The sequence below is a fragment of the Streptomyces sp. NBC_00503 genome (assembly GCF_036346895.1).
Lineage (GTDB): Bacteria > Actinomycetota > Actinomycetes > Streptomycetales > Streptomycetaceae > Streptomyces.
Genome location: NZ_CP107855.1, coordinates 1988812 through 2214362, shown reverse-complemented (window position 1 = coordinate 2214362; position 225551 = coordinate 1988812). Strand labels below are relative to the sequence as shown.

General features: G+C 71.9%; 207 protein-coding genes, 2 tRNA genes and 2 pseudogenes (2 of these 211 only partly in view). 127 read left to right on the top strand and 84 right to left on the bottom strand.

Translation table 11 applies throughout. From position 1 onward, the window contains the following. The 3 genes from OG490_RS10335 to OG490_RS10325 all read right to left on the bottom strand — a co-directional run. On the bottom strand, positions 1-280 hold the beginning of the coding sequence (locus tag OG490_RS10335) for a DUF58 domain-containing protein (protein ID WP_330295983.1). 1121 nt of this gene lie to the left of the window's left edge; 280 of the gene's 1401 nt are visible here — the first part of the coding sequence; it begins with the start codon at positions 278-280; its stop codon lies beyond the left edge, outside the window. Next, positions 280-1290, bottom strand: coding sequence for an AAA family ATPase (locus OG490_RS10330; protein ID WP_330295982.1), 1011 nt, complete (start codon positions 1288-1290; stop codon positions 280-282). The genes OG490_RS10335 and OG490_RS10330 overlap by 1 nt, the downstream gene beginning before the upstream one ends. Positions 1291-1446: 156 nt before the next feature. After that, complete coding sequence (locus OG490_RS10325) at positions 1447-2007, bottom strand: beta-class carbonic anhydrase (protein WP_443065784.1); 561 nt, start codon at positions 2005-2007, stop codon at positions 1447-1449. A 341-nt stretch (positions 2008-2348) separates the two neighbouring features. On the opposite strand from OG490_RS10325, the gene rsmH reads away from it, so the two are divergent. From rsmH to OG490_RS10245, 16 genes are all read left to right on the top strand, one after another. Then, positions 2349-3278, top strand: coding sequence for a 16S rRNA (cytosine(1402)-N(4))-methyltransferase RsmH (rsmH, locus tag OG490_RS10320; RefSeq protein ID WP_371619625.1), 930 nt, complete (start codon positions 2349-2351; stop codon positions 3276-3278). Then, a complete protein-coding gene (locus tag OG490_RS10315) occupies positions 3275-3787 on the top strand; it encodes a hypothetical protein (protein ID WP_330295979.1) in 513 nt (170 codons plus the stop codon). Before rsmH ends, OG490_RS10315 begins: the two co-directional genes overlap by 4 nt. A 279-nt stretch (positions 3788-4066) precedes the next feature. Next, positions 4067-6085 (top strand): peptidoglycan D,D-transpeptidase FtsI family protein, encoded by a 2019-nt coding sequence (locus tag OG490_RS10310; protein ID WP_330295978.1) that lies wholly within the window; start codon positions 4067-4069, stop codon positions 6083-6085. A gap of 45 nt (positions 6086-6130) precedes the next feature. Further along, the gene (locus tag OG490_RS10305) at positions 6131-7834 is read left to right on the top strand and encodes a UDP-N-acetylmuramoyl-L-alanyl-D-glutamate--2,6-diaminopimelate ligase (protein WP_330295977.1); all 1704 of its coding nucleotides are present in this window, start codon (positions 6131-6133) and stop codon (positions 7832-7834) included. Continuing rightward, positions 7831-9255, top strand: coding sequence for a UDP-N-acetylmuramoyl-tripeptide--D-alanyl-D-alanine ligase (locus tag OG490_RS10300; protein ID WP_330295976.1), 1425 nt, complete (start codon positions 7831-7833; stop codon positions 9253-9255). The genes OG490_RS10305 and OG490_RS10300 overlap by 4 nt, the downstream gene beginning before the upstream one ends. Continuing rightward, positions 9252-10322 (top strand): phospho-N-acetylmuramoyl-pentapeptide-transferase, encoded by a 1071-nt coding sequence (mraY, locus tag OG490_RS10295; protein WP_330295975.1) that lies wholly within the window; start codon positions 9252-9254, stop codon positions 10320-10322. Before OG490_RS10300 ends, mraY begins: the two co-directional genes overlap by 4 nt. Continuing rightward, positions 10304-11887 (top strand): UDP-N-acetylmuramoyl-L-alanine--D-glutamate ligase, encoded by a 1584-nt coding sequence (murD, locus tag OG490_RS10290; protein ID WP_443065783.1) that lies wholly within the window; start codon positions 10304-10306, stop codon positions 11885-11887. Before mraY ends, murD begins: the two co-directional genes overlap by 19 nt. A 65-nt stretch (positions 11888-11952) precedes the next feature. Then, positions 11953-13368, top strand: a complete 1416-nt coding sequence (gene ftsW / locus OG490_RS10285) for a putative lipid II flippase FtsW (protein WP_330295974.1) — start codon at positions 11953-11955, stop codon at positions 13366-13368. Between the two features lie 6 nt (positions 13369-13374). Beyond that, positions 13375-14469: an undecaprenyldiphospho-muramoylpentapeptide beta-N-acetylglucosaminyltransferase gene (murG, locus tag OG490_RS10280; RefSeq protein WP_330295973.1), complete on the top strand. Its 1095-nt coding sequence runs from the start codon at positions 13375-13377 to the stop codon at positions 14467-14469. Between the two features lie 32 nt (positions 14470-14501). Continuing rightward, the gene (locus tag OG490_RS10275; RefSeq protein WP_443065782.1) at positions 14502-15386 is read left to right on the top strand and encodes a cell division protein FtsQ/DivIB; all 885 of its coding nucleotides are present in this window, start codon (positions 14502-14504) and stop codon (positions 15384-15386) included. A gap of 281 nt (positions 15387-15667) precedes the next feature. Further along, positions 15668-16864, top strand: a complete 1197-nt coding sequence (gene ftsZ, locus OG490_RS10270; RefSeq protein ID WP_330295972.1) for a cell division protein FtsZ — start codon at positions 15668-15670, stop codon at positions 16862-16864. After that, positions 16861-17592 (top strand): peptidoglycan editing factor PgeF, encoded by a 732-nt coding sequence (pgeF, locus tag OG490_RS10265; RefSeq protein ID WP_330295971.1) that lies wholly within the window; start codon positions 16861-16863, stop codon positions 17590-17592. Before ftsZ ends, pgeF begins: the two co-directional genes overlap by 4 nt. Positions 17593-17595: 3 nt before the next feature. Then, on the top strand, positions 17596-18315 hold the full coding sequence (locus OG490_RS10260; protein WP_330295970.1) for a YggS family pyridoxal phosphate-dependent enzyme: 720 nt from the start codon (positions 17596-17598) through the stop codon (positions 18313-18315). Positions 18316-18466: 151 nt separating this feature from the next. Further along, positions 18467-19078, top strand: coding sequence for a cell division protein SepF (gene sepF / locus OG490_RS10255; RefSeq protein ID WP_330295969.1), 612 nt, complete (start codon positions 18467-18469; stop codon positions 19076-19078). A gap of 59 nt (positions 19079-19137) precedes the next feature. Further along, complete coding sequence (locus OG490_RS10250) at positions 19138-19434, top strand: YggT family protein (protein ID WP_112450285.1); 297 nt, start codon at positions 19138-19140, stop codon at positions 19432-19434. A gap of 82 nt (positions 19435-19516) precedes the next feature. Continuing rightward, positions 19517-20752, top strand: a complete 1236-nt coding sequence (locus OG490_RS10245; RefSeq protein ID WP_330295968.1) for a DivIVA domain-containing protein — start codon at positions 19517-19519, stop codon at positions 20750-20752. A gap of 271 nt (positions 20753-21023) precedes the next feature. On the opposite strand, the gene ileS is transcribed toward OG490_RS10245, so the two are convergent. After that, the gene (gene ileS / locus OG490_RS10240; RefSeq protein ID WP_330295967.1) at positions 21024-24182 is read right to left on the bottom strand and encodes an isoleucine--tRNA ligase; all 3159 of its coding nucleotides are present in this window, start codon (positions 24180-24182) and stop codon (positions 21024-21026) included. A gap of 581 nt (positions 24183-24763) precedes the next feature. Between ileS and OG490_RS10235 the strand changes: the two genes are divergently transcribed. The 5 genes from OG490_RS10235 (at position 24764) to OG490_RS10215 (ending at position 29466) form a co-directional block, all read left to right on the top strand. Next, entirely contained in the window at positions 24764-25507 is a 744-nt protein-coding gene (locus OG490_RS10235; protein WP_330295966.1) for a TraR/DksA family transcriptional regulator, read from the top strand. Positions 25508-25688: 181 nt separating this feature from the next. Further along, entirely contained in the window at positions 25689-26252 is a 564-nt protein-coding gene (lspA, locus tag OG490_RS10230; RefSeq protein ID WP_330295965.1) for a signal peptidase II, read from the top strand. Between the two features lie 108 nt (positions 26253-26360). Continuing rightward, entirely contained in the window at positions 26361-27302 is a 942-nt protein-coding gene (locus tag OG490_RS10225; protein ID WP_330295964.1) for an RluA family pseudouridine synthase, read from the top strand. Further along, on the top strand, positions 27299-27778 hold the full coding sequence (locus tag OG490_RS10220) for a GNAT family N-acetyltransferase (RefSeq protein WP_330295963.1): 480 nt from the start codon (positions 27299-27301) through the stop codon (positions 27776-27778). The genes OG490_RS10225 and OG490_RS10220 overlap by 4 nt, the downstream gene beginning before the upstream one ends. Before the next feature lie 95 nt (positions 27779-27873). Next, positions 27874-29466: a Na+/H+ antiporter gene (locus OG490_RS10215; RefSeq protein WP_330295962.1), complete on the top strand. Its 1593-nt coding sequence runs from the start codon at positions 27874-27876 to the stop codon at positions 29464-29466. A 44-nt stretch (positions 29467-29510) separates the two neighbouring features. Here OG490_RS10215 and OG490_RS10210 read toward each other — a convergent pair whose 3' ends face one another. Next, positions 29511-30026 carry an SRPBCC family protein gene (locus tag OG490_RS10210; RefSeq protein ID WP_330295961.1) on the bottom strand — a complete coding sequence of 172 codons (516 nt, stop codon included), beginning with the start codon at positions 30024-30026 and terminating at the stop codon, positions 29511-29513. A 64-nt stretch (positions 30027-30090) separates the two neighbouring features. On the opposite strand from OG490_RS10210, the gene OG490_RS10205 reads away from it, so the two are divergent. Continuing rightward, entirely contained in the window at positions 30091-30675 is a 585-nt protein-coding gene (locus OG490_RS10205; RefSeq protein ID WP_330295960.1) for a TetR/AcrR family transcriptional regulator, read from the top strand. Here the strand turns inward: OG490_RS10205 and OG490_RS10200 are convergent. Beyond that, positions 30672-31718, bottom strand: a complete 1047-nt coding sequence (locus tag OG490_RS10200) for an SDR family NAD(P)-dependent oxidoreductase (RefSeq protein WP_443065781.1) — start codon at positions 31716-31718, stop codon at positions 30672-30674. The two genes, OG490_RS10205 and OG490_RS10200, sit on opposite strands and share 4 nt — an antisense overlap. Further along, positions 31715-32923: a UDP-N-acetylglucosamine--N-acetylmuramyl-(pentapeptide) pyrophosphoryl-undecaprenol N-acetylglucosamine transferase gene (locus OG490_RS10195; protein ID WP_330295959.1), complete on the bottom strand. Its 1209-nt coding sequence runs from the start codon at positions 32921-32923 to the stop codon at positions 31715-31717. Before OG490_RS10195 ends, OG490_RS10200 begins: the two co-directional genes overlap by 4 nt. 73 nt (positions 32924-32996) lie before the next feature. On the opposite strand from OG490_RS10195, the gene OG490_RS10190 reads away from it, so the two are divergent. Both OG490_RS10190 and OG490_RS10185 read left to right on the top strand, forming a co-directional pair. Next, positions 32997-33683 carry a response regulator transcription factor gene (locus OG490_RS10190; protein WP_330295958.1) on the top strand — a complete coding sequence of 229 codons (687 nt, stop codon included), beginning with the start codon at positions 32997-32999 and terminating at the stop codon, positions 33681-33683. Further along, positions 33680-35065 (top strand): sensor histidine kinase, encoded by a 1386-nt coding sequence (locus OG490_RS10185; protein WP_330295957.1) that lies wholly within the window; start codon positions 33680-33682, stop codon positions 35063-35065. The genes OG490_RS10190 and OG490_RS10185 overlap by 4 nt, the downstream gene beginning before the upstream one ends. A gap of 145 nt (positions 35066-35210) precedes the next feature. Here the strand turns inward: OG490_RS10185 and OG490_RS10180 are convergent, their stop codons facing one another. Beyond that, positions 35211-36233 carry a mechanosensitive ion channel family protein gene (locus OG490_RS10180; protein ID WP_330295956.1) on the bottom strand — a complete coding sequence of 341 codons (1023 nt, stop codon included), beginning with the start codon at positions 36231-36233 and terminating at the stop codon, positions 35211-35213. 50 nt (positions 36234-36283) lie between these two features. Between OG490_RS10180 and OG490_RS10175 the strand changes: the two genes are divergently transcribed. Beyond that, positions 36284-36853 (top strand): dienelactone hydrolase family protein, encoded by a 570-nt coding sequence (locus tag OG490_RS10175; RefSeq protein ID WP_330295955.1) that lies wholly within the window; start codon positions 36284-36286, stop codon positions 36851-36853. 72 nt (positions 36854-36925) lie between these two features. Here the strand turns inward: OG490_RS10175 and OG490_RS10170 are convergent, their stop codons facing one another. The 5 genes from OG490_RS10170 to OG490_RS10150 form a co-directional block, all read right to left on the bottom strand. Further along, the gene (locus OG490_RS10170) at positions 36926-37891 is read right to left on the bottom strand and encodes a zinc metalloprotease (RefSeq protein ID WP_330300863.1); all 966 of its coding nucleotides are present in this window, start codon (positions 37889-37891) and stop codon (positions 36926-36928) included. Between the two features lie 258 nt (positions 37892-38149). Beyond that, positions 38150-39748 (bottom strand): alkaline phosphatase D family protein, encoded by a 1599-nt coding sequence (locus OG490_RS10165; RefSeq protein ID WP_443065943.1) that lies wholly within the window; start codon positions 39746-39748, stop codon positions 38150-38152. 209 nt (positions 39749-39957) lie between these two features. After that, entirely contained in the window at positions 39958-40755 is a 798-nt protein-coding gene (locus OG490_RS10160) for a DsbA family protein (protein ID WP_330295953.1), read from the bottom strand. 65 nt (positions 40756-40820) lie between these two features. Next, positions 40821-41513 (bottom strand): hypothetical protein, encoded by a 693-nt coding sequence (locus tag OG490_RS10155; RefSeq protein ID WP_330295952.1) that lies wholly within the window; start codon positions 41511-41513, stop codon positions 40821-40823. A gap of 132 nt (positions 41514-41645) precedes the next feature. Next, a complete protein-coding gene (locus OG490_RS10150; RefSeq protein WP_330295951.1) occupies positions 41646-42995 on the bottom strand; it encodes a DUF2252 domain-containing protein in 1350 nt (449 codons plus the stop codon). Positions 42996-43151: 156 nt separating this feature from the next. On the opposite strand from OG490_RS10150, the gene dnaE reads away from it, so the two are divergent. Continuing rightward, positions 43152-46697, top strand: coding sequence for a DNA polymerase III subunit alpha (gene dnaE / locus OG490_RS10145; RefSeq protein WP_330295950.1), 3546 nt, complete (start codon positions 43152-43154; stop codon positions 46695-46697). A 78-nt stretch (positions 46698-46775) separates the two neighbouring features. Here dnaE and OG490_RS10140 read toward each other — a convergent pair whose 3' ends face one another. Beyond that, on the bottom strand, positions 46776-46946 hold the full coding sequence (locus OG490_RS10140) for a hypothetical protein (RefSeq protein ID WP_330295949.1): 171 nt from the start codon (positions 46944-46946) through the stop codon (positions 46776-46778). Between the two features lie 210 nt (positions 46947-47156). On the opposite strand from OG490_RS10140, the gene OG490_RS10135 reads away from it, so the two are divergent. The 4 genes from OG490_RS10135 to OG490_RS10120 are packed head-to-tail and all read left to right on the top strand — an operon-like array spanning position 47157 to position 51228. Beyond that, positions 47157-48503: an NYN domain-containing protein gene (locus OG490_RS10135; RefSeq protein WP_330295948.1), complete on the top strand. Its 1347-nt coding sequence runs from the start codon at positions 47157-47159 to the stop codon at positions 48501-48503. Between the two features lie 28 nt (positions 48504-48531). Then, on the top strand, positions 48532-49569 hold the full coding sequence (locus OG490_RS10130; RefSeq protein ID WP_443065780.1) for an ABC transporter ATP-binding protein: 1038 nt from the start codon (positions 48532-48534) through the stop codon (positions 49567-49569). Between the two features lie 44 nt (positions 49570-49613). Beyond that, entirely contained in the window at positions 49614-50465 is an 852-nt protein-coding gene (locus OG490_RS10125) for an ABC transporter permease (RefSeq protein ID WP_330300861.1), read from the top strand. Between the two features lie 34 nt (positions 50466-50499). After that, positions 50500-51228 (top strand): hypothetical protein, encoded by a 729-nt coding sequence (locus OG490_RS10120; protein WP_330295947.1) that lies wholly within the window; start codon positions 50500-50502, stop codon positions 51226-51228. 190 nt (positions 51229-51418) lie between these two features. Here OG490_RS10120 and ybaK read toward each other — a convergent pair whose 3' ends face one another. Genes ybaK through OG490_RS10105 form a run of 3 tightly spaced genes read right to left on the bottom strand, consistent with a single transcriptional unit; the run spans position 51419 to position 54300 of the window. Then, on the bottom strand, positions 51419-51913 hold the full coding sequence (gene ybaK / locus OG490_RS10115; RefSeq protein ID WP_330295946.1) for a Cys-tRNA(Pro) deacylase: 495 nt from the start codon (positions 51911-51913) through the stop codon (positions 51419-51421). A 10-nt stretch (positions 51914-51923) separates the two neighbouring features. Beyond that, the gene (locus OG490_RS10110) at positions 51924-52661 is read right to left on the bottom strand and encodes an LON peptidase substrate-binding domain-containing protein (RefSeq protein ID WP_330295945.1); all 738 of its coding nucleotides are present in this window, start codon (positions 52659-52661) and stop codon (positions 51924-51926) included. A gap of 34 nt (positions 52662-52695) precedes the next feature. After that, positions 52696-54300 (bottom strand): oxidoreductase, encoded by a 1605-nt coding sequence (locus tag OG490_RS10105; protein ID WP_330295944.1) that lies wholly within the window; start codon positions 54298-54300, stop codon positions 52696-52698. Positions 54301-54446: 146 nt separating this feature from the next. Here OG490_RS10105 and hisD point away from each other — a divergent pair, with 146 nt between their 5' ends. From hisD to OG490_RS10060, 9 genes are read left to right on the top strand one after another with little or no spacing between them, the layout of a single operon-like run. Continuing rightward, positions 54447-55769, top strand: coding sequence for a histidinol dehydrogenase (gene hisD, locus OG490_RS10100; RefSeq protein ID WP_330295943.1), 1323 nt, complete (start codon positions 54447-54449; stop codon positions 55767-55769). Then, entirely contained in the window at positions 55766-56881 is a 1116-nt protein-coding gene (locus OG490_RS10095; protein ID WP_330295942.1) for a histidinol-phosphate transaminase, read from the top strand. The genes hisD and OG490_RS10095 overlap by 4 nt, the downstream gene beginning before the upstream one ends. Beyond that, complete coding sequence (gene hisB, locus OG490_RS10090; protein ID WP_243330267.1) at positions 56878-57471, top strand: imidazoleglycerol-phosphate dehydratase HisB; 594 nt, start codon at positions 56878-56880, stop codon at positions 57469-57471. The genes OG490_RS10095 and hisB overlap by 4 nt, the downstream gene beginning before the upstream one ends. 1 nt (position 57472) lies before the next feature. After that, entirely contained in the window at positions 57473-57640 is a 168-nt protein-coding gene (locus OG490_RS10085; protein WP_330295941.1) for a hypothetical protein, read from the top strand. A gap of 5 nt (positions 57641-57645) precedes the next feature. After that, the gene (gene hisH, locus OG490_RS10080; RefSeq protein ID WP_330300860.1) at positions 57646-58287 is read left to right on the top strand and encodes an imidazole glycerol phosphate synthase subunit HisH; all 642 of its coding nucleotides are present in this window, start codon (positions 57646-57648) and stop codon (positions 58285-58287) included. Next, positions 58287-59021, top strand: a complete 735-nt coding sequence (gene priA, locus OG490_RS10075; protein ID WP_330295940.1) for a bifunctional 1-(5-phosphoribosyl)-5-((5-phosphoribosylamino)methylideneamino)imidazole-4-carboxamide isomerase/phosphoribosylanthranilate isomerase PriA — start codon at positions 58287-58289, stop codon at positions 59019-59021. Before hisH ends, priA begins: the two co-directional genes overlap by 1 nt. Then, the gene (locus OG490_RS10070) at positions 59018-59422 is read left to right on the top strand and encodes a RidA family protein (protein WP_330295939.1); all 405 of its coding nucleotides are present in this window, start codon (positions 59018-59020) and stop codon (positions 59420-59422) included. The genes priA and OG490_RS10070 overlap by 4 nt, the downstream gene beginning before the upstream one ends. After that, entirely contained in the window at positions 59419-60174 is a 756-nt protein-coding gene (gene hisF, locus OG490_RS10065; RefSeq protein ID WP_330295938.1) for an imidazole glycerol phosphate synthase subunit HisF, read from the top strand. Before OG490_RS10070 ends, hisF begins: the two co-directional genes overlap by 4 nt. A gap of 26 nt (positions 60175-60200) precedes the next feature. Beyond that, entirely contained in the window at positions 60201-61484 is a 1284-nt protein-coding gene (locus OG490_RS10060) for an MFS transporter (protein WP_330295937.1), read from the top strand. Between the two features lie 41 nt (positions 61485-61525). On the opposite strand, the gene OG490_RS10055 is transcribed toward OG490_RS10060, so the two are convergent. After that, positions 61526-62158, bottom strand: coding sequence for a TIGR03085 family metal-binding protein (locus OG490_RS10055; RefSeq protein WP_330295936.1), 633 nt, complete (start codon positions 62156-62158; stop codon positions 61526-61528). 84 nt (positions 62159-62242) lie between these two features. Between OG490_RS10055 and hisI the strand changes: the two genes are divergently transcribed. From hisI to lgt, 11 genes are all read left to right on the top strand, one after another. Then, complete coding sequence (hisI, locus tag OG490_RS10050) at positions 62243-62635, top strand: phosphoribosyl-AMP cyclohydrolase (protein WP_330295935.1); 393 nt, start codon at positions 62243-62245, stop codon at positions 62633-62635. A gap of 11 nt (positions 62636-62646) precedes the next feature. Next, positions 62647-64152, top strand: a complete 1506-nt coding sequence (locus tag OG490_RS10045; RefSeq protein WP_330295934.1) for an anthranilate synthase component I — start codon at positions 62647-62649, stop codon at positions 64150-64152. Between the two features lie 14 nt (positions 64153-64166). Beyond that, positions 64167-64841, top strand: coding sequence for a TIGR02234 family membrane protein (locus OG490_RS10040; protein WP_330295933.1), 675 nt, complete (start codon positions 64167-64169; stop codon positions 64839-64841). Positions 64842-64937: 96 nt separating this feature from the next. Continuing rightward, positions 64938-65186: an HGxxPAAW family protein gene (locus OG490_RS10035; protein WP_330295932.1), complete on the top strand. Its 249-nt coding sequence runs from the start codon at positions 64938-64940 to the stop codon at positions 65184-65186. Positions 65187-65274: 88 nt separating this feature from the next. Continuing rightward, entirely contained in the window at positions 65275-65790 is a 516-nt protein-coding gene (locus tag OG490_RS10030; protein WP_443065779.1) for a DUF2752 domain-containing protein, read from the top strand. A gap of 162 nt (positions 65791-65952) precedes the next feature. Then, positions 65953-66762: an indole-3-glycerol phosphate synthase TrpC gene (gene trpC / locus OG490_RS10025; RefSeq protein WP_330295930.1), complete on the top strand. Its 810-nt coding sequence runs from the start codon at positions 65953-65955 to the stop codon at positions 66760-66762. 8 nt (positions 66763-66770) lie between these two features. Then, positions 66771-66980: a tryptophan biosynthesis modulator TrpM gene (trpM, locus tag OG490_RS10020; RefSeq protein ID WP_330295929.1), complete on the top strand. Its 210-nt coding sequence runs from the start codon at positions 66771-66773 to the stop codon at positions 66978-66980. 195 nt (positions 66981-67175) lie between these two features. Further along, the gene (gene trpB / locus OG490_RS10015; protein ID WP_330295928.1) at positions 67176-68435 is read left to right on the top strand and encodes a tryptophan synthase subunit beta; all 1260 of its coding nucleotides are present in this window, start codon (positions 67176-67178) and stop codon (positions 68433-68435) included. Continuing rightward, entirely contained in the window at positions 68432-69244 is an 813-nt protein-coding gene (gene trpA / locus OG490_RS10010; protein WP_330295927.1) for a tryptophan synthase subunit alpha, read from the top strand. Before trpB ends, trpA begins: the two co-directional genes overlap by 4 nt. Positions 69245-69348: 104 nt before the next feature. Next, entirely contained in the window at positions 69349-70335 is a 987-nt protein-coding gene (locus OG490_RS10005) for a DsbA family protein (protein ID WP_443065778.1), read from the top strand. Between the two features lie 80 nt (positions 70336-70415). After that, the gene (lgt, locus tag OG490_RS10000) at positions 70416-71441 is read left to right on the top strand and encodes a prolipoprotein diacylglyceryl transferase (protein ID WP_330295926.1); all 1026 of its coding nucleotides are present in this window, start codon (positions 70416-70418) and stop codon (positions 71439-71441) included. A gap of 61 nt (positions 71442-71502) precedes the next feature. Here lgt and OG490_RS09995 read toward each other — a convergent pair whose 3' ends face one another. Genes OG490_RS09995 through OG490_RS09965 form a run of 7 tightly spaced genes read right to left on the bottom strand, consistent with a single transcriptional unit; the run spans position 71503 to position 79442 of the window. Next, a complete protein-coding gene (locus OG490_RS09995) occupies positions 71503-72324 on the bottom strand; it encodes an HpcH/HpaI aldolase/citrate lyase family protein (RefSeq protein WP_330295925.1) in 822 nt (273 codons plus the stop codon). Further along, positions 72321-73541 carry a CaiB/BaiF CoA transferase family protein gene (locus tag OG490_RS09990; protein WP_330295924.1) on the bottom strand — a complete coding sequence of 407 codons (1221 nt, stop codon included), beginning with the start codon at positions 73539-73541 and terminating at the stop codon, positions 72321-72323. The genes OG490_RS09995 and OG490_RS09990 overlap by 4 nt, the downstream gene beginning before the upstream one ends. Then, on the bottom strand, positions 73541-74446 hold the full coding sequence (gene rbsK, locus OG490_RS09985) for a ribokinase (RefSeq protein WP_330295923.1): 906 nt from the start codon (positions 74444-74446) through the stop codon (positions 73541-73543). The genes OG490_RS09990 and rbsK overlap by 1 nt, the downstream gene beginning before the upstream one ends. Further along, complete coding sequence (locus tag OG490_RS09980) at positions 74443-75957, bottom strand: ADP-ribosylglycohydrolase family protein (protein WP_330295922.1); 1515 nt, start codon at positions 75955-75957, stop codon at positions 74443-74445. Before OG490_RS09980 ends, rbsK begins: the two co-directional genes overlap by 4 nt. Then, on the bottom strand, positions 75954-77111 hold the full coding sequence (locus OG490_RS09975) for an ADP-ribosylglycohydrolase family protein (RefSeq protein ID WP_330295921.1): 1158 nt from the start codon (positions 77109-77111) through the stop codon (positions 75954-75956). The genes OG490_RS09980 and OG490_RS09975 overlap by 4 nt, the downstream gene beginning before the upstream one ends. Before the next feature lie 31 nt (positions 77112-77142). Continuing rightward, positions 77143-78459 (bottom strand): ADP-ribosylglycohydrolase family protein, encoded by a 1317-nt coding sequence (locus OG490_RS09970; RefSeq protein ID WP_330295920.1) that lies wholly within the window; start codon positions 78457-78459, stop codon positions 77143-77145. After that, the gene (locus OG490_RS09965; RefSeq protein WP_330295919.1) at positions 78456-79442 is read right to left on the bottom strand and encodes an ADP-ribosylglycohydrolase family protein; all 987 of its coding nucleotides are present in this window, start codon (positions 79440-79442) and stop codon (positions 78456-78458) included. The genes OG490_RS09970 and OG490_RS09965 overlap by 4 nt, the downstream gene beginning before the upstream one ends. Positions 79443-79709: 267 nt before the next feature. On the opposite strand from OG490_RS09965, the gene OG490_RS09960 reads away from it, so the two are divergent. From OG490_RS09960 to OG490_RS09950, 3 genes are all read left to right on the top strand, one after another. Beyond that, complete coding sequence (locus OG490_RS09960) at positions 79710-80441, top strand: VIT1/CCC1 transporter family protein (RefSeq protein WP_330295918.1); 732 nt, start codon at positions 79710-79712, stop codon at positions 80439-80441. Between the two features lie 375 nt (positions 80442-80816). Continuing rightward, complete coding sequence (gene gltB, locus OG490_RS09955; RefSeq protein WP_330300859.1) at positions 80817-85358, top strand: glutamate synthase large subunit; 4542 nt, start codon at positions 80817-80819, stop codon at positions 85356-85358. Continuing rightward, positions 85351-86811 carry a glutamate synthase subunit beta gene (locus OG490_RS09950; protein WP_330295917.1) on the top strand — a complete coding sequence of 487 codons (1461 nt, stop codon included), beginning with the start codon at positions 85351-85353 and terminating at the stop codon, positions 86809-86811. Before gltB ends, OG490_RS09950 begins: the two co-directional genes overlap by 8 nt. Before the next feature lie 329 nt (positions 86812-87140). Here OG490_RS09950 and OG490_RS09945 read toward each other — a convergent pair whose 3' ends face one another. Continuing rightward, entirely contained in the window at positions 87141-87923 is a 783-nt protein-coding gene (locus OG490_RS09945) for a GntR family transcriptional regulator (protein ID WP_330295916.1), read from the bottom strand. Beyond that, the gene (locus OG490_RS09940) at positions 87920-88462 is read right to left on the bottom strand and encodes a GntR family transcriptional regulator (protein ID WP_330295915.1); all 543 of its coding nucleotides are present in this window, start codon (positions 88460-88462) and stop codon (positions 87920-87922) included. The genes OG490_RS09945 and OG490_RS09940 overlap by 4 nt, the downstream gene beginning before the upstream one ends. Positions 88463-88889: 427 nt before the next feature. Between OG490_RS09940 and OG490_RS09930 the strand changes: the two genes are divergently transcribed. Continuing rightward, positions 88890-89336, top strand: coding sequence for a GNAT family N-acetyltransferase (locus OG490_RS09930; RefSeq protein ID WP_330295914.1), 447 nt, complete (start codon positions 88890-88892; stop codon positions 89334-89336). Positions 89337-89367: 31 nt separating this feature from the next. Here OG490_RS09930 and OG490_RS09925 read toward each other — a convergent pair whose 3' ends face one another. Both OG490_RS09925 and OG490_RS09920 read right to left on the bottom strand, forming a co-directional pair. Next, positions 89368-89811: a hypothetical protein gene (locus OG490_RS09925; RefSeq protein ID WP_330295913.1), complete on the bottom strand. Its 444-nt coding sequence runs from the start codon at positions 89809-89811 to the stop codon at positions 89368-89370. An 85-nt stretch (positions 89812-89896) separates the two neighbouring features. After that, a complete protein-coding gene (locus OG490_RS09920) occupies positions 89897-92821 on the bottom strand; it encodes an AAA family ATPase (RefSeq protein WP_330295912.1) in 2925 nt (974 codons plus the stop codon). Between the two features lie 130 nt (positions 92822-92951). Here OG490_RS09920 and OG490_RS09915 point away from each other — a divergent pair, with 130 nt between their 5' ends. The 3 genes from OG490_RS09915 (at position 92952) to OG490_RS09905 (ending at position 95175) form a co-directional block, all read left to right on the top strand. After that, entirely contained in the window at positions 92952-93650 is a 699-nt protein-coding gene (locus tag OG490_RS09915) for a hypothetical protein (protein ID WP_330295911.1), read from the top strand. Between the two features lie 215 nt (positions 93651-93865). Continuing rightward, entirely contained in the window at positions 93866-94090 is a 225-nt protein-coding gene (locus tag OG490_RS09910) for a hypothetical protein (RefSeq protein ID WP_330295910.1), read from the top strand. Next, a complete protein-coding gene (locus tag OG490_RS09905; RefSeq protein WP_330295909.1) occupies positions 94087-95175 on the top strand; it encodes a hypothetical protein in 1089 nt (362 codons plus the stop codon). Before OG490_RS09910 ends, OG490_RS09905 begins: the two co-directional genes overlap by 4 nt. Before the next feature lie 139 nt (positions 95176-95314). Here the strand turns inward: OG490_RS09905 and OG490_RS09900 are convergent, their stop codons facing one another. Next, positions 95315-95767, bottom strand: coding sequence for an SgcJ/EcaC family oxidoreductase (locus OG490_RS09900; protein WP_330295908.1), 453 nt, complete (start codon positions 95765-95767; stop codon positions 95315-95317). Positions 95768-95862: 95 nt separating this feature from the next. On the opposite strand from OG490_RS09900, the gene OG490_RS09895 reads away from it, so the two are divergent. Beyond that, positions 95863-96387, top strand: coding sequence for a MarR family winged helix-turn-helix transcriptional regulator (locus OG490_RS09895; protein WP_330295907.1), 525 nt, complete (start codon positions 95863-95865; stop codon positions 96385-96387). Between the two features lie 119 nt (positions 96388-96506). Beyond that, positions 96507-97835: a DUF1906 domain-containing protein gene (locus tag OG490_RS09890; RefSeq protein ID WP_330295906.1), complete on the top strand. Its 1329-nt coding sequence runs from the start codon at positions 96507-96509 to the stop codon at positions 97833-97835. A gap of 46 nt (positions 97836-97881) precedes the next feature. Here the strand turns inward: OG490_RS09890 and OG490_RS09885 are convergent, their stop codons facing one another. The 4 genes from OG490_RS09885 to OG490_RS09870 are packed head-to-tail and all read right to left on the bottom strand — an operon-like array spanning position 97882 to position 101946. Then, the gene (locus OG490_RS09885) at positions 97882-98391 is read right to left on the bottom strand and encodes a pyridoxamine 5'-phosphate oxidase family protein (RefSeq protein WP_330295905.1); all 510 of its coding nucleotides are present in this window, start codon (positions 98389-98391) and stop codon (positions 97882-97884) included. 36 nt (positions 98392-98427) lie between these two features. After that, a complete protein-coding gene (locus OG490_RS09880) occupies positions 98428-99156 on the bottom strand; it encodes a VWA domain-containing protein (RefSeq protein WP_330295904.1) in 729 nt (242 codons plus the stop codon). Between the two features lie 31 nt (positions 99157-99187). Continuing rightward, on the bottom strand, positions 99188-100276 hold the full coding sequence (locus OG490_RS09875; protein ID WP_330295903.1) for an acyl-CoA dehydrogenase family protein: 1089 nt from the start codon (positions 100274-100276) through the stop codon (positions 99188-99190). Then, complete coding sequence (locus OG490_RS09870; protein ID WP_330295902.1) at positions 100273-101946, bottom strand: FadD3 family acyl-CoA ligase; 1674 nt, start codon at positions 101944-101946, stop codon at positions 100273-100275. The genes OG490_RS09875 and OG490_RS09870 overlap by 4 nt, the downstream gene beginning before the upstream one ends. 99 nt (positions 101947-102045) lie before the next feature. On the opposite strand from OG490_RS09870, the pseudogene OG490_RS09865 reads away from it, so the two are divergent. Beyond that, positions 102046-102462 (top strand): annotated as a pseudogene (locus OG490_RS09865) (flavin reductase family protein); the annotation flags it as partial. 47 nt (positions 102463-102509) lie between these two features. Here the strand turns inward: OG490_RS09865 and OG490_RS09860 are convergent. Both OG490_RS09860 and OG490_RS09855 read right to left on the bottom strand, forming a co-directional pair. Further along, positions 102510-103184, bottom strand: coding sequence for a helix-turn-helix transcriptional regulator (locus OG490_RS09860; protein WP_443065777.1), 675 nt, complete (start codon positions 103182-103184; stop codon positions 102510-102512). 72 nt (positions 103185-103256) lie between these two features. After that, positions 103257-104309 (bottom strand): RNA-guided endonuclease InsQ/TnpB family protein, encoded by a 1053-nt coding sequence (locus tag OG490_RS09855; RefSeq protein ID WP_330295901.1) that lies wholly within the window; start codon positions 104307-104309, stop codon positions 103257-103259. A 143-nt stretch (positions 104310-104452) separates the two neighbouring features. On the opposite strand from OG490_RS09855, the gene OG490_RS09850 reads away from it, so the two are divergent. From OG490_RS09850 to OG490_RS09840, 3 genes are read left to right on the top strand one after another with little or no spacing between them, the layout of a single operon-like run. After that, positions 104453-105583, top strand: coding sequence for an LLM class flavin-dependent oxidoreductase (locus OG490_RS09850; protein WP_330295900.1), 1131 nt, complete (start codon positions 104453-104455; stop codon positions 105581-105583). A 3-nt stretch (positions 105584-105586) separates the two neighbouring features. Then, complete coding sequence (locus tag OG490_RS09845) at positions 105587-106315, top strand: SDR family NAD(P)-dependent oxidoreductase (RefSeq protein ID WP_330295899.1); 729 nt, start codon at positions 105587-105589, stop codon at positions 106313-106315. Further along, positions 106312-107211 (top strand): alpha/beta hydrolase, encoded by a 900-nt coding sequence (locus OG490_RS09840; protein WP_330295898.1) that lies wholly within the window; start codon positions 106312-106314, stop codon positions 107209-107211. Before OG490_RS09845 ends, OG490_RS09840 begins: the two co-directional genes overlap by 4 nt. A 6-nt stretch (positions 107212-107217) precedes the next feature. Here OG490_RS09840 and OG490_RS09835 read toward each other — a convergent pair. Next, a tRNA-Ala gene (locus OG490_RS09835) sits at positions 107218-107289 on the bottom strand. After that, positions 107279-108960, bottom strand: a pseudogene (locus OG490_RS09830) (IS200/IS605 family accessory protein TnpB-related protein). Before OG490_RS09830 ends, OG490_RS09835 begins: the two are co-directional and overlap by 11 nt. A gap of 149 nt (positions 108961-109109) precedes the next feature. Here OG490_RS09830 and OG490_RS09825 point away from each other — a divergent pair. Together OG490_RS09825 and OG490_RS09820 are read left to right on the top strand one after the other, a co-directional pair. Further along, positions 109110-109619 carry a hypothetical protein gene (locus tag OG490_RS09825; protein ID WP_330295897.1) on the top strand — a complete coding sequence of 170 codons (510 nt, stop codon included), beginning with the start codon at positions 109110-109112 and terminating at the stop codon, positions 109617-109619. A gap of 43 nt (positions 109620-109662) precedes the next feature. Next, complete coding sequence (locus OG490_RS09820; protein WP_330295896.1) at positions 109663-110010, top strand: hypothetical protein; 348 nt, start codon at positions 109663-109665, stop codon at positions 110008-110010. A 51-nt stretch (positions 110011-110061) separates the two neighbouring features. Here the strand turns inward: OG490_RS09820 and OG490_RS09815 are convergent, their stop codons facing one another. From OG490_RS09815 to OG490_RS09800, 4 genes are read right to left on the bottom strand one after another with little or no spacing between them, the layout of a single operon-like run. Further along, positions 110062-111219, bottom strand: coding sequence for an acetyl-CoA C-acetyltransferase (locus OG490_RS09815; RefSeq protein ID WP_330295895.1), 1158 nt, complete (start codon positions 111217-111219; stop codon positions 110062-110064). Between the two features lie 26 nt (positions 111220-111245). Beyond that, entirely contained in the window at positions 111246-111860 is a 615-nt protein-coding gene (locus tag OG490_RS09810) for a TetR/AcrR family transcriptional regulator (RefSeq protein WP_330295894.1), read from the bottom strand. A gap of 15 nt (positions 111861-111875) precedes the next feature. After that, complete coding sequence (locus tag OG490_RS09805; RefSeq protein ID WP_330295893.1) at positions 111876-112685, bottom strand: SDR family oxidoreductase; 810 nt, start codon at positions 112683-112685, stop codon at positions 111876-111878. Beyond that, the gene (locus OG490_RS09800; protein ID WP_330295892.1) at positions 112682-113830 is read right to left on the bottom strand and encodes an acyl-CoA dehydrogenase family protein; all 1149 of its coding nucleotides are present in this window, start codon (positions 113828-113830) and stop codon (positions 112682-112684) included. Before OG490_RS09800 ends, OG490_RS09805 begins: the two co-directional genes overlap by 4 nt. Before the next feature lie 46 nt (positions 113831-113876). Between OG490_RS09800 and OG490_RS09795 the strand changes: the two genes are divergently transcribed. The 4 genes from OG490_RS09795 (at position 113877) to OG490_RS09780 (ending at position 117282) form a co-directional block, all read left to right on the top strand. Next, positions 113877-114779: an enoyl-CoA hydratase gene (locus OG490_RS09795; RefSeq protein WP_330295891.1), complete on the top strand. Its 903-nt coding sequence runs from the start codon at positions 113877-113879 to the stop codon at positions 114777-114779. Further along, a complete protein-coding gene (locus OG490_RS09790; RefSeq protein ID WP_330295890.1) occupies positions 114779-115924 on the top strand; it encodes an acyl-CoA dehydrogenase family protein in 1146 nt (381 codons plus the stop codon). The genes OG490_RS09795 and OG490_RS09790 overlap by 1 nt, the downstream gene beginning before the upstream one ends. Next, complete coding sequence (locus tag OG490_RS09785) at positions 115924-116898, top strand: acyl-CoA dehydrogenase family protein (protein WP_330295889.1); 975 nt, start codon at positions 115924-115926, stop codon at positions 116896-116898. Before OG490_RS09790 ends, OG490_RS09785 begins: the two co-directional genes overlap by 1 nt. Positions 116899-117081: 183 nt before the next feature. Next, complete coding sequence (locus OG490_RS09780; RefSeq protein ID WP_330295888.1) at positions 117082-117282, top strand: hypothetical protein; 201 nt, start codon at positions 117082-117084, stop codon at positions 117280-117282. A 262-nt stretch (positions 117283-117544) separates the two neighbouring features. On the opposite strand, the gene OG490_RS09775 is transcribed toward OG490_RS09780, so the two are convergent. The 3 genes from OG490_RS09775 to OG490_RS09765 all read right to left on the bottom strand — a co-directional run bounded on the left by OG490_RS09775 (position 117545) and on the right by OG490_RS09765 (position 119481). Beyond that, on the bottom strand, positions 117545-117931 hold the full coding sequence (locus OG490_RS09775; protein WP_330295887.1) for a DUF2568 domain-containing protein: 387 nt from the start codon (positions 117929-117931) through the stop codon (positions 117545-117547). Between the two features lie 54 nt (positions 117932-117985). Continuing rightward, complete coding sequence (locus tag OG490_RS09770) at positions 117986-118753, bottom strand: class I SAM-dependent methyltransferase (RefSeq protein WP_330295886.1); 768 nt, start codon at positions 118751-118753, stop codon at positions 117986-117988. Between the two features lie 74 nt (positions 118754-118827). Next, positions 118828-119481, bottom strand: coding sequence for a response regulator transcription factor (locus OG490_RS09765; protein WP_330295885.1), 654 nt, complete (start codon positions 119479-119481; stop codon positions 118828-118830). Between the two features lie 230 nt (positions 119482-119711). Between OG490_RS09765 and OG490_RS09760 the strand changes: the two genes are divergently transcribed. From OG490_RS09760 to OG490_RS09745, 4 genes are all read left to right on the top strand, one after another. Next, the gene (locus OG490_RS09760) at positions 119712-120866 is read left to right on the top strand and encodes a peptidoglycan DD-metalloendopeptidase family protein (RefSeq protein ID WP_330295884.1); all 1155 of its coding nucleotides are present in this window, start codon (positions 119712-119714) and stop codon (positions 120864-120866) included. 155 nt (positions 120867-121021) lie between these two features. Next, positions 121022-122227, top strand: a complete 1206-nt coding sequence (locus tag OG490_RS09755; RefSeq protein WP_330295883.1) for a sensor histidine kinase — start codon at positions 121022-121024, stop codon at positions 122225-122227. 127 nt (positions 122228-122354) lie between these two features. Continuing rightward, on the top strand, positions 122355-122558 hold the full coding sequence (locus tag OG490_RS09750; protein WP_112447913.1) for a cold-shock protein: 204 nt from the start codon (positions 122355-122357) through the stop codon (positions 122556-122558). Between the two features lie 119 nt (positions 122559-122677). Then, positions 122678-124354: a DEAD/DEAH box helicase gene (locus tag OG490_RS09745; RefSeq protein WP_330295882.1), complete on the top strand. Its 1677-nt coding sequence runs from the start codon at positions 122678-122680 to the stop codon at positions 124352-124354. A 76-nt stretch (positions 124355-124430) separates the two neighbouring features. Here OG490_RS09745 and OG490_RS09740 read toward each other — a convergent pair whose 3' ends face one another. Genes OG490_RS09740 through OG490_RS09720 form a run of 5 tightly spaced genes read right to left on the bottom strand, consistent with a single transcriptional unit; the run spans position 124431 to position 128956 of the window. After that, positions 124431-125360 (bottom strand): tyrosine-protein phosphatase, encoded by a 930-nt coding sequence (locus OG490_RS09740; RefSeq protein ID WP_330295881.1) that lies wholly within the window; start codon positions 125358-125360, stop codon positions 124431-124433. Between the two features lie 57 nt (positions 125361-125417). Continuing rightward, the gene (locus OG490_RS09735) at positions 125418-126524 is read right to left on the bottom strand and encodes an NAD(P)H-dependent flavin oxidoreductase (protein ID WP_330295880.1); all 1107 of its coding nucleotides are present in this window, start codon (positions 126522-126524) and stop codon (positions 125418-125420) included. Between the two features lie 22 nt (positions 126525-126546). Next, the gene (locus OG490_RS09730) at positions 126547-127302 is read right to left on the bottom strand and encodes a CoA-transferase subunit beta (RefSeq protein WP_330295879.1); all 756 of its coding nucleotides are present in this window, start codon (positions 127300-127302) and stop codon (positions 126547-126549) included. After that, the gene (locus tag OG490_RS09725) at positions 127299-128150 is read right to left on the bottom strand and encodes a CoA transferase subunit A (RefSeq protein ID WP_330295878.1); all 852 of its coding nucleotides are present in this window, start codon (positions 128148-128150) and stop codon (positions 127299-127301) included. Before OG490_RS09725 ends, OG490_RS09730 begins: the two co-directional genes overlap by 4 nt. Next, entirely contained in the window at positions 128147-128956 is an 810-nt protein-coding gene (locus OG490_RS09720; RefSeq protein WP_330295877.1) for an enoyl-CoA hydratase family protein, read from the bottom strand. Before OG490_RS09720 ends, OG490_RS09725 begins: the two co-directional genes overlap by 4 nt. A gap of 56 nt (positions 128957-129012) precedes the next feature. On the opposite strand from OG490_RS09720, the gene OG490_RS09715 reads away from it, so the two are divergent. From OG490_RS09715 to OG490_RS09670, 10 genes are all read left to right on the top strand, one after another. Beyond that, positions 129013-129789, top strand: a complete 777-nt coding sequence (locus OG490_RS09715) for an SDR family oxidoreductase (RefSeq protein WP_330295876.1) — start codon at positions 129013-129015, stop codon at positions 129787-129789. 1 nt (position 129790) lies between these two features. Further along, the gene (locus tag OG490_RS09710) at positions 129791-130717 is read left to right on the top strand and encodes an SDR family oxidoreductase (protein ID WP_330295875.1); all 927 of its coding nucleotides are present in this window, start codon (positions 129791-129793) and stop codon (positions 130715-130717) included. Between the two features lie 256 nt (positions 130718-130973). After that, positions 130974-131621, top strand: coding sequence for a DUF4360 domain-containing protein (locus OG490_RS09705; protein ID WP_330295874.1), 648 nt, complete (start codon positions 130974-130976; stop codon positions 131619-131621). Positions 131622-131656: 35 nt separating this feature from the next. Continuing rightward, positions 131657-132316, top strand: a complete 660-nt coding sequence (locus OG490_RS09700) for a DUF4360 domain-containing protein (protein WP_443065776.1) — start codon at positions 131657-131659, stop codon at positions 132314-132316. A 155-nt stretch (positions 132317-132471) separates the two neighbouring features. Beyond that, on the top strand, positions 132472-133257 hold the full coding sequence (locus OG490_RS09695; RefSeq protein WP_330295873.1) for a 2-keto-4-pentenoate hydratase: 786 nt from the start codon (positions 132472-132474) through the stop codon (positions 133255-133257). 9 nt (positions 133258-133266) lie between these two features. Further along, a complete protein-coding gene (locus OG490_RS09690) occupies positions 133267-134193 on the top strand; it encodes an acetaldehyde dehydrogenase (acetylating) (protein WP_330295872.1) in 927 nt (308 codons plus the stop codon). Beyond that, positions 134190-135224, top strand: a complete 1035-nt coding sequence (gene dmpG, locus OG490_RS09685; RefSeq protein ID WP_330295871.1) for a 4-hydroxy-2-oxovalerate aldolase — start codon at positions 134190-134192, stop codon at positions 135222-135224. The genes OG490_RS09690 and dmpG overlap by 4 nt, the downstream gene beginning before the upstream one ends. Positions 135225-135366: 142 nt before the next feature. Continuing rightward, positions 135367-136515 (top strand): Rieske 2Fe-2S domain-containing protein, encoded by a 1149-nt coding sequence (locus tag OG490_RS09680; protein ID WP_330295870.1) that lies wholly within the window; start codon positions 135367-135369, stop codon positions 136513-136515. Beyond that, complete coding sequence (locus tag OG490_RS09675) at positions 136515-136754, top strand: hypothetical protein (protein ID WP_330295869.1); 240 nt, start codon at positions 136515-136517, stop codon at positions 136752-136754. The genes OG490_RS09680 and OG490_RS09675 overlap by 1 nt, the downstream gene beginning before the upstream one ends. Continuing rightward, on the top strand, positions 136747-137847 hold the full coding sequence (locus OG490_RS09670; protein WP_330295868.1) for a ferredoxin--NADP reductase: 1101 nt from the start codon (positions 136747-136749) through the stop codon (positions 137845-137847). The genes OG490_RS09675 and OG490_RS09670 overlap by 8 nt, the downstream gene beginning before the upstream one ends. A 115-nt stretch (positions 137848-137962) precedes the next feature. Here the strand turns inward: OG490_RS09670 and OG490_RS09665 are convergent, their stop codons facing one another. Then, positions 137963-138835, bottom strand: a complete 873-nt coding sequence (locus OG490_RS09665; RefSeq protein WP_330295867.1) for an IclR family transcriptional regulator — start codon at positions 138833-138835, stop codon at positions 137963-137965. Positions 138836-139079: 244 nt separating this feature from the next. Between OG490_RS09665 and hsaA the strand changes: the two genes are divergently transcribed. The 5 genes from hsaA to OG490_RS09640 are packed head-to-tail and all read left to right on the top strand — an operon-like array spanning position 139080 to position 144241. Beyond that, positions 139080-140249, top strand: a complete 1170-nt coding sequence (hsaA, locus tag OG490_RS09660; protein ID WP_330295866.1) for a 3-hydroxy-9,10-secoandrosta-1,3,5(10)-triene-9,17-dione monooxygenase oxygenase subunit — start codon at positions 139080-139082, stop codon at positions 140247-140249. Then, positions 140246-141106, top strand: a complete 861-nt coding sequence (gene hsaD / locus OG490_RS09655; RefSeq protein ID WP_330295865.1) for a 4,5:9,10-diseco-3-hydroxy-5,9,17-trioxoandrosta-1(10),2-diene-4-oate hydrolase — start codon at positions 140246-140248, stop codon at positions 141104-141106. Before hsaA ends, hsaD begins: the two co-directional genes overlap by 4 nt. 20 nt (positions 141107-141126) lie before the next feature. Continuing rightward, positions 141127-142032, top strand: coding sequence for a VOC family protein (locus tag OG490_RS09650; protein WP_330295864.1), 906 nt, complete (start codon positions 141127-141129; stop codon positions 142030-142032). Beyond that, positions 142020-142553, top strand: a complete 534-nt coding sequence (locus tag OG490_RS09645; RefSeq protein ID WP_330295863.1) for a flavin reductase family protein — start codon at positions 142020-142022, stop codon at positions 142551-142553. Before OG490_RS09650 ends, OG490_RS09645 begins: the two co-directional genes overlap by 13 nt. After that, the gene (locus OG490_RS09640; RefSeq protein WP_330295862.1) at positions 142550-144241 is read left to right on the top strand and encodes an FAD-dependent oxidoreductase; all 1692 of its coding nucleotides are present in this window, start codon (positions 142550-142552) and stop codon (positions 144239-144241) included. The genes OG490_RS09645 and OG490_RS09640 overlap by 4 nt, the downstream gene beginning before the upstream one ends. Here the strand turns inward: OG490_RS09640 and OG490_RS09635 are convergent. Continuing rightward, on the bottom strand, positions 144238-144897 hold the full coding sequence (locus OG490_RS09635; protein WP_330295861.1) for an HAD family acid phosphatase: 660 nt from the start codon (positions 144895-144897) through the stop codon (positions 144238-144240). The two genes, OG490_RS09640 and OG490_RS09635, sit on opposite strands and share 4 nt — an antisense overlap. A gap of 127 nt (positions 144898-145024) precedes the next feature. Further along, positions 145025-145924: a hypothetical protein gene (locus OG490_RS09630; protein ID WP_330295860.1), complete on the bottom strand. Its 900-nt coding sequence runs from the start codon at positions 145922-145924 to the stop codon at positions 145025-145027. 161 nt (positions 145925-146085) lie between these two features. Here OG490_RS09630 and OG490_RS09625 point away from each other — a divergent pair, with 161 nt between their 5' ends. The 5 genes from OG490_RS09625 (at position 146086) to pepN (ending at position 152340) form a co-directional block, all read left to right on the top strand. Continuing rightward, positions 146086-146916 (top strand): serine protease, encoded by an 831-nt coding sequence (locus OG490_RS09625; RefSeq protein ID WP_443065942.1) that lies wholly within the window; start codon positions 146086-146088, stop codon positions 146914-146916. A gap of 271 nt (positions 146917-147187) precedes the next feature. Next, positions 147188-147844, top strand: a complete 657-nt coding sequence (locus tag OG490_RS09620) for a response regulator transcription factor (protein ID WP_330295859.1) — start codon at positions 147188-147190, stop codon at positions 147842-147844. A gap of 253 nt (positions 147845-148097) precedes the next feature. After that, a complete protein-coding gene (locus OG490_RS09615; protein ID WP_330295858.1) occupies positions 148098-149291 on the top strand; it encodes a sensor histidine kinase in 1194 nt (397 codons plus the stop codon). 155 nt (positions 149292-149446) lie between these two features. Continuing rightward, on the top strand, positions 149447-149758 hold the full coding sequence (locus OG490_RS09610; protein ID WP_330295857.1) for a chorismate mutase: 312 nt from the start codon (positions 149447-149449) through the stop codon (positions 149756-149758). Positions 149759-149799: 41 nt separating this feature from the next. Continuing rightward, positions 149800-152340, top strand: coding sequence for an aminopeptidase N (gene pepN / locus OG490_RS09605; protein WP_330295856.1), 2541 nt, complete (start codon positions 149800-149802; stop codon positions 152338-152340). Here the strand turns inward: pepN and OG490_RS09600 are convergent. Then, entirely contained in the window at positions 152337-154202 is a 1866-nt protein-coding gene (locus tag OG490_RS09600) for a hypothetical protein (protein WP_330295855.1), read from the bottom strand. The two genes, pepN and OG490_RS09600, sit on opposite strands and share 4 nt — an antisense overlap. 294 nt (positions 154203-154496) lie before the next feature. On the opposite strand from OG490_RS09600, the gene OG490_RS09595 reads away from it, so the two are divergent. Both OG490_RS09595 and OG490_RS09590 read left to right on the top strand, forming a co-directional pair. Further along, positions 154497-155894, top strand: a complete 1398-nt coding sequence (locus tag OG490_RS09595) for a pyridoxal phosphate-dependent decarboxylase family protein (RefSeq protein ID WP_330295854.1) — start codon at positions 154497-154499, stop codon at positions 155892-155894. Continuing rightward, the gene (locus OG490_RS09590) at positions 155891-157300 is read left to right on the top strand and encodes a lysine N(6)-hydroxylase/L-ornithine N(5)-oxygenase family protein (RefSeq protein ID WP_330295853.1); all 1410 of its coding nucleotides are present in this window, start codon (positions 155891-155893) and stop codon (positions 157298-157300) included. The genes OG490_RS09595 and OG490_RS09590 overlap by 4 nt, the downstream gene beginning before the upstream one ends. 55 nt (positions 157301-157355) lie before the next feature. Here OG490_RS09590 and OG490_RS09585 read toward each other — a convergent pair whose 3' ends face one another. Beyond that, positions 157356-159167 carry a bifunctional metallophosphatase/5'-nucleotidase gene (locus OG490_RS09585; RefSeq protein ID WP_330295852.1) on the bottom strand — a complete coding sequence of 604 codons (1812 nt, stop codon included), beginning with the start codon at positions 159165-159167 and terminating at the stop codon, positions 157356-157358. Positions 159168-159307: 140 nt separating this feature from the next. On the opposite strand from OG490_RS09585, the gene OG490_RS09580 reads away from it, so the two are divergent. After that, complete coding sequence (locus tag OG490_RS09580; RefSeq protein WP_330295851.1) at positions 159308-160012, top strand: SIMPL domain-containing protein; 705 nt, start codon at positions 159308-159310, stop codon at positions 160010-160012. 157 nt (positions 160013-160169) lie between these two features. Next, the gene (gene pyk / locus OG490_RS09575; RefSeq protein WP_330295850.1) at positions 160170-161597 is read left to right on the top strand and encodes a pyruvate kinase; all 1428 of its coding nucleotides are present in this window, start codon (positions 160170-160172) and stop codon (positions 161595-161597) included. 46 nt (positions 161598-161643) lie between these two features. Here the strand turns inward: pyk and OG490_RS09570 are convergent, their stop codons facing one another. Continuing rightward, the gene (locus OG490_RS09570; protein WP_330295849.1) at positions 161644-162216 is read right to left on the bottom strand and encodes an RBBP9/YdeN family alpha/beta hydrolase; all 573 of its coding nucleotides are present in this window, start codon (positions 162214-162216) and stop codon (positions 161644-161646) included. Between the two features lie 95 nt (positions 162217-162311). Here OG490_RS09570 and OG490_RS09565 point away from each other — a divergent pair, with 95 nt between their 5' ends. From OG490_RS09565 to OG490_RS09555, 3 genes are all read left to right on the top strand, one after another. Continuing rightward, positions 162312-162911 carry a TetR/AcrR family transcriptional regulator gene (locus tag OG490_RS09565; protein ID WP_330295848.1) on the top strand — a complete coding sequence of 200 codons (600 nt, stop codon included), beginning with the start codon at positions 162312-162314 and terminating at the stop codon, positions 162909-162911. 216 nt (positions 162912-163127) lie between these two features. Beyond that, positions 163128-163688: a hypothetical protein gene (locus OG490_RS09560; protein WP_330295847.1), complete on the top strand. Its 561-nt coding sequence runs from the start codon at positions 163128-163130 to the stop codon at positions 163686-163688. Then, positions 163685-164257: an AAA family ATPase gene (locus tag OG490_RS09555; RefSeq protein ID WP_330295846.1), complete on the top strand. Its 573-nt coding sequence runs from the start codon at positions 163685-163687 to the stop codon at positions 164255-164257. Before OG490_RS09560 ends, OG490_RS09555 begins: the two co-directional genes overlap by 4 nt. Here OG490_RS09555 and OG490_RS09550 read toward each other — a convergent pair. Then, positions 164254-165003, bottom strand: a complete 750-nt coding sequence (locus tag OG490_RS09550) for a transcriptional regulator (protein WP_330295845.1) — start codon at positions 165001-165003, stop codon at positions 164254-164256. The two genes, OG490_RS09555 and OG490_RS09550, sit on opposite strands and share 4 nt — an antisense overlap. Before the next feature lie 110 nt (positions 165004-165113). Further along, positions 165114-165188, bottom strand: a tRNA-Leu gene (locus tag OG490_RS09545). A gap of 100 nt (positions 165189-165288) precedes the next feature. Between OG490_RS09545 and OG490_RS09540 the strand changes: the two genes are divergently transcribed. Further along, positions 165289-165948, top strand: a complete 660-nt coding sequence (locus OG490_RS09540; protein ID WP_330295844.1) for an ANTAR domain-containing response regulator — start codon at positions 165289-165291, stop codon at positions 165946-165948. Positions 165949-166024: 76 nt separating this feature from the next. Here the strand turns inward: OG490_RS09540 and OG490_RS09535 are convergent, their stop codons facing one another. From OG490_RS09535 to OG490_RS09495, 9 genes are all read right to left on the bottom strand, one after another. Beyond that, positions 166025-166741, bottom strand: coding sequence for an ABC transporter ATP-binding protein (locus OG490_RS09535; protein WP_330295843.1), 717 nt, complete (start codon positions 166739-166741; stop codon positions 166025-166027). Continuing rightward, positions 166738-167664 (bottom strand): ABC transporter ATP-binding protein, encoded by a 927-nt coding sequence (locus OG490_RS09530; RefSeq protein ID WP_330295842.1) that lies wholly within the window; start codon positions 167662-167664, stop codon positions 166738-166740. The genes OG490_RS09535 and OG490_RS09530 overlap by 4 nt, the downstream gene beginning before the upstream one ends. A 3-nt stretch (positions 167665-167667) precedes the next feature. Continuing rightward, complete coding sequence (locus OG490_RS09525; RefSeq protein ID WP_330295841.1) at positions 167668-169494, bottom strand: branched-chain amino acid ABC transporter permease; 1827 nt, start codon at positions 169492-169494, stop codon at positions 167668-167670. Between the two features lie 5 nt (positions 169495-169499). Continuing rightward, positions 169500-170429: a branched-chain amino acid ABC transporter permease gene (locus tag OG490_RS09520; RefSeq protein WP_330295840.1), complete on the bottom strand. Its 930-nt coding sequence runs from the start codon at positions 170427-170429 to the stop codon at positions 169500-169502. Between the two features lie 140 nt (positions 170430-170569). Beyond that, the gene (locus OG490_RS09515) at positions 170570-171802 is read right to left on the bottom strand and encodes a branched-chain amino acid ABC transporter substrate-binding protein (protein WP_330295839.1); all 1233 of its coding nucleotides are present in this window, start codon (positions 171800-171802) and stop codon (positions 170570-170572) included. Positions 171803-172102: 300 nt separating this feature from the next. Then, positions 172103-172741, bottom strand: coding sequence for a Tat pathway signal sequence domain protein (locus tag OG490_RS09510; RefSeq protein ID WP_330295838.1), 639 nt, complete (start codon positions 172739-172741; stop codon positions 172103-172105). Then, positions 172738-173151 carry a hypothetical protein gene (locus OG490_RS09505; RefSeq protein WP_330295837.1) on the bottom strand — a complete coding sequence of 138 codons (414 nt, stop codon included), beginning with the start codon at positions 173149-173151 and terminating at the stop codon, positions 172738-172740. The genes OG490_RS09510 and OG490_RS09505 overlap by 4 nt, the downstream gene beginning before the upstream one ends. 38 nt (positions 173152-173189) lie before the next feature. Further along, positions 173190-173666 carry a PaaI family thioesterase gene (locus OG490_RS09500; protein WP_330295836.1) on the bottom strand — a complete coding sequence of 159 codons (477 nt, stop codon included), beginning with the start codon at positions 173664-173666 and terminating at the stop codon, positions 173190-173192. A gap of 55 nt (positions 173667-173721) precedes the next feature. Further along, positions 173722-175992, bottom strand: coding sequence for an FdhF/YdeP family oxidoreductase (locus OG490_RS09495; protein ID WP_330295835.1), 2271 nt, complete (start codon positions 175990-175992; stop codon positions 173722-173724). Positions 175993-176115: 123 nt separating this feature from the next. Here OG490_RS09495 and polA point away from each other — a divergent pair, with 123 nt between their 5' ends. Continuing rightward, the gene (gene polA / locus OG490_RS09490) at positions 176116-178836 is read left to right on the top strand and encodes a DNA polymerase I (RefSeq protein WP_330295834.1); all 2721 of its coding nucleotides are present in this window, start codon (positions 176116-176118) and stop codon (positions 178834-178836) included. A gap of 38 nt (positions 178837-178874) precedes the next feature. Here polA and OG490_RS09485 read toward each other — a convergent pair whose 3' ends face one another. Further along, entirely contained in the window at positions 178875-179756 is an 882-nt protein-coding gene (locus tag OG490_RS09485; protein ID WP_330295833.1) for a DUF4184 family protein, read from the bottom strand. Between the two features lie 238 nt (positions 179757-179994). Between OG490_RS09485 and OG490_RS09480 the strand changes: the two genes are divergently transcribed. The 3 genes from OG490_RS09480 to OG490_RS09470 all read left to right on the top strand — a co-directional run bounded on the left by OG490_RS09480 (position 179995) and on the right by OG490_RS09470 (position 182453). Further along, positions 179995-181209, top strand: a complete 1215-nt coding sequence (locus tag OG490_RS09480) for a lytic transglycosylase domain-containing protein (protein WP_330295832.1) — start codon at positions 179995-179997, stop codon at positions 181207-181209. 117 nt (positions 181210-181326) lie between these two features. Further along, positions 181327-181467: an SPW_0924 family protein gene (locus tag OG490_RS09475; protein WP_327307299.1), complete on the top strand. Its 141-nt coding sequence runs from the start codon at positions 181327-181329 to the stop codon at positions 181465-181467. Positions 181468-181481: 14 nt separating this feature from the next. After that, on the top strand, positions 181482-182453 hold the full coding sequence (locus OG490_RS09470; RefSeq protein WP_330295831.1) for a DUF3068 domain-containing protein: 972 nt from the start codon (positions 181482-181484) through the stop codon (positions 182451-182453). Here OG490_RS09470 and OG490_RS09465 read toward each other — a convergent pair. After that, a complete protein-coding gene (locus OG490_RS09465; protein WP_330295830.1) occupies positions 182450-185170 on the bottom strand; it encodes an ATP-dependent RNA helicase in 2721 nt (906 codons plus the stop codon). The two genes, OG490_RS09470 and OG490_RS09465, sit on opposite strands and share 4 nt — an antisense overlap. Before the next feature lie 4 nt (positions 185171-185174). Then, positions 185175-186023: a class I SAM-dependent methyltransferase gene (locus OG490_RS09460; protein WP_330295829.1), complete on the bottom strand. Its 849-nt coding sequence runs from the start codon at positions 186021-186023 to the stop codon at positions 185175-185177. 369 nt (positions 186024-186392) lie between these two features. Between OG490_RS09460 and rpsA the strand changes: the two genes are divergently transcribed. The 4 genes from rpsA (at position 186393) to OG490_RS09440 (ending at position 190267) form a co-directional block, all read left to right on the top strand. Beyond that, the gene (rpsA, locus tag OG490_RS09455; protein WP_243338283.1) at positions 186393-187910 is read left to right on the top strand and encodes a 30S ribosomal protein S1; all 1518 of its coding nucleotides are present in this window, start codon (positions 186393-186395) and stop codon (positions 187908-187910) included. A gap of 234 nt (positions 187911-188144) precedes the next feature. Continuing rightward, a complete protein-coding gene (locus OG490_RS09450) occupies positions 188145-189083 on the top strand; it encodes a PAC2 family protein (protein ID WP_330295828.1) in 939 nt (312 codons plus the stop codon). Positions 189084-189174: 91 nt separating this feature from the next. Next, entirely contained in the window at positions 189175-189807 is a 633-nt protein-coding gene (gene coaE, locus OG490_RS09445; RefSeq protein WP_330295827.1) for a dephospho-CoA kinase, read from the top strand. A gap of 70 nt (positions 189808-189877) precedes the next feature. Continuing rightward, the gene (locus tag OG490_RS09440) at positions 189878-190267 is read left to right on the top strand and encodes a tetratricopeptide repeat protein (RefSeq protein WP_330295826.1); all 390 of its coding nucleotides are present in this window, start codon (positions 189878-189880) and stop codon (positions 190265-190267) included. A gap of 19 nt (positions 190268-190286) precedes the next feature. Here OG490_RS09440 and OG490_RS09435 read toward each other — a convergent pair whose 3' ends face one another. Next, positions 190287-190544, bottom strand: a complete 258-nt coding sequence (locus OG490_RS09435; protein WP_330295825.1) for a DUF6343 family protein — start codon at positions 190542-190544, stop codon at positions 190287-190289. 175 nt (positions 190545-190719) lie between these two features. On the opposite strand from OG490_RS09435, the gene OG490_RS09430 reads away from it, so the two are divergent. Both OG490_RS09430 and OG490_RS09425 read left to right on the top strand, forming a co-directional pair. After that, positions 190720-193569: a DEAD/DEAH box helicase gene (locus tag OG490_RS09430; RefSeq protein ID WP_330295824.1), complete on the top strand. Its 2850-nt coding sequence runs from the start codon at positions 190720-190722 to the stop codon at positions 193567-193569. Next, positions 193566-194771, top strand: a complete 1206-nt coding sequence (locus OG490_RS09425) for an SWIM zinc finger family protein (protein ID WP_330295823.1) — start codon at positions 193566-193568, stop codon at positions 194769-194771. Before OG490_RS09430 ends, OG490_RS09425 begins: the two co-directional genes overlap by 4 nt. Here the strand turns inward: OG490_RS09425 and OG490_RS09420 are convergent. After that, the gene (locus tag OG490_RS09420; protein WP_330295822.1) at positions 194752-195297 is read right to left on the bottom strand and encodes a hypothetical protein; all 546 of its coding nucleotides are present in this window, start codon (positions 195295-195297) and stop codon (positions 194752-194754) included. The two genes, OG490_RS09425 and OG490_RS09420, sit on opposite strands and share 20 nt — an antisense overlap. A gap of 163 nt (positions 195298-195460) precedes the next feature. Between OG490_RS09420 and OG490_RS09415 the strand changes: the two genes are divergently transcribed. Further along, on the top strand, positions 195461-196165 hold the full coding sequence (locus tag OG490_RS09415; protein WP_330295821.1) for a chaplin: 705 nt from the start codon (positions 195461-195463) through the stop codon (positions 196163-196165). Between the two features lie 173 nt (positions 196166-196338). On the opposite strand, the gene OG490_RS09410 is transcribed toward OG490_RS09415, so the two are convergent. Further along, positions 196339-197001 (bottom strand): DUF2293 domain-containing protein, encoded by a 663-nt coding sequence (locus tag OG490_RS09410; protein WP_330295820.1) that lies wholly within the window; start codon positions 196999-197001, stop codon positions 196339-196341. A 140-nt stretch (positions 197002-197141) separates the two neighbouring features. Between OG490_RS09410 and OG490_RS09405 the strand changes: the two genes are divergently transcribed. Further along, positions 197142-197531: a cupin domain-containing protein gene (locus OG490_RS09405; protein WP_330295819.1), complete on the top strand. Its 390-nt coding sequence runs from the start codon at positions 197142-197144 to the stop codon at positions 197529-197531. Between the two features lie 31 nt (positions 197532-197562). On the opposite strand, the gene OG490_RS09400 is transcribed toward OG490_RS09405, so the two are convergent. Beyond that, positions 197563-199008 (bottom strand): WGR domain-containing protein, encoded by a 1446-nt coding sequence (locus tag OG490_RS09400; RefSeq protein WP_330295818.1) that lies wholly within the window; start codon positions 199006-199008, stop codon positions 197563-197565. A 91-nt stretch (positions 199009-199099) separates the two neighbouring features. On the opposite strand from OG490_RS09400, the gene OG490_RS09395 reads away from it, so the two are divergent. Both OG490_RS09395 and OG490_RS09390 read left to right on the top strand, forming a co-directional pair. Beyond that, complete coding sequence (locus tag OG490_RS09395; protein ID WP_330295817.1) at positions 199100-199780, top strand: uridine kinase; 681 nt, start codon at positions 199100-199102, stop codon at positions 199778-199780. A 165-nt stretch (positions 199781-199945) separates the two neighbouring features. After that, positions 199946-200596, top strand: a complete 651-nt coding sequence (locus OG490_RS09390; protein WP_330295816.1) for a hypothetical protein — start codon at positions 199946-199948, stop codon at positions 200594-200596. Between the two features lie 24 nt (positions 200597-200620). On the opposite strand, the gene OG490_RS09385 is transcribed toward OG490_RS09390, so the two are convergent. After that, the gene (locus OG490_RS09385; RefSeq protein ID WP_330295815.1) at positions 200621-201559 is read right to left on the bottom strand and encodes a carbohydrate kinase family protein; all 939 of its coding nucleotides are present in this window, start codon (positions 201557-201559) and stop codon (positions 200621-200623) included. Continuing rightward, positions 201556-202536 carry a pseudouridine-5'-phosphate glycosidase gene (locus OG490_RS09380; protein WP_330295814.1) on the bottom strand — a complete coding sequence of 327 codons (981 nt, stop codon included), beginning with the start codon at positions 202534-202536 and terminating at the stop codon, positions 201556-201558. Before OG490_RS09380 ends, OG490_RS09385 begins: the two co-directional genes overlap by 4 nt. 82 nt (positions 202537-202618) lie before the next feature. Here OG490_RS09380 and OG490_RS09375 point away from each other — a divergent pair, with 82 nt between their 5' ends. Further along, positions 202619-203401 (top strand): class I SAM-dependent methyltransferase, encoded by a 783-nt coding sequence (locus OG490_RS09375; RefSeq protein WP_330295813.1) that lies wholly within the window; start codon positions 202619-202621, stop codon positions 203399-203401. Positions 203402-203474: 73 nt separating this feature from the next. Continuing rightward, entirely contained in the window at positions 203475-203888 is a 414-nt protein-coding gene (locus OG490_RS09370; RefSeq protein WP_330295812.1) for a cupin domain-containing protein, read from the top strand. Between the two features lie 32 nt (positions 203889-203920). On the opposite strand, the gene OG490_RS09365 is transcribed toward OG490_RS09370, so the two are convergent. From OG490_RS09365 to OG490_RS09355, 3 genes are all read right to left on the bottom strand, one after another. Further along, entirely contained in the window at positions 203921-205225 is a 1305-nt protein-coding gene (locus OG490_RS09365) for an MFS transporter (RefSeq protein ID WP_330295811.1), read from the bottom strand. Between the two features lie 82 nt (positions 205226-205307). Beyond that, positions 205308-205871, bottom strand: coding sequence for a methylated-DNA--[protein]-cysteine S-methyltransferase (locus OG490_RS09360; protein WP_330295810.1), 564 nt, complete (start codon positions 205869-205871; stop codon positions 205308-205310). Positions 205872-205949: 78 nt separating this feature from the next. After that, a complete protein-coding gene (locus tag OG490_RS09355) occupies positions 205950-206834 on the bottom strand; it encodes a glycerophosphodiester phosphodiesterase (RefSeq protein ID WP_330295809.1) in 885 nt (294 codons plus the stop codon). A gap of 240 nt (positions 206835-207074) precedes the next feature. Between OG490_RS09355 and uvrB the strand changes: the two genes are divergently transcribed. The 5 genes from uvrB (at position 207075) to OG490_RS09330 (ending at position 214463) form a co-directional block, all read left to right on the top strand. Further along, a complete protein-coding gene (gene uvrB / locus OG490_RS09350) occupies positions 207075-209219 on the top strand; it encodes an excinuclease ABC subunit UvrB (RefSeq protein WP_330295808.1) in 2145 nt (714 codons plus the stop codon). 87 nt (positions 209220-209306) lie between these two features. Continuing rightward, positions 209307-209885 carry a TerD family protein gene (locus OG490_RS09345; RefSeq protein ID WP_330295807.1) on the top strand — a complete coding sequence of 193 codons (579 nt, stop codon included), beginning with the start codon at positions 209307-209309 and terminating at the stop codon, positions 209883-209885. Positions 209886-209950: 65 nt separating this feature from the next. Further along, complete coding sequence (locus OG490_RS09340) at positions 209951-211900, top strand: TerD family protein (protein WP_330295806.1); 1950 nt, start codon at positions 209951-209953, stop codon at positions 211898-211900. A gap of 265 nt (positions 211901-212165) precedes the next feature. Then, a complete protein-coding gene (locus OG490_RS09335) occupies positions 212166-213152 on the top strand; it encodes a TerC/Alx family metal homeostasis membrane protein (RefSeq protein ID WP_330295805.1) in 987 nt (328 codons plus the stop codon). Between the two features lie 93 nt (positions 213153-213245). Further along, the gene (locus OG490_RS09330; protein ID WP_330295804.1) at positions 213246-214463 is read left to right on the top strand and encodes a serine hydrolase domain-containing protein; all 1218 of its coding nucleotides are present in this window, start codon (positions 213246-213248) and stop codon (positions 214461-214463) included. 16 nt (positions 214464-214479) lie between these two features. On the opposite strand, the gene OG490_RS09325 is transcribed toward OG490_RS09330, so the two are convergent. The 3 genes from OG490_RS09325 to OG490_RS09315 form a co-directional block, all read right to left on the bottom strand. Beyond that, positions 214480-215796, bottom strand: coding sequence for an MFS transporter (locus OG490_RS09325; RefSeq protein WP_330300855.1), 1317 nt, complete (start codon positions 215794-215796; stop codon positions 214480-214482). A gap of 172 nt (positions 215797-215968) precedes the next feature. Beyond that, positions 215969-216625 (bottom strand): MBL fold metallo-hydrolase, encoded by a 657-nt coding sequence (locus tag OG490_RS09320; RefSeq protein WP_330295803.1) that lies wholly within the window; start codon positions 216623-216625, stop codon positions 215969-215971. A 9-nt stretch (positions 216626-216634) separates the two neighbouring features. Then, positions 216635-217324, bottom strand: a complete 690-nt coding sequence (locus OG490_RS09315) for a maleylpyruvate isomerase family mycothiol-dependent enzyme (RefSeq protein WP_330295802.1) — start codon at positions 217322-217324, stop codon at positions 216635-216637. 186 nt (positions 217325-217510) lie between these two features. Between OG490_RS09315 and uvrA the strand changes: the two genes are divergently transcribed. Next, positions 217511-220525, top strand: coding sequence for an excinuclease ABC subunit UvrA (uvrA, locus tag OG490_RS09310; protein WP_330295801.1), 3015 nt, complete (start codon positions 217511-217513; stop codon positions 220523-220525). Positions 220526-220641: 116 nt separating this feature from the next. On the opposite strand, the gene OG490_RS09305 is transcribed toward uvrA, so the two are convergent. Beyond that, a complete protein-coding gene (locus OG490_RS09305; protein WP_330295800.1) occupies positions 220642-221526 on the bottom strand; it encodes a carbohydrate kinase family protein in 885 nt (294 codons plus the stop codon). 93 nt (positions 221527-221619) lie between these two features. Between OG490_RS09305 and OG490_RS09300 the strand changes: the two genes are divergently transcribed. Then, positions 221620-222051, top strand: coding sequence for a Rieske (2Fe-2S) protein (locus tag OG490_RS09300; protein ID WP_330295799.1), 432 nt, complete (start codon positions 221620-221622; stop codon positions 222049-222051). A gap of 19 nt (positions 222052-222070) precedes the next feature. Here OG490_RS09300 and OG490_RS09295 read toward each other — a convergent pair whose 3' ends face one another. Continuing rightward, a complete protein-coding gene (locus OG490_RS09295) occupies positions 222071-223024 on the bottom strand; it encodes a hypothetical protein (RefSeq protein ID WP_330295798.1) in 954 nt (317 codons plus the stop codon). Between the two features lie 229 nt (positions 223025-223253). Between OG490_RS09295 and OG490_RS09290 the strand changes: the two genes are divergently transcribed. The 3 genes from OG490_RS09290 to uvrC all read left to right on the top strand — a co-directional run. Further along, positions 223254-223898, top strand: a complete 645-nt coding sequence (locus tag OG490_RS09290; RefSeq protein WP_330295797.1) for a papain-like cysteine protease family protein — start codon at positions 223254-223256, stop codon at positions 223896-223898. A gap of 4 nt (positions 223899-223902) precedes the next feature. Then, positions 223903-224706, top strand: coding sequence for a hypothetical protein (locus tag OG490_RS09285; RefSeq protein WP_330295796.1), 804 nt, complete (start codon positions 223903-223905; stop codon positions 224704-224706). 95 nt (positions 224707-224801) lie between these two features. Then, positions 224802-225551 carry the 5' portion of an excinuclease ABC subunit UvrC gene (gene uvrC, locus OG490_RS09280; RefSeq protein WP_330295795.1) on the top strand. Its footprint extends 1296 nt past the window's final position, so the window shows 750 of its 2046 coding nt (coding positions 1-750); the start codon lies at positions 224802-224804; its stop codon lies off the right edge, out of view.

Here is a 225551-nt window from a genome sequence, read left to right as displayed (position 1 = left end):
CGGCGCCCGCGGGCACCCGCATCGGGCTCAGCCGGCGGCTGCCGGAGACCCGGTAGCGGGTGCGGTGCAGGGCGAGGACGCAGATCAGCGGCAGCACGGCGAGCAGCAGCCCGACCCGGAGCAGCTCGGACTGGCCCAGGAGGTACGCGCACAGGGCGGCCGCGATCCCGGCGGCCAGGAAGGACCGGCCCCGGGTGGTCAGCCCGGCCAGCGAAGCGCGCAGCCCGCCACCGTCCTCCGGGCCCCGGCCGCTTCCGCCGTGCGGGGCGCCGGCGCTCATCAGAAGCCCCGGATGCCCGCGCCGGGCGGGATCTCGCCGCGCGCGTGCGCGGCCGGTACGGGGGTGCGCTGGAGGATGTCGGCGACGACCTGCTCGGCGGTGCGCCGGCTCAGCTGGGCCTGCGCGGTCGGCAGCAGCCGGTGCGCGAGGACCGGGCCGGCCAGGGCCTGGACGTCGTCGGGCAGGACGTAGTCCCGGCCGGCCAGGGCGGCGGAGGCCTTCACGGCGCGCAGCAGGTGCAGGGTGGCGCGGGGCGAGGCGCCCAGGCGCAGGTCCGGGTGGCTGCGGGTGGCGGAGACCAGGTCGACGACGTAGCCGCGGACGGGCTCGGCGACGTACACCTCGCGGACGGCCTCGATGAGCTTGACCATGTCGTGGGCGTGCGCGACGGCCGTCAGGTCGTCGAGCGGGGAGAGCCCGCCGTGCACGTCGAGCATCCGCAGTTCGGCCTCGTGGCTGGGGTAGCCGACGGAGACGCGGGCCATGAACCGGTCGCGCTGGGCCTCGGGGAGGGGGTAGGTGCCCTCCATCTCCACCGGGTTCTGGGTGGCGACGACCATGAACGGGGTCGGCAGCGTGTACGTGGTCCCGTCGATGGTGACCTGGCGCTCCTCCATCGACTCCAGGAGCGCGGACTGCGTCTTGGGGGAGGCGCGGTTGATCTCGTCGCCGATGACGATCTGCGCGAAGATCGCGCCCGGCTTGAACTCGAACTCGCGGCGCTGCTGGTCGTAGATGCTGACGCCGGTGATGTCGGAGGGCAGCAGGTCCGGAGTGAACTGGATGCGCTGCACCGAGCAGTCGATGGACTTGGCGAGCGCCTTGGCCAGCATGGTCTTGCCCACGCCGGGAACGTCCTCGATCAGCAGGTGACCCTCGGCGAGCAGCACGGTCAGTGCGAGTCGGACCACTTCGGGCTTGCCCTCGATCACGCTTTCGATCGAATCGCGCACCCGCTGCGCCGTGCTCGTCAGATCCGCGAGGCTCGCTCGGTCGTCATACGTGGTCACCTGGTTCTCCTCGACCCTTTCCCCGGGCCGGCGCCACACGGCGCATGATCGGCCCACCCCGAAACACCTCAGAAATTCAAGAGTGCGGACACCGGCCCGGAGGTCCTCCGGGTGACGTCTCACCGCATTCTTGACGGCGTTACGGCCCTGTGTCACTCACGAGGTGGGATCGATCTCCCGCAGGAGCCCGGTGTGCACGTCGAAGACGAAGCCTCGCACATCGTCCTTGTGGGGCAGGAAGGGGTTCGTCCGCACCCGCTGCATGGACTGGCGGACGTCCTGGTCCACGTCGCGGAAGGCCTCGACGGCCCAGGCGGGGCGCTGGCCGACCTCGTCCTCCAGCTCGTGGCGGAAGTCCTCGGTCAGGCTTTCGAGACCACAACCGGTGTGGTGGATGAGTATGACCGCCTGGGTGCCGAGCGCCCGCTGGCTGATGGTGAGCGAGCGGATGGTGTCGTCGGTGACGACGCCGCCGGCGTTGCGGATCGTGTGACAGTCGCCGAGCTCCAGGCCGAGGGCGGCGTGCAGGTCGAGGCGGGCGTCCATACAAGCCACGACGGCCACCCGCAGGACGGGGCGGGCGTCCATGCCGGGATCGGCGAATTCCGCGGCGTAGGCGCGGTTCGCCTCCACCAGCCGGTCGGTGACGGAGCCGGCGGCGGATTCCTGGGGGGAAGCCACGGCCGGCACGGCGGGGACGGGAGTGGAAGTCGTCATGGATACGACGTTAGTGGTCACAGCCTGTCCGGGCATCGAGTGAGGGTGGACAAAGAAGGTCACTACTTCCTGTTGTGAGCTAACCCACAGGAGTGAGCACGGAGGGACCATCCGGGTGATTCAGGGCATTTCCCGGTTCCCTCCGAGTGGGCGCAGCGGCGCGCGGGGCGGTTCGTTGACCGCGGCGACCGTTGCACTAAAGTGACGCGAACCGGCCGGAGCCCGGCCCTGACCGGCCGCCCGGCCCTTTGGTAAGACTCCGCGTGCGCGGCGCGGCGTATGCCTGCCGCGCCGTTATCTGAGAGGGCGCTTTGACTAGCGAGTCCCGACATGTCCCGGTGATGCTCCAGCGGTGCCTGGACCTGTTGGCCCCGGCACTGGAGAGGCCCGGGGCCGTCGTCGTCGACTGCACCCTCGGCCTCGGCGGCCACAGCGAGGCCCTGCTCACCCGGTTCCCCGAGGCCCACCTCATCGGCCTCGACCGCGACAAGGAGGCCCTGCGCCTCTCCGGGGAGCGCCTCGCGCCCTTCGGGGAACGGGCCACCCTCGTCCACGCCATCTACGCCGACCTGGCCGACGTACTGGACGACCTGCGCATCCCGACCGTCCAGGGCATCCTCTTCGACCTCGGCGTCTCCTCCATGCAGCTGGACGAGGCCGACCGCGGCTTCGCCTACGCGCAGGACGCCCCGCTCGACATGCGGATGGACCAGACGACCGGCATCAGCGCCGCGGAGGTCCTCAACACCTACGCGCCCGGCGAGCTGGTCCGCATCCTGCGCCAGTACGGCGAGGAGAAGCAGGCCAAGCGGATCGTCTCCGCGGTGGTCCGCGAGCGGGTCAAGGAACCCTTCACCAACAGCGCACGGCTCGTCGAGCTCATCCGCGACTCCCTGCCGCAGGCCGCCAAGCGCACCGGCGGCAACCCGGCCAAGCGCACCTTCCAGGCGCTGCGCATCGAGGTCAACGGCGAACTGTCCGGGCTGGAGCGGGCCATCCCCGCCGCCGTGGACCGGATCGCGGTCGGCGGCCGGATCGCCGTGCTCTCGTACCACTCGCTGGAGGACCGCCTCGTCAAGCAGGTCTTCGCGGCCGGGGCCACCTCCACGGCCCCGCCCGGCCTGCCGGTCGTACCGGAGAAGTACCAACCGAAACTGAAGCTCCTCACGCGCGGCGCGGAACTGCCGACGGAGGAGGAGATCGCGGAGAACCGGCGGGCGGCACCGGCCCGCTTCCGCGGGGTGGAACGGATCCGGGAGGCGCGGCTGTGAGTCCACGCGGGGGACGCTTCGGCCGCGTCCTGGCCGGGAGCCCGGCCGGACAGGCGGCGCGTACGCCCTTCGTCCTGCTGGTCGTCGCGCTGCTCGGCGGCGGGCTGATCAGCCTGCTCCTGCTGAACTCGGCGCTGAACCAGGGCTCCTTCCAGCTGAGCAAGCTGAAGAAGGAGACCACCACGCTGACGGACGAGGAACAGGCCCTGCAGCGGGACGTGGACGGGTACTCGGCGCCGGACGCGCTGCAGCGGCGGGCGCACGAGCTCGGGCTGGTGCCGGGCGGCAGCCCGGTGTTCATCGGCGCCGACGGCAAGGTCGCGGGGACCGCGTCCCCGGCGGCCGAGCCCCCGCCGCCGTCCGCTCCGCCGGTCGCCTCCGCGCCCGTGCCCGCCTCCGCGGTGCCCAGCCCTGCGGGCTCCCCGGCGCTGGCACCATCGGGCTCGGCCCCGGCCGCCCCGCCGGCATCGGCCGGAGCCACCCAGCCCTCCCAGACCCCTGGACGGTGACGTCGTGACGCGTACCCCTGCGGGGCCGGTCCCCTACCCGCCCTTCCACCGTTCCCTGGGCTCCGCCCAGACCCTCCCCCAGCTACCGCCGGGGGTGCCCCCTGCCTCAAACGCCGGCGAGGCTGAAATTGCCCTCCGGGCAATTCAGGCCGCTGAGGTGCACGTGCAGGCTGACGCCGACACCATCCAGCCCCTCCGGCGTTTGAGGAGCGGGGTCTGGGGCGGAGCCCCAGGGGCTTCGGCGCAGCCGGGCTTCGCGCCCGTCCACGGGGCCTCCGCGTGAGCCCGCAGGAGCCGCCGCGGCGGCGGGTGCCGGGACCCGGCAGGCCCAGGCCCGCCCGGGCCGGGGCCGAGCGGGCCCGGGCCACGGCCCGGCCGGCCTCCAGGCCCGCCACCCGGCGCCCCGCCCCCGCGAGGAAACCGCACACCATCCGGCTCGGCGCCCCCAAGCCCCGGCTGCGCCTCGTCAGCGTCGGGCTGACGCTGGTGATGCTCGCGTTCGTCGTGCGGCTCCTCCAGGTCCAGGCGGTCGACGCGTCCGCGTACTCCGCCAAGGCCTCCCAGAACCGGTTCGCCAGCTACACCCTGGCCGCCGAGCGCGGGGAGATCACCGACCGCAAGGGCGTCGCGCTCGCCACCAGCGTGGACGCGTACGACATCACCGCCGACCCGCAGATGTTCACCCCGCAGGAGAGCAAGGCCCCGGACGCCCCCGAGCAGGCGGCCGCCCTCCTCGCCCCGATCATCGGCAAGGACGTCAAGGAGCTCACCGAGCGCCTGAGGACGAAGAACACCCGCTACGTCGTCCTGGCCCGCCGCCAGACCCCGCAGGTCTGGAACCAGATCAAGGGCCTGAAGAAGGTCTTCGCGGACAAGGCGGCCGCGGACAAGCGGGCCAACGGCCCCGGCGCGAACGTCATCGCGGGCGTGTTCAACGAGAACAGCAGCAAGCGCGTGTACCCGAACGGCGACCTCGCCGCCGGGATACTGGGTTACGTCAACGCCGAGGGCAAGGGCGGCGGCGGCCTGGAGTCCTCCCTGGACAAGAAGCTGTCGGGCAAGGACGGCGAGCTCAGCTACGCCCAGTCCGGCGGCCGCCGCGTCCCGACGGCCGGTTCCCACGAGACGCCCGCCGTGCCCGGCCAGGACATCGAGCTGACCATCGACCGCGACATCCAGTGGGCCGCGCAGAGCGCGATCACCGAGCAGGTCGCCAAGTCGGAGGCCGACCGCGGGTACGTCATCGTCCAGGACACCCGCACCGGCGAGGTCCTCGCCATGGCCAACGCCCCCGGCTTCGACCCCAACGACCTGTCCAAGGCCAGCTCGGCCGCCATGGGCAACGCCGCCCTCCAGGACGTGTACGAGCCCGGTTCCACCGCCAAGGTGATGTCCATGGCCGCCGTGCTGGAGGAGAAGAAGGCGACCGCCGACACCCACGTCGAGGTTCCCAACCGGCTGCACCGCGGCGACCGGCTGTTCAAGGACGACATCGACCACCCGACCTGGTACCTGACCCTCAACGGGGTCCTCGCCAAGTCCTCCAACATCGGCACCATCCTGGCCACCGGCCAGCTGGGTGCGACGCAGCCCGAGTCCAACAAGGTCCTGTACTCGTACCTGAACAAGTTCGGCATCGGGCAGCCCACCGGCCTGAACTACCCGGGCGAGTCGAGGGGCATCCTCGCCAAGCCCGAGGCCTGGTCCACCTCCCAGCAGTACACGATCCCCTTCGGCCAGGGCCTGTCCCTCAACGCCATGCAGGCGGCCTCGGTCTACTCGACCATCGCCAACGGCGGCGTCCGCATCCAGCCGACCCTGGTCCGCGGCACCAAGGGCCCCGACGGCCGCTTCACCCCGGCCCCGGCGCCCCCGCGGACCCAGGTCGTCAGCCCGGAGACGGCCAAGACCCTGGCGCAGATGCTGGAGTCGGTGGTCGACGACCAGGAGGGCACCGGCACCAGGGCCCGCATCCCCGGCTACCGGGTGGGCGGCAAGACCGGCACCTCCAACCGGGTGGATCCGGCCACCGGCCGCTACAAGGGCTACACCGCCTCCTTCGCCGGTTTCGCACCGGCCGACAACCCCCGCATCACCGTCTACTGCGCCATCCAGAACCCCACCAAGGGCAGCTACTTCGGCGGCCAGATCTGCGGGCCCATCTACAAGAAGGTCATGGAGTTCGCCCTCAAGACCCTCCAGGTCGCCCCCACCGGAACCGCTCCGGCCGGGCTCCCGGTCACCTACGAACCCGGTGCGCAGCCCGGCCCGCAGCCGAGCCCGCAGCCGGGCCAGTGACCACCGTCCGTCCGGCCCGCCCCAGAAATGCGTGAGGCACCCCCAGTGACAACGATCACCCCCAAACCCGGGAACCGCGCGGACACCGGCGCCGAGGCCGGGCCCTCGCTTCGCGAGCGGCCCGCCGGGCCCGGTACGCTCACCGCCGTGCCCCACGCCGATCAGCCCAGAACCGCCCAGAACGATGCCCCGGCAGCGCCGCCGGGAGCGCCACGCCCCCTGTCCGCCCGCCCGACCCCTCTCGGCGAGCTGGCGGCCCTGCTGGGAGCGGACGGCCTCGGCGCGCAGACGCGGATCACCGGCATCACGCACGACTCCCGTGCCGTGCGCCCCGGAGACCTCTACGCCGCCCTGCCGGGAGCCAAGCTGCACGGCGCGGACTTCGCCGCGCAGGCGGCCGCCCTCGGTGCCGTGGCCGTGCTGACCGATCCGGCCGGCGCGGACCGCGCCGCGGCCACCGGGCTGCCGGTCCTCGCCGTCGCCGACCCGCGCGGCCGGATGGGCGAACTGGCCGCCGCGATCTACGGACGGCCGGGCGAAGGCCTGCTCCAGATCGGCATCACCGGCACCTCCGGCAAGACCACCACGGCGTACCTCGTCGAGGGCGGCCTGCGCGGCGCCGGACGCAGGACGGGCCTCATCGGCACCGTCGAGATGCGGGTCGGGGACGAGCGCATCAAGTCCGAGCGCACCACCCCCGAGGCCACCGACCTGCAGGCGCTGTTCGCGGTCATGCGCGAACGCGGGGTCGAGGCCGTGGCCATGGAGGTCTCCAGCCACGCGCTGGTGCTCGGCCGGGTCGACGGCTGCGTCTTCGACGTGGCGGTCTTCAACAACCTGAGCCCGGAACACATGGAGTTCCACACCGGCATGGAGGACTACTTCCAGGCCAAGGCGCAGCTCTTCACCGAACGCCGGGCCCGGCTCGGCGTGGTCAACATCGACGACGAGTACGGCCGGCGCCTGGCCAAGGAGTCGCCGATCCCGGTGGTCACCTTCTCGGCCGCCGGGGATCCGGCCGCCGACTGGCGCGCCGAGGACGTGGTCTCCGGCCACATGGACTCCACCTTGACCCTGGTGGGCCCGGACGGTCAGCGCGTGCGCGCCACCGCCCCGCTGCCCGGACCGTTCAACGTGGCCAACACCGTCGCCGCCGTGGTCACGCTCGCGGCCGCCGGCCTCGACCCGCAGACCGCCGCCGACGGCGTCGCCGCGGTCCCCGGGGTGCCCGGCCGGCTGGAGCGGGTGGACGCGGGCCAGCCGTACCTGGCCGTCGTGGACTACGCGCACAAGACGGACGCCGTCGAATCGGTCCTGCGGGCCCTGCGCGAGGTCACCACCGGCAGGCTCCACCTCGTACTCGGCTGCGGCGGCGACCGCGACACCACCAAGCGGGCCCCGATGGGGGCCGCGGCCGCCCGGTTCGCCGACACCACCGTGCTGACCTCCGACAACCCGCGCTCCGAGGACCCCCTCGCGATCCTCGCCGCGATGTTCGAAGGCGCCGTTTCCGTCCCCGCCGCCGAGCGCGGCACCGTCCTCGTCGACGCCGACCGGGCGGCGGCCATCGCCGCGGCCGTGGCGCGCGCCGAGGCCGGCGACACCGTGCTGGTGGCCGGCAAGGGCCACGAGCAGGGGCAGGACATCGCAGGCGTCGTACGTCCCTTCGACGACCGCGCGGTCCTGCGCGCGGCCATCGAGACCCAAGCGCAGCAGCGTGCCCGACAGGCCGAGGTGAACCACCAGTGATCGCCCTTTCCCTCGCCGAGATCGCCGACATCACCGGCGGGCGGCCCCACGACATACCGGATCCGTCCGTCCGCATCACCGGGCCGGTGGTCATCGACTCCCGGCAGGTGGAGCCCGGCAGCCTGTTCGCCGCGTTCGCGGGCGAGCAGGTCGACGGCCACGACTACGCCGAGCGGGCTGTCGCGGCCGGCGCCGCGGCCGTCCTCGCGGCCCGTCCCGTCGGCGTACCCGCCGTCGTCGTCCCCGACGTGGAGAAGGCGCTCGGCGCCCTCGCCCGGGAGGTCGTCGGGCGGCTGGGCACCGATGTGGTGGCCCTGACGGGCTCCGCCGGGAAGACGTCCACCAAGGACCTCATCGCGCAGGTGCTCCAGACCCACGCGCCCACAGTGTGGACACCCGGCTCCCTCAACAACGAGATCGGCCTGCCGCTCACCGCCCTGAAGGCCACCGAGGAGACCCGGCACCTGGTGCTGGAGATGGGTGCCCGGGGCATCGGCCACATCAACTACCTCACCGGTCTGACGCCGCCCCGCATCGGCCTCGTGCTGAACGTGGGGACCGCCCACATCGGGGAGTTCGGCGGCCGCGAACAGATCGCCCAGGCCAAGGGAGAGCTGGTCGAGGCCCTGCCGGCGGCGGCCGACGGCGGCATCGCCGTGCTGAACGCCGACGACCCCCTGGTCCGCCCGATGTCCGCCCGCACGAAGGCCCGTACGGTCCTGTTCGGCGAGGCCGAGGACGCCGACGTACGGGCCACCGGGGTGCGGATGACACCGGGAGGACAGCCCTCCTTCACACTCCACACACCCACCGGGTGCGGCGAAGTGACCTTGCGGCTGTACGGTGAGCACCACGTGTCGAACGCGCTCGCCGCGGCCGCCGTCGCCCACGTACTGGGCATGTCCACCGAGGAGATCGCCACGGCGCTCTCCGGGGCGGGCACCCTGTCCCGGTGGCGGATGGAGGTCACCGAGCGGGCGGACGGTGTGACGATCGTCAACGACGCCTACAACGCGAACCCCGAGTCCATGCGGGCCGCCCTGCGCGCGCTTGCCGCGATGGGCGGCGCCGCCAGGGCAGACGGGGGACGTACGTGGGCGGTGCTCGGTCCCATGGCCGAGCTCGGTGACGCATCGCTCGCCGAGCACGACGCCGTGGGACGGCTCGCCGTCCGGCTCAACGTGAGCAAGCTCGTAGCAGTCGGGGGCAGGGAAGCGTCCTGGCTGCAACTGGGCGCATATAACGAGGGTTCGTGGGGTGAGGAGTCGGTGCTCGTGTCCGACGCGCAGGCGGCGGTCGACCTGTTGCGCAGTGAGCTGCGCCCGGGTGACGTCGTGCTGGTGAAGGCTTCCAGGTCCATTGGTCTGGAGCGGGTCGCGCTGGCGTTGCTGGAGCGCGAGGGCGAGGTCGCCGGCCGATGAGGCAGATCCTGTTCTCCGGAGTCATCGGACTCTTCCTCACGCTCATCGGCACCCCGTTGCTGATCAAGGGTCTGGCCCGCAAGGGCTACGGCCAGTTCATCCGTGACGACGGTCCGCGCGGCCACGCCGGGAAGAAGGGCACGCCCACCATGGGCGGTATCTCCTTCATCCTGGCCACGCTGATCGCGTACGCCCTCACCAAGGTGATCACCGGGAGCAGCCCGACCTTCTCGGGCGTGCTCGTCCTCATGCTGATGGCGGGCATGGGGCTGGTCGGTTTCCTCGACGACTACATCAAGATCGTCAAGCAGCGTTCGCTGGGTCTGCGGGCCAAGGCCAAGATGGCCGGCCAGCTGATCGTGGGCATCGCCTTCGCGGTGCTCGCGCTCCAGTTCAAGGACTCCCGCGGACTCGCCCCGGCCTCCACCAAGCTGTCGTTCGTCACGGACTTCGGCTGGGCGATCGGCCCGGTGCTGTTCGTGGTCTGGGCGCTGTTCATGATCCTGGCCATGTCCAACGGCGTGAACCTGACGGACGGTCTGGACGGCCTGGCCACCGGCGCCGCCGTGATGGTCTTCGGCGCCTACACCTTCATCGGTGTCTGGCAGTACCAGGAGTCCTGCGCCAACGCGCAGACCCTGACCAACCCGGCCGCCTGTTTCGAGGTACGGGACCCACTGGACCTGGCGGTCGTGGCCTCCGCCCTGATGGGCGCCTGCTTCGGCTTCCTGTGGTGGAACACCTCGCCCGCCAAGATCTTCATGGGTGACACCGGTTCGCTGGCACTGGGCGGCGCGCTCGCGGGCATCGCGATCTGCTCCCGCACGGAGTTCCTGATGGCGCTCCTGGGCGGCCTCTTCGTCCTCATCACCATGTCGGTCGTCATCCAGGTCGGCTCCTTCAAGCTGACCGGGAAGCGCGTCTTCCGGATGGCGCCACTCCAGCACCACTTCGAACTCAAGGGGTGGTCCGAAGTCCTTGTCGTGGTCCGCTTCTGGATCATCCAGGGCATGTGCGTGATCGTGGGTCTGGGACTCTTCTACGCAGGATGGGCAGCGGACAAGTGAGCGACGCCGACCAGCACCCCGCCGGGCCCGGCCAGCAGGCCGCGGACCCGGCCCGGTACGGGCTGCCGCACCGGGTCACGGTCGCCGGCCTCGGGGTGAGCGGCGTCAGCGCCGCCCGCGCGCTGGCCCGCTTCGGCGTCGCCGTGACCGTGGTGGACAACGGCGACGGCGACGCCCACCGGGCGCGCGCCGCCGAGCTCGCCGAGCAGGGCATCGAGGTCCGCCTCGGCCGCACCGCCGAGGGCGGCCCGGCCGGAGAGGTCCTGCCGGAAGGCACGGAGCTCGTGGTCACCTCGCCCGGCTGGAAGCCGGACAGCCCGCTGTTCCAGGCCGCCGCCGCGGCCGGTGTCGACGTCGTGGGCGACGTGGAGATCGCGTGGCGGCTGCGCGGGGCCGGAGCGGACCTGCGCGCCGCCGCATCCGGCGAGTCCGCCGGGGTCGGTGCCGACCGGTCCGCGGCCGGGACCGACCGGTCCGCACCCGCGGCCTGGCTCGCGATCACCGGCACCAACGGCAAGACCACCACCACTCAGATGCTCGCCTCGATCCTGAAGGCCGAGGGTCTGCGGACCGCGGCCGTCGGGAACATCGGCACCCCGATCATCGACGTGGTGCTCGGCGAGGAGACGTACGACGTCCTCGCCGTCGAGCTCTCCAGCTACCAGCTGCACTGGGCGCCCTCCGTGCGCGCCCACTCCGCGGCCGTCCTCAACCTGGCCCCGGACCACCTGGACTGGCACGGCTCGATGGAGGCGTACGCCGCCGACAAGGGCCGGATCTACGAGGGCAACACGGTGGCCTGCGTCTACAACGCCGCCGACAAGGCCACCGAGGACCTGGTCCTCGAAGCCGACGTCGAGGAGGGCTGCCGGGCGATCGGCTTCACCCTCGGCGCCCCCGGCCCCTCCATGCTGGGCGTGGTCGACGGGATCCTCGTCGACCGGGCCTTCGTGGAGAACCGGCAGAAGAACGCCCAGGAGCTCGCCGAGGTCGCCGACGTCAACCCGCCGGCCCCGCACAACATCGCCAACGCGCTCGCCGCGGCGGCCCTGGCCCGCGCCTTCGGCGTCGCGCCGCGCGCCGTCCGCGACGGGCTGCGCAACTTCCGGCCCGACGCGCACCGGGTCAGCCACGTGGACGAGGTGGACGGGGTCACGTACATCGACGACTCCAAGGCCACCAACACCCACGCCGCCGAGGCCTCCCTGGCGGCCTTCGATCCGGTCGTCTGGATCGCCGGCGGTCTCGCCAAGGGCGCGACCTTCGACGAGCTCGTGGCGAAGTCGGCGAAGCGGCTGCGCGGGGTCGTGCTGATCGGCGCCGACCGGGCGCTGATCGCCGAGGCGCTGGCGCGACACGCCCCGCAGGTCCCGGTCGTGGACCTCGGGCGGACCGACACTGGGGCGATGCTCGCGGCGGTCCGGGAAGCGGCCCGGCTCGCGGAATCCGGAGACACGGTTCTGCTGGCCCCCGCGTGTGCCTCGATGGACATGTTCGTGAACTACAACAAGCGCGGGGACGCGTTCGCCGACGCGGTGCGCGAACTGGGCGCCGAGAAGGCCTAGGTCCGGAGCTCCCGCCGGCTGCTCGCCTCGCCTCGCCTCGGTACGAGTGGAGGGGAAGATCACAGATGCCGGCCAAGCAAGTACTGCCGGGACGGCGGCCGTCCGCCGACAAGGCCGCCGGATCCGACAAGGCCGAGCGGACCGCCAAGGCATCCGGGGCCGGCCGGACACTGGGCCGCAAGCGCTCCGCGGCGAGCGCGAAGCGGCCCGCCGCGGGCGGGCCGCTGGCCGGGCTGCGGCGTACGCAGCGGCAGTTGCGCCGGGCCTGGGACCGTCCACTCACCGCGTATTACCTGATTTTCGGCAGCTCCCTGCTCATCACCGTGCTCGGCCTGGTGATGGTCTACTCGGCCTCGATGATCAAGGCGCTCCAGCTGGGCCTCGGCGACGCGTACTTCTTCAAGAAGCAGTTCCTCGCGGCCGCGATCGGCACCGTCCTCCTGCTGGTCGCCTCCCGGATGCCCGTCAAACTCCACCGGGCGCTGTCCTATCCGGTGCTCGCCGGCACGCTCTTCCTGATGGCGCTGGTCCAGGTCCCCGGGATAGGCGTATCGATCAACGGCAACCAGAATTGGATCTCCCTTGGCGGTCCGTTCATGCTCCAGCCCAGTGAGTTCGGCAAGCTGGCGCTCATCCTGTGGGGCGCCGACCTGCTGGCGCGCAAGGGCGAGAGGGACCTGCTGAGCCAGTGGAAACACCTGCTGGTCCCGCTGGTGCCGGTCACCTTCCTGCTGCTCGGGCTCATCATGCTGGGCGGGGACATGGGCACCGCGATGATCCTCGGAGCCATCCTGTTCGGCCTGTTGTGGCTGGCCGGGGCGCCGACCCGGATGTTCGCGGGCGTACTGGCCCTCGCGGGCGTGCTCGTCGCACTGCTCATCAAGACCAGCCCGCACCGCATGGACCGGCTCGCGTGCATCGGTGCCACCGATCCGGGCAAAAACGACCTTTGCTGGCAGGCCGTCCACGGAATCTACGCCCTCGCCTCCGGCGGCTGGTTCGGTTCCGGGCTGGGTGCGAGTGTGGAAAAATGGGGGCAACTGCCAGAGGCCCACACCGACTTCATCTTCGCCATCACCGGCGAGGAACTGGGGCTGGCGGGGACGCTGTCGGTGCTCGCCCTGTTCGCGGCCCTAGGCTATGCGGGTATCCGCGTGGCCGGACGCACGGAGGACCCCTTCGTACGCTATGCCGCGGGAGGCGTGACCACCTGGATCACGGCGCAGGCCGTGATCAACATCGGTGCGGTGCTCGGCTTGCTGCCGATCGCCGGAGTCCCGCTCCCGCTGTTCTCGTACGGTGGGTCGGCCCTGCTTCCGACCATGTTCGCGGTCGGACTGCTCATCGCGTTCGCGCGTGAGGAGCCGGCGGCACGCGCGGCGCTCGCGATGCGCAAGCCGAGGAACGGCCGGGCGCGGACCGGGCAGAGATGGAAGTCGATGAGACGGCGCGTCAAGAAGCGTCCGTCCGGAGAGCGGTGAATTTCGGTGCATGTCGTACTAGCCGGTGGGGGGACCGCCGGCCACATCGAGCCGGCGCTGGCCCTCGCGGACGCCCTGCGCAGGCGGGACCCCTCCGTGGGCATCACCGCCCTCGGCACGGAACGCGGACTCGAAACCCGTCTGGTGCCCGAGCGCGGCTACGAGCTGGGACTGATCCCGGCCGTCCCGCTGCCCCGTAGGCCCACGCCCGAGCTGATCACCGTCCCCGGACGGCTGCGCGGCACCATCAAGGCCGCGGAGGAGATCCTCCTGCGCACCAAGGCCGACTGCGTCGTCGGATTCGGCGGCTACGTGGCCCTGCCCGGCTATCTCGCGGCCAAGCGCCTCGGGGTGCCGATCATCGTCCACGAGGCCAACGCCCGGCCCGGACTGGCCAACAAGATCGGCTCCCGGTACGCGTACGCCGTCGCGGTCTCCACGCCCGACAGCAAGCTGCGCGGCTCCCGCTACGTGGGCATCCCGCTGCGCCGCTCGATCTCCACCCTGGACCGGGCCATGGTCCGCCCGGAGGCGCGCGCCGCCTTCGGCCTGGACCCCAACCTGCCGACGCTGCTGGTCTCCGGCGGCTCGCAGGGCGCCCGACGCCTCAACGAGGTGATCGAGCAGGTCGCGCCGACCCTCCAGCGCTCCGGGATCCAGATCCTGCACGCGGTCGGTCCGAAGAACGAACTGCCGCGTGTCGACAACATGCCCGGGATGCCGCCGTATGTCCCGGTACCGTACGTGGACCGGATGGATCTCGCGTACGCCGCCGCCGACATGATGCTGTGCCGGGCGGGCGCGATGACCGTCGCCGAACTCTCCGCCGTCGGGCTGCCCGCCGCCTACGTCCCGTTGCCCATCGGCAACGGCGAACAGCGGCTCAACGCCCAGCCGGTGGTCAAGGCCGGCGGCGGCCTGCTCGTGGACGACGCGGAACTGACGCCCCAGTGGGTGCTCAGCCAGGTCCTCCCGGTCCTCGCCGACCCGCACCGCTTGTACGAGATGTCCCGCGCCGCCGCCGAGTTCGGCCGCCGGGACGCCGACGAGCTGCTGGTCGGCATGGTGTACGAGGCGATCGCCGCCAACAGGACCCGCTGAGCCGGGAGAGCACCGACGCAGGAGGCACAGGAGTGGCCGGAGCGAGCACCGCGCAACGCGGCAATCCCGGACCCGCCCGCCAGGGCAAGGGGTCCGGCTCCCTCAAGCGGCCCAAGGCCCCCAAAGCGCCCAAGTCGCCCAAGCCGCCGAGGGGATCCGGCCCGGAGGGGTCCGGCCGCTCCTGGCCGCGCGGGCCGCTCCTGCCGCGGGGCCTGCGCCGGGGCCCCGCCCTGGTGGCGGGGCTCGTCCTGGCGGTGCTCCTGGCCGCCGGCTGCACCTGGGTGCTCTACGGCTCCTCCTGGCTCCGGGTCGAGAAGGTCGCCGCGGGCGGCACCGAGGTCCTGACCCCGGACCAGGTGCTGGCCGCGGCGGCCGTGCCCGTCGGCGCGCCCATGGTCTCCGTGGACACCGACGAGATCGCGGCCCGGCTCCGCGGCAGACTGCCCCGCATCGATTCGGTCGAGGTGGTGCGGGCCTGGCCGCACGGAATCGGGCTCAAGGTGACGGAACGCAAGCCGGTCCTGCTCATCAAAAAGGGCAATGAGTTCGTGGAAGTGGACGTTTCGGGTGTGCGATTCGACACGGTCGCGAAAGCACCCGGAGGCGTTCCGGTCCTCGAACTGGCCGCGGACCGCTCGGCGAGCGGCCGCCGTTTCGACGAGGAACGGCTTCTGCACGAGGCCGTCGGGATCGCGGGCGGCCTCCCGGAGGCCATCCGCAAGGAGACCGTGCAGGTCAAGGTGGGCTCGTACGACTCAGTGGTACTGGAGTTGACGCGGGGTCGGACCGTGATCTGGGGGAGCGGCGAACAGGGTGACGCGAAAGGTCGCGCTCTGTCCGCACTCCTGAAGGCGTCGCCCAAGGCCGATCGCTTCGACGTCAGCGTCCCCACCGCCCCGGCGGTGTCCGGTAGTTGACGTCAGGTCGAACAGCGACGCACCCTGGTTGGCCACCGATACGGGTGATCACATAGGGTGAAAAGAAAAACGGGAGGTTCGGCGTGTTCGTTGAACACGCGCTACTTGTCGACTTAGTGTCCTGTTCGGAAGAGTCCAAGGAACAGACACACCCCTAACCCTAAACTTCAGGGTGAGGGTTCGGGTCGGCGTTGTACGGACCGTCCCAATTTCGGCATCAGTCGTCGCACCGCAGGCCCGCGAGGCGAACGACACGTAACTCGAGGCGAGAGGCCTTCGACGTGGCAGCACCGCAGAACTACCTCGCAGTCATCAAGGTCATCGGTGTCGGCGGCGGTGGTGTCAATGCCATCAACCGAATGATCGAGGTCGGTCTCAAGGGCGTCGAGTTCATCGCCATCAACACAGACGCCCAGGCGCTGTTGATGAGCGACGCCGACGTCAAGCTCGACGTCGGTCGGGAACTGACCCGGGGCCTTGGCGCCGGCGCCAACCCGGATGTCGGCCGCAAGGCGGCAGAGGACCACCGCGAGGAGATCGAGGAGGTCCTCAAGGGGGCCGACATGGTCTTCGTCACCGCCGGAGAAGGCGGCGGCACCGGAACGGGCGGCGCACCTGTCGTCGCCAACATCGCGCGCTCGCTGGGCGCCCTCACGATCGGTGTGGTCACCCGGCCGTTCACCTTCGAGGGCCGGCGCCGCGCCAACCAGGCCGAGGACGGCATCGCCCAGCTCCGTGAGCAGGTCGACACCCTCATCGTCATCCCCAACGACCGGCTGCTGTCCATCTCGGACCGGCAGGTCAGCGTCCTCGACGCCTTCAAGTCGGCCGACCAGGTCCTGCTTTCCGGCGTCCAGGGCATCACCGACCTCATCACGACCCCGGGTCTGATCAACCTCGACTTCGCGGACGTCAAGTCCGTGATGTCCGAGGCGGGCTCGGCCCTGATGGGCATCGGCTCGGCCCGCGGCGACGACCGCGCGGTGGCCGCGGCGGAGATGGCGATCTCCTCGCCGCTGCTGGAGGCGTCCATCGACGGCGCCCGTGGCGTGCTGCTCTCCATCTCCGGCGGCTCGGACCTCGGTCTCTTCGAGATCAACGAGGCCGCGCAGCTGGTGAGCGAGGCCGCGCACCCCGAGGCGAACATCATCTTCGGCGCCGTGATCGACGACGCGCTCGGCGACGAGGTGCGGGTCACCGTGATCGCGGCCGGGTTCGACGGCGGACAGCCGCCGGCCCGCCGGGACAACGTGATCGGCGCCGCGTCCACCAAGCGCGAGGAGCCGGCTCCGGTTCCGGTCCGTTCCGCCGAGCCGGCCCGCCCGGCCTTCGGCGGACTCGGCTCGGTCACCCCGCGCGAGGAGCCGGTGCGCGAGCCGGTCCAGGTCGCGGAGGCGCCCGCGCCGCAGGTCCCGACGGCCCGCCCGTACCAGGACAGCCCGGCCGAAGAACTGGATGTCCCGGACTTCTTGAAGTGACGCTGGAACATCACAGCGAGAGCGGCGCCCACTTCGCCTTCACCGACAGGTGGGGCGGAGTGAGCGCCGTTCCGTACGAAGAGCTCAACCTCGGCGGCGCGGTCGGAGACGACCCGGCCGCCGTTCGTGCGAACCGGACGGCCGCGGCGAAGGTGCTGGGCATCGAGCCGGACCTGGTGGTCTGGATGAACCAGGTGCACGGGCGGGACGTGGCCGTGGTCGACGGCCCCTGGGCCGCCGGCGAGGACATCCCCTCCGTGGACGCGGTGGTGACCTCCCGTCGGGGGCTCGCCCTCGCGGTCCTCACCGCCGACTGCACGCCCGTCCTGCTGGCCGACCCCGTCGCCGGCATCGCGGGAGCCGCCCACGCCGGGCGGCCCGGACTGGTCGCGGGGGTGGTGACCGCGGCCGTGGAGGCCATGGTCGCGCTCGGCGCCGACCCCGCGCGCATGGTCGCCCGTACCGGACCCGCGGTGTGCGGCCGCTGCTACGAAGTGCCCGCGCAGATGCGGGCGGCGGTGGCCGAGGTGGTGCCCGCCGCCTACGCCGAGACCAGCTGGGGGACACCGGCCGTCGACGTGGTCGCCGGGGTGCACGCGCAGCTGGCCGAGGCGGGGGTGGTGAACTCCTCGCGTTCCCCGGTCTGCACACTGGAGTCGCGGGACCACTTCTCGTACCGCCGCGACCGGGTGACCGGGCGGCTTGCCGGATATGTCTGGTTGGACTGACGAATGACGGATCGTAAGGCAGAGCTCGCCGAGAACCTCGCCCGGGTCGAGGAGCGGATCGCGTCCGCCTGCGCGGCCGCGGGCCGCAAGCGGGAAGAGGTGACGCTCATCGTGGTCACCAAGACCTACCCGGCGAGCGACGTACGACTGCTGGCGGACCTGGGCATCCGTCACATGGCGGAAAACCGGGACCAGGACGCGGCCCCCAAAGCCGCGGCCTGCGCGGATCTGCCGATCGCCTGGCATTTCGTCGGCCAGTTGCAGACGAACAAAGTCCGTTCGGTGGCCGGATACGCGCATGTCGTGCAGTCGGTCGACCGGCCCAAGCTCGTCACGGCGCTCTCGGCGGCCGCGGAGGGCGCGGGACGGGAACTGGGCTGCACGGTCCAGATCGCCCTCGACGCCGAGTCGGGCGAGCGGGGGGCCCGCGGAGGCGCGGCGCCCGAGCAGCTCGCCGAGTTGGCGGACCTCGTGGCGGCGGCGCCCGGACTGCGCATCGACGGTCTCATGACGGTCGCGCCGCTGGCCGGGCAGTACGCGGGACGCGAACAGGCGGCCTTCGAGCGGCTGATGGAATTGTCATCCCGCCTGCGCGCGGACCATCCGGCTGCCACGATGGTGTCGGCCGGGATGAGCGCAGACCTGGAACAGGCCGTTGCGGCCGGTGCGACACATGTACGCGTCGGCACTGCGGTACTCGGCGCGAGACCCCGGCTCGGGTAACGTCGCGAAGAAAGTCGGACCACAGCAGAAAATATGGTCATTACCGCTGATGGGCGGGCAGACCACGTGGATCGCGGGCAGTTGGTGACATTCGTGACACGGCGAGACACCTGCGACAGGGCGATCCACCACAGAGCGGAGGACTCAGAGAATGGCCGGCGCGATGCGCAAGATGGCGGTCTACCTCGGCCTCGTGGAGGACGACCGGTACGACAACCCGGGGTACGACCCCGACGACGAGTTCGAACCCGAGCCGGAACCGGACCGGGAGCGCCGCCGACAGCAACCGGCTTCGCACCAAACGCCCGTATCGGACGAACCGGTACGAGTTGCGCAGCCTCCGGCACCCAGGGAACCCCTGTCAATGCCGGTGGAAAACGGACGTCCTGCGCGAATTGCCCCCGTGGCATCCATCACACCCGAACGCTCGATCCTGGAGAAGAACGCCCCCGTGATCATGCCCAAGGTCGTCTCCGAGCGGGAGCCGTACCGCATCACGACGCTGCACCCCCGGACCTACAACGAGGCCCGTACCATCGGGGAACACTTCCGTGAGGGCACCCCGGTGATCATGAACCTCACGGAGATGGACGACACGGACGCGAAGCGTCTTGTCGACTTCGCCGCCGGACTCGTGTTCGGTCTGCACGGCAGCATTGAACGCGTGACACAGAAGGTGTTCCTGCTGTCGCCTGCTAACGTCGATGTCACGGCGGAGGACAAGGCCCGCATCGCGGAGGGCGGGTTCTTCAACCAAAGCTAGACCGATCCGTCAGATACGGGACCGGGAACTGAGCGGAGCAGGGGAGAGGGAAGCGCGGGATGGGCGTCGCACTGCAAGTGGTCTACATCGCTCTGATGTGCTTCCTGATCGTGCTGATCTTCCGACTGGTCATGGACTACGTGTTCCAGTTCGCACGCTCATGGACCCCCGGCAAGGCGATGGTGGTCGTTCTGGAGGCCACCTACACTGTCACCGATCCACCGCTCAAGCTTCTCCGGCGGCTCATCCCGCCGTTGCGTCTCGGGGGCGTGGCACTCGACCTGTCCTTCTTCGTTCTGATGATCATCGTTTACATCCTCATCAGTTTCGTGAGCACCGCTGCGAGAAGCGTGTGAACGATGAGCTTCCCCGCAGGCGCGGGGACAGTCCCGATACGGTCTTGCCGACTGCCGACGACTACGTAGAGGTGAAGAAGACATGCCGCTGACTCCCGAGGACGTGCGGAACAAGCAGTTCACGACCGTCCGCCTGCGAGAAGGCTACGACGAGGACGAGGTCGACGCCTTCCTCGACGAGGTCGAGTCCGAACTGACGCGCCTGCTGCGCGAGAACGAGGACCTGCGCGCCAAGCTGGCGGCCGCCACGCGTGCCGCCGCGCAGAACCAGCAGCAGCAGGGCATGCGCAAGCCGGAACCCCAGGACCAGCGTGGCCCCGGCGCCCCCGTGCCCGCGGCCATATCCGGCCCGCCGCAGCAGCAGCCCCAGATGGGTCCGCCGCAGCTGCCGGGCGGACAGCCGCAGCTGCCGGCCGGCCCCGGTGGACACGGACCGCAGGGTCCGGGCCAGATGGGCGGCCCCATGCAGCAGCACACCATGGGTGGGCAGCAGCAGATGGGCCAGCAGCAGATGGGCCAGCAGGGCATGGGCCAGCAGGGCCCCGGCCCGATGGGCAACCCCATGCAGCAGCAGTCCATGGGTGGCCAGAACCCGCTCGGCCAGCCGATGGGCCAGCAGATGCAGCCGATGGGGCAGCAGATGCAGCCCATGGGCCAGCAGATGCACCAGCAGCAGCCGCAGCAGCTTCCGCAGCAGGGCAGCCCCGGTGGCGACAGCGCCGCCCGCGTCCTCTCGCTCGCCCAGCAGACCGCGGACCAGGCGATCGCGGAGGCCCGTTCCGAGGCCAACAAGATCGTCGGCGAGGCCCGTTCGCGCGCCGAGGGCCTGGAGCGGGACGCCCGTGCCAAGGCCGACGCCCTGGAGCGGGACGCGCAGGAGAAGCACCGCGTCGCGATGGGCTCCCTGGAGTCCGCCCGCGCCACGCTGGAGCGCAAGGTCGAGGACCTGCGAGGCTTCGAGCGTGAGTACCGCACCCGCCTGAAGTCCTACCTGGAATCGCAGCTGCGCCAGCTGGAGACCCAGGCCGACGACTCGCTGGCCCCGCCGCGGAACCCCGCCGGCCCGGCCCTGCCGCCGTCGCCGACCCCCTCGATGGCCCCGGCCGGTGCGATGCACTCCATGGGCGGTCCCTCGATGGGCGGCCCGTCGCCGATGGGCGGTCCGTCCCCGATGGCCCCGTCCTACGGTGGCGGCCAGCAGCAGATGTCCCCGGCGATGACGCAGCCGATGGCTCCCGTGCGGCCGGCTGCTCCGCAGCCGATGCAGCAGGCGCCGTCTCCCATGCGGGGCTTCCTGATCGACGAGGACGACAACTAAGCGGTATCCGTCGGCAGACGGTCGGGCCGGGCCCGGTTCCCCTTCGGGGGCACCGGGCCCGGCCCGTTTCCGTCCCCGGGCGCGCCGGCTCCTGGGGCTCCGCCCCGGACCCCGCGCCTCAAACGCCGGCGAGGCTGGATGTATCCAGCCCGTCCGGCGTTTGAGGACCGGGTCCGGGCAGAGCCCGGGGAACGGTGGAAGGGCGGGTAGGGGAAACGCGAAGCGGCCCGCACCCCCCGGCCGGGGGACGCGGGCCGCTTCGACCGGGCGGTTACGCCTTGCGGAGGCGGAACGTGAGGCCCAGGGCCTCGTCCGTGAACGGGTCACCGTACGTGGCGTCGGCGTCGCCAGAGGCGTAGTCCGTGGCCAGGACCTCGTCCGCGATCAGCGAAGCGTGGTCCGTCAGGGCCGTCACCAGCTCCGGGTCCGCCGAGGACCACCGCAGCGCGATGCGGTCCGCGACGTCCAGGCCGGAGTTCTTCCGGGCCTCCTGGATCAGGCGGATCGCGTCACGGGCCAGGCCCGCCAGCCGCAGCTCCGGGGTGATCTCCAGGTCCAGGGCGACCGTCGCGCCCGAGTCGGAGGCCACCGACCAGCCCTCGCGGGGGGTCTCCGTGATGATGACCTCCTCCGGGGTGAGGGTGACCGGAGCACCGTCCACCTCCACCGTGGCCTCGCCGGAGCGCAGGGCCAGCGACAGGGCCGCCGCGTCCGCCGCGGCCACGGCCTTGGCCACGTCCTGCACGCCCTTGCCGAACCGCTTGCCCAGGGCCCGGAAGTTCGCCTTGGCCGTCGTGTCCACCAGGGACCCGCCGACCTCGGACAGGGAGGCCAGGGAGGAGACGTTCAGCTCCTCCGTGATCTGGGACCGCAGCTCCGGGGAGAGCGCCTCGAAGCCCGTCACGGCGACCAGCGCGCGCGACAGCGGCTGGCGGGTCTTGACGCCGGACTCGGCCCGGGTGGCGCGGCCCAGCTCCACGAGGCGGCGTACCAGCAGCATCTGCTGGGACAGGACCGGGTCGATCGCCGAGGTGTCCGCGACCGGCCACGTGGAAAGGTGCACCGACTCCGGGGCCTCCGGCGTGACCGGGACGATCATGTCCTGCCAGACCCGCTCCGTGATGAAGGGGGTCAGGGGGGCCAGGAGCCGGGTGACCGTCTCCACGACCTCGTGCAGGGTGCGCAGCGCGGCCGCGTCGCCCTGCCAGAAGCGGCGGCGCGAGCGGCGGACGTACCAGTTGGACAGGTCGTCCACGAAGGAGGACAGGAGCTTGCCCGCGCGCTGGGTGTCGTACGACTCCATCGCCTCCGTCACCTCGGAGACGAGGGTGTGGAGCTCCGAGAGCAGCCAGCGGTCCAGGACCGTGCGGTCCGCGGGCGCGGGGTCGGAGGCCGAGGGCGCCCAGTTCGAGGTACGGGCGTACAGGGCCTGGAAGGCGACGGTGTTCCAGTAGGTGAGGAGCGTCTTGCGGACGACCTCCTGGATCGTGCCGTGGCCGACGCGGCGGGCCGCCCACGGGGAGCCGCCGGCCGCCATGAACCAGCGCACCGCGTCCGCGCCGTGCTGGTCCATGAGCTGGATCGGCTCGAGGGTGTTGCCCAGGTGCTTGGACATCTTGCGGCCGTCCTCGGCGAGGATGTGGCCCAGGCAGACCACGTTCTCGTAGGAGGACTTGTCGAAGACGAGGGTGCCGACCGCCATCAGCGTGTAGAACCACCCGCGCGTCTGGTCGATGGCCTCCGAGATGAACTGCGCCGGGTAGCGCTTCTCGAAGATCTCCTTGTTCTTGTGCGGGTAGCCCCACTGCGCGAACGGCATCGAGCCCGAGTCGTACCAGGCGTCGATGACCTCCGGGACGCGGACCGAGGTCAGGGAGCAGCCCTCGTGCGTGCAGGGGAAGGTGACCGCGTCGATGTACGGGCGGTGCGGGTCCAGGTTCGACTGGTCCGTGCCGGTGAGCTCGCTCAGCTCGGCGAGCGAGCCGATGCAGGTGAGGTGGTTGTCCTCGCAGCGCCAGATCGGCAGCGGGGTGCCCCAGTAGCGGTTGCGCGACAGCGCCCAGTCGACGTTGTTGTTCAGCCAGTCGCCGAAGCGGCCCTGCTTCACCGAGTCCGGGAACCAGTTCGTCTTCTCGTTCTCCCGCAGCATCGCGTCCTTGACCGCGGTGGTGCGGACGTACCAGGACGGCTGCGCGTAGTACAGCAGCGCGGTGTGGCAGCGCCAGCAGTGCGGGTAGCTGTGCTCGTAGGCGATGTGCTTGAAGAGCAGGCCGCGCGCGTCGAGGTCGGCGGTCAGCTTCTCGTCGGCCTTCTTGAAGAAGACGCCGCCGACCAGCGGGGTGTCCTCCTCGAAGGTGCCGTCGGGGCGGACCGGGTTCACCACGGGCAGGCCGTACGCGCGGCAGACCGCGAGGTCGTCGGCGCCGAAGGCGGGGGACTGGTGGACCAGACCGGTGCCGTCCTCGGTCGTGACGTACTCGGCGTTCACGACGTAGTGGGCGGGCGCGGGGAACTCCACGAGCGCGAAGGGGCGCTCGTAGGTCCAGCGCTCCATCTCCTTGCCCGTGAAGGTCTGGCCGGTGGCCTCCCAGCCCTCGCCGAGGGACTTCTCCAGCAGCGGCTCGGCGACGACCAGCTTCTCTGAGTCCTCGCCGCCGGTACGGCGGGCCACGACGTACGTGACGTCGGGGTGCGCGGCGACCGCGGTGTTGGACACCAGGGTCCAGGGGGTGGTCGTCCAGACCAGCAGTGCCGCCTCGCCCGCGAGGGGGCCGGAGGTCAGCGGGAAGCGGACGTAGACCGAGGGGTCGACGACCGTCTCGTAGCCCTGCGCCAGCTCGTGGTCGGAGAGGCCGGTGCCGCAGCGCGGGCACCAGGGGGCGACGCGGTGGTCCTGGGTGAGCAGGCCCTTGTTGAAGATCTCCTTCAGCGACCACCACACGGACTCGACGTACTCGGGGTCCATGGTCCGGTAGGCGTCGTCCAGGTCGACCCAGTAGCCCATCCGGGTCGTGAGGTCGGTGAACGCGTCGGTGTGGCGGGTCACGGACTCGCGGCACTTGGCGTTGAACTCGGCGATGCCGTACGCCTCGATGTCCTTCTTGCCGTTGAAGCCCAGTTCCTTCTCGACGGCAAGCTCGACGGGCAGGCCGTGGCAGTCCCAGCCGGCCTTGCGGGCCACGTGGTAGCCGCGCATGGTGCGGAAGCGGGGGAAGACGTCCTTGAAGACGCGGGCCTCGATATGGTGCGCGCCGGGCATGCCGTTGGCGGTGGGCGGGCCCTCGTAGAAGACCCACTCGGGGCGGCCCTCGGACTGCTCCAGGGTCTTGGCGAAGGTCTTGCTCTCGCGCCAGAAGTCGAGGACCGCGTGCTCGAGGGCAGGCAGGTCGACCTGGGCGGGTACCGGGCGGTACTGCGGCGGTGTGGTCATGAGGCTGAACTCTTCCTCCGGCGGGGTGTCACTTCCGTCCGGAGGGACGAGAGCCGGATTGAAGCTGCTCCCGCGGTACCACCCTCCTTGGCCTTCGGACCTGTGGTCCGCCGGCCCCCTCATTGGGGTGCGAAGCCGGTTCTACGTGCCTACGGGCTCCCCTGCGGGCTCCCTGCGGCCTTCTTCCGGCGGCTCCGGGGTGATCCTTCGCATCGCGCTCGCCCCCGGGCTCTCACCGTCCCCGGGTCGCTCCTGGCTGCGTCCGACGCTACTCGTCCCCATCCATGCCTTTCGCTGGGCCCAGTGTACGGGCCGGGGCGCGGGTCGGCAGACCTGTTTCGGGGTGTGGCGCCGGGGCGCGGCGGACGTGCCGGATGGCGGAGGGGGTGACCCGAATGGACCGAAGGGCCGGTCCGGGGAGCCGTGGGGCGCGAGGGGCGGATTACGGGGCTCCGGGCTGGGCACAACGGATGCAGGTTGGCCTCGATGGACGCGTGCCCCGTTGCCGTGGGGCCGGAGTCGATTTATCGTTCCGGCACGATTCGCGAGCAATGATCACAGTATGTGAAGGGGCCGCGGCCATGGTGGCGAAGAAGACCGCCGGGAGTACTGCCAAGAAGGCTGTCGGAAAGGCTGCGGAGGAGCCGGCGACGGAGTCGGTGACGGAGGCCGTGCCGGCCGGGAAGGCGCCGGCCGCGAAGAAGACGGCCGCGAAGAAGACGGCCACGACGAAGGCGGCCGCCGTCAAGAAGACGGCTGCGAAGAAGGTCACGGCCAAGGCGGCCGGGGCCGAGGGGGAGGCGCACACCGCGCCAGAGACGGGAGCCCGCAAAGTGGTTGCCAAGAAGAGCACCGGCACGGCCAGGAAGACGGCAGCGGCCGCGACCAGCGGGCTGCCCAAGGCGCGGGGCGCCGCGGCCCTCAGCCCAGGAGAGCTCGCCGTACGGCCCGGCGAGGACCCCTGGACCCCGGAGGAGGTCGCCGAGGCCCGCAGCGAGCTGATGAGCGAGGTGCTGCGACTGCGCGCCGAGCTCCAGGCCTCCGACGAGGCCATCTCCGGCCTGATGCGGGACTCCGGCGACGGCGCGGGAGACGACCAGGCCGACACGGGCACCAAGAACATCACCCGGGAGTCCGAGCTGGCCCTCGCGGCGAATGCCAACTCGATGCTGGAACAGACCGAGCGGGCCCTGGAGCGGCTGGAATCGGGTACCTACGGACTCTGCGAGAACTGCGGCCAGCCCATCGGCAAGGCGAGGATGCAGGCCTTCCCGCGGGCCACGCTGTGCGTGGACTGCAAGCAGAAGCAGGAGCGGCGGCACTAGGCGGCCCCGCCGGCCCGGTGGGGCGCGGCAGCGCGCGCGGTACCGGGGCGGCGGCCGAGGGGCCCGCTGACGTACCCTCGTGTCTCGTCAGGGTCCAGGAACCTGGCGGGGCGGTCGGCGAAGTGCTGTCCGACGCGGTGCCGCCCGAAACACCTGGTTCGAGCTAGTTCGAGGGACTCACGTGGCAGAGGCGGAGAGCATCATCGGTACGCCGGAGGTCGGGGAAGACGGCACCCAGCCGGAGTCCGCCGCGCCCAAGGGGCGGCGGCGCATCGTGGCCCTGCTCGTGGTGGCGGTGCTGGCCTACCTGCTCGACCTCGGCAGCAAGATGCTGGTCGTCGCGAAGCTGGAGCACCAGCCGCCGATCCAGATCATCGGAGACCTGCTGAAGTTCGAGGCGATCCGCAATCCGGGCGCCGCCTTCGGCTTCGGCGAGGCCTTCACGATCATCTTCACCTGCATCGCGGCCACGGTCATCGTGGTGATCGTCCGCCTGGCGCGCAAGCTGTACAGCCTGCCGTGGGCGATCGCGCTGGGCCTGCTGCTCGGCGGCGCCCTGGGCAATCTGACCGACCGGATCTTCCGCTCGCCCGGCGTCTTCCGCGGTGCGGTCGTCGACTTCATCGCCCCCGCCCACTTCGCGGTCTTCAACCTCGCGGACTCGGCGATCGTGTGCGGCGGCATCCTGATCGTGCTGCTGTCCTTCAAGGGCCTGGACCCGGACGGCACCGTCCACAAGGACTGATCGGGGACCGACCGGGGAGCCGGTCGGGACTGATCCAACGGCCGGTCGGGACCCGGTGCGGGAGTGATCGCGGGACCGGGCGTCTGTCCGGTCCTGCATACTCGACAGGTGAGTACGATTCCCGAGGTCCGCACCCTGCCCGTTCCCGAAGGCCTTGAAGGCGAGCGGGTCGACGCCGCCATCGCCCGTATGTTCGGATTCTCCCGGACGAAGGCGGCCGATCTCGCGGCCGCGGGGAAGGTGTCGGTCGACGGCAGTGTCGTCGGGAAGTCCGAGCGTGTGCACGGTGGCGCCTGGCTCGAAGTCGAGATGCCCGAACCGCCGCGCAAGGTCGAGCTCGTCGCCGAGCCCGTCCCCGGCATGGAGATCGTCCATGACGACGACGACATCGTCGTCATCATGAAGCCGGTCGGCGTCGCCGCCCACCCCAGCCCCGGCTGGACCGGGACCACCGTCATCGGCGGCCTCGCCGCCGCCGGCTACCGGATCTCCACCTCCGGCGCCTCCGAGCGCCAGGGCATCGTGCACCGCCTCGACGTCGGCACGTCCGGCCTGATGGCCGTCGCCAAGTCGGAGCGCGCGTACACCTCGCTGAAGAACCAGTTCCGCGAGCGGATCGTCGACAAGCGCTACCACGCGCTGGTGCAGGGCCACCCGGACCCGATGAGCGGCACGATCGACGCGCCGATCGGGCGCCACCCCAACGCCGACTACAAGTGGGCCGTGACCCAGGAGGGCAAGCCCTCCGTCACCCACTACGACCTCATCGAGGCCTTCCGCGCCGCCTCGCTGCTGGACATCAAGCTGGAGACCGGCCGCACGCACCAGATCCGCGTGCACATGGCCGCGCACAAGCACCCCTGCGTCGGCGACCTGACCTACGGCGCCGACCCGACCGTCGCCAAGCGCCTCGGGCTGACCCGCCAGTGGCTGCACGCGGTCCGGCTCGGGTTCGAGCACCCCTCGGACGGCCAGTGGGTGGAGTTCTCCAGCACCTACCCGGCGGACCTGCAGAACGCGCTGGACGTGATCCGCAAGGAGAGCGAGTGACGGCCGCCCCGGATTCCGGGGTTTCCGTCCGGGTCGTCGCCACCGAGGCGGACCTCCAGGCCTGCTTCGCCGTGCGGACCGAGGTCTTCGTGGTCGAGCAGGCCGTGCCGGAATCGATCGAGTACGACGCCTACGACGCGGTAGCCGTGCACGTGCTGGCCGAAGGGCCGGACGGGGTCGCCCTGGGCACCGGCCGACTGCTGTACGGGCCGCAGGCCCTGAGCAAGACCGGCTCCGAGGACATCGGCTCGCTGGGCCGCCTCGCCGTACGCAAGTCCGCGCGCGGGCTGGGCGTGGGGGCCCTGCTGGTCCGGGCGATCGAGGCGGAAGCGGAGCGGCGGGGGCTTGCCGCCGTTGATCTGGGTGCGCAGACGCATGCGCTGGGCTTTTACGAGCGGCTCGGGTACGTGGCCTACGGGCCGGAGTTCCAGGACGCGGGGATCCCTCACCGGTCGATGCGGCGCGCCCTCTCGTAGCCCTGCGGGGCCTGTCCCCTACCCACCCTTCCCTGGGGCTCTGCCCAGACCCGCGCCTCAAACGCCGGCGGGGCTGCAGGTGACAGGGTGAGGGAGTGGATCAGCTAGCGCTCTTGTTCGTGCTCCTGCTCGGAGCCGTGGTCACCGTGCCGCTCGGGGAGCGGCTGGGGCTGCCCGCGCCGGTGTTGATGACCCTCGGCGGGGTGGCGCTCGCGCTGGTGCCCGCCGTGCCCAATGTCGACATCCCTCCCGAGTACATCCTGCCGCTCGTACTGCCCCCGCTGCTCTATGCCTCCGTGCAGCGGACCTCCTGGAGGCAGTTCGCCGCCAATGTGCGGCCCATCTTCCTGCTGGCCGTGGCGCTCGTGTTCGTCACCACCGCCGCCGTGGCCGCCACCGCCTACGCCGTCGTGCCCGGTCTCCCGATCGCCGCCGCCGTCGCGCTCGGCGCGCTCGTCGCACCGCCCGACCCCGTGGCCGCCACCGCCGTGGCCGGATCGCTCGGGCTGCCCCGCCGGATGGTGTCGATCCTGGAGGGCGAGGGGCTGTTCAACGACGTCACCGCCATCGTGCTCTACCACGTGGCCATCGCCGCCGCCGTGAGCGGGAGCTTCTCCTGGCCGGCGGCGCTCGGGGAGTTCGTGCTCTCGGCGGTCGTGGCCGTCGCGGTCGGGCTCGTGCTGGGATGGGCCGCCAACCGGCTGATGGGGCGGCTCGGCGACGCCACGCTCCAGATCGGGCTGACCCTGCTGGTGCCCTTCGTGTCCTACGTACTGGCCGAGGAGTTCCAAGGCTCCGGGGTGCTCGCCGTGCTGACCACGGCGCTGTTCCTCGCCGAGTACGCCACCGACGCCGACGACGTGCTGGGACGGCTGGCCGGACACACCTTCTGGGAGGTGGTGGACATGCTGGTCACGGGCGTGGCGTTCGGGCTGATCGGACTGGAGCTGCACAACGTCTTCGGCGTCGCCCGCGGCCGGGAGTGGGAGATGGCCGGGTGGGCGGCGGTGGTGGTCGCCGTGGTGATCGGCGTCCGGCTGGCGTGGCTGCTGCCGGCGGGCTGGCTCGCGAAGCGGCTGCACTCCCGGCGCGACTACGAGGAGGAGATCCCGCTGAGCTGGCGGGAGTCGGTGGTGATGTGGTGGGCCGGGATGCGGGGCGTGGCCTCGGTCGCCCTCGCGCTGGCCATCCCGTACCGGACCGACAGCGGGGAGGCCTTCCCCGCGCGGGACCAGATCGTCTTCATCGCCTTCGCCGTGATCATGGTGACCCTGGTGGTCCAGGGGCTGACCCTGCCCTGGCTGGTCCGCCGGCTCGGCGTGGAGGCGGACTCCGACGCGGAGGCGGAGACCGCCCGCGCGCTGGCGATCCGCGCCGCCAAGGCCGCCAAGCGGCGGCTGAAGGAGATCGAGGAGGTGGAGGACCTCCCCGAGGACCTGGTGGAGGTGCTCTACCGGCGGGCCTACGACGTGGGGGCGAGGATCAGCCCCGACATGGTGGACGAGGAGCGGCGCGAGGCGTACGCGAAGCGGGTGGAGCGGATCCGCGACGTGCAGCGGATCCAGCGGGAGATGATGTCCGCGGCCCGCCACGAGGTGCTCTCCGCGCGGAGCGAGCCCGGTGCCGATCCGGAGATCGTGGACCGGGTGCTCCGGCATCTGGACGTGCGCAGCCTGCGTAGCCCTTAGGCCGTCTCTTTCGGACCTGACCGACAAGATCCGAAAGAGACGGCCTAGGCCGCAGCCTGCGGCTCCCGGCGGTCGAGGGAGCGCAGGAAGCGGACGTACGGCGACCAGTGCGACGGGCGGGACACCGTGCCGGTGCAGGCGGCCTCGGCGCGGTCCAGGGCGTCCTCGACGCAGGCGTCGTGCATCCAGCGGAAGGCCAGCGGCCAGCTCAGCCGGGCCGGTCCGCCGGTCCGCATCGCGAGGGTGTGCCGCAGCGCCGTGCGCTCCCCGTCCAGCGGCAGCGCCGTGAACTCGTGGAAACCGTCGAAACCGCGCGGCCCGCTGAAGGCGAACCGGACCCAGGTGCCCGGTACGTACGCGGCGACCGTGTAGCGGACCGGTCCGTGGCCGCCCGCCGCGCCGACGGCCAGCGGGCTGTCGAACTCCATCGCGGGCCACTGCGGGCTCGGCCACAGCCTGTCCGGCCGGTCGGCCGCCTTGCCGGAGAGGTCGTCGATGAGCGCGCCCACCTCGCTCGCCCCGGCGGCGAGCACGCGTTCGTGCACGTTGTAGACGGGCATGGGTATCTCCCGGAAGTGAATTAGAGAAGTGCCTCTAGTTGTTTTGGAGAGTACTCTCTGATTCATGGCCAGACCACCCCGCTTCGACACCGGCCAGATCCTCGACGCCGCGGTCCTCCTCGCGGCCTCCGGCGGCCCGGCCGGGGTGACCATGACCGCCGTCGCCCAGGCGGTCGGCGCGCCGAGCGGGTCCGTCTACCACCGCTTCCCCGGCCGGGCGGCCCTGCTCGCCGAGGTCTGGCTGCGGACCGTCGAGCGTTTCCAGGACGGCTGGTTCGACGCCCTCGGCAGCGGTCCGGCCCCCGCCCGCGCGGCCCGCGCCGCCGCCCGGCACGTCGTCTCCTGGAGCCGGGCCCACCCGCAGGAGGCCGCGCTCCTCCTGTACGGGCCCGAGGAGTTCGGCCGCGCCGACTGGTCCGAGGAGCACAGGCAACGCGCCGACCTGGGCAACCAGCGCGTGTTCGGCTCGCTGGGCACCCTCGCAGACACCCTCGGCGCGGCCGGCCCCCAGGACCGCGACCGCGCCACCCTGGCCCTGATCGACCTGCCGCTGTCCGTGGTCCGCCGCCACCTGCGCGCCGGCCGCCCGCTCCCCCCTTACGCGGAGGACCTCGTAGAGGAATCCGCAGCGAAGCTGCTGGGCGCCTAGACCTGGTAGCGCCCCGGGGCGAAGAGGCCGAGGTTGGCCGCGATCCACTCCGAGGTGCGGGTCAGGCCCTCGTGGAGGGAGACCTCGGGCTTCCAGCCGGCCCATTCGCGGGCCCGGGTGTTGTCCGACAGCAGCCGCTGGACCTCACTGCCCGAAGGCCGCAGCCGGCTCGGGTCCACGACGACCTCCGCGTCCCGGCCCGACGCGGTGATCAGGGCGCCGGCCAGGTCGCCGATGGAGATCTCCTCGCCGACGCCGAGGTTGACCACCTCGCCCAGCGCCCGGTCGCACTCCGCGACCGCGAGGAACCCCGCGGCCGTGTCCGTCACGTACGTGAAATCGCGGGTCGGGGTGAGGGAGCCGAGCCGGATCTCGCGGGCACCGGAGTGGAGCTGCGCCAGGATCGTCGGGATCACCGCGCGCGCCGACTGGCGCGGCCCGTACGTGTTGAACGGCCGGACCACTGTCACCGGCAGCTCGAACGCGTGGTGGAACGACAGCGCCATCATGTCCGCGCCGATCTTCGACGCGGAGTACGGGGACTGCGGCTGGAGCGGGTGGCTCTCGGAGATCGGGGCGGTGAGGGCTGTGCCGTAGACCTCGCTGGTGGAGGTGTGGACCAGGCGGCGCACGCCGTGGCGACGGCAGGCCTCCGCCATGTTCTCGGTGCCGGTGACGTTGGTCTGGACGTACGCGCCGGGCGAGGCGTAGCTGTAGGGGATCCCGATCAGCGCCGCCAGGTGGAAGACGGTGTCGCAGCCGGCGACCGCGTCGCTGACCCGGCCCGCGTCGCGGATGTCGCCCGCCCACATCTCGACCGGGCCGTCCGGGTCGGCCAGGTACCGGGCCAGGTGGCCCTTCTCCGCGTACGGCTTGTAGTGCACGAAGGCGCGTACCTTCGCACCCCGTGCCACCAGCAGGTCCACCAGTGTCGAGCCGATGAACCCCTCCGCGCCCGTGACGAGCACGGTCCGGCCGGTCCAGTCCGCGGTGGCCGTCGTCGGGGTCGTCGTCATGGCCGTCGTCGTAGCCGTCTTCGTCATGCGAACTCCAAGGGGGAGGGAGTGGGGGAGGGGGTGGGGAAGCCTGCGACGCGCAGGACCTGCGCCGCCAGCAGTTCGGCGGCCCGCGCGTGCGGGCCCGGGTCGGCCGCACCGGCCATCGCGGAGAGCCGGGCCGGGTCCGCCAGCAGCGGGGCGAGCAGCTGGGCGAGGCGCTCGGCCGTGGCCTCGGCGTCCGCCAGCAGCAGCCCGGCGCCCGCGTCGGACAGCACCCGGGCGTTGTGGGTCTGGTGGTCGCCCGGGGCGTGCGGGTAGGGCACGAGGACGGCCGGGACCCCGGTCGCCGCGAGCTCCGCGACGGTGGCCGAACCGGCCCGGCACACCACAAGGTCGGCGGCCGCGTAGACCAGGTCCATCCGGTCCAGGTACGGCACGGCCCGCGCGATCCGCCGCCCGCCCGAGGCCGACAGCCGCGCCACGGTGTCCGCCAGCGCCGCCGGACCCGTCTTGATCAGCAGCTGTACGTCGTCGCGCGCCTGCCAGGCCTCCGCCAGCCCGGCCGCCGCCGTGGTCAGGCGGACGGCGCCCAGGCTGCCGCCGTTGAAGACGACGAGGCGCCGCCCGTGGGGCACCCCGAGCGCATGGCGGGCCCCGGCGCGCAGGGCCGCCCGGTCGGCGGCGGACAACTTCGCCAGCCCCGCCAGCGCCGCCGAGATCGGCATCCCGGTGGTCAGCGCCCGCTCCCCGCCCGCCAGGTGGTCCCGGCTGCGGTCGAAGGCCACGGCCATGTGCGGGGTGAGGCGGGCCGCGAACTGGTTGGCCCGGCCGGGCACCGCGTTCGACTCGTGGATCACGGCCGGGAGCCCGGCCATCCGGGCCCCGAGCACCGCGGGCGCGCTCGGGTAGCCGCCCATGCCGACGGCCACGTGCGCGCCCTGCGCCCGGATCACGGCCTTCGCCTGCGCGGCCGACCGCAGCAGCGCCGCCGGGAGGAGGAAGCGCCGGGCGCCGAGCGCGGGGTCGAAGGGGATCATGTCGACGGTGTGGAGCCGGTATCCGGCGGCCGGGATGAGCTCGGTCTCCAGACCGCGCTCGGTGCCGACGAACGAGATCACGGCGCCGGGGTCGACGGCGCGCAGCGCCTCGGCCAGGGCCAGCCCGGGGTAGATGTGGCCGCCGGTGCCGCCCGCGCCGATCACGACGGAGAGCGGCCAGCGTGAGCGTGAGGGTGAGGGTGAGGAGGTCATGGACGCACACTCCCGGTGCGTCCTAAGAACGTTCTAAGAGGTTCTCTCAGATCCATTTGGGAGGCTTTGGCGCATGCAGAGGATTCTGGTGGTGGACGACGAGCCCGAGGTGCGGGCCGCCGTCGAGGACGGTCTCGCCGTCGAGGGGTACGAAGTACGGGGCGCGGCCGACGGGCTGGCCGCCCTGTCCGAGGTGGCGCTCTGGCAGCCCGACGCGGTGGTCCTCGACGTGATGATGCCGGTGCTGGACGGGCTCGGCGTGTGCCGCCGGCTCCGCGCGGTGGGCGACCGTACGCCCGTACTCGTCCTCACCGCCCTCGACGCGGTCAGCGACCGGATCGACGGGCTGGACGCGGGAGCCGACGACTACCTGGTCAAACCCTTCGCGCTGGACGAGCTCCTGGCACGGGTACGGGCCCTCCTGCGGCGGGCCGCCCCCGACGACCCGGCCGGGGACGCGGACCCCCTGGCCTACGGGGACCTCGTGCTCGACCCCGTGACCCGCACCGGGCGGCGCGGCGAGCGGCCGCTGGAGTTCAGTCGCACCGAGGCGGCGCTCCTCGAACTGCTCCTGCGCAATCGTGGGCAGGTGCTGCCGCGCGAGCTCGTCCTGGAACTGGTGTGGGGGCGCGACTTCGGACCGGACTCCAACTCCCTCGCCGTCTACATCGGCTACCTGCGGCGGAAGCTGGAGGCCGGGGGCGAGCCGCGGCTGGTGCACACCGTGCACGGGGTCGGATACCGGCTGGACTCGGAGTGAGCGGCCGGCGCCTGGGTGCCCGGTGGCGCCGGCGGCGGCCGCTGCGGACCCGGCTCGCGCTGTCGGTCACGGCGGCCGTCGCGCTGGTCGCGGTCGGCGTGTGCGCGGCGGCCTTCTTCGTCGTGCGCGGCGCGCTGTACGAGCAACTCGACCTCAGCCTCACCCAGTCGGCCCGCCTCGCGGCCCAGCGCAACCCGGATTCCGGTCCCGCGACCCTGGCGGGGGAGTGCCGGTTCCTGGCGGCGCCCGCCTGCGCGGAAGTGGTCCCGGCCGATCCGGCCCGCGACCCCGCCACGCCCTACCTGCTGCCGGTGTCCCCGGCCGCTCGGGCCGTCGCGGCGGGCACACGGGCCCCGTACTACACCGACATCGTGCACGCCGGGCATCCGGCGCGGATGCTGACCACCGACTACACCAAGGGGCGGGCGCTCCAGGTGGCCCTGCGGGCGGACACCGTGGAGAAGGGCATCGCCGAGGCCGCGTGGTGGCTGGCGCTGGCAGGGGCGGCGGGGGTCCTGCTGGCCGCACTGCTCGGCCACTGGGTCGCCCGGACCGGTCTGGCCCCGGTCACCCGGATCGCCGCCACCGCCGAGCGGATCACCGCCACCCGGGACCCGCGGCACCGGATCGAACTGCCCCCGCCCGGCCGGGAGGACGAGATCACGCGGCTCGCCGGGAGCTTCAACACCATGCTGGAGGAACTCGAGCAGTCCGTCACCGCCCAACGGCGGCTCGTCGCGGACGCCTCGCACGAGCTGCGGACCCCGCTGACGGCGCTGCGCACCAACGCGGAACTGCTGGCGCGGGGGGAACGGCTGACGGCGGAGCAGCGCTCCCGGGCCTCACTCGCGCTGGGACGGCAGCTGCGCGAGGTCACCGGGCTGGTCAACGACCTGATCGAGCTGGCCCGGGACGAGGAACCGCAGCTGCTGGTGGAGCAAGTACGGCTGGCGCCGCTCGTGGAGCACTGCGTGGGCGCCGCGCGGGCGCACTGGCCGGGGGTGTCGTTCCGGGTCCGGGCGGAGGAGGGCGTCGTGGTGCCGGGGGTGCCGGCGCGGCTCAGCCGACTGCTCTCGAACCTGCTGGACAACGCGGCGAAGTTCAGCCCGGCGGGGGCGGAGGTGGAGGTGGACCTGGCGGTCCGGCCCGGCGGCGGGCCCGAGGTGACCGTGCGGGACCACGGGCCGGGGATCGCGGACGGGGATCTGCCGTACGTCTTCGACCGGTTCTACCGGGCGGGGGCGGCGCGGGCGTTGCCCGGGTCCGGGCTGGGGTTGGCGATGGCGCGGCAGATCGCGCGGGCGCATGACGCCGAGCTGGTGGCCGAAGCCGCGCCCGGCGGGGGCGCGCTCTTCCGACTGGCCTTCGCGGCCCCTGGCTGAGCGGAGCGGGCGGGCCGGTCCGCCGTGCCGGGGAGGGCCCTGCGGGGCTGTCCCCTACCCGCCCTTCCACCGTTCCCTGGGCTCTGCCCAGACCCGCGCCTCAAACGCCGGCGGGGCTGAGTTTGCCCGGCGGGGCTGGATTTGGTCAGGGTCGGGGTGCCGCTTCGGAGGTGGCGATGCGGGGCAGGGCGTACGGGTGGTGGGTGACCAGCCAGGTGATCAGGCGTTCGCGGACCGCGCAGCGCAGGGTCCAGACGGCGTCGGCGTTCGCGGCCGTGACCACCGCGCGGATCTGGACCGTGTGCGGGGTGGTGTCCGTGACGGCCAGGGAGCCGGTGCGGCCGTCCCATTCCGGGATGGTCTTGAGGATCCGTTGGAGTTCCTCGCGCATCAGGTCCACCGGGGCGCTGTGGTCCAGGTGCCAGAACACGGTGCCCGTCATCTGCGCGCCGCCGCGCGACCAGTTCTCGTAGGGCTTGCTCGTGAAGTAGGACACGGGCATCGTGATCCGGCGCTCGTCCCAGGTGCGGACGGTGAGGAAGGTCAGGGTGATCTCCTCGACCGTGCCCCACTCCTTGTCGACCACCACGGTGTCGCCGATCCGGACGGTGTCGCCGAAGGCGATCTGGAGTCCGGCGAAGAGGTTGCCCAGCGCGGACTGGGCCGCGATGCCCGCGACGATGCCGAGGACGCCCGCCGAGGCCAGCATCGAGGTGCCGACCGTGCGCATCTCCGGGAAGGTGAGCAGCATCGCCCCCGCGGCCACCACGATCACCGTCGCCGTGGCCACCCGCTGGATCAGCGTGACCTGGGTGCGGACCCGGCGCACGCGGGCCTCGTCCTCGGCGTCGGCCGCGTAGCGGGCGTAGACGGAGTCCACGACGGCCGTCACGATCCGCACCAGCAGCCAGGCGGCCCCCGCGATCAGGACCAGGGTCAGGGCGTGCCCCACCACGTCCCGGTTGCGGCGCATCGCCTGGAGCAGGGAGGCGGCCAGGACCAGCAGGAACGGCGGCCGGCAGCGCCGCAGCAGACCCCACAGCGGGGTCTCGCTGTGCCGGGCGTCGGCGCGGCGCAGCGCCAGATCCAGCAGCCAGCCCGCGAGCAGGGTGACGGCCAGGGTGGCGGCGACGACGACGATCGGGCGCAGGAGGGGATGCGTGTCCATGGATCTCAACGTAACCGGAGGGGGCCCCGCGGAGCTGGCACGATGGGGGCATGAACATCATGCTTTTCCATTCGACCTATGGGCTGCGGCCCGCGGTGTTGGAGGCGGCCGAGCGGCTGCGCGCGGCCGGGCACCAGGTCCAGGTGCCGGACCTCTTCGAGGGACGCACCTTCGAGACCGTCGAGGAGGGCATGGCCCACCAGGACGAGGTCGGCCGCGACGAACTGCTCAAGCGCGCGGTGCTGGCCTCGGCCCCGCATTCCGACCAGGGGCTGGTCTACGCCGGTTTCTCCTTCGGCGGTTCGCTGGCCCAGCACCTGGCGCTGGCCGACGAGAAGGCGCGCGGGCTGCTGCTCCTGCACGGGACGGCCGACCTGGAGGACGACACCTCGGTCGACGACCTGCCGGTCCAGCTGCACATCGCGGACCCGGACCCCTTCGAGACGCACGACTGGCTGAACGCCTGGTACCTGCGGATGCGGCGGGCCGGGGCGGACGTGGAGGTCCACCGCTACCCGGGGGCCGGTCACCTGTTCACGGACCCGGGGCTGGACGACTACGACGCCGAGGCCGCCGAGCAGGCATGGGCGGCCGCGCTCGGATTCCTCGACTCGCTCTAGACGACTCGCTCCGGACGCCGGGAGCACGCGCGAAGACGGGGCCCCGCACGCGGGGCCCCGTCCTCATGTGCGTCAGGCGCGGTACGCCGTCCACATGCTCTGCATGCGGCTCACCTGGCCCGCGGTGAACTGGTACATGCAGGAGTCGTACGTGTAGTCCATGAAGTTGTGGATCGGGTCCACACCGCTCGCGGTGCAGGTGTCACGGCCGGTCGGGCACTCGAAGGCCGCGCTCTGCTCGGCCGGGGTGTCGGAGACCGAGTCGCCGCTGCCCGAGCAGCCGCCCTGGAAGGTGTGGTAGAGCCCGAGCCAGTGGCCGACCTCGTGGGTGGCGGTGTCGCCCTGGTTGTAGTTGGTGGCGGAGCCGCCGGGGATCGAGCTGTTGAGGATGACCACGCCGTCCATCTTGGGCTGGGAGGCGTAGGAGCTGGGGAAGGTGGCCCAGCCGAGGAGGCCGCCGCCGAGGTTGGCGGTGTAGAGGTTCAGCGCGTTCTTGCCGCCCTTGCGCAGGGCGGTCTTCATGTCCTTCTCGGCCTTGGTGCCGTCGGAGACGGTGTACCAGGTGGAGTTGTTCGTGTAGTCGGTCCCGGCGAGGGAGAACTGGAAGCCGGAGTTCACGTTTCCGGTGCCCTGGCCCGCGTAGGCGGCGTTGAGGACCGAGATCTGCCCGTTGATCTGCGCGGCCGTCAGGTTTCCGGCGGTGCCGGAGGTGATGACGTGCACGTACACGGGGATCGTGATGGTGGCCGCGGCGGCGGACGGGGCGGCCTGCAGGCCCTGGTTCTGGGCGTTCACCGCGGCGAGCTTCTTGGCCAGGTCGGCGTTCATGGCCTTGACCTGGGTGTCGCTGAGCTCGTCGGAGTCGGGGGCGTGCGCGTCCTTGGGGCGGGCGACGCGGGCGTTGGCGGAGGCGGCGCCGCCCGAGGTCTGCTGGGCGCAGGCTTCGGCCGGGGTCCGGGCCTCGTGGGCCGCGGCGACGGAGGTGGGGGCCGTCAGCGGGGCGAACGCCAGGGTGCCGGCTACCAGGGCGGTGCCCATGATGCGGCGGCGGAGCAGGGGGGATATGCGGGCGGCAGCGCGCACGTTGACTCCTCGATGCGTGGTGGGGGAGGTGAGGGGGGAATCCTCACGCGGCGCCGAGCTTACGTGTGCATGTCATTCGGTCGGCAAGGCCTCGGAAGTAAAAGATTTGTTGCGTCTGATGGCGAAGGGGCGCCTCGTGTGCACCAGGCGCCCCTCCGGACAACAGAAATGACAGACGATCAGTGCAGCGGGAATGACAGGAACGGCAGGCGATCAGCGGACCGGCTGGTCCGCCCGCTCCACCTTCTGCGTCCCGCTCAGCGTCCGGTACGAGCGCTCCCAGGAGGTCGTCGCGTCCTGGCGGCGCTTGTCGGAGACCACGTAGTAGTCCATCTGGGAACGCTCGGCCGTCACGTCCAGGACGCCGTAGCCGTGGGCGTCCATATCCAGCCACTTCACGTGCCGGTTGGCGGCCTTGATCGCCGCCTCGGCGACCAGCGAGGCCGTGTCCGCCGGCACGTGCAGCAGGTCGTCGATGTTGTCCGAGGTCACCGAGGTCACCACGAACTCCACGCCCGCCGACTTCGACCACGGGTAGGTGGCCGCCGTCACCGGGACGTCGTTCGCCCACGCCATGTGGATGTCGCCGGTCAGGAAGACGGTGTTGCGGATGTTCCGGTCCGTCAGGTGGCCCAGCAGCTCCCGGCGGTCGTCCGTGTACCCGTCCCACTGGTCCACGTTGATCGCGAGCCCGCCCTTGGGCAGGCCCAGCAGCCCCGCGAGCGGCTCCAGCAGGTGCGCGGGCAGCGCCCCGAAGGCCACCGGCGAGATCATCACCGAGGTGCCCACCAGCTTCCAGGTGGCCTGGGAGCCGGCCAGTCCCGCCTTCAGCCAGTCCAGCTGGGTGCGCCCGGTGATGGTGCGCTCCGGGTCGTCCACCTTGCCGCTGCCGATGCCCGCCTGCTGCGAACGGAAGGTCCGCAGGTCCAGCAGGTGCAGATCGGCCAGGGTGCCGAAGCGCAGCCGACGGTAGACGGTGCCCTCGGTGGAGGTGCGGACCGGCATCCACTCGAAGTAGGCGCGGCGGGCGGCGGCGGCGCGGGCCGCGAAGTCGCCCTCGGTGGCCGGATCGTGGTTCTCGGCGCCGCCGGACCAGCTGTCGTTGGCGATCTCGTGGTCGTCCCAGATCGCGATGATCGGATGGGCCAGGTGCAGGGACTGGAGGTCCGGGTCCGTCTTGTACTTGCCGTGGCGGGTGCGGTAATCGGCCAGCGTGAGGATCTCGTGCGTCGGCTCGTGCTGCCGTACGACGTACTTCGCCTCGGGGTAACCGCCGGTCTTGTACTCGTAGATGTAGTCGCCCAGGTGCAGGACCGCGTCCAGGTCGGCCCGCGCGGCCAGGTGGCGGTACGCGGAGAAGTAACCGGACTCCCAGTTCGCGCAGGAGACCACGCCGAAGCGGACCCCGGGGGTGGTGGTCTCGGCGGCCGGGGCGGTACGGGTCCGGCCGACCGGGGAGACGGTGGCGCCGGCGGTGAACCGGTACCAGTAGGGCGTCTGCGGCCGCAGTCCCCGTACGTCGGCCTTGACGGTGTGGTCGGAGTCGGCGCTCGTGGTGACGGAGCCGCGGGCGACCACCCGGGAGAAGGCCTTGTCCTCGGCCATCTCCCAGTCCACGGCGGTGGCGGGGCCGACGCCGGAGCCCGGTACGGCCGCGGCGGTCGGGGTGACGCGGGTCCACAGGAGGATCCCGTCGGGCAGCGGGTCGCCGGAGGCCACGCCGTGCAGGAAGAGGGGGGCCTCGGCGGCGGCGCCCGCGCCGGACGGGGCGCTCTGCGCGGCCCGGGCGGTGCCGGCGCTCAGCGCGGTCATCGGGGCGAGGGCGGCCGTGGCCGCGGCGGCCAGGACGACCGTGCGGCGGTTCGGGGTCGACGAGGACGCCGACTCCGGGGCAGAAGAGGAGAGTTGACTGGTCACGGCTGGTCACATTACCGACGGGTACGTGTTTCGGACAGTCTTCTGAAAGCAACGGGCGGGCGAACTCTCGGAGTCCGCCCGCCCGTCGGTGGTTCAGCCGGGGATCAGCCCGCGATGGCCTTGTCGATCGCCGTCGTGAACGCCTCGGGCGACTGCGGCAGCGGGTCGATCTTCTTGCCGTCCATCTTCAGCGTCGGCGTGCCCGTCACACCGCTCTTGTCGAAGGTCTTGGACATCTCCAGCGCCCACCGGTTGTACGTGCCCTCCTCGACGGCCTTCTTGAACTCGGCGTTGCCCTTGAGCGCCGGGACCTGGTCCGCGACCGACAGGAGGTAGTCGTCCTTGGCGAACTTGTCGTCCTTCTCGTCCGGGTGGTTCGCCGCGGAGTAGAGGGCCGTCTTGTACTCCAGGAACGCCTCGGGGCTGACGTTGAGGGCGGCGCCCAGCGCGCTCAGGGCGTTCTTCGAGCCACTGCCCGGGATGCCCTTGTCGATGAAGGTGGCGCCGATGTACTGGATCTTGTACTTGCCCGCGTCGAGGTCCTTCTTGACCTGCGGGCCGATCGACTGCTCGAAGGTGGCGCAGATCGGGCAGCGCGAGTCCTCGTACAGCTCCAGGGTCTTCTTGGCGTCGGCCTTGCCTATGACGACGGTGGTGCCGTTCTCGCCCGTGGTGTTCTTCGGCGCGACCACGGCGGCCTTGGCGGCCGCGTCCCACTCGCCCGGCTTGTTGGCCTGCACGACCAGGTAGCCGACCCCGCCGGCCAGGGCGAGGGCCGCGGCCACGCCGGCGGCCACGAACACCTGGCGGCGGATCTTGGCCTTCTTGGCGTGCTGCTCGCGCTCGGCGCGCAGCCGCTCGCGGGCCGCTGCCTTGTTCGCCTGGCTGTTGCGTGAGCTCATCGTGATCTCCGTGGGGTCTGGCTTCGTCCGGAAGCCGGGTGAAAGGGGGGGTGTCCTTGCGTGCGTCAGGCGCGAGCGAGCGCGCCGAAGGCACGGGGAGGTCCCCGCCGTCCCACGGAATGTGCGGGGAACCGGGTACGGGCCCCCGCGCCGGCGGGCACCGGCCGCAGTGCGCGCAGCGCCGGGCCGAAGACCTTCGCCACCCCGGCCGAGGCCAGCCGCAGCGGCCGGAAGGCGCAGGCGGCCGCCGCGTCGAGCAGCCGGCCCAGCGCGCGCTCGCCGTGCCGCAGCCACACCGAGGCGAGCAGCCCGACCGAGAGGTGCGCGCCCAGCAGCAGCCAGGGCGTCCACGCCCCGGGCGCGGCCAGCAGCGCGGCCGCATCGGCGGAACCGCCGCCCACCTGGGTCAGCGGTCCGCCCACCGGGGTGCCGCCGCACAGGTCGGCCAGGCCGAGGGCGCGCAGGGGGCCCGATACGGGCCCGCCCGCAGGCCCGTAGCAGAGGTGCTGGCCGGCGGTGAAGACGGTGTCGGTGGCCAGCTCCAGCGGCAGGAGCAGTCCGGCGATGGGGCCCAGGCCCCGCTCCCGTCCGGCCAGGGCGTAGGCGATCGCGAACACCGCGGCGAAAGCCCCTCCCACCAGGGCGGGAGGCAGCGGCACCCGGGACATCAGGACGTGCGAGCCGGCCGAGAGCAGCACGACGAGCGCGCTGAACAGCGCGGCCCGCAGCCCTCGTAGCCCTACCCCGGATATGTCCATCGCCGCGAGTGTGCCATGAGTCCCTGTGGGGGAGGGCCACAGGTCCCGAAGGAAGACTGAACCATCCCTTTTGTGGCGGATTGGCCGTGTGGCAGACCGTCCGCCCTCCGCCTACGCCCTACGCCCTCCGCGCTACGGCTGCTGCCGCCGGCTCAGGACGTGCCCGTTGCGGAAGAGGTCCACGAAGATCTGGTGGTCGGCGCGCGCCCGGGTCCCGTAGGCGTGCGCGAAGTCCACGAGCAGCTCCGCGAACCCCTCCTCGTCGGCGGCGATGGCCGCGTCGATGGCACGCTCCGTGGAGAAGGGGACCAGCGTCTGGCCGCTCTCCTGCTCGTCGGCGGCGCCGTGCATCGTCGCCGTCGCCCGGCCCAGGTCCGCGACCACGGCCGCGATCTCCTCGGGATCGTCCAGGTCGGACCAGTCGAGGTCCACCGCGTACGGGGAGACCTCCGCCACCAGCTGCCCCGAGCCGTCCAGCTCGGTCCAGCCCAGCCACGGGTCGGCGTGCGCCTGCAGGGCCCGCTGGGAGATCACCGTGCGGTGCCCCTCGTGCTGGAAGTACTCGCGCACCGCCCGGTCGGTGATGTGCCGGGAGACCGCCGGGGTCTGCGCCTGCTTGAGGTAGATCACGACGTCGTTCTCCAGGGCGTCGCTGTGCCCCTCCAGCAGGATGTTGTACGAGGGCAGGCCCGCCGAGCCGATGCCGACGCCCCGGCGGCCCACCACGTCCTTGACCCGGTAGGAGTCCGGGCGCACCAGGGACTCGTCCGGCAGGCTCTCCAGGTACCCGTCGAAGGCGGCGAGCACCTTGTAGCGGGTGGCCGCGTCCAGCTCGATGGTCCCGGCGCCCGGGGAGAAGCGGCGCTCGTGGTCCCGGATCTCGGTCATCGAGTCCAGGAGGGCGAAGCGGGTGCGGCGGCGGGCGTCGCGCAGGGCCTCCAGCAGCGGGCCGTCGGCCGTGTCCAGGGTGAAGGAGGGGAGCTCTGGCGAATCGCTGTGCTTGGCGCCGGTCGCCAGCTGGTGGATCCGCTCCCGGTAGGCCGCCGCGTAGGTCCGCACGAGCCCGCTGATCTGCTCGTCGCTGAGCGCCTTGGTGTAGCCGATCAGGGCGACGGAGGCCGCGAACCGCTTGAGGTCCCAGGTGAAGGGGCCGACGTAGGCCTCGTCGAAGTCGTTGACGTTGAAGACCAGCCGGCCGTTGGCGTCCATGTAGGTGCCGAAGTTCTCGGCGTGCAGATCGCCGTGGATCCACACCCGGCCGGTGCGCTCGTCCAGGTACGGGCCGCCGTGCCGCTCGCGCTCCAGGTCGGAGTAGAACAGGCAGGCCGTGCCGCGGTAGAAGGCGAAGGCGGAGGCCGCCATCTTCCGGAACTTGACCTGGAAGGCGGCGGGGTCTGCGGCGAGCAGCTCACCGAACGCGATGTCGAACACGTCGAGTATCTGCTCGGCGCGCTGCTCGTCGTTGGTCTCGGGAACCGCCATGGCGGGTGCCTCCTGGTGGTGCGGGAACGAATGCTTTTCGGACACTGCCATTGGTCGTGCAACGCATGACCGTACCCGCCGGTGCCCGTGATCTGTCACTCGGGAGACGTAGGATTCATAGCTGCCGTCCCTCTCTCCCCACCGGAGGCCCCCACCGTGACCAAGACGCCGTTCACGCACCTGCACGTCCACACTCAGTACTCCCTGCTGGACGGTGCCGCGCGGCTGAAGGACATGTTCAACGCGTGCAATGAGATGGGCATGACGCACATCGCCATGTCCGACCACGGCAACCTGCACGGGGCCTATGACTTCTTCCACACCGCGAAGAAGGCCGGAGTCACGCCGATCATCGGCATCGAGGCGTACGTCGCCCCGGAGTCCCGGCGCAACAAGCGGCGCATCCAGTGGGGCCAGCCCCACCAGAAGCGCGACGACGTGTCCGGTTCCGGTGGTTACACCCACAAGACGATCTGGGCGGCGAACTCCACCGGGCTGCACAACCTCTTCCGGCTGTCCTCCGACGCGTACGCCGAGGGCTGGCTGACCAAGTGGCCGCGGATGGACCGGGAGACCATCTCCCAGTGGTCGGAGGGGCTGATCGCCTCCACCGGCTGCCCCTCCGGCGAGCTCCAGACCAGGCTGCGTCTCGGCCAGTTCGACGAGGCCCTGAAGGCCGCGTCGGAGTACCAGGACATCTTCGGCAAGGACCGGTACTTCCTGGAGCTGATGGACCACGGCATCGAGATCGAGCGCCGGGTCCGCGACGGGCTGCTGGAGGTCGGCAAGAAGCTCGGCATCCCGCCGCTGGTGACGAACGACTCGCACTACACGTACGCGCACGAGTCGACCGCGCACGACGCCCTGCTGTGCATCCAGACCGGCAAGAACCTCTCCGACCCGGACCGCTTCCGCTTCGACGGCACCGGCTACTACCTGAAGTCCACGGAGGAGATGTACGCCGTCGACTCCTCGGACGCCTGGCAGGAGGGCTGCCGCAACACCCTCCTGGTGGCCGAGCAGATCGACACCACCGGCATGTTCGAGGCCAAGAACCTCATGCCGAAGTTCGAGATCCCCGAAGAGGGCTACACCGAGATCACCTGGTTCAAGGAGGAAGTGCGGCGCGGCATGAACCGCCGCTACCCGGGAGGGGTCCCCGACGACCGGCAGAAGCAGGCCGACTACGAGCTGGACGTCATCATCCAGATGGGGTTCCCGGGCTACTTCCTCGTCGTCGCCGACTTCATCATGTGGGCCAAGAACCAGGGCATCGCGGTCGGCCCCGGCCGTGGCTCCGCCGCCGGCTCGATCGTCGCGTACGCCATGGGCATCACCGACCTCGACCCGATCACCCACGGTCTGATCTTCGAGCGGTTCCTGAACCCCGAGCGCGTCTCCATGCCCGATGTCGACATCGACTTCGACGAGCGCAGGCGCGTCGAGGTGATCCGCTACGTGACCGACAAGTACGGCGACGACAAGGTCGCCATGATCGGTACGTACGGAAAGATCAAGGCGAAGAACGCCATCAAGGACTCGGCCCGGGTCCTCGGCTACCCCTACGCCATGGGCGACCGGCTCACCAAGGCGATGCCCGCCGACGTCCTCGGCAAGGGCATCGACCTCAACGGCATCACCGACCCCTCGCACCCGCGCTACGGCGAGGCCGGCGAGATCCGGGCGATGTACGAGAACGAGCCGGACGTCAAGAAGGTCATCGACACCGCCCGCGGCGTCGAGGGCCTGGTCCGCCAGATGGGCGTGCACGCGGCCGGCGTGATCATGTCCAGCGAGCCGATCGTCGACCACGCCCCGGTCTGGGTGCGGCACACGGACGGCGTGACCATCACGCAGTGGGACTACCCGCAGTGCGAGTCCCTCGGCCTGATCAAGATGGACTTCCTCGGCCTGCGCAACCTCACGATCATGGACGACGCCGTCAAGATGGTGAAGGCCAACAAGGGGATCGACCTCGATCTCCTCGGCCTGCCGCTCGACGACCCCAAGACCTTCGAACTGCTCGGGCGCGGCGACACGCTCGGCGTCTTCCAGTTCGACGGCGGGCCCATGCGCTCCCTGCTGCGCCTGATGAAGCCCGACAACTTCGAGGACATCTCCGCCGTCTCGGCCCTGTACCGGCCGGGCCCGATGGGCATGAACTCGCACACCAACTACGCCCTGCGCAAGAACCTCCAGCAGGAGATCACCCCGATCCACCCGGAGCTGGAGGAGCCCCTCAGGGAGATCCTCGGCGTCACCTACGGCCTCATCGTGTACCAGGAGCAGGTGCAGAAGGCCGCCCAGATCATCGCCGGGTACTCGCTCGGCGAGGCCGACATCCTGCGCCGCGTGATGGGCAAGAAGAAGCCGGACGAGCTCGCGAAGAACTTCGTGATCTTCGAGGCGGGAGCCAAGGAGAAGGGCTTCAGCGACCAGGCGATCAAGGCCCTGTGGGACGTCCTGGTCCCCTTCGCCGGCTACGCCTTCAACAAGGCGCACTCGGCCGCGTACGGCCTGGTCTCCTACTGGACCGCCTACCTCAAGGCCAACTTCCCGGCCGAGTACATGGCGGGCCTGCTCACCTCGGTCAAGGACGACAAGGACAAGTCCGCGATCTACCTGAACGAGTGCCGCCGGATGGGCATCAAGGTGCTCCCGCCGAACGTCAACGAGTCGGAGCCCAACTTCGCCGCCCAGGGCGACGACGTGATCCTCTTCGGCCTCACCGCCGTGCGCAACGTCGGCCAGAACGTCGTCGAGTCGATCATCAAGACCAGGAAGGCCAAGGGGAAGTACTCCACCTTCCCCGACTTCCTGGACAAGGTCGAAGCCGTCGTCTGCAACAAGCGCACCGTCGAATCACTGATCAAGGCCGGCGCCTTCGACGAGATGGGCCACACCCGCAAGGGCCTGGTCGCCCACCACGAACCGATGATCGACAACGTGGTCGCGGTCAAGCGCAAGGAGGCCGAGGGGCAGTTCGACCTCTTCGGCGCAATGGGCGACGAGGACGCCGGCGACGAGCCGGGCTTCGGCCTCGACGTCGAGTTCTCCGACGTCGAGTGGGAGAAGGCCTACCTGCTCGCCCAGGAGCGCGAGATGCTCGGCCTGTACGTCTCCGACCACCCGCTCTTCGGCCTCGAGCACGTCCTCTCCGACAAGACCGACGCCGGAATCTCCCAGCTCACCGGCGGGGAGCACGGCGACGGCGCGGTCGTCACCATCGGCGGCATCATCTCGGGCCTCCAGCGCAAGATGACCAAGCAGGGCAACGCCTGGGCCATCGCCACCGTCGAGGACCTGGCCGGCTCCATCGAGTGCATGTTCTTCCCCGCGACCTACCAGCTCGTCTCCACCCAGCTGGTCGAGGACACGGTGGTCTTCGTCAAGGGCCGCCTGGACAAGCGCGAGGACGTCCCCCGGCTGGTCGCCATGGAGATGATGGTCCCCGACCTGTCCAACGCCGGGACCAACGCCCCCGTCGTCCTCACCATCCCGACCGTCAAGGTCACCCCGCCGATGGTGACCCGGCTGGGTGAGATCCTGCGCCACCACCACGGCAACAGCGAGGTGCGGATCAAGCTCCAGGGGCCGCGCACCACCACCGTGCTCCGCCTCGACAAGCACCGGGTCAAGCCCGACCCCGCGCTCTTCGGCGACCTCAAGGTGCTCCTCGGGCCGTCCTGCCTGGCCGGATAGCCGCAGCGGCACCACGACGCAAGGAAGGGCCCGCCCCGGTCGACCGGGGCGGGCCCTTCTCATGTCCGCACGGAGGCGTCAGTTGTGGCCGAAGCGCTTCTGCTTGCTCTTGTGCGCCATGTCCAGCGGCGACGGCGAAGGAGACGGCGACGAGGACATCGACTCGGACGAGGACTCCGTCTTCGCCGGATCCTGCGAGGAGCGGGCCTGCTGCTTCTGCGGCTGCTTCTGGTTCTTGTTCTTGGCCATGGGGGAACCTCCGTGAGGGTCTAGGGGCCAGGACCGCCTTCACACTCACACAGCGCCGTAAACGGCGCATTTTGGATCATTACCGCGCGTAGTCGAGGCTCCCGCCGCGCACGTCTGAGAGATACGCCACGCCGATGATCGAGTTCCGGCCGTCAAGGCCCGTGCCGTCGGGCAGACTCGGGGAAACTCAGAGGACCCCCAGGGAAGAGGGTGGTACGCGTGGACCGCTGCGTCGTCCTGGTGGACGCCGGCTATCTGCTGGGCGCCGCCGCGAGCCTTCTCGCGGGAGAACCCTCCCGCTCCCGCATCACCGTCGACCATGCGGCGCTCATCCAGGGACTGCGCGAGCGGGCCGAAGCCGACACCGAACAGCCGCTGCTACGGATCTACTGGTTCGACGGTGCACCCGACCGGGTGCCCCAGCCCGAGCACCGCAGGCTGCGCGTCATGCCCCGCGTCACCGTCCGCCTCGGCGCCCTGACCCGCAGCGACGGCCGGTGGGCGCAGAAGGGCGTCGACGCCGCCATGCACGCCGAGCTCACCGAGCTCGCCCGCAACCGCGCCTGCTCGGACGTCGTACTCGTCACCGGCGACGGGGACCTGCTGCCCGGCCTGATGTCCGCCAAGGAACACGGGGTCGCCGTCCACCTGTGGGCCGTCCAGGCCGCCGACGGCGACTACAACCAGTCCGAGGACCTCGTCGCCGAAGCCGACGAACGCCGCGTCCTGGACCGTACGTGGATCACCCGGGCCGTCCGCGCCCGCGACCTCACCGGCCTGTGCGCACCGGCGCCCGCGCCGCGCCCCGAAATCGCCGCCATCCTCTCGGCGCCCCTGCCCGAAGCGGCCCTCGCCGAAGCCGCGCGCGGCAACGGCAGCCGGTCCGAGACCTCCGCGGAGCCCGAGGAGGGCGGCGTACCCGGCCCGGCCTCGCCCGCCACCGCGAACGGCCGGACCGTCCCGACCCCCAAGGACCTCGCGGGCGCCCTGCGCGCCCCAGGCTCCCCGGCCCCCGCCCCCGCGGCCGCCGCGGCGGGCGGCGCGCCCCCGGCCGGCAGCGCCCTGCGCTGGTCCTCCGACAAGGGCTGGATCGACCGGGCCGGGCCCCTCGGCGAGCCCGCCGAAACCGCCTCGCTGCCCACCCTCGCCCAGCTCACCTCCGCCGAGCAGCGCTGGGCGGACCGCGAGGAGGACATCACCACCGTCGGCGGCGACCCCTTCGAGGTCGGCCAGGTCTTCGCCCGGCGCTGGATGGAACGGCTCCCCGAGACCGTCCACCTGCAGAAGCTCGCCACCATGTACCCGCGGATCCCGCACCGGATCGACGGAGAACTGCTGCGCTACGCCGCCCGCTTCGGGCTCCTCGCCCACAAGGACGACCAGATCGACGAGCACGACCGCTACGCCATCCGGGCCGGGTTCTGGCGCGAGATCGACGTACGGGCGGCCGCCGAACACGTGGCTGCCGCCGGTGCGCCGCCCGTCGTGGTCCCCCAGGCCCCCGCGGCCCCCGCGACGGCCACGGCCTCCGTCGCGGTGGCCCCGGCAGCCGAGTAGGGGCGCGAACCCCGTAGGCTGCTCCCTCGTGAGAACGGGCACAGCACAGGCTGAAACGGGCACGGCAACGGCCGCGGGAGTGGCCTCCGACGTGGTCTGCGCGGTGCGTGACCTGGTCAAGACGTACCCCGCGGTGCGCGGACGGCGCGGGGCCCCGGCCCTTCCCGAGACCCGCGCCACCGACGGGATCTCCCTGGACGTCCGGCGCGGCGAGATCTTCGGCCTGCTCGGCCCCAACGGCGCCGGCAAGTCCACCCTGGTCCGCCAGCTCACCGGGCTGATGCGGCCCGACGCCGGTTCGGTGACCCTGCTCGGCCACGACCTCGTACGCCACCCCGAACGGGCGTCCCGGCTGCTCGCCTACCTCGGGCAGGAATCCACCGCCCTCGACGAGCTCACCGTGTCGCTGGCCGCCGAGACCACCGGCCGGCTGCGCGGACTCGGGCTGCGCGAGGCGCGGGCCGAGCGGGACTCCGTCCTGGAAGAGCTCGGGCTGACCGAGATCGCCGGACGGCCCCTGAAGAAGCTCTCCGGCGGACAGCGGCGCCTGGCCTGCTTCGCCGCCGCACTGGTGGGGGAGCGGCCCGTACTGGTCCTCGACGAACCCACCACCGGCATGGACCCCGTGGCCCGGCGGGCCGTCTGGGCCGCCGTCGACCGGCGCCGCGCGCAGAGCGGAGCCACCGTGCTGCTCGTCACCCACAACGTCATCGAGGCCGAAACGGTCCTCGACCGGGTCGCCGTCATCGACCAGGGCCGGGTCATCGCCTGCGACACCCCGGCCGGACTCAAGGCCCAGGTCTCCGACGAGGTCCGCCTGGAACTCGTCTGGCGCGAGTCCGCTCCGCTGGGTTTCCCGGAGGTCGCGGCGCTGCGCGAGCGCGCGGTCGAGACGGGGCGGCGCTGGGTGCTGCGGCTCGGGCCCGACGATGCGCGGGCCGCAGTGGCCGCGGTGACCGGCGGCCCGGCCTTCGCCGCGCTCGACGACTTCACACTGGCCACGCCGAGCCTGGAGGACGTGTACCTCGCGCTGGGCGGGAAATCGAAAGGGCTGGTGAAGTCGTGAGTGAACGTCTGGCAGGCACTGTCGCGCCACTCGGGGCCGTGCAGATGGCGGGCGCGCCCGCACGGGCCGTGCCGACTGCTGCCGCACCCGCCACGGCCGGACAGGGCGTTGCCCCGCCGAGCGCGATCCAACAGCACGCCGCCGCGCCGCTGGCTCCGCGCGCCCGGTTCTTCCCGGCGCTCGCCGCCGTCTACCGGGCGCAGCTGTCCCGGGCGCGGGTCTCGCGCATCCCGCTGCTGTTCGTGGCCACCTTCCAGTCCGTCGGAATCATGATCCTGATGCGGGGCGTGGTCGACGGGGGCTCCGAGGCGCGGGCCGTGGTCGCCGGCTCCTCCGTGCTCGTCGTGGCCTTCGTCGCGCTGAACCTGCTCGCGCAGTACTTCGGACAGCTCAGGGCGAGCGGCGGGCTCGACCACTACGCCACCCTGCCGGTGCCGCCCGCCTCGGTGGTGCTCGGCGCTGCCGCCGCGTACGCCTCCTTCACCCTGCCGGGCACCCTGGTGACGGCCGTCTTCGGATGCGTGCTCTTCGGGCTGCCGATGAGCGGACTGTGGATCCTGGCGGCCGTGGTGCCGCTGGCCGGGGCCGCGCTCGCCGGGCTCGGCGCGGCGCTGGGACTGCTCGCGCCCCGGCAGGAGCTGGCCACCCTGGCCGGGCAGCTCGGGATGTCCGCGGCCCTGCTGCTGGGGGTGCTGCCGCCCGAGCGGATGCCGGACGTCATCGTGTGGGCGCGGGACCTGCTGCCGTCCACGTACGGGGTGGAGGCCTTCGCCCGTACCTTCGAGCCGCACCCCGACTGGGCGGCGGTCCTCCTCGACCTCGGAGTCTGCGCGGCCGTGGGCGTCCTGTCCCTGGCGATCGCCACCTGGGCGTACCGGCGGGCGGCGGTCCGCTGACGCCGGCTCCGGCCTTACCTGGCACGATGTGGGGGTGACCGAAGCCGTGACCTCTCATGAACAGCCCGACGAGCCGCCGCTTCCGTCGGCTTCGCCCTCGCCGGAGCAGGCGCCCGTACTCTCGACTTCGCCCTCGGCCGAGCGGGTGGTTTCCCCGGCCGACATCCGCGACGGGGCCGCCATCGCCCTCGCGGTGGGTGTGACCGGTGTGCTGCTCGGGCTGCTGTGGGCGTGGCTGGCGCCGCGCGTGCAGTACGTCTCGAACGGCGAGGCGGTGTTCCTCCGGGACACCGAGAGCGAGGCGCGGATCGGGGCCGACGCGACGTTCTTCCTGCTGGCGCTCGGATTCGGCGTGCTCAGCGCCGTGGCGGTCTTCCTGTGGCGCCGGCGCGGGGGAGTGCCGCAGGTCGTCGGGCTCGTCCTCGGCTCGGCCTTCGCCGCGGTGGCCGGCTGGCGGCTCGGCCTGTGGCTGGGCCCGTCCACGGACCTGGTGGGCGTCGCCCGGAAGGCGGGGAAGGGAGTCCCCTTCGACGCACCGCTGGAGCTCATGGCACACGGGGCGCTGCTCGCGTGGCCGATGGCCGCGGTGATCGTCCACCTGGCGCTGATGGCGCTGTGGGGGCCGCGGGAGGTGGTGGCCGGACCGCTGTCCTGGCCGTCCTATTACCAGGGCCCTGCCGACGCCGTCCCGGCCGATGCGACTCCGGCCGCCGCTCCGGACCTCCGTCCGGGCCCGTCCGCCGCGGAGCCGCCGCGCCCGTAGCCGGGGGCGGGGTGCGGCCCTGCGGGGCTGGTCCCCTACCCGCCCTTCCACCGTTCCCCGGGCTCTGCCCGGACCCGGTCCTCAAACGCCGGACGGGCTGGAATATGCCGCGCAGCGGCAAATCCAGCCCCGCCGGCGTTTGAGGCGCGGGGGTCCGGGGGCTGGTCCCCGGGAACGGCGGCGCGGCCGACTACGCGCGGGCGATCGGGGCCAGGGTGGCCGCCGTCAGGGTGGTCAACGCCGAAGGGGCAAGCTCGACCTCCAGGCCCCGGCGGCCCGCCGAGACGCAGATCGTGGCCAGGGCGGAAGCCGACGTGTCCAGGACCGTGCGGAGGCTTCGGCGCTGGCCCAGGGGGGAGATGCCGCCCAGGACGTAGCCCGTGGTGCGTTCCGCCAGGGCCGGGTCGGCCATCGCCGCGCGCTTTCCGCCGACCGCGGCGGCCAGCGCCTTGAGGTCGAGGCTGCCCGAGACCGGGACCACGGCCACCACGAGGGAGCCGTCCACGTCCGCCAGCAGGGTTTTGAAGACCTGGGACGGGGAGACGCCGAGGGCCTGCGCGGCCTCTTCGCCGTAGGACGGGTGGGACGGGTCGTGCTCGTACGCGTGGATCTTGAAATCGGCGCCCGCGGCGGTCAGGGCCATGATCGCCGGGGTGCCGGCCGGTGCCGGCTTCTTCTTCGCCATCAGGTCGCCATCAGTTCGGGCTCGTCGGCGCGCGTGTCAGGTCGACCGCCGGGAGCGAGGGGAGGTGGCGGATGACGGCCGTCTCCGCGCGCAGGAGTTTCAGCTCCTCCGCGAGGCGGGTGGCGATGTCCGGGGCCTGGAGCAGCCGCTGCTTCGCCGGGATGTCCAGTACCGCCGCCGCCGCGACCAGGTACGAGACCACCGACGGCTCGTCGGGGAGCTCCGTACTGGTCAGGGACCGCTCGCGGGCTCCCGCGAGCCGCTTCTGGTAGTTGCGGAAGGCGCGCAGGACCCCTTCGGCCAGGGCTCCGGCTCCCTCGCCCGCGTCCTCGGGGAGCTCTTCGAGCTCCGCCGTCAGGTACGGGCCGGTCGCGTCGACCGAGAGGAGGCGGACCCGGACGGTGCCCGTGGCCATGACCTCGAAGCTGCCGTCCTCGCGCTCCCGGATCGAGGCCGCGTCCGCGATGCAGCCCACCCGGTGGAACGCCTGGATGGGGTCCGCACCGAAGCCGGCGGCCGGGCCGCGCTCGGGCAGGGCGGTCTGGTCCGGCAGGCCCGGGGCGGTGGGGGCGACCTCCCGGCCGTCGCGGATCGCGACGACCGCGAAACGGCGCGGCTCGTCCTCGCCCGCCTTCAGCAGTTCGCGCATCATGGCGCGATAACGCTCCTCGAAGATGTTCAGCGGGAGGACGAGTCCCGGGAACAGCACCGAGTTCAAGGGGAAGAGGGGCAGGCGAACGGTGGTCACGAGGCACAGGGTAATGGCCGGAAGGGCGGGGCCGTCACCCTCGCCTCAGCAGCCGGGACGCGCCCGCCGCCACCGTCGTGGCCAGGATCCAGCCCAGTATCACCAGCGCCGCCGCGAGCCACTGCCAGCCGCCCTTGAGATTCCACTGGTCCTGCTGGCCGAGGTCGATCACGGGGAGCAGCAGGTCCAGGGCGAACAGCGAGGGGTTCCATTCGGGGTGCTCGTCCGCCTTGATCGGCGCGGGAGCGTCGTGCCAGGAGAAGAGCAGGGCCCCCGCCGCCCACAGGACGGCCATCCACAGGGCGGCCCGGCCTGGCCGGTACCCGTAGACCACCAGCCAGTCCTGGAAGTACCCCCACGCCCGCAGGGCCGGTGGCAGGGTCGTGCGCCTGCGCCGCTGTTTGGCCAGCAGCACCTCGCGGGCGTCCGCGTCCTCCCCCGAGGCGCGCAGCACGGCGGCGAGGCGCTCGTACGGTTCGGGCGAGTACTCGGGGGTGGCCGCCTCGACCCACTCCAGGCGGCGGGTGAGCGGGAAGTGCCCCCGGGGCGCGAGGTTCTCGTAGTCGAACCCTTCCAGGGAGACCCGGCCCGGGCCCGGCCAGCTGGTGACCATGTCGACGAGCTTGACCACCTTCGACCCCGACACCACCACCCGCCCCTGCTCCGGCCGCTCGCCCACGAAGCGCAGTTCCGGGGTGTGGATCCGGCGCAGCGACACCTCCTGGTCGGCGGTCAGGAGGAAGCGGGCGCCGTAGAAGTCGACGGCGTCGCCGAACCGGCCGTCGTCCAGGCGCAGGCCGCCCTGGCATTCGAACCGCTGCGCGCGCTGGCCCCGTGCGGGGGTCTGGCCGATCCCGTACGGGGGAGTGGAGGAGGGGTCGAAGTCCCCGGTCGTGGCGTCCAGGGCGATCGAGGTCAGGTAGAGGGTGCGCTCGACGGTGAGCTGCGGGGCGTTCAGCGCGCGCCGCCCGTACGGGTTGGACAGCCGGGCCCCGCGCAGGTTCATCGACACGCCGACCTTGGCCCCGCGCAGGCTGACCTCCCCGTACGTGCGCAGCAGCTCGCCCTGGAAGTCCTGCGCGACCGACATCCCGTCGGCCGCCATGGCCCGCCCCTTGTTGTCCCGCTGCACCACGGCCTCGCTGATCAGCAGGTCGGTGCCGATCTGCGCGTCGGTCAGCCGGATGCCGCGCGCCACCCGGCTGCGCCGCAGGTGCAGGTCGCCCTCGGTGTGCAGGCGGGCCGCGTCCACCCGGGGTATCGCACAGTTCACCAGGCGCAGCGTGCCGAAGCGGGCCTCGGAGAGCTGGATCTCCCCGTCGAAGCGGCAGGACTGGAGTTCCACGTACGGGGCGATCGTGCCGCCGGAGAGGTCGAGACGGCCGGTGATGCGTACGCCGCGCAGCTTCAGGGAGGCCACCCGGCCCGGTACCGGGCCCGGCCCGTGGAGCAGCAGCAGCGCCACGATCTGGGCGCGGACGCTCCGCTCGGGACCCCAGGCGGTGTCGGCGTGCGGGTCGTCGCGGTCGGCGGTGCGGGCGCTGAGATCGCATACGCTGCCCGTGCGGTACGCGCTCCACATGCGCTGTTCCGGGTCGGTGAGATCGGGCGGTTCCCCGTCCGGACGTGCTTCGGCCATGGCGGCCCCCCTCCGCAGGCGCGATGCATGTCACCGCGTGTACGTGCACGCTAAGCGGCCGCTGTGACATCCGGGAACGTCCGTGGCGTGTATCAGCCAGTGATACGGACGAACGGTGGCGCGAGGCGGTCTGAGAGAATTGGAACGTGATCTCTCGTATCGACCTGCGCGGTGACACCCTCCCCGAGGGTGGCGCCCTGCGCGATCTGCTGCCCCGTGCCGAGTTCGACGTGGAAGCCGCCCTGGAGAAGGTGCGGCCCATCTGCGAGGACGTCCATCATCGTGGGACCGCGGCGCTGATCGAGTACGCGCAGAAGTTCGACGGAGTGACCCTTTCCCAGATCAGGGTCCCCGTCGAGGCGATCGATGCCGCCCTCGCGGGGCTCGACCCGGCCGTCCGCGCCGCACTCGAGGAGTCGATCCGGCGCGCCCGGATCGTGCACCGCAACCAGCGCCGCACCGAGCACACCACCCAAGTGGTCCCCGGTGGAACGGTGACCGAGAAGTGGGTTCCGGTGGAGCGCGTGGGGCTGTACGCCCCGGGCGGCCGCTCGGTGTACCCGTCCTCGGTCGTCATGAACGTCGTACCGGCCCAGGAGGCGGGCGTCGAGTCGATCGCGCTGGCCTCCCCGCCGCAGGCCGAGTTCGACGGCCTGCCGCACCCGACGATCCTCGCCGCGTGCGCCCTGCTCGGCGTGGACGAGGTGTACGCCGCCGGCGGCGCCCAGGCCGTCGCGATGTTCGCGTACGGCACCGAGGAGTGCCTGCCCGCGAACATGGTGACCGGCCCCGGCAACATCTGGGTCGCCGCCGCCAAGCGCTACTTCACCGGGAAGATCGGCATCGACACCGAGGCCGGCCCGACCGAGATCGCCGTCCTCGCCGACTCCACGGCCGACCCGGTGCACGTCGCCGCCGACCTGATCAGCCAGGCCGAGCACGACCCGCTGGCCGCCGCCGTACTGGTGACGGACTCCGAGGAGCTCGCGGCCGCCGTCGAGAAGGAGCTGGAGCCGCAGGTCGCGGCCACCAAGCACATCGAGGACCGGATCAAGCCCGCGCTCGCCGGCCGCCAGTCCGCGGTCGTGCTGGTCGACTCCCTCGAGGACGGGCTCAAGGTCGTCGACGCGTACGGCGCCGAGCACCTGGAGATCCAGACCGCCGACGCGGCGGCCTGGGCCGCCCGTGTGCGCAACGCCGGCGCGATCTTCGTCGGCCCCTGGTCCCCGGTCTCGCTCGGCGACTACTGCGCCGGATCGAACCACGTGCTGCCCACCGGCGGCTGCGCCTGCCACTCCTCGGGCCTGTCCGTGCAGTCCTTCCTGCGCGGGATCCACATCGTCGACTACACGCGGGACGCCCTCGCCGAAGTCACCCACCACGTGGTGACGCTCGCCGAGGCGGAGGACCTGCCCGCGCACGGCGCGGCTCTCAAGGCACGATTCGGGTGGAAGGTTCCGCAGGCATGACCCGCACCATCGGTATTGACGACCTCCCCATCCGGGACGAACTGCGCGGCCAGACCCCCTACGGGGCCCCGCAGCTCGACGTCCCCGTCCAGCTCAACACCAACGAGAACCCGTACGGGCTGCCCGAGGCGCTCGTCGCCCGCATCGCCGAGCGCGTTGCCGAGGCGGCCCGCACCCTCAACCGGTACCCCGACCGGGACGCGATCGAGCTGCGCACCGAGCTGGCCGCCTACCTCACCCGGACCGGCAAGCACCCGGTAGCCCGGGAGAACGTCTGGGCCGCCAACGGCTCCAACGAGGTGCTCCAGCAGCTGCTCCAGACCTTCGGAGGCCCCGGCCGCACCGCGATCGGCTTCGAGCCCTCGTACTCGATGCACGCGCTGATCGCCCGCGGCACCGGGACCGACTGGATCTCCGGCCCGCGCAACGAGGACTTCACCATCGATGTGGAGGCGGCCGAGCGGGCCATCGCCGAGCACGCCCCCGACGTCGTCTTCATCACCTCGCCCAACAACCCCACGGGCACCGCGGTCGGAGCGGAGACGGTCCTCGCGCTGTACGAGGCCGCGCAGGCGGCCAAGCCGTCCCTGGTCGTGGTCGACGAGGCCTACGTGGAGTTCAGCCACCGGGACTCGCTGCTGCCGCTGATCGAGGGCCGCCCCAACCTGGTGGTCTCCCGGACCATGTCCAAGGCCTTCGGCGCGGCCGGACTGCGCCTGGGCTACCTGGCCGCGCACCCCGCCGTGGTCGACGCCGTGCAGCTCGTACGCCTGCCGTACCACCTGTCGGCCGTCACCCAGGCGACCGCGCTGGCCGCCCTGGAGTACACCGACACCCTGCTCGGCTACGTCGAGCAGCTCAAGGCCGAGCGTGACCGCCTGGTCATCGAGCTGCGGGCGATCGGCTTCGAGGTCACCGACTCCGACTCGAACTTCGTACAGTTCGGCCGGTTCGAGGACTCCCACACCGCCTGGCAGAAGATCCTCGACCAGGGCGTCCTGGTCCGGGACAACGGCGTACCGGGCTGGCTGCGGGTCACCGCGGGCACCCCGGCCGAGAACGACGCGTTCCTGGAAGCGGTTCGCGCACTGAAGAAGGAGCAGCACGCATGAGCCGCATCGGACGGGTCGAACGGACCACCAAGGAGACCTCGGTCCTCGTCGAGATAAACCTCGACGGCACCGGCAAGGTCGACGTCTCGACGGGCGTGGGCTTCTACGACCACATGCTCGACCAGCTCGGCCGCCACGGCCTCTTCGACCTCACGGTCAAGACCGAGGGCGACCTGCACATCGACAGCCACCACACCATCGAGGACAGCGCGCTCGCGCTCGGCGCCGCCTTCAAGCAGGCCCTCGGCGACAAGGTCGGCATCTACCGGTTCGGCAACTGCACCGTGCCGCTCGACGAGTCCCTCGCCCAGGTGACCGTCGACCTGTCCGGCCGCCCGTACCTCGTGCACACCGAGCCCGAGAACATGGCGCCGATGATCGGCAGCTACGACACGACGATGACCCGCCACATCTTCGAGTCCTTCGTCGCGCAGGCCCAGATCGCGCTGCACATCCACGTGCCGTACGGCCGCAACGCCCACCACATCGTGGAGTGCCAGTTCAAGGCCCTGGCCCGCGCACTGCGCTACGCCGCCGAGTTCGACACGCGCGCGGCCGGGATCCTGCCTTCCACGAAGGGCGCCCTCTAGCGTGAACGGGCTCAACTCCATCCTGATCTTCCTCGGCCTGTTCCTGGCCGGTGGCGCCTATTCATTCAAGAAGCAGAAGATCTCCACGTCCGTCGTCGTCCTGCTCGCCCTTGGCTCCGTGATGTGCCTGCTCGCGGGAGTGCTGCGGATCCAGGGGATTTGGGAGTGAGCGCTTTGACCCCCACCAAGAAGGTCGTCGTCTTCGACTACGGCTTCGGCAACGTCCGCTCCGCCGAGCGCGCCCTCGCGCGCGCAGGCGCGGACGTGGAGATCACCCGCGACTACGACAAGGCCATGGACGCCGACGGACTCCTCGTCCCCGGTGTCGGCGCCTTCTCGGCGTGCATGCAGGGCCTCAAGGACGCGCGCGGCGACTGGATCATCGGCCGCAGGCTCTCCGGCGGCCGCCCGGTCATGGGCATCTGCGTCGGCATGCAGATCCTCTTCGAGCGCGGCATCGAGCACGGCGTGGAGACCGAAGGCCTCGACGAGTGGCCCGGCACGGTCGGCCCGCTCAAGGCCCCGATCGTCCCCCACATGGGCTGGAACACCGTGGAAGCCCCGGCGGACAGCCAGGCCTTCGCGGGCCTCGACGAGGACGCCCGGTTCTACTTCGTGCACTCCTACGCGGCCCACGACTGGACCCTGGAAGTCACCAACCCGCTGATCAAGGCACCCAAGGTCACCTGGGCCACGCACGGCGAGCGGTTCGTCGCGGCGGTGGAGAACGGGGCCCTGTGGGCCACCCAGTTCCACCCCGAGAAGTCCGGGGACGCCGGCGCCCAGCTCCTCACCAACTGGATCGAGACCCTGTGATGACGACCCAGAAGAAGCTCGAACTGCTTCCCGCGGTGGACGTGCGCGACGGCCAGGCCGTCCGCCTCGTCCACGGCGTGTCCGGCAGCGAGACCTCCTACGGCTCCCCGCTCCAGGCCGCCCTCGCCTGGCAGGCCGCCGGCGCCGAATGGCTGCACCTGGTCGACCTGGACGCCGCCTTCGGCACCGGGGACAACCGCGCGCTCGTCGCCGAGATCACCGGCGCCATGGACATCAAGGTCGAGCTGTCCGGCGGCATCCGCGACGACGCCTCGCTCGCCGCGGCCCTCGCCACCGGCTGCACCCGCGTCAACCTGGGCACCGCCGTCCTGGAGACCCCCGAGTGGGCCGCCAAGGCCATCGCCGAGCACGGCGACAAGATCGCCATCGGCCTCGACGTGCGCGGCACCACCCTCAAGGGCCGCGGCTGGACCAGCGAGGGCGGGGACCTCTACGAGACCCTCGCGCGCCTGGACTCCGAGGGCTGCGCCCGGTACGTCGTCACCGACATCGGCAAGGACGGCACCCTCACCGGTCCCAACCTGGAGCTGCTGAAGAACGTCTGCGCCGCCACCGACCGGCCCGTCGTCGCCTCCGGCGGCATCTCCTCCCTCGAGGACCTGCGCGCGCTGGCCGCCCTGGTCGGGGACGGGGTCGAGGGCGCGATCGTAGGCAAGGCCCTGTACGCCAAGGCGTTCACGCTCGAAGAAGCCCTGAAGGTGGTATCCGCATGAGTTCCACGAACCCTTTCGAGGGTCGACGCATCTCCTCCGGCGGCGCCTACGAGGACGTACTCGGCTACTCCCGCGCCGTCCAGCTCCCCAACGGGCTGGTCCTGGTCTCCGGCTGCACCGGAGCCGACGCGGGCGGCCCGTACGACCAGACGAAGAAGGCCTTCTCCGTGGCCTTCAACGCGCTGGAGCAGGCCGGACTCGGCCCCGAGCACGTGGTCCGCACCCGGCTCTACCTCACGCACGCCCGTGACGTGGACGAGGTCGGCCGCGCCCACAGCGAGCTCTTCGACAAGATCCGCCCCGCCTCGACGCTGATCATCGTCAACGGGTTCGTCGACCCGAGCATGGTCGTCGAGGTGGAGGTCGAGGCCTTCGGCCCCGTCGCCGGAGGCTCCGCATGACGCTCTCCGTACGGGTGATCCCCTGCCTGGACGTGGACAACGGCCGGGTGGTCAAGGGAGTCAACTTCCAGAACCTGCGCGACGCCGGCGACCCCGTCGAGATGGCCAAGCTCTACGACGCCGAAGGCGCCGACGAGCTGACCTTCCTCGACATCACCGCCTCCTCCGGGAACCGCGAGACCACCTACGACGTGGTGCGCCGCACCGCCGAGCAGGTGTTCATCCCGCTGACCGTGGGCGGCGGCGTGCGCACCGCCGACGACGTGGACAAGCTGCTGCGGGCCGGCGCCGACAAGGTCGGCGTGAACACCGCCGCCATCGCGCGGCCCGAGCTCATCCAGGAGATCGCGGAACGCTTCGGCCGCCAGGTGCTGGTGCTGTCCGTCGACGCCCGCCGCACCGCCTCCGGCTCCTTCGAGGTGACCACCCACGGCGGCCGGCGGAGCGCCGGCATCGACGCCGTCGAGTGGGCCCACCGCGCGGCCGAACTGGGCGCCGGGGAAATCCTGTTGAACTCGATGGACGCGGACGGTACCAAGGACGGCTACGACACCGAGATGATCGCGGCCGTGCGCAAGCACGTCACGGTCCCGGTGATCGCCTCGGGCGGCGCGGGCAAGCTCGCGCACTTCCCGCCGGCGATCGCGGCGGGGGCCGACGCGGTCCTCGCGGCGTCCGTGTTCCACTTCGGCGACCTGCGCATCGGCCAGGTCAAGGACGTGCTGCGGGAGGCGGGCCACCCGGTCCGCTAGAGGTTCCACCTGGGGGCGGGTGCGGGTTGAGCGGGAACGACATCGGCGGGAGCACGGGGTCCGGGAGCGTCTGGCGGGACGCCAACGTCCTGCGCTGGCTCGCCGCCTACGGGGCTTCGCTCATCGGGGACGGGGTCTACTTCCTCTCCCTCGGCTGGACGGCGGCACAGACCGTCGGCCCGGCCGAGGTCGGGGTGGTCATGGCCGTCGGCGCGGTGCCGCGGGCCCTGCTGATGCTGGGCGGCGGAGTGGTCGCCGACCGCTTCGGCCCCCGGCTGGTGGTGATCTCCTCGGACGCCGTGCGCTGCGCGGTGATCCTGGCGCTGGCCGCCCTCGTCGCCCTGACCGCACCGGGCCTGTGGATCCTGGTCCTCGTGGCGCTCGTCTTCGGAGTCGTGGACGCGCTGTTCATGCCGGCCGTCGGCGCACTGCCGCCGCGGATCGCCGCGCCGGGGCAGCTGGTCCGGGTCCAGGGGCTGCGCAGCCTCGCCGAGCGCGTCGGGCACACCGCCGGGCCGCCGGTGGCCGGCCTGGCGATGGGCCTCGGTGGCCCGGCGGCGGCCTTCGGGGTGGCCTCGGCGCTGTTCGGGCTCTCGCTGGTGCTGCTGGTGGCGGTACGGATCTCCCCGCTCGGGGAGCCCTCGGGCCCGGCTCCGGCGTCTACGGCGTCTTCGGCGTCTACGGCGCCGCCCCGGGAGAGCCCCTGGAGCCAGCTCCGGTCGGGCCTCGGGTACATACGGGGGCACGGGCTGATAGGCCCCCTGGTGCTGTCCGGGGCGCTGAGTCAGCTGGGCACGTCCGCGCCGATGACGCTCGGGCTGATCCTGGTCGCGCAGGACCGCGGCTGGGGCGCGGGCGGGGTCGGCTGGATCGTCGGAGGCATGGGGGTGGGCGCGGCGGCGAGCGCGCTCCTGCTGACCCTGATCCCGCGGTTCCCCCGGGCCGGGGCGGTCCAGAACCTCACCCTGATCCTCGGCTCCGCCGGCATCGGCGGACTGGCCCTGGCGCCGAGCCTGCCGGTGGCGGTCGTGCTGGCCCTGCTGACGGGCCTGGTCTGCGGGATCTGCGGAGGCCTGGCGGTCGCCCTGATCCAGACGGCCACGGACCCCTCGTACCTGGGGCGGGTCAGCTCCGTGATGGCCTTCACGGCGGTCGGGCTGGCGCCGCTGGCGTATCCCGTCTTTGGCTTCGCGGCCGATCTGTGGGGCGTGACCCCGGTCTTCCTGGCGGGAGCCGCGGTGAGCATGGCGGGCGCGATTGTCGGGACCTCGGCCCCGGCCGTCCGCCGGGCGGAGCTGGCCTTCGCCTGATCCGTTGTGACGCGGCCCTGCGGGGCCGGGTTCGGCCGGCGTCAGATGCCCAGCTTCGCCACCGTCAGCTTCGCGATCGCTTCCTTCGGCCCGTCCAGTTCCACCGCGGCAGCGGCCTGGCGGCCGAACATGAACAGGGTCAGCTCTCCCGGCTCGCCCGTGACCGTGACCACCGGGGCGCCCTTGTGGGCCACCGCCGTCTGGCCGTTCGGGCGGCGCAGGACCAGGCCCACCGGGCAGCGGCGGCCCATCAGCCGGGCCAGTTTTTCCAGGCGGGACCAGAGGGAGTCGGAGAAGACCGGGTCCAGCGGACGCGGGGACCAGTCCGGCTGGGCGCGGCGGATGTCCTCGGCGTGGACGTAGAACTCCACCGCGTTGGCCGCCTCGTCGATCTGCTTCAGGGAGTAGAGGGACATCTTCGGCGGGCCGGTGCGGATCAGCTGCACGAGTTCCTCGTACGGCTTGGCCGCGTACTCCGCCATCGCCTGGTCCAGGCGGGCCTTGAGGACGTTCAGCAGGAGCCCGCCCGCCGCGTCCGGGCGGCGCTCGCGCACGACCACGTGCGCCGCGAGCTCCCGCGTCCGCCAGCCGTCGCACAGGGTCGGCGCCTCGGGCCCGGCCGACTCCAACAGGTCGGCCAGCAGCAGTCGTTCACGCTTCGCATGGGTAGACATGCGGGCCAGCCTACGGCCGGAACCCCTACCACGCCTGCCCATCAGGCGGACAGGGAGCCGTGATCCCCGCACCGGCCCGGCACAATGGGATCCATGAGTACGTCCTCCCTCGATCCCGCCATCGGCGCCCGCCTCAAGCGCTCCGCGGACGGTCTGGTCCCGGCCATCGCCCAGCAGTACGACACCGGTGAGGTGCTCATGCTCGGCTGGATGGACGACGAGGCCCTGCACCGCACCCTGACCACCGGCCGCTGCACGTACTGGTCGCGCAGCCGTCAGGAGTACTGGGTGAAGGGCGACACGTCCGGCCACTTCCAGCACGTGAAGTCCGTCGCCCTCGACTGCGACGCCGACACCCTGCTCGTCCAGGTGGACCAGGTCGGGGCGGCCTGCCACACCGGGGCCCGTACGTGCTTCGACGCCGACGTCCTGCCCCTGACCGGTCCCGCAGCTGAACAGCCGCAGCCGAAGAGGTAGGGTCCCACGCCATGGATCTTGAGACGTTCCGCAAGCTCGCGGCCGACCGCCGCGTCATCCCTGTCAGCCGCAAGCTGCTGGCGGACGGGGACACGCCCGTCGGGCTCTACCGCAAGCTGGCCGCCGAGCGCCCCGGGACGTTTCTCCTGGAGTCCGCCGAGAACGGCCGCTCCTGGTCGCGCTACTCCTTCGTCGGCGTCCGCAGCGCCTCCACCCTGACCGTCCGCGACGGCCAGGCCCACTGGATCGGCACCCCGCCCGTCGGCGTGCCCACCTCCGGCGACCCGCTGGACGCCCTGCGGCAGACCGTCGAGGCCCTGCACACCCCGCGCGACCTCTCCTCCACCCTGCCGCCCTTCACCGGCGGCATGGTCGGCTACCTCGGCTACGACATCGTGCGCCGGCTGGAGCGCATCGGCGAGCACACCGAGGACGACCTCCAGCTGCCCGAGCTGACCATGCTGCTCACCTCCGACCTGGCGGTCCTGGACCACTGGGACGGCACCGTCCTGCTCATCGCCAACGCGATCAACCACAACGACCTCGAAGCCGGCGTGGACGAGGCGTACGCGGACGCCGTCGCCCGCCTCGACGCGATGGAGGCCGACCTCGCACGGCCCGCCCCGTACACGCCGATGCCGCTGCCGGCCTCCGAAGTGCCCAGCTTTGAAGACGGCACAGTCTCGGTCCTGTGGGGCGGCGAGAAGTACCAGGCGGCCGTCGAGGACGTGAAGGAGCGGATCCGGGCCGGCGAGGCCTTCCAGGTGGTGCCCTCCCAGCGGTTCGAGACCCCCTGCAAGGCCTCCGCGCTCGACGTCTACCGGGTCCTGCGGGCCACCAACCCGTCCCCGTACATGTACCTCTTCCGCTTCGAGAACGGCTTCGACGTGGTCGGGTCCAGCCCCGAGGCGCTGGTCAAGGTCGAGGACGGCCGGGCCATGGTCCACCCCATCGCCGGCACCCGGCACCGCGGCGCCACCCCGCAGCTGGACAACGAGCTCGCCGACGAGCTGCTGGCCGACCCCAAGGAGCGCGCCGAGCACCTCATGCTCGTCGACCTGGGCCGCAACGACCTGGGCCGGGTCTGCGAGCCGGGCTCCGTCGAGGTCGTCGACTTCATGAGCATCGAGCGGTACTCGCACGTCATGCACATCGTCTCGACGGTGACGGGCCGCGTCGCCCCGGGCAAGACCGCCTTCGACGTCCTCACCGCCTGCTTCCCGGCCGGCACCCTGTCCGGCGCCCCCAAGCCGCGCGCCATGCAGATCATCGAGGAGCTGGAGCCCACCCGCCGCGGGCTCTACGGGGGCTGCGTCGGCTACCTCGACTTCGCCGGGGACTCCGACACCGCCATCGCCATCCGCACCGCGCTGCTGCGCGACGGCAAGGCGTACGTGCAGGCCGGAGCCGGGGTCGTCGCCGACTCGGTGCCCGAACTGGAGGACGCGGAGTGCCGCAACAAGGCCGCCGCGGTGCTGCGCGCGGTGGGAGCGGCGAACCGCCTCCACGGCGCGTGAGCCGGTAGGGGATAGTGGGGGGCGTGAGTGCCGTACCCCCACCCCGAACCGACCGCGCCGCCACCGCCCCAGGGTCCGAACCCGAGGCGACGGAAGGCCGCGGCGCAGGCCGCCGCAGCGTGGCCGTCGCCCTGCTGCTCGGCACCCTCGGTGCCACCGTCGTCCTGCTCGCCTCCGGGCGGGTGTGGGCCCGGGGCACGGCCGCCTTCGGCGGCGGCTCGCTGCCGCTGACCGCGGACGGCCGGAGCGTCACCGGACTGCCGGCCGCCCTGGCCATCGTGGGCCTCGCCGCCCTGGTCGCCGTCTTCGCCGTACGCGGCAAGGGCCGGCTGCTGGTGTCCGCGCTGCTCGCGCTGAGCGGCCTGGGCGCGGCGGCGGCCGCGCTGGTCAACGCCGACGGCCGGAGCGCCCTGGACGCGGCGGCCGCCCGTACGACGGCGGACACCGCGGCCCACGTGGCCGGCCTGACCCATACGGCGTGGCCCTACGTGACGGCCGGCGGCGCGGCGCTTGTCCTGTTGGCAGGACTGCTCGCGCTGCGGTTCGGGCGCGCCTGGCCCGCGATGGGCGGCCGCTACGAGCGCGACGGCAGCGCGAAGCCCCGTAAGGCGGCCGTGGTGGACCCGGACCGGCCCGAGGATCTGTGGAAGGCTCTGGACCGGGGCGAGGACCCGACCGGGACCCCCTGAACCGCGCGGCCTTGCGGTGCGGGACAATGAGCACCGAGCGTTCGACACAGCACGTGCGGCGTGCGACAGAGCACACCCGAGTACGAGGAGCAACTCATGGCGGGCACTAGCCACGGACACACCCCGGCCGCCTGGACCGGTGTCATCATCGCCTTCATCGGTTTCTGCGTCTCCGGCGCCTTCATGGTGCTGGCGAACCCGCTGGGCTTCTGGGCCGGCCTCGTCGTCGTCGCCATCGGCGGTGTCGTGGGTCTGGCCATGAAGGCGGCCGGCATGGGTGCGCCGAAGGTCGAGCACAGGGACCTCTCCGAGGTCATCGCTGCCAACCGCCTGGCCAAGGTCTGAGACGAGTCGGGCCCGACCGGGCCGACGACTTCCAAAGGCGCGGCCCTGTCGGGCTGCGCCTTTTGTCATGAGCGGAGAGAATCAGCGGGTGGACGCCTCTCGCACTCCAGAACGCGCGCCGTCCGCGGCGCCCGCCGTGCCTGCGGCGATACCGCGGCCCGGTCCTGCGCCCGATGCCGTGCCCGGCCCCGCGGCCGGTCCCGTCTCCCGGTCCCGGCGGCTGGCCTCCCCGGCGCTCACACTGGCCATCGCCACCGCGGCCCTCGCGTACGTGGGCACGGTGAACCCGTACGAACCGGGCCACTACCCGGTCTGTCCGCTGTTCCGGCTGACCGGGGTGCTCTGCCCCGGCTGCGGGGGACTGCGCAGTGCGCACGCGTTCGCCCACGGCGATCTCGTGACGGCCCTCGGGGCGAATGCCCTGGCGGTGGTCGGCTACTTCGCCTTCGCGGGTTTCATGGTGCTGTGGCTGGTCCGCGCCTACCGTGGCGGACGGGCCCCGAGGCTGGTCATGAAGCCGGTGTACTGGTGGGCGATCGGCGTGGTGGCCCTGGTCTTCTCGGTCGTCAGGAACCTGCCCGCGGGCTCTTTCCTGGCACCCTGAGGTATAGATGAAGTAAAGATTACGCATGTCCATTTACTGGGACGCCGTCAATCGCGTGCGGAGGGCAAGGCGTCCTGCGGATATCATTTGAACTGCTGACCTTGCGTTGTACGTGTCCGCAAGGCGGCCGACCGCCATCGACCCGGAAGGGGGGCCGCTCGCGTGAGTGTGCTCGACGAGATCATCGAAGGGGTCCGCGAAGACCTTGCCGAACGGCAGGCGCGCGTCAGCCTCGACGAGCTCAAGGAGCGCGCCGCCAAGGCGCCCCAGGCCAAGGACGGCGTCGCTGCTCTGCGCGGTGACAGCGTCAAGGTGATCTGCGAGGTCAAGCGCTCCAGCCCGTCCAAGGGCGCGCTGGCCGCCATCGCCGATCCGGCCGGGCTCGCCGCCGACTACGAAGCGGGCGGTGCGGCGGTCATTTCCGTCCTCACCGAGCAGCGCCGTTTCGGTGGCTCGCTGGCCGACCTGGAGGCCGTCCGCGCCCGCGTGGACATCCCGATCCTGCGCAAGGACTTCATCGTCACGGCCTACCAGCTGTGGGAGGCCCGCGCCTACGGCGCCGACCTCGTGCTGCTGATCGTCGCGGCCCTGGAGCAGGAGGCCCTCGTCTCCCTCATCGAGCGCGCCGAGTCCATCGGGCTCACCCCGCTCGTCGAGGTCCACGACGAGGAGGAGATCGAGCGTGCGGTCGCGGCAGGCGCCAAGATCATCGGCGTCAACGCCCGCAACCTCAAGGACCTCAAGGTCGACCGCTCCACTTTCGAGCGCGTCGTCGGCGAGATCCCGGCCCACATCGTCAAGGTCGCCGAGTCCGGCATCCGCGGGCCGCACGACCTGATCGCCTACGCCAACGAGGGGGCCGACGCCGTCCTCGTGGGCGAGTCCCTGGTGACCGGTCGCGACCCGAAGTCGGCCGTGGCCGATCTCGTCGCCGCCGGAGCCCACCCCGCCCTGCGCCACGGGCGGAGCTGACCCGTCCCATGACCCACGACCGTCCCACCGTCCGCACCCGGCCCGGCTCCCGCCTGGCCGGAGTGCCGACGGCGCACGCGCCCCTGGCGCGCGGCTGCCGCCCCCGCGGCTGCCGCGCCCCGGCCCGGCGCGTGCACGGGCGGCGGGTCCGGTACGTGATCGGTTCCGAGCCCGGTCAGGTCAACGGCATGCGATGGTGTAGCCCCGACGCGCCGTAACGAGGCCGCCCCGGCCGTGGTGTACCCGTACACCACGCCTGTAGGCGCACCCGTACGTCCTGCCGCCCGAGCCGCCGGCTCCGGGGGCGGGTCGCCCCGTGCCGCACGCGCACGCCCCCAGCGGGTGTGGTCGTCGCGGGCGGGCGGCGCAATACGGTGAAGACATCCGCGTCGCATCCGTAGGAGTACCTGGGCATGTCCAGCGCCACCAGTGAGTTCTTCATTCCGGACCCTGAGGGTCACATCCCCAACGCCGAGGGCTATTTCGGTGAGTTCGGCGGCAAGTTCATCCCGGAGGCGCTCGTCGCCGCCGTGGACGAGGTCGCCGTCGAGTACGAGAAGGCCAAGGTCGACCCGGCCTTCGCGGCCGAGCTCAACGACCTGATGGTCAACTACACCGGCCGCCCCAGCTCCCTCACCGAGGTGCCCCGGTTCGCCGAGCACGCCGGGGGCGCGCGGATCTTCCTCAAGCGCGAGGACCTGAACCACACCGGCTCGCACAAGATCAACAACGTGCTGGGCCAGGCGCTGCTCACCAAGCGCATGGGCAAGACCCGCGTCATCGCCGAGACCGGCGCCGGGCAGCACGGCGTGGCCACAGCCACCGCCTGCGCCCTCTTCGGCCTCGAGTGCACCATCTACATGGGCGAGATCGACACTCAGCGCCAGGCCCTCAACGTGGCCCGCATGCGCATGCTGGGCGCCGAGGTCATCGCCGTGAAGTCGGGCTCGCGCACCCTCAAGGACGCCATCAACGAGGCGTTCCGCGACTGGGTCGCCAACGTGGACCGCACCCACTACCTCTTCGGTACGGTCGCCGGTCCCCACCCCTTCCCGGCCATGGTCCGCGACTTCCACCGCGTCATCGGCGTCGAGGCCCGCCGCCAGATCCTGGAGCGCGCCGGACGGCTGCCCGACGCCGTCGCGGCCTGCGTCGGCGGCGGCTCGAACGCCATCGGCCTGTTCCACGCCTTCATCCCGGACGCCGGCGTCCGCCTGGTCGGCTTCGAGCCCGCCGGACACGGCGTGGAGAGCGGCGAGCACGCGGCCACCCTGACCGCGGGCGAGCCCGGCATCCTGCACGGATCGCGCTCCTACGTCCTACAGGACGAGGAGGGCCAGATCACCGAGCCGTACTCCATCTCGGCCGGTCTGGACTACCCGGGCATCGGCCCGGAGCACTCGTACCTCAAGGACGCGGGCCGCGCCGAGTACCGCGCGGTCACCGACGACCAGGCGATGCAGGCCCTGCGGCTGCTCTCGCGCACCGAGGGCATCATCCCGGCCATCGAGTCGGCGCACGCGCTGGCCGGCGCGCTGGACCTCGGCAAGGAGCTCGGCAAGGACGGGCTGCTCGTCGTCAACCTGTCCGGCCGCGGCGACAAGGACATGGACACCGCCGCCCGCTACTTCAACCTGTACGACACCGACGCCTCCGAGGGGGAGACCAAGTGAGCGGCAACATCGAACTCCTCTCGGCCACCCTCGCCAAGGCGAAGTCCGAGGACCGCGCGGCCCTCGTCGCCTACCTCCCGGCGGGCTTCCCGACCGTGGACGGGGCCATCGAGGCCGTCAAGGCCGTCATCGCGGGCGGCGCGGACGTGGTCGAGATCGGCCTCCCGCACAGCGACCCGGTCCTGGACGGCGCGATCATCCAGACCGCCGACGACATCGCCCTGCGCGGCGGCGTCAAGATCGCCGACACCCTGCGGACCGTGCGCGAGGCGCACGAGGCCACGGGCGCCCCGATCCTGGTCATGACGTACTGGAACCCCATCGACCGCTACGGCGTCGAGCGGTTCACCGCGGAGCTCGCCGCCGCCGGCGGCGCGGGCTGCATCCTGCCCGACCTGCCGGTCCAGGAGTCCGCGCTGTGGCGCGAGCACGCGGCCAAGCACGGTCTGGCGACCGTCTTCGTCGTGGCCCCCAGCAGCAAGGACGAGCGTCTGGCCACCATCACGGCGGCCGGTTCCGGCTTCGTCTACGCCGCTTCGCTCATGGGCGTCACCGGCACCCGCGAGTCCGTCGGCAACCAGGCCGCGGACCTCGTCCGCCGCACCCGCGCCACCAGCGAGCTCCCGGTCTGCGTCGGTCTGGGCGTCTCCAACGCCGTCCAGGCCAAGGAGGTGGCCGGCTTCGCCGACGGTGTGATCGTCGGCTCGGCCTTCGTGAAGCTGCTGCTGGACGCGCCGGACCTGGCGGCCGGGCTGGACGCCGTACGGGCGCTTGCGGGCGAGCTTGCGGAAGGCGTACGCAGAAGCTGACGCCGGACGGGCCGCGGACGGGGTTCTGTAGCCCGATCGGGTGGAAGTAGGGGCAGGGAGGCACGAGAGTGCCTCCCTGCTTCGTTTGGCGGAACGTGAGTGACATGAACGACGGTGCGAACCGCGATGCGACGAAACGATCGGCCCGCGAGCGGCTCCAGGCGGAGCGCGAGCGGCAGAAGGCCAAGGACAAGCGCAGGCGCACCCTCGTGGTGTCGGCGGCGGTGGTCGGCGTACTCGGTCTCGCGGCCGTCGTCGGCCTGATCGCGGCGAACACCGGCAAGGGCGGCTCGTCCGCGAAGGGCGGCCCCCTGGTCGCCCCCTCCGGTGCGACCGGCAAGGACGCCCTCGCCATCCAGGCCGGCAAGCCCGAGGCCCCCTCCACGCTGACCGTGTGGGAGGACTTCCGCTGCCCGGCCTGCAAGGCCTTCGAGACCAACTACCGGGACACTATCCACGACCTGGAGGCCAAGGGCCTGCTCAAGGTCGAATACCACCTGGTCACCCTGATCGACGGGAACATGGGCGGCACCGGCTCCCTCCGCAGCGCCAACGCGGCGGCCTGCGCCCAGGACGGGGCCAAGTTCTCCCCGTACCACGACGTGCTCTTCGAGAACCAGCCGGAGGAAACCAACGACGCCTACGGCAAGAACGCCAAGCTCCTGGAGCTGGCCGCCAAGGTGCAGGGGCTGGACACCCCGGAGTTCCGCACCTGCGTGCAGGACGGCACGCACGACAGCTGGGTGAAGAAGTCGCAGGAGGCCTTCCGCGCGGGCAAGTTCCGCGGCACCCCGACCGTGCTCCTCGACGGCAAGGACATCTTCGCGGACCAGGCCAACCCGCTGACCCCGCAGAAGCTCAAGGAGAAGGTGGAGGCGGCCGGCAAGGGCGGCCCGGGGGCCGCGAAGCCGTCCGGATCCCCCTCCCCGTCCGCATCGCCGTCGCCGTCCCAGGCCTCCTCGGCCCGCTCGGCCTCACCCTCGGCCTCCGCGTCGGCCCGGTCGGGATCCAAGACGGGGTCGGGCACCTCCTCGTCGGGCGGCACGTCCACTACGTCCTCTACGTCCACCAAGGCGGCTTCGGACGACTGAGCCCCCCGTCTCGATTCGGCAGCAGCTTGCCGGACGGGTTGTGGTCCGCACCGTCCGGCAAGGTAGCGTCGGGTCTTGCCATGAACCTTGCCTTCATTCCCAGTCCGTCGACGGGCGTGCTCCATCTCGGACCGATCCCGCTGCGCGGCTACGCGTTCTGCATCATCATCGGCGTCTTCGTCGCCGTCTGGCTCGGCAACAAGCGCTGGGTCGCCCGCGGCGGAAAGCCGGGCACGGTCGCGGACATCGCCGTGTGGGCGGTCCCGTTCGGCCTGGTCGGCGGTCGCCTCTACCACGTGATCACCGACTACCAGCTCTACTTCGGCGAAGGCCGCGACTGGGTCGACGCCTTCAAGATCTGGCAGGGCGGCCTCGGCATCTGGGGTGCGATCGCGCTCGGCGCGGTCGGCGCCTGGATCGGCTGCCGGGTGCGCGGCATCCCGCTGCCCGCCTGGGCGGACGCGCTGGCCCCCGGGATCGCGCTGGCCCAGGCCTGCGGGCGCTGGGGCAACTGGTTCAACCAGGAGCTGTACGGCCGCGCCACCGACCTGCCGTGGGCGGTGGAGATCAGCGACGGCCCCAACCGCGTCGCCGGGACCTACCACCCGACCTTCCTCTACGAGTCGCTCTGGTGCGTCGGCGTCGCCCTCCTGGTGATCTGGGCCGACCGCCGCTTCAAGCTCGGGCACGGGCGGGCGTTCGCGCTGTACGTGGCCGCGTACTGCGTCGGGCGGAGCTGGATCGAGTACATGCGGGTCGACGAGGCCCACCACATCCTGGGCCTGCGGCTCAACGTGTGGACCGCGATCGTGGTCTTCGTCCTGGCCGTGGTCTACCTGGTGCTCTCGGCGAAGCTGCGGCCGGGCCGCGAGGAGGTCGTCGAGCCGGACACCGACTCCGCCTCCGACACCGTTGCCGGAGCCGAGGACGGGGACGCCCCGGCGGAGGCGAAGGACGGCGAGGGCGACGCCGAGGCGGTGGACGCCAAGGTGGAGCTCACCAAGGCCGAGGACGCCAAGGCGGAGGACACCAAGTCCGAGGCCCCCGAGGCACAGGCCCCTGAGGCCGAGCCGAAGGACGAGGCCGCCGAGGCCAAGAAGCTCTGACCGGGACTCCGGTCGACACGGGAGGGGCGCCGCGCACATCGCGCGGCGCCCCTCCCGTTTCTCACGAAGGCACCGGCGCGCCGCGCCGGCCCAGGGCCACGACCCGTTCCGCGCCCGCCAGCATCGCCGGGTCCACGAAACGGCCGTCGGCCAGGGCCACCGCGCCCGGGGTGCGGCGGGCCGCCGCCACGATCTCCTCGGCCGCCGTGACCTCCTCCGGACCGGGCAGGTAGGCCCGCGCGATCACCGGGAGCTGGCGCGGGTGGATCGCCGCGCGGCCCAGGAAGCCCAGCGAGCGGCCCCGGGCGCAGGAGGTGGCCAGCGCATCCAGGTCCCGGATGTCGGGGAACACGGACTGGGCGGGCGGCGCGAGACCGGCCGCGCGGGCCGCCACCACCACCCGGGAGCGCGGCCAGTCCAGGCCCGCCTCGGCGGTGATCCCGAGGTCGGCGCGCAGATCGGCCTCGCCCAGGGACAGCCCGCGCAGGGCGGGGTGCGCGCGGGCGATCTCGTAGGCCCGTTCCACGCCGACCGCCGACTCCAGCAGGGCGTACAGGGGCACCCCGCCGGTGCGTTCGGCGACGCCCACGATCTGTTCGGGCGCGGAGATCTTGGGCAGCCGCAGTCCGGCGAGGCCGTGGAGCCCGCCGAGGGCGGTGAGGTCGGCGCCTCCCCAGGGGGAGTCGAGGGCGTTGACGCGGACGTGGACCGGGACTTGGTGGCGGGCGCCGAGGAGTTCGGCGGTGGCGGCGCGGGCGTACTCCTTGCGGGAGGCCGATACCGCGTCCTCCAAGTCCACGATGACGGCGTCGGCCCCGGCGGACAGGGCCTTGGTGACGACTTCCGGGCGGTCGCCCGGTACGTAGAGCCAGGTCAGGATCACAGGGCACCTTCGGTGCGGAGCTCGGCGATCTCGGCTTCGGTGAGGCCGAGTTCGGTGAGGACGGCCTCGGTGTCCGCTCCGTGCGGACGGCCCGCCCAGCGGATCGCGCCGGGAGTCTCGGAGAGGCGGAAGAGGACGTTCTGCATGCGGATCGGGCCGAGTTCGGGGTCTTCGACCTCGGTGACCGTGTCCAGGGCCGCGTACTGCGGATCGGCCATGACGTCCCGTACGTCGTAGACCAGGGCGACCGCGGCCTCGGCCTCCTCGAAGGCCGCCGTCACCTCGTCCGCCTTGTGGCGGGCGATCCAACCGCCGACCGCCTCGTCGAGGACGTCGGCGTGGGCGGCGCGCCCGGAACCGGTGGCGAACCAGGGCTCGTGGATCAGCTCGGGCCGCCCGACGAGCCGCATCACGCGCTCGGCGATGGACTGGGCGGAGGTGGAGACCGCCAGCCAGCGCCCGTCCGCGCTGCGGTACGTATTGCGGGGGGCGTTGTTGGTGGAACGGTTCCCGGTGCGCGGCTGTACGTAGCCGAGCTGGTCGTACCAGAGCGGGTGCGGGCCCAGCACGGTGAGGATCGGCTCGATGATCGCCAGGTCCACCACCTGCCCGTGCCCGGTCCGGTCGCGGCCGGCGAGCGCCGTCATCACGGCGTACGCGGTGGTCAGCGCGGCGATGGAGTCCGCGAGCCCGAAGGGCGGCAGCGTCGGCGGCCCCTCCGGCTCCCCGGTGATCGCGGCGAACCCGCTCATCGCCTCCGCGAGGGTGCCGAAGCCGGGCCGGTGGGCGTACGGGCCCTCCTGGCCGAAGGCCGTCACGCGGGTCAGGATCAGCCGCGGGTTGGCGGCGGACAGCTCGGGCCAGCCCAGGCCCCAGCGCTCCAGGGTGCCGGGGCGGAAGTTCTCGATGACCACGTCGGCGGTGGCGGCCAGCCGCAGCAGGGTGTCCCGGCCGCCGGGGGTGGACAGATCGAGGGTCATCGTCCGCTTGTTCCGGCCGAGCAGCTTCCACCAGAGGCCGATTCCGTCCTTGGCGGGGCCGTGGCCGCGGGAGGGGTCGGGGCGGGACGGATGCTCGACCTTGACCACCTCGGCGCCGAAGTCGCCGAGGAGGGTGGCCGCGAGGGGGCCGGCGAAGAGGGTGGCGAGGTCGAGGACGCGGAGTCCTCGCAGGGGCCCGGAGCCGGGCCGGGCCGCCGTGGCGGGGGTCGCGGTCATCAGCGGATGCCCTGCCCGGCGGCGAACGCGTCGATCTCGGCGCGGGTCGGCATCGAGTCCTGGGCGCCCGGGCGCTGCACGGACAGCGCGGCGGCGCACGAGGCCCAGGCGATGGCGCCGGGCATCGCGCGGCCCTCGTCGAGGCCCACGGCGAGCGCGCCGACGAAGGTGTCCCCGGCGGCGGTGGTGTCCACCGCCCGTACCCGGGGCGCGGGCACGGTCACCGGCTCCCGGCCGCGGGCGGCGTACAGGGCCCCGGCGGCGCCGAGGGTGACGACCACCTCGGGCACGTCCTCGAGCAGCGCGGCGGCGGCCAGGTAGGGATCGGTGAGGCCGGTGAGCGCGGCGGCCTCGTGCTCGTTGGGCACCAACAGGTCGGTGGCGCCGAGGAGTTCCGCGGGCAGCGGCTGGGCAGGGGCCGGGGTGAGGATCGTCCGGACCCCGTGGGCGCGGGCCGCGAGGGCGCCTTCGAGCACGGCCTCCAGGGGGAGTTCGAGCTGGAGGAGGAGGGAGCCGGCGGCGCCGATGCGGGAGGCGTCGCCCGGCTCCAGGGTGGTGACCTGGGCGTTGGCGCCGGGGATGACGATGATGCTGTTGCCGCCCTCGTCGTCCACGGTGATGTGCGCGGTCCCGCTGGCACCCTCGACGGTGCGCAGGGCCGCCGTTTCCACCCCGGCCGAGGCGAGCGCGGAGCGCAGCCGTACGCCGAACTCGTCCGCCCCGACCGCCCCGATCATCACTACCTCCGCTCCGGCACGGGCGGCGGCGACGGCCTGGTTGGCGCCCTTGCCGCCGGGGACGGTGCGGAACGCGCGGCCGGTGACGGTCTCGCCGAGGCGGGGGGCCTTGGAGACGTAGGCGACGAGGTCCATGTTGGTACTGCCGAGCACGGCGATGGCCGTCATGAGCGGGCTGCCTCCTTGGGGGTGGGGCGGGCGAGCCGGGCGGTGAGCCCGGCGAGGGTGTCGAAGCCGATGCCGTCGAAGCCGGGGACGGTGGTGGCGAGGCGGTTCTTCAGCGGGGCGGTCCAGCGGTGGGGGATCCTGTCGGGTGATCCCATGATCAGTCCGGCGAGGGCGCCCGCGGTGGCGCCGTTGGAGTCCGTGTCCCAGCCGCCGGACACGGCGCGGCAGACGGAGCGGGTGAAGTCCCCGTCGGCATGCGTGAGCGCGGCGGCGATCAGGGCGGTGTTGGGGACGGCGTGGACCCAGTGGTAGTGGCCGTAGCGGGCGTGGAGCCGGTCGACGACCTCCTCGAAGCCCTCCGCCCCCGCCGCCGCGGCGGTCGCGATCCCGAAGCGGACGGCCTCGGCGAGGCGCGAGCGGGGCGGTACGACGGCCAGCCCGGCCCGCAGCGCGGTGTGGACGTCGGCCCGGCCGGTGGCCGCGGTGGCGGTGGCGGCGGCGACGAACAGGGCCGCGTAGACGCCGTTGCCGGTGTGGGTGAGGGCGGCGTCCCGGTACGCCTGGGCCGCGGCAGCGGCAGGATTGCCCGGGTTTGTCCAGCCGTGGACGTCGGCGCGGATGAGGGCGCCGATCCACTCGCGGAAGGGGTTGTGGTGGGTGGCGGTGGCGGGGGGCTCCAGCCCGTGGAGGAGGTTGCGGTACGCGACACGCTCGGCGGTGAAGGTACGGCCGGCCGGGAGCTCGTCGAGCCAGAGCCGGCCCAGGTCGGCGGTGGTGAACCCGCGGCCGTGGCGCTGGAGGAGGAGCAGGCCGAGGAGGGGGAAGTTGAGGTCGTCGTCCTCGGGGGTCCCGTTGATGTTCTCGGCGAGGGAGGTGGGGGCGGAGCGGCGGTTCCAGGGGTGGGCGGCGAGTACCTCCGGTGGTACGCCGCGTTCGGTGAACCAGTCGTCGAGGGGCCAGTTCCCGGCGGCCCGGGCCAGGGCCCTGATTCCGTGCAGCGGCAGTTTCTCCACGGGCTTGCCGAGCACGCACCCGACGGCCCGGCCGACCCAGGCGGCCTCCAGCCTGCGGCCCAGCGCGGGGTCCTCGGTGGAGCCTTGGCCGGGGCCCGCGCTCGCCGCCGACCAGGTGGCGGTGATTGCGGGCCAGGGGTCCGGTTCGGCTGCTGCGGCTGCCGCGGGTCGGGGCAGGGCCGCGAGGGCCGTCAGGAGGTCGGACGCAAGGGCCCGGAGCTCGGGCGCGGCCGGAGCGGGGGAGGCCCCCGCGCTGGGCGGAGCGGGGTGGCCGCCCGCCGCGAGCCAGACGCGCAGCAGGGGCTCGGCGGCCTTGCCGCGGCCGTCCTGGGAGGCCTGGCGGAACTCGTGGCCGACCAGGTCCTCCGGCTGGACCCAGGTGAGCCGGACGGGGGCCCCGGACCCGGACCTGGACCCGGCCCCGGCCCCGGATGGGGACACCGTCGGCGCCGGGCTCGGGGAAGCGGTCGTCAGCGGCGGCGGGGCGGCGGCCGTCATCGGGGGGCCGTCAGGGCGGCGAAGGCCGACTCGTGGGCCCGGCGGCGGGAACGGTCCCGGGCGAAGACCTCCCGGGCCACCGCCGCCAGCGCGGCCGCCGGGGCGTGCAGGTCGAGGCGGCTGGCCTCCGCGACCTGCTTGGCCCAGGCCTCCGGGACCGCCGAGGCGCCGGCGAGGGCTCCGGCGATCGCTCCCGCCATGGTGGCGATGGAGTCGCAGTCCCGGCCGTAGTTGACCGCTCCGAGCACGGAACCCTCGTAGGCCCCCTCGGCGACGAGCAGCATGCCGAGCGCGATCGGCAGCTCCTCGATCGAGTGGAGGCGCGACGGGCGCCGAGCCCCCAGCGAGGGGGTGCGGTAGTCGGGGCCGACCGAGTCGTACGGGGCCACGGCCGCCCGCAGCGGGGCCAGCGCCGACTCGAAGTCCCGGTGGCGCGCGGCCACTTCGCACACCGCCGCGATGGCCGCGCGGGTGCCGTCCTTGGCCAGGCCCAGGGCCGTTTCGACCACCGAGGAAGCGGTGGCGCCCGGGATGCAGGCCGCCGCGACCGCCGCCGCGAACACGCCCGCCGCCTCCCGCCCGTACGAGGACTGGTGCGCGCCCGTGATGTCCAGGGCCTCCGCGTACGCCCCGGCCGGATGGCCCGCGTTGACGAGCCCGACCGGCGCCATGTACATCGCCGCACCGCAGTTGACGATGTTGCCGCTGCCCGCCTCGCGCGGGTCCACGTGCGCGTAGTGCAGCCGGGTGACGATCCACTTCTCGGCGAGGAAGACCCGCTGGAGGGGGAGGGCGTCCGCCTCCAGTTCGGGGATCCAGCGCGGGGTGGTCATGAGGTCCGGGACCAGGTGCTCGGCGACGGAGTACGCGTCCAGGTGGCCCCGTACGGCCTCGTAGACCCGTACCAGCGCGTGCGTCATGAGGGTGTCGTCGGTGACGTGGCCGTCCCCCTTGTGGTACGGGGCGATCGGCCTGGCCGTGCGCCAGTCCTCGTGCCACGGCCCGACGACGCCGTGCACCCGGCCGCCGTGCCGCTCCACGATCTGTTCCGGGGTCCAGCCCTCCACCGGGCCGCCGAGCGCGTCGCCGACGGCCGCGCCGACGAGCGCGCCGGTGATCCTGTCCTCCAGGGTGGGAGTGGAGTCCATTGTCATGTTCAGGTCATTCCTTGCGGTCGGGTCGGGGTCAGGGCCTGGGCGAGGTGAGTTCCGTACGGGCGAGCAGGGCGGCGAGTTCGACGAGGTCGGTGCCCGCCAGGCGGGGGAGCGCGCAGCCCGAGAGGGTGCGGCAGGCCTCGCGCCAGGCCGCCGGGATGGAGTCCCCGCCGCCGAGCACGCCGGTCAGGGCTCCGGCGAGGGCGGGGGCGGAGTCCGCGACCCGCGACAGACAGGCGGCGGCCGGCACCGCCTCGCAGACCCGGCCGCGGGCCGCGGTGGCCAGGGCGAGGGCCACGGGGACGGTTTCCGCGGCGGCGATCCCGTAGCTGTAGACGTGGTCGACGATCTGGTGCTCCAGGAGCGGGACGATGGCGAAGGCCCCGCTCCCGGACGGCTCCGCGCGGGCGAGCGAGACCGCGTGCCGGGCGTTGCGGCCGATCTCCGTGGCCTCGGGCAACTGTGCGAGAGCGGCGTCGACGGCGGCGTCCGTGTCCGCGCCGGCCAGGGCGGTGGCGATGGCGGCGGCCATGGCGCGGGCGCCGTGGACCCCGTCGCCGTCCTGGGTGTAGCGGGCGTCGAACTCGGCCAGGTCCGCCGCGGCCTGCGGGTCGCCGGGGTGGACGACGGCGAGCACGCAGGCGCGGATGCAGGCGGCGTCGTCGAAGTAGTGCGGGTTGTCGTGGCCGGTGGCGGGCGGTCGCAGGCCGGTGGCGAGGTTGCCGAGGCCGGCCCGGACGGAGATCCGGGCCCGCAGGGGCAGCACCGCCGACTCCACCTCGGGAGCCCGCTCGGCCGCCGCCGCGACCTCGCTGGCCAGCGCGTTCCAGGCGAGGTCGATGGCGGCGCGCATGCGGCGGGACCGGGAGAGGTCGCTGAGCAGGACCCCGGAGGCGGTGAGGACGGACTCGGCGGCGAAGGCGGCCCACTCGGCGTCGTCGGACGGGCCGAGGCGCAGGGGTTCCGGGGGCTGGTTGAGGGCGATGGGAACGGGGAGCGTGGTGGTGGCGTTCTGCTCGGCGAAGGTGTCGAGCTCGCGGGTGAGCCGGCGGGTCCACTCGGGCATCCGGCTGGCCCGGTGCCGGGCCGCGGGCCACCCGGCGGCATCGCCCGCGGCGAGCCCGAGCAGCAGCCCCTCGATCCGCCGGAGCCCTGGCGGGGGATCGGCGGGCGGTGCGGTGCGGGGCCGCGGCCCCTCCTCGCGGAGCGCGGGCGCGGGGGCCGGGGCCGGGGCCGGGGCCGGGGCCGGGGCGGCCGGTGCGGCCGGGCCGGTCCGTGTGGCCGGGCCGGTCGGGGCGGCTGTGGTCAGGTCGGCTGTGGCCGGGGCGGCCGTGCTCAGGTCGGTCATCGGGGGGTCTCGGTTTCCGGGGTGAGGAGGTCCGCGATGTCCAGGACGTGGTAGCCGCGCATCGAGGGGAGGCAGCTGCCCCGGACCGGGCCGATCGCGGAGGACCAGGCGGCCGGGATGGCGGGGGCCCCGGACATCGCTCCGGCCAGGGCGCCTGCCACCGCCGCGGTGGTGTCCGCGTCGCGGCCCATGTTGACCGCCGTCAGGACCGAGGAGGCGAAGTCGCCCCCGCACGCGGCGAAGGCTCCGAAGGCCAGTCCGACCGCTTCCGGGGCCAGGTCCGTCCAGGGGTAGCCGCCGATGACCACCGCCGAGCGGACCGCCCGTTCGCCGCGCGGGGCGGCCGTCACCGCACGGCGCAGGGAGCGCGCCGTCCAGGAGTCCGAGGGGATGACCGACAGGGCGGCGGAGATCACCGAGGCCGGGGAGCCCCCGGCCATGGCCGCCGCGACCCCCGCCGCGACCGCCTGGCCCCCGTAGATGCCCTCGCCGTCGTGGCTGACGCAGCCGTCGATGGCCACGAGGCGCGCCGCCTCGGCCGGGCGGCCCGCCGCGAAGACCCCGAAGGGCGCCGCCCGCATCGCCAGCCCGTCCGACCACGCGTGCCGGTGCTGCGCGGAGATCGGCGCGGCGAGGCCCCGGCGCAGGTTCTCCAGGGTGCCGCGCTCCGAGAAGCCGGCTCCGCGGAACGGGCCTTCGTCCAGGTCGGCGATCCAGTGGTGCCACGCGCGTTCCACGTGGGCGACGGTGAGCGCCGATCCGTGGCGGGCCAGCAGCAGCCCCGAGAAGATCGCGTACTCGGTGTCGTCCGTGCCGGCCGGGTCGTCCGAGACGAAGCCCTCGATCCGGCCCCATTTCGCCCGGATCTCCGACGGCTTCATGTTCTCCGCGGGGGCGCCCAGGGCGTCACCCACGGCCAGTCCCAGAAGAGCACCCCGGGCCCGTTCGAGGAGGACCTGCGGATTGCATGCAATCAGCTCCATGGCGCGCCTCTCCACTTGATGGGACTCATCTTGAGCCCTTGGGGGATTTGTGCCATGGCATGTGGTTTGTCGCTCGTCGCAAAACACCCCGGCCACATCCCCGTCACCCGGTCGCCGATCCCCAAAACCCCAGGTAAGTACGGCCTACCTTGCTGGCGGGCACCGAAAATCGTGCGTAGTTTCGAGGTGTTCCGGGGGAGTGGGTGCCTGCGTGTCGTGCGCGGCGCGCCTCTGCGTACCCACTCGTACAAAAGGGGAGACATCATCATGTCCATCATCGATTTCGAAGCACCGCTCCACACCGCCCACCGCGACAACCACACCCACCTGGACGTCAACGGTGGCTGGCTGCGCCCGGCCGTGTTCGGTGCGATGGACGGGCTCGTCTCCAACCTGGCCCTGATGACCGGTGTCGCGGGCGGCGCCGTCGCCCCGCACGTCATCGTGGTCACCGGCCTGGCCGGTCTCGCCGCGGGCGCACTGTCGATGGCGGCGGGCGAGTACACCTCGGTCGCCTCGCAGCGCGAGCTCGTCCTGGCGGAACTGGAGATAGAGCGCCAGCAGTTGCGCAAGCACCCCGTCGACGAGATGGAGGAGCTGGCCGAGCTCTACGTCTCGCGCGGTGTCGAGCCGGCGCTGGCCCGCGAGGTGGCCATGCAGATGTCCCGCGACCCGGAGCAGGCGCTGGAGATCCACGCCCGCGAGGAGCTGGGGATCGACCCCGACGACCTGCCTTCGCCGATGGTCGCCGCCGTGTCCTCCTTCGGCTCCTTCGCGCTGGGCGCGCTGATCCCGCTGCTCCCGTACCTGCTCGGCGCCACGACCCTGTGGCCCGCGGTGCTGATGGCACTGCTGGGGCTCTTCGCCTGCGGCGCGCTGGTCTCCCGGGTCACGGCCCGGTCCTGGTGGTACAGCGGACTGCGCCAGCTCGTCCTGGGTGGCGCGGCGGCGGGTGTGACGTACATCCTGGGAACCTGGATCGGCGGAGCCGTAGGCTGACCGGGCAGGGAGTGAGACACTATGCAGTACACAGCATAAGTAGTTCGTTACTCGGCGGTTTCGATACCGTGTCCGCCGGGCATCAGACTCAGGGCGCCGGGCAATGAGGCCCGCCCCGCACGGGACCTTCGCCGCGTGTCCCGATCATCAGGCACCTGCGAAAGTCCCCTCTTATCTGCTTCGTGCAGTGTCCGCATGCTGGAACGCGATATCCGCTTCTCGGGATTGTCGTCATCATGTAATCTGCACGAAATTTCGCAGAGGGCCAACGTCGTCCCTCGGCTATGCACATATGCCACGACGACGACGGGAGAGCCGATGCGTTCCGCATCCACGCACTCCGCGACCGGCCTCAGCAACACCGCCTGGTCGCCCATGGACGGTCGCCCCGCCCAGCAGGGCATGTACGACCCGCGCAACGAGCACGACGCCTGTGGCGTCGGCTTTGTGGCCAACCTCACCGGCGAGGCCAGCCACACGCTGGTCGAGCAGGCGCTGACCGTATTGCGGAACCTCGAGCACCGAGGCGCCACCGGCTCCGAGCCCGACTCCGGCGACGGCGCCGGCATCCTCTCCCAGGTTCCGGACGCGTTCCTGCGCGAGGCGGCCGGATTCGACCTTCCCGAGGCCGGCGCGTACGCCGTCGGCATCGCCTTCCTCCCCGCCGACGGCACCGCACAGGCCGTCGCCGTGGAGCAGATCGAGGCCATCGCCGCCGAGGAGAACCTGACGGTCCTCGGCTGGCGCGAGGTCCCGGTCACCCCGGACCTTCTCGGCAACGGCGCCCGCGCCACCATGCCGGCCTTCTCGCAGCTGTTCGTCAGCAACGGGACTACGGGCATCGAGCTGGACCGCAAGGCCTTCGTGCTGCGCAAGCGCGCCGAGCGCGAGGCCGGGGTCTACTTCCCGTCGCTCTCCGCGCGCACCATCGTCTACAAGGGCATGCTGACCACCGGCCAGCTCGAGCCCTTCTTCCCGGACCTCTCCGACCGCCGCTTCGCCTCGGCGATCGCCCTGGTCCACTCCCGGTTCTCGACGAACACCTTCCCGTCGTGGCCGCTCGCCCACCCGTACCGCTTCGTCGCGCACAACGGCGAGATCAACACGGTCAAGGGCAACCGGAACTGGATGCGGGCCCGCGAGTCCCAGCTGGCTTCCGGCCTCTTCGGCGAGGGCGCCCTCGAGCGGATCTTCCCGATCTGCACCCCGGACGCCTCCGACTCCGCCTCCTTCGACGAGGTCCTGGAGCTGCTCCACCTCGGCGGCCGCTCCCTCCCGCACAGCGTGCTGATGATGATCCCGGAGGCGTGGGAGAACCACACCTCCATGGCCCCGGCCCGCCGCGCGTTCTACAAGTACCACTCCACGCAGATGGAGCCGTGGGACGGCCCCGCCTGCGTCACCTTCACCGACGGCACCCAGGTCGGCGCGGTCCTCGACCGCAACGGTCTGCGCCCCGGCCGCTACTGGGTCACCGACGACGACTTCGTCGTGCTCTCCTCCGAGGTCGGCGTCCTGGACATCGACCCGGCCAAGGTCGTCCGCAAGGGCCGCCTGCAGCCCGGCAAGATGTTCCTCGTCGACACCGCCCAGAAGCGGATCATCGAAGACGACGAGATCAAGGACGCGCTGGCCGCCGAGCACCCCTACGAGGAGTGGCTGGAGACCGGCGAGATCGAGCTCGAGGACCTCCCCGAGCGCGAGCACATCGTCCACACCCACGCCTCGGTCACCCGCCGCCAGCAGACCTTCGGCTACACCGAGGAAGAGCTGCGCGTCATCCTGGCGCCGATGGCCCGTACCGCCGGCGAGCCCCTCGGCTCCATGGGTACGGACTCCCCGATCGCCGCCCTGTCCGAGCGCCCCCGGCTGCTCTTCGACTACTTCACGCAGCTCTTCGCGCAGGTCACCAACCCGCCGCTGGACGCCATCCGCGAGGAGCTCGTCACCTCGCTGCTGTCCTCGCTCGGCCCGCAGGGCAACCTGCTGGAGCCGACCGCCGCGTCCTGCCGCAGCGTCACGCTGCCGTTCCCGGTGATCGACAACGACGAGCTCGCCAAGCTGATACACGTCAACGCAGACGGCGACATGCCGGGCATGAAGGCCGCCACCCTCTCGGGCCTCTACCGGGTCTCCGGCGGTGGCGAGGCGCTGGCCGCCCGCCTCGAGGAGATCCGCGGCGAGGTCGACGCGGCCATCGAGAACGGTGCGCACCTGATCGTCCTCTCGGACCGTCACTCCGACGCCGAGCACGCGCCGATCCCGTCGCTGCTGCTCACCTCGGCCGTGCACCACCACCTCATCGCCACCAAGCAGCGCACCCAGGTGGGTCTGCTGGTCGAGGCCGGCGACGTGCGCGAGGTCCACCACGTCGCGCTGCTCATCGGCTACGGCGCCGCGGCCGTCAACCCGTACCTCGCCATGGAGTCCGTCGAGGACCTCCTGCGCGCCGGTACCTTCCTGACCGGCCTGGAGCCGGAGCAGGCCATCAAGAACCTGATCTACGCGCTCGGCAAGGGCGTCCTGAAGGTCATGTCCAAGATGGGCATCTCCACCGTCGCCTCCTACCGCGGCGCCCAGGTCTTCGAGGCCGTCGGCCTGAACGAGGAGTTCGTCCAGGCGTACTTCGAGGGCACCGCCACCAAGATCGGCGGCGCGGGCCTCGAAGTCGTCGCCAAGGAGGTGGCCGCGCGCCACGCCAAGGCGTACCCCGTCTCCGGCATCGCGGCCACGCACCGCGCTCTGGAGATCGGCGGCGAGTACCAGTGGCGCCGCGAGGGCGAGCCGCACCTGTTCGACCCGGACACGGTCTTCCGCCTCCAGCACGCCACCCGCAACCGCCGGTACGACATCTTCAAGCAGTACACGGACCGGGTGAACGAGCAGTCCGAGCGCCTCATGACGCTCCGCGGCCTGTTCGGCTTCAACACGGAGGCACGCCCGTCGATCTCCATCGACGAGGTCGAGTCGGTCGCCGACATCGTCAAGCGCTTCTCCACCGGCGCCATGTCGTACGGCTCCATCTCCAAGGAAGCCCACGAAACCCTCGCCATCGCCATGAACCAGTTGGGCGCCAAGTCCAACACCGGTGAGGGCGGCGAGGACCCGGACCGCCTGTACGACCCGGCGCGCCGCTCCTCCATCAAGCAGGTCGCCTCCGGCCGCTTCGGTGTCACCAGCGAGTACCTGGTCAACGCGGACGACATCCAGATCAAGATGGCGCAGGGTGCCAAGCCCGGCGAGGGCGGCCAGCTGCCCGGCCACAAGGTCTACCCGTGGGTCGCCAAGACCCGGCACTCCACCCCGGGTGTCGGCCTGATCTCCCCGCCGCCGCACCACGACATCTACTCCATCGAGGACCTGGCTCAGCTGATCCACGACCTCAAGAACGCGAACCCGGCCGCACGCATCCACGTGAAGCTGGTTTCCGAGGTCGGTGTCGGCACCGTCGCCGCGGGCGTCTCCAAGGCCCACGCGGACGTCGTCCTCATCTCCGGCCACGACGGCGGTACGGGCGCCTCCCCGCTCACCTCGCTGAAGCACGCGGGCGGTCCCTGGGAGCTCGGCCTCGCCGAGACCCAGCAGACCCTGCTGCTCAACGGGCTGCGCGACCGCATCGTGGTCCAGACGGACGGCCAGCTCAAGACCGGCCGCGACGTCATCATCGCCGCGCTGCTCGGCGCCGAGGAGTTCGGTTTCGCGACCGCGCCGCTCGTCGTCTCCGGCTGCGTCATGATGCGCGTCTGCCACCTGGACACCTGCCCGGTCGGCATCGCCACCCAGAACCCGGTCCTGCGCGACCGCTTCTCCGGCAAGCCCGAGTTCGTCGTCAACTTCTTCGAGTTCATCGCGGAGGAGGTGCGCGAGCTCCTCGCCGAGCTGGGCTTCCGCACCATCGAGGAGGCCGTCGGCCACGCCGAGCTCCTCGACACCAGCAAGGCCGTCACGCACTGGAAGGCGCAGGGTCTCGACCTGGAGCCGCTCTTCTACGTGCCGGAGCTGCCCGAGGGCGCGGTCCGCCACGCCCTGATCGAGCAGGACCACGGTCTGGAGAAGGCCCTCGACAACGAGCTCATCGAGCTCGCCGCCGAGGCCCTGAACGCCGACTCCGCCGAGACCGCCCAGCCGGTCCGCGCCCAGGTCGCGATCCGCAACATCAACCGGACCGTCGGCACCATGCTCGGCCACCAGGTCACCAAGAAGTTCGGTGGCGCGGGCCTGCCCGACAACACCATCGACCTGACCTTCACCGGCAGCGCCGGCCAGTCCTTCGGGGCCTTCCTGCCCCGCGGCGTGACCCTGCGCCTGGAGGGCGACGCCAACGACTACGTCGGCAAGGGCCTCTCCGGCGGCCGAGTCGTGGTCCGCCCGGACCGCGGCGCCGACCACCTGGCGGAGTACTCCACCATCGCCGGCAACACCATCGGCTACGGAGCCACCGGCGGCGAGATGTTCCTGCGCGGCCGCACCGGCGAGCGCTTCTGCGTCCGCAACTCCGGCGCCCTGGTCGTCTCGGAAGGCGTGGGCGACCACGGCTGCGAGTACATGACCGGCGGCAACGCGGTCGTCCTCGGCGAGACGGGCCGCAACTTCGCGGCCGGCATGTCGGGCGGCGTCGCGTACGTCATCGACCTCGACGTGAACAACGTCAACGTCGGCAACGCGGGCGCGGTCGAAGCCCTCTCCGAGGCCGACGCCGAGTGGCTGCACGATGTGGTGCGCCGCCACGAGGAGGAGACCGGCTCGACCGTGGCCGCGAAGCTCCTGGCTGACTGGACCGCCTCCGCGGCCCGCTTCAGCAAGATCATCCCGACCACGTACAAGGCAGTGCTCGCCGCCAAGGACGCCGCTGAGCTCGCCGGACTCTCGGAGTCCGAGACCACGGAGAAGATGATGGAGGCGGCGACCAATGGCTGACCCGAAGGGCTTCCTCACCACCCCGCGCGAGACCGCCTGCACCCGTCCGGTGGCCGAGCGCCTCCAGGACTGGAACGAGGTCTACGTTCCGGGCTCGCTGCTCCCGATCATCAGCAAGCAGGCCGGCCGCTGCATGGACTGCGGCATCCCGTTCTGCCACAACGGCTGCCCGCTCGGGAACCTGATCCCGGAGTGGAACGACTTCGCGTACCGCGAGGACTGGACCGCGGCCTCGGAGCGTCTGCACGCGACGAACAACTTCCCGGAGTTCACCGGGCGGCTGTGCCCGGCTCCCTGCGAGTCGGCGTGCGTGCTCGGCATCAACCAGCCGGCCGTCACCATCAAGAACGTCGAAGTCTCGATCATCGACAAGGCGTGGGACAACGGCGACGTCACCCCGCAGCCGCCCGAGCGGCTGTCCGGCAAGACGGCGGCCGTCATCGGCTCGGGCCCCGCGGGCCTGGCCGCGGCCCAGCAGCTGACCCGGGCCGGCCACACCGTGGTCGTGTACGAGCGCGCGGACCGCATCGGCGGCCTGCTCCGCTACGGCATCCCCGAGTTCAAGATGGAGAAGGTGCACATCAACCGCCGCATCGAGCAGATGCGCGCGGAGGGCACCAAGTTCCGTACCGGTGTGGAGATCGGCCGCGACATCACCGCCACCGACCTGCGCAAGCGGTTCGACGCGGTCGTCATCGCGGCGGGCGCGACGATCTCCCGCGACCTGCCGGTCCCGGGCCGCGACCTGGGCGGCATCCACTTCGCGATGGAGTACCTCCCCCTCGCGAACAAGGTCCAGGAGGGCGACTTCATGGCGCCCCCCATCACGGCCGAGGGCAAGCACGTCGTCGTCATCGGCGGCGGCGACACCGGCGCGGACTGCGTGGGCACCGCCCACCGCCAGGGCGCGGCCTCCGTCACCCAGCTGGAGATCATGCCCCGCCCGTCGGAGGACCGCCCGACCGGTCAGCCGTGGCCGACCTTCCCCATGCTGTACAAGGTCACCTCCGCGCACGAGGAGGGCGGCGAGCGGATCTACTCCGTCTCGACCACCCACTTCGTGGGCGACGAGGACGGCAACGTCCAGGAACTCCACCTGGTCGAGGTCGCCTTCGAAGAGGGCAAGCTCGTCCAGAAGCCCGGCACCGAGCGCGTCCTCCCCGCGCAGCTGGTCACCCTGGCGATGGGCTTCACCGGCACGGACCAGGAGAACGGCCTGACCGCCCAGTTCGGCCTGGCGATGGACGCGCGCGGCAACATCGAGCGCGACGCCTCCTACGCGACCAACGTCGACGGCGTCTTCGTCGCCGGCGACGCCGGCCGCGGCCAGTCGCTGATCGTCTGGGCCATCGCGGAAGGCCGCTCGGCCGCCCGCGGCGTGGACCGCTTCCTGACCGGCTCCAGCGCCCTCCCGTACCCCGTCAAGCCGACGGACCGCTCCATCACCGTGTAGTTCCGCAGTACCCCTCCCCCCGGGGGAGGGGCCCCTCCCCCGGGAGGACCCCTCATACGGTCCGTACAACGGTGTACGGAACTCTGACACCGCGCCCGCCACGACTCCTTCTGGACGCCGTGCTCGCGCCGCTCGGCCGCAGGCGGCCTCCCGGGCTTCGCCCGGCTGCGCCGGCCTCCGGCCGTCGGGTGGTGTCTTGAGGTCTCGCTGTACCCCCGGCTCGCCGGGACCCCTCATACGGTCCGTACAACGGTGTACGGAACTCTGACACCGCGCCCGCCATGTCCCCGACCAGGGATGGCGGGCGTTGTGGCGTTTCGGGGGCGGGGTCAGGACTCGGGTGCGAACTCGTACTGGAGCTCGTACAGATGGCCGGCCTTCACCATCACGGTGACTTCGATCGGGCGTCCCCCGTCGCCGTACACCGTGCGCAGGGTCCGCAGGACGGGCAGGTCGCCGGGCAGCCGGAGTGCGGCGTACTGCTCCTGCGTCGCGACCCGGGCCGAGATGCGGTCCACGCTGCTGCGGGGCGGGAAGCCCAGCTCCGACAGCAGGCCCGGCGTGCCACCTCGGATGCGGCGCGACAACGCGAGGGCGGTGCCGCGCGCGATGTCCAACGGGTAGTACGAGCTCACCAACTCGGCGGGCTCGCCGTCGATGCTGATCAGCTGGCGGCGACAGACCGCCGGGCTTCCCTCCGGGAGGCCGAGCGCAGCCGCGGTGTCGCCGACAGCCGGTACTTCTTCCACCGCCAGGAGATGGCTGAGCCCGACCGAACGCGGCCCTGCGGCCTCGGCGAGCCACGGGTACGCCGCCCCGGCCGCCGCCGGTGCGAGGGAGCCGGCCGGTCGTACGGTCCGCTGCCGGTTCTCCCGTACGGTCACGGCCGCGCCTGCCCGGCCGACTGCCAGGCCCTCGTCCTTCAGGAGCTGAACGGCCTTCTGGATGGTGGCGTTGGAGGCGTCGAACCGGATCTTCAGCTGCGCGGTCGACGGCAGCTTCCCGCCGGGCGGAAGAGCGCCGCTCATGATTTCGTCGCGCAGATCGGCGGCGATGCGGGCGTGGAGCGCTCGGGGATCGGTCCCTTCGACGTCAGAACGGGGCAAGGTCATCCGATCCTGATCTCGTACTGCAACTGCTGCCGCTCGGCGGGCATGACCATGATGTCCGCCTGGATGGGCCGGTCCGCCGAGTCGTAGGTGGTGCGCGAGAGTTGCAGTACCGGCTGACCTTCGGGGAGGTGCAGTTGGGTCCGCTCCTCGGCGCTGGGCATCCGGGCCGTCACGTTCTCCACGGCCCGTACTCCGACGTGCCCGAGCGTGGCGAGCAGCGTCACCGCGCCACCGCGGATCTTCGCGGTTCCGGCCAGCGGCGTACCTGCGGCAATGTCCGCGGGGTAGTAGGTGTCGGTCAACTCGATGGGCGTTCCGTCACGTTCGATGATCCTGCGGCGTACGGTCACGGCCGCTCCGTCCGGCAGGCCGAGCTTGCGGGCCACCGCGGAGGGGGCGTCGGTCTCGCCGGCGTGCAGGATGCGCTGGCCGCCCCGGTGGCCCGCCGCAGCGGCTTCCTCGGTCCATGCGTCCCTGTCCCCGGCGGCGCGTGGAGTCAGGTAGGGCATCGAGGTACTGGTCCATCCGCTCCCACTCACACTGCCTCCTACGGTCCGATTGGCCCTGCTGCCCCAACGTTAAGGGACGGTGCCGCCCTTCCCTAGCCTCACAATCTTGCTGGTTTTCGTGAATAGCGATACGGTCTGTGAGGTTCTGGAAACTCAGCGTCAAGGCGGTGGGGTGCTATGTCCTTGCCCCGGCAGCAGCGTTTCGGTCGGACTCGTGCGTCGGTGCGTGCGGCCGTCAGTTCGTGGGCGACACGCTTGCCGAGTGGGGTGTGTCCGAGCGGCGGGACGACATACGGCTCTGTGTCTCCGAGCTCGCCGCGAATGCCGTTCTCCACGGCGTCCCGCAGGGGCGCGGGTTCGCGGTGAGGCTGATCCAGGACGTGCCACCGCGCCCGCCATGTCCCCGACCAGGGATGGCGGGCGTTGTGGCGTTTCGGGGGCTGGAGATACTGCCGGTATGGATGTGGAGTTGAGGGCCCCGCGGGTGGGGGAGGTCGAGGTCGTCGCCGAGTTGAAGGCCGTCGTGATGCGGGACGACCTGGAGCGGCTGGGGCGGTACGACGAGGTGCGGGTGCGGCAGCGGCTGCGGGACGAGTTCTCGGAGGTGTACTCCTCGGTCATCGTGAGGGGGGAGGACATCGTCGGGTCCCTGACCGTGCGGCCCTACGGGGGTGGGCTCAAGGTGGAGCACCTGTACCTGGATCCGCGCCACCAGGGGCGGGGAATCGGGTCGCGGGTGTTGCGCGAGGTGCTCGCGCGGGCCGACGCGGAGGGCGTGGACGTGCGGCTGACCGTGTTGCGGGGGAGTGCCGTCCGGGGGCTCTACGAGCGGTACGGGTTCGTGGTGGAGGACGAGGACCCCATCGATGTGCACATGGTGCGGGTGCCCGCCGCCTCGGCGTAGCGAGCGGCGGGCGGCGTCGTGACCCGGCCCGCTACTCGGGCTGGACGACCGTGGCGCCCCAGCGTATGGACGGGGACGAGGCCGTCACCGCGGCGCCGAAGCCGCCGTGGAGGCCGCTGCCGAGGGGGACCGTGACGCGGGCCGGGGTGCCCACGGGGCAGTCCAGGGTGAAGGGTTCCGGGTCCCGGTCCGGGAGTTCGTTGAGGTGGAAGACCACCTCGATGCTGCCGCCGCCTTCGCACGCGAAGGTGGTGAAGGTGTCGAGCGATGAAGAGAGGCCGCCCGATACGAAGCCGCCCGAGCCGGTCTGTTCGGGCACCCAGATCAGTCCGTCCGGCCCCGGGTGGCCGATGAGTTCGTCCGTCCCCGCGGCGACCGCCTGTCCCGCCCCCGCGGTCAGTGCCAGGACGAGGGTGGTGGTCGTCGCCGCGATCGCCGCCGCCGTGCGGGTCCTGTAGGCGTGCCTCTTCTTCATGTTCCCCCCTGGGTACGTGAACGTGTGCTGACTGCTTCGTCCACGCTAAACGCACCCACTGACAGGGCCGGTTCGCCGGATCCCCTCACCCCGTGCGTCGGGCCGTCAGGGCGGCCAGGGCCGAGCGGGTGGTGACGCCCGTCTTGCGGAAGATGTGCGACAGGTGGGTGTCGACCGTGCGAGGGCTGAGGTAGAGGCGGGCCGCGATGGCCGGGGTGGTCAGGCCCTCGGCGACCAGGGCTGCGATCTGCTGTTCGCGCGGGGTGAGGTGGGGGAGGGGGGAGGGAGCGGGCGCCGTCATCGCCCTGGGCGGCGGGAAGAGGTCCGCCAGGCCTGTCAGGAGGCGGGCTCCGCCCGTTTCGGCGAGGCGGCGGCCGTGGTGCCAGAGGGATGCCGCGGCGGCGGGGTCGCCGGCCCGGGTGCGTAAGGAGGAGCCGATCAGCAGGGCCTGGGCCTCCCAGAGGGTCGCGCCCGAGCGGCCTGCTTCCTCGGCCGCCAGGGCGTACAGGTCCGCCGCCGGTCCCGGCTCGCCGCGTCCCGCCAGCAGTTGGCCCGCGCTGCGCAGCGCCGAGGCCCGCTGCGCGGGCAGCCCGAGCCGCTCGGCGTCCGCCGTGGCCCGCCGGGACCAGGCCTCCGCGTCGGCCAGGTCGCCGGTGGTGACGGCCGCCGTGACCAGGGCTTCGAGGAACAGCGGCCGCATCGTCGGCTGGAGGCGGGCGAGCTGCGGTCCGCCGCCCGCCCGCAGCATCGCGGACCGGGCCCGTCGGGGGTCGCCGGCGTGCAGGGCCGTGTAACTCAGCACGCACCAGGCGAGCGAGGCCCACCAGCTGCTCCGCCCCCCGCACAGCGCGACGGCCTCTTCGGCGACGGCGAGCGGGGTGCCGTCGCCCGGGGGCAGGGCCGCGAGCAGCACCTGGGCCTTGTTCGCCAGGACCAGGGCGAGGAGTTCGTCGCTGCCGATGCCCCGGGCGATGGACTCCGCCTCGTCGACGAGCTCCAGCGCCGGGAGCATCCGGCAGGTGCTCATGTGGACGATCGCCTTGCATAGGAGCAGGTGCGGGAGGAGGTGGAGGGGGCCCACCCGGCGGGCGAGGGCCAGGCCCCGGTCGGCGTGCCGCTGCGCGTCCGCGTACCGCTCCAGATAGAACTCCGACCAGCTCAACCGGGCCAACGGTTCGCACAGCTCCGTGAGTTCCCGGTCGGTCAGCGCGTCCACCCGGGCCGCGGCGCGGTCGGTCAGCGCCCGGGCCGTCACCAGGTCGCCCCCGTACGTCTCCCCGAGCGCGGTGATCGTCAGCGCCCCCGCCTCGGCGGGCTCGTTGCCCAGCCGCCGGGCCAGGTCCAAGGTGCGCCGTACGTCCTCCCGCACCTCGTCGTAGGACAGCGCGTGCGGTGCGGACGAGCCGAGTTCGAGACCGAGGGCGAGCGCGTCGGCCGGGCGGGGGGCGGGTCGGCGGGCCAGTTCGCGGCGGAGCAGGGCGACCGCGGACGCGTAGTCCCCGAGATGGCGTTCCATCGAGGCGCACAGGGTGGCGGCGCTCGCGCGCAGCCCGCCGTCCTCGTCGGATCCGGGCCGCGCCATCAGCTCGTGGAGCAGGTCCCGGCTCTGCCGCAACTCCCCGCACACGCCGAGGGCCCGCGCCCGACGCAGCAGCAGCTCCCGCCGCTGCGCGCCGTGCTCCGCGGTGTCCGGCAGCACCCGGAGCACCACCCCGAGCCAGTGCGCACAGCTCGCGGGGGCGGTGGCCTCGGACTGCCCGGCCGCCTCCAGCAGGACCGCCGCCGCCTCCGGGTCCCAGCCGGTCAGCGCCCGCTCGACGTGGTGGGCCCGTACGGCGGCACCCGCGCCCGCACCGGCCAGCGCGGCGGCGGCCCGCCGGTGCATGTCGGTGCGGCGCCGGTGCTCGGTGTTCTCGTGCACCACGGTCCGCAGCACGGGATGGCGCAGCGACCAGCTCCCGCCGGGACCCCGCCGCACCAGGTCCCGCCCGGCCAGCACGGCGAGGTCGGCGTCGAGCGGTCCGGGATCGGTCGGGCCGGGAAGGAGCGGGCCGGGGTCGGGCGCCGACGCGGTGAGCGTGTGCGCCAGCAGCGGAGCGGTGGCGTGGTCGCCGAGCACGGCGACGGCCTCGGTGGTACGCCGCTGCGTGTCCGTCAGCGGGGTCAGCTCGTCGAGCAGCAGTGCGGCCAGGCCCCCCGCCGGCAGGGCGGGGCCGTCGCCCTGGCCCTGGAGCAGGGTCAGGAAGTAGAGCGGATTGCCCTCGCTGGCCGCGTAGAGCCGGGCGGCGCGGGCGGCAGGTAAATCCGGGGCGAGGTGCTCCACGCAGGCCCGCTCCGCGAGGGGGCCGAGGTCCAGGCGCAGCACGGCGCCGGTGTCCACGCCCCGGGTGAGCGCGGCGGTGAGGGACGGGGAGGTCTGGCGGTCGCGGCGGGCCACGACGAGGGTCACGGGGGCGCGCAGGGGGTGGCGTACGAGGTGGTCGAGGAGCTCCAGGGAGGCCGGATCGGCCCAGTGGAGGTCGTCGAGGGCGATGAGCAGGCCGCAGCCGTGACCACCACGGTCACCGCCGTGACCGCCACCTCCACCGTCACCGCGCTCCGCCAGCTCCGTGAGCAGCCGGGCGACCGCCCGGTGCACGGCGAACCGGTCCAGCGGGGCGCTCCGTCCGGCGCCCGGGTCCGCCGCCACGCCGTGCAGGACGGGGGCCACCGACGGGTCCGCGCCCTTCTCCCGCAGCAGCTCCGGATCCAGGTCGGCGAAGGCGTCGGTGAACAGCCGGAAGGGGATGTGCCGTTCGTACTCGGTGGCCCGGCCGCGCAGGACCGTCAGACCGCGGCCGCGGGCCCTTCGGCACACCTCGGTCAGCAGTCTGCTCTTGCCCATGCCCGCCGGGCCCGTGAGGTCGACGACGCCCGGCGATCCGCCGTGCCCGCCGGTCACTTCCCCGATCGCCTCGTCCAGCCGCTCCAGCTCGGCCCCCCGGCCGACCAACGGAGTCCTGCCCACCATGGCGCCCTCCCCGGATGTCCGGTACCCGGATTCGGCGCCGGGGATGCGTAGGCGGTTCTACGGATGCCGCCGGTGGAGCCCGGCTGCCAGCATCGGAAGTGATCCCGGCCGTGCCTGATGTGGAGGCCTGATGCGCCGATTACGTGTGTTAGCCGTACCGTTCCTGACCCTCCCGCTGCTCGTCGTGGCCGGCTGCGCGGGCTCGGGTACCGGCCTGCCCCTGGGGGCGGGCGGGGCCTCCCCCTCGGCGAGCGTCCTCTCGACCCCGAGTCCGAGCCCGACCCCGACCCCGAGCCCGACCCCGTCTCCGGTCCCGGCCCCCGTTCCCACCACGCCGTGCACGGTCACGGCCGGTCTGGACACGAAGGGGCTGACCGGCTATCTGAAGGGGTTGCGCAGCAGCGATCGGCCTGCGGCCTCGGACTCCTCGGCCCTCTTCATGGTGGACAGCGGCGTGTGGCTGGGCCTGCGCAACTCCCAGCGTCCGTGCGAAGCGGTGCCCGTGAAGCTCAGTCACGTCCGGGTGGAGATGACCAAGTCGTCGAGCTCGGCGGGCTACAAGTTCACGTACGGCCCGATCGACACCCGCACGCTCGCCGTGGGCCCGGACGACGGCCTGGTCCGGGGGAGCGTCCCGCCGGCGCCGTCGGGCTGCGGGGGCGCGCTGTCCATCCTCTACGTGGGCCAGGAGCTCGCGGAGAGCGAGCTTCCCGAGCACCTGAGCCTGCCGACCACGGACTCCACGCTGGACTGGACCCTGGTCGACGTCTCCGTGGACCGCGTGCTGGACGCGGTGTTCAAGCCGCCGCCGGGGGCGAAGAGCTGCTGATCCGCCGGGGGCGGTCAGCGGGAAGGCGGCCGGGTGGGGCCGCCGGTACGCCCGGTGGGGCGGTGCGCCGTGGGGGTGCGCACCGCTCCACCGCACCGCCCCACCGCGGTGCGCACCGCCCCACCGGGCGGGCTACCCACGAGTATTGACTATTAGTCAATCCAGGACCATTCTCTGGGCGAGCCGTCGTCGTCTTTGGTGTGGGAGGTCGTCCCGTGCGTACCGATGAGGAAATGGGCCGGTTGAGCGGTGAGTTGGCGGGGGCCCGGCCCCCCGCTTCGTTCGCGGAACTGGACGCCGGGGAGCTCGCGCGGCTCGCCGAGGCGCTGAAGGCCGAACGGGCGCGCCAGGCCGAAGGGTTGAACCGGGCCGCCGAGGAAGCGCTCAAGCTGGTCCCCGCCCTCGCACGCGGGGCCGTACGCAAGGTGCTGTTCCGGTGAGCCGCGCCGAAGTGGAGAAGATCGCCCGCCTGGTGGGCGTGGACGCCGGGGAGCTCGGCTTCCTGCGCGGGCTGCCGGACGAGGACGTGCGGACGTTTCGGGAGCAGGTCAGCGGCGTACTGAACGACGGCGCTCCCGAGATGCTCGACCGGATCGCCGCCGCGACCAAGCTCGTACCGGCCGGGGTCGCGGCCGCCATCTCGCAGAAGGCGCTCGGGCCCCGGCTCGCGGCCGGGGTGGCCGGCCGGCTGGAGTCCGGGCGGGCCGCCGACATCATCGCGAAACTGCCCGTCACCTTCACGGCCGAGGCCTGCGCACACCTGGACCCCCGGAAGATCGCCGGGATCGTCGACCGGCTCGACGAGGGGCTCGTCCTACGCATCGCCGTCACCCTCGCCGAGAACCGCGACCACCTCACCATGGGCCGCTTCGTCGGGCACATGAGGGACCAGGTGCTCCGCCGGATCCTGGACCAGGTGGACGACGCGGCGGTGCTGCGCGCCGGGTTCTACGTCGACCTGCCCGAGCGGCTGCCCCGCATCCTGGAGCTCATGGGCGACGACCGGCTCGCCGCGGTGGTACGGGCCGCCGCGACCGAAGGGCTCTGGGAGGAGGCCCTCGGCGTCGCCGCGATGGTCGGCGGGGAGCAGCGGCTGCGGATCGCCGAACTCACCGCCCGCCTCGGCGGGGCCGAACTCGATTCGCTCGTACGGGTGGCGCACGCCGAGGGGCTGTGGGAATCCCTGCTTCCGCTCGTCGCGCTGCTCGGGGAGGACGACCGGCTCGCCGTGGCCCGGCTGGACTCCCTGCGGGACCCGGAGGTGCTGACCGGGGTGGTACGGGCCGTCGTGGCGACCGCGCTGTGGGGTGAGTTCCTGCCGCTGGTCGGGGTGCTGCCCGAGGAGGGTCGCAAGGTGGTGGCCGACGCCGCCGCCGGGCTGGGTGACGCGGAACTCGAAGGACTCGTGCGCGAGGTCGACAAGCAGGACCTGTGGGAACTGGTGCTGCCGCTCGTCGAGCTCATGGACGAGGCGGGCAAGGAGCGCGTCTTCGCGCTGCCCGCCTTCCAGGACCAGCAGGAGTAAGAGGGGACACCTGCCGGGCCGTACGGGCCGCTCGCGGGGCTCCTCCACTGGGAGGAGGGGCCCCGCGGTCCGCGGTCCGCGGTTCGAAGCGGGGGACCGGGCCGGGCGGGGAGGTCCGGATGGGGAGTCCGGATGGGGGTCAGCGTTCGGCGGCCGGGACGAGGCCCGGAGCGAACCGGTAGGACACGGCCTCCATCAGCGGCTTGCGCTTGGTGTTCTGGAAGGCGGCGATCCGCCACTGCCCGTCCCCCTCGCGGACCAGCGTGTAGGTCTGGATCTTGGCGAGCCTCTCCGGGCGCTTGCCCTTGTAGGTGTCCCCGCGGCCGTTGACCACGGCGACGCCGGGCCCGTGGAAGCGGATGCCGAGGATCTCGTCGGCCAGCCGGGTGCCCTTGAGGAAGCCCGCGAAGAGCGTGCGGTGGCTCTCCACGATGTCGCGGCGCCCCTGGTAGAAGGTGCCGACATAGGTGATGTACGTGGCGTCCTCGGTGAACAGCTCCCCGTAGGCCTCGGCGTCGTGGCGCTCCCAGGCGGTGACGAGGCGGCTCAGCACGGTCTGGACGGAGGCGACGGACTCGCTGGTGGACTGCATGACGGACCACTCCCCATTGGTTAGACTGGAGCAGATACTGAACGAACGCAGTATCTGCATGCGTGCAGATATAAATGTAGGAGGCGGTCCGGGGAATGGCAACAGGCATCGACGACCAGGACGGCGACGACCGGGACGGCGACGGCCGGGACGCGCACACGATCTTCCGGCAGTACCTGGACGCCGTCGGCCTCCAGGGCCTGGCCAGCGCCGAGGCGTCCGGCCTGCACACCTCGGAGTGGTACGCCCTCAGCCTCATCACCCTGGAGGGCGGCCTGTCGTCCGGCGAGCTCGCCACCCGCACCGGACTGACCACCGGCGCCACGACCCGGCTCATCGACCGCCTCGAACGGGCCGGCTACGCCCGCCGGGCCGCCGACCCGGGCGACAGGCGTCGGGTCATCGTGGAACCCGAACCGGACGCGCTGGACCGGATCGAGGACGTGGTCGGCCCGGCCCGCCGGCACATCGCGGCGGTGATCGGCTCCTACTCCCCGGAGCAGCAGGCCCTGCTCTTCGACTACTTCGCCCGCGCCGCGCCCGCGTTCCGCGCGGCCACGGAGGAGATCCGCGCCAACACCGCGCCGCGGCGCGGCAGGAGCCGCCCGACGGCGGGCTGAGCCACGGGCCGGATACCACCACCCGGCCGTGCCCCCGTACCGCCGTCCCGTCAACAGCGGGCCCGCGCCTTCTCGTGCCTCTGAGTCAACGCCGCGGCCTTCTGGTAACAGTGGGTCACATGCCCCCCTCCCACATGATGTTGAGCTGCCTGCTGGGCGCCGCGCTGCTCGCTCCCGTCCCGGTCGGAGCCGCGGACGGTCCCCCCGCCGGCGGCGCCCGCGCCGCCACCGGTGCCGCCGGCGCCCGCCCCGCCGACGGACGCCCCGTCGACTACCGCGGGCTGCACCTCACCGTCCCCGCCGACTGGCGGGTCGTCGACCTCGACCGGAACCCCGACGCCTGCCTGCGCCTGGACCTGCCCACCCTCTACCTCGGGCACGCCGGCACCCAGGGCGACTGCGGAGCGGCCCGCGCCGTCGCCCCGCGCGCCGACACCCTGCACCTGGAGCCCCTCGAGGGGGCCCCGCCGCGCGCCGACATCCCGACCGTCGGCGCGGACGAGGGCGAACCCCTGCCCAAGGTCCGGGGCGACAGCAACGAGATCCGCTACACCCTGCGCCGCGCCGGGGTGATGGCCACCGTCTCCTACGGGGCCACGCCCGAGACCGTACGAGGAGTGCTCGGCCGGGCCCGTACGCTCACCCCGCCCACCCGACCGGCCCCCGCCGAGCCCGCCGTCGCCCCCGGCCCGGGTCCCCGTGCCGCCGCGCAGGGCCCCTACACCGGCGAGGGCTTCGACGCCTGCACCGCGCCCACGCAGAAGGCCATGAACACCTGGAAGGAGGACTCGCCCTTCGGGGCGATCGGCATCTACATCGGCGGCCGGGCCCGCGCCTGCGCCCAGCCGCAGCTCACCGCCGGGTGGGTGACCCGCCAGGCCGCCGCGGGCTGGCACCTGATGCCGATCTGGGTCGGCCCCCAGCCCTGGAACAGCTCCTCCACCGGGCTCTCCACCGACCCCTCCGAGGCCACCGACCAGGGCACGGCCGCGGCCGACGGCGCCGCCCAGGCCGCCGCCGCGCTGGGGCTGGCCGAGGGCACGGTCCTCTACAACGACCTGGAGAACTACACCGACCGGGCCACCTGGGACGGCCCCGTCGTCGCCTATCTCACCGCCTGGACGGTCCGGCTGCACGAACTGGGCTACCGCGGGGCCGCCTACGTCTCGGCGAGCTCCGGGGCCAAGGCGCTGAGCGCCCACTACGCCCAGGCCCCGGACGCCATGCCCGACGTGCTGTGGGTGGCCCGCTGGAACGGGTCGGCCTCGGTCACCGACGCCGACCTCGGACTGCCCGCGGGCACCAAGCAGTGGGCGGGGGCGCGCCGGGCCCACCAGTTCCGGGGCGACCACGACGCCACGTACGGAGACGTGACGATCAACATCGACCGGAACTGGGTGGACGTCGACCCGGCGGCCATGAAGAAGGCCCGCCCGCACCTGAGCTGATCCGCACCTGAGCTGACCCGCACCTGAGCTGACCCGCGCGAGCCGATCAGGCGGGGGTGTCCTCGCGGGCCGGCTCGTCGTCATTGCCCCGGCGGATGGTGCGCAGCCCGCCCGCCGGGGTCCACGACCGGACCACCAGGTCATCGTCCTCGACCCCGACGTGGACCACCTCCGTCAGCTCGGCGCGGAAGAGGTCGAAGGGGTGCGGGCTGTCGGTCTCCTCCGCGTACCGGTGCAGCTCCGGCTGCTCCACGATCTCGATCGCGCGCCCGGCGATCCGCACGTCCCCGTCCGGCATGGTCTCGCCCTCGCCCGGGTTGGTGTGCAGGGCGAAGCGCGGATCGCGCCGCAGGTCCTTGCCCTTCATCGAACCCGGCATCATGCCCAGCCACAGCTCGCCGCCGCGGATGTCCACGTTGAGCCCGGTGGCGCGCGGGGATCCGTCCTTGCGCAGGGTCGCCAGGACGTGGTGCGGGAACTGTGCGAAGCGCGCCTGGACGGCCGCCGCGAATTCGGGTTCCGCCTTCTCGAATACGGCCCAGTTGTTCGTCGTCATAGCTCCATCAAAGCGCGGAGCACCGACAACCGCCGCTCAGGCGCGCACGATGCCCGCCGCGCGGGCCGCCGCCAGCCATGCCGGGAACTCGGCGACCAGGCGGTCGTAGAGCTCCGACTCCACGACGGTCCGCGGGTCCGGGCCGGCGTGGAAGTAGCCCGCGTTGTCCACGGGCCGCTTCGCCGGGACCGGAAGTTCGTCGAGCCGTCGCAGGAAGTCGAACTGCGAGCTACGGGTGTTCCCGAAGCCGACGAACTGCCAGAAGATCGGCAGCCGGGCCGCCTTGCACAGGTACCGCTCGGCGGCGAGCTTGTTGACGGGCCCGCCGTCCGTCTGGAAGACGACGAGCGCGGGGGCGGCCGACCCCGAGTCCAGGTAGTGGTCGATGACCGCGTCCATGGCCGCGTGGTAGGCCGTCTTGCCCATGTGGCCCAGTCCGGCGGCGATCTCGGTGACCCGTCCCTCATGGCCGGCGAGGGAGATCTCCTCCACCGCGTCGACCTCCGTGGAGAAGAACACGACGGGTACGCGGGCGTCGTCGTCCAGGTGCGCGGCCAGGCCCAGCACCCGGTCCGCGAGGGCCTGCACGCTGCCGTCCTCGTAGTACGGGCGCATCGACCCGGAGTAGTCCAGGACCAGGTACACGCAGGCGCGCCCGCCCTCCAGACCGTATTTGCGCAGCGAGACCCCGGCGCTCTTGTAGAGGTTCACCAGCGCCGGGGCGCTCTCTTCGATCTTCCGGAGGTTAATCGCGCTGCCCGTCATGGGCCCGAGGGTACGGGAGCCCGGGCGGCGTTCACCCGGCCGCGAGGAACCCGAGCCGGGCCGCCAGCCGTTCACGGTGTGCGGACGGCGGGCCGAAGAGATGGGCCGAGCCGTGGGCCCGCTTGAAGTAGGCGTGCGCCTCGTGCTCCCAGGTGATGCCGATCCCGCCGTGCAGCTGGATCATCTCGCCCGCCACGTACGCGTAGGCCTCCGAGCACCCCGACTTCGCCGCGGCGGCCTGGCTCGGGGCGGCGTCGGCGGTGGCCGCCGCGAAGGCGAGCGAGCGGGCGCCCTCCACGGCGGTGTGCATATCGGCCAGCCGGTGTTTGACCGCCTGGAAGGAGCCGATGGGCCGCCCGAACTGCACCCGGTCCTTCGCGTACCGCACGGTCGTCTCCAGGGCCCGCGCCGCCGCCCCCGCCTGCTCGGCGGCCAGCGCCGTGCAGGCCAGGTCCCGGACCCGGTCGAGGACGGCCGCGCCGTCGGCGGACAGCAGCCGCGCCGGAGTCCGGTCCAGTGTCAGCTCCGCGAGGGGCCGGGTGGTGTCCATGGTGGCCCGTACGGTGAAGGACGCGGGCGCGGAGTCGAGTTCGAAGAGCCCGAGCCGGTTCTCCGGGGTCACTGCGAAGGCGAGCACCAGCGAGGGCTCCGCCGGCCCGGCCAGCACGTACCGCTTGGCGCCGGTCAGCAGCCAGTCGGAGCCCGCGGGAACCGCCCGGGTGGAGAGGGCCGGTGCCTCCCAGCCGCCCTCCTCCGCCCAGGCCAGCGCCCCCACCACGGAGCCCTCCGCCAGCCCCGGCAGATGCCGTTCGCACGCCTCCCGGTCCCCGGCGGCGAGCAGCGCCCGCACGGTCAGCACCGCCGAGCCCAGGTACGGTACGGGGCTCAGCGCGCGCCCCAGCTCCGCCATGACCACCGCGACTTCGGTCGTTCCGCAGCCCAGGCCGCCGTACTCCTCGGGCACCGCCAGCGCGGCCGCGCCCACCTGGGCCGTCAGCGGGGTCCAGGCCGCGTGGCCGGGATGCCGGGCGAGGACCGCCCGTACCGCGTCGCGCAGTTCGCCCAGCTCCGCCGGCTCCGTCAGCTCCGGGGCGGGTGCCCCCGTACCGGGACCGCTCATGCCGACTCCCCTCGCGCCGCACGGCGCAGCTCGGTCTTCAGCAGTTTGCCGCCCGCGTTGCGCGGGAGTTCGTCGAGCCGGGTGAACCTGCGCGGCACCTTGAAGTTGGCCAGCCGCTCCCGGGTCCAGGCGGTCAGCTCGGCGCCGGTGACGGGCCCGGTGGTGACCACGTAGGCCACCCCGATCTCGCCGAGCCGCTCGTCGGGGGCTCCGACCACCGCCGCGTCGGTGATGGCCGGGTGGGTCAGCAGCACGTTCTCCACCTCCGCCGGATAGGCGTTGAAGCCGCCGACCACGTACATGTCCTTGAGTCGGTCGGTGATGGCGAGGTAGCCGCGCGCGTCGAGGACGCCGATGTCCCCGGTGCGCAGCCAGCCGTCGGGGAGCACGGCGTCGGCGGTGCTCCCCGGATCGTCCAGGTAGCCGGGGGTGACGTGGTAGCCGCGGACCTGCACCTCGCCCGGTTCCCCGGCGGGCAGCACCTCGCCGAGCGGTCCCGCGATCCGTACCTCGGTGTCCGGCAGCGGCAGGCCGACGGTGTGGGCGAGGGTGCGGGCGTCGGCGTCGGTGGGGCAGACGGAGACGACCCCGCCGGACTCGGTGAGCCCGTACGCGGTGAACACGTCGGGGGCGCCCAGTTCGGTGCGGATCTCCTCGACGAGGGAGGTGGGCACGGAGGCGGCGCCGGTGCCGGCCAGGCGCAGCGCGGACAGGTCGTGGGCGGCCCGGTCCGGGTGGCGGATCAGGCCGTGGAAGACGGTCGGGGGGCCCATCAGGCAGGTGACGCGCTCGGCGGCCATGCGGTGCAGGATCCGGTCGGTGTCGTAGACGGCCTCGGGGAGCATGGTGACGCCCCGGAGCAGACAGGCCAGCACGCCCGCCTTGTAACCGAAGGTGTGGAAGAAGGGGTTGACCAGCAGGTACCGGTCGCCGGGGCGCAGGGTGACGAGCCCGGACCAGGAGGCGTAGAGCCGGACGGTCTGGCCGTGGGTGGTCATGACCCCCTTGGAGCGGCCGGTGGTGCCCGAGGTGTAGAGGATGTCGCTGAGGTCCCCGGGCCGTACGGCGGCCGCGCGCGCGGCCCGCTCGGCGTCGGGGACGGCGGCCCCGGCGCGCAGGTACGCGTCCCAGCCGGTGACGGCGGGGCCGCCGGGGCCTGTGGAGTCGCCGGGACCTTCGGCGCGGCCCGGGCCGTCGGCCCCGCCGCGCAGGACCACCGTGGAGGCGAGCGCGCCCAGGTCCTCACCGGAGGCGTGCAGGTCACGGGCGTAGTCGGTGCCGAGGAATCCGCGCTCGGTGAAGAGCACGCGGGCGCCGCTGCGCCGGATGATGTCGGCGGCCTCGGCGGGCTTGTAACGGGTGTTGACCGGCACGAGGACGGCGCCGACACCCACCGCGCCGAGTGCGGCGGTGATCCAGTGGCGGCTGTTGGGGGCCCAGATCGCGACCCGGTCGCCGGGCCGGACTCCATGGGCGAGGGCGGCCCGGGCGGAGGCGGCCGTCTCTTCGGCGAGGCGGGCGAAGGTCCAGCGGACCTCCCCGTCGGCGAGGGCCTCGCGGTCCCCGTACGCGGCGGCGGCGTACCCGGGAAGCCCGGCCAGGGTGGCGGGCAGGGGCAGTTGCGGGGGCAGTGGTGGGAGCACTTGCGGGGTCTGGCGGGGGCCGGACATGAACCCTCCCTACTTGACGAGCGAGCGTGGGCGGTATCCAATCACATGTGTTTCGGTTAGGCATATACCTAGTAGGAACGTCGTGATCAGGAGGTCACCATGCCGACCCTCGCCATCGCCGCGGACATGAAGTCCGCCCTCTCCAGCTTCTGCACCGGCGTCGCCGTCATCACGGCGCGCCGAGCCGACGGCCGTCCCGCCGGGATGGCCGTGCAGTCCTTCTCTTCCGTCTCCCTGGACCCGCCGCTGGTCTGCTTCTGCCCGGCCCGTACGTCCACCACCTGGCCCGAGATCCAGGCCGCCGGAGCCTTCGCCGTCAACATCCTGGCCGCCGGCCAGCAGGACCTGTGCCGCCGGTTCGCCGTCACGGGCGGGGACAAGTTCGGCGGGGTCGCCTGGCGCTCCGGCGGCAACGGGGCGCCACTGCTCGGCGGGGCCCTGGCCACCGTCGAATGCGATCTGGAGGCCGTCCTGGACGGCGGCGACCACGCCATCGCGCTGGGCAGGGTCACCGCCCTGACCGCGCACCGCGAGGGCGCGCCGCTGCTCTACTTCCGGCGCACCTACGGGCGCTTGCCGGGCGCGGCGGAGGCGCCGGGCGCGCCGGAGGGGCCGGTGGTGCCGGATGCGCCGGTTCCCACCGGGCCGGCCGCGCGCCGGCTCTCCAGCTCCGCGATGTCGTCGAGCATGGCGGCGGCGAGGTCGCGCTCGGAGGCGTAGTACCGCTCCGCCCACTTGAGGGTGAGCGTCGGGTACGCCCAGGACGCCTCCTCCTTCGCCCCGTCCGCGTCGGCCACCGCGCGCCGCCGCATCTTCTCCGCGAACTCCTGGTGCTGCGAAAGGACTTCGCGCATCTGCTCCGGCTCCAGCAGGTGGCCGAGCCACAGTCGCAGCATCGGCCCGTGCTTGAGCACCGGCGGGTCGACGGGGGCCTCGCGCGCCCATTCCCGTACGGCGGCCATGCCCTCGTCGGTGATCCGGTAGACGCGTTTGTCGCGGGTCCCGGTCTCCTGGGCGACCATCCGGGAGGAGGCGTACCCGGCCTTCTCCAGCCGCTTGAGCTCGCTGTAGATCTGGCTGAAGGACGGGCTCCAGTAGAAGAAGCGCAGGGACCAGTCCGACCACTTCTTCAGGTCGTAGCCGGAGAGCTCCTCTCCGAAGGAGAGCAGCCCGAGCACCGCCCAGCTGGTCGCCGGGAGCGTGCGCTTGTTCGTCTCGTCTGCCGCCTGTTCTGCCACGCAGCGCAGTCTACGACCGCTCTTCGTGGTGGCTCTTCCTCCGGCGCAATATAGCTGCTAGAAATATTCCTATTAGGAATACACCTTCGCGTGTAGGGGGCTGGGAGGTTCACCTTGACTCCTCCTCGCCCCAAAGGCGGGGATTCCTGGCTCACGTTGGCTGTGGACCTGCGGTCCGGCAGCTCTTGCACGATCGGCACCAGCCGGGTTGAGACCAGCCCGGACCGGCATGACGCGGGCGGAGTTCTTGTCCCTGGGGGACACGGCTCCGCACACGGTGCAGGTGTAGGAACGTTCTGAGAGAGGTAGTGCGTGCTTGGTTCTCGCTCCGCACTGCGCGCAGTCCATGGTGGTGTGCGCGGGGTGGACAAGGTGCACGATGCGCCCGTGCTTACGGGCCATCGTGATCAACTCGCGCTTGGCCGCACCGATCGCGGCGTCGGCCGCGAGTCCGGCGGCGGCCTTCCGCCCGTGCTCGGCATGGGGGAGGTCGTGGGTGTCGCTGGTGGTGGTCGCCGTTTCCCGTACACCCCAGTCGATCCCGATCGCAGCGTCCGTCTCCGGGAGTGGCTGGGGGCTGGTGGCCACGACGAAGGAGGCGTACCAGTGGCCCAGGCTGTCGCGGTAGATCCGAACCGACGAGGGGTCCGCCGGGAGGTGGCGGGACCACACCACGGTCAGCATGACGCCGCCCGAGAGGTGCAGACGGCCGTCCTTGATGCGGAGGCCGCGCCGCGTGTAGTTGAGGCTCGGGTCGGCTGCGTACCTCTTCTTGTACTTCGGCATCCCCGCCCGTTGCCGCACCGGCAACCGGGCCTTGATGTCCATCAATGCCTTGGTGCGGGACTTTCCGAAGTCCCGTACCAACTGTTGCTGCGGAACCGAGGAACCCTCCCGCAGCCACGTATTCGTGGTGCGCGCCTCGGTCAGCATCTTGTCCAGCCGGGCCGGGCCGCACTCCTCGTCCCCGGCGCGGGCCTTTTGCGATCGGGCGCAGCACTCGTTCCAGACCCACCGGCACCGCGCCCACTCACCCAACAGTTTGGTGAGGGCGGTCGACGACACGCGAAGCCGGTAGGTGAACCGGGCGTGCCCGGTCTTCTCCGTCTCCTGAGATGCCGTCACGCGGCCAACCTGGACCAGCCCACTGACAACGACAGAAAGCGCAGGTCACCACAGATGCGAAGAGAACTCCGGCGCTCCGCGCCCACGACGGCTGGACTCATTTCTCCCCGTGCTGAAGCCCGCGGCATCCTGGGAGGTGTCCTGTGAAGTTCTCGATGATCTTCGAGGCGCAGCTCGTCGACCCGACCCCCGAACGCGAACGCCAGGTCATCCACGACTGCGTCGAACAGGCCGTGTTCGCCGAGGAGATGGGCTTCGACCGGATCTGGGCGGTCGAGCACCACGCCCTCACCCGGTACGCCCACATGAGCGCCTCCGAGATCTTCCTCACCTGGGTCGCCGCCCGGACCAAGAGGATCCGCATCGGCCACGGCGTGGTCACCATGCCCTTCGGCTACCAGCACCCCGTACGCGTCGCCGAACGCGCCGCCATGCTCGACGTGCTCTCCGGCGGCCGCGTGGACATCGGCGCCGGGCGCGGGGCCACCCGCCAGGAGATGTCCATGTACGGGGTCAGGCCCGAGGACACCTATCCGCAGATGGAAGAGGCCTTGCGGATCTTCTCCTCGGCCTGGCGCGAGGAGAAGTTCGAGTGGCACGGCTCCATCGACATCGGCCCGGGCGCGATCCTGCCCCGCCCCGTCCAGGACCCGCACCCGCCGCTCTTCATGGCCTGCTCCAAGCACGACACCCTCAAGCTCGCCGCCGAACTGGGCATCGGAGCACTGGTGATGGGCTTCGCCGGCGCCGACGACGTCCGCGAGATGCGCAAGGTCTACGACGAGGCCATCGCCACCCGCACCGGCGACCGCCTCGTCTCCAGCGAGGTCAACGACCACCTCTCCGCCCTCTGCCCCACCATCGTCCTCGACGACGCCGAACGCGCCCTGCGCCTGGGCACGCGCGGCCAGCGCTTCTTCGCCGAATCCATCGCCCACTGGTACGGCAACGCCCCCGAACCCACCGGCTGGTCCGACGAGGAGACCGCCGAGGACCACGTGGCGGCCCTGGAGAAGAGCCGCGGCGAACTCGTCGCCAGGCTCCACGAGGCGAACATCCCGGCACGCCCAGTCGACACGGGCACCTACAACGCCGAGCACGCCTACGGCAACGCCCAGAGCGCCATCGCCTACGTCGAGCAGCTGCGCGAGATCGGCGTCGACGAGGTGATGTGCCTGATCCAGATGGGTACCGTCCCGCAGGAGGCCTGCATGGAGACCATCCGCCAGTGGGGCGAGAGCGTCATCCCGCACTTCCGCGCGCTGGAGGGCTGAACCGTGGTGTCTTTGGACGGGAAGGTCGTCGTCATCACCGGCGCCGGCCGCGGCCAGGGCGCGGCCGAGGCCCGGCTGTGCGCCGAGGCAGGGGCGCGGGTGGTCGTCACCGACATCCGCGAGGACGAGGGCCGCGCGGTCGCCTCCTCGCTCGGCGACCAGGGGCTGTACGTACGGCACGACGTGGCCGAAGTCGAGAGCTGGGCGCAGGTCGTCCGGGAGGCCGTACGCGCCTTCGGCACGGTCTCGGCGCTGGTCAACAACGCGGCCCTGTGGCGCACGGCCCACGTCGAGGAGCAGAGCGCCGCCGGATTCGAAGCGCTGCTACGGGTCAACCTGCTCGGGCCCTTCCTCGGCATCCAGGCGGTGGCCCCGGTCCTGCGCGCAGGCGGAGGCGGCTCGATCGTCAACATCTCCTCCACCGCCGGCCTGGTCGGCATCCCCGGTCACGCGGCGTACGGATCGACCAAGTTCGGGCTCCGCGGGCTGACGAGGTCGGCGGCGCTGGACCTGGCGGGGGACCGGATCAGGATCAACTCGGTCCATCCGGGGGCGATCGACACCCCGATGGTCGCCGAGGCGGTCGCGGGCCGGGACTGGTCGCACGTGCCGCTGGGGCGGATGGGGCGGCCCGAGGAGGTCGGGGAACTGGTCCTCTTCCTCTGCTCGGACGCGTCCTCGTACATCACGGGCACGGAGTTCACCGTCGACGGCGGGATGACGACGAAGTGAGCGGCTCCGCCCTTTCCCCCGCCGCGCGACGGCTGTGCGACGCGATGGCGGCAGGCTTCCCCGGCCCGGGCGACCCTGCGGCCCTGCGGGCGGCGGCGGCCGGCTCCCCGTCGCCGGGCCCGGAGGTGGCCTCGGTACGGGACGAGGTCGCGGACGGGGTCCCGGTCCGGATCTACGACCCGGCGCCGGGCGCCACCGGCCGCCCCCTCACCCTCTACCTCCACGGCGGGGGCTGGGTGATGTGCGGCCTCGACACCCACGACGCGCTGTGCCGGAACCTGGCCGCCGCCTCCGGCGCAGTGGTGGTCTCCGTGGACTACCGCCTCGCCCCCGAACACCCCTGGCCGGCGGCGCCCGACGACGCGCTGACCGTCCTGCTGTGGGCCCGCGCGCGGGCCGTGGAACTGGGCTGCGACCCGGCCCGCCTGGTCGTCGCGGGGGACTCCAGCGGGGGCAACCTGGCAGCCGTGACGGCACTGCGGGCCCCCGGACTGCTGGCCGGCCAGCTCCTCTTCTACCCGCCCCTGGACGCGTCGATGGAGTCCGGCTCGGTGGCGGAGTTCGCACGGGACCACTTCCACACGGCGGCCCACATGGCCTGGTACTGGGACCAGTACGGCGGCGACCCCACCCACCCCCACGTCTCCCCGCTCCGGGCCCCCGACCTCTCGGCGCTGCCCCGCACCCTGATCGTCCTCGCGGACTGCGACGTCCTGCGCGACGAGGGCCTGGCGTACGGGCGCCGACTGGGCGAGGCGGGCGTGGACTGCGCGGTCCACCTGGTCCCCGGCGTCTTCCACGGCTTCCTGGGCCTACCGCTCCCCGCCGCGGCGACGGCGCTGGCGACTGCCGGGGCCTGGCTGGCGGCCACGACCACGTCCGCGGCCGTGAAGTAAGGGGGGCGGGGCGACCGGATTCGAACCGGCGTCCTCCTCCATGCTGTGTAGGCGCACTACCTCTGTGCTACGACCGTTCCTGTCCAGTGTGCGTGAGCGGGTCTTGGCCCCACTGGTGCGTACTGGGCGCATCCCGAACGGTTTTGGATGCGCTGGGTCTCCGCTTTCTCTTCCCACTCGGCGGCACGTCTCTGGGGGCGTGGTCCGTTGTGGGTGGGCGGTTTCCCTCACGTCCCCGGGTGCCTTTTGCGGCCTGGACGGTCCGATGCCCCGCACGATCACTCTGGTCGTGTGGGGGCGGTGTCGTCCCTCCCCAAGCTCTTCGAGCAGGGGATACCCCATGCCGGATCGGGTGTCCGAGGGCGCGTCGCCCGATCGCGATGCCGGCGGCATCGTGACGGGACATCTTTCGGCGCGGGGTGACCAGCGGCTTCTGCCAGTGCTGGCCTCCCCACTGGGAGGTGTAGGCGGGGTCGACCGCGACGATCACCAGTCCCTGCTCGGCGGCCATCGATACGAGTCGGGCTTTGAGTTTGCCGGTCGGGATGCCGGAGATGACCTGCCGGAACCGTTTCCTGCGGCCGCGCTTCTCCCGTGTCTTCTCGGCTGTGAAGTCGAGGTCCTCGATCGCGATGGCCTTGACGCCGACACTTTTCGTCCAGTGCAGCAGCCGGGAGATGGCGTGGCGGATCTGCGCGTCGCGGTGGTCGGCGGCGCCGGACAGGACGTAGGGGAAACGGTGCGGCTCGCCGGTCGGGTTGCCGTGCGGATCAAGTCGGTAGGCCGCGAAGTGGTCGGCGTTGGTATCGACACCGACCACGCCCATCGCACCGACAGCTGCGAGCGGGACCGCCTGGACGGCGGGGCGTTGCCAGGCTGCGGTCAGGTACCAGCGCCCGCGTGTGACGTCCAGGTGGATGCGGTAGGCCGCGGGCCGGTTCGCTTCGATGCGGTCGGCCCATTCTTCACCCCTGTGCGCGAACGCGATCCGACAGGCCAGCACGTACCGGCCGTGCGTGGCGTTGGCCAGGTGCGCGAGTGGTGCCGGGAGCTTGATGCTGATCTCGCCGTTGGGGGTGACGCGGATCGTCTCGTTCCCGAACCGTTTCCCGGACTCGCCGTCAGCGGCCAGGAACCAGCGTTCGGCCTCCCAGCGGGCACGCCACTGCTCCTCGGTGAGCTGGGCTTCGGCCAGGTTGTGCCGGGTGTTCGCCAGCCGCTTCCCACCCCGGACCACACGGACCCGACCGGCCCGCCAGTCCGCTGTAGCAGCCGCGTGCCGTGTCTCCAGCATGACGAGACGGCGGGACTTGCGAAACCACTCGCTCTTGGAGCGGTAGCCGCCCGCAGCCGCCTTGGAGCCCTTCTGTCCATAGGGAGTGCGAGGCGGTGGCGCAGTGTGCGGATGCCTGCTTCCAGGTTCTGGATGTGTGCGGCCTGGCAGCGGCGCGCGAGCGCCCACTGATCATGGCTGGCCTTGGTGATCGCCCCGGCGATCCGCGACGACGATTCCTTCGTCAGCTCCCGCTTGCGGGCCGCCCACGTGATGGCGGAGTGGTCGAATCCATTTGCGCAACGCTGCTTGAGGTCATGGGAAGCCAAGGAACCCTGATGCGCGCCAACAAGCCGGAGGACTTCCTCGTCCCCCTCGGTCAGACCCTTGAGACGGTCCCGTACCGCCACACCGGACGGACCGACCGCCACAAACGACGGCGTGATGGCACGTAACCTCCGCGCCCTGGGGTTCATGCACCTAACCGTAACGACATACATCAAAGCGCACTATCACTCGCAAGAGTGGACTAAAGAAACAGCCGCTCTCGACGCCGTACTTGCGGTGGATCAGGGGTCGTGGCCCCTGCGGGTGCGCGCGCGAATATCCCCGGCATGATGTGCGCATGTCGATATCGGTTCCCGGGGCAGTGCTGCGCAATTCCCTCGCCCTCGCAGCGGAGTTCGTCGCAATTATGCTGATGCGCGGCCCCGCACCCCACTGGCTTCCGGTCATGCTGGGCCTGGTCGCCCTGATGTCGGGCCTGCCGAACGGAACCGACACCGAGTTCGTCCGGCGGATGCTGCTCGCGATCGGCGCGGTGCTGATCGCGCTGTGCGGCAGCTACGCGTGGGACCAGCACGCGTTGCGCGCCTACGGCCGGGTGGAGCGGGTGGTGGACGTGGGGACCCACCTGCACACGCAGTCGGGGCGCGACCTGGGCGCACTCCCGCTGGGCGGAGGCGGGGGCGGCAACGACGGCCTCCAGGTGCTCGTGGATCCGCACGGCCCGGCCTGGCAATGGGGCACCGAGCCGGACCCGGAGCCGGCGTTCTGGGAGACGGTGACCGGCGGCCTGCTCCTGATCCAGACGATCTCCCTGACCCGGATCTCCCGCCGCCGCCCCGCCCGCTGAAACCTGGTGGCCGGCTCCGCGCACACCTGCCTACGCTGCACCCATGTCCCCTACAACGACCCTGTGGCGCCCGACGGGTCCGACGGAACTCGACCTCGTCCGCGCCCTCGACTGGCGCGCCTGGCCGCCGCGGCTGCCCGAGCAGCCGATCTTCTACCCGGTGATGAACGAGGACTACGCGATCCGCATCGCCAGCGACTGGAACGTCAAGCACTCCGGCTCGGGCTACGTGACCCGCTTCGAGGTGGACTCGGCCTTCCTGGAGCGCTACCCGGTCCAGCAGGCGGGCGGCGAGACCATCCTGGAGCTGTGGGTCCCCGCGGAGGAGCTGGACGAGTTCAACGCGCACATCGTGGGCCGCATCGAGGTCGTGCACGCGTTCCACGCGTGAGCGGACGCCCCCGGCCCCGGCCCGGGGCTCCCGGGGGCGTCCGGCCGGGGGCTACAGCCGCTCGATGATCGTCACGTTGGCCTGGCCGCCGCCCTCGCACATGGTCTGGAGGCCGAAGCGGCCGCCCGTGCGCTCCAGTTCGTGGAGGAGCGTCGTCATCAGCTTCACGCCCGTCGCCCCCAGGGGGTGACCCAGCGCGATCGCGCCGCCGTTGACGTTGACCCGCGCCGGGTCCGCGCCGGTCTCCTTCAGCCAGGCCAGCACCACCGGCGCGAACGCCTCGTTGATCTCCACCAGGTCGATGTCCGAGAGGGACATGCCGGTCTTCTTCAGGGCGTACGCCGTCGCCGGGATCGGCGCCGACAGCATCCGGATCGGGTCCTCGCCGCGCACCGACAGGTGGTGGATGCGGGCGCGCGGGCGCAGGCCGTGCTCGCGGACCGCCCGCTCGGAGGCCAGCAGCATCGCCGCCGCCCCGTCCGAGACCTGGGAGGAGACCGCCGCCGTGATGGTGCCGCCCTCCATGACGGGCTTGAGGCCGGCCATCTTCTCCAGGGTCGTGTCGCGGCGCGGCCCCTCGTCCACGGACACCGGGCCGAACGGCGCGATCTCGCGCTCGAAGCGGCCCTCGTCGATCGCGCGCAGCGCCCGCTGGTGGGACTGGAGGGCGAAGCGCTCCATGTCCTCCCGCGAGATCCCCCACTTCTCGGCGATGAGCTGCGCGCCGTGGAACTGGTTGACGGGGGAGTCCCCGTACCGGGCGCGCCAGCCCGCCGAGCCCAGGTACGGGCCCTCGGTGAAGCCCAGCGGCTCCGCCGCCTGCCGCGAGGCGAAGGCGATCGGGATCATCGACATGTTCTGGGTGCCGCCCGCGACCACCAGGTCCTGGGTTCCCGACATGACGCCCTGCGCCGCGAAGTGCACGGCCTGCTGCGAGGATCCGCACTGGCGGTCGATGGTGACGCCCGGGACCTCCTCGGGGAGTCCCGCCGCCAGCCAGGCCGTCCGCGCGATGTCCCCCGCCTGGGGGCCCACCGTGTCGAGGCAGCCGAACACCACGTCCTCCACGGCCGCCGGGTCGATCCCGGACCGTTCGACGAGCGCCTTCAGGACGTGCGCCCCCAGGTCGGCGGGGTGGACCTCGGACAGGCCGCCCTTGCGCCGCCCCACGGGGGTGCGTACCGCTTCGACTATGTAGGCCTCGGCCATCGGAACTCCTCAGGGATGTAAGGGGGTTACGTGCGTGTGGCGATCCCGTCCAGCACCATCGACAGGTACTGGCGGGCGATCTCTTCGGGACTGTGCTGGCCGCCCGGCCGGTACCAGGACGCCGCCACCCACACCGTGTCGCGCACGAAGCGGTAGGTGAGGCGGATGTCCAGGTCGGCGCGGAAGACCCCGTCCGCGACCCCGCGTTCCAGCGTCCCCAGCCACGCCTTCTCGAACTTGACCTGCGAGTCGGAGAGGTAGTGGAAGCGGGGCTGGGCGGAGAGGGTGCGGGATTCCTTCTGGTAGATGGCGACGGCGGCGCGGTGCCGGTCGATCTCCCGGAACGATTCGGTGACGAGGGCCTCGATGGTCTGCCTGGGTCCGAGACCGGCGGCGAGGACGGTGTCGTACCCCTCCCACAGTTCGGTCAGGAAGGCGGAGAGGATCTCGTCGAGCATCGATTCCTTGGAATCGAAGTGGTAGTAGAGGCTGCCCGCGAGCATCCCCGCGGCGTCGGCGATCTTCCGGACGGTGGTGGCGTTGTAGCCCTGCGCGGCGAACACCTCGGCGGCGATGTCGAGGAGTTCACGCCTGCGCTCGGGCGAGGCCGTCACCTGCTGCTTCTTCTTGTTCGTTGGCACGCGCCCATTCTGGGCCTACGCGTGCTGACTGCTGACCGACACGGTCTCGCCCGTCATGTACGAGGAGTACCCGCTGGCCAGGAAGACGACGACGTTGGCGACCTCCCACGGCTCGGCGTACCGGCCGAAGGCCTCCCGGGCCGTCAGCTCGCGCAGCAGCTCCTCGCTGGTGACCTTCACCAGGTGCGGATGCATGGCCAGACTCGGCGCGACCGCGTTGATCCGTACGCCGAACCCGGCCGCCTCCAGCGCCGCGCAGCGGGTCAGCGCCATCACCCCGGCCTTGGCGGCGGCGTAGTGGGCCTGCCCGGTCTGGGCGCGCCAGCCGATGACGGAGGCGTTGTTGACGATGACCCCGCCTCCGCCGCCGGCGGCCTGGAAGGAGCGCATGGCGGCGCGGGTGCACCGGAAGGTGCCGTTCAGGGTGACGTCGAGGACCTTGGACCACTGTTCGTCGGTCATGTCGACGAGGTTCGCGGTCCCGCCGAGGCCGGCGTTGTTGACGACGATGTCGAGCCCGCCGTGGGTCTGTTCGGCGAGCGCGAACAGCGCCCCCACCTGCTCCTCGTCGGTGACGTCGCAGGGCAGCGAGGTGATGCGGTCGGCCCCGAACTCGGCGGCCAGTGCCTCCTCGCTCTCCTTCAGCCGCCGCGCGTGGGCGTCGCTGATGACTATGCGTGCGCCCTCCTCCAGGAAGCGGCGGGCGGTGGCCCCGCCGATCCCGGCCCCGGCCGCGGCGGTGATGACGGCGGTGCGGTCCTTGAGCAGCCCGTGCCCGGCCTCGTACCGCGGTGCGTTCCCCAGTCCGTTCCCGCGTGCGTTCATGCCCGTACCTCCTTGGGAAGGCCGAGGATCCGCTCGGCGACGATGTTGCGCTGGATCTCGTCCGAGCCCGCGTAGATGGTGTCGGAGCGGGAGAAGAGGAAGAGCCGCTGCCAGTCGTCGAGGTCGTACGGGTCCCCGTGCGCGCCGGCTGCGACGAGCGAGGCCGCGCCGCACACGTCCATGGCGAGTTCGCCCAGGTCCCGGTGCCAGCGGGCCCAGTACAGCTTGGCCGTGGAGGGGGCGACGGCGGGCCGTCGGGCATGGGCGCGCATGGTTTCCAGGCCGATCCAGGCCCGGACGAGCCGGTCGCGGATCAGCGGATCGGCCATCGCGCCGTTGCGCTTGGCGACCGCGGCCAGGGTTTCGAGCTCGCGGCGGAAGCCGACCTGCTGGCCGAGGGTGGAGACGCCGCGTTCGAAGCCGAGGGTGGCCATGGCGACGGCCCAGCCCTCGCCGGGTGCGCCGACGATGTGGGAGGCGTCGGTGCGGGCCCCGTCGAAGAAGACCTCGTTGAACTCGGAGGTCCCGGTCAGCTGTGTGATGGGCCGGACCTCCACCCCCTCCTGGTCCATCGGGACGAGGAGGTAGGACAGGCCGGCGTGGCGGCGGGAGCCCGGTTCGGTGCGGGCGAGGACGAAGCACCACTGGGACTCGTGGGCGAGGGAGGTCCAGATCTTCTGGCCCTCCACCACCCAGGCGTCGTCCACCAGGGCCGCCCGGGTGCGGACGCCCGCCAGGTCGGAACCGGCGTCGGGCTCGCTGTAGCCCTGGCACCACAGCTCCTCCACGGCCCGGATGGGCGGCAGGAAGCGGCGCCGCTGCTCCTCGGTGCCGTGGGCGATCAGGGTGGGGCCCAGGAGCTGCTCGCCGATGTGGCCCACGCGTGCGGGTGCGTCGGCGAGGGCGTACTCCTCGTGGAAGGCGATCTGCTGCTCGGTGCTCGCGCCGCGGCCGCCGTACTCGACGGGCCAGCCGACGCAGGTCCAGCCGTGGGCCGCCATGTGCCGCTCCCAGGCGAGGCGTTCGGCGAAGGCCTCGTGCTCCCGGCCCGGTCCGCCGCGGCCCTTGAGGTCGGCGAACCCGCCAGTGAGGTGGGCCTTCAGCCAACTCCGAACCTCGGTGCGGAACTCCTCGACGCTGCTCATGGCCGTACGTTAACCTACCAAACACTTGTTAGGGAAGGATGCTGGGATGCCCGACGTCACCCCCGTGCTCTACGAGCGCCGCGGCCCGGTCGCGTACGTGACCATGAACCGCCCCCGCTACCGCAACGCGCAGAACAGCGCGATGACGTACGCCCTCGACGACGCCTTCTACCGCGCCGCCGACGACCCCGAGGTGAAGGTGATCGTCCTGGCCGGGGCCGGCGAGCACTTCTCCGCGGGCCACGACATCGGCACCCCCGAACGCGACGCGCACCTGCCCTTCGAACGGCGGGCCGGCCTCTGGTGGGACCACTCCCAGCGCTCCGGCGCCGAATCCCGCTTCGCCCGCGAATCCGAGGTCTACCTCGGCATGTGCCGCCGCTGGCGCGAGCTGCCCAAGCCCGTCATCGCCTCCGTCCACGGGGCCTGCGTGGCCGGCGGGCTCATGCTCGCCTGGGTCTGCGACCTCATCGTGGCCAGCGAGGACGCCTTCTTCGCGGACCCCGTCGTACGCATGGGCATCCCCGGCGTCGAATACTTCGCCCACCCCTGGGCCATGCCCCCGCGCATCGCCAAGGAATTCCTCTACACCGGCGACCGGATGCCCGCCCGCCGGGCCCACGAGATCGGCATGGTCAACCGCGTCGTCGCACGCGCCGAGCTGGCCGCCGAGACCGACCGCCTCGCCCTGCGGATCGCCGAGATGCCCGGCTTCGGACTGGCCCTGACCAAACGGGCCGTCAACCAGGCCGAGGACCTCCAGGGCCTGCACACCGGCATGGACTCCGTCTTCGGCCTGCACCACCTCGCACACGCCCACAACGCCGAGACGGCGGCGGACTCGCTCGGCGGCATGAACATCGCCGCCATGAAGACCGCTGCCGTGAAGACCGCTGCTCTGAAGACCGCTGCTCTGAAGACCGCTGCCGTGAAGGAGGCGAACACCTGATGGACCTCAACCATGCGGCGGACGTGGAGGCCTTCCGGGCCGAGGCCCGCACCTGGCTGGCCGCCCACGTACCGGCCGACCCCCTCCCCTCCCTGGAGACCGAGGAGGGCTTCGCCGCACACCGCGCCTGGGAAGCCCTCCTGCACGCACACCGCTGGTCGGTGGTCTCCTGGCCCGAGGAGTACGGCGGCCGGGGCGTGGACATCGAGCGGTGGCTGGTCTTCGAGGAGGAGTACTGGGCCGCCGGCACGCCCGGCCGGGTCTCCCAGAACGGCATCAACCTCCTCGCCCCCACCCTCTTCGACCACGCCACCGACGAGCAGCGCGCCCGCGTCCTGCCCTCCATGGCCAGCGGCGAGGTGATCTGGGCCCAGGCCTGGTCCGAGCCCGAATCCGGCTCCGACCTCGCCTCCCTGAAGTCCCGGGCCGTGCGCACCGAAGGCGGCTGGCTGCTGTCCGGGCAGAAGACCTGGTCCTCCCGGGCCGCCTTCGCCGACCGCGCCTTCGGCATCTTCCGCACCGACCCGGACGCCCCGAAACCGCACCAGGGACTCACGTACCTGATGTTCGACCTGCACGCCCCCGGGGTCACCGTGCGGCCCATCGGCCGCCTCGACGGCAAGCCCGCCTTCGCGGAACTCTTCCTCGACGAGGTCTTCGTGCCCGACGCGGACGTCATCGGCGAGCCCGGCCAGGGCTGGCGCATCGCCATGTCCACCACCGGCAACGAGCGCGGGCTCACCCTGCGCGCCCCCGGCCGGTTCCTCGCCGCCGCCGACCGCCTCGTAGAACTGTGGCGCAGCGACGGGGACCCGGCCGACACCGCAGTGCGCGACCGGGTCGCGGACGCCGTGGTCGGAGCGCGCGCCTACCAGCTGTTCACCTGGACCAACGCCTCCCGCTTCGCCGCGGGCGAGACCATCGGCGCCGAGTCCAGCCTCAACAAGGTGTTCTGGTCCCAGTACGACATCGCCCTGCACGAAACCGCCCTCGACCTCCTCGGCCCCGACGCCGAACTCGCCGACGGCGCCTGGGCCGAGCCGTGGATCTTCTCGCTGGCCGGCCCCATCTACGCCGGGACCAACGAGATCCAGCGCGACATCATCGCCGAGCGGCTGCTCGGCCTCCCGAAGGGCCGCCGCTGATGCGCTTCCTGCCGACCGAAGAGCAGTCGGACTTCGCCCGCACGCTGCGCGACCTCCTCGCGGCCGCCGAGGTCCCGGCGGCGGTACGGGCCTGGGGCGCCGCGGACCACACCCCCGGGCTGACCCTGCGGACCCGGCTCGCCGGAACCGGCCTGTTCGCCCTCGCCGCCGACGAGGCCCACGACGGCATGGGCCTGCTGCCGCTGGAGATGGCCCTCGGCTTCGTCGAGCTCGGCCGGGCCGCCGTACCCGGCCCGGTGGTGGAGACGGCGGCCGCCTGCGCCCTCCTGACACACCTCGGCGACCACACCCTGGCCAAGCGGTTCCTCCCCGGGCTCGTGGCCGGGGAGACCTCGGCCACCCTGACCCTGCCCGGCGGCAGCCCGTACGCCCTCGACGCGGACGCCGCCACACACCTCTTCACGGTGTCTCCGGCCGGCGAGCTCCGCCTCACCACCGCCACCGCCCCGCCCCGCACCTCCACCGACCCCTCCCGCCGCCTCTCGCTCCCCGAGGACGGCGGCGAACTCCTGGCCTCCGGCCCCGCGGTCCTGACAGCTGCGCGCCATGCCGGGCACTGGGCCCGGCTGCTCACCGCCGCCCAGTGCCTCGGAGTCGGCGAGGCACTCCTGGCCCGCACCGTGGACTACGCGAAGCAGCGCACCCAGTTCGGCACCCCGATCGGCGGCTTCCAGGCGGTGAAACACCGGCTCGCCGACACCCTCCTCGGCCTGGAATTCGCCCGCCCGCTGCTCTGGGCGGCCGCGCTGTCCCTGGCACCCGAGGAGGTCGCGGCGGCGAAGCTGACCGCCGGCGAAGCGGCGTACGCGGCCGCCATGACTGCCCTCCAACTCCACGGCGCCGTGGGCTACACCGAGGAGCTCGACCTCTCGCTGTGGCTCCGCAAGGCCCGCCCGCTGCGCGACGCCTGGGGGAGCCCCTCGCAATGCCGGGCGGCGGTGCTGGGCGGGTAGCGCCGGGGCCGACCGGTCAGGGGCAGGCGGGAACCCGCGTTCCCGCCCGCCCTGCCCTGCCTGACGCCGCCCCGTCCCCGGTGGCTGCACTCGGCCAACTCGTGATCATCCCGCGCCACTGGCCGGGGCCTTCGGGCCGGCCGGACGTGTGCCGATGCGCCACGAGTCTTCTGCCGCGGCGTCATGCCGCCGTTTCACCGTCGGGGCGAGACCGATTTCGCGGTCCGCCCCGACACGGTGTCGGGTACCGCCGACGGCTACCTCGTCTACGCGTTTGCCACCAAGCCCCTCACCGGCCAGGCCGGAGACGGAGCCGGGCTGCCCGCCGGGATGCACTTCTGGGCCCAGCAGCCCGGGGACTGCACCCCTCCGGGGAGAACCTGACTGTCGGCGACCTCGTCGCCCGGGACGCCGACGGCGTTCTCCGGTACTACCGCGGCATCCCCGGCTCAAACCCCCTGGCCGACCGAGTACGCCTGGGAGCCGGATGGAACACGTACAACGCCCTCACCGGCGAGGGCGACCTCAACAACGACGGCAACCCGGATCTCCTCGCCCGCGACGGCGGCGGTGACCTCTGGTGGGGCTGGAACGGCTACGACCAGCTCCTTTAGACACCAATCGGAACCGGCACGGCGGCGGCCCGTCAGTGGCGGGTCCGGTAGTAGGTGGCGAGCACGGTGTTCACGACCACGACCACCGTGAACCACAAGGAGAGCGACCGCTGCCCGAGCGCCAGGAGCGCGAGGGCAGCGGCGCCGAACACCAGCACCTTCACCCCGAGCTGCGCGGCGAGCGGGACGGCGTAACGGGCCTTCGGCGCGGCGAAGAGCCCCCAGAGCACGGCCGCGGCGAGCGGCGCGGCCACCGCCAGGGCTATGGAGCCCACCCGCCCGATGTCACGGGTGAAACCCCACCAGGCGAGAGCGCCGAGGGCCGCGAGCTCCAGGAAGAAGGCGAGCCCCTCGTTGGCGAGGAAGAACGCCCGCAGGGCGGGCGGCAGCGGGGGAGAAGAAGGCGAAGACGTCGGCATGGCGAACAACCTCTCGGGAAGAGGGCGGAAGGGTCCACTCCGTACGGCGGTGTCTCAGATGACGGCCACGCTGACGCTCACCACGTAGGGCTCCTCCACCACCGCGTCCGGGAAGACCGGATCCAGCCGCGCCCGCTCGGCGTCGAGGAACTCACGGGTGCCGGCCTCGCCCAGCAGCAGGAAAGCGGAGTGGCTGGAGAGGTTCGCCAGATGGGCGTCCAGCGGGATCCGCCGGGACCAGGAGACGGTCCGGGTGGTGAAACCGGAGCCGAGGCCCTGGGGGAGGGTGCGGAACGAGACCGGGCTGCCGCCGTTCAGGCTGTGCGGGCCGACCGCTTCGAAGAAGGTGCGGATCCGCTCGCCCTGCTCGGCGACCCAGCCGACCGACTCGTCCAGGTCGTTCCACCAGATCGCGAGCGCGCCCCCGGGTGCCAGCACGCGTCGGGCCTCGGGCACCGCCAGCGCCGGATCGGTCCAGTGCCAGGCCTGGGCGTAGGTGAGGAAGTCGAACCCGCCGCTGACCAGCGGCAGCCGGTCGCCGTCCCCGCGCACGATCGGAATGTCCGGGTGCGTGCGCCGGAACTCGGCCGCCATCCCGTCCCCGGGCTCCACGGCCACGACCTCGGCCCCCCGGGCGCGCATCGGCGCCGTCCCGATCCCGGTCCCCGCCCCCACGTCCGCCACCCGTGCCCCCGCGAACCGGCGCCCGGCGAGCTCCTCGACCGCGTCGTAGAGCGCCTCGGGGTAGCCGGGCCGGTGCCGGCCGTAGAGGGCGGCGGCGGTGTCGAAGGACCGCGCCCGGGAGCGGGGAGTCGTCGTCATGGCGCCATTGTTTTCGATCACGCCCGGGCGGACCAGACCTTGTACCGATATCGCGCAGGAGCCGGAGGCGGCGGCTACGCCGCGCGGACCAGCCCCGCCTCGTAGGCCAGGATCGCGGCCTGGGTCCGGTTCGTGAGGTCCAGCTGCGTCAGGATCCGCGACACGTACGTCTTCACGCTCGCCGGGGACAGGTGCAGGGCCTCGGCTATCTGCAGGTTCGTCCGGCCCTCCCCGACCAGCGCGAGGACGTCGCGTTCGCCGGGGGAGAGGGTGGAGAGCTGCTCCGCGTGGTCGGGGGTCTCGACGCGGGTGTCCGCCCGTTCCAGCAGCGCCCGCATCACCCCGGGGGCCAGTGCGCTGCCGCCCGCCGCGACCGTGCGGATGCCGGCGAAGAGCTCCTCCGGCCGCAGGTCCTTGAGCAGGAACCCGGCGGCCCCGGCCCGCAGCGCGTCCAGGACCAGGTCGTCCGCCGTGTAGCCGGTGAGTACGAGGACGCGCGGCGGGTCCGGCAGCCGCAGCAGCTGCAAGGTGGCCTCGAAGCCGTCGACCTTCGGCATGACCAGGTCCATCAGCACCACGTCCGGCCGGTGGGTGCGCGCCAGCGGCACCGCCTCGGCCCCGTCGGCGGCCTCCGCGACCACCTCCATGTCGGGCGCGCTCGAGAGCAGGGTGACCAGCCCCGACCGTATGAGGCTCTGGTCGTCGACCACCATCACCCGGATCGCCATGTGACCCACCTCCCCTGAAGCCCCGTCTTATTGCGGACATTACCGGCATATCGGGACCTAAGCCCCCGTAACTCTCCCCTCCCAGTCCCCTTTTGCGTCCTCCCTTGTCCTCTTTAGGGGACTTCGGGGACCCACCGTCTTCCCGGACGGTGGTTACCGAGGCCGAACGCACCACCGCTCCACCCGCTCCACCCGGCCTCCGTACATGTCCCCGAAGTCAGGAACTCCGCATGTCTTTCCCCTCTGCTCGTACCTTCGCCGGTCTCGTTGTCGCCGGTCTCGCCGCCCCCGCCGCCGTGGGCCTCGTGGCAATGCCCGCGTCCGCCGCGTCGGTCGGCACGTGGGACGAGGTCGCACAGTGCGAATCCAGCGGTGACTGGAGCATCAGCACCGGGAACGGCTTCTACGGTGGCCTCCAGTTCACCTCCAGCACCTGGGCGGAGTTCGGCGGCACGCAGTACGCCCCGCAGGCCAACCAGGCCACCAAGGCGCAGCAGATCGCCGTAGCCGAGAAGGTCCTCGCCACCCAGGGCCCCGGCGCCTGGCCCTCCTGCGGCAAGCTCGCCGGCCTCCAGCGCGGCGGCCCGGCCCCCGAGTCCGCCGCCGAGTCAGCCGCCCACGAGTCCTCCACCGAGGAGAAGAACGCCGAGGCGCCGGCCGAGCAGTCCGCACCGGCCGCCGAGAACTCCGGCCGGGGCGACGGCACCTACACCGTCGTCAGCGGCGACACCCTCGGCTCCATCGGCTCCGAACTCGGTGTCGGCTGGCAGAAGCTGTACTCCGACAACCGCTCGGTCATCGGCTCCGACCCGGACATGATCCTGCCGGGCCAGAACCTCGCGTACGGCTCGGGCTCAGGATCCGGCTCCGACTCCGGCAGCAGCACCCCCGCCGCGTCGCAGTCCTCGGACTCCTCCGACTCCTCGGAGGCCTCCGACAGCGAGGACGGCTCCAGCAGCTCCAGCAGCGCAAGCAGCAGCGCCGAGGGCGTCCTGCCCGTCTCCGGTGCCTCCGTCTCCGCGCGCTACCACCAGGCCGGCGGCTGGGCCGCCGGCTACCACACCGGCATCGACTTCGCCGTCGGCACCGGCACCCCGGTCAAGGCCGCCGCGGCCGGCACCGTGGTCTCCTCCGGCTGGCAGGGCGCGTACGGCAACGCCGTCGTCATCCAGCACGACGACGGCCGCTACACCCTCTCCGCCCACCTGTCCTCGGCCTCCGCCTCCGAAGGCGAGCGCGTCTCCGCCGGCGAGCAGATAGGCCTCTCCGGCAGCACCGGCAACTCCACCGGACCGCACCTGCACTTCGAGGTCCGCTCCAGCAACAGCTACGGCGCCGACATCAACCCGGTGACCTGGCTGAACGGCCTCGGCGTCTCGGTCTGAGCACGCCACCGAATCTGCGGCCCTCCTCCTGACGGGAGGGCCGCACCACCCCTCAACGCGTCCCCCCGGGATGCCCCTTCGGCGGAAGGCGGGCAACCTGGGGGGACGTTTTCATGTGCTCTGTGCGCATTTATGCCTATGGGGGTGGGGGATTCATGCAGGCTGTGCCCGGTCGCGCCGGACAACTCCTGGAACGCGGGCTGCGCACCTTGACGGGTGAGGGCTCCGGAGCGCCCGACCCGGTACGGGCCCGCCGCACCGACATGTGGCTCGCCGCCCTCTGCGCACTGCTGACCGCCATCAACCTCGAGGACGTCCACCGCTTCGGCCTCGTCACCAACTACCCGCTCAGCCTCGCCGCCGGCCTGCTCGCCGCCGTCACCCTCCTCTGGCGCCGCTCCCACGCCTGGGTGCCGGCCCTCGCAGCCACCTTCGCCACCCTGGTCTCCGACGACCGGGGCCCCCTGGTCTTCGGCGCCTACGCCCTGGCCGCGTACGGCAGCACCCACCGCTGGGGCGGGATCCTGCTGATGGGCCTCTTCTACGCGGGCACGCGCGACCTCTTCCTGCCCCTCGGGTACGCGGGCCGCGACCCGGCCTCCTTCGTCCTCGGCAGCATCGTCGTGCCCGCCCTGTACGGGGAGACCGTGCGCCGCAACCGCGCGGTCATGTCCGCGCTGCGCGAACGGGCCCGCCAGGCCCACGCCGCCGTGGACCAGGCGGCCGACCTGGCCGTCGTACAGGAACGCACCCGTTTGGCCCAGCGCACCCACGACGGTCTGGGCCACCGGCTCACCGCCCTCACGATGCAGGCCGCGGCCCTGCGCCTGGACGCCGGGGCCGACCCCCGGGTCCGGGAGGGCGCCGCGGCCGTGGAGGAATCGGCCCGGGCCGCGATGGCCGAGGTCAGGGAGGTGCTGGACATGCTGAACGATCCCGCCGGGCGCCGCGCGTACACCTCGCCCGTGGACGTCGGCCGGTTCCTGGGCTCGCTGGCCCGGAACATGCGGGCCACGGGCATGGAGATCACCCACCGCACCCAGCCCGGCCTGGGCGAGTTCCCGGCGGCCGACGGGCGCCTCCTGCTGCGGATCGCCCGCGAGGGGCTCACCAACGCGGCGAAGTACGCCCCCGGCTCCGCCGTTCGGATGAATCTTTTTGCGGAGGACGGGGAGGTCCGCCTCGACGTCGTGAACACCGCTCCGGAGGGGGAGCGGATCGTCCTCGACTCAGGCGGGATGGGGATTCCGGGGCTCCGGGCGGCCCTCGCGGAGGTGGGCGGAAGACTCCGTACGGGGGACACGCAGGACGGAGGTCACATGCTCGCCGCGACACTCCCCGACAGACGTGTGCTAGCTTAGAGCTCGTTGCAGTTGTGGTACCCATGAACTTTATGTGCGCCTGACGGGAATGCTCCGACAGGCGCTTTTATTGTTTTGCCGGAATCTCCGGATGGGGCCCTTTGCCGCCTATTCAGGAGATTCAAAAATGGCACTTGGCACCGTGAAGTGGTTCAACTCGGAAAAGGGCTTCGGCTTCATCGAGCAGGACGGTGGCGGCCCGGACGTCTTCGCCCACTACTCGAACATCGCCACCCAGGGCTTCCGTGAGCTCAACGAGGGCCAGCGCGTGTCCTTCGACGTCACCCAGGGCCAGAAGGGCCCCCAGGCGGAGAACATCCTCCCCGCCTAATTCCTTCAGCATGCCGGGGTCCGCGCCGTGAAGGTGCGGGCCCCGGCTTGTCTGCTGTTTCGACCTTTGTTTGCAGTGTCTTTGTGCAGTACCTGCCGGTTTCAGGAGGGCTTTCTCGCATGACCAGCTCCAGCTCCGCACGACCCAGCCGCCGCCCCACCCGGGGTCGAGGTGCGGCTCAGGGACGTCCGAAGGCTGGCGCGGGACGGCAGAAGTCCGCCCCCGTAGCCAGGCCCCAAGAATTCACCATGCCCGAACCGCTGACCCCGGCCCTCCCGCCGGTGGAGTCCTTCGGGGACATGGACATGCCCGAGGCGCTGCTGAAGACCCTCGCAGCCCAGGGCGTCACCGAGCCGTTCCCGATCCAGGCCGCGACGATTCCGAACTCGCTGGTCGGCCGTGACCTGCTCGGCCGCGGCCGTACCGGCTCCGGCAAGACGCTGGCCTTCGGCCTGGCGCTGCTGGCCCGCACCGCGGGCCGCCGCGCGCAGCCGAAGCAGCCGCTCGCGCTGGTCCTCGTACCCACCCGTGAGCTCGCGCAGCAGGTCACCGACGCCCTGGCCCCGTACGCCACGGCCGTCAACCTGCGGATCGCGACCGTCGTCGGCGGCATGTCGATCAACCGGCAGTCCGGCGCCCTGCGCCGCGGCTCCGAGGTGCTCGTCGCCACCCCCGGCCGCCTGAAGGACCTCATCGACCGCGGTGACGCCGACCTCTCGCAGGTCTCCATCACGGTCCTCGACGAGGCCGACCAGATGACCGACATGGGCTTCATGCCGCAGGTCACCGCCCTGCTCAAGCAGGTCGAGCCCGAGGGCCAGACCATGCTGTTCTCGGCGACCCTCGACAAGAACATCGACAAGCTCGTCAAGATGTTCCTGCACGACCCGGTCGCCTTCTCCGTCGACCCGTCCGCCGGTGCGGTCAGCACGATGGAGCACCACGTCCTGTACGTCATGGACGAGACCGACAAGAAGGCCGTGGCCACGCGTATAGCCGCTCGCGACGGCCGGGTGATCATGTTCGTCGACACCAAGCGCGGAGTCGACCGCATGGTCAAGAAGCTCCTCGCGGACGGCGTCCGCGCCTCCGGCCTGCACGGCGGCCGCTCGCAGCCGCAGCGCAACCGCACCCTCGACTGGTTCAAGACGGGCGAGGTCACCGCGCTGGTCGCCACCAACGTGGCCGCGCGCGGCATCCACATCGACGACCTCGACCTGGTCGTCAACGTGGACCCGCCGGTCGACCACAAGGACTACCTGCACCGCGGTGGCCGTACCGCCCGTGCCGGCGAGTCCGGCAGCGTCGTCACCCTGGTCCTGCCGGACCAGAAGCGCGACATGACCCGCCTGATGTCGGACGCCGGGATCTCCCCGCGCACCGCGCAGATCAAGTCCTCCGACGAGGAGCTGGCCCGGATCACCGGCGCCAAGGAGCCCTCGGGCATCCCCGTGGTGCTGGACGTGCCGCAGGCCACTCCGCCGCGCCAGCGCGCCGGCGGCGAGGGCTCCGGCTCGCGCCGCCGCTCCGGTGGTGCGCGTACGGGCTCCGGCACGGGCGCCGCTCCGGCGGGCGGCGGCCGCGGCCGTCGCTCCGGTGGCGGTGGCGCCTCCGGCCAGGCTCCGGCCTCCGGGTCCGGCCAGGCCCGTCGCGGCCAGGGTGGCCAGGGCGCCGCTGCCGGCGGCTCCGGCGAGCGCGGCCGGCGTACCGGAGGTGCCCCCTCCGGCGGCGCCGCCGCCGCTTCGGCCCGCAGCCGGGTGGGTGGCGCGGGCCAGGCCCGTCGCCGTTCCGCCTGATCGGCAACGACACACGTAGGAACCACTGCGCCGGGCGGCACGGAAGTGCTGCCCGGCGCAGTGCTGTGTCCGGTGGCTAGCGGACCATCTTGGCCTGGAGCTTCGCCAGGGTCTTCACGTCCAGGCCGAGGCCCTGGGTGAGGTACCCGTAGAAGCTGCCGTAGTCGGCCTCCATCTGCGTGGTCGCCGAGTCCAGGTAGTCCTGGCGGACCTCCTGGAGCGGGATCAGCAGATCGGGGTTCTGCATCCGGCCGGACTGCTTGAGGCCGGCCCGCACCTGGGCGTCGTAGGCCGCGCGGAAGGTGTTCGAGGCCAGGTAGTCGCGCCCGGCGGCGTCCTGTGGGACGGCCAGCGCGCGCAGCAGGACGTAGCTCATCCAGCCCGTCCGGTCCTTGCCCGAGGAGCAGTGGTACAGCATCGGGCCCTGGTTGCCGTCGGCGATCTCGCGGAGGGTGGTCGCGAACTGCGCCCGGCTGTCGGGGTTGGTCACGAACGTGCGGTAGATGTCGCGCATGTACGACTCGGCGCGACCGCCGCCGAGCATCTGCTCCTGCTTGACGGGGTCGCCGCTGCCTATCGCGCTGACCAGGGTCCCGTACAGACCGAGGTCGCTGACCGAGCGGGAGGTGGAGACCAGTCCGGCGGGCAGCTTGTCGGCGCCGTCGTACTGGACCTCCATCGGGATGCGGAAATCGACGACCTTCGTGAGGCCGAGACCGGAGACGGTGGTGACGTCGGAGGCGGTCAGCTTGGAGAGTGCGTCGGAGCGGTAGACCAGTCCCTGGCGGACCTGACCACCGGTGTAGGTGGAGTAGCCGCCGAGGTCGCGGACGTTGACCGCGCCTTGGAGGGGGATCTGGCGAATCGTTTCCGCCGACAGCGCGTGATGACGCGAGGCGGCGGAGGCGCCGTTCACCGGCGCGGCGTACGCGGCGGCGGGCAGAGTCCCGATGGCGAGGGCGGAAGCGAACACCGCGGTCGCCAGGCGGATTCGGGCACGGCTCATCTGGGGCAACTCCTGTAACGGAGAAGGGAATCACCCTGGTGGTGGCAGGGTGCCGAGCTAGTGCGGGGGGACTTCGTGCGGGGGCACTGCGTGGGGGGAGCTGGGGGAGTGGGGGGAGTCGTAGCCGTGCAGACGTTCCAGCACGGCGTGTGCCTCGGCCATGACGCGGTCGACGAGCTCCGCACAGGACGGAAGGTCGTCGATCACGCCCGCGACCTGGCCCGATGCCATGACACCGAGGTCCGTACGGCCCTCGACCATGGACGCCTTGAGGAGCATGGGGGTGTTGGCGGCGAGCAGCACCTGGCTCCACGACAGGTCCTTGCCGTGTTTCATCGCGAGGCCGTCGCGGACCATCTGCGACCAGGTCAGGCCCGACAGCTTCTTGAAGCCGGCCGCGTGGAGCACGGCCTTGGCCAGCGCCCTCGTACGGCCCGACCGCTCCAGGGACGCGACCAGCTCGCTGCGGAGCATCCGGTGCGGCAGGCCGTCGACGGCCGTGGTGACGGTGATGTCCCTGACCCCCGCCTTCAGGTACTCGGCCTTGACCGCGTCCGGGACGGTGGAGTCGGAGGTCAGCAGGAACCGGGTGCCCATGGCGATGCCGGCGGCCCCGTAGGACAGTGCGGCGACCAGCCCGCGGCCGTCGCTGAAACCGCCCGCCGCGATCACCGGGATGTCCACCGCGTCCACGACCTGCGGCAGCAGCACGGTCGTGGCCACGTCACCGGTGTGCCCGCCGCCCTCGCCGCCCTGCACGATCACCGCGTCCGCGCCCCACGCCGCGACCTTCTCGGCGTGCCGGCGGGCCCCGATGGAAGGGATCACGACCACGCCCGCGTCCTTGAGCCGGGAGATCAGCTCCTTGGACGGGGCGAGCGCGAAGGAAGCCACCCGGACGCCCTCGTCGATGATCAGCCGGGCCCGTTCGGCCGCGTCCCCGGCGTCCGCCCGCAGATTGACCCCGAAGGGGGCGTCCGTACGGGACTTGACCTCGTGGACCGCGGCCCGCAGCTGCTCCAGCGTCATCGTCGCCGAGGCCAGGATCCCGAGGGCGCCCGCATTGGCCGCCCCCGACACCAGGCGCGGGCCCGCCACCCAGCCCATGCCCGTCTGCACGATCGGGTGCTCGACCCCGACCAGCTTGGTGAATGCCGTTTCCATCGGCTGCGTCGCCCCCATCGGATCAGACCCGTACTTCGCGGTCGCGCAGGCCCTTGGGGTCGATGACCTCGCGGATCAGCCGCAGCTCGTCCGGGGTCGGCTCCCGGGTGTACGGGACCTCGCGGTCGATGGAGAGCTCGAAGCCGGTCGCGGCCCGGACCTGCTCCACCGTGACGCCCGGATGCACCGAGACCATCCGCATCGAGTGGTCCGGGCCGCCGAAGTCGAAGACGCCGAGATCGCTGACCACCCGCGGGAGCCGGTGGTAGCGGGTCACCCCGGCCGCCTCCGCGCGGTCGTAGCCCACCCCGCTCACCATGTCGACGCGCTCGACGAACACCCGGGTGGAGTGCTTGGGGATCCAGTAGCTCACCGGGTTGTTCAGGGTGTTCACCGGAGCACCGCGCACCCCGAGGAGCTGGCGGGCCGGCCGCTCCCAGTCGCCGATGCAGGAGATGTTCTGGTTGCCGAACCGGTCGATCTGGCTGGCGCCCATCATCACGTGGCGCCGCCCGCCCGTGACCATGGTGAGGTGGCGGCGGTACGGGAGCCAGCCCTCGGCCGTGCCGTCGAGCCCGACGAGCATGGCTTCGCCGTCGGTGAGCAGGAGGTCCGGGGAGAAGGTCCGCTTCGCGAGGCGGGCACCGAAGGACGGCACCAGGCCCATGGGGCTGGCCAGCACCTCGCCGTTGTCCCGCCAGGCCTCGGCGCAGGCGATCACGCAGTACTCCGAACGGCTGACGGTCGCCGTCGCGGCCGCGGTGGTCTCCGTGCTCACTTCTGCTCCTCGTGCCAGGCCTGGACGGCGGACTGGTAGGCGTGCTCGCTGTCGCCGGAGAGGAAGCGCTCGGCGAACTCGGGCCAGGGGGTGGTCGCGTACAGCTTCTGGAAGGCCTCGTCGCGGTCGTAGTCGGGGGCGCAGGAGGTGAAGTGCGCGCCGTTCGGGGTCTCCACGACCCCGGTGACCGAGTGGCGGCTGACGAGGAGGGACTGCGGGGGCCCGGCCTTGGAGAGCTCCGCGGTCTCGACGATCTGCTCGCAGGAGACGTACGCGGCGTCCGCGGCCTCGCAGAAGAGGTCGTCGAAGTACGGGTCCGGTCCCAGGTACTGGGCGTTGCCGAGGCGGTCGGCGCGGTTGAGGTGGACCAGGGCCGCGTCCATGCGCAGGGCGGGGACGGCGACGAACTCCTCGCCGTCGGCGTAGGGCGAGGTGACCGTCCGCAGCTCGGGGTTGACGCGCATGACGTCGGAGCCGAGGGCGGCGCGGACGGGGAGGAAGGGCAGCCGGTTGGCGGCTGCGTGCAGGCCCCACATGAACATGGCCTCGTCGAGCTCGGTGAGGGGGAAGGCGGCCCGTTCGCGGGCGGCCCGGAAGTGCGGCTCCAGCGGGATCGAGTCGAGGGTCGCGAAGGGGGCCACGAGCTTGCCGATCTTCCCGGCGGCGGCGAGCAGCCCGACGTCGGGGCCGCCGTACGAGACCACGGTGAGATCGGTGATCTCGGAGCGGAGCAGTGCGCGCACCAGGGCCATGGGCTTGCGCCGCGAGCCCCAGCCGCCGATCCCGATGGTCATCCCGCTGCGGAGCCGCCCGACCACCTCGTCGGGGCTCATGGTCTTGTCGGTCATGCGGATTCCGCCTTTGCGTCCGTCTTCGGGTCCGTCTTCGCGTCCGTCTTCGTGTTCGTGTCCGTGGCCGTGCTGCCGAAGGTGTCGCGGACCCGGTCGGCGACCCCGCTGAGGTTGGCCTCGAAGGTGAAGCCCTGCTCGAAGCGGTAGCTGCGGCGCACGTCCACGGGGTCGATGCCGTTGATGGCGGCCTTGGCCAGCCGGATGAGGTAGCCGTCCTTCTTCGCGATCTCGGCGGCCAGCTCCAGGGCGGCGGCCCGCAGCTCTTCGCGCGGCACCACCTTCCACACCGAGCCGTGCGCGTGCAGTTCGGCGGCGGTCGCGGTGCGCGAGGTGTAGTAGAGGGTGCGCATCAGGTGCTGCGGGACGAGCCGGGCCAGGTGGGTCGCGGCCCCGAGGGCGCCCCGGTCCAGCTCCGGCAGTCCGAAGGTCGCGTCCTCGGAGGCCACGATGGCGTCGGCGTTGCCGACCAGGCCGATCCCGCCGCCGAGGCAGAAGCCGTTCACGGCGGCCACGATCGGGACCTCGCACTCGTACACGGCGGCGAAGGCCTCGTAGCAGCCCCGGTTGGCGCCGATGAGCGAGGCGTGGCCGGTGTCGCGCTGCATCTCCTTGATGTCGACGCCGGCGTTGAAGCCGCGGCCCTCGGCGGCGAGGACGACGCACCGGACCTCCGGGTCGCGGCCGGCCGCGCGCAGGGCGTCGGCGAGGTCGTACCAGCCCTGCACGGGCAGTGCGTTGACGGGCGGGAAGTCGACTGTGACGAGTGCGATGCCCTTGTCGGGGCTTGAGGTGGAGACACCCATGAGCGGATCAGCTACCTTTCCACCAAACATTTGTTAGGTGAGGAAGGTAGCAGCCGATGGAGCTCAACGGGAGGGTTGTGGTCGTCACCGGCGGAACCCGGGGCGTCGGCGCCGGGATCGCGCGGTCGTTCCTCGCGGCGGGGGCCCACGTCCTCGTCTGCGCACGGCGGCCGCCGGACGAACCGGTGGCGCACGGCGGCCGCGAAGCGGTGTTCGCCCCCCTGGACCTGCGCGATCCGGCCGCGGTGCAGGAGTTCTTCGCATCGGTAGCCGAGCGCCACGGACGCCTCGACTGCCTGGTCAACAACGCCGGCGGGACCCCGTACCGACTGCTCGGCGAGGGCGAGGCGGAGCGCCACGCGAGGGTGCTGGAGCTGAACCTGACCGCCCCGATGACCGCCTCGCTGGCCGCGTACCCGTGGCTGCGCCGGTCGCGGGGCTCGGTGGTGATGATCGGCAGCGTCAGCGGGACCCGGCCCTCGCCGGGTACGGCGGCCTACGGGGCCGCGAAGGCCGGCCTGGAGAACCTGGCCCGCTCGATGGCCGTCGAATGGGCCCCCGAGGTACGGGTCAACTCGCTGGTCCTGGGCATGGTGCGCACCGAACTCGCGCACCTGCACTACGGAGACGAGGCGGGCATCGCGGCGGTCGGCGCGACCGTCCCGCTGGGACGCCTGGCCGAACCCTCGGACGTGGGGGAGGCGGCCGTGTTCCTGGCCTCCGACCGGGCGGGGTACGTGAGCGGGGCGAGCCTGCTCGTGCACGGGGGCGGCGAGCGCCCGGCGTTTTTGGATGCGGCAACCGCGAACAAGAGCAAGAACGAGGAGAGCTGACATGGGACTGGGACGCGCCGACAGGCTGGCCGAAGGCCGTGTGGTCATCGTGACGGGCGCCGGGCGGGGGCTGGGCCGGGCCCACGCGCTGGCCTTCGCCGCCGAGGGGGCCCGGGTCGTGGTGAACGACCTGGGCGTCGGCCTGGACGGACTGCCCGGGGCGGACAGCCCGGCGGTCCAAGTGGTCGAGGAGATCCGGGCGATGGGCGGGGAAGCGGTCGCGCACGGCGGGGACATCGCCACCTCGGAAGGAGCCTCCTCCCTGATCGAGACGGCCGTCTCGGCCTTCGGGCGGCTGGACACCCTCGTCAACAACGCGGGGTTCCTGCGCGACCGGATGCTCGTGAACCTGGACGAGGACGACTGGGACGCGGTGATGCGGGTCCATCTGAAGGGCCACTTCCTCCCCCTCAAGTACGCGGCCGCGTACTGGCGGGCAGAGGCCAAGGAGGGCCGCCAGGTGGCCGCCCGGGTGGTCAACACCTCCTCGGGGGCCGGGCTGCTGGGCTCGGTCGGGCAGGGCAACTACAGCGCGGCCAAGGCGGGGATCCTCGGCCTGACCCTCGTCTCGGCGGCGGAGATGGGCCGGTACGGGGTCCAGGTCAACGCGATCGCCCCGGCCGCCCGGACCCGGATGACGGAGCAGGCCTTCGCGGAGACCATGGCCGCCCCCGGGGAAGGGGACTTCGACGCGATGGCCCCCGAGAACGTGTCCCCGCTGGTGGTGTGGCTCGGCTCCGACGCCTCGGCCGGGGTCACGGGCCGGGTCTTCGAAGCGGAGGGCGGCCGCATCACGGTGATGGAGGGCTGGCGCCCGGGCCCCACGGCCGACTGCGGGGCCCGCTGGACCCCGGCCGCGGCGGGGGAGACGGCGGCGAAGCTGCTGTCGGAATCGGAGCCCCCGCAGCCGGTGTACGGGGCGCGGTAGGCCGTCTCTTCCGGATCCTGCCGGGTCCGCCCGGGTTCCGGACATCCTGGGGGCCCGGGGAGGCCGGTCGGCCGGCGGGGCGGGGGGAGGCGGGCTGCTGGGGGCGGGCCGGCCGCCGATTCGGACTCGTGGGTTCCGGCCAGGCCGTGCGGGGGCGGGGGTGTTGTCCGTATCGCGTCCTTACCCGGCCCGTGCGCCCGTGGTGGCATGTCCATGCCGAATTCGGCATTTCCCGCGACGGACGGAGCATCCGGACATGCCCCTGCGCAGAGCGGCCCTCGGGGCCGCCTCCCTCACCCTGGTGGCCCTGGCCGCCCCCGCTCACGCCGACACCCCCTCCGCGCCGCCCGGCCGGATCACCGTGGAGGTGGTCGGGGCCAACGGCTCCGGCTGCCCCGCCGGGACCACACAGGTGGCGGCCGCCTCCGACAACACCGCCTTCACCGTCACCTACAGCGACTACCTCGCCCAGGCCGGAGCCGGCTCCGGCGGCACCGAGTTCCGCAAGAACTGCCAACTGGCCCTGCGCGTCCACGTGCCCCAGGGGTACACGTACGCCATCGCCCGCGCCGACTACCGCGGCTTCGCCAGCCTCCAGCGCGGCGCCTTCGGCCAGCAGCGGGCCGGCTACTACTTCCAGGGCGCCGGGCAGACCGCCCGTACCGTCCACCAGTTCAACGGCGCCTACGCCGACAACTGGCAGGCGAGCGACGAGACCGCATACCAGGACCTGGTCTTCGCCCCCTGCGGAGAGGTGCGCAACCTCAACGTCAACACCGAACTGCGCGTCCTCGCGGGCTCGTCGAACCCCCAGGCGCTCAGCTTCATGAGCATGGACTCCACGGACGGCAGCGTCAGCACCGTCTACCACTTCGAATGGAAGGAGTGTCCCGCCACCGCCTGACCGCCGACAGCGCGTACGCAGAAGGAGTGACAACGATGTCGCATTCCCTGTCCCGCACCCTGTTCGTCGGCGGCGCGGCCGCCGCCCTGATCGCCACCGGGGCCCCCGCCCAGGCGGCCGCCATCACCGTCCCGCCCGACAAGATCGTGATCGAACTCGCCACGGTCAACGGCTCCGGCTGCCGCGAGGGCACCGCCGCCATCGCCGTCTCCCCCGACAACACGGCCTTCACGGTCACCTACAGCGAGTACCTCGCCCAGGTCGGCGCCGGCGCCCCGCCCACCGCCTTCCGCAAGAACTGCCAGCTCAACCTGCGCGTCCACGTCCCGAACGGCTTCACCTACGCGATCGTCCAGGCCGACTACCGGGGCTTCGCCAGCCTCCAGCGCGGCGCGTGGGGGCAGGAGCGTGCGAACTACTACTTCCAGGGGATGTCCCAGACCGCCCAGCGCACCCACCAGTTCAACGGCCCCGTCGACGACAACTGGCAGTCGACCGACAAGACCGAATACGCCGACCTCGTCTGGGCCCCCTGCGGCGAGCAGCGCAACTTCAACATCAACACCGAACTGCGGGTGGGCGCCGGCACCTCCGGCCCCCAGGCCCTCAACTTCATGGCCATGGACTCCACCGACGCCAGCGTGAACACCCTCTACCACCTCGCCTGGCAGACCTGCCCGGCGCACAAGCCGTAACGGCCGATACGTAGCGGCCGATACACCGGGGCGGGGCCGACGTGCGACCAGCCCCGCCCCCCCTTTCCCGCTCAGCGGGAACACCCCCTCCCGCCCCCGCCCGGGCCCCGCCTACCGTCTGCGGCACCACACACCACCGCAGCCGGGAGGACCCCATGCTCAACGACCGGCGCCGGCGCGAGGCCGCCGAAGCACTGCGCGGGGCCGAGGCGCGTCGGGCCCCCATACGGCCGCTGACCGAGCTGTTCGAGGGGATCGGCACGCAGGACGCGTACGAGATCCAGCTCCTCAACATCCGCCACCGCGTGCAGGCCGAGGGCGCCCGCATCACCGGGCACAAGGTCGGGCTGTCGTCCCCCGTCATGCAGGCCATGATGGGCGTGGACGAACCCGACTACGGGCACCTGCTCGACGCGATGGAACTGCGCGAGGACACCCCGGTCCCGGCGCACGCCTACTGCGCGCCCCGCGTGGAGGTCGAGATCGGCTTCGTGCTCGGCGCCGACCTGCCCGGCGAGGGCTGCACCGCGGCCGACGTGCTCGCCGCGACCGAACGGGTCGTACCGGCCATCGAGCTCATCGACAGCCGGATCGCCGACTGGCGGATCTCCATCGCCGACACCATCGCCGACAACGCCTCCTCCGCCGGATACGTCATCGGGGAGGGGATCGATCCGCGTCAGGTGGACCTGAAGGCCGTCGAAGCCACCCTCACCAGCGGCCCCGACCTCCTCGCCAGCGGGCGCGGCGACGCCGTGCTCGGGGATCCCGCCGAGTCCGTGGCCTGGCTGGCGCGGACCGTCGCCCGCTTCGGAGTGCCGCTGCGCAAGGGCCACTTGATCCTGCCCGGGTCCTGCACCCGCGCCGTGGACGTGACCGCCGGTCGGACCTACACCGCCGAGTTCACCGGGCTCGGCCCGGTGTCCCTCTCCTTCTGCTGAACCCCCGAGGTGATCACGATCAAGAACACGGTCAAGAACACGGCCAAGAAGGCGACCGCCGCCATCGTCGGCTCCGGGAACATCGGAACCGACCTGCTCTACAAGCTGATGCGCTCCCCGTACATCGAGCCCCGCTGGATGATCGGCGTGGACCCCGACAGCGAGGGCCTCGCCCGCGCCCGCCGGGCCGGGCTCGACGCCTCCCACGAGGGCGTCGACTGGCTGTTCGCCCGGGACGAGCTGCCCGACCTGGTCTTCGAGGCCACCTCCGCCTCCGTGCACCGGGCCAACGCCCCGCGCTACGCGGAGCGGGGGATCAGGGCGGTCGACCTGACACCGGCCGCCGTCGGCCCCGCCGTCGTACCGCCCGCGAACCTGACCGCCCACCTCGACCGCGACAACGTCAACATGATCACCTGCGGCGGCCAGGCCACCATCCCCATGGTGTACGCCGTCTCGCGCGTGGTCCCCGTCGCCTACGCCGAGATCGTGGCCTCGGTGGCCTCCGTCTCGGCCGGCCCCGGCACCCGCGCCAACATCGACGAGTTCACCCGCACCACCTCCCGGGGCATCGAGGAGATCGGCGGCGCCGCCCGCGGCAAGGCCATCATCATCCTCAACCCCGCGGAACCGCCCGTCATCATGCGCGACACCGTCTTCTGCGCGATCCCGGCCGACGCCGACCGCGAGGCCATCGCCGCCTCCGTCAAGCAGATCGCCGAGGACGTGGCCTCGTACGTGCCCGGCTACCGGCTGCGCACCGAGCCGCAGTTCGACGATCCCTCCCCGCTGAGCGGCGGGATGGCCCGGGTCGCGATCTTCCTGGAGGTGGAGGGCGCCGGCGACTACCTGCCGCCCTACGCCGGAAACCTCGACATCATGACCGCCGCCGCCACCAAGGTCGGCGAGGAGTTCGCCAAGGGGATGATGAAGTGAACGCCTATTCCGACACCCTCGACATCCGGATCACCGACTCCTCCCTGCGCGACGGTTCGCACGCCAAACGCCACCAGTTCACGGGCGAGGACGTGCGCTCGGTCGTGACCGCCCTCGACGGCGCCGGGGTCCCCGTCATCGAGGTCACCCACGGGGACGGACTCGGCGGGTCCTCCTTCAACTACGGCTTCTCGAAGACCCCCGAGCAGGAACTCATCAAGATCGCCGCCGAAACCGCCGGGAACGCGAAGATCGCCTTCCTGATGCTGCCCGGCCTCGGCGTGAAGGACGACATCCGCGCCGCGCACGGCAACGGCGGCGCGATCTGCCGGATCGCCACCCACTGCACCGAAGCCGACATCTCCGTCCAGCACTTCGGGCTCGCCCGCGACATGGGCCTGGAAACCGTCGGATTCCTGATGATGGCCCACTCCACCACCCCCGAGAACCTCGCCCGGCAGGCCCGCATCATGGCCGACGCCGGCTGCCAGTGCGTGTACGTCGTCGACTCCGCCGGCGCCATGGTCATGGACGAGGTCACCGACCGGGTGGCGGCGCTGGTCGCCGAACTCGGCCCCGACGCCCAGGTCGGCTTCCACGGCCACGAGAACCTCGGACTGGGCGTGGGCAACTCCGTCGCCGCCGTCCGCGCCGGGGCCCTGCAGATCGACGGCTCGACCCGCCGCCTCGGCGCGGGCGCGGGCAACACGCCCGTCGAGGCCTTCGCGGCCGTCTGCCAGAAGATGGGCATCCGCACCGGCATCGACGTACTGAAGATCATCGACGCCGCCGAGGACGTGGTCCGCCCCGTCATGGACGAAGAGTGCAGGCTCGACCGGATGGCCCTCCTCATGGGCCACGCCGGCGTCTACTCCAGCTTCCTCAAGCACGCCTACCGGCAGGCCGAGCGCTACGGGGTCCCCGGCGCGCAGATCCTGCTGCGCGCGGGCGAACGCCGCCTCGTCGGCGGCCAGGAGGACCAGCTCATCGACATCGCCGTCGAATTGGCTGCCGAGCGCCAGGGCGCGTAGCCCGGTCACCTCCAGCCCAGCCAAATCCACCCCAGCCAAATCCAGCCCCGCCGGCGTTTGAGGCGCGGGGTCCGGGGCGGAGCCCCGGGAACGGCGGCCCGCCGCACCACGAACCGAACCACAACGAAGTGGAGGGCCACCCATGGCCGAAACGACCGCAGCCGACGAAGCGCCCCGTGTCATCGAAGCCGCCCCCGTGCCCGCGAGGTTCGCCCGAGGCTGGCACTGCCTGGGCCTCGCCGCCCCCTTCCGGGACGGAACCCCGCACGAGATCGAGGCCTTCGGCACGAAGCTCGTCGTCTTCCAGGGCGCCGATAACGGAGAGCTCGGCGTCCTGAACGCCTACTGCCCCCACATGGGCGGCAACCTCGCCCACGGCACCGTCAAGGGCGACGCCGTCGCCTGCCCCTTCCACGACTGGCGCTGGTCGGGCGACGGCCGCTGCGCCGCCATCCCCTACGCCCGCCGCGTCCCGCCGCGCGCCAGGACCCGCGCCTGGACCACCCGCGAACGCAACGGCCAGCTCTACGTCTGGCACGACCCCGAGGGCAGCCAGCCGCCGCCCGAGGCCGAGATACCCGTCATCGAGGGGGTGGGCGACCCCGAGTGGTCCGACTGGAGCTGGAACTCCCTGCGCGTGGAGAACTCCAACTGCCGCGAGATCGTCGACAACGTCGTCGACATGGCGCACTTCTACTACGTGCACTACGCCTTCCCGACCTACTTCAAGAACGTCTTCGACGGCCACGTCGCCACCCAGTACATGGAGTCCACCCCGCGCGGAGACGTGGACCTCGGCACCCTGTCCACCGGCGGCGGCCTGCGCTCGGACGCCTCGTACTACGGCCCCTCCTACATGATCGACAAGCTGTGGAGCGATATCGGCGGCGGTGTCGAGCTCGAATCCGTGCTCATCAACTGCCACTACCCGATCGACGAGAACAGCTTCATGCTCATGTACGGGACGATCGTCAAGAAGCTCCCCGGCATGACCGACGAGCAGGCCGCCGACGCCGCCCGCCTCACCTCCGAGGGCCTCGCCGTCGGATTCGAGCAGGACGTCGACATCTGGAAGAACAAGACCCGCATCGACAACCCGCTCCTGACCGAGGAGGACGGCCCCGTCTACCAGCTCCGCCGCTGGTACGAGCAGTTCTACGTGGACCGCGCCGACGTCAAGGACGAGATGGTGCGCCGCTTCGAGTTCGAGATCGACACCACCCGCGCCACCGCCGCCTGGAAGGCCGAGGTCGCCGAGAACCTCGCCCGCCGCGCGGCCGGGGCCCCGTGATGACCCCCGTCGTGTGCGGGGAGTGCGCCGCCGAGGTGCTGTGCGAGAAGTTCAGCCCCGCCCACACCCAGATCCAGTGGATCCACGAGGCCGCCGTGCTCCCGGGGGGATGCCCGCGCATCGCCGCCGAGGTCGCGGCGGGCCGGCCCAGCGCCCGCGTCCGCTCCTGCGGAGCCCTGCGCGCGGGCATCGAGGCAGCCGTCCTGGAAGGCCGTCTGGAGGTGCCGGCCGATGTCTGACACCGACGGACTTCTTACGTCGCCCCGCGCCGCAGGGGTCCGGAGCCCGGCCCCGGCCGCGACCGCGGGCGGAGCATCCGGCAGGCTGCTGGTCCGCGTCACCGAGCGGATCCAGGAGACCGCCGACGCCGTCTCCCTCGTACTCGACGCGCAACTCCCGTACCGGCCCGGACAGTTCCTCACCCTTCGGCTTCCCCCGTCGAGCGGGTCGGGCGGCGCGGCCCGCTGCTACTCCCTGGCCGGCTCCCCGCACACCGGGGACCCGCTGCGCATCACCGTCAAACGGGTCCCCGGCGGCGCCGGATCCGGCTGGCTCTGCCAGGGCGTGGCCGTCGGCGACGAGCTGGAGATCCTGCCGCCCGCCGGCACCTTCACCCCGGCCGACCTGGACCGGGACCTCCTCCTGGTGGCGGGCGGCAGCGGGATCACCCCGGTCCTGTCCATCGCCAAGTCGGCCCTCGCGGCCGGCCGGGGCCACGTCGCCCTGGTGTACGCCAACCGCGACCCCGGCTCGGTGATCTTCCGCGACGAGCTGTGGGGGCTGGCCGAGGCCCACCCCGGCAGGCTCACCGTCGTGCACTGGCTGGAGAGCCTCCAGGGACTGCCGAGCGCCCCGCACCTGGGCCCGCTCGTGGCCCCGTACGCCGGCCGCGAGGCCTACCTGTGCGGGCCCGTTCCGCTGATGGACGCGGCGGAGACGGCCCTGCGGTCGGTGGGCACCCCGGGCGGGTCCGTCCACCGCGAGCGGTACTTCTCCCTGAGCGGCGACGTCTTCGCACCCCCGGCCCCGTCAGCCCCGGAGGCCGGATCCGGGGGAGGGGCCGTCGCCGAGGTGGAGCTCGACGGGGCCGTGCACACCGTGCGCTGGCCGGCCGGGACCCCGCTCCTCGACGCCCTGCTCGCCGCGGGCGTCCCCGCCCCCTACTCCTGCCGCGAGGGCGCGTGCAGCGCCTGCTGCTGCCGGGTGGTGGAGGGCGGGGCCACGATGGTCCGCAACGAGGTCCTGGACCGCGAGGACCTGGCCGACGGCTACGTCCTGGCCTGCCAGGCACTGCCGCTCGGCGACCGCGTCCGCATCACCTACGAGGGCTGAAGGCGGCTGAACACGGCTGATGACGGCTGATGACGGCTGAACGGAACCGGGCCCGGCCCCCTGGCGAGGGGTCGGGCCCGGATCCTTCACTCGTGCGATGGGGTACCACTACCCACTACATCCACTCGCTGAACCGCAGCCACCCCATCATGTTGTCCATCGCCTGCGCGGAGACGGCCGGAGCCTGGTCCTCCGGCGGGGCCACCCGTGCGGCCCGGCCCGCCCGGCCGGGCCCGTACAGCTCCCGCCACACCGACCGCGCGCAGGCCAGTACCGCCGGTGCCAGCCGCGCCGACTCCCGGTCCCCGCGGCCCGAGGACACCGACACGGCGGCCACGGCCCGCCCGGCCCCCCGCAGCGGCGCGGCCACGCAGGAGATCCCGCGGAAGCTCTCCTCCCGGTCGTACGCCACCCCGCTCTCGCGGATCGCCGCGAGCTCGGAGCGCAGCGCCAGTGGTCGGACCAGGGTGCGGGCGGTGCGCGGCCGCAGGCCCTGCGCGAGGACGTGTTCCACCGCCGACGGGTCGCTGAACGCGAGGATCGCCTTGCCGGTGGCCGTGCAGTACGCGGGCATCCGGCCGCCGACCCGCGAGGGCACGGTGGTGGCCTCCGAGCCGCCGATCCGCTCCAGGCACACCACCTCGGCCCCGTCGAGCACCGACAGGTGCACCACCCGGCCCGTCTGCTCGTGGAGCGCGTGCAGCAGCGGCAGGGCGGCCCGGCGCAGCCGGTTGTGGTGGGAGGCGAGCGCGCCCAGCTCCAGCATCCGCATGCCCATGCGGTAGTCGCGGCCCTCGCGGTCCAGCCAGCGCAACTGCACCAGCTGGTCGAGGATCCGGTGGGCGGAAGAACGCGGGATTTTGGAGCGGCGCACGACCTCGGTGAGCGACAGCCGCGGCTGTGGACCCTCGAAGGCGCCCAGCACCCTCGCGGCCTTCTCCAACAGCGACAGCGGTGCGAGCTCGGTCTCCATGACCTGGTCGAGCACGAGAAAACCCCCTGCGTGAGGCGTTGGGGCGACCCTGCCACGGCTCCTGGCCGGAGGGGAAGCACCAGGAGAGGGTTATTTCATTCAGTAATACTTCGGATAGGAGGGTCCGGGTCCCGGAACAGGTGGCGCCGACTCCCGCAGGGCCCTTCCCACTCAGCGGGAACGACACGTTCCACGCCCCCGACACCCCGGCGTACGTTCACCGCACCTCGCAGCCGACGACCCCGAGAAAGGGACACCGATGAGCGACGAAGACGTCCTCGCAGCAGTCCGCGCCCTCGCCCCCACCCTGCGCGAACGCAGCGCCGAGGCCGAAGCGCAGCGCAAGGTCCCCGAGGCGAGCATCAAGGAACTGGCCGCCACCGGCTTCTTCCGCCTGCTCCAGCCCAAGGCCCACGGCGGCCGCGCCGCCGACCCGGCACTCTTCTACGCCGCCGTCAAAGAGATCGCCAAGGCCTGCGGCTCCACCGGCTGGGTCTCCTCCGTCGTCGGCGTCCACCCCTGGCACGTGGCCCTCTACGACCCCCGCGCACAGGAAGAGGTCTGGGGCCAGGACCCCGACACCCGGATCTGCTCCTCCTACGCCCCCACCGGCAAGGTCACCGCCGTCGACGGAGGATTCACCGTCAGCGGCCGCTGGCACTTCTCCTCCGGCTGCGACCACGCCGACTGGGCCCTGCTCGGCGGACTGGTCACCGACGCCGAAGGCCGGCCCGTGGACATGCGGACCTTCCTGATCCCCCGCACCCAGTACCGCATCGACGAGGTCTGGGACACCGTCGGCCTGCGCGGCTCCGGCTCCAACGACATCCTCGTCGAAGACGTCTTCGTCCCCGACCACCGCGCCCTGAGCTTCGGCCCCGTCACCGCCCTGAAGGTCCCCGGCCACCAGCTCAACCCCGAGCCGCTCTACCGGCTCCCCTACGCCTCCGTCTTCACCACCACCATCTCCACCCCCATCGTCGGCATCGCCGAAGGCGCCTACGAGGCCTACGTCGCCGCGACCCGCGAACGCTTCCGCATCTCCTACGGCCAGCAGGTCGCCGAAGACCCCTTCGCCCAGGTCCGCATCGCCCGCGCCGCCAGCGACATCGACGCCTCCTGGCTCCAGCTCCAGCGCAACATCGGCGAGCTCTACGCCCTGGCCGAACGCGGCGAGGAACTCCCGATGGAGCTGCGCACCCGCGCCCGCCGCGACCAGGTCCTCGCCACCGAACGCAGCGTCGCCGCCGTCGACCTCCTGATGGAGAACGCGGGCGGCAGCGCCATGCGCACCGGCGCCAACCCCGTCCAGCGCGCCTGGCGCGACGTCCACACCGGCCGCGGCCACGCCGCCAACGACCCCGAACGGGCCCTGGTCCTCTTCGGACAGGGCGCCCTCGGCCTCGACATCCAGGACACGATGCTGTGAGCCCGCAGGCACTGACGTACGAGAACACCTCCCGCACCGCCCGCGCCGCCGGCCTGACCCTGCACTACCACGAGGCCGGCCCCGCCGACGCACCCGTCGTGATCATGCTGCACGGCGGCGGCCCCGGCGCCTCCGGCTGGTCCAACTTCGGCGGCAACCTGCCCCACTTCTCCCAGCACTTCCGCACCCTGCTCGTCGACCAGCCCTGCTACGGCCGCTCCGACAAACCCGAACCCGACCGCGACTACTTCAGCTTCAGCGCGGCCGCCGTCATCGCCCTCATGGACGAACTCGGCATCGACCGGGCGAACCTCATCGGGAACTCCCTCGGCGGCGGCACGGCCACCCGACTGGTCCTCGACCACCCCGGCCGCGTGGACAAGCTCCTGCTCATGGGACCCGGCGGCATCTCGCTCAACCTCTTCTCCGCCGACCCCACCGAAGGCATCAAACGGCTCTTCGAGTTCAGCCTCGCCCCCGAGCCCACCCGCGAGCAGATGCGGACCTTCCTCACCACCCTCGCCCACGACCCGGCCATCGTCACCGACGCCCTCGTCGAGGAGCGCTGGGCCCAGGCCACCGACCCCGAAGCCAGGCTCGGCAACGCCCGGATGGGCGCCTCCTTCGCCAAATGGCCCGAGGAGGCGATGCTCTGGCGCGAAGCCCACCGCATCAGCCGCCCGGTGCTGCTGACCTGGGGCCGCGAGGACCGCGTCAACCCCGTCGACGGGGCCTTCCTCGCGCTGAAGACCATCCCCGACGCCCGCCTGCACGTCTTCCCGCACTGCGGGCACTGGGCGCAGACCGAGGCCGCCGACGAGTTCAACCGCCTCGCCACCGACTTCTTCCTCCACTGATCCCACCGAGGAGTTCCCCCATGGACATCCGCGCACTCGGCTACCTCCGCATCGAGACCGCCGACCTCGCCGCCTGGCGCACCTACGTCCTCGACATCCTCGGCATGGCCCAAGCCGAAGGCACCACGGACACCTGCCTGAACGTCCGCATCGACGACCGCACCCACCGCTTCCAGTTCGTCACCGGCGACCAGGACCGGCTGCTCGCCGCCGGCTTCGAAGTCGCCAACGCCCGCGCCCTGGAGGAAGCCGCGGCCGAACTCGAGAACGCCGGACACCCGGTCAAGCGGGCCGACGACGCCACCCTCGCCGACCGCCGCGTCCAGGGCCTCGTCCACTGCGAGGACCCCAGCGGCAACCCCCTGGAGATCTACTGGGGCCAGGCCCAGGACCACAGCCCGCTCGCAGCCCCGTACGGCAACCGCTTCGTCACCGGCGGGCGCGAGGGCAATCTCGGCCTCGGCCACGTCGTCCTGCCCGCCGCCGACACCGAGGTCACCCTCGACTTCTACGAGAACCTCCTCGGCTTCCAGCTCCGCGACTCGATGAAGCTGCCCCCGGTCGCCGTCCCCACCGGCAAGCCCGGCCGCGACTTCCACTGGATGCACTTCCTCAGCCCCAACCGCCGCCACCACAGCCTCGGCCTCTACCCCGGCGCACTGCCGCCCGGCATCGTCCACTTCATGGTCGAACTGGAGACCCTCGACGACGTCGGCTACTGCCTCGACCGCATGAACCGGGCCGGCATCCCCATCGCCTCCACCCTCGGCCGCCACTCCAACGACCACATGGTCTCCTTCTACGCCCAGGCCCCCGGCGGCTTCCAGGTCGAGTACGGCTGGGACGGCCTGGTCGTCGACCCCGCCACCTGGACCGCGAAGGAGATCACCGCGGACAGCTTCTGGGGCCACCAGTGGAACGGCTGACCGGGCCCGCGGATCCTGCGGACCCCGCAACCGGAACCGGTCCCGTCGACCCGGCCGCCTTCCGCGAGGTGCTCGGAGCCTTCGCCTCCGGCATCACCGTCGTCGCGGCCCTCGCACGGGACGGCCGCCCGGCGGGGCTGGCCTGCCAGTCCTTCGCCTCCCTCTCCCTCGACCCGCCGCTGGTCCTGCTCTGCATCGGCAAGGGCTCCTCCAGCTGGCCCAAGGTCCGCGCGGCCGGCCGGTTCGGGGTCAGCATCCTCGCCGAGGAGCAGCGCTCCGTGTGCGAGGCCCTCGGCCGCCGGGGAGAGGAGAAGTTCGCCGGAGTCGACTGGGAACCCTCCGCCCACGGAGCCGTCCGCATCACCGGCGCCCTCGCCACCGCCGACTGCGCCCTGGAGAGCGTCCACGAGGCCGGCGACCACTACCTCGTCACCGCCCGGGTCCTCGAACTGACCGCCCGCGACGGCGGCTCACCCCTGCTGTACTACCGCAGCGCCTACGCCACGGGAGCCTTCGGATGACAACTGAACCCGCTGAACCTGCTGAACCTGCTGAATCCGCCTACGACGTGGTCGTCGTCGGCTCCGGCGCCGCCGGTCTCGCCGCCGCCGTCACCGCCCGGCTGCGCGGCCTGAGCGTCCTCGTCGTGGAGAAGACCGACAAGTACGGCGGCTCCACCGCCCTGTCCGGCGGCGCGATCTGGGTCCCCGGCAACTTCCACCTCGACCGGGCCGGCCTCGCCGACACCTACGCCAAGGCCCGCGCCTACCTCGACGCCACCGTCGGCGACCGGGTCCCGGCCGCCCGCAAGGACGCGTACCTCTCCCACGGGCCGCGCATGGTCGAGGAGTTCCACGACCGCACCGAGATCCGCTTCATGTACACCCCCGGCTACTCGGACTACTTCCCCGAGGCCCAGGGCGGCATGGCGCAGGGCCGCTCCATCGAGCCGTGCATCGTCGACCTCAAACGCCTCGGCGAGCTCGGCGCCTCCATGCGCCGGGCCGGACTGCCCACCTACGGGCTGACCATGACCTCGTACGACTTCCGCTTCCTGAACATGGTCAGCCGGACCTGGGCGGGCAAGAAGACCTCCGTCAAGGTCGGGTTCCGCGCGGCTCTGGCGCTGGCCACCGGCCGCAAGCTGCTCTCCCTCGGGGAGGCGCTCGTCGCCCGCATGCGGCTCTCCCTGGACCGGCTCGGCGGCGACCTGTGGCTGTCGGCGCCGCTGACCGGCCTGGTCACGGACCCGGCCGGACGGGTGACGGGCGTACGGGTCCTGCGCGGGGGCCGCGAAGTGACCGTAGCGGCGCGGGGCGGGGTGGTGCTGGCCTCCGGCGGGTTCTCGCACGACCAGGCGCTGCGCGAGAAGCACCTGCCCGCGCCCACCTCCACCGCCTGGACGCACGCCTCCGAGGGGCAGAGCGGAGACGCCCTGAGGCTCGGTGAGGAACTGGGGGCCGCCACCGACCTGCTGGACAAGGTGTGGGGCGCGCCGTCCGTGTGCCCGCCGGGGGAGAAGCCGTTCTTCCTCGTCGCCGACCGCGGCATCCCGGGCATGGTCATCGTCAACGAGGCGGGGGAGCGCTACGCCAACGAGGCCCTGCCTTACCACGCGTTCGTGGACCGGATGTATGCCGCCGACCGGCCCGAGGCCACGACCGTGCCGTCCTGGCTGGTCCTCGACGCCCGTTCCAAGGCCCGGTACATCTTCGCCGGGCTCTTTCCCGGGCAGCCCTTCCCCAAGAAGTGGCTGGAGAGCGGCTTCCTGAAGAAGGCCGACACCCTGGAGGAGCTGGCCCGGCAGATCGCCGCCCCCGGCCTGCCCGCCACGATCAGCCGCTTCAACACCTTCGCCGAGACGGGCGTCGACGTGGACTTCGGGCGGGGCGAGAGCGTCTACGACCGCTACTACGGCGACCCGACGCTCCCCAACCCGAACCTGGCGCCGATCGACAAGGGCCCCTTCTACGCGGTCCCCGTGCACCCGGGGGACATCGGCACCAAGGGCGGACTGGTCACGGACACCGACGGCCGGGTCCTCCGCGAGGACTCCACGCCGATCCCCGGCCTCTACGCCTCGGGCAACTGCTCGGCGGCGGTGATGGGGGAGACCTACCCCGGGCCGGGCGCCACGATCGGCCCCGCGATGGCCTTCTCCTGGGCGGCCGTCAACGCGATCGCCCAGGCACTGGCCCGGACCGTCTAGGAGAGCTTGCCGTCGTAGTCCGGCAGCTTGACGGTGCGCTCGGCGTGGCCGCCGACCAGGTCGCTCTGGTTGTTGCCGATGTTGGCGATGATCGTGTAGCCGCGCGCCTCGATCTCGGCCCGCTTGGCCGTCTTGTACGCGCTGACCTCGGTGAACAGCGCGGGCAGATCGCGGACGTAGAGGCCCGAGACCGGGTAGCCGACGGCCTTGAGGTTGCGCTCGGTGAGGGAGTACACGATCCCGGGGCGGGCGGTGACGAAGAAGATGGCGACCCCGCGGTCGTTGGCGTACCGGGTCAGGTCGCGGACCTTGGCGATCGCGGGTGTCGGGGACGTCCAGAACCAGTGGAAGTCCGTCTCCAGCGAGGAGTTGTCGATGTCGAGGACGATCGCGGGCTTCTCACCGGCGGGCGAGGCGGCGATGCGCTGCTCGATCCCGGGGCGGGCGGCGTCGATGACGGCGGCGACGTCGCCCTGCCAGGTGGCGTAGTCGATGCCGAGGAAGAGCGCGTTGCCGCCGGGCGCGGACGCGGTGCTGGCCGCAGCCGCCGTCTTCGCGGGGGCCGCCTGGGCGGTGGTGGCCGGAAGGAGGGCCAGGACGGCGGCGGCTACGGCCACTGCGGCGGCGGTGGTGGTGCGGGTGCGGGTGCTGCGCATGGGGGACGCTCCTCGGTCACGCGTTGACATGTACGGGACCAGACTGGACAGCGACCGCCCCCGTGTCTACTGGCCGGTAAGTAACTTTTCGTGGCGGGCCGGTGAACCCTCGTCGCGGCCCAACGGCCTAGGTGTCGCACTCCAGCACCGTGTGGCACAGCCCGCAGCGGGCCCGGACCGGTCCACCGCCGGCGGGCAGTCGCAGCCGCTGCTCGCACACCGGGCACGGGAAGCTCACCCGCAACCCGCCCCCGACCTCCTCGAAGCGGTACGCCGCCCCGTGCCCCGGGGCGGCCGCCCCCGCCGCGCGGTCGCGGGCGTACCGCCGCCGCTCCGGGCGGCCCGCTGCCGCCAGGGGGGCCCGGCGCAGGTCCTGATCCGCCAGCGCGCGACCGCGCACGTACGCCTCGTAGGCCTGCGGGCTGGTGAACCACGTGGAGAGGTCCTCGCCGCCCAGGAGCCGGGCGCGCTTGGCGAGGACGTAGCCGAACTCCTCCGGCGTGAGGTAGCCGAGCTTCTGGTGGGTGAGCTCGTCCTCGCGGTAGGCGTCGAGCAGCAGCCAGCCGGCGCCGAGGAGGGTGGCGGCGGTGTCCGTGAGGATCTCGTCGGCCGCGGTGGTGGGGAACCGCAGGCCGAGGCGGTGCAGCAGGACGTGCGTCGCCTCGTGGGCGAGGGCCGCCGCCAGATCGCGGCGATGGATCCGGAACCGGTCGTTGACCTCGACGAAGTACTCGGGACCGGCGGTCAGTTCCACGGTGGCCGCCTCCTCCATCGCGCGGAAGCCCACCACCATGCGCGCATCGGGCAGCCGCAGTGCCCGGACCATCGCGGAAGCCACCTGGTGCGCGCCCAGGTACAGGTCGTCGGCGGGGCCGAAAGCGGCGTCGGCGGGGGCGAAGGAGGTGTCGTAGGAGCGGACCCCGTCGCCGGAGAGCCGCCGGAACAGCGCGGTGACGGCCCGGCGGACCGTGTCCAGATGCGGAAATCCGTGCTCGACCGGGCTGCTGTGCCTGCTCTTCTGCGTCATGGGGCCCCCTGCGCCGCGGATTGTCCGAAAAGGCGTTCTTGAAGCCGCTCGTGCGTGCGATGTGTCATGGACCCGTCATGCAGACGCTCATCGTACGGGCGCTCGCCGTACGGGCACCTGCCGTACGGGCACCCGCCCCGCAGACGTTCGTCGCGCACCCGATGACACGCAAGGCCCGACCCCCCACGAAAGGCAGCGTGCCGACTGTGTCCACCCTTGCCCGCACCTCCGTCCGATTCCTCAAGCGCACCCTCGCCGTGGGCGCCGTCGCCCTCGCGGCCATCAGCCTCCAGCCCGGCTCCGCCACCGCCTCCACGGCTCCCGTCGTCGGCGGAACGCGCGCCGCCCAGGGCGAGTTCCCCTTCATGGTCCGCCTCTCCATGGGCTGCGGCGGCGCCCTCTACACCCAGCAGATCGTCCTCACCGCGGCCCACTGCGTGGACGGCTCCGGGAACAACACCTCCATCACCGCCACCGCCGGAACCGTCGACCTCAACAGCTCCAGCGCCATCAAGGTCAAATCCACCAAGGTGCTCCAGGCCCCCGGCTACAACGGCACCGGCAAGGACTGGGCCCTCATCAAGCTCGCCAAGCCCATCAACCTGCCGACCCTCAAGATCGCCGACACCAAGGCCTACGACAACGGCACCTTCACCGTCGCCGGCTGGGGCGCCACCCGCGAGGGCGGCGGCCAGCAGCGCTACCTGATGAAGGCCACCGTCCCCTTCGTCTCCGACGCCTCCTGCCAGGCCTCCTACGGCAGCTCCCTCGTACCCGCCGAGGAAATCTGCGCCGGCTTCGCACAGGGCGGCGTCGACACCTGCCAGGGCGACTCGGGCGGCCCCATGTTCCGCCGGGACAGCGCGAACGCCTGGATCCAGGTCGGCATAGTCAGCTGGGGCGAGGGCTGCGCACGGCCCGACTACCCCGGCGTCTACACCGAGGTCTCCACCTTCGCCACGGCGATCAAGAACGCGGCCGCGACCCTCTGACCCTGCCGCTCCGCCGCTCGCCTCACCCTCCTCGTCCTTCCGGCCCATGCCCACGGGGCCGGAAGGACGAGGCATGATGCACCAAATGTACGTAAGGTCGTCCCTGATACCGCGAGGCTGGGACACCGCTGCCCCGGCCCCGCGGACCCCTGCCGGCGCTCCGCCGTGCGGTTGCGGGCCGAAGCCCGCGCGGTTCCCATGGGAAGACCCCTGGGGCGAACCCACCAGGTGGGCAGGCACAGTCAGCGGGCGACAGTGGGGCAGGCGGCGCATGACGATCAGAGTGATCATCGCGGACGACCAGGAGATGGTCAGGACCGGCTTCCGGATGATCCTCGAAAGCCAGCCGGACATCGAGGTGGTAGCGGACGTCGAAGACGGCGAAGCCGCCCTCGCGGCCGTCGCCCTGCACCGCCCCGACGTACTGCTCCTCGACATCCGCATGCCGCGCCTCGACGGGCTCGAAGTCACCCGCCGCCTCTCCGGCAGCGAACGCCCCCGCATCGTCATCGTCACCACCTTCGACCTCGACGAGTACGTCCACGCGGCGCTCCACGGCGGAGCGTCCGGCTTCCTCCTCAAGGACGCGAGCCCGGCCATGCTGGTTGAAGCGGTCCGGGCCGCGGCCGTCGGAGACTCCCTCGTCTCACCCGCCATCACCGTGCGCCTGCTCCGCGAAATGGCCCTGCGCACCCCCGCCTCCGTAGCCGCCCGCCGCCCGGCGGAACCCCTGACCGACCGGGAACGCGAAGTCGTACGCTGCCTCGCGCGCGGCCTGACCAACGCGGAGATCGCGGCCGAGCTCTACGTCTCCCTCTCCACGGTCAAGACCCACCTGGCCAACGTCCAGACCAAACTCGACGCCCGCAACCGCGTGGAAATCGCCGCCTGGGCCTGGGAAAGCGGCCTGGCAGGCACCCCGGCGTGAGGGGGGCGGACTTTGGCCGCCCTGCGGGGGAGACCCGGCCCGCAGGGCAAAATCAGCCTCGCCAGGGGGTCCCCCCGGACGGAGTCTGGGGGAGTTTGAGGCGCGGGGTCTGGGGCGGCGCCCCAGGAAGCCGACGAGCAGCGTCCTCCACGACGCCCGCCCCCACGGGCCCCGCCCCCACCGGCTCGTGCCTCGGTACCCGTACCCGCACTCGCACCCGTACCCACGCGACCGGCGAAGCCGGGGTCAACCCGTGAGCCCCCTGGGCCCATGGGCCCGCCGCCACCCCTACATCGCGGACTGGATCCGCATCATCCTCTCCGTCACCCTCCTCGCCCTCGTCAGCTTCGAGGGCGTCGTCCTGGCCCGACAGCCCAGCGCCCCCCACGCCGCCGTCTGGGCGTCCGGCATCCTCGTCTGCCTCAGCGCCGCGCCCTGGCCCGGCATGCCGCTGATCGTGCGCGCCTGGTTCGCCGCCGCCGTCACCTGGACCGTCACGCTCCTGCTGATCTTCGGCAACCACCCCCTCGTCGTCTGGGGCGGCGGCGAAGCCATCGCGCTCCTCGTCCTCCTCAGCCAGATCCTGCTCCGCGCCCCCGCCCGCACCGCCGCCGTGCTCGGCCCGATCCTCGGCCTCGGCTGCATGGCGGTGCCCGTCCGGGACGCCGATCCGGGCCGGTTCACGCTGCTCTTCTCCGTGCTCGCCGTCGTCGTCACCGCCTACTCGCTGCTCCTGCGCCTGCAGTCCGTGCAGCGCGTCCGCGAGCTGCGCGCCGTACGCAGCGCGGAGCGCCTGGAGCTGGCGCGCGAGCTCCACGACCTGGTCGCCCACCACGTGACCGGAATCGTCGTCGAGGCACGGGCGGCCCGGTTCACGAAGGTCTCCGCCGAACGCGCCGGCGAGATCTTCGGCCGCATCGAGGCCGCCGGGGACGAGGCCCTCGGCTCCATGCGCCGCCTCGTCAAGATCCTCCGCGAAGGCGCCGAGGACACCCCCACGGGCACCGGCACCGGCACGGGCACTGGCCCCGGCGCGGCCCCCGACACCGCGCCCGTCGCGGGCCTCCGCGAGATCCGCGGGCTGACGGAACGGTTCGCCGTCACCGGCCCGCCCGTGGTCCTCTACATCGAGGACGGCCTGGAGACCCGGCTCCCCGCCGACGTCGCCGCCACCGCCCACCGCATCGTCCTCGAAGCCCTCACCAACATCGGCAAGCACGCCGCGACCGCCACCGCCGTCCGGATCGGCCTGCGCACCGTCCCGGCCGGCCTGGAAGTCCGCATCGCCGACGACGGCGGCCGCCCCCTCAGGCTCTCCGAGAACGCCCGGGGCGGCGGCTACGGCCTCGTCGGCATGGCCGAACGGGCCGAGGCCCTCGGCGGCTCCCTCACCGCCGGCCCCGCCCCCGAAGGCGGCTGGCTCGTCACGGCGCTCCTGCCGCTCTAGTCGGTCCCTTCCGGATCTCGCCGGGTCCGCCCCGGGTCCGCCCCGGGTCCGCCCCGGCCCGGTCTCGGGGGATCCACGTGGGTTCGTACCCCTTGTCGTCTCACTGACCGACTGGCCGAGGAACCGCGGGCGTCCGCGACGTATTCTCGGGAACCATGAACAGCAGCGACATCGACGAGTCCGTCACCGCAGAGCTGGCCCGCCTGAGGGACAGCATCGACAACATCGACGCGGCCGTGGTGCACATGCTCGCCGAGCGCTTCAAGTGCACCCAGCAGGTCGGCCACCTCAAGGCCCGCCACCAGCTGCCCCCGGCCGACCCGGGCCGCGAGTCCAGCCAGATCGCCCGGCTGCGCCAGCTCGCCGAGAACGCCAAGCTCGACCCGGCCTTCGCCGAGAAGCTCCTCAACTTCATCATCGCCGAGGTCATCCGCCACCACGAGACGATCGCTGCGGGCGAAGAGTAGTTCTCTGGGGCCCGGCGCCGTTATCCGGCAGCATGGGCCCCATGTCCGCATTGACGCGCAATGAAGCGCAGCTCCGAGCCCAGCTCCTCGACGTCCGCCACTACGAGGTCGCCCTCGACCTCACCACCGGCGACGAGACCTTCGAGTCCCGCACCGTCATCCGGTTCGACGCCCGCACCGCCGGAGACACCTTCGTCGAGCTGAAACCGGACGAACTGCACTCCGTGGAACTCGACGGACAGCCCCTGGACCCCGCCGCCCTCACCGACGGCCGCCTCCCGCTCACCGGCCTCACCGAAGGCCCCCACGAGCTCCGCCTCGAAGCCCGCATGCGCTACTCCCGCACCGGCGAAGGCCTCCACCGCTTCACCGACCCCGCGGACGGGGAGACGTACGTCTACACCCAAATGTTCCTGGACGACGTCCAGCGGGTCTTCCCGGCCTTCGACCAGCCCGACCTGAAGGCCGTCTTCGAGTTCACCGTCACCGCCCCCGCCCAGTGGACCGTCCTCGCCAACGGCATCACCACGCGCATCGGCGACCAGAGCGAGGGTGACGGCGACGGCGCCGGCGACGGCCCGGGCATCTGGAAGTCCGCCCCCACCCCCGTCATCTCCACCTACCTCGCCGCCGTAGCCGCAGGCCCCTGGCACAGCATCCGCACCGAGCACGCCGGAATCCCCTTCGGCCTCCACTGCCGCCGCTCCCTCGCCCCGTACCTCGACGCGGACGCGGAGGAGATCCTCTCCCTCACCACCGACTGCTACGACCGCTTCCACGAGAAGTTCACCGAGCCCTACCCCTTCGACTCCTACGACCAGGCCTTCGTACCGGAGTTCAACGCGGGCGCCATGGAGAACCCGGGCCTGGTCACCTTCCGCGACGAGTACGTCTTCCGCTCCGCCGTCACCGACAACGAACGCCAGCGGCGCGCCGTGACCATCGCCCACGAGATGGCCCACATGTGGTTCGGCGACCTCGTCACCCTCAGCTGGTGGGACGACATCTGGCTCAACGAGTCCTTCGCCGAATACATGGGCTACCAGACCCTCGTCGAAGCCACCCGCTTCACCGAGCCCTGGACCGGATTCGCCATGGAACGCAAGCCCTGGGGCTACGACGCCGACCAGCGCCCCTCCACCCACCCCGTCGCCCCCGACGCGGCCTCCGTCCCCGACACCGCCTCCGCGCTCCTCAACTTCGACGGCATCTCCTACGCCAAGGGCGCCTCCGCGCTCCGCCAACTCGTCGCCTGGCTCGGCGAGAAGGACTTCCTGGCCGGCATCAACACCCACTTCGCCCGCCACAAGTTCGCCAACGCCTCCCTCGCCGAATTCGTCGACTCCCTCGCCGCCCACACCGACCGCGACGTCCACGCCTGGGCCGAAACCTGGCTCGGCAGCACCGGAGTCGACACCCTCGCACCGCGCATCGAGGAGAGCCGCGGCGGCTGGACCCTCACCGTCGAGCGCACCGGCAGCCGCACCCACCACCTCGCCGCCGGCCTCTACGACCGGGCCACCGACGGAGCCCTCGAACCCCGCGAGATCCTCGCCCTCGACGTCCCCTCCGAGGAGATCCTCTCCGTCAGCGGCCCCCGCCCCGCCCTCCTCGTCCTCAACGACGGCGACCTCACCTACGCCAAGGTCCGCCTCGACGACACCTCACTGGAAGCCGCCCTGCGCGGGATCTCCCGCATCCCCGACCCCCTCACCCGCGCCGTCGTCTGGAACTCCCTGCGCGACATGGTCCGCGACGGCGAACTCGCCGCCGCCGACTACCTGGCGACCGCCGAAGCCCACGTACCCGAGGAAACGAACCTGGAGATCGTCCAGAACGTACTCGGCTTCGCCCGCACCCAGATCGCCGACCGCTACCTCGCCCCCGAACACCGCACCGCAGCCCTCGCCACCCTCACCTCCGTCACCCGCGCCCTGCTGCGCCGCACCGAGGACGGCTCCGACCCCGGCCTGCGGCTCGTCGCCGTCCGCGCCTTCATCGACAGCGCCACCCAGCCCGACACCGTGGCCGCCTGGCTCGCCGAAGGCACCGTCCCCGGCGGCCCCGAACTCGACCCCGAGCTGCGCTGGCGCATCCTGGCCCGGCTGTCCGTCCTGGGCGCCGTCGCCGACGGGGACATCGACGAAGCCCTCGCCGCGGACCCCAGCGCCACCGGCCAGGAAGGCGCCGCCCGCTGCCGCGCCGCCCTGCCCACGCCCGGGGCGAAGGCCGCCGCCTGGGACCGGCTCTTCCACGACGACACCCTGTCCAACTACCTCTTCACCGCCACCGCCCGGGGCTTCTGGCAGCCCGAACAGGCCGACCTCGTACGGGACTACGTAGCCCGCTACTACCCCGAGGCCATCGCCGTCGGAGCCCGCCGCGGCCCGGCCATCGGCGAGGCCGCCGGCCGCTGGGCCTTCCCCGTCCACCACGCCGACGAGGCCAACCTCCAGGCCGGCCACGCCGCCCTGGAGGACCCGGAGATCATCCCGATGCTGCGCCGCGTGCTCGTCGACCAGCTCGACGACCTCACCCGCACCCTGCGGGTACGCGGGGCAGAGACGGCCTCGCCGGCCTAACGGATACAGCCGACGATCTGCACCGACACCTGGGCACTGGCCGTCAGGCCGCTGCCCGGATCGGTCGCGGTGAACACCAGCGGATACGTCCCGTCGGGCAGCAGCGGAACCAGGAAGCTGCCCGACGGGCCCGCCCCCACCGCCACCGGCCCGTTCGGGCCCTTCAGCTGCCAGGCCGTGTACTGCGGATCGGTGATGGCCCGGTCACCCGGCCGGGTCCGCGCCGAACCGGCGAAGTGCTCCTCGCAGCCGCGCCGCAGCTTCCCGCCGCCGGCCGGCTGCGCAATGGCCACCGCCGGTGGCTGCGGCTGCTGCGGGGCGCTCGTCGACGGCTGCGGGTTCCCGCCGTTGGTGGGCCGGCCGGGGGAGGCCCCGGGAGAGTTCGGCGTACCGGACGAGGGCGGGGCACTGCGCCCCGGGGACTGCGACGGCGACACGGACGGGGACACCGACGGAGACGCGGACGGGGACACCGAGGGGGACACCGACGCCGACGCCGCAACGGAAGGATCCACTGCCCCCGGCACCGAAGGCAGCTCGGGCCGCCCCACCGACGTCGGCGAGGGACCCTTCGAGGGCGAGGTGGCCTTCGCGTCGACCGTCGCGCACACCGCGCTGGCGATCATCGGCTGCGCGTCCGGCACCGGGGACGGACGCAGCTGCTGATCGTCCCCGCCGTGCGCCTGCGCGTCGAGGTAGACGTTGCCCGTCGAGGTCTCGGCGTCACTGTGCTCGATCCACGCCGAATCGTGGTAAAGCCCGCCACCCTTCTGCTGGTTCACCCCCGTGACGTGCCACTCCTTCACCCGGCTCCCCGACGGCGTACCCGCCACCGCGGGCCCGTCCGTCCCCGCGAACAGCCAGCCGTCCCCGAAATACCGCTGCGGGGCCTCCAGCGCCCCCACCTCGTTGGCCGCGAGGAAGTTGAAACCGCCCCCCAGCAGCAGCCGGTTCTTGGGACAGCCGACCGTCGCCTGTGCGCTGCCGCCCGCCGCGACCGCCACCTGGGACGTCACCACCGAGACGCTCTTCAGCTTCACGCAGACCGGCCGCACCCCCACCGCGAAGTTCGCCTGCGGCGGCTGAGGAGCCAGCAGCAGCGTCATCCGCAGCACGTCCGTGGAATCCTTCAGCGGGAACGAACGGGAGCTCAACTCCGTACCCGGATTCAGCCTCGCCACGAAATCACTCGCACCGGCAGCGGTACTCGTACCGGCACCGGCCGGGCCGGGTATCGCCGCCTGTGGTGTCAGCCGGTCCAGCGGAACAGGCGCCACCGGCCGCGCCGGCCGGACCCGGTCGGCCTTGAACTCGGCGCCCACCATCGTGAATCCGTCCGCGCAATGCGGCGTGGCCAGTGTCGTGGTCGGCGTCCCCGCGAACGGGCCCTCCGTCGTCGCGTCGTGAATGCCCCCCGGCCCGGCGAGCTTGTTCGACTTGTCCAGGAACGCGTACGCCGGCCACTGGAAATCGAGGTTGCCCTGCATCTCCGGCTTCGCGTTCACACACAGCGCGTACGAGGTCAACGTCGACGGAGCATCACCCGGATTGAACGCCGAAGCCAGCCACGCACCCCCGATGAAATGGCTGTTCGTCGCGAAACCAGACCCGGCGATCGCATACCCGCCGCCCAGCGCCGTCTCATGCGCCAGACACCCCGCGACCGTCAACTGCTCCCCGCCCGCCGGCACCGACACCGACGTACTGCGCTGGACCACCACCACCGGATCGGGCCCATGCGACGTCCACCACACACCCGCACCGGCCGCACCCGCAACCACCACGGCCCCCGCGGCGACCATCGCCACCGTCTTCCCGCCGACCGCACCGGCCACCTTCGCCAACACTCCGGATCCAGCCATCGGGTCCCCTCCCGCAGAGCACGCGCGCCCCGTGCCGAGGGCAATGTAATGCCACCGCGACCGACGTCCCAGAGCCCGGAAACCCAAGATTTCCCCATCCCGACCCGGCCACCCCCACCCCGCCACCGGCCGGCCCCACCCCGAACGGCCCTACCGGCCGGACAGCCGAAAACCGCCCCCGCCGCACCCCCGACGGTTACCCCATTCGGGTCTGATCGTTGTACCGCCCGGGTGCCCGGCCCCCTCGTCGGGGCAACGCCCGCCGACGATCCTTTCCCGTGAGGACACAACCGCATGACAGCGCCCCCCGGCACAGGCAGAGGCACCGCCCCGCTCGCCGGCGGAGCCCACGGCGCCGACGCCCTGCGACCCCTCCTCGACACCGTCCTCGACGCCCTGCGCACCGGAGCCCGCGCCCGCGGCGGACCGCTCCCCGCAGGCGGCCCCGACACGGTGGACGCACGGGTCCGAGCCGCACTGGGCGAGGTGCTCCCCGACCACGGACACGGCGACCACGAAGCCCTGCGCACCCTCGTCCACACCCTCGCCGCAGGCGCCGCCGACCCCGCCGACCCCCTGTGCGCCGCCCACCTGCACTGCCCGCCCCTCGCCGTCGCGGCCGCCGCCGACCTCGCCGCCAGCGCACTGAACCCCTCCCTCGACTCCTGGGACCAGGCCCCCGCCGCCTCCGCCATCGAAGCGCTCCTCACCCGGACCCTCGCCGCCGAGTTCTACGACACCCCGCACCCCGACGCGGTCCTCACCACCGGCGGCACCGAAGCCAACCAACTGGCCGTCCTCCTCGCCCGCGAACGCCACGGACCCGGCCTCACCGTCCTGCACGGCGCCAACGCCCACCACTCCGTCCCGCGCGCCGCCTGGCTCCTCGGCCTGCCCCCCGCCCGAGCCCTCCCCACCCCCAACGGCACCCTCGACCCCGCCACCCTCGCCGAGGCCCTCGCCGCCACCACCGGCCCCGTCCTCGTCACCGCCACCGCGGGCACCACCGACGCCGGCCTCATCGACCCCCTCGGCCCCCTCGCCGACCTCTGCGACCACCACCGCGCCGACCTCCACATCGACGCCGCATACGGCGGCCTCCTCGCCCTCAGCCCCCGCCACCGCCCCAAACTCGCAGGCCTCGACCGAGCCCGGTCGATCACCCTCGACCTCCACAAACTCGGCTGGCAACCCGTCGCCGCCGGACTCCTCACCGTCCCCGACAGCGCCCTCCTCGCCCCCCTCGCCCACCAGGCCGACTACCTCAACGCCGAAGACGACACCGAAGCCGGTCTACCCGACCTCCTCGGCCGCTCCCTGCGCACCACCCGCCGCGCAGACGCCTTCAAAATCGCCGCCACCCTGCGCTCCCTGGGCCGCGACGGCCTCACCCACCTCATCGACCGCACCTGCGCACTCGCCGAACACCTCGCCCGGCTCCTCGAAGCACACCCCGCCTTCGAACTCCACGCGGCGCCCACCATCAGCACCGTCCTGTTCCGGCCCACCCACGCCGACGACACCCGGCTCGCCGCCCTGCGCCGCACCCTCCTCCTCGACGGCACCGCCGTCCTGGGACGGGCCACCGCGGACGGCCGCCTGTGGCTCAAAGCCACCCTGCTCAACCCCCACACCACCGCAGGGGACCTGGACACCCTCGTGAACCTCCTGGAAGGCAGCACCCACCGATGACCGCCCAGCTCGATGCACCCCACGACCTCGTCGGAATCGGCATCGGCCCCTTCAACCTCTCCCTCGCCGCCCTCGCCCACGGCCTGCCCCACCAAGGCGCCGGCGAACTCGCCACCGCCTTCTACGACCAGCGCCGCGACTTCCGATGGCACCCCGGACTCCTCATCGACGGAGCCACCCTCCAAGTCCCCTTCCTCGCCGACCTCGTCACCCTCGCCGACCCGGCCAGCCCCTGGTCCTTCCTCAGCTACCTCAAGCACAAGGAACGACTCTTCCCCTTCTACTTCGCCGAGCGCTTCCACATCCAGCGCGCCGAATACGACGCCTACTGCCGCTGGGTCGCAGGCCGCCTCCCCGGACTCCACTTCGGCCACCAGGTCGACGCCGTCCGCTGGAACCCCGAACGCGACCTCTTCGAAGTCGACTTCACCCAACTCGACGCCGACGGAGAAGCCGAAGCCCTCGGCCGCACCTACACCCGCAACCTCGCCCTCGGCATCGGCACCGCCCCCTACGTCCCCGAACCGCTGCGCCCCCTCGCCGAAGCCCCCACCGTCCCGGTGATCCACTCCTCCGAGTACCTCGACAACCGCCAACGCATCCTCGGCGCGGACCACGTCACCGTGATCGGATCGGGCCAGTCCGGAGCCGAAGTCTTCCTCGACCTCCTGCGCGCCCGCCCCGCCGGCCGAGAGCGCCTCGCCTGGCTCGCCCGCACCCCCTCCTTCGCCCCCATGGAGTACTCCAAGCTCGGCCTGGAACACTTCACCCCCGACTACACCCGCTACTTCCACTCCCTGCCCGAACCGGTCCGCGACCGACTCGTCCCCGCCCAGTGGCAGCTCCACAAGGGCATCGACGCCGACACCATCGCCGCCATCCACGAGGAGCTCTACCGCCGCACCCTCGACGGAGGCTGGCCCGACGCCGTCCTGACCCCCGGAGTCAGCGTCCGCACCGCGGGCCGCGTCGCCACCACCAAGGTCGAACTCCACCTCGAACACGTGGACCAGGGCACCCGCTCCCGCCTCACCACCGACGCCGTCGTCCTCGCCACCGGCTACCGCGAACGGCCCCTCACCAGCCTCCTCGCAGGACTCGACCCCTACCTGCGCAAGGACTCCTCCGGCCGCCCCCGCATCGACGACCGCTACCGGATGATCCTCGACCCCACCGTCACCGGCAGCGTCTTCGTCCAGAACGGCGAACGCCACACCCACGGCGTCGGAGCCCCCGACCTCGGCCTCGCCGCCTGGCGCAGCGCCGCCATCCTGAACACCCTGACGGGCAAGGAGCCCTACCCGCAGCCCACCCGCACCGCCTTCACCACCTTCGGCCTCGAACAGCGGGACCACTCCCGCCCGCGGCCCGCGGGGGAACTGCTCCCACTGGTCGAGCACCCGTGAGAAGAAACGTTTAGAAGACCATCATCCGGAAGGCCTTCGTCCGGAAGATCAACGCTTAGAAGACCGGTACGCCGGCCCGGGTCAGACGCCAGTCCACGGACGCGAACTGCGCCGGGTCCACCGTCCCCTTCGCCTTCACCCACTGGATGATCGTGTTACGGATCTCCTCCGAATTGGCCCACAACTGCTTGGCCTGCGGCACGTGCGGGAAGTTCCCGCCACCAGAAGCCCGGTAGTTGTTCACGGCCAGCACGAACTGCGCCGCCGGATCCACCGGCTTGCCCTGGAAGGACAACCCCACGATCCGCGAACCCACCGGCGCGGACACGTCGATGTCGTACGCCAACCCGTACACCGCGTCGTAGTTGTAGTCCGGCGTGCTCTCGGAATTCGTCAACTTCGCCGGATCCACCACCTCGCCCGGCGCCGTCCGCACGTAGTACTTCGCCGAGTACTCCAGGTACGCCTTCATCTGCGCACCCGTCATCAGCCGTGCCTCCAGCGTGTTCTCGAACGGATACAGACCCGCCGCGTCCTTGATGGTCACCTGACCCGCCGGGATCGCCGCCGTCCGCGAGAAGCACGAAGCCTGCGACAGCACCGGCAGCGCCGCCCACTCCGTACCCGCCAGCGCCGACTTCACCGTCTCGGCCTGCACATGGCTGATCAGATCGATGATCGCCACGTCCTTGAACGGACCCTCCGCCGAGGACATCGCCTGCGTGGACGTACCGATCACCTGATTGACGTAACCCACCACCTTGCGGTGCTCGTCCGACAGCAGCCGCACTATCTTCGGGTCCTCCACCGCCGTATTCGAATTCAGCACCCGCGCCGACACCTTCGCCACCGACCAGCAGCCCTTCGCCCAGGTCAGCTCGAAGTCGAACAGCGTCAGCCGCTGCCCCCACTTCAGCGGCTCCGACAACACCACGTCCTTGCCGGTCGCCTTGTTCTTCACCCGGTACTCCGGGATCTCCGTGTGCGCGTGGCCCACGAGGATCGCGTCGATCCCCGGCACCTGCTCCGCCACCAGACCCGCAGCGTTCTCGATGTACGGCAACTGGTCACCGTACGAAGACGTACCGCTCGAACCCGAATGCGCCGACACGATCACCACATCCGCACCCAGCGACCGCAGCCGCGGCACGTACTTCGCCGCCTGCTCCTCAAGGCCCGGGAACGTCATCTTCCCCTGCACGTTCGCCTTGTCCCAGATCGCGATCCCCGGATTCGTCAGACCCAGCACCGCCACCTTCACATCCCGCCCGTGCGGAGTGCGCAGCCGGTGCATGCTGTACGGAGGGAACGCTGGCCGCAACGTCTTGGCATCCAGCGCATTCGCCCCCAGCAGCGGGAAATCACACTGCTCCTCGAACTTGCGCAGCACCGGAATGCCGTAGTTGAACTCGTGGTTCCCCAGCGCCGCAGCGTCGTACCCGATCGCATTCATCGCCTGCGCCATCGGATGCACCGGACCGCGCCGCGCGGTGATCGGATCCACCTTCGCGTAGTAGTACGACAACTGCGTGCCCTGAATGGTGTCACCGGCATCGATCAGCAGCGTATTGCGCCGCCCCTTCTCCGCCCGAACCTGATTCACCAACGTCGAGATCTTCGCCAGACCGACATCGTTGTGCGCCTTGTCGTCGAACTCCTTGTCCGTGAAGTAGTCCCAGTTGAAGACGTTCCCGTGCAGGTCCGTCGTCCCCATCACCGTGAACGCGTACGTCTTCGACCCCGCGGCCGAGGCCGCACCGACAGCCCCGTCAGCCGCGGCAGCCGGGGAGCTCGTGGCCCCCGCCAACGCCACAGCCGCACCCGTCGCAGCCGAAGTGCCCAGAAATGTCCTACGGTCGAACGCCATGCCATCTCCCCTTGTGAGGTACGTGAGTACAAGTAGGCAACGCGCGTAGATTCTGACGCAGCAGTAACAAGCCGCAACACCCCCCACAGGTTTCGATCCGATGACCACACCCGAACGAGCGGCAGTGCGAGAGTGAATCCATGACCCAGGACGCATCGCACCAGCCCTACGGAACCCCCGAAGTCCCCCGCGTCGCAGTCCGCGGCGAAGCCACCCTCGAAGTCGACCCCGAGATCGCCCGCATCGGCATCACCGTCAGCGCCCGCGGCACCGACCGGCGCACCGCCCTCGAAGACCTCACCCGCCGCAACAACGCCGTCCTCGACCTCGTCAAAAGCTACGGCGACCCCGTCGAAAAACTCGAGACCGGCGCCTTCTCCATCACCCCCGAACTCGCCCGACACGGCCGCGGCGAACGCATCCGCGCCTACCACGGACGCGTCCACCTCACCGCCGAACTCAACGACTTCACCACCCTCGGCGAACTCACCACCCGCCTCGCCGACCTCGAACTCACCCAAGTCGACGGCCCCTGGTGGGCCCTGCGCCCCACCTCACCCGCCCACGGCGAAGCCCGCCGCCAAGCCGTACTCGAAGCCGTCCAGCGCGCCCGCGAATACGCCGCCGCCCTCGGAGCCAACCTCGCCGCCCTCGTCGAACTCGCCGACCTCGGAGCCGAGAACGCCCCCGCCCCCTTCCGGGCGAGCGCCCCCGGAGCCGGCATGCGCTCCATGGCCTTCAACGCCGCCGAAGACACCACCCCCGCACTCGACCTGGAACCCCAGCGCCAGACCGTCTACGCGCAGGTGAACGCCCGCTTCACCATGACCCCTCCCCAGCTCTGAAAACCCCCTTCCGGGACGCACAACCGGTGCCTCGGGGGTGCTCATCAGAGCACCCCCATGCACATTCAACAATTGTCAACAACCTTTTGCCTAAAGGTTGTTGAGTGGACACCCGGAACCAATTTCCTACTGCCTGGTAGGGGCATACCCTCGCCCCATGCGCCGAGCGAAAATCGTATGTACCCTGGGCCCCGCCACCGACTCATACGACCAGATCAAAGCCCTGGTCGAAGCCGGAATGGACATCGCCCGCTTCAACCTCAGCCACGGCACCTACGCCGAACACGAGGAGCGATACCGACGCGTCCGCAAGGCCGCCGACGAAACCGGCCGCAGCGTCGGCGTCCTCGCAGACCTTCAAGGCCCGAAGATCCGCCTGGGCCGCTTCCGCGAAGGCCCCGTACTCCTTGAACGCGGCGACGAATTCACCATCACCGTCGAAGACCACGAAGGCGACCGCCACACCTGCGGCACCACTTACAAAGGCCTCGCCGCCGACGTCACCACCGGCGAACGCGTCCTCGTAGACGACGGCCGCGTCACCCTCGAAGTCACCGCAGTCGACGGCCCCCACGTCCGCACCCTCGTCATCGAAGGCGGCATGGTCTCCGACCACAAGGGACTCAACCTCCCCGGCGTCGCAGTCTCCGTACCCGCCCTCTCCGAAAAAGACATCGACGACCTCCGCTGGGCCCTGCGCATCGGCGCCGACGTCATCGCCCTCTCCTTCGTCCGCAGCGGCAACGACATCCAAGACGTCCACCGCGTCATGGACGAAGAAGGCCGACGCCTCCCCGTCATCGCCAAGGTCGAAAAGCCCCAGGCAGTCGAAAACATCGACGACATCGTCGCCGCCTTCGACGGCATCATGGTCGCCCGCGGCGACCTCGGCGTCGAAATGCCCCTGGAACAAGTCCCGATCGTCCAGAAGCGAGCCGTCAAGCTCGCCAAGCGCAACGCCAAACCCGTCATCGTCGCCACCCAAATGCTCGACTCGATGATCGACAACTCCCGACCCACCCGCGCCGAAGCCTCCGACGTCGCCAACGCCGTCATCGACGGCACCGACGCCGTCATGCTCTCCGGCGAAACCAGCGTCGGCAAATACCCCATCGAAACCGTCCGCACCATGGCCCGCATCATCGAAGCCGCCGAAGAGGACATCCTCGCCAAGGGCCTCCCCCCACTCACCGACCGCAACAAGCCCCGCACCCAAGGCGGAGCAGTCGCCCGCGCCGCCGCCGAAATGGGCGACTTCCTCGGAGCCAAATTCCTCGTCGCCTTCACCCAGAGCGGCGACACCGTCCGCCGACTCTCCCGCTACCGCTCACCCATCCCCCTCCTCGCCTTCACCCCCGACCCCGCCACCCGCTCCCAACTCAACCTCACCTGGGGCGTCGAAACCTTCCTCGGCCCCCACGTCGACTCCACCGACGCGATGGTCGCCCAAGTCGAAGAAGAACTCCTGCGCATCGGCCGCTGCGTACCCGGCGACGTCGTCGTCATCACCGCCGGCTCACCCCCCGGAGTCACCGGATCCACCAACCTGGTCCGCGTCCACCACATCGGCGACGCCGTCCGCTGAAGCCGGCACCCCACGGCCCCGGCCACGCCACCGCCTACAGCACCGCCTACAGCACCTCACGTATAAGACGCACCGCGTCGGGCAACACCACAGCACTCCCACCCGTACTCGGGAAGTGCCCGCCCGACGCGGTCACCCGCGCCTGCGCACCCAACTCCCGCACGAACCGCAACACATGCTCACCGGTCTTCTCACCCGTCACCGGGTCATCCGCCGCATGCAGCACCCGGAACTCCCGCGCCGCCCTGCGGATCCGCTGCCAGTCGAACTCCGGCGTGAAGAACGGCGCCAACGCGTCGTACCCCACCTCGCCCGACATCGACGCCACGAACACCACCCCCGCGAACGCCCCCTCGGCCTCCGTGTCGTGCCGCTGAAGCAGCCGCAGCACATTCACCCCGCCCAGGCTGTGACCCACCAGCACGGTCTCACCCGCAGGCGCCCCCGCCGTCTCCGCCTCCAACTCCTTCAGCCACACATCGGCCTCCGGCGCGAAGGGCTCGGGGAAGTTCGGAATCCGCACCTCGTGCCCCTCGGCCGCGAACTCCTCACCCGTCGCCGCGTACCAGTGCTCGCCGCCATTCATCCCGTACCCGTGCGCGATCACGATCTTGCCCATGGCTCCGCCCCTCCCTGCTCCTCGGCCGGTCCGACCGACCCTCAATCAAAACGCTACGCCGCGTTTTGATAAAACGCTAGGGCTATCGTGAAGCCGTGTCAATCACTCCTTCGGGCAACCCGCCCCGCACCGGCGGACGCCTCCGCAACGAAGACGCCCACCACTCCGTCCTCGAAGCCACCGCCGCACTCCTCGTCGAAAACGGCTACGGCGCCCTCACCATCGAAGGCGTCGCCAAACGCGCCAACGTCGCCAAAAGCACCGTCTACCGCTGGTGGAAATCCAAGCCCGCCCTCGTCATGGACGCCTACGCCCACGAAACCGCCACCCGCGTCCCCGAACCCGACACCGGAACCCTCACCGGCGACCTCACCGCCTTCGTCACCGACCTCTACCGCATCGGCGACGACCCCGTCCGCACCAAAGCCCTCACCGGCCTCATGGCCGAAGCCCAACTCGACCCCGCCTTCGCCGAACCCTTCCGGGCCTGGGCCGCCACCCGCCGCGAGGTCGTAGCCACCCTCCTCACCCGCGCCATCACCCGCGAAGAACTCCCCACCACCACCGACCTAGCCCACGCCACCGACCTCGTCTTCGGCCCCTTCTGGTACCGCCTCCTCGTCGCCCACGCACCCCTGAACCCCGCCGACGCAGAAGCCCACGTCACGACCCTCCTACGGGGCCTGACACGCTAAAACCCCCGCCCCGGCCGACCAGCTCGACCAGAACACGGCCAGCGAGCCCCCGAAGCCCTCGACATGCCACTGAGCGCGCCATCCGGCCCCGTCATGCTTGAGAGGTAGGGCGAGATCACCCAGGGGTCGCAGCAAGACGCAACCCAGGCACGACGCCCGGCGCCGGCGCGCGGCGGAGGATCTTGAGGCAACTCGCACGCCAAACGGGAGGTTGCCATGGTCACCGGGAACACACTGTCCGCCAACGCCAACGCCAACGCCGACATCGCCGCCAACCCGGTGCCGCGCTGGGCGAACCGGATGGCCCACGCCGTACCGCTCGCCGTCCTGCCATCCGGGTTATGGCGCATGGCCATGGCCGTGGGCATCCCCGTCGGCTTCAGCGGCCAACTGGCCAAAGACTGGCAACCCGGCCTCGAAACCTCCACCTACATCACCCTGCTGACCCTCATCACCGAAGGACTCGCACTCCTCACCATCGGCCTCGTCAGGCCCTGGGGCGAGACCGTCCCCCGCTGGATACCCCTCCTCAGCGGCAGACGCATCCCGACATGGGCAGTGGTCATCCCAGCGACACTCGGGGCAGCCGCCGTCACCGCGCTGTCCTTGCGGATGTTCTGGGGAGGCACCCCCGCCGATGTCGGCGGATCCGAAGCCCCCCATGGCGCCGCCGCATGGATCATGAACGCCTGCTACGTGCCGATGCTGCTCTGGGGACCGCTGCTCGCCGTCGTCACGATTGCCTATTGCGTGCGGCGCCGAAGCGCCAGCGCATGAGCCTGGACCTGGTCCCCATCGATCGCGAGCCGGCAGCCGGGGCCGTCCTGCTGACCGGTATCCCCGGGAGCGGGAAGTCGACGGTGGCCGCCGCGCTGGCCGACCGCTTCCCGATGTCGGCCCACATCGAGGTGGACGCACTCCAGCAAATGATCGTCAGCGGTGCCCGATGGCCCTCACCGGCCACCAACACCGAAGCCGACCGACAGATCTTCCTACGGGCCCGCAACGCATGTCTCCTGGCCGACAGCTTCGCGGGGGGAGGCTTCATCCCGGTGCTCGATGACGTCGTGGTCCGCCGCTCCCATCTCGACTTCTACCGCAGGACGCTGACGGCCGTGCCGCTCCACATCGTCGTCCTGGCACCCGGCCCGGCAGTCGCATGGCGACGCAACCAGGCTCGGGAGAAGGCCCTGGCCACGGACTGGTCACCCCTGGACGAGGCGATGCGCTCCGAGCTCGCGCAGCAGGGCACCTGGATCGACAACGCTGCGCAGACGGTCGAAGAGACAGTCGAAGCGATCCTGTCTGCGACGGGCCTGGCCGCCAGCCCTGAAGCCGGGCGCTAGTACTTCGGCCCGATGTGTTCGTCCATGAGGGCGACGGAGGCCTTGCGGGCGATGGACACGTTGAAGGGGTCGCTGCCGCGCGCGAGGATCGTCCATTGGACGCCCACTTTCGCGAGGGTGTCCGTGCAGAGCTTGCGGATGTCGTCGGACTTGTTGGTGAAGAAGTACCGGGGGTACTCGTAGCGCTTGCCGTTGCGGACGGTCCAGTTGGTGATCCGACACCCGTCGGAGTGGATCAGTCCCCGGACGAACTCCCAGGGGTGGGCGTCGACGATGGCCTGCTGCCAGTCCTCAAGGGTGATGCGGCGGTCATGTTTCTTACCGGGTCCATGCTGCGGGAACAGTTGTACGAGGTGTTTCGAGTAGACCTTGACGTCATGGCACCCGAGCTTCCTTGCCCGGCATGTCTGGTTGTACGGGAGCACCTTCCGCATAGCCTCTTCTGCGGCGTTCATGAGGCCTGGCCACTTGTCGTCGCAGGTGATCCGCAGGCTCGGTACGCGGTGACTCGCGGGCTGGCTTATGTGGCCGTCGCCGAGATAGAGCCCGAGCAGGTAGGAGTAGGAGGCCGTGTCGGCGGGGGGTGTCCAGGAGTTGACCTCAGCGCGGCGCGGCACGGGTTCCACTCGTACTCGCCAGGAGCGGATCGAGGCCCGGGAGACACCGGTCTCCTTGCTGACGGAGCTCATACTGCGCCCGTCGGCGAGCAGGCTCAGTGTGTGCATGCGGGTGGCCATGTCGTACATGCGATCGACGCTGACATGCGTAATTCGCTCACCTTGCGCATTTCGAAGCGCTTCGCTGAAACGAGTGAAGGTCACGCGATTGTCGCGTGACCTTGGAAAAGAAGGAAAAGTGCCCCAGGTCGGACTCGAACCGACACTGTATGGGTTTTGAATCCATTGCCTGCTGCCAATTGGGCTACTGGGGCCCAGTGAATCGAAGGTTGTCTCCGACCCGCTGCGTGTCCACCATACCGTAGCTAGGTAGGCTCGGGGGAGCTTGATATGCCCCGCAAAGAGGAGCCCCCCGTGACCGCCGAGCACGAGTCGACGCCCACGCCCGACGCCGACCAGTCGCACGTTCCGCCGCTGACGACGCGTGTCGTCATCGCCGAGGACGAGGCGCTCATCCGTCTCGACCTCAAGGAAATGCTGGAGGAAGAGGGCTACGCCGTCGTCGGCGAGGCCGGAGACGGGCAGACCGCCGTTGAGCTGGCGCGGGAGCACCGGCCCGACCTGGTGATCCTCGATGTGAAGATGCCCGTGCTCGACGGGATCTCCGCCGCTGAGAAGATCGCGGAGGAGTCCATCGCCCCCGTGCTGATGCTGACCGCGTTCTCGCAGCGGGATCTGGTCGAGCGGGCGCGGGACGCCGGGGCCATGGCGTATCTCGTGAAGCCCTTCAGCAAGAGCGATGTCGTACCGGCTATTGAGATGGCCGTGTCGCGGTTCGCCGAGCTGCGCGCGCTCGAGAAGGAGGTCGCCGACCTCTCGATGCGGCTGGAGACGCGCAAGCTCGTGGACCGGGCGAAGAGCATTCTGCAGACGCAGTACGGGCTCTCCGAGCCGGCCGCGTTCCGGTGGATCCAGAAGACCTCCATGGACCGCCGGATGTCCATGCAGCAGGTCGCCGAGGCGGTCATCGAGGACGCCGAGGAGAAGAAGGCCGCCGCGGCCAAGGGGGAGTAGTACCCGTAGAGCACGTACGAGTGAGGCCCGCCTCCCGGATTCGGGGGGCGGGCCTCACTCGTACGTGCGTTGCGGATCAGTCCTCGCCGAGGTACGCCTTGCGGACGTCCTCGTTGACGAGGAGCTCGCGGCCGGGGCCCGAGAGGACGACCTTGCCGATCTCCATCACGTGGCCCTGGTCGGCCAGGGAGAGCGCGGCCTGGGCGTTCTGCTCGACCAGGAGGATGGTCGTGCCCTGGGACTTGAGCTCGGCGATGGTCGCCATGATCTTCTGCATCATGATCGGCGAGAGGCCCATCGAGGGCTCGTCCAGCATGAGCAGCTTCGGACGGGACATGAGCGCGCGGCCCATGGCCAGCATCTGCTGCTCGCCGCCCGAGAGGGTGCCCGCGGCCTGCTTGCGGCGCTCGCCCAGGATCGGGAAGAGGTCGTAGGCGCGCTGGACGTCCTTGGCGATGCCGTCCTTGTCCTTGCGCAGGAAGGCGCCGAGGAGGAGGTTGTCCTCGATCGTCATGCGCGGGAAGATGTGCCGCCCCTCGGGGGAGTGGGCGAGGCCGAGCGCGACGATGTCGTGCGCGGGGATCTTCTTGAGGGACTTGCCCTCGAACTTGATCTGGCCGCCGCGCGGCTTGATCAGGCCCGAGAGGGTGCGCAGGGTCGTCGTCTTGCCGGCGCCGTTGGTGCCGATGAGGGTGACGATCTGGCCGGCGTCGACACTGAAGGAGATGCCCTTGACGGCTTCGATCTTGCCGTAGGCGACGCGGAGGTCTTCGACCTCGAGGAGTGCGGTCACCGGTCTTCTCCGTCCGTGCTGGTCGTGCCGTCCGCCGTCTCGCCGTCCGTCGCTTCTTCGTGTGCGGCTTCGCTGTGTGCCTCTGCCGCTTCGACTTCTGCGAGTTCTTCGGCGCCGGGGGCGCCTTCGAAGGGTTCGCCGAGGTAGGCGGCGATGACGCGTTCGTCGCCCTGGACTTCGGCGGCGGTGCCTTCGATGAGCTTTTCGCCCTGGACGAGGCAGGCGACGCGGTCGCAGAGGTTGAAGATGAAGCGCATGTCGTGCTCGATGACGAGGACGGCGATGCCCTGGTCCCGGATGGCGAAGATGAGTTCTTCGGTGGTCCGGGTCTCCTGCGGGTTCATGCCGGCGGTGGGCTCGTCCAGGAGGATGAGGCCGGGGTCGCTGGCGAGCGCGCGGGCGATTTCGAGCTTGCGCTGGTCGCCGTAGGGGAGGTTGCGGGCGAGGTGGTCGGCCTTGTCGGCGAGGCCGATGAACTCGAGGAGTTCCATGGACCGGTTGCGGCTGGCTGCTTCTTCCCGGCCGAAGCTGGGGAGGCGCAGCAGGGAGGACCAGAGGCCGACCTTGGTGCGGGTGTGGCGGCCTACGAGGACGTTTTCCAGGACCGTCATGTTGTTGAAGAGACGGATGTTCTGGAAGGTGCGGGCGATGCCGGCCGCGGTGACCTTGTAGGACTTGGGGGGCAGGACCGTGCCCTTGTACCGGACTTCGCCCTCGGTGGGGATGTAGAGGCCGGTGAGGCAGTTGAAGAAGGTGGTCTTGCCGGCGCCGTTGGGGCCGATGAGTCCGACGATCTCGCCGCTGCGGACGGTCAGGTCGACGTTCTTGACGGCGGTGAGGCCGCCGAAGCGCATCGTGACGCCGCGTGCGTCGAGGACGGTCTCCGCCGTGGTGGCGGGGGTTTCGGTGGTGGTGGTCGTCATGGGTCAGACCCCTGCCTTGCCGAGGACCGCGGGGAGGACTGTGGGCGCTTCCATGTCCTTGTGGAGTTCGAGCTGGTTGCGACGGTTGGGGATGAGGCCTTCGGGGCGCAGGCGCATCAGGATGATGAGTGCGATGCCGAAGGTGAGGAGCTGGTACTCGCCCAGGGACTGGAGCTTGTTGGGGAGCAGGAAGAGGAGTGATCCGCCGACGAGGGGGCCGGAGATGGTTCCCATGCCGCCGAGGACGACTGCGGCGAGCAGGAAGGCGGAGTTCGGGGGTACGGCGTTGGCGAAGACGTACTGGTCCGGGGTGACGGTGTAGTTCACGTGGGCCTGTACGGCGCCTGCGAGTCCGGCGAGGGTGGCGCCGAGGGCGAAGGCGATGAGTTTGACGCGGAAGCCGTTGATGCCCATGGCTTCGGCGGCGGTTTCGTCTTCGCGGATGGCGACCCAGGCGCGGCCGATGCGGGATTCCGCGCTGCGGCGGAAGACCAGGACCACGATGAGGGTGATCAGGAGCATCAGCAGGAAGTAGTTGGCGAAGCGGCCGATGGTGAATCCGGCGATGGTGTGGCTGGCTCCGAAGTCGAATCCGAAGAGGTCGACGTTGGGGATGTTGGCGATGCCGTTGGGCCCGTTGGTGATGTCGGGGCCGGAGACGCCGTCGAGGTTGTTCATGGAGATGCGGAAGATCTCACCGAAGCCGAGCGTCACGATGGCGAGGTAGTCGCCGCGCAGTCGCAGGGTGGGTGCGCCGATCAGGACGCCGAAGACCATGGAGGCGGCGGCGCCGAGGAGTATGGCGGCCCAGAAGGGGAGCTGTACTCCGAAGGGGGAGTTGGGGGAGCCGGAGACCAGGGCCGCGGTGTAGGCGCCGACGCCGAGGAAGGCGACGTAGCCGAGGTCGAGGAGGCCGGTGAGGCCGACGACGATGTTCAGGCCGAGTGCGACGGTGGCGAAGATGAGGATGTTGACGCCGAGGGTCGCGTACTGGTCGTCGGTCTGGGTGAAGGGGAAGGCTGCCGCTGCTGCGAAGGCGCCGACGAGGGCGACGTTGCGGTGGCGGGTGGTGAGGGTGGTGATGCGGGACATCAGGCCGGCCTTGTTGAGGGCGGCGGCGCCGAAGCCGGCGGTGATCAGGAAGCCGATAAAGAGTTCCTGGTACGGGGTGGTGATGCCGTACGTGAAGACGCCGAGGCCGATGGCGAGGACGATGGCGATCAGGAGGATCTCGGTCCAGGCCGGGAGGGCGCGGGCGGGCTTGATCGGGCCGGCGGTGAAGGCTGCCTTGGCGCTGGTGACCTGGTTGTGGGCGTTGTGCTTGAGCTGTTCCCAGCTGCTGTCGTCCGGGTCGGGTCCTTCGAGGGCGGGGCGTTCGAAGGGGAGCGCGAGGGCTCCGACGAGGGCGAGCAGTGAGGTGGCGGCGACGACGTAGCCGCCGGGCTCGAGGTCGGCGATGGCTCCGAGGGTGGAGATGATCGCGACGATGGTGTACCAGGCGGTGGCGAACGCGGCGAGGGCGGAGAGCTTGATCGCGGCGTCGGCGCCGGCCGGGGCGAGCCATCCGAGGCCCTTGACTCCGTAGGAGGCGAGGCCGAAGAGGGTGGTGAGGAGGCCGCCGATGAGGACGAGCCACTGGAGGCCGCCGGGGTATCCGTTGACGGTGAGGTCGCCGGGGAACCGTGCGGTCCAGGTCCAGGAGAGGAAGCAGGAGGCGACGGTGAGGGCGCCGCCTGCGGTGGCGAGGGCGCGGGCCGTCTTCTCGGGGAGGGGGATGAATCCTCGGGGCGCTGCGTTCATGGTCGTGGTGTCCGTGGTGGTGGTCGTCATGGTTCTCACGCCCTGTCCGCGACGCGCTCGCCCAGCAGGCCTTGTGGCCGGAAGAGGAGTACGAGGATGAGGAGGACGAACGCCCAGGTGTTGCCCCAGGACTGTCCGCCGAGCTGCTGGAAGCCGGGGATGTCGGCGACGTAGGCGGTGGTGAGGGTTTCGGCGAGGCCGAGGACGAGGCCACCGATCATGGCGCCGTAGATGTTGCCGATGCCGCCGAGGACTGCTGCGGTGAAGGCCTTGAGGCCGAGCAGGAAGCCCATCTTGAAGTTGACTTCGCCGTATTTGAGGCCGTAGGCGACGGCTCCGACGGCGGCGAAGACTGCTCCGAGGGCGAAGGCGACCGTGATGATGCGGTCGGTGTTGATGCCCATGAGCTTGGCGGTGTCGGGGTCCTGCGAGGTTGCCTGCATGCCGCGGCCGGTGCGGGTCTTCTTGACGAAGAAGCCGAGGAAGGCCATGGATACGGGGGCGGCGAGGAGGAGGAAGACGTCACCGGTCTGGATGGTGACGCTGCCGATGTTGAAGGGGCCGCCGGGGATCTGGGGGAAGACGACGGAGGACTTCGCGTCGGGGTACCAGGCCCATACCGCTTGCTGGAGGGCGAGGGAGAGGCCGATGGCGGTGATGAGCGGGGCGAGGCGGGGTGCGGTGCGCAGGGGCCGGTACGCGAAGCGTTCGGCGCCGACGGCGATGAGGGTGGCGACGATGACGGCGCCGATGAGCATGAGGGGGAGGGCTATCCACATGGTGGTGCCCCCGGGGAGCATCAGCCAGACGGTGAGGGCCCCGAACCCGCCGGTCATGAAGATCTCGCCATGCGCGAAGTTGATGAGCTGGACGATGCCGTAGACCATGGTGTAGCCAATGGCGACGAGCCCGTACATGGATCCCAGTAGCAGGCCGTTGACCAGCTGTTGCGGCAGTTCGTGCACCGCAGGTCCTCCGAGTCTTTCGACGGATGTGACACCGCGCGGGGCGCTTTTTGTGCGCGCCCCGCGCGGCAGGTGTGGTGGTGCTCCGGTGGCCGGCCGTTCGAGCGGACTACCGGCTACCGGTGGGGGTGGCGGTTCGGCTAGCCGAGGGTGCCGGACTCGACGGACTTCCAGTCGTTGCCCTCGACCTTGTAGACGGTGAGCTGCTTGTTGGTGGCGTCACCGAACTCGTCGAAGGAGACCTTGCCGGTCACGCCGTCGAAGGAGACGGACTGGACGGCGGCGAGGACCTTGGCGCGGGCGTCGGCGGGGAGCTTGCCGTTGTTGGCGTCGACGGCGGCCTTGACGGCCTCGATGATCGCCCAGGCGGAGTCGTAGGAGTAGCCGCCGTAGGCGGAGAAGGGCTCCTTGTACGCGGCCTTGGTGTAGTTGGCCACGAACTCCTTGGCGGAGGGCAGGCTCTCGACGGGTGCGCCGACCGAGGTGGCGAGGTCGCCGGCGGCGCCCTCACCCGCGAGCTCGACGTACTTCTTGTCGTAGATGCCGTCGCCGCCGATGAGCGGGATGTTGGTGCCGGAGGCCTTGATCTGCTTGCTGAGCGGGCCGGCTGCGGGGTACTCGCCGCCGTAGTAGACGACGTCGGCGCCGGAGCTCTTGACCTGGGTCACGACGGCGGAGAAGTCCTTGCTCTCCGGGTCGATGTGGCCTTCGCCGACGACCTGGCCGCCGAGCTTGGTGAATTCTCCCTTGAAGGTGCCGGCGAGGCCTGCGCCGTAGGTCTTCTTGTCATCAATGATGAAGACCTTCTTCTTGCCCGCCTTGTTGAAGAGGTACTGCGCCGCGAACGGGCCCTGGACGGCGTCCGTGGTGGCGGTGCGGAAGTAGCTCTTGTAGGTGCGGACCTTCTCGCCGGTGGCCCACTTCGGCCCCTGGGTGAGGGAGGGGCTGGTGTTGGCCGGGGAGATCTGGACGAGCTTGGCGTCGTCGAAGACCTTCTGCATGGACTCCGAGACGGAGGAGTTCAGCGGGCCGACGACACCGAGGACGTCCTTGTCGGCGACGAGCTTGGTGGCGTTCTGCTGGCCGGAGGAGGCCTGTGCCTGGTCGTCGAGGGCCTGGATCTTGAAGGTGACGCCCTTGACGTACTTCTTCTCGTTGGCCTGCTTGACGGCGAGGTCGGCGGAGTTCTTGATGCCGAGGCCGAGGGCGGAGAGGTCGCCGGTCAGCGGGGCGTCTACGCCGATGACGACGGTGGTGTTGCCGCCGTCGCCGGTGTCGGAGCCGGCCTTGTCGTTACGCGAGCCACAGGCGGTGAGAGTGAGGGCGCCCGCGGCGAGCGCGGCGGTCACGGCAATGAGAGAACGCTGACGCACGATCAGTCCTTTCCTGGCACTGCGTCCCCCCTGGGACGCACCGTGTCGAACGCGGGGAACCGAACTGAAGGAAATCCGGTGGTCGCGGTGACTGGCCGTGACTCTAAGCGGGTCCTGGGACCTTATGGAGGGCTTGGGCCAATGATGTGACGCTCTTGTTATGCCACGGCGTAATACATAGCGGATGTCTGCGGGTGGAACGGGGGAATTCCGGCCGGTTCGTCTTGTCCGTATGGTGAGACTGGTGAGGACCGTTAGTCCGTTTGGGTCCTGTCGTGCCAGGACTCTGAGCCCTTTTGGTCATGACGGCGAGGAGGTGCCCGCGTCTCGGCCTTCGGGACAGGCCCTGGTCAGAGCCACGGAGAGGTCCCTGGCATAACGGTCACCGGGGATGTAGCCGTGCTCTTCCTTCTGGAATTTATTACTCAGGGTTACCTCAAGGAATGGGAGTCCGGAATTCCGTGCCACATGCACGCAGTCCGTGACCCGAATCCGCACGACGAGGTCGAGGACTTCGCCCGCCGCGACCGTGGCCGGAAGTGGCGGTCCGCCCACCTCGGCCGTCAGGCCCCCGGAGGACTGGCTCAGCCGCTCCAGGGTGACCGGCGGCCCGGAGGTGGTACGGACACGGACGGTGAACGCGAAGGCGCTGCCGGCCGGCACCGGATCCACCGGACCGAGGTAGGTCAGGGAGAAGACCTGCGAGGGCGCCGGGGGCGTGTACGGGGCCGGGCGCGGCCGGGCCGCGTACAGCGCGGCGCCGCCCGCGGCCACGCCCGACGCGCAGATCAGGGCCGTGGCGACCAGCACGGCCCGCCGGTGGCCCTCGTAGGCCCTGTGGGCCCACCGCGGCGGGCGGGGCGTACGGGGAGCCGGGCGCGGGCTCTCGTGGGCCTCGGTGCCCTCTCCGGGCTCGATGGGGCCGATGCCGCCGCTCATTGCCAGGGGCCGCCGGTCGGGGTGCCGGAGCGGTAGCGCTCGGCGCAGCGCCGCTGCGCCTCGCGGGCGGTGAGCTCGCGGGCAGCGGCGGGGCCCTTGGCGCGCTGTTCGGCGCGGGCGTCGGCGAGGACGGCGAGCAGGATGTCGTTCTGGCCGCCGGACAGGCCCATGGACTGGTAGTCGAGGTGGCCGGCGTCGTTCTCGCCGGGGTTTTCACCGGCCTCCAGGATCACGCCGGTCCAGTGGGTGATCAGGTCGGTGCAGAGCTTCTGGGGTGCGACGGGCGCCGGAGTGGTCACGGGCCGGGCGCCGGATGGGTCGGGGTCGGCGCAGCCGAGCAGCGCGGCGGCCAGCAGTGCCGTCGTCGCCGCTGTGGCCGCGGCGCGCCACGGCGCCGGTCCGGATCCCATGCGGGAACGCTAGACCGGCGCCGCTGCGAGGGCAACGGCTAGTTGTTGCCGTCCTGTTGCGGGTTGAGGTCGCGCAGCAGGCAGGTGAGGCGGGCGGTGCAGATCCGGCGGTCCTGCTCGTCGGTGATGACCACCTCGTAGGTGGTGGTGGAGCGGCCCCGGTGGACGGGGGTGGCGACGCCGGTGACCAGGCCGGAGCGGGCGCCGCGGTGGTGGGTGCAGTTCAGGTCGACGCCGACGGCGACCTTGGTGCTGCCGCCGTGCATCATCGCGCCGACCGAGCCGAGGGTCTCGGCGAGCACGGCGGAGGCGCCGCCGTGGAGGAGTCCGTAGGGCTGGGTGTTGCCCTCGACCGGCATCGTGGCGACGACACGGTCGGCGGAGGCCTCCAGGATCCGGATGTCCATCCGCTTGCCGAGGTCGCCCGCGGAGAACAGCGAGGGCAGGTCGATGCCCAGGGCCGCGTACTCGTCGATGACCTCTTGCGGGAATTTCACCGCGTGCTGCTCGCCCATGGGGGTGACTCCGTTCGAAAACGATCGTTAACCATCTTGTCCTCGGATCGTTCTATCAGGCCGTTTCGAAGCGCACGACGACGGACTTGCTCGCGGGGGTGTTGCTGGTGTCCGCGGTGGAGTCGAGGGGCACCAGCACGTTGGTCTCGGGGTAGTAGGCGGCGGCGCAGCCGCGGGCGGTGGGGTAGTGGACGACGCGGAAGCCCGGGGCACGCCGCTCCACGCCGTCGCGCCATTCGCTGACGAGGTCGGTGTAGGAGCCGTCGGCGAGCCCGAGCTCCGCCGCGTCGAGGGGGTTGACCATGACGACGCGGCGGCCGCCGGTGATGCCGCGGTAGCGGTCGTCGAGCCCGTAGATGGTGGTGTTGTACTGGTCGTGGCTGCGCAGGGTCTGCAGGAGCAGCCGGCCCGCCGGGACGCGCGGGTACTCCACGGGGGCGGCGGTGAAGTTGGCCTTGCCGGTCTTGGTGGGGAAGCGGCGCTCGTCGCGCGGGGCGTGCGGGAGCTGGAAGCCGCCGGGGCGGGCGACGCGGGCGTTGAAGTCCTCGAAGCCGGGGACGACGCGGGAGATCCGGTCGCGGACGGTGCCGTAGTCCCGCTCGAAGTCCTCCCAGGGGGTGCGGGAGGCGGCGCCGAGGACGGCGCGGGCCAGGCGGGCCACGATCGCGGGCTCGGAGAGCAGGTGCGGGGAGGCGGGGGCGAGGTTGCCGCGCGAGGAGTGGACCATGCCCATGGAGTCCTCGACGGTCACGAACTGCTTGCCGGACGCCTGGACGTCCTTGTCGGTGCGGCCGAGGGTGGGCAGGATCAGGGCGCGCCGGCCGGTGACCGCGTGGGAGCGGTTGAGCTTGGTGGACACGTGCACGGTCAGGGAGGCGCGGCGGATCGCGGCCTCGGTGACCTCGGTGTCGGGGGTGGCGCCGACGAAGTTGCCGCCCATGGCGAAGAGGACCTTGGCCTCGCCGTCGCGCAGGGCCTGGATGGAGCGGACCACGTCGAAGCCGTGTTCGCGGGGCGAGGTGATGCCGAATTCCTTGTCGAGGGCGTCGAGGAAGGCGGGCGCGGGGCGTTCGAAGATCCCCATGGTGCGGTCGCCCTGCACGTTGGAGTGGCCGCGGACGGGGCAGACGCCGGCGCCGGGGCGGCCGATGTTGCCGCGCAGCAGCAGCAGGTTGACGACCTCGCGGATGGTGGCGACGGAGTGCTTGTGCTGGGTGAGGCCCATGGCCCAGCAGACGATGGTGCGCTCGGAGGCCAGGATCATGGCCAGGGCGCGCTCGATGTCGGGCCGGGTCAGGCCGGTGGCGGTGAGGGTCTCGTCCCAGTCGGTGTCCGCGGCGGCGGCCGCGAACTCCTCGTACCCGTGGGTGTGCTCGCGGATGAACGCCTCGTCGGTGGCGCCGCCCGCCTCGATGACCAGCTTGTTCAGGAGGCGGAAGAGGGCCTGGTCGCCGCCGATGCGGATCTGGAGGAACAGGTCGTTCAGGGCGGTGCCCTTGAGCATGCCGAGGGGGGTCTGCGGGTTCTTGAAGCGCTCCATGCCGGCCTCGGGCAGCGGATTCACCGAGATGATCTTCGCGCCGGCGGACTTGGCCTGTTCCAGCGCGGAGAGCATGCGGGGGTGGTTGGTGCCCGGGTTCTGTCCGGCGACGATGATCAGGTCGGCCTGGTGGAGGTCCTCCAGGGAGACGCTGCCCTTGCCGATGCCGATCGTCTCGTTCAGTGCGGAGCCCGAGGACTCGTGGCACATGTTCGAGCAGTCGGGGAGGTTGTTGGTGCCGAACTCGCGGACGAACAGCTGGAAGAGGAACGCCGCTTCGTTGCTGGTGCGGCCCGAGGTGTAGAAGAGGGCCTCGTCGGGGGAGTCCAGGGCGCGCAGTTCCTCCGCGACGACCGTGAAGGCCCGCTCCCAGGAGACCGGCTCGTACCGGTCGCCGCCCTCTTCGAGCAGCATGGGGTGGGTGATGCGGCCCTGCTGGCCCAGCCAGTAGCCGGAGCGCCCGGCCAGGTCGGCCAGCGGGTGCGCGGCGAAGAACTCGGGGGTGACCCGGCGCAGCGTGGCTTCCTCGGCGACGGCCTTGGCGCCGTTCTCGCAGAATTCGGCGGTGTGCCGCTTGTCTCCCTCCGGCCAGGCGCAGCCGGGGCAGTCGAAGCCGTTCTTCTGGTTGACCTTGAGGAGGGTGCGGGCGGTGCGCGCCAGCCCCATCTGCTGCTGCGCGATCTTCAGCGTGTGCCCGATGGCGGGCAGGCCCGCGGCCGCGTGCTTGGGGGGCGTCACCTGCGGTGCGTCCTGTACGGGATCCCCTGCGGGCGGCTTGGTGGCCATGTCGCTCCCCTTCGAGCAGCGTGGCGACGGTGCCACGCGATTTCGACTCGCTTCCGATCCTGTCATGGCCCGCGGACATCGCCGAAGCCGGAATTGTCGGAGGGGGGACCTAGGATCGGGGGCGTGGCAGATTCAGCATCGAAGAAGACCGACCAGCCGACCGCAGCGGACCGCCCCCGCCTGATGCTCATGGACGGGCACTCCCTGGCGTACCGGGCGTTCTTCGCGCTGCCCGCGGAGAATTTCACCACTGCGACGGGGCAGCCGACCAACGCCATCTACGGGTTCGCCTCGATGCTGGCGAACACGCTGCGCGACGAGGCGCCCACGCACTTCGCGGTGGCGTTCGACGTCTCCCGCAAGACGTGGCGCTCGGCGGAGTTCCCCGAGTACAAGGCGAACCGCTCCAAGACCCCCGACGAGTTCAAGGGGCAGGTCGAGCTGATCGGCGAGCTCCTCGACGCGATGAGCGTGCCGCGGTTCGCGGTCGACGGCTTCGAGGCCGACGACGTGATCGCGACGCTGGCCACGCAGGCCGAGGCCCTCGGCTTCGACGTCCTCATCGTCACCGGTGACCGGGACTCCTTCCAACTGGTCTCCGAGCACACCACCGTGCTCTACCCGACCAAGGGCGTCTCCGAGCTGACCCGCTTCACCCCGGAGAAGGTGGAGGAGAAGTACGGCCTCACCCCCCAGCAGTACCCGGACTTCGCAGCGCTGCGCGGAGACCCCTCCGACAACCTCCCCGGCATCCCGGGCGTCGGCGAGAAGACCGCCGCCAAGTGGATCACCCAGTTCGGGTCGTTCAAGGAGCTCGTCGAGCGCGCCGAGGAGGTCAAGGGCAAGGCCGGGCAGAACTTCCGGGACCACCTGGAGGCCGTGAAGCTCAACCGCGTCCTGACCGAGATGGTCAAGGACGTCGCCCTGCCCAAGACCCCCGCCGACCTGGCCCGCGCGCCCTACGACCGCACCGCCGTCACCACCGTCCTGGACGTGCTGGAGATCCGCAACGCCTCGCTGCGCGAGCGGCTGCTCGCCGTGGACCCCGGCGCGGCCGAGGAAGAGGCCCCTGCCCCGGTGGCCGCCGTGGAGCTGGACGCCTCCGTACTGGGCGCCGGCGAGCTCGCGCCCTGGCTGGCGAGCCACGCGGCCGGCCCGCTGGGCGTCTCCACCGTGGACAGCTGGGCGCTGGGCACCGGAGGCGTCTCCGAGATCGCGCTGGCCTCGGCCGGCGGCGCTGCCGCCTGGTTCGAGCCCTCCGCGCTGGACGAGGCCGACGAGCAGGCCTTCGCGGCCTGGGCCGCCGACCCGGCCAGGCCGAAGGTGGTGCACAACGCCAAGGCCCTGATGCGGGTCTTCCCGGAGCAGGGCTGGACGCTGGCCGGGGTCGCCATGGACACCGCGCTCGCCGCCTACCTGGTCAAGCCGGGCCGCCGCTCCTTCGCCCTGGACGTGCTGTCCATGGAGTACCTGCACCGGGAGCTGGCGCCCGCCGCCGCCGACGGGCAGCTCGCCTTCGGCGCCGACGACACCGCCGAGGCCGAAGCCCTGATGGCGCAGGCCCGTGCCGTCCTGGACCTCGGCGACGCCTTCGCCGTCAAACTGCCCGAGGTGGGCGCCGCCGAGCTGCTCCACGACATGGAGCTGCCGACGTCCGAGCTGCTGGCCCGGATGGAGCGGGCCGGCATCGCCGCCGACCAGGCGCACCTCGAAGCCATGGAGCAGCAGTTCGCCGCAGCCGTGCAGCAGGCGGTGAAGGAGGCGCACGCCGCGGTGGGCCACGAGTTCAACCTCGGCTCGCCCAAGCAGCTCCAGGAGGTCTTCTTCGGCGAGCTGGACCTGCCGAAGACGAAGAAGACCAAGACCGGCTACACCACGGACGCGGACGCGCTGGCCTGGCTGGCCACGCAGACCGACCACGAACTCCCGGTGATCATGCTTCGCCACCGGGAGCAGGCCAAGCTGCGCGTCACCGTGGAGGGCCTGGTCAAGACGGTCGCCGCCGACGGCCGGGTGCACACCAGCTTCAGCCAGACCGTGGCCGCGACCGGACGCCTGTCCTCGACCGACCCCAACCTGCAGAACGTGCCGGTGCGCACCGACGAGGGCCGCGCGATCCGCCGCGGGTTCGTCGTCGGCGAGGGCTTCGAATCCCTCATGACCGCCGACTACAGCCAGATCGAGCTGCGCGTCATGGCCCACCTCTCGGAGGACGAGGGCCTCATCGAGGCGTTCTCCACCGGCGAGGACCTGCACACCACCGTCGCCTCCCAGGTGTTCGGCGTGGAGCGGTCCGAGGTCGACGCCGAGATGCGGCGCAAGATCAAGGCCATGTCCTACGGTCTGGCCTACGGGCTCTCAGCGTTCGGCCTCGCCCAGCAGCTGAACATCGAGCCCGGCGAAGCCCGCGGCCTGATGGACACCTTCTTCGAGCGGTTCGGCGGGGTCCGGGACTACCTGGGCCGTGTCGTCGAGGAGGCCCGCGCCACCGGGTACACGGCCACGGTCTTCGGCCGCCGCCGCTACCTGCCCGACCTCAACAGCGACAACCGGCTGCGCCGCGAGGCCGCCGAGCGGATGGCGCTGAACGCGCCGATCCAGGGCACCGCCGCCGACATCGTCAAGGTCGCGATGCTCCGCGTGGACAAGGCCATCGTCGAAGCCGGGCTGAAGTCGCGGATGCTGCTCCAGGTCCACGACGAAATCGTGCTGGAGATCGCCCCGGGCGAGCGCGAGCGGGTGGAGGAGCTGGTGCGCCGCGAGATGGCCGCCGCCGTCGACCTCCGCGCCCCGCTGGACGTGTCCGTGGGCGTCGGCCCCGACTGGGAGTCCGCCGCGCACTGATCCGCGTACCGGCCCGTCCCGCGACGCCCGTCCCCTCTCTACGGAAGGGGGACGGGCGTCCGCGTTTCCTCGTGGCTGCCCTCGTGCAGGTCCCCGTTCCCGTTCGCCGGGCGCCGGCCGCCGCGGTGGCGCAGCCGCACGAGGATCCCGTACAGCAGCAGGGCCACGGCCAGGCCGGCGCCCGCGCCGAAGCAGACGGTCGGGATGATGTCGAGCGGGGTGCGGATGCGGTCGTAGAAGGTGAAGAAGCGAAGCACGCGCAGGGTGACCCCGGCCGCCACGCACACCGTGATCAGCAGGACCGCTCCCCAGGCCTCCGCCCGCCCGAGTACGGGTACGGACGGCGGCGCGGGGGAGCGCGGCAGCCGGCGCAGGGCCGTCACCGTGAACCAGACCAGGGTGCAGGCGGCGATCGCCGAAGTCCCGTACTGGAGGTACGAGTAGAGGGGCAGGCCGAAGGCGCGCACGGCGACGAGGCCGGGCAGTGCGTCAGTACCCCACCGGCCCGGGTGCGTGAAGCTGTCCCACACCACGTGGGTGAGGGAGCCGGCCACCGCCGAGAGGTAGAACCAGAGCGCCAGCGAGGGCAGTTCACGGCCGCGCCAGTCCTCACCCCGCAGGAGGGCGTGGGCGCGGCCCCGCCAGGAGCGGGGCAGGAGAGCGATCAGGGGCTCGCGCAGGAGCAGCCAGCAGGCGGCGAAGGCGGCCGTCAGCACGGCGTCGGCCGTCACCGTGCCGACGAGCGAGTGCGTGAACCCGCCGTACCGCGTGAGCCCCGAGACCACCGCGTCCGCGAAGTAGAAGGTGTCGGGCGCGAACGAACCGAGGACCAGCGCCGAGGCGACGAGCGGCCCCCGGGCGCGACCGGTCCGGCGGATGGCCGGAAGTACCGCGGCCGCGTGGCTGAGAGTGAACGGCATGACACCTCGTCGGGGCTGTTCGAACAGTGCGCTCAGTATGGGTGACCTGCCCGACTCGTGGGGAAGTCGTGAATTCCGGACCGCGATGCGTGCCCTGCGCAGGGAGTTGACGTAGGGTCACGCGCACTTCTAGGGGTAGGGGGTCCGGCTCATGGGCGTTCGGATACGGATACCGGCACGGGCAACGGTACGGGCATCGGTACGGAAGCCGGCGGGGGCGGGTGCCCGGATCGGACGGGTGGTGCGCGGCGCGGCCGCCGTCCTCGTCTCCGCTCTCGTGGCCGCCGTGATGACCGCCTCCCAGGGGCCGGAAGCGGGCCCCCGCGAGGAGACGGCCGCGGAGCCCGGACCGCAGGCCGGTCCCGGGGCCGACGGATCCGCCGGGGACGGCTCCTGGTTCACCGCCCTCCCGCCGCTCGTGAGCCCCGAGCCGCCGGCCGTACTGCTGGCCGAGGACGCGCCCGTGCCGCCCGCGCCGCCGACCCCCGGACCAGCCACGGGCAACCAGCCCGTGGCCATGGGCGGGGGGCCGGGCGAGCAGGGGATACCGGCCACCGTGCTCGCCGCGTACCGGCGCGCGGAGCAGGCGGTCGGCGCGAGCGACCCGCGGTGCGGGCTGCGCTGGCAGCTCCTCGCGGCGATCGGCAAGGTCGAGTCCGGGCAGGCGCGCGGCGGCCAGGTCGATGCCGCCGGTACGACGCTGCGGCCGATCCTGGGGCCCGTGCTCGACGGCAACGGCTTCGCGAACATCTCCGACACCGACGGCGGGGCCTACGACGGCGATGCCCGGTACGACCGGGCGGTCGGGCCGATGCAGTTCATCCCGTCCACCTGGGCCGCGTGGGGCCAGGACGGCAACGGCGACGGCAAGCGCGACCCCGGCAACGTGTACGACGCCGCGCTCGCCGCAGGGCGCTACCTGTGCGCCGGCACCCGCGACCTGCGGGTGGACGCGGACCTCGACCGGGCGGTGCTGTCGTACAACCAGTCCGACGCGTACCTGCGGACGGTGCGCTCGTGGTTCACGTACTACCTGAAGGGGACGCACGAGGTCCCGGACAGCGGCGGCGGCGTTGGCGGCGGCACTCCGGCGGGGACGTCTCCGAAGCCGACGCCCAAGCCGACGCCCAAGCCGACGCCTGCACCTACGCCCAGCCCCACGCCCGTGCCCACCCCCACGCCCACGCCGAGCCCGACTCCTACGCCGACTCCTACGCCGAGCCCGACTCCTACGCCCACCCCGGAGCCGAGTCCCACTCCCACGCCCAGCCCCTCGCCCACCCCGGAGCCGACCCCCACTCCGTCGCCCACGCCCACCCCGACTCCCACGGCGACCCCTTCGCCTTCGGCCACCCCGTCCCCGTCCCCGAAGCCGACGCCGAAGCCCACGCCCACCCCGTCGCCCACCCCCACGCCGTCCGCAGCGACCCCGAAGCCCACGGCAACCCCCTGACCCGCAGGGGCCGTCGAAGTGCGCCGCCCGATCGGTGGCGCAAACGGTTCTCATCTGTCACCCGCATTGCTACGGTGCCACCGCCCTGACGACCAATCAGATTCCGGAGGCCCCGGCATGCGCGCAATCGTCGCCGCCGCCAGCGGTCTCGTCCTCGCGGCGCTCCTCGTCTTCGCCATCACGGCGACGGGGGCGCCGGAAGGCAAGACCTCACCGAAGCCCCTGCTCACCACCGCGCCCGCCGCGCCCGGAAAGTAGAGGAGGGCCCGGCCATGCGACGCAGAGCAAGCCTCGTCCTGCTAGCCGTAGCCGTGTTCCTGGCAGCTCTCTCACCGCTGCTGCGCTGGTACGCGTACCCCAGGCTCGCGAAGATCCCGCCGAACCAGTACCAGGAGATGGTGCTGGAGGCGAAGGACGCGACCCTCGTCGACTACGCCACCCTGCAGCCGAAGAAGGTCGACAAGGTCACCATCGTCCAGACCCTGAAGGGCAACGTCGAGGCGTCCAAGGAGATCGAGGCCAGCGCCGGCAAGGACGTGGTGGTCTGGGACACGCTGAGCTACATCATGGGCCCGGACGGGAAGATGGTCTCGCAGATACCCGAGCGCTACATCTTCGACGCCCACTCCCAGGACCCGGTGCACGCCACCGGCGAGATGGTGGACGGCGACCCGGTCAAGCGCGAGGGCATCGAGTTCAAGTGGCCCTTCTTCACCGAGCCGCGCGACTACCTGTACTTCGACGCGCAGACCCGTACCTCCTCGCCCATCCACTACGTCGGACCGCGCAAGTTCAAGGGCATGGACGTCTACTACTACGAGCAGACCGTCCCCTGGACGAAGGTCACGCTGCCCAAGAAGATGCCGATCGAGGGCATCGACCCGGCGACCTTCGAGCAGGCCACGGGAACCAGCATGTGGTACACGGTCAAGGCGATGTTCTGGGTCGACCCGGTGACCGGCGCGCCCGTCAACGCCGAGCAGCAGATCCAGCAGGAGATGCGCGGCGGCAGCATCGCGGGCAGTGCGCCCGACGGCAAGCTGACCGTCTTCGCCGGGGACGTGAAGATCCGCGAGGACTACAGCGACGCCACCGTCGCCCTGGTCAAGTCGAACCGGACCAAGGTGCTCGCGCTGCACACGTACGCCCCGATCGGCCTGGCGGCCGCCGGGCTGGTGCTGTTCGGGCTCGCGCTGTGGCTGGAGGCGCGCGGCCGGCGGCCCGAGGAGGACCCGGTCGCCTAGCGTTTCAGCCGGGCGTTCGTGTGCCGGGTGGGCTCGGCGGTCGCCGGGTCCTCCGGCCACGGGTGCTTGGGGTAGCGTCCGCGCAGCTCGGCGCGGACGGCGCGGTAGCCGCCCTGCCAGAAGGACGCGAGGTCGGCGGTGACGGCGGCCGGCCGGCCGGCGGGGGACAGCAGGTGGACGAGTACGGGCACCCCCGCGATCCGGGGGGTCTCGGCCAGTCCGAACAGCTCCTGGAGCTTCACGGCGAGTACGGGCTGCCCGTGCTCGGAGGCGTAGTCGACGCGGATCCGGGAGCCGCTGGGCACCTCGATCCGCTCCGGAGCCAGCTCGTCGAGCCGGGAGGCCTCGCCGGTCGCCCAGGGCAGCAGCCGGTTCAGCGCCTGCCCGGCTTCGATCCGGCCGAGGTCGGAGCGGCGGCGGGCCCGCGACAGCTCGGGTTCCAGCCAGTCGTCGGCCCGCTCCAGCAGGGCGGAGTCGTCGGACACGTCGGGCCAGGCGCCGCCGAGGGTGCGGTGCAGGAAGCCGAGCCGGGCCCGGAGCGCTTGCGAGTCCGGGGTCCAGCGGAGCAGGCCGAGGCCCTCGGAGCGGAGGCCTTCGAGCAGGGCGGCCCTGACCAGGGCCCGGTCGGGGTCGCGCAGGGGCCGGGCGGCGAGCTCGATCGCGCCGAGGCGTTCCACGGAGCGGGCTACGAGGTCTCCGTCCTCCCAGTGCACCTCCTCGCCCGCGAGGAACAGGTGGTCGGCGGCCGCCCGGGCGGTGTCCTCGTCGAGGACGGCTCCCAGCCGGACGCGGGCGGACGCGGAGTGCGGTGGCCTGTCGGCGACGGCCACGGCCAGCCAGGGTGCGCTGCGCAGCCCCGACCCTTCGCCGAGCTCGGCCGCCGTGCCGTTGGCCATGAGGAAGGCTCCTTGCCCCTTGGCCTTCGCCACCCGCTCCGGGAACGCCAGGGCTGCGACCAGCCCGGCGGCGGCGTCGTCGGGGAGGTTGCTTTCCCCCACCCCGCCCCTTCCCGAAACCGGGGCTCCGCCCCGGGCCCCGGACGTGCGCTGCGCGCCCGTGCCCTCAAACGCCGGGCGGGCTGGATATTGCCGCGCAGCGGCAATATCCAGCCTCGCCGGCGCTTGAGGCGCGGGGTCCGGGGCGGAGCCCCGGGAATCGGGAAGGGGCGGGGCGGGGGAGAGCCCCGCAGGGTCCCGTTCGGTCGCGGCCCGCTCCAGGCGGCGAGCCTCCGCGCGCCAGCGCGACGCGTACGGGTCGCCGCCCGCCAGGGCCCGGCGCCGGGCGGCGGCCAGATCGTCCCCGTACTCCCGCGGCGGCTCCTCGCTCAGCAGGGCCACCAGTTCCGCCGCCCGCCGGGGGCCCAGCGCGGCGGATCCGTCCAGCAGGGCGCGGGCGAGGCGCGGGTGCAGGCCCAGGCGGGCCATCCGCAGCCCGCGCGGGGTCGGCCGGCCCGCCGGGGTCACCGCGCCCACCGCGAGGAGCACCTCCCGGGCCGCAGCCATCGCTCCGGCCGGCGGCGGGTCGAGCAGCGCCAGTCCGGTCGCGTCGGGGTCGCCCCAGCAGGCGGCCTGGAGGGCGAACTGCGCCAGGTCCGCGATCCGGATCTCGGGGGAGGGGAAGGAGGGGAGGCGGCCGTCCTCGGCTTCGGCCCAGCAGCGGTACACCGTGCCCGGGGCCTCGCGCCCGGCGCGGCCGGCGCGCTGGCGTCCGGCCGCGCGGGAGGCCCGTACGGTCGCCAGCGCGCCCAGGCCCCGCGCGTGGTCCACCCGGGGTTCGCGGGCGAGTCCCGAGTCCACGACGATCCGTACGCCGGGCACGGTCAGGCTGGATTCCGCGACGGCGGTGGACAGGATGATCCGGCGGTGGCCGGCCGGGGACAGGGCCGCGTCCTGGACGGCGGCGGGGGCGCGGCCGTGGATCTGGAGGATCTCCGCATCGGCTCCGGCGAGCTGCCCTGCGACCCGGGCGATCTCGCCGACTCCTGGGAGGAAGCACAGGACGTCGCCGGAACGTTCCGCCAGCGCCCGCCGCACCACCGAGGCCACGTGCGCCAGCTGAGCCGGGTCCACGCGCATCCCGTGCGGCGGCCGCACCGGCCGGGTGGGCGGGGCCCACACCGTCTCCACCGGGTACGAGATGCCCGCGGCCTCCACCACGGGGGCGCCGCCCAGCACCCTTGACCATCCGGCCGCGTCGGTGGTCGCCGAGGCCGCGAGGAGCCGTAGCTCCGGGCGCAGGGTTTCGCGTACGTCCAGGAGGAAGGCGGCGACGGTGTCGGCGTCCAGGTGCCGCTCGTGGCACTCGTCCAGGACCACCAGGTCGACGCCGGTCAGTTCCTGGTCCCGCTGGAGGCGCTGGAGCAGGACGCCGGTGGTCACGACCTCGACCACCGTGTGCGGGCCGGCCACCCGTTCGCCGCGCACCGTGAAGCCCACCGAGGCGCCGACCTGCTCGCCCAGCAGCCAGGCCATCCGCCGGGCCGCGGCGCGGGCCGCGATCCGGCGGGGCTCGGCGACCACGACCCGGCGGCGGGGGCCGTCCCCCACGAGCCCCGCCAGCACCAGGGGCACCAGCGTGGTCTTGCCGGTGCCGGGCGGGGCGCACAGGACGGCGGTGCCGTGGGCGTCCAGCGCGGCGACGAGCTCGGGCACCGCTTCCCGTACGGGAAGGGAGTCGAGGTCGGCCGTGCGGGGCGTAGGCGTGGGCGGGCGCGTCATGCGCTCAGTCTCGCTCGCAGACGAAGATCGCCGTACCGGGGATCAGGTTGCCGCGCAGCGGGGACCAGCCGCCCCACTCCTGGCTGTTCCAGGCGGGCCACTCCGGCTCGACCAGGTCGATCAGGCGGAAGCCGCCCGCGACCACGTCCCGTACCCGGTCGCCGAGGGTGCGGTGGTGCTCCACATATACGGCGGCGCCCTCCTCGTCCTGTTCGACGTAGGGGGTCCGGTCGAAGTAGGAGGCGGCGACGGAGAGGCCCTCGGGGCCGGGCTCGTCGGGGAAGGCCCAGCGGATGGGGTGGGTGACGGAGAAGACCCATCGGCCGCCGGGGCGCAGGACGCGGCGCACCTCGCGCATGACGTTCACGGGGTCGGCGACGAAGGGGACGGCCCCGTACGCGGAGCAGGCGAGGTCGAAGGAGCCGTCGCGGAAGGGGAGCCTTCCGGCGTCGGCCTCGACGAGGGGGACGTCGTCGCCGATGCGCAGGGCGTGCTGGAGCTGGCGGTGGGAGAGGTCCAGGGCGACGGGCCGGGCGCCCTGGGCGGCCAGCCAGCGCGAGCACTGGGCGGCGCCGGCGCCGATTTCCAGGACGTCCTTGCCCTTGAGGGCGGCGGCGGGGCCCAGGAGGGCGGCCTCGGCCTCGTCCAGGCCCTCGGGACCCCAGACGAAGCGGTCGTCGCCGAGGAAGGCGCCGTGCTCGCTCTGGTACTCGTCGGCGTTGCGGTCCCACCAGCCCCGGCTGGCCCGGCTGCTCTCCGCTTCCCCCGCGTCACGGCGGGTGGCCTCGGCGTCGTCCCCGGCGTCCGTTCCGGCTTCGTACGCTTCTTCGGGGGCGTAGTCCTCTTGGTTCATGGGGCCCGTCGTCGTAGTCTGCGAATGTCTGGCGAATGTCTGCGAAAAGTGGGCTGGAGGGGCCATCGGCGCCCGCCTGCCCACGAATTGTGCCGGTAATGCGGCGATCCGCCCGGGGTGTGCGCCTTCGCGCATTGACCCTGTCCGGCTGCCCCCGTATGCTACAAGTTGCGCTGCGAGCCTGTGCTCCTCAGACCTAGCAGGCTGCGCTTGTATCTGTTGATGACCCCTCGGTTTTCGAGGCCCCCACCCCGCGTTTCGCGGAACTGGGGCTTCCTTGGCTGTCCGGCTTCTTCGGCAGATGCCGATAAGGGCTCCCGGCGTAGCAGTACCTACGACTTTCTGTCCGTAACCGGAGCCCTTACCCACATGACGAGCAGCACCGAGACCACCGCCACCACCCCGCAGGTTGCGGTCAACGACATCGGTGACGAGGCAGCGTTCCTCGCCGCGATCGACGAGACGATCAAGTACTTCAACGACGGCGACATCGTCGACGGCGTCATCGTGAAGGTCGACCGTGACGAGGTTCTCCTCGACATCGGTTACAAGACCGAGGGCGTCATCCCGAGCCGCGAGCTCTCGATCAAGCACGATGTCGACCCGAACGAGGTCGTCAAGGTCGGCGACGAGATCGAGGCTCTTGTTCTCCAGAAGGAGGACAAGGAAGGCCGTCTGATCCTGTCCAAGAAGCGTGCGCAGTACGAGCGCGCCTGGGGCACGATCGAGAAGATCAAGGAAGAAGACGGCATCGTCACCGGTACCGTCATCGAGGTCGTCAAGGGTGGTCTCATCCTCGACATCGGCCTCCGTGGCTTCCTTCCGGCTTCCCTCGTCGAGATGCGTCGCGTTCGCGACCTCCAGCCCTACGTGGGCAAGGAGCTCGAGGCGAAGATCATCGAGCTGGACAAGAACCGCAACAACGTGGTCCTGTCCCGCCGTGCCTGGCTCGAGCAGACCCAGTCCGAGGTTCGCCAGACGTTCCTCACCACCCTGCAGAAGGGTCAGGTCCGCTCCGGCGTCGTTTCCTCGATCGTCAACTTCGGTGCCTTCGTGGACCTGGGTGGCGTCGACGGTCTCGTCCACGTCTCCGAGCTGTCCTGGAAGCACATCGACCACCCGTCCGAGGTTGTCGAGGTCGGCCAGGAAGTCACCGTCGAGGTCCTCGACGTCGACATGGACCGCGAGCGTGTCTCCCTGTCGCTGAAGGCGACGCAGGAAGACCCGTGGCAGCAGTTCGCCCGGACGCACCAGATCGGTCAGGTCGTCCCGGGTAAGGTCACCAAGCTGGTTCCGTTCGGTGCGTTCGTCCGCGTGGACGAGGGCATCGAGGGTCTGGTCCACATCTCCGAGCTGGCCGAGCGCCACGTGGAGATCCCGGAGCAGGTCGTCCAGGTCAACGACGAGATCTTCGTCAAGGTCATCGACATCGACCTCGAGCGTCGCCGGATCTCGCTGTCCCTGAAGCAGGCCAACGAGTCCTTCGGTGCCGACCCGGCCTCGGTCGAGTTCGACCCGACCCTCTACGGTATGGCTGCCTCGTACGACGACGCGGGCAACTACATCTACCCCGAGGGCTTCGACCCCGAGACCAACGACTGGCTCGAGGGCTTCGACAAGCAGCGCGAAGCCTGGGAGGGCCAGTACGCCGAGGCGCAGACGCGCTTCGAGCAGCACCAGGCCCAGGTCATCAAGAGCCGCGAGGCCGACGAGGCCGCCGCTGCCGAGGGTGCGGCCGCTCCGGCCGCGGGCAGCAGCAGCAGCGCCGGTGCGGGCATCTCGGGTGGTTCGTACTCCTCCGAGGGTGCGGACGAGACCTCTGGCGCCCTGGCGTCGGACGAGGCCCTGGCCGCGCTCCGCGAGAAGCTGGCCGGCGGCCAGAGCTGATCGCAGCAGCGCAGCCTCAGCGTGAGCTGAGCTGAGTTGATGTTCAACGGTGAGGCCCGTCCCCTTCGGGGGGCGGGCCTCACCGCGTTGTACGGGCCCGGCACGGAAGGCCGTAGGAGAGCACGCGGGAACCCGACGGTTCCGCGCGAGTTCCCGCGAATACGGCCAACTGGGGAATGGTGACGGTCCCTTGGACGTTCTTGGCAGAGAACGCGGCGAGGAGGAGTGGTGACGGTGCTTGATCCACAGGGTTTGTACGAATGGGACGCCAAGGGCCTGGCGGTGGCCGACCTGGCGCTTGCCCAGGACTCGGCCGGGCTGGTCATGCTCTACCACTTCGAGGGGTACATCGACGCCGGTGAGACGGGCGAGCAGATCGTCGAGCGGCTGCTCGACACGCTGCCCCACCAGGTCGTGGCCCGTTTCGACGCGGACCGCCTGGTCGACTACCGGGCGCGCCGCCCGCTGCTGACCTTCCAGCGCGACCACTGGACCGACTTCGAGGAGCCCCTCCTGGAGGTGCGCCTCGTCCAGGACGCCACGGGTGCGCCGTTCCTGCTGCTGTCCGGCCCCGAGCCGGACGTGGAGTGGGAGCGCTTCGCCGTCGCCGTCCGCCAGATCGTCGAGCGCCTGGGCGTGCGGCTCTCCGTGAACTTCCACGGCATCCCCATGGGCGTTCCGCACACCCGGCCCGTCGGGATCACCCCGCACGGCAACCGGACCGACCTCATGCCGGGCCACCGCAGCCCCTTCGACGAGGCGCAGGTACCGGGCAGCGCGGAGTCGCTGGTGGAGTTCCGCCTCGGCCAGTGGGGACACGACGTACTGGGCGTGGCCGCCCACGTACCGCACTACGTGGCGCGCTCCCCGTATCCGGACGCCGCGCTGACGGCCCTGGAGGCGATCACGGCCGCGACCGGACTGGTCCTGCCGGCGGTCGCGCACGGCCTGCGCACCGAGGCCCACCGCACCCAGACGGAGATCGACCGGCAGATCCGGGAGGGCGACGAGGAGCTGGTCAGCCTGGTGCAGGGGCTGGAGCACCAGTACGACGCGGCGGCCGGAGCCGAAACCCGCGGCAACATGATCGCGGAGCCCGCGGAGATCCCCTCGGCGGACGAGATCGGGCGCGAGTTCGAGCGCTTCCTGGCGGAGCGCGAGGGCGAGGGCTGACGGCCGCCGGCCGGCGGCCTTGGCCTGACGCCGGCTGGTCGCGCCCCGGGGGCTGTACGAGGTCCAGGGCGCGGGGGTTAGTCTGCCGGGCATGTTGAAAGTTGGTCTGACAGGCGGAATCGGCGCCGGCAAGAGCGAGGTCTCGCGACTGCTGGCGGGGTACGGGGCGGTCGTGGTGGACGCCGACCGGATCGCGCGGGAGGTCGTCGAGCCGGGCACACCGGGGCTCGAGGCCGTCGTCGCGGCCTTCGGGGAGTCCGTGCTGGGCGTGGACGGGGCGCTGGACCGGCCGAAGCTGGGATCCATCGTCTTCGCCGACCCGGCGAAACTTCAGGTCCTCAACGGGATCGTGCACCCCCTGGTCGGGGCCCGGTCCGCCGAGCTGGAAGCGGCCGCCGTGGCCGCGGGACCGGACGCGATCGTGGTGCACGACGTACCGCTGCTCGCGGAGAACGGGCTCGCGCCGCTGTACGACCTGGTCGTGGTGGTGGACGCGGCGCCCGACACCCAGCTGGCCCGGCTGACCGCACTGCGCGGGATGGCCGAGGAGGAGGCACGGGCCCGGATGGCCGCGCAGGCCACGCGGGAACAGCGACTGGCCGTGGCCACGCTCGTCATCGACAACGACGGGCCGCTTCAGGCGCTGGAGCCGCAGGTGCGCAAGGTGTGGGAGGAACTCACCGCACGGGCGGCGGCGGTGCCGGGCTCCGGCGTCGGCGCATGAAGAGGGCACCCGCGGAATAGCGGGCGGGGCGGGGGGCGTTGAACGCGCCTGTAGAGGGAAGGAACAGACCGTGTCCGACACCACGCCGCAACTCCCGTCGCCGTCTCCGTCGCCCGAGACGCACGTCATCGACTACCGGGCCGCCGAGCAGCTGCTCGCCGCCCGGGACCCGCGTGGCGCGGTGAAACTGCTCGACTCGGTCATAGCCGCCCACCCGGAGAACACGGCGGCCCGGCTGCTGCGCGCCCGCGCCTTCTTCGCGGCGGCCCAGCTGCGTCCGGCGGCGCTGGAATTCGAGCTGGTGCTGGAGCGGGAGCCGGACAACGCCTTCGCCCACTTCGCGCTGGCCCGCACCCACGAGCGCGCGGGCCGGCCGGAGCAGGCCCGCAAGCACTTCCGGCTGGCGGCGGCCCTCGACCCGCAGCCGGACTACCTGGCTGCTGCCCGCTTCGACGAATAGCCCACCGTCGCCGTAGGGGCTACCGTCTCGGGGGCTCGTACGGGGGGATCTCCGGGCCCGGCTGGTAGTGCGGGCCCTGGTGGATGTGGTGGAGCACCACGGCCAGATCCACGGCGGCGAGTACGGTGACGCCCGCGCAGACGGCCGCCCACCCGGGCCGGTCGGCGAGCGAGAACACCGCGGCCCCGGCGGCGGACCAGATCATCCCCCACACGCTCAGCCACAACCGCAACCGCAGCGGACTGCGCGCGGTCACCGGCTCGTTTCCGCTTCGCATGACCATCGCCTCACCTCCATGGTCCCACTGCCCAGCCCGGGGCTCTTTTCAGCCCGTCCGGCGTTTGAGGACCGGGTCGGCAAACGCGCAGCTCAGCCGCATTGTCAGTGCCCGCACCTAGACTCGACGGCAGACGGGATTCGTCTGATCCGATCGCGAGGGGGGAGGGAACGCCATGACCACGCGAACACCGGCGGAACCATCCGCCCTCCTCCGCCACGCCGCCGTGTTCCTCCCCGCCGCCGTCCCCCGGGAGAGCCGCGTCGCCTTCTGGGCCCCCGAAGGCGACCCCCTGCCCGAGGCGGGCTCGCCGCTGCCGCTCACCGTGGTCCGCCCGCACGGCGACGGCGTCCGCAGCCGGACCGTGCCGGCCGTCACGCTGACGGTCACTGCCGCCCTGCCGCTGCTCGTCCGCGCGGTCCGCATCCCCGCCGCTCATCCCGCGACCCGGGCCTGGGGGACCGCCGCCGTGCAGGCTCTGACCCTGGTGGCCCGCGGCCGCCTGCTGCCCGGACTGACCCCCGAGGGCATGGATGCCTGGCGGGCCGGTCCGCTGGACGCCGAGGACATCGGGTACCTGCGGGCCGTGGCCGCGGCCCTGCCCCACGAGGGGTACGCCACCCCGCTCGCCGGCCGCCGCCCGCTGCACCTGCCCGAACCGGAGGCGTTGGTCCGGGCGTTCCTCGACGCCGTCGCCGACAGCCTGCCCCGGACCCCGGCGGCGCCCTTCGCCGCGGGCCGCCCGTTCGCCGCCAGGGAGCCGCAGCACGTTCCGGGGATACAGGAGTGGGCCGCACAGGTCGCCTCCGGGGCCGACACCGGGGTCGGCATCTCGCTGCGCCTCGACCTGTCGTCCTTCCGGCTCTTCGACGAGGCGGAGGCCGATGAGGACGGAGCCGCGCACGGGGAGGGCCTGCGCCGGGCCGGAGCCGCTGTGGTGCAGGTGCACAGCCTCGCCGACCCGACCCTGGTCACGGACGCCTCGACGCTGTGGGCGGGCGCCGCAGCGGCCGGCTTCGGCCCCCGCGCGCGGATCGACGCCGTGCTCGCGCTGCGCCGGGCGGCCCGGGTGTGGCCGCCGCTGCTGCGGCTGCTGGACCAGCCGGTCCCCGATGTCCTGGCCCTGTCGGATCCCGAGCTCGAAGACCTGCTGGGCCGGGCCGCGATCCGGCTGGCGGAGGCCGGGGTCCTGGTCCACTGGCCGCGCGACCTGGCCCGTACGCTCACCGCCAGCGCGGTCGTCCGGTCCACCGCGCCCGGTTCCGCCACCGACGGCACCGCATTCTTCGACGCCCAGCAGCTGTTCGCCTTCTCCTGGGAGCTGGCGCTCGGCGGCGACCGGCTCACCCCGGGGGAGATGGACGCTCTCGCGCAGGCCCACCGGCCCGTGGTGCGGCTGCGCGACCAGTGGGTGCGGGTCGATCCGGAGCTGGTGCGCAAGGCGCGCAAGCGGGAGCTGGGGCTGCTGGACCCGGTGGACGCGCTGGCCACCGTACTGACGGGCACCGCCGAGGTGGACGGGGAGCAGGTGGCCGCGGTCCCGGTGGGGGCGCTGGCCGCGCTGCGGGAGCGGCTGACCGGGGAGCTGGCCCCGTTGCCGCAGCCGGCCGCGCTCAAGGCCACCCTGCGCGACTACCAGGCCCGCGGTCTGGCCTGGCTGGACCTGATGACCTCGCTGGGTCTGGGCGGTTGTCTCGCCGACGACATGGGCCTGGGCAAGACGGTCACCCTGATCGCCCTCCACCTGCACCGCGACCGCCCCGAGCCGACGCTCGTCGTCTGCCCGGCCTCGCTCCTGGGCAACTGGCAGCGGGAGATCGAGAGGTTCGCGCCGGGTACCCCGGTGCGCCGTTTCCACGGGGCCGGCCGCAGCCTCGAGGGACTGGAGGGCGGATTCGTCCTCACCACCTACGGGACGATGCGCGCGGGAGCGGCCCGGCTGGCCGAGCAGCCCTGGGGCATGGTCGTCGCCGACGAGGCCCAGCACGTCAAGAATCCGCATTCGGCGACCGCCAAGGCGCTGCGCACCATCCCGGCTCCGGCGCGGGTGGCGCTGACCGGTACCCCGGTGGAGAACAACCTGTCCGAGCTGTGGGCGCTCCTCGACTGGACCACGCCGGGGCTGCTGGGGCCGCTCACCGCGTTCCGGGCCCGGCACGCCCGGCCCGTGGAGCACCAGAACGAGGAGGACGGCGGCAACGAGGCGGCGGTCGCCCGACTGGCCGCGCTGGTACGGCCGTTCCTGCTGCGGCGCAAGAAGTCCGATCCGGGGATCGCGCCCGAGCTGCCCCCGAAGACGGAGACCGACCACCCGGTGTCCCTCACCCGCGAGCAGGTCTCCCTCTACCAGGCGGCGGTGGACGAGGCGATGGCCGTGATCGAGGCGAGCGAGGGCATCGAGCGGCGCGGCATGATCATGAAGCTGCTGGGCTCGCTCAAGCAGATCTGCAACCATCCCGCGCAGTATTTGAAGGAGGAGCAGCCCCGGATCGCGCACCGCTCCGGGAAGCTGGCCCTGCTGGACGAGCTGCTCGACACGATCCTCGCCGAGGGCGGCTCGGTGCTGGTCTTCACCCAGTACGTGACGATGGCCCGGATCATCGACCGGCATCTCGCCGCGCGCGGGATCTCCCGTCAACTGCTGCACGGCGGGACGCCGGTGGCCCGTCGCGAGGAGCTCGTGGACCGGTTCCAGGCGGGCGAGAGCCCGGTCTTCCTGCTGTCCCTCAAGGCGGCGGGCACCGGTCTCAACCTGACCCGGGCCGGCCATGTCATCCACTACGACCGCTGGTGGAACCCGGCCGTCGAGGAGCAGGCCACCGACCGTGCCTACCGCATCGGCCAGACCCAGCCCGTCCAGGTCCACCGGATCATCGCCGAAGGCACAGTGGAGGACCGGATCGCCGAGATGCTGGAGGCCAAGCGGGCGCTGGCCGATGCGGTGCTCGGCTCCGGCGAATCGGCGCTGACCGAGCTGACCGACCGCGAGCTGGCCGACCTCGTCTCCCTGCGCAGGCCCGTGTGATCACCGCGCGGGACGACCGCCGCCGCACCTTCGAGACCGTGCCGCCCGGGGTGGAGGCCGTCAGCTGGTGGGGCCGGGCCTGGGTGGCGGCCCTCGAAGCCGGGGCCCGCGACGGGGGCCGGCTGGCCCGGGGGCGCACCTACGCGGCCGAGGGGCACGTGGATGCCGTCACCATCACGCCGGGCCGGATCGTGGCCTACGTACGGGGCAGCCGGCCGCGCCCGTACCGCACCGAGCTGTCCCTGCCGGCCTTCGTGGACGCCGAATGGCGCGAGCTGCTGGAGTCGGTCGCGGCCGACCCGACGGCGCTCGCCGCGCTGCTGGAGCGGGAGGTCCCCGAATCGCTCGCGGAGTCGGTGCTGCCCGGGGCGGGCGAGCTCGTGGCGCGCTGCTCCTGCCCGGACGTAGCCCGCCCGCCGTGCAAGCACGCGGCCGCGCTCTGCTACCGGGCGGCCCGCCTCCTGGACTCCGACCCGTTCGTGCTCCTGCTGCTGCGCGGCCGGGGCGAGCGGGAGCTCCTGGAGGAGCTCACCCGTCGCAACGCCGCCCATGCCGCGCGCGAACAGCCCGACACGGCACCGGACTTCCCCGGTGTGCCGGCCCGGGCCGCGCTCGCCCGCGCCGCCGTGGCACTGCTTCCCGCCCCGCTCGCCGCGCCCGCCGCAGTCGGGCTGCCGCCCGCCTATCCGGCGGATCCCGCCGCTCCGGATCCGCTGGCCCTGGACCAGCTCGCCGGGGACGCGGCCGCCCGCGCCCTGGCCCTGCTCACCACCGGCGAGGATCCCCTCGGGGGCCTGACCCGCTGGCAGGACGCGGTCCGGCTGGCATCGGCGCACCACACCGCCGGGCTCACCGGCGCCGCCCGCGTGCTCTACCGGGACCTGGCCCGCGCCACGGGGCGCAGCACCACCGACCTCGCCCGGGGCGCGGCGGCCTGGCGTCAGGGCGGACTGCCCGCGCTGATCGCGCTGGAGGAGCCGTGGGATCCGCCGGCCGGCCCCTTCGACCGGGCCCGCCCGGTGCTGCTCGCCGCGGCCCAGGGTTCCTTCCGCCCCGACCGCAACCGCCTCACGGCCGCCACCCGCCAGCTCCGCCTGGGCCGCGATTCCCTCTGGTACGCCTACGAGTCGGGGCCGGGTCCGGACGACTGGTGGCCCACGGGCCGGCCTTCCCCGGACCCGCTCACGGCGCTCCGGCGCTGAGCCCTGCCGCCCAGCTGTTCAGGGTGGCGAAGTCGGCGGTGCGCAGGCCCTGTCGGGGGTGGATGCGCAGGAGCAGGGCCGGGGCCGGGTGGTGGGCACGGACCCAGGCGCGGTCGCGGGGGGTGATCATGTCGTCCACCCAGGCGAAGGGCCGGCCGGCCGCCCAGTCGACGAGGTGGCGGGTCTTCCAGGAGAGGCCGTCGGGGTCGCGGGCGAAGAGTTCCGGCCATTCAATGACGGGAAGATCAGCGGGAAGTCCTATGTGCGGGGCAATCATCGTGTTGGCCTCGTGGGTCCAGGCGGTGGCCCAGGTGAGTTCGTAGGGCAGGGCCAGCAGGCGGGCGCCGTGGGTCGGGTGGAGGCGTACGCGCGCGCCCCGTCGGGCGCGGCGGGAACCCGGTGTGCGGTAGGACATCCAGACGGTCGGCCACATCCGGTGTCCGGTGTATCCGCGCAGACCGGCGAGGCGGGACTTGAACGGATTGAGGGGGCCGTCGACGTCGAGGAGCAGCAGGGGGCGAGTCATGAAGTAGGGATTACCCAGTACACGATGGAGTGAAATGCCTACCGGCTCTATAACCCGAACGGGTTTACCGCGTTGTTTCCGGTACGGGTGCAACGCCCGTGGATCCCTCCGGAAGGCAGGAAAACTGATGCGTCACAGTCGTCGGAATGGCTTGATCGCGGCGGTGGTTGCGGGAGGTGGACTGGCGGTCGCGGGGGTGGGCGGCTTCGCCTACGCCGACGCGGACGCGGGCGGACAGGCGGAGCGCTCGCCGGGGCTGCTGTCGGGGAATCTGGTGCAACTGCCGGTGCACACCCCGGTGAACGTGTGCGGGAACACGGTGAGCGTGGTCGGCGTGCTCAACTCGGCCGCCGGGAACCGGTGCGCCAACGGGACCCCGGGTGGCGGCGGGCATCCCGGGAATCCGGGGCCGGGGTCCTCGCATCCGTCGTCCCAGTCCTCGCACTCCTCGAAACCCGGCGCCGGAAACGGTGCGGGCAACGGGGTCGGCAGAGGTGCGGCCCGCGGTGAGGGACGTGGCGGGGGAGCGGGCGCCGAGGGGCGCGGAAAGGATTCTCCGGGGCTGCTGTCCGGCAACGGGCTCCAACTGCCGGTGGACGTACCGGTGAACATCAGCGGCAACTCGGTGAGCGTCGTCGGCGTCGGCAACTCCGCCGTCGGCAACACCTCCGTCAACGGCCGGCCCCCGAGCGGCGGCAAGCCCGCCCAGCCGCCCGCCACCGTGCGGCCCGTCACCCCGCCGGCACCGCCGCAGGGCCCCGTGGCGCTCGCCCACACCGGCGCCGAAGGCATCGGCTACCTTCTGCCCGGCGGCGGAGCCCTGCTGCTCGGCGGAGCACTCCTCTACCGCCGCTTCCGCCTCAACTAGGTCGTCTCTTTCGGATCTTGCCGGGTCCGCGCCGCCCGGCACCGCACCTCGCCGCGCTGCCGGGGCACCCGAGTACGTCCAGTACGCGGGAGCCCCGGCAGCACGGCGAGGTACGGCACCGGACGACGCGAACCTGACCAGCAAGATCCGAAAGAGACGACCTAGCCCTTCCGTCAAGCCGCGTCGGCCCCGGCCCGCCAGCCGTCGAGGATCGCGTCGATCCGGGGCGCCAGGCGGGCCCGTGCCGCGAACCTCGGCAGGCCGCTCATCAGCAGGGCGTCGTACTCGGTGTCGAGGTGGCGCACGGCCGCCCGTACCGCGGCATGGACGGCCGGCTCGTCCAGGGCCCGGCCGGCCGCGCTGCGTCCCACCCGGCCGCTGCCGCGCACCGAGGCGTGTGCGGCGATGGCCCGCGCCCGCTCCGCCGGGCAGCCGGGGAACAGCCGTAGGATCTCGGCGGCGAAGGCGGCCGTGAAGCGGATGTCCTCGGCGGCCCGGCGCAGCCGGTCGCGCTCCCGGCGCCGGGCCCGTGCGTCGGCGTCGGCGAGGCAGGCCCGCTCCGCACGGGCGAGGGCGGACTCCTCGACGAGGAGGCCCTGGCGCTCGTAGCGGCGCCGGTTCCGGTGGAAGCGGACGACGACGGCGGAGAGCGAACTGGCCCGGTGGGCCCGGCGGGTCAGGGCCGCGTCGCCGCGCGGCAGGTAGACGAGGTGTCCGAGGTCGGCGCAGTCGAGGCAGCGGGGGACGCCGGCCTCGCGGACGAGGTGGCGGAGCGGGCCCTGCCTGCACTGCGCGCAGTGGATCTGCTTCATCGACTCGAAAACGACCAGACTCATGACGATGTGATACCGCCGTCCGGGCCGTATATCACCTTGTACGTATGGGTGATTGCCCTTTCACAGACCCTTACCCGACCTCGTGATGTTCTTCTACCGTGAGTCGAGTGGGCCGCGGCGGGTGCATGGAGGAGGAACACATGGGTGGACGGCAGGCGACGGTACGACGCCCGAAGGCGGCGGTCCGGCGCTTCAAGGAGGGGACCGCCTCCGACCTCGTGGCGAGAGAGATCGCCATAGAGCCGGGGGGTTGCACCGGCTGGCACTACCACCAGGTCCCGCTGATAGCGGTGGTCAAGTCCGGGACCCTGACCCGGATCCTGCACGACGGCACGGTCGAGGTGCACCGTACCGGCACCAGCTTCGTCGAACCGGCCGGAATCCACCACGTCCACCTCGGCCGCAACCTCGGGTCGGTGCCGGTCGTGCTCTGTGTGACGGCCGCCCTCGCCGAGGACGCCCCCTTCGCGCTGCCCGCCGATGCCCCGCCCGGGGCCACGACGTGTGCGTGCCCCACCCGTACCCGGTGAACCGGCCTGCCGCGGGCAAGTCGCGAACCGGTCAGACCAGTCTGCGGATCTCCCCGCGCACGCGGTAGAACCCTCCCGAAGCCGGGTGCAGCCCGTCCACCACGTACCGGGCGCCCGCTTCCCGGATGCCGCGCGGGAACTGCACGTTCCACGAGGGTTCGAAGCCGCCCGACACCACCTGGACGCGCATTCGGCCGCCCTGCTGCACGCATTCGACGACCACGCCGCCGGCGGGCACCGATGCCACCGTCACCGTCGCGACCGCGGCGGGGGTCGCGGCCGGGGTGAAGACGGGGAGGGCGGCCGCGGACTTCACGTCCACCGCCGTCGGCACCGAACCCTGCCGGGCCGCGGCGATCGCGGCCTCGCTCGCGTCCACGCACACCAGCGACCCGTCCGTGGTCACCAGGTACAGCCGCTCGTCCAGATACTGCATGGACAGCGCGGACCCGCTGCCGGTGCCCAGCTTCCACAGCCGCCGCCCGTCGGCGTCGAAGCAGTACACCGAGGAGGCGAGGTCACCGGCGAAGACGTGCCGGCCGTCCGGCGAGGTGGCGCACGAGTACACGGCCGCGTCGCACCGGTACGAGGCCTCGAGCGCGCCCGTGGCCTTCGACAGCCGCTGCACGGTGTTGCGGCCGGTCCCCGCGTACACCGCGTGGTCCTCCTGCCAGCCGAAGAGCACCGCTCCGTCGGTCTGGGTGTGCCACAACTGTCCGCCGCCGTCCGGCGCGTAGGCCGTGACGCCCTTGCTGTGGCCGTGGTAGACGGCGCGCTCGTCGGCGCGCACCATCCACGCGTTGTTGCCGGAGGAGCGCCGCGACCACTGGAACTCGTCCTCGTGGTCGATGACCGTCAGCCCACCGTTGTGGTCGGCGACGTTCAGCACGCCCTCGTGGATGTCGAGCCAGAAGATGTCCACGTCGGCGGCGATGTCGTACGCCCCGAACGGGACCTTCGACGACAGGTCGTAGACCGTGCCGTCGTCACAGCCCGCGTAGATCCAGAACTCGTCCGCGACCAGGCACTTCACCCCGTCCGGCAGCGAATAGCGGGCCAGCACCTCGCCGCCGTGGCTCAGGGTGTAGACGTCGCCGGCCTGGTTGCCGACCCAGCAGCGGTCCTCGTCCACGTGGATCCCGAAGGCCGCGGAACCCGTACGGAACCGCCACAGCACCGGGGCAGTCGCGCGCGCCGTGGAGGGCGCCGAGGTCACCTGGCGGCGCGTCACCGACCGGGCCGCGCGGCCGCCGCGGACCGCCGGGGCGTAGCCCTTGCGGATCTTCTCGCCGACCTTCTTCGCCGCGGCCGCCCGCGCCTTCTCGATGGTGGGGAAGGAGGAGTTCTGGAGCTGGCCGTCCGCGCCGATGCGCCCGTACCGCACGGACACGGCGGTGCCGTCGACGGTCACTTCGTAGAACTTGTGGGCCCCGCCGTCGTCCTGCGACAGCTCCAGATACGTCGTCTCGGCAGCCATGACAGACCCCTCCCCAAGGTTGGGCCCCCGGCCCCTGTGCGCCGGTGATCCCTCGTGAAAAACGTTAGGGGCCACCACTGACAATGGGTCCGTGCAGCTGGAAGCGATCACATGGCAGCGGATGGCCGAGCGGCTCGCCGGTCACCTCGACGAAGGCGAAGGCGAAGGCGGGAGCGAAGGCGAGAGCCAACGGGGGGACGGAGCCGCCTGGCGGCGGGTGTGCGTCGACGGCGCCCCCGCCGCCCGCACCGGCGTGCTCGCGGAGGAACTGGCCGGGGCGCTGCGCCTGTGCGGCCGTTCGGTCCAGGTGGTGGCGGCCGAGGGGTTCCTGCGTCCGGCCTCCCTGCGCTTCGAGTTCGGCCGCGAGGACGTGGACTCGTACCTCGGCGGCTGGTACGACACGGCCGCGCTGTGGCGGGAGGTCTTCGGCCCGACCGACCCCGGCGGCACCGGCCGGGTGCTGCCCGACCTCTGGGACCCGGTGACCGACCGGGCGACCCGCAGCCCCTACGTCGAACTCCCGCCCGGCGGCGTGCTGATCGTGCACGGCCCGCTGCTCCTCGGGCACTGGTTCCCCTTCGACCTCAGCGTCCACATCAGCCTCTCCCCGGGCGCGCTGGCCCGCCGCACCGAGGAGTCCGCGCGCTGGACCCTGCCCGCCTTCGCGCGCTACGAGACCGAGACCGGCCCGGCGGCCCTGGCCGATGCCCTGGTCCGGGCCGACGACCCGCGCCACCCCGCCTGGACGGGGCTCACCGGCCCCACGGGCTGACCTCCGGGCCCCCGCTGCGTCACGGACGTCCGGGATCGGCAACAGCGCCATCGCGGCTCCGTGACGAAGCGGTTTCGGCCATCGCCGCGGCCGGAACCGGGCGTTACGTTGACGGCACGCTTCGACGGCGGCCACCCGGTGGTGGCTTGGCAGAGGGAGACGGCAATGGGCGGACGCGGCAACGGGGTTCAAGGTCCGAGACGGCTGCGGAGGCAGGCCTTCGCCGCCGCCCTGGCGCTCTGCGGGACCCTGGCCCTCACGGCCTGCAACGCGGACGACGGCGACGCCGGAGCCGGAGCGGGTCCCGGCGGTACGGCGCCCGGCGCGAGCGCGGCGACCCCCTCGGCGCCTTCCGCCCCGGCCGGCACGGCGAAGCCGTCCGCGTCCGCCGCGGCGTCGTCGAAGAAGCCGTCCCCGACCGCCACCGCCCCGGTCAAGCCGAAGCCGCCCACCCCCGGGCCCACCTGCGCCACCCCCAAGGACCTGGTCTCGCCGAACGAGTTCGCCGTCGACCGCTACACGCCCGAGGGCGGCTCCTACGCCCTGATCGGCAAGCGCGGCCACTGGGGCTGCGTCGTGCCGGGTGGCGTGACCCCCTTCGTGACGGTCGGCGAGGAGATCTTCATCCCCATCGCCGAAGACGCCAAGATCGGTGCCCACGCCCCGATCCTCTCCGGCTCCGTGAACAAGCCGATCACCACGCACGAGCTCACCTCGTGGCTGGAAACCCACCCGAACAAGGGCCTGGTCTTCCACTACAACCTGAACCCCGCCGGTGTGATCGACACCCTCGGCCAGGAGGAGTACAGCTCCTGACCGCGGCTCCCGACGCTCCCGACGCTACGGCCGCCCGCCCAACTGCGTCACGGCCCGCGCCGCCGCCCGGCACCCGGCCCCGGCGGCCCACGCGGTGCCCGCGCCGGCCAGCCGGGCCGCGAGGAAGGCGCCGGTGAACGCGTCCCCGGCGCCCGTGGTGTCCACCGCCTCGGCGGTCTCGGCGGCGACCTCGGCGCTCACCCGGCCGTCCTCGGCGATCAAGGCGCCGGCAGCGCCCCGGGTGACCACCACCAGCGGCACCCGCCGGCTCAGTTCCGCCGCCGCCCGCGCGACCCCGCCCGGTCCGGCCGGTCCGGGCAGGCCCGCCAGCAGCAGGGCCTCGTCCTCGTTCGGCAGGAGTACGCCGGCCCCCGCCACGGCATCGAGGAAGCGCCGCGGACCCAGGGCGGCCAGGAACCCCGCCGAAGCCGGATCCACGCTCACCGGCACCTTCCGCGCGCGGGCCGCCCGTAGCGCCACCAGGGCCAGCTCCCGGCTGGTGTCGGCGAAGAACAGATAGCCCGACAGGTGGAGATGGGCGACACCGTCCAGCAGACCGGGCGCCCAGTCGGCGGGGGAGAGCCGCAACGCGGCCCCGCTGTCGGTCAGGAAGGTCCGCTCCGCGTCCTTGCCGACCAGGGCGACCACCGTGCCCGTCGGCTCGGTGGGATCGGTCACCAGGCTCGGCCGCACCCCCGCGTCGAGCAGCGCCTGCTCGTGCCAGTGGGCCGATTCGGCGCCCACCCGCGCGAGGAGCCGTACCTCCGCCGCCCCCGTACGGGCCGCCCAGCAGGCCGCGTTGGCCCCGGCGCCGCCCGGCAGGGTACGGATCCGGGCGGGGGTGTCAGTGCCCGGAGCCAGCGGTTCCGTGTGGACCGCCACCACATCCGTGACCACGTCCCCGACGACGAGCAGGGCGCCGGCGGGAACCCGGTCGCCGCCCGCGCCGCCCCCACTGCTCACGGCCGGGCCGCCCAGGCCCGCGCGATCCGGGCCCCGAGGCGCACGTTGCCCCGTACCGCCGCCAGGTTGGCCTCCAGCGAGGCCCCGCCCGTCGCGCGCACCAGGTACCCCAGCAGGAACGGAGTCACCGCCTGCCCCGTGATCCCCCGCTCGGCGCACGCCGACAGGGCCTCGGCCAGCACCCGGTCGTGCAGCTCGGGATCCAACTGCTCCTCCTGCGGAACCGGGTTGGCCACGAGCAGTGCCGACTGCGCGCCCCCGAGGGCGTCCTGGGCGGCCATCACCGCGGCCACCTCCTCCGGGCGGTGCACCGTCCAGTCCACCGGCTCGCCGGAGTCGGCCAGGTAGAACCCGGGGAAGCGGTCCGTCCCGTACCCGAGCACCCCCACTCCCAGGGTCTCCAGCCGCTGCAGCGTCGCCGGCACGTCCAGGATCGACTTCACCCCCGCGCACACCACCGTGATCCGGGTCCGGGCCAGCAGCGACAGGTCCGCCGACTCGTCCTGCGACCGCGTCCACTCCCGGTGCACGCCGCCCAGCCCGCCCGTGGCGAACACCCGCAGCCCGGCCCGCGCGGCGAGGAAGGCCGTCGCGGACACCGTTGTCGCGCCCGTGGCCCCCGTCGCCAGAGCGGGGGCCAGATCCCGGTGGCCGAGCTTGCGCACGCCCTCGCCGCTCGCGATCCGCTCCAGCCGCGCCTTGTCGAGCCCGGCGTGCGCCACCCCGTCGATCACCGCGATCGTCGCCGGCACGGCCCCCTCCGAGCGGACCAGCGCCTCCAGTTCGGTGCCCACCTCCAGGTTCCGCGGGCGGGGCAGGCCGTGCGCGAGGATCGTCGACTCCAGCGCCACGACGGGCGCTCTGCGGTCGAGCGCCTCGCGCACCTCCTCCGACAGGACGGGCACCCCGTACGAGGAGGGCGGGGCCGATGGCGAGGTCGGGGCCGATGACGGGGCTGCTGCTGTGTGCTGTGACATGTCCCCATCCCTGGCACGGGATTCGGGCCCCCAAACGCACGGACCCACCACCGGCGCGAACCTGTCCGGGTAGCGTTCCCGCATGAGCCTCGAAGACCTGCGCGGGTTCTACGACGAACTCGCCGACCGGTACCACCTCATGTACGCGGACTGGCAGGCAGCCATCACCCGTCAGGGCGCCGCCCTGGACGCCCTGCTCACCGCCGCCCTGGGTCCCGGACCGCACCGGATCCTCGACAGCGCCTGCGGCATCGGCACTCAGGCCCTGGGCCTGGCGGCCCTGGGACACCGGGTCACCGGCACCGACCTGAGCCCCGGCGCCGTGGCCCGCGCCGCCCGGGAGGCCGACGCGCGCGGGCTCGCGCTGCCCGTGGCGGCCGCCGACATGCGGGCGCTGCCCTTCCCCGAGGGCTCCTTCGACGCGGTGGTCTGTGCGGACAACGCCCTGCCGCACCTGCTGACGGCCGGCGAGGTGACGGAGGCCCTGGCCGAAATGGAGCGGGTGCTGCGCCCCGGCGGCCTGCTGCTCCTGTCGACCCGCCCGTACGGGGAACTGCGCCGGTCCCGGCCCCTGGGCGATCCCCCGAAGGTGCGGACCGACCCGGACGGGCAGCGGACCATCACCTTCCAGCTGTGGCACTGGCACGCCGACGGGGCCCGCTACGACCTGGAGTTCTTCCAGCTCCTGCCCACCGGGGCCACCTGGACCACCCAGGTCTCGCGCGCCACGTACTGGGCGCTGCCGGAGGAGGAGACCGCGGCCTTCGCGGCGGCCGCGGGGTTCGTGGACCCGGTGTGGCACGATCCCGCGGTCATCGGATTCCACCAGCCGGTGCTCAGTGCCCGGCGGGGCTGGACAGGGTGACGCGCGGCGGGGGCGCGCGCTGGACGCTCTGGTCACCCCGGGGTGCGGTGCGCCCGGATTAGGCTGACGCGCCATGAGCACCAGTGACCACGGCGACGTCCCCGTCCCCGCCTCCGATTCCCCGTCGGCCCCCGCCCCCGCCTCCTTCGCCGTCTCCGTACCTGACCTCCCGGACGCGGAGCTGGAGGCGGAGGAGCTCGATCCGGCGCAGATCGTCTCCGGCGAGCCCGTCGTCACGGGCAAGGTGCTGTGGGAGGCCGAGGACGGTTCCCAGGTGCGCGGGATCTGGCAGATCACCCCGGGAGTGGTCACCGACACCGAGGCCAACGAACTGTTCGTGGTGGTCAGCGGCCGCGCCACCATCGAGGTGGAGGGCGGCGCGACCCTGGAGGTCGGCCCCGGCTCGGCCTGCGTGCTGCGCGAGGGCGACAAGACCACCTGGACCGTCCACGAGACGCTCCGCAAGGCCTACCACATCAGCTACTGAGGACTGCTGAGGACGGCTGGGGGCTGGCGAAGCTACTGGGCTCCGGCGGACGCCTTCACCGGATGGCGGCGCGAGGTGAACAGCGCGAGCGCCGCCATCGGCAGCAGCAGGGCGGCGCCGACCACGTTGAGCCAGCCGTAGCCGGCCTGGGACATGATCAGACCGGCGGCCGCGCCGCCGATCCCGGCGGCCGTGTTCATCGTGAGGTCGCCCAGGCCCTGTACGGCGGCACGCGCGGCCTGCGGCACCGAGTCCGTCAGCAGCGCCGAGCCGGACACCATGCCGGCGGACCAGCCGAGGCCGAGCAGGAAGAGTCCGGCGGCGCTCTGGGCGTGGTTCGGGCCGGCCGTGCCCGCGAGCAGCGCGGCGACGAGAAGCAGACCGGCCGCCAGGCCGATCACGGTCAGCCGGCCGAGCCGGTCGGCGAGCCAGCCCATCACCGGCGAGAAGGCGAACATGCCGGCGATGTGCCCGCTGATGACCAGGCCGATGAGCTGGAGGCCGGCTCCGTGGTGGCCCAGGTCGACCGGTGTCATCACCATGATCGAGACCATGGCGGTGTGTGACACCGCGATGGTGAGCAGCGCGAGCCGGGCCCTGGGGGAGGCCTTGACCGCAGCGAACCCGGCGCGCAGCGAGCGCCCGGCCGCGGTCTGCTCCGCAGGTCCGGCCAGGGCCCGCGCCGTCAGCAGGGGGTCCGGGCGCAGGAATACGGCGATCAGCGCGGCCGTGAGCACGAAGACGGTGCCGGCCCAGACGAAGGGGCCCGCGGTCTGCGGTACGGAGGTGCCCGCGAAGCTGCGGCTGGCGGGGGCGGAGAGGTTGGGGCCGAGCACGGCACCGAGGGTGGAGGCCCAGACGACCACCGAGATCGCGCGGGCCCGGCGGTCGGGCTCGGCGAGGTCGGCGGCGGCGAAGCGGGCCTGGAGGTTGGCGGAGGAGGCGGCTCCGAAGGCGGCCATGCCGAGCATCAGGAGCGGGAAGCTCTTCACCGAGGCGGCGAGGACCACGAGGGCCGCGCCGGTGGCGCCGATCAGATAGCCGAGGACCAGGCCGGGCCGGCGGCCGCGCCGGGTCATCAGCGCGGCGAGCGGCAGCGAGACCAGGGCCGTGCCGATCACGGAGGCGGTCGACGCGAAACCGGACAGTGACTCCGTCCCGCTGATCTCGGTCGCCAGCACCGGGGCCAGGGCGATGCTGATGGGCACGCCGACGCCGCCCAGTATCTGTCCGGCGATCAGCACGCCGGAGGTGCGGCGCCGCAGCCGGGGCAGATCGGCGGGGGTGACCGGCGGGGCCGACGGCCGGCCCGTACCGGGTATCGCAGGAGTAGTCACTGCCGCAGTTTCCCACCCCTCACCAGATGGGGGAACCGGGATACGGGCGGGCGGTGAGCGGCGGGTCAGGGGGGTGCGCGGGTCAGAACAGCGGTTGCGGGAGGACGCCCTCCAGGGCGAGCAGGATGCGCTTGGTCTCCACTCCGCCGCCGAAGCCGCCGATGCCCCCGTCGTTCTCCACGACCCGGTGGCAGGCCACGACCAGCGGCAGCGGGTTGGAGCCCATGGCGTTGCCGACGGCCTGGGCGGCGCCCGGCTGGCCGGCCCGGGCGGCCAGCTGTCCGTAGCCGACGACCGATCCGTAGGGCACGGAGCGGTCCAGTTCCAGCAGGACCTGCCGGTTGAAGCCGGAGCTGAGCCGCCAGTCGAGGGGCAGCTCGAAGCGGCGCAGCGTCCCGGCGAAGTACGCGGTCAGCTGGCGTATCGGCTCGGCCAGCAGGACCTCCTCGCCGGGTGCGGGACGCCAGGCGTCGGCGCCGAGCCGGGAGATCAGCGCGTCGGCCATCCCGTCGGCCCGGTCCGGCCCGGCGTGGAACTCCACCCGGACCAGACCCTCGGGGGTCGCGGCCAGGAGCAGGGGGCCGATGTCGCTGGGGACGACGGTCCATTCGAGGCGCGGCCCGCGGGGCCGCTCGGTGCTGTCCACCTCTTCACGGTACGGCTACCCACCGACAGCGCTGACAGCGCTGGCAGTGCCCGACAGCCCGGGCAGTGCCGACAGCGCTCAGTACCCGCCGACCGCGTTGCGTACGACGTCGGGCTTGTCGGTGATGATTCCGTCCACGCCCAGGTCCTGGACCTGGCGGGCGGTCTCCGCGTCGTCCACGATCCAGGCGTCCACCTCCATCGCCTTTCCGTGGGCGCCGGCCAGCCCGTGCACCGCGTCCACCCAGTCGCCGTCGATGGTCTTGTACCAGGGGTTGATCCGGTCGGTGAACTCGGCGTACTTGGGCAGCTCGGACACGGCCGGGGTGCCGAGGTAGGCCGTCACGATGTCGGGGCGCAGCCGGTGGACGGTGCGGATGGAGGCGGAGCTGAAGCTCTGGATCACCAGCCGGCGGCTCACGTGGTTCTCGTCGAGCCAGCCGGTCTCCCCCAGCACGCGCAGGGTCTGCTCCTCGATCCCGGGGTAGAGCTCCGGCTTCTTGATCTCCAGGAGCAGCCGCTGATGGTTGCGCTGCACCCGGTCCATGTACTCCCGCAGGGTCGGCACGCGGGCGCCCGCGAACTGCGGTCCGAACCAGCTGCCCGCGTCCAGGCTGCGGATCTCCGCCGCCGTGAAGTCCTTGATGCGCCAGGACTTGCGGTCGGGGAACACCTGCTTGACGTTGGTCGTGCGGAGCAGGGTGTCGTCGTGGATCACGACCAGCTCGCCGTCCTTGGTCCGCTGGACGTCGTTCTCGACCCAGTCGAAGCCCATCGTCATCGCACGGTCGATCGATTCGAGGGTGTTCTCCGGGGCGTACGCAGAAGCCCCCCGGTGGGCGTACACGATCGGGTTGGAGAGCCAGTCCGGACCGGGGGCGGCCGAGGCGGCCGTGGCGCCGAACACGGTCAGGGTGAGTCCCAGGAAGGCGGCGGTGGCCGCGGCGGCGGGTCGGACGTACATGCGCGTTCTCCTCGGGTCGTGAGCCCTGCTCCTGCCTCAAACGGGCTGGGAGCGGCATTCGTTGCGGCGATCCACTTCTTCGATGCGTTTCCGACGCACTTTCAGGGAGAGCTGTGTACGGCGATCATGGGGTTGGCGATCACCGGGCCGCCACCGAACTACGACAAACGGGCGCGACCCGTACGGCCCCGCGGGCCCACCGGAGCGTCGACTGTCAGTGGGGGGTCGTACGGTTGACCCATGCGGCCCGTATCGAAGATCGAACGCACGGTGGCGCCTTTCGAGGTCGTCAGCTCCTACACGCCCAGTGGCGACCAGCCGGCGGCCATCGCCGAGCTGGAGAAGCGCATCCGTGCAGGTGAGAAGGATGTCGTGCTGCTCGGCGCGACCGGAACCGGCAAGTCGGCGACCACCGCCTGGATGATCGAGAAGCTCCAGCGGCCCACGCTGGTGATGGCGCCGAACAAGACGCTCGCCGCCCAGCTGGCGAACGAGTTCCGCGAGCTCCTGCCGAACAACGCCGTCGAGTACTTCGTCTCGTACTACGACTACTACCAGCCCGAGGCGTACGTACCGCAGTCGGACACCTACATCGAGAAGGACTCCTCGATCAACGAGGAGGTGGAGCGGCTGCGCCACTCCGCGACGAACTCCCTCCTCACCCGGCGCGACGTCATCGTCGTCGCCTCCGTGTCCTGCATCTACGGCCTCGGCACCCCGCAGGAGTACGTGGACCGGATGGTCCCCCTCAAGGTCGGCGAGGAGATGGACCGCGACCAGCTGCTGCGCCGCTTCGTCGAGATCCAGTACACGCGCAACGACGTGGCCTTCACCCGGGGCACCTTCCGGGTGCGCGGGGACACCATCGAGATCTTCCCGGTCTACGAGGAACTGGCCGTCCGCATCGAGATGTTCGGCGACGAGATCGAGGCCCTTTCCACCCTGCACCCGCTGACCGGCGAGGTGATCAGCGAGGACCGCGAGCTGTACGTCTTCCCCGCCACCCACTACGTCGCCGGCCCCGAGCGCATGGAGAAGGCGATCACCGGCATCGAGGCCGAGCTGGCCGAGCGCCTCGCCGAGCTGGAGAAGCAGGGCAAGATGCTGGAGGCGCAGCGGCTGCGCATGCGCACCACGTACGACCTGGAGATGATGCGCCAGATCGGGTCCTGCTCCGGCATCGAGAACTACTCGCTGCACATGGACGACCGCGAGCGCGGCTCCGCGCCCAACACCCTCATCGACTACTTCCCCGAGGACTTCCTCCTCGTCATCGACGAGTCGCACGTGACGGTCCCGCAGATCGGCGCGATGTACGAGGGCGACGCCTCCCGCAAGCGGACCCTGGTGGACCACGGGTTCCGCCTCCCGTCGGCCCTCGACAACCGGCCGCTGAAGTGGGAGGAGTTCCAGGAGCGGATCGGCCAGACCGTCTACCTGTCGGCGACCCCGGGCAAGTACGAGCTCGCGCGCGGCGACGGCTTCGTCGAGCAGATCATCCGCCCGACCGGCCTCATCGACCCGGAGGTCGTGGTCAAGCCCACCGAGGGCCAGATCGACGACCTCGTGCACGAGATCCGCCAGCGGGTGGAGAAGGACGAGCGGGTCCTGGTCACCACCCTCACCAAGAAGATGGCCGAGGACCTCACCGATTACTTCCTGGAGCTCGGCATCCAGGTCCGCTACCTGCACAGCGACGTGGACACCCTGCGCCGCATCGAGCTGCTGCGCGAGCTGCGGGCCGGCGAGTACGACGTCCTGGTCGGCATCAACCTGCTGCGCGAGGGCCTCGACCTGCCCGAGGTGTCGCTGGTGGCGATCCTCGACGCCGACAAGCAGGGCTTCCTGCGCTCCGGCACCTCGCTGATCCAGACCATCGGCCGCGCCGCGCGCAACGTGTCCGGCCAGGTCCACATGTACGCCGACAGCATCACCCCGGCGATGGCCCAGGCGATCGACGAGACCAACCGGCGCCGGGAGAAGCAGGTCGCCTACAACACCGAGCACGGGATCGACCCGCAGCCGCTGCGCAAGAAGATCAACGACATCGTCGCCACCATCGCCCGGGAGGAGCTGGACACCGAGGAGCTCCTCGGCACCGGCTACCGGCAGGCGAAGGACGGCAAGGCGCTGAAGGCGCCGGTGCCCGCGCTGGGCGGCAAGGCCGGTGGGGCCAAGGCGGGCAAGGGGGCGAAGGGGGCCAAGGCCGCCGAGGTGCTCACCGACCGTCCCGCCGCCGAACTGGCCGCGCTCATCGAGCAGATGACCGAGCGGATGCGCGGTGCCGCTGCGGAGCTGCAGTTCGAGGTCGCCGCCCGGATCCGGGACGAGGTGAGCGAACTGAAGAAGGAGCTCCGACAGATGAAGGAAGCGGGCCTCGCCTGACCCGGGGGCGGTCAGTAGGGTTGGGAGCCAGTCGCAGGTACGTGCTGCGCACCCACATCGGGGGCGGGCCAGTGAGAGGGGACACGCGTGACGGTCAACATGACCAAGGGTCAGGCCATCAGTCTGCAGAAGGCGGACGGAGGCACCCTGACCGCGGTCCGGATGGGTCTCGGCTGGCAGGCCGCCAAGCGCCGCGGGCTGTTCGGCTCGCGGACCCGGGAGATCGACCTCGACGCGTCGGCGGTGCTCTTCGCCGACAAGCAGCCCGTGGACGTCGTCTTCTTCCGGCACCTGCAGAGCGACGACGGCTCCGTGCGGCACACCGGTGACAACCTCGTCGGCGGCGCCGGCCAGGGCGGGGACGACGAGTCGATCCTCGTCGACCTCCAGCGCGTGCCGGTGCACATCGACCAGATCGTCTTCACGGTGAACTCCTTCACCGGCCAGACGTTCCAGGAAGTGCAGAACGCGTTCTGCCGCATCGTGGACGAGACCAACGGCCAGGAGCTGGCCCGCTACACCCTGGACGGCGGCGGGCAGTACACCGCGCAGATCATGGCGAAGGTGTCGCGCGTCGGCGCCGGCTGGCAGATGACGGCCCTCGGCAACCCGGCCAACGGCCGGACCTTCCAGGACCTGATGCCGTCGATCCTGCCGCACCTGTAAGCAGACTCGGTACAGAGACAAAGCACGGCACAGAAGAAGAACGGGTACGGGGGAGGGGCTGCACGATGACGGCCGAACTGGTCCGGGGGCAGAACCACCCCTTGTCCCGGAGCCGGGTGGAGATCAGGGTCTCGGCGGGCACACCCGTGCTCGCCCTGGCCCACTTCGCCGACGAGGCGGGCCGGCTCGCCGGCCCCGGGGCGGTGGCCCATCCCGGAGCCCGGAGCCTGCCGGGCCTCGAAGTACCCGGGGTCGTCTCCGGTCAGCACCGGATAGAGGTCGACCTCGACACCGTCGGAGCGGCCGTGCACCGGGTCGGGGTGGTCCTCGTCCTGCCGCCCGGCGGCCCGGCACGCTTCGGCGCGGTCCCGGCCTCCTACGTGTCCGTGGCCGAACCGGAGGGCGCCGAGCTCGCCGGGTACACGGTGACCGACCTGGACACCGAGACCGCCGTCCTGGCCCTGGAGCTGTACCGGCGCCAGGGCGCCTGGAAGGTGCGCGCCGTGGGCCAGGGGTACGCCGCCGGACTGGGCGCACTGCTGGCCGACGGGGGCCTGACCGGCCCGGCCGCCACCGAGCTGGCCGCCGCCGCGCTGGGGCTCACGCCTTCGGGGGACATCACCCTGGCGGCCATGCCGACCGGGGCGGCGCCCACCGTGCCCCACGGACTGCGGACACCCGCGCCGGGTCCGGCTCCGGGTCCGGCCGCCCCGGCCCCGGCTCCGGTCCCGGTTCCGGCTCCGGTCCCGCAGGACGGGGTCCCGCCCGGCTCCGCCGATTCCCCGTCCACCATCAGCTACGCCCACCCGCGCCGCCGCACCAGCACCGAACCTCCGGAGCCCGCCCCGCGCCCCGCGGCGTCCGCGCAGCCGGGCGAGGCGCCCCGGCCCGTCGCCGGGGACGCGAGCGGCTGGTCCATGGAGGAGCGGCTGTACAACCAGGTCTGGGGCATGTTCGAGGACCTGGCCCGCTCCGTCGCCGCCTACCGCGGCGCCGTGGAGTTCGCCGACTCCCGCATGGACCGCGAGCTCGACGAGGCCCTGGCCGACCCGCGCCACCGCATGGGCGGCTCCGGCAACGCCGCCCGCGACACCGCCCGGGCCCGGCGCGACGAGCTCGTCGCGCGGGCGCAGGCCGTGCTCGACCGGGACCTCGCCCAGCTCACCGCCGAGTCCGAGGTGGTCGAGCCCGCGCTGCCGACCGCGTACGCCCGCTGGGACAGCCCCGTCTGGCACGCGCACGCCGTCCCCGCGGAGAGCCCGCTGGCGCTGCGCCTGGGCGATCTCAGCCTGCCGGAGGGGCCCGGGCTGCGGATCCCGATGCTGGTGCGGGTCCCGCTGGAGCGCGGCCTGTGGATCGACAACGGCCGCACCGGCTCCGAGTCCGCGATGGCCATGGACACCGACCGGCTGCGCCGGGCCGCCATGGACATGGCCGTCGCGCACGCCGTACGGCTGCTGGGCGCCCACCCCGCCGACCGGTTCGCCGTCCACGTGATCGACGCGGCCGGCGCCGGAGCCGCCTCGCTGGCCCCGCTGGTGCGCGCCGGAGTGCTGGCCGGGCCGCCCGCCGCCGGGGCCGCGGGGGTCACCGAGACCCTGGAGCGGCTGACCCGGCGCGTGGACCTCGTACAGATGGCGGTGCGGGCCGGGGCTCCGGAGGACCTGCCGCCCGATGTGGACACGGCCGATCAGCTGCTGATCGTGCACGACTTCCCGCACGGGTTCGACGACCGTGCCGTCACCCGTTTGCGCTATCTCGCCGATGAGGGTCCGGCGGTCGGCGTACACCTGCTGATGGTCGCGGACCGTGACGAGGCCTCGGCCTACGGGCCGCTGCTGGATCCGCTGTGGCGCTCGCTGATGCGGCTGTCGCCCGTGCCGGACGACCATCTCGCCGATCCGTGGGTCCACCACGCCTGGACCTTCGAGGCGGACCTGCCGCCGCAGGGCAGTCGGGTCCTCGACCAGGTGTTGGAGCGGGTGGCGGCGGCCCGGCGCGGCTCCGGGCGGTGACCGCGGGGCGGTCCGCCGCCCCGCCCCGGATGACCGTCCATTGAGCAGTTCTTGGTCTCCCCTTTACCTTGAGCGGCCACTACGGGTACGCTGATGAGTGCGGAGGGGAGTATTCCTGCTTTCCTGCTACGGCGTGCCCGTCAATACGGACTGCAATCGGTCCCGGGGCGCCGGCCCGTGGCCTCCAGGCCGTCCGGGTGGAAGAGACCTCCGGCAGCGATGACGCTGACAAAGTGCTGAGCCATCTGCCGGAGGCATGTAAATAGTGGACGTTTCCTTGACCCTCTGGGTGCTGACCATTCTCGGTCTGGGCATCCTCATCGGAGCCGATTTCTTCATCGGCCGCAAACCCCATGACGTCTCCATGAAGGAAGCGGGCATCTGGACGGTCGTCTGGGTCGTCCTCGCCGCGCTCTTCGGCCTGGGCCTGCTGTTCTTCGGCCACGGCCAGGCCTCTCAGGAATTCTTCGCCGGTTTCATCACCGAGAAGTCCCTGAGCGTGGACAACCTCTTCGTCTTCGTCCTGATCATGGCGAAATTCTCGGTGCCCACCCACCTCCAGCAGCGTGTGCTGCTCGTGGGCGTACTGATCGCCCTGGTCCTGCGGGCGATCTTCATCGCGGCGGGCGCCGCGATCATCGCCAACTTCTCGTGGGTCTTCTACATCTTCGGCGCGTTCCTCATCTACACCGCGTGGAAGCTGATCCAGGAGGCCCGCAAGGACGAGGAAGAAGAGGAGTTCGAGGAGAACCGTCTCCTCAAGTCCATCGAGAAGAAGTTCGGTGTCGCCGACCGCTACCACGGCACCAAGCTCTTCATCGAGAAGAACGGCAAGCGGATCCTGACCCCCCTGATGGTGGTCATGCTCGCCATCGGCACCACCGACGTGCTGTTCGCCCTGGACTCGATCCCCGCGATCTTCGGCCTCACCCAGGACCCGTACATCGTCTTCACCGCCAACGCCTTCGCCCTGATGGGCCTGCGCCAGCTGTACTTCCTCATCGGCGGCCTGCTCAAGAAGCTGGTCCACCTCAGTTACGGCCTCTCCGTCATCCTGGGCTTCATCGGCATCAAGCTCGTGCTGCACGCCCTGCACGAGTCGGGCCTGCACGTCCCGCAGATCTCCATCCCGGTCTCCCTGGGCGTCATCTGCGGCGTGCTGGTGATCACCACGATCACCAGCCTGATGGCCTCGAAGAAGCAGGCGGCGGCCGAAGCCGCCGCGGCCGGCCCGGAGCGCATCGAGGCCTGATCCGGTGCCACCCCGGTCGCCGCGCGACCGGGGTGGTGCGGGCCTAGGCTGGTGGAACGTTTCTCTCGTCGTCGTACGACAGGAGGCCGACCCATGAGGCCGACCCGCATCAGGATGCGCAGGGCCTGTGTGGCGGCTGCCGCCGCCGGCCTGCTCATCACCCCGGCCCTCGCGGGCTCCGCGTACGGCGCGACCGCCCAGGCCTCGTCCGCGTCCGCCGCCCCGTCCCCGTCCGGCGATACGGAGTTCCCGCAGCTCACCCCGGCCGTTGCGGCCCGACTGGACGCGGCGATCCGCCAGGTCATGGACCTGACGAAGGTGCCGGGCGTGACCGTGGGCCTGTGGGCACCCGGCAAGGGCAGCTACGTGAAATCCTTCGGCGTGGCCGACAAGGCGACCGGCGCACCGATGACGCCCGATCTCGGGGTGCGCATCGGCAGCGAGACCAAGACCTTCACGGTCACCGCCCTCCTGCAACTCGTCGACCAGGGCAAGCTCGCGCTCGACGACCCGATCGGCAAGTACATCTCCGGCGTCCCGAACGGGGACCGCATCACCCTGCGCGAACTCGCGGGCATGCGCAGCGGGCTCTTCAACTACAGCGAGGACCCGGGCTTCGACGCGAAGATCACCTCCGTCTTCACCCCGCAGCAACTGCTCGACATCTCCTTCAAGCACCCGGTGAACTTCGAGCCGGGCGCGAAGTTCGAGTACTCCAACACCAATCTGATCCTGCTCGGCCTGCTCGTGGAGAAGATCACCGGCCGGCCGCTCCACGAGGTCATCGCCCAGGACGTGGTCAAACCCGCGGGGCTGAGCGAGCGCACGGTCCTCGCGCGCGGGACGGACTTCCCCGAGCCGCACGCGAACGGCTACACCAACGACCTGCCCGGCGGAAAGATCGTGGACGCGACCCACCTCGACCCGTCCTGGGCCTGGGCGGCCGGAGCGATGGCCTCCGACCTCCAGGACCTGCGCAGCTGGGCCAAGACCCTGGCCACCGGCACGCTGCTCACCCCCGCTACCCAGGCCGAACGCCTGAAGACCCAGCCGATCGGCATCATCCCCGGCGACGGCTACGGGCTCGGCATCTTCAATGTCCAGGGCTGGCTCGGCCACAACGGCTCGCTCCCCGGGTACGAGACGCTCACCGTCTACCTGCCGGAGGAGCAGGCGACCATGGTCGTCCTGCTCACCACCGACGACCTGCACAAGGGCCAGGAGCCCAGCACCCTCTTCGGCGAGGCGGTCACCAACGTCGTCACCCCCAGTCACCTGTACCCGGGCCACAAGCCGGTGGAGACCAAGTAGCGGCCGAAGGCCGGGGCTACACGGGGGCGGCCGCCCCGGTTGCCCCCTTCTCCGCCTCCGCGGCCCCGCCCGTCCGCTGCCGCACGACCGAGGGGTTGGTCTCCGGCAGCAGCGCGAAGCAGACCAGCGAGACCAGGGCGATCGCCGTCAGGTACACCGCGACGGCCCACGGCGGGCCCGGGCCGTCCGCCAGGGCCGTCGCCACGATCGGGGTCAGCGCGCCGCCCAGCACCCCGCCGAGGTTGTAGCCGACGGCCGCGCCGGTGCAGCGGATCCGCGGGGCGTACAGCTCGGGCAGGTACGCGCCCACCACCGCGAACATCGTCACCATGCCGAGCAGGGCGCCGAGCAGCCCCAGCGTCATCAGCAGCGGGTCGGCCGTGCGCAGCAGGGCCACGAAGGGGAACATCCACAGCGCGCAGGCCGTGCAGCCCGCCAGGCAGAGCGGCCGCCGGCCGTAGCGGTCGCCGAGCACCGCCACCACCGGGGTCGCCAGGCCCTTGAGCGCGATGGCCACCATGACGCAGGCGAGCATCACCGAGCGGTGCACGCCCAGGTGCTCGGTGGCGTACGCGAGGGACCAGGTGGTGGCCGCGTAGAAGACGGCGTACCCCACGGCCAGCGCCCCGCCGGTCAGCAGGAGCAGCCGCCAGTGGCCGCGTACGACCTCGGCCAGGGGTGCGTCCGCCCGGCGGCCGGTCTCGGAGAGCGCGCGGAACTGCGGGGTCTCCTCCACCGAGCGGCGCAGCCACAGCCCGGCCAGGGCCAGCAGCCCGGCGGCCCAGAACGGCACCCGCCAGCCCCAGGAGGCGAACTGCCCGTCGGTGAGAGTGCTCGTCAGGGTCAGCATCAGCCCGTTGGCCAGCAGGAATCCGACCGCCGGGCCCATCTGCGGGAAGCTCGACCACAGCCCGCGCCGCCGCTCGGGGGCGTGCTCGGCGGTCAGCAGTACCGCGCCGCCCCATTCGCCGCCGAGCCCGAAGCCCTGCAGGAACCGCAGCAGGATCAGCAGCACCGGCGCGGCCATCCCGATGGAGGCGTACGAGGGCACGCAGCCCACCGCCACCGTGGCCAGGCCGGTCAGCAGCAGGGAGCCGAGCAGTACGGGGCGGCGGCCGTGGCGGTCGCCGATGTGGCCGAAGACGGCGGAGCCGAGGGGGCGGGCCAGGAAGCCGACGCCGAAGGTGCCGAAGGCGGCGAGGGTCGCGGCGAGCGGCGAGAAGGAGGGGAAGAAGAGCGGCCCGAGCGCCAGGGCGGCGGCGGTGCCGTAGACGAAGAAGTCGTAGAACTCGATGGCGGTGCCGGCCAGGGAGGCCGAGGCGAGCCGGAGCATCGAGGGCGGCGCGGGAGCGGGGGCCCCGGGAGCCTCGGAGGCCGGGGCGGGGGAGGGGTCTTGTTGCATGGTGCAGCAATTACCCCGCCCCACACCCTCAGGACGTGCGTTCGGCCATCATCGACCGGAAGGAGTGCAGCCCGTCGTCAGGTTGACGCGGAGCCGCCGTCCGCTACCAGCCGCGCTCGCGCCATTCGGCCAGGTGGGGACGTTCGGCGCCGAGCGTGGTGTCGCCGCCGTGGCCCGGGTAGACCCATGCCTCGTCCGGCAGCGGCTCGAAGAGCTTGTGCTCGACGTCGTCCACGAGCTGGGCGAAGGCCTTCGCGTCGCCCCAGGTGTTGCCGACGCCGCCCGGGAAGAGGCAGTCGCCGGTGAACACGTGCGGGTGGCCGTGCGGGTCGTCGTAGACCAGCACGATCGAGCCGGGGGTGTGGCCGACCAGGTGGCGGGCGGTCAGCGTGACCCGTCCGACCGTGATCGTGTCCCCGTCCTCGACGAGCACGTCGGTCGGGACCGGGATGCCCTCCGCGTCGTGGGCACCCGCGTACGTCCGCGCGCCGGTCGCCTCGACCACCGACTGGAGCGCGCCCCAGTGGTCGCCGTGCCGGTGGGTGGTGACCACGGACGCGATGCCGCCGTCGCCGATCAGGCTCAGCAGGGTCTGGGGCTCGGCGGCGGCGTCGATCAGCAGCTGCTCGTCGGTGGCCCGGCACCGCAGCAGGTAGGCGTTGTTGTTCATGCCTCCGACCGCGACCTTGGAGATCATGAGGTCCGAGAGTTCGTGCACGTCGGCCGGACCGCCGACTTTGACCGCTCCGCTGTACGTCATGAACCGATCCTAGAGCGGCGGGAGGGCGGGCAGCTGTCCGCCCTCGGTGGTGAGGGAGGCGCCCTTGTCGGCGCGGCCCGAGAGCCAGGCCAGCAGGGCGGCGGCGCTCCCGGTGACGGTGACGGCGGGCTCGCCCGCGGAGCCGGTGCGCCAGTGGCGGCCGTCGGTGGCGGCCAGGGCGGTCGCGGGCACGTCGGGGTGGCCCGACCAGCGCTCGGCCAGGAACTCGATCTCCTGACCGGTGAACCGGTCGGGGAGGTCCGCGAGCTCGTAGCCGATGTTCAGGTCGACGTGGTGCAGCTCGACCTCGACCAGGCGCCGGAAGGGGATGCGGGAGGCGCTGTCGGTGACCCCGTTGCGCAGCTCCAGCGTGCGGGTCCAGTCCTGCGGGGCCTCGGCGACGGCCTGCCAGGCGGCCGCGGAATTCCGGACGTCTTCGAGCTGTTCCAGCAGGGGACGTCCCGAATCGCGCTCGATGTCCGCGTCGCGGGCGGTGCCGCTCTCGTACATGGGGCGGCCCTCGAAGACGTTCACCAGGGCGTCCGCGTTGCGGGCGAGGTGGGCCAGGATGTGGCCACGGCTCCAGCCGGGGAGATGTGACTCTTCGGCCAGGGCGGCGTTGTCCAGCTTCGCGGCCGCTGTCAGCAGCCGGTCGGTGGCTTCACGTACAGATTGCAGGTCGTGCACATGATCAGTCATGCGGCCGAGCCTAGTGGCTGAAAGGCCCGCGCCACACGATCGGGTGAAGCAGTCGGCGGAGTGCCGGAAATCGAATGCACGTGCTATACGCTCGGAGTCCAGTCTCCAAGTCCATCGCAGAGGCGCCCCCCAATACCCTGGGCCGGGGGCCCGTGCCCCGCTCTCTCAAGAAAGGTGCGGACCGGCGTGACCGACCGTCTCATCGTTCGTGGCGCTCGCGAGCACAACCTCAAGAACGTCTCGCTCGACCTGCCCCGCGACTCCCTCATCGTCTTCACCGGGCTCTCCGGTTCGGGCAAGTCCTCCCTCGCCTTCGACACGATCTTCGCCGAGGGCCAGCGCCGCTACGTCGAGTCGCTCTCGTCGTACGCCCGCCAGTTCCTCGGGCAGATGGACAAGCCCGATGTGGACTTCATCGAGGGCCTCTCACCGGCCGTCTCCATCGACCAGAAGTCCACCTCGCGCAACCCGCGCTCCACCGTGGGCACCATCACCGAGGTCTACGACTACCTCCGCCTGCTCTTCGCCCGCATCGGCAAGCCCCACTGCCCCGAGTGCCGCCGGCCGATCTCGCGGCAGTCGCCGCAGGCGATCGTCGACAAGGTGCTCGCGCTGCCCGAGGGCAGCCGCTTCCAGGTGCTGTCGCCGCTGGTGCGCGAGCGCAAGGGCGAGTTCGTCGACCTCTTCGCCGACCTCCAGACCAAGGGCTACAGCCGCGCCCGGGTGGACGGGGAGACGATCCAGCTCTCCGAGCCGCCCACGCTCAAGAAGCAGGAGAAGCACACCATCGAGGTGGTCATCGACCGCCTCACGGTCAAGGAGGGCGCCAAGCGCCGCCTGACCGACTCAGTGGAGACCGCCCTCGGGCTCTCCAGCGGCATGGTGATCCTGGACTTCGTCGACCTCGCCGAGGACGACCCCGAGCGTGAGCGGATGTACTCCGAGCACCTCTACTGCCCGTACGACGACCTCTCCTTCGAGGAGCTGGAGCCGCGCTCCTTCTCCTTCAACTCGCCCTTCGGCGCCTGCCCCGAATGCACCGGCATCGGTACGCGCATGGAGGTGGACCCGGAGCTGATCGTCCCGGACGAGGACAAGTCCCTGGACGAGGGCGCGGTCTCGCCCTGGTCGCTCGGTCACACCAAGGACTACTTCCAGCGGCTGATCGGCGCGCTCGCCGGGGAGCTGGGCTTCCGCACCGACATCCCGTGGGCCGGGCTGCCGCTGCGGGCCAAGAAGGCCCTGCTGTACGGCCACAAGACGCAGATCGAGGTCCGCTACCGCAACCGGTACGGACGCGAGCGCGCCTACACCACGGCCTTCGAGGGCGCGGTTCCCTTCGTCAAGCGGCGGCACTCGGAGTCCGAGAGCGACGCCAGCCGCGAGCGCTTCGAGGGCTACATGCGCGAGGTGCCCTGCCCCACCTGCCAGGGCACCCGGCTCAAGCCGATCGTCCTCGCGGTGACCGTGATGGACCGGTCCATCGCCGAGGTCGCCGCGATGTCGATCAGCGAGTGCGCGGACTTCCTCGGCCGGATGAAGCTGGACGCCCGCGACAAGCAGATCGCCGAGCGGGTCCTCAAGGAGGTCAACGAGCGGCTGCGCTTCCTCGTGGACGTCGGCCTCGACTACCTCTCGCTCAACCGCGCCGCCGGCACCCTGTCGGGCGGCGAGGCCCAGCGCATCCGCCTCGCCACGCAGATCGGCTCCGGCCTCGTGGGCGTGCTCTACGTCCTGGACGAGCCCTCCATCGGCCTGCACCAGCGGGACAACCACCGGCTGATCGAGACCCTCGTCCGGCTGCGGGACATGGGCAACACGCTCATCGTCGTCGAGCACGACGAGGACACCATCAAGGTGGCCGACTGGGTCGTGGACATCGGTCCGGGCGCCGGCGAGCACGGCGGCAAGGTCGTGCACAGCGGCTCCTTGAAGGAGCTGCTGAAGAACCCCGAGTCCATCACCGGTCAGTACCTGTCCGGCAAGCGGTCCATCCCGCTTCCCGACGTACGCCGTCCCGTGGACCCGGCGCGCAAGCTGACGGTCCACGGCGCCAAGGAGAACAACCTCCGCGACATCGACGTGTCCTTCCCGCTGGGCGTGCTCACCGCGGTGACGGGCGTCTCGGGTTCCGGCAAGTCCACGCTGGTCAACGACATCCTCTACACGCACCTGGCGCGCGAGCTCAATGGCGCGCGGTCGGTTCCGGGGCGGCACACGCGGGTGGACGGCGACGAGCTCGTCGACAAGGTCGTGCACGTGGACCAGTCGCCGATCGGGCGGACCCCGCGGTCCAACCCGGCGACGTACACGGGCGTCTTCGACCACGTCCGCAAGCTGTTCGCGGAGACCATGGAGGCGAAGGTGCGCGGCTACCTGCCGGGCCGCTTCTCCTTCAACGTCAAGGGCGGCCGCTGCGAGAACTGCTCCGGCGACGGCACGATCAAGATCGAGATGAACTTCCTGCCGGACGTCTACGTCCCGTGCGAGGTCTGCCACGGCGACCGGTACAACCGGGAGACGCTGGAGGTCCACTACAAGGGCAAGTCCATCGCCGAGGTCCTGAACATGCCGATCGAGGAGGCCGCCGGCTTCTTCGAGGCGGTCCCGACGATCTCCCGGCACCTGAAGACGCTGAACGAGGTCGGGCTGGGGTACGTGCGCCTCGGCCAGTCCGCGCCGACGCTCTCGGGCGGTGAGGCGCAGCGCGTCAAGCTGGCCTCCGAACTCCAGAAGCGCTCCACGGGCCGGACGGTGTACGTCCTGGACGAGCCGACGACGGGTCTGCACTTCGAGGACATCTCGAAGCTGATCAAGGTGCTGTCGGGGCTGGTGGACAAGGGCAACTCGGTGATCGTCATCGAGCACAACCTGGACGTGGTCAAGACCGCGGACTGGGTCGTCGACATGGGCCCCGAAGGCGGCTACGGCGGCGGCCTCGTCGTCGCGGAGGGCACCCCGGAGCAGGTGGCGTCGGTGGGCGCGAGCCACACGGGCAAGTTCCTCCGGGACATCCTGGGGGCGGACCGGATCTCCGATGCGGTGACGTCTCCGGTGAAGCCCGCGGCGAAGAAGGCTCCCGCGAAGAAGGCTCCCGCCAAGAAGGCCACGGCCAAGAAGGCGGTGGCCGCGGCCGAGGCTCCGGCTCCGGCCAAGAAGGCCACCGTGGCGAAGAAGGCCACGCGGGCCCGCAAGGCGTAGCCCTCCGGGGGCGGTGCCGGCCCGTGGAAGGGTGCGGCGCCGCTTCCGGGGGCCAGCCCCCGGCCCCCCGCCTCAAACGCCGGCGGGGCTGGATTGGTGCGGGCCGTATCCGGGCGCTAGCCGCCCAGCTCCGTGGCGTACGGGGGCTCCGCGCCCGCCCGGGTGCAGGTCAGCGCGGCCGCCTCGGCGGCGTAGGTCAGCACCTCGGGCCAGTCCGCCCGGCCGACGCCGTCCGGGAGAGCCGTGAGCCGGTGCAGCAGGGCCGCGTTCACGGTGTCGCCCGCGCCGATGGTGTCCACCACCCCGACCCGGCGGGCGGGCACCGAGTGCTCCGCCCCCTCCCGGGTCCACACCGTCAGTCCCCCGGCCCCCCGGGTGAGCACCACGGCCGAGGGACCCGCCGCCAGCCAGTCCCGGACCCGGCCGCCCAGCCACGTGGCGTCCTCCTCCGACAGCTTGAGCACCGAGACGTACGGGAGCCAGGACAGGAAGCGCTTGCGGTACGCGTCCGGCTCCGCGATCAGCGCCGGCCGGATGTTGGGGTCGAGCAGGGTGAGCACCCCGCGCGCGGACTCCCGGCGCAGCAGGGCCTCGTAGGCGCCGGCGCCGGGCTCCAGCACCAGGGAGCAGGTGCCGAGCGCGAGGGCCTGTACGTCCTTCGGGAACGCGGGCGGCAGCCGGAACAGCCGGTCGGCGGTGCCCTCGACGTAGAAGCCGTACGCCGCCGAGCCGTCCGGGGCCAGCGAGGGCACGGCCAGGGTGGTCGGCTCGGGCCCGCGCTGGACCAGGGACAGGTCCACGCCGGCCGCCCGCAGCCCGGCGAGCAGCGAGGCGCCGAAGCCGTCCGTCGAGACCCGGGAGCAGAAGGCGGCCCGCGCCCCGAGCCGGCCCAGCGAGAGCGCGGTGTTGTACGGTCCGCCGCCCGGCCGGGGCAGCAGGGCGCCCGGCGGCTCCGCGACGGGCACCAGGTCGATCAGGGCTTCTCCACCGACGACGATCACGCGGGGGAAGGTACCCCATCGGGCGGCGGTATCGTCGGGTGGGCCCCGGGCCGAAAGGGGCGCCCGGTCGATCGCACACCCCAGGAGAACCGCATGCCCGCGTCGCAGTCCGCAGCCCGTCGTACCGTCCTCAAGGGCGCGGCCGCGCTCGCCGGGGCCGTCGGCGCCGGAGCGACGCTCGCGGCCTGCTCGACCGCGACCAGCAGCGGCCACGGCAGCCCCGCGGTCCCGGCCGAGCCGGTGGAACTGGGGGCCGCGACCGAGGTCCCGGTGGGCGGCGCGAAGCTGTTCCGGGAGAAGAAGCTGGTCGTCAGCTGCCAGGAGGCGGGCCAGTACAAGGCCTTCAGCGCGCAGTGCACGCACGCGGGCTGCGTCCTGGACAAGATCGTCAAGGGTGAGGGCACCTGCCCGTGCCACGGCAGCCGTTTCGACGTGACCACCGGCAAGGTCCTGCAGGGCCCGGCCACCGACCCGCTGCCGGAGGTCCCGGTGAAGGCGGAGAACGGCAAGCTCGTCGCGGGCTGAGCCCACCCGACCGGGTGGCCTACGTCCAGTCCCAGGCGATCCCCAGGACCCCGCGCCGCACACCTTGTTCCACCAGGTGCACGGCCCGGTGCGGTCCGCTCGGGGTCAGGTCGCACAGGTGCTCGCGCGGGGCGTCCGCCCCGCTGCGGCTGAACCGGCGGCAGCGGACCGGCAGCGCGGCCTCGTCGAAGCGGACCTGGAGCACGTACTGCCCGCCCGTGTAGCTGAAGCCGCGCACGTACTCGGTGCTGAGCCCGCCGGTGCCGTCCTCGAAGCCGTAGCCGAAGACGTAGGTGTCCCCGGCGCGCAGCCGGGCGTCGAAGAGCAGCTCGGCGACGACCACCTCGGCTTCGGCGTGGTGGCGGATCCGCCCGGTCCGGCAGTTCTCGTCGGCGCGCACCCGGATCCGGGCCGGATCGCAGCCCGGGTCCCCGTGGTGGACGGCGATGTACCGGTCGACCCCGTCGCGGTGGGCCCGTACGACGTGCTGCGATTCGCGGCCCAGCAGTTCCCCGGCGGGTCCGATCCGTACCCGCTCGTGGTGGCCGACGGTGTGCAGGCCGCCGTCGGCGGGCAGTTCCATGCCGGTCAGCAGTGCCTCCACGGCCGAGCCCACGCTGAACAGTGCCCGGTACGAACGTGCGGGCGGCCGGGCCGTCCCGGGCGCGGCGGGTTCCGGTGCGGCGAGCAGCCGCAGCAGGGTGCCTTCGGGCAGTTCCAGGATCTGCTCCAGGGCCCGTACGGCCTTGAGGGACTCGGCGCGGCGGGGCCGCCGGGCGCCCTGCTGCCAGTAACTGAGGCTGGTCACCCCGAGCTTGATGCCGCGGGCGGCGAGCCGGTGCTGGACCCGGTGCAGGGGGAGTCCGCGGGCGGTGAGGGCGGCGCGCAGCGCGAGGTGGAAGGGACCGGTGCGCAGCAGTTGCGGTAGGTCCAGGGCGCTGTCCGAGAGTCTGCTGTCCGCGCTCGACCGCATGGGGGCCTCCTGTGAACGTTCACGAAAGCGGGGCGCGGGCGGTCCCGCGGTGACGTCCGAGGACCTGGGTGGACCGATGGCGGGCGTTCACACTCTGGCCCCACCGTTCACACTGCGATGTCACGCCGTATTGAAGCGTGTTGACCTGTTCCCGACAACACCCTGATGCTCCTCCACAGCGTCCGGACGCGCTCCTCCACCCCCCACTCCCCACCTCGGGAGGAACGCGATGCGCAACCGAAACCGGCGGCTTACCCTCGCCGCCTTCGTCACCGCCCTGCTCTTCGCCCTGCCCACCGGTACCGCCACCGCCGCCGATGCCGTCGCCGGTACGGGCACCACGACCGCCACGACCACCACCGGCACCACCCCGTCCGCCGACAGCGCGGCCCTGGCGTCCAAGCGGCTCAACATCACGATGCAGGCGCAGCAGAAGACCAACTGGTGCTGGGCCGCCAGCGGCAACACCATCGCCACCTGGTTCGGCCGCACCTACAGCCAGAACCAGTTCTGCAACGCCGCCTTCAACCGCCAGCAGGGCTACGACTGCCCCAACAACCAGGCCAGCCTGGCCAATGTGCAGACCGCCCTGCGCTGGGCCGGCATCAACTCCGGCTCCTACGTGACCGGCTGGCTCCAGTACTCCACCGTGCAGACCGAGATCAACGCGAACCGCCCGGTCGAGACCCGCATCGAGTGGTCCAACGGCGGCGGCCACATGCACGTCATCTACGGCTACGACACCGCGAACAGCTGGGTGTACTGGGGCGACCCGTGGCCCTCCAGCGACCGCTACAACTGGGCCTCCCACGCCTGGTACGTGGACAACAGCACCTTCTCCTGGACCCACTCCCTCTACCGGATCGGGGCGTGACCCCATGAATCCTCGCCTCGCCGCGGCGCTCGTCCTTTCGACCGCCGCCCTCGCCCTGGCCCCCACCCAGGCAACCGCGGCGCCGGTGCCGCAGCCGCAGAGCGCCACCGCCGAGAACCGGGCCGCCGCCGCGCAGGCGGCCGCGTCCCCGGACACCCTCGCCACCCTGTCCCGGTTCTTCTCCCGGGAGGGCAAGGTCACGCTGACCGCCGCGCAGCCCCGTATCGAGGGGGAAGCGATCGCGGTGAACTACCTGTCGCCGGACTTCGTCGCGGGGAAGACGGGCGCGAGCGTGTCCCGCCTGGAGTTCCTCGCCAGCAAGGCGGTCTCCTCGGACGGCCAGCAGGCCGCGCTGTGGACCGCGAAGACGGAGGCGGGCTGGCAGGTGGTGAACATCGCCACCGGTGACGACGAGTTCCGCTACGCACAGCTCGGCGCGGCGAAACTTCCGGGCGGCACCGTCTTCCGCGAACCGCAAATCGACGCGTGGTACGTGGCCCAGGGCCAGCGGGTGCTGCCGCTGGACGAGGACGCGGAACGGGCCGTCGGCGCGCAGGGCACCAGCCTCGCCGCGTACCGGACCCGGGTCGTGAAGGCGTACGGGGACAAGCTCCCCGGCTCCGCCTACGCCAAGGCCGGGAAGGCCGGTGGCTTCGCCCCCACGGAAGCCACGACCGGCGTCCGGCCCGGATCCGGATCCGGATCCCTCGAGGTCCCGACGGCCGCCGGAGCCGTGGCTCTGGCGCTGGGCGCGGCCGGCGCGGTGGCCGCGCGCCGCTCCCGGCGGCAGCGGGTGGTGCGGGCGTAGCCACCCGGGGGCCCGGCCGCCTGCCAGGCGGCCGGGCCCCGCGGCGCAGCAGGGGAACGGCTCGGTTGTCGGCGGGCGACAGTAGGGTGGTTGGCATGGCCGACCCTTCCAGCTACCGCCCCAAGCCGGGACAGATCCCCGACTCCCCGGGGGTCTACAAATTCCGCGACGAGCACCGCCGGGTGATCTACGTCGGGAAGGCCAAGAGCCTGCGCCAGCGGCTGGCCAGCTACTTCCAGGACCTCGCCGGACTGCATCCCCGTACCGCCACCATGGTGACCACGGCCGCCTCCGTCGAGTGGACGGTGGTCTCCACCGAGGTCGAGGCGCTCCAGCTCGAGTACTCCTGGATCAAGGAGTTCGACCCCCGGTTCAACGTCAAGTACCGGGACGACAAGAGCTACCCCTCCCTCGCCGTGACGATGAACGAGGAGTACCCCCGGGTCCAGGTCATGCGCGGGCCCAAGAAGAAGGGCGTGCGCTACTTCGGCCCCTACGGGCACGCCTGGGCCATCCGCGAGACCGTCGACCTGATGCTCCGGGTCTTCCCCGTCCGCACCTGCTCCGCCGGGGTGTTCAAGCGCTCCGCCCAGATCGGCCGCCCCTGCCTGCTGGGCTACATCGGCAAGTGCTCCGCGCCCTGCGTCGGCCGGGTCACCCCCGAGGAGCACCGGGAACTGGCCGAGGACTTCTGCGAGTTCATGGCCGGCCGCACCGGCAGCCACCTCTCCCGCCTCGAAGGGCAGATGCACGAGGCCGCCGAGGAGATGGAGTACGAGAAGGCCGCCCGGCTGCGCGACGACATAGGGGCCCTGCGCCGGGCCATGGAGAAGAACGCGGTCGTG

What these genes read in the sequence shown, in the direction of transcription:
- OG490_RS10325 (WP_443065784.1), bottom strand. Translation starts at nt 2,007, where the DNA reads ATGACGACTTCCACTCCCGTCCCCGCCGTGCCGGCCGTGGCTTCCCCC.
- rsmH (WP_371619625.1), top strand. Translation starts at nt 2,349, where the DNA reads ATGCTCCAGCGGTGCCTGGACCTGTTGGCCCCGGCACTGGAGAGGCCC.
- mraY (WP_330295975.1), top strand. Translation starts at nt 9,252, where the DNA reads ATGAGGCAGATCCTGTTCTCCGGAGTCATCGGACTCTTCCTCACGCTC.
- murD (WP_443065783.1), top strand. Translation starts at nt 10,304, where the DNA reads ATGGGCAGCGGACAAGTGAGCGACGCCGACCAGCACCCCGCCGGGCCC.
- ftsW (WP_330295974.1), top strand. Translation starts at nt 11,953, where the DNA reads ATGCCGGCCAAGCAAGTACTGCCGGGACGGCGGCCGTCCGCCGACAAG.
- OG490_RS10260 (WP_330295970.1), top strand. Translation starts at nt 17,596, where the DNA reads ATGACGGATCGTAAGGCAGAGCTCGCCGAGAACCTCGCCCGGGTCGAG.
- sepF (WP_330295969.1), top strand. Translation starts at nt 18,467, where the DNA reads ATGGCCGGCGCGATGCGCAAGATGGCGGTCTACCTCGGCCTCGTGGAG.
- OG490_RS10250 (WP_112450285.1), top strand. Translation starts at nt 19,138, where the DNA reads ATGGGCGTCGCACTGCAAGTGGTCTACATCGCTCTGATGTGCTTCCTG.
- OG490_RS10245 (WP_330295968.1), top strand. Translation starts at nt 19,517, where the DNA reads ATGCCGCTGACTCCCGAGGACGTGCGGAACAAGCAGTTCACGACCGTC.
- ileS (WP_330295967.1), bottom strand. Translation starts at nt 24,182, where the DNA reads ATGACCACACCGCCGCAGTACCGCCCGGTACCCGCCCAGGTCGACCTG.
- OG490_RS10235 (WP_330295966.1), top strand. Translation starts at nt 24,764, where the DNA reads ATGGTGGCGAAGAAGACCGCCGGGAGTACTGCCAAGAAGGCTGTCGGA.
- OG490_RS10210 (WP_330295961.1), bottom strand. Translation starts at nt 30,026, where the DNA reads ATGCCCGTCTACAACGTGCACGAACGCGTGCTCGCCGCCGGGGCGAGC.
- OG490_RS10205 (WP_330295960.1), top strand. Translation starts at nt 30,091, where the DNA reads ATGGCCAGACCACCCCGCTTCGACACCGGCCAGATCCTCGACGCCGCG.
- OG490_RS10200 (WP_443065781.1), bottom strand. Translation starts at nt 31,718, where the DNA reads ATGACGAAGACGGCTACGACGACGGCCATGACGACGACCCCGACGACG.
- OG490_RS10195 (WP_330295959.1), bottom strand. Translation starts at nt 32,923, where the DNA reads ATGACCTCCTCACCCTCACCCTCACGCTCACGCTGGCCGCTCTCCGTC.
- OG490_RS10190 (WP_330295958.1), top strand. Translation starts at nt 32,997, where the DNA reads ATGCAGAGGATTCTGGTGGTGGACGACGAGCCCGAGGTGCGGGCCGCC.
- OG490_RS10180 (WP_330295956.1), bottom strand. Translation starts at nt 36,233, where the DNA reads ATGGACACGCATCCCCTCCTGCGCCCGATCGTCGTCGTCGCCGCCACC.
- OG490_RS10175 (WP_330295955.1), top strand. Translation starts at nt 36,284, where the DNA reads ATGAACATCATGCTTTTCCATTCGACCTATGGGCTGCGGCCCGCGGTG.
- OG490_RS10170 (WP_330300863.1), bottom strand. Translation starts at nt 37,891, where the DNA reads ATGGGCACCGCCCTGGTAGCCGGCACCCTGGCGTTCGCCCCGCTGACG.
- OG490_RS10165 (WP_443065943.1), bottom strand. Translation starts at nt 39,748, where the DNA reads ATGACCGCGCTGAGCGCCGGCACCGCCCGGGCCGCGCAGAGCGCCCCG.
- OG490_RS10160 (WP_330295953.1), bottom strand. Translation starts at nt 40,755, where the DNA reads ATGAGCTCACGCAACAGCCAGGCGAACAAGGCAGCGGCCCGCGAGCGG.
- OG490_RS10155 (WP_330295952.1), bottom strand. Translation starts at nt 41,513, where the DNA reads ATGGACATATCCGGGGTAGGGCTACGAGGGCTGCGGGCCGCGCTGTTC.
- OG490_RS10150 (WP_330295951.1), bottom strand. Translation starts at nt 42,995, where the DNA reads ATGGCGGTTCCCGAGACCAACGACGAGCAGCGCGCCGAGCAGATACTC.
- OG490_RS10140 (WP_330295949.1), bottom strand. Translation starts at nt 46,946, where the DNA reads ATGGCCAAGAACAAGAACCAGAAGCAGCCGCAGAAGCAGCAGGCCCGC.
- OG490_RS10125 (WP_330300861.1), top strand. Translation starts at nt 49,614, where the DNA reads ATGGCGGGCGCGCCCGCACGGGCCGTGCCGACTGCTGCCGCACCCGCC.
- ybaK (WP_330295946.1), bottom strand. Translation starts at nt 51,913, where the DNA reads ATGGCGAAGAAGAAGCCGGCACCGGCCGGCACCCCGGCGATCATGGCC.
- OG490_RS10105 (WP_330295944.1), bottom strand. Translation starts at nt 54,300, where the DNA reads ATGGCCGAAGCACGTCCGGACGGGGAACCGCCCGATCTCACCGACCCG.
- OG490_RS10095 (WP_330295942.1), top strand. Translation starts at nt 55,766, where the DNA reads ATGACCCGCACCATCGGTATTGACGACCTCCCCATCCGGGACGAACTG.
- hisB (WP_243330267.1), top strand. Translation starts at nt 56,878, where the DNA reads ATGAGCCGCATCGGACGGGTCGAACGGACCACCAAGGAGACCTCGGTC.
- priA (WP_330295940.1), top strand. Translation starts at nt 58,287, where the DNA reads ATGACGACCCAGAAGAAGCTCGAACTGCTTCCCGCGGTGGACGTGCGC.
- OG490_RS10070 (WP_330295939.1), top strand. Translation starts at nt 59,018, where the DNA reads ATGAGTTCCACGAACCCTTTCGAGGGTCGACGCATCTCCTCCGGCGGC.
- hisF (WP_330295938.1), top strand. Translation starts at nt 59,419, where the DNA reads ATGACGCTCTCCGTACGGGTGATCCCCTGCCTGGACGTGGACAACGGC.
- OG490_RS10055 (WP_330295936.1), bottom strand. Translation starts at nt 62,158, where the DNA reads ATGTCTACCCATGCGAAGCGTGAACGACTGCTGCTGGCCGACCTGTTG.
- hisI (WP_330295935.1), top strand. Translation starts at nt 62,243, where the DNA reads ATGGGATCCATGAGTACGTCCTCCCTCGATCCCGCCATCGGCGCCCGC.
- OG490_RS10045 (WP_330295934.1), top strand. Translation starts at nt 62,647, where the DNA reads ATGGATCTTGAGACGTTCCGCAAGCTCGCGGCCGACCGCCGCGTCATC.
- OG490_RS10035 (WP_330295932.1), top strand. Translation starts at nt 64,938, where the DNA reads ATGGCGGGCACTAGCCACGGACACACCCCGGCCGCCTGGACCGGTGTC.
- trpM (WP_330295929.1), top strand. Translation starts at nt 66,771, where the DNA reads ATGACCCACGACCGTCCCACCGTCCGCACCCGGCCCGGCTCCCGCCTG.
- trpB (WP_330295928.1), top strand. Translation starts at nt 67,176, where the DNA reads ATGTCCAGCGCCACCAGTGAGTTCTTCATTCCGGACCCTGAGGGTCAC.
- OG490_RS10005 (WP_443065778.1), top strand. Translation starts at nt 69,349, where the DNA reads ATGAACGACGGTGCGAACCGCGATGCGACGAAACGATCGGCCCGCGAG.
- lgt (WP_330295926.1), top strand. Translation starts at nt 70,416, where the DNA reads ATGAACCTTGCCTTCATTCCCAGTCCGTCGACGGGCGTGCTCCATCTC.
- OG490_RS09990 (WP_330295924.1), bottom strand. Translation starts at nt 73,541, where the DNA reads ATGACCGCGACCCCCGCCACGGCGGCCCGGCCCGGCTCCGGGCCCCTG.
- rbsK (WP_330295923.1), bottom strand. Translation starts at nt 74,446, where the DNA reads ATGACGGCCATCGCCGTGCTCGGCAGTACCAACATGGACCTCGTCGCC.
- OG490_RS09980 (WP_330295922.1), bottom strand. Translation starts at nt 75,957, where the DNA reads ATGACGGCCGCCGCCCCGCCGCCGCTGACGACCGCTTCCCCGAGCCCG.
- OG490_RS09975 (WP_330295921.1), bottom strand. Translation starts at nt 77,111, where the DNA reads ATGACAATGGACTCCACTCCCACCCTGGAGGACAGGATCACCGGCGCG.
- OG490_RS09970 (WP_330295920.1), bottom strand. Translation starts at nt 78,459, where the DNA reads ATGACCGACCTGAGCACGGCCGCCCCGGCCACAGCCGACCTGACCACA.
- OG490_RS09965 (WP_330295919.1), bottom strand. Translation starts at nt 79,442, where the DNA reads ATGGAGCTGATTGCATGCAATCCGCAGGTCCTCCTCGAACGGGCCCGG.
- OG490_RS09960 (WP_330295918.1), top strand. Translation starts at nt 79,710, where the DNA reads ATGTCCATCATCGATTTCGAAGCACCGCTCCACACCGCCCACCGCGAC.
- gltB (WP_330300859.1), top strand. Translation starts at nt 80,817, where the DNA reads ATGGACGGTCGCCCCGCCCAGCAGGGCATGTACGACCCGCGCAACGAG.
- OG490_RS09950 (WP_330295917.1), top strand. Translation starts at nt 85,351, where the DNA reads ATGGCTGACCCGAAGGGCTTCCTCACCACCCCGCGCGAGACCGCCTGC.
- OG490_RS09945 (WP_330295916.1), bottom strand. Translation starts at nt 87,923, where the DNA reads ATGACCTTGCCCCGTTCTGACGTCGAAGGGACCGATCCCCGAGCGCTC.
- OG490_RS09930 (WP_330295914.1), top strand. Translation starts at nt 88,890, where the DNA reads ATGGATGTGGAGTTGAGGGCCCCGCGGGTGGGGGAGGTCGAGGTCGTC.
- OG490_RS09925 (WP_330295913.1), bottom strand. Translation starts at nt 89,811, where the DNA reads ATGAAGAAGAGGCACGCCTACAGGACCCGCACGGCGGCGGCGATCGCG.
- OG490_RS09920 (WP_330295912.1), bottom strand. Translation starts at nt 92,821, where the DNA reads ATGGTGGGCAGGACTCCGTTGGTCGGCCGGGGGGCCGAGCTGGAGCGG.
- OG490_RS09915 (WP_330295911.1), top strand. Translation starts at nt 92,952, where the DNA reads ATGCGCCGATTACGTGTGTTAGCCGTACCGTTCCTGACCCTCCCGCTG.
- OG490_RS09900 (WP_330295908.1), bottom strand. Translation starts at nt 95,767, where the DNA reads ATGCAGTCCACCAGCGAGTCCGTCGCCTCCGTCCAGACCGTGCTGAGC.
- OG490_RS09895 (WP_330295907.1), top strand. Translation starts at nt 95,863, where the DNA reads ATGGCAACAGGCATCGACGACCAGGACGGCGACGACCGGGACGGCGAC.
- OG490_RS09890 (WP_330295906.1), top strand. Translation starts at nt 96,507, where the DNA reads ATGCCCCCCTCCCACATGATGTTGAGCTGCCTGCTGGGCGCCGCGCTG.
- OG490_RS09885 (WP_330295905.1), bottom strand. Translation starts at nt 98,391, where the DNA reads ATGACGACGAACAACTGGGCCGTATTCGAGAAGGCGGAACCCGAATTC.
- OG490_RS09880 (WP_330295904.1), bottom strand. Translation starts at nt 99,156, where the DNA reads ATGACGGGCAGCGCGATTAACCTCCGGAAGATCGAAGAGAGCGCCCCG.
- OG490_RS09875 (WP_330295903.1), bottom strand. Translation starts at nt 100,276, where the DNA reads ATGAGCGGTCCCGGTACGGGGGCACCCGCCCCGGAGCTGACGGAGCCG.
- OG490_RS09870 (WP_330295902.1), bottom strand. Translation starts at nt 101,946, where the DNA reads ATGTCCGGCCCCCGCCAGACCCCGCAAGTGCTCCCACCACTGCCCCCG.
- OG490_RS09825 (WP_330295897.1), top strand. Translation starts at nt 109,110, where the DNA reads ATGTCGATATCGGTTCCCGGGGCAGTGCTGCGCAATTCCCTCGCCCTC.
- OG490_RS09820 (WP_330295896.1), top strand. Translation starts at nt 109,663, where the DNA reads ATGTCCCCTACAACGACCCTGTGGCGCCCGACGGGTCCGACGGAACTC.
- OG490_RS09815 (WP_330295895.1), bottom strand. Translation starts at nt 111,219, where the DNA reads ATGGCCGAGGCCTACATAGTCGAAGCGGTACGCACCCCCGTGGGGCGG.
- OG490_RS09805 (WP_330295893.1), bottom strand. Translation starts at nt 112,685, where the DNA reads ATGAACGCACGCGGGAACGGACTGGGGAACGCACCGCGGTACGAGGCC.
- OG490_RS09800 (WP_330295892.1), bottom strand. Translation starts at nt 113,830, where the DNA reads ATGAGCAGCGTCGAGGAGTTCCGCACCGAGGTTCGGAGTTGGCTGAAG.
- OG490_RS09795 (WP_330295891.1), top strand. Translation starts at nt 113,877, where the DNA reads ATGCCCGACGTCACCCCCGTGCTCTACGAGCGCCGCGGCCCGGTCGCG.
- OG490_RS09790 (WP_330295890.1), top strand. Translation starts at nt 114,779, where the DNA reads ATGGACCTCAACCATGCGGCGGACGTGGAGGCCTTCCGGGCCGAGGCC.
- OG490_RS09785 (WP_330295889.1), top strand. Translation starts at nt 115,924, where the DNA reads ATGCGCTTCCTGCCGACCGAAGAGCAGTCGGACTTCGCCCGCACGCTG.
- OG490_RS09780 (WP_330295888.1), top strand. Translation starts at nt 117,082, where the DNA reads ATGCCGCCGTTTCACCGTCGGGGCGAGACCGATTTCGCGGTCCGCCCC.
- OG490_RS09775 (WP_330295887.1), bottom strand. Translation starts at nt 117,931, where the DNA reads ATGCCGACGTCTTCGCCTTCTTCTCCCCCGCTGCCGCCCGCCCTGCGG.
- OG490_RS09770 (WP_330295886.1), bottom strand. Translation starts at nt 118,753, where the DNA reads ATGACGACGACTCCCCGCTCCCGGGCGCGGTCCTTCGACACCGCCGCC.
- OG490_RS09765 (WP_330295885.1), bottom strand. Translation starts at nt 119,481, where the DNA reads ATGGCGATCCGGGTGATGGTGGTCGACGACCAGAGCCTCATACGGTCG.
- OG490_RS09760 (WP_330295884.1), top strand. Translation starts at nt 119,712, where the DNA reads ATGTCTTTCCCCTCTGCTCGTACCTTCGCCGGTCTCGTTGTCGCCGGT.
- OG490_RS09755 (WP_330295883.1), top strand. Translation starts at nt 121,022, where the DNA reads ATGCAGGCTGTGCCCGGTCGCGCCGGACAACTCCTGGAACGCGGGCTG.
- OG490_RS09750 (WP_112447913.1), top strand. Translation starts at nt 122,355, where the DNA reads ATGGCACTTGGCACCGTGAAGTGGTTCAACTCGGAAAAGGGCTTCGGC.
- OG490_RS09745 (WP_330295882.1), top strand. Translation starts at nt 122,678, where the DNA reads ATGACCAGCTCCAGCTCCGCACGACCCAGCCGCCGCCCCACCCGGGGT.
- OG490_RS09740 (WP_330295881.1), bottom strand. Translation starts at nt 125,360, where the DNA reads ATGAGCCGTGCCCGAATCCGCCTGGCGACCGCGGTGTTCGCTTCCGCC.
- OG490_RS09735 (WP_330295880.1), bottom strand. Translation starts at nt 126,524, where the DNA reads ATGGAAACGGCATTCACCAAGCTGGTCGGGGTCGAGCACCCGATCGTG.
- OG490_RS09725 (WP_330295878.1), bottom strand. Translation starts at nt 128,150, where the DNA reads ATGACCGACAAGACCATGAGCCCCGACGAGGTGGTCGGGCGGCTCCGC.
- OG490_RS09720 (WP_330295877.1), bottom strand. Translation starts at nt 128,956, where the DNA reads ATGGGTGTCTCCACCTCAAGCCCCGACAAGGGCATCGCACTCGTCACA.
- OG490_RS09715 (WP_330295876.1), top strand. Translation starts at nt 129,013, where the DNA reads ATGGAGCTCAACGGGAGGGTTGTGGTCGTCACCGGCGGAACCCGGGGC.
- OG490_RS09710 (WP_330295875.1), top strand. Translation starts at nt 129,791, where the DNA reads ATGGGACTGGGACGCGCCGACAGGCTGGCCGAAGGCCGTGTGGTCATC.
- OG490_RS09705 (WP_330295874.1), top strand. Translation starts at nt 130,974, where the DNA reads ATGCCCCTGCGCAGAGCGGCCCTCGGGGCCGCCTCCCTCACCCTGGTG.
- OG490_RS09700 (WP_443065776.1), top strand. Translation starts at nt 131,657, where the DNA reads ATGTCGCATTCCCTGTCCCGCACCCTGTTCGTCGGCGGCGCGGCCGCC.
- OG490_RS09695 (WP_330295873.1), top strand. Translation starts at nt 132,472, where the DNA reads ATGCTCAACGACCGGCGCCGGCGCGAGGCCGCCGAAGCACTGCGCGGG.
- OG490_RS09680 (WP_330295870.1), top strand. Translation starts at nt 135,367, where the DNA reads ATGGCCGAAACGACCGCAGCCGACGAAGCGCCCCGTGTCATCGAAGCC.
- OG490_RS09675 (WP_330295869.1), top strand. Translation starts at nt 136,515, where the DNA reads ATGACCCCCGTCGTGTGCGGGGAGTGCGCCGCCGAGGTGCTGTGCGAG.
- OG490_RS09670 (WP_330295868.1), top strand. Translation starts at nt 136,747, where the DNA reads ATGTCTGACACCGACGGACTTCTTACGTCGCCCCGCGCCGCAGGGGTC.
- hsaA (WP_330295866.1), top strand. Translation starts at nt 139,080, where the DNA reads ATGAGCGACGAAGACGTCCTCGCAGCAGTCCGCGCCCTCGCCCCCACC.
- OG490_RS09650 (WP_330295864.1), top strand. Translation starts at nt 141,127, where the DNA reads ATGGACATCCGCGCACTCGGCTACCTCCGCATCGAGACCGCCGACCTC.
- OG490_RS09640 (WP_330295862.1), top strand. Translation starts at nt 142,550, where the DNA reads ATGACAACTGAACCCGCTGAACCTGCTGAACCTGCTGAATCCGCCTAC.
- OG490_RS09635 (WP_330295861.1), bottom strand. Translation starts at nt 144,897, where the DNA reads ATGCGCAGCACCCGCACCCGCACCACCACCGCCGCCGCAGTGGCCGTA.
- OG490_RS09630 (WP_330295860.1), bottom strand. Translation starts at nt 145,924, where the DNA reads ATGACGCAGAAGAGCAGGCACAGCAGCCCGGTCGAGCACGGATTTCCG.
- OG490_RS09625 (WP_443065942.1), top strand. Translation starts at nt 146,086, where the DNA reads ATGACACGCAAGGCCCGACCCCCCACGAAAGGCAGCGTGCCGACTGTG.
- OG490_RS09620 (WP_330295859.1), top strand. Translation starts at nt 147,188, where the DNA reads ATGACGATCAGAGTGATCATCGCGGACGACCAGGAGATGGTCAGGACC.
- OG490_RS09610 (WP_330295857.1), top strand. Translation starts at nt 149,447, where the DNA reads ATGAACAGCAGCGACATCGACGAGTCCGTCACCGCAGAGCTGGCCCGC.
- pepN (WP_330295856.1), top strand. Translation starts at nt 149,800, where the DNA reads ATGTCCGCATTGACGCGCAATGAAGCGCAGCTCCGAGCCCAGCTCCTC.
- OG490_RS09600 (WP_330295855.1), bottom strand. Translation starts at nt 154,202, where the DNA reads ATGGCTGGATCCGGAGTGTTGGCGAAGGTGGCCGGTGCGGTCGGCGGG.
- OG490_RS09595 (WP_330295854.1), top strand. Translation starts at nt 154,497, where the DNA reads ATGACAGCGCCCCCCGGCACAGGCAGAGGCACCGCCCCGCTCGCCGGC.
- OG490_RS09590 (WP_330295853.1), top strand. Translation starts at nt 155,891, where the DNA reads ATGACCGCCCAGCTCGATGCACCCCACGACCTCGTCGGAATCGGCATC.
- OG490_RS09585 (WP_330295852.1), bottom strand. Translation starts at nt 159,167, where the DNA reads ATGGCGTTCGACCGTAGGACATTTCTGGGCACTTCGGCTGCGACGGGT.
- OG490_RS09580 (WP_330295851.1), top strand. Translation starts at nt 159,308, where the DNA reads ATGACCCAGGACGCATCGCACCAGCCCTACGGAACCCCCGAAGTCCCC.
- pyk (WP_330295850.1), top strand. Translation starts at nt 160,170, where the DNA reads ATGCGCCGAGCGAAAATCGTATGTACCCTGGGCCCCGCCACCGACTCA.
- OG490_RS09570 (WP_330295849.1), bottom strand. Translation starts at nt 162,216, where the DNA reads ATGGGCAAGATCGTGATCGCGCACGGGTACGGGATGAATGGCGGCGAG.
- OG490_RS09560 (WP_330295847.1), top strand. Translation starts at nt 163,128, where the DNA reads ATGGTCACCGGGAACACACTGTCCGCCAACGCCAACGCCAACGCCGAC.
- OG490_RS09555 (WP_330295846.1), top strand. Translation starts at nt 163,685, where the DNA reads ATGAGCCTGGACCTGGTCCCCATCGATCGCGAGCCGGCAGCCGGGGCC.
- OG490_RS09550 (WP_330295845.1), bottom strand. Translation starts at nt 165,003, where the DNA reads ATGTACGACATGGCCACCCGCATGCACACACTGAGCCTGCTCGCCGAC.
- OG490_RS09530 (WP_330295842.1), bottom strand. Translation starts at nt 167,664, where the DNA reads ATGACGACCACCACCACCGAAACCCCCGCCACCACGGCGGAGACCGTC.
- OG490_RS09525 (WP_330295841.1), bottom strand. Translation starts at nt 169,494, where the DNA reads ATGACGACCACCACCACGGACACCACGACCATGAACGCAGCGCCCCGA.
- OG490_RS09510 (WP_330295838.1), bottom strand. Translation starts at nt 172,741, where the DNA reads ATGAGCGGCGGCATCGGCCCCATCGAGCCCGGAGAGGGCACCGAGGCC.
- OG490_RS09505 (WP_330295837.1), bottom strand. Translation starts at nt 173,151, where the DNA reads ATGGGATCCGGACCGGCGCCGTGGCGCGCCGCGGCCACAGCGGCGACG.
- OG490_RS09500 (WP_330295836.1), bottom strand. Translation starts at nt 173,666, where the DNA reads ATGGGCGAGCAGCACGCGGTGAAATTCCCGCAAGAGGTCATCGACGAG.
- OG490_RS09495 (WP_330295835.1), bottom strand. Translation starts at nt 175,992, where the DNA reads ATGGCCACCAAGCCGCCCGCAGGGGATCCCGTACAGGACGCACCGCAG.
- OG490_RS09485 (WP_330295833.1), bottom strand. Translation starts at nt 179,756, where the DNA reads ATGCCGTTCACTCTCAGCCACGCGGCCGCGGTACTTCCGGCCATCCGC.
- OG490_RS09475 (WP_327307299.1), top strand. Translation starts at nt 181,327, where the DNA reads ATGCGCGCAATCGTCGCCGCCGCCAGCGGTCTCGTCCTCGCGGCGCTC.
- OG490_RS09470 (WP_330295831.1), top strand. Translation starts at nt 181,482, where the DNA reads ATGCGACGCAGAGCAAGCCTCGTCCTGCTAGCCGTAGCCGTGTTCCTG.
- OG490_RS09465 (WP_330295830.1), bottom strand. Translation starts at nt 185,170, where the DNA reads ATGACGCGCCCGCCCACGCCTACGCCCCGCACGGCCGACCTCGACTCC.
- OG490_RS09460 (WP_330295829.1), bottom strand. Translation starts at nt 186,023, where the DNA reads ATGAACCAAGAGGACTACGCCCCCGAAGAAGCGTACGAAGCCGGAACG.
- rpsA (WP_243338283.1), top strand. Translation starts at nt 186,393, where the DNA reads ATGACGAGCAGCACCGAGACCACCGCCACCACCCCGCAGGTTGCGGTC.
- coaE (WP_330295827.1), top strand. Translation starts at nt 189,175, where the DNA reads ATGTTGAAAGTTGGTCTGACAGGCGGAATCGGCGCCGGCAAGAGCGAG.
- OG490_RS09435 (WP_330295825.1), bottom strand. Translation starts at nt 190,544, where the DNA reads ATGCGAAGCGGAAACGAGCCGGTGACCGCGCGCAGTCCGCTGCGGTTG.
- OG490_RS09430 (WP_330295824.1), top strand. Translation starts at nt 190,720, where the DNA reads ATGACCACGCGAACACCGGCGGAACCATCCGCCCTCCTCCGCCACGCC.
- OG490_RS09420 (WP_330295822.1), bottom strand. Translation starts at nt 195,297, where the DNA reads ATGACTCGCCCCCTGCTGCTCCTCGACGTCGACGGCCCCCTCAATCCG.
- OG490_RS09410 (WP_330295820.1), bottom strand. Translation starts at nt 197,001, where the DNA reads ATGAGTCTGGTCGTTTTCGAGTCGATGAAGCAGATCCACTGCGCGCAG.
- OG490_RS09405 (WP_330295819.1), top strand. Translation starts at nt 197,142, where the DNA reads ATGGGTGGACGGCAGGCGACGGTACGACGCCCGAAGGCGGCGGTCCGG.
- OG490_RS09400 (WP_330295818.1), bottom strand. Translation starts at nt 199,008, where the DNA reads ATGGCTGCCGAGACGACGTATCTGGAGCTGTCGCAGGACGACGGCGGG.
- OG490_RS09390 (WP_330295816.1), top strand. Translation starts at nt 199,946, where the DNA reads ATGGGCGGACGCGGCAACGGGGTTCAAGGTCCGAGACGGCTGCGGAGG.
- OG490_RS09380 (WP_330295814.1), bottom strand. Translation starts at nt 202,536, where the DNA reads ATGTCACAGCACACAGCAGCAGCCCCGTCATCGGCCCCGACCTCGCCA.
- OG490_RS09375 (WP_330295813.1), top strand. Translation starts at nt 202,619, where the DNA reads ATGAGCCTCGAAGACCTGCGCGGGTTCTACGACGAACTCGCCGACCGG.
- OG490_RS09370 (WP_330295812.1), top strand. Translation starts at nt 203,475, where the DNA reads ATGAGCACCAGTGACCACGGCGACGTCCCCGTCCCCGCCTCCGATTCC.
- OG490_RS09355 (WP_330295809.1), bottom strand. Translation starts at nt 206,834, where the DNA reads ATGTACGTCCGACCCGCCGCCGCGGCCACCGCCGCCTTCCTGGGACTC.
- uvrB (WP_330295808.1), top strand. Translation starts at nt 207,075, where the DNA reads ATGCGGCCCGTATCGAAGATCGAACGCACGGTGGCGCCTTTCGAGGTC.
- OG490_RS09340 (WP_330295806.1), top strand. Translation starts at nt 209,951, where the DNA reads ATGACGGCCGAACTGGTCCGGGGGCAGAACCACCCCTTGTCCCGGAGC.
- OG490_RS09330 (WP_330295804.1), top strand. Translation starts at nt 213,246, where the DNA reads ATGAGGCCGACCCGCATCAGGATGCGCAGGGCCTGTGTGGCGGCTGCC.
- OG490_RS09325 (WP_330300855.1), bottom strand. Translation starts at nt 215,796, where the DNA reads ATGCTCCGGCTCGCCTCGGCCTCCCTGGCCGGCACCGCCATCGAGTTC.
- OG490_RS09320 (WP_330295803.1), bottom strand. Translation starts at nt 216,625, where the DNA reads ATGACGTACAGCGGAGCGGTCAAAGTCGGCGGTCCGGCCGACGTGCAC.
- OG490_RS09315 (WP_330295802.1), bottom strand. Translation starts at nt 217,324, where the DNA reads ATGACTGATCATGTGCACGACCTGCAATCTGTACGTGAAGCCACCGAC.
- OG490_RS09300 (WP_330295799.1), top strand. Translation starts at nt 221,620, where the DNA reads ATGCCCGCGTCGCAGTCCGCAGCCCGTCGTACCGTCCTCAAGGGCGCG.
- OG490_RS09295 (WP_330295798.1), bottom strand. Translation starts at nt 223,024, where the DNA reads ATGCGGTCGAGCGCGGACAGCAGACTCTCGGACAGCGCCCTGGACCTA.
- OG490_RS09290 (WP_330295797.1), top strand. Translation starts at nt 223,254, where the DNA reads ATGCGCAACCGAAACCGGCGGCTTACCCTCGCCGCCTTCGTCACCGCC.
- OG490_RS09285 (WP_330295796.1), top strand. Translation starts at nt 223,903, where the DNA reads ATGAATCCTCGCCTCGCCGCGGCGCTCGTCCTTTCGACCGCCGCCCTC.